This is a genomic window from Burkholderia sp. GbtcB21 (assembly GCF_019091065.1).
Classification (GTDB): domain Bacteria; phylum Pseudomonadota; class Gammaproteobacteria; order Burkholderiales; family Burkholderiaceae; genus Burkholderia; species Burkholderia pyrrocinia_C.
The window spans coordinates 101,447-283,822 of the sequence record NZ_JAGXKA010000010.1; the positions used below are offsets into that span (position 1 = coordinate 101,447).

The 182,376-nt window shown below is 66.5% G+C and carries 156 protein-coding genes and 1 pseudogene; 85 read left to right on the plus strand and 72 right to left on the minus strand.

Annotation, left to right across the window (positions count from 1 at the left end):
- The 5 genes from KVT39_RS22195 to KVT39_RS22215 all read right to left on the minus strand — a co-directional run.
- Nucleotides 1–2,524 (minus strand): ESPR-type extended signal peptide-containing protein (locus KVT39_RS22195; protein ID WP_306795596.1); only part of this gene is annotated, 2,524 nt, incomplete at its 3' end.
- A 1,054-nt stretch (nucleotides 2,525–3,578) separates the two neighbouring features.
- Nucleotides 3,579–4,481, minus strand: a complete 903-nt coding sequence (locus KVT39_RS22200) for a ferritin-like domain-containing protein (RefSeq protein WP_217590208.1) — start codon at nucleotides 4,479–4,481, stop codon at nucleotides 3,579–3,581.
- Between the two features lie 95 nt (nucleotides 4,482–4,576).
- Nucleotides 4,577–4,795, minus strand: a complete 219-nt coding sequence (locus KVT39_RS22205) for a hypothetical protein (RefSeq protein ID WP_034180843.1) — start codon at nucleotides 4,793–4,795, stop codon at nucleotides 4,577–4,579.
- A gap of 263 nt (nucleotides 4,796–5,058) precedes the next feature.
- Complete coding sequence (locus KVT39_RS22210) at nucleotides 5,059–5,709, minus strand: NADPH-dependent FMN reductase (protein WP_034180842.1); 651 nt, start codon at nucleotides 5,707–5,709, stop codon at nucleotides 5,059–5,061.
- 310 nt (nucleotides 5,710–6,019) lie between these two features.
- A complete protein-coding gene (locus KVT39_RS22215) occupies nucleotides 6,020–6,325 on the minus strand; it encodes an NIPSNAP family protein (RefSeq protein ID WP_034180841.1) in 306 nt (101 codons plus the stop codon).
- A 281-nt stretch (nucleotides 6,326–6,606) separates the two neighbouring features.
- Here KVT39_RS22215 and KVT39_RS22220 point away from each other — a divergent pair, with 281 nt between their 5' ends.
- Nucleotides 6,607–7,395 (plus strand): GNAT family N-acetyltransferase, encoded by a 789-nt coding sequence (locus tag KVT39_RS22220; RefSeq protein ID WP_131947442.1) that lies wholly within the window; start codon nucleotides 6,607–6,609, stop codon nucleotides 7,393–7,395.
- A 335-nt stretch (nucleotides 7,396–7,730) separates the two neighbouring features.
- On the opposite strand, the gene KVT39_RS22225 is transcribed toward KVT39_RS22220, so the two are convergent.
- A complete protein-coding gene (locus KVT39_RS22225; protein ID WP_217590209.1) occupies nucleotides 7,731–9,086 on the minus strand; it encodes a DUF3999 domain-containing protein in 1,356 nt (451 codons plus the stop codon).
- Entirely contained in the window at nucleotides 9,083–12,067 is a 2,985-nt protein-coding gene (locus KVT39_RS22230; RefSeq protein WP_217590210.1) for a DUF2339 domain-containing protein, read from the minus strand. Before KVT39_RS22230 ends, KVT39_RS22225 begins: the two co-directional genes overlap by 4 nt.
- 532 nt (nucleotides 12,068–12,599) lie before the next feature.
- On the opposite strand from KVT39_RS22230, the pseudogene KVT39_RS22235 reads away from it, so the two are divergent.
- The 7 genes and pseudogenes from KVT39_RS22235 to KVT39_RS22265 all read left to right on the plus strand — a co-directional run.
- Nucleotides 12,600–13,891 (plus strand): annotated as a pseudogene (locus tag KVT39_RS22235) (glycine betaine/L-proline ABC transporter ATP-binding protein); the annotation flags it as partial.
- The gene (choW, locus tag KVT39_RS22240; protein WP_034180836.1) at nucleotides 13,884–14,780 is read left to right on the plus strand and encodes a choline ABC transporter permease subunit; all 897 of its coding nucleotides are present in this window, start codon (nucleotides 13,884–13,886) and stop codon (nucleotides 14,778–14,780) included. The pseudogene KVT39_RS22235 and the gene choW, both read left to right, overlap by 8 nt.
- A gap of 109 nt (nucleotides 14,781–14,889) precedes the next feature.
- Complete coding sequence (locus tag KVT39_RS22245; protein ID WP_105390276.1) at nucleotides 14,890–15,888, plus strand: GlxA family transcriptional regulator; 999 nt, start codon at nucleotides 14,890–14,892, stop codon at nucleotides 15,886–15,888.
- 98 nt (nucleotides 15,889–15,986) lie between these two features.
- Nucleotides 15,987–16,934: a choline ABC transporter substrate-binding protein gene (locus KVT39_RS22250; protein ID WP_034180834.1), complete on the plus strand. Its 948-nt coding sequence runs from the start codon at nucleotides 15,987–15,989 to the stop codon at nucleotides 16,932–16,934.
- Between the two features lie 340 nt (nucleotides 16,935–17,274).
- Entirely contained in the window at nucleotides 17,275–17,643 is a 369-nt protein-coding gene (locus KVT39_RS22255; protein ID WP_034180833.1) for a hypothetical protein, read from the plus strand.
- Nucleotides 17,640–18,200, plus strand: coding sequence for a hypothetical protein (locus tag KVT39_RS22260; RefSeq protein WP_081938426.1), 561 nt, complete (start codon nucleotides 17,640–17,642; stop codon nucleotides 18,198–18,200). The genes KVT39_RS22255 and KVT39_RS22260 overlap by 4 nt, the downstream gene beginning before the upstream one ends.
- A gap of 28 nt (nucleotides 18,201–18,228) precedes the next feature.
- Nucleotides 18,229–18,849, plus strand: a complete 621-nt coding sequence (locus KVT39_RS22265; RefSeq protein WP_235212479.1) for a M35 family metallo-endopeptidase — start codon at nucleotides 18,229–18,231, stop codon at nucleotides 18,847–18,849.
- A gap of 481 nt (nucleotides 18,850–19,330) precedes the next feature.
- On the opposite strand, the gene KVT39_RS22270 is transcribed toward KVT39_RS22265, so the two are convergent.
- The gene (locus KVT39_RS22270; RefSeq protein ID WP_034181029.1) at nucleotides 19,331–19,756 is read right to left on the minus strand and encodes a PACE efflux transporter; all 426 of its coding nucleotides are present in this window, start codon (nucleotides 19,754–19,756) and stop codon (nucleotides 19,331–19,333) included.
- A 147-nt stretch (nucleotides 19,757–19,903) separates the two neighbouring features.
- On the opposite strand from KVT39_RS22270, the gene KVT39_RS22275 reads away from it, so the two are divergent.
- Nucleotides 19,904–20,866, plus strand: coding sequence for a LysR substrate-binding domain-containing protein (locus KVT39_RS22275; protein ID WP_034180832.1), 963 nt, complete (start codon nucleotides 19,904–19,906; stop codon nucleotides 20,864–20,866).
- 45 nt (nucleotides 20,867–20,911) lie between these two features.
- On the opposite strand, the gene KVT39_RS22280 is transcribed toward KVT39_RS22275, so the two are convergent.
- From KVT39_RS22280 to KVT39_RS22290, 3 genes are all read right to left on the minus strand, one after another.
- Nucleotides 20,912–22,060, minus strand: a complete 1,149-nt coding sequence (locus KVT39_RS22280; RefSeq protein ID WP_034180831.1) for a hypothetical protein — start codon at nucleotides 22,058–22,060, stop codon at nucleotides 20,912–20,914.
- 38 nt (nucleotides 22,061–22,098) lie between these two features.
- Nucleotides 22,099–22,368 carry a MoaD/ThiS family protein gene (locus tag KVT39_RS22285; protein WP_034180830.1) on the minus strand — a complete coding sequence of 90 codons (270 nt, stop codon included), beginning with the start codon at nucleotides 22,366–22,368 and terminating at the stop codon, nucleotides 22,099–22,101.
- A gap of 123 nt (nucleotides 22,369–22,491) precedes the next feature.
- Nucleotides 22,492–23,181 carry an aspartyl/asparaginyl beta-hydroxylase domain-containing protein gene (locus KVT39_RS22290; protein WP_217590211.1) on the minus strand — a complete coding sequence of 230 codons (690 nt, stop codon included), beginning with the start codon at nucleotides 23,179–23,181 and terminating at the stop codon, nucleotides 22,492–22,494.
- Between the two features lie 241 nt (nucleotides 23,182–23,422).
- On the opposite strand from KVT39_RS22290, the gene KVT39_RS22295 reads away from it, so the two are divergent.
- Nucleotides 23,423–23,767 carry a DUF4148 domain-containing protein gene (locus KVT39_RS22295; protein ID WP_034180828.1) on the plus strand — a complete coding sequence of 115 codons (345 nt, stop codon included), beginning with the start codon at nucleotides 23,423–23,425 and terminating at the stop codon, nucleotides 23,765–23,767.
- A gap of 71 nt (nucleotides 23,768–23,838) precedes the next feature.
- A complete protein-coding gene (locus KVT39_RS22300) occupies nucleotides 23,839–24,114 on the plus strand; it encodes a DUF4148 domain-containing protein (protein ID WP_217590274.1) in 276 nt (91 codons plus the stop codon).
- Between the two features lie 272 nt (nucleotides 24,115–24,386).
- Here KVT39_RS22300 and KVT39_RS22305 read toward each other — a convergent pair whose 3' ends face one another.
- The 3 genes from KVT39_RS22305 to KVT39_RS22315 all read right to left on the minus strand — a co-directional run bounded on the left by KVT39_RS22305 (nucleotide 24,387) and on the right by KVT39_RS22315 (nucleotide 27,103).
- Nucleotides 24,387–24,914 (minus strand): cytochrome b, encoded by a 528-nt coding sequence (locus tag KVT39_RS22305; protein ID WP_034180827.1) that lies wholly within the window; start codon nucleotides 24,912–24,914, stop codon nucleotides 24,387–24,389.
- A 69-nt stretch (nucleotides 24,915–24,983) separates the two neighbouring features.
- Entirely contained in the window at nucleotides 24,984–26,447 is a 1,464-nt protein-coding gene (locus KVT39_RS22310) for an ATP-binding protein (protein WP_217590212.1), read from the minus strand.
- Entirely contained in the window at nucleotides 26,444–27,103 is a 660-nt protein-coding gene (locus KVT39_RS22315) for a response regulator (protein ID WP_034180826.1), read from the minus strand. Before KVT39_RS22315 ends, KVT39_RS22310 begins: the two co-directional genes overlap by 4 nt.
- 279 nt (nucleotides 27,104–27,382) lie before the next feature.
- Between KVT39_RS22315 and KVT39_RS22320 the strand changes: the two genes are divergently transcribed.
- The 3 genes from KVT39_RS22320 to KVT39_RS22330 are packed head-to-tail and all read left to right on the plus strand — an operon-like array spanning nucleotide 27,383 to nucleotide 30,039.
- The gene (locus KVT39_RS22320) at nucleotides 27,383–27,733 is read left to right on the plus strand and encodes a hypothetical protein (protein ID WP_105390284.1); all 351 of its coding nucleotides are present in this window, start codon (nucleotides 27,383–27,385) and stop codon (nucleotides 27,731–27,733) included.
- Between the two features lie 51 nt (nucleotides 27,734–27,784).
- Nucleotides 27,785–28,954 (plus strand): bacteriohopanetetrol glucosamine biosynthesis glycosyltransferase HpnI, encoded by a 1,170-nt coding sequence (hpnI, locus tag KVT39_RS22325; protein WP_217590213.1) that lies wholly within the window; start codon nucleotides 27,785–27,787, stop codon nucleotides 28,952–28,954.
- Entirely contained in the window at nucleotides 28,951–30,039 is a 1,089-nt protein-coding gene (locus KVT39_RS22330) for a lysylphosphatidylglycerol synthase domain-containing protein (protein WP_217590214.1), read from the plus strand. The genes hpnI and KVT39_RS22330 overlap by 4 nt, the downstream gene beginning before the upstream one ends.
- A 68-nt stretch (nucleotides 30,040–30,107) precedes the next feature.
- Here the strand turns inward: KVT39_RS22330 and denD are convergent, their stop codons facing one another.
- From denD to KVT39_RS22380, 10 genes are all read right to left on the minus strand, one after another.
- Nucleotides 30,108–31,079 (minus strand): D-erythronate dehydrogenase, encoded by a 972-nt coding sequence (gene denD, locus KVT39_RS22335; RefSeq protein ID WP_217590215.1) that lies wholly within the window; start codon nucleotides 31,077–31,079, stop codon nucleotides 30,108–30,110.
- A 28-nt stretch (nucleotides 31,080–31,107) separates the two neighbouring features.
- Entirely contained in the window at nucleotides 31,108–31,884 is a 777-nt protein-coding gene (gene otnI / locus KVT39_RS22340) for a 2-oxo-tetronate isomerase (protein ID WP_175750150.1), read from the minus strand.
- A gap of 76 nt (nucleotides 31,885–31,960) precedes the next feature.
- A complete protein-coding gene (locus KVT39_RS22345; RefSeq protein WP_131947429.1) occupies nucleotides 31,961–33,286 on the minus strand; it encodes an MFS transporter in 1,326 nt (441 codons plus the stop codon).
- Between the two features lie 121 nt (nucleotides 33,287–33,407).
- Nucleotides 33,408–34,046 carry an aldolase gene (locus KVT39_RS22350; RefSeq protein WP_175750151.1) on the minus strand — a complete coding sequence of 213 codons (639 nt, stop codon included), beginning with the start codon at nucleotides 34,044–34,046 and terminating at the stop codon, nucleotides 33,408–33,410.
- On the minus strand, nucleotides 34,046–35,332 hold the full coding sequence (gene otnK, locus KVT39_RS22355; protein WP_217590216.1) for a 3-oxo-tetronate kinase: 1,287 nt from the start codon (nucleotides 35,330–35,332) through the stop codon (nucleotides 34,046–34,048). The genes KVT39_RS22350 and otnK overlap by 1 nt, the downstream gene beginning before the upstream one ends.
- Before the next feature lie 19 nt (nucleotides 35,333–35,351).
- Entirely contained in the window at nucleotides 35,352–36,242 is an 891-nt protein-coding gene (gene ltnD / locus KVT39_RS22360) for an L-threonate dehydrogenase (RefSeq protein WP_217590217.1), read from the minus strand.
- Nucleotides 36,243–36,312: 70 nt separating this feature from the next.
- Complete coding sequence (locus tag KVT39_RS22365) at nucleotides 36,313–37,017, minus strand: FadR/GntR family transcriptional regulator (RefSeq protein WP_034180817.1); 705 nt, start codon at nucleotides 37,015–37,017, stop codon at nucleotides 36,313–36,315.
- A gap of 183 nt (nucleotides 37,018–37,200) precedes the next feature.
- Entirely contained in the window at nucleotides 37,201–38,415 is a 1,215-nt protein-coding gene (locus KVT39_RS22370) for a M20 aminoacylase family protein (protein WP_175750153.1), read from the minus strand.
- Between the two features lie 12 nt (nucleotides 38,416–38,427).
- The gene (locus KVT39_RS22375; protein WP_217590218.1) at nucleotides 38,428–39,513 is read right to left on the minus strand and encodes a porin; all 1,086 of its coding nucleotides are present in this window, start codon (nucleotides 39,511–39,513) and stop codon (nucleotides 38,428–38,430) included.
- A gap of 61 nt (nucleotides 39,514–39,574) precedes the next feature.
- Nucleotides 39,575–40,897: an MFS transporter gene (locus KVT39_RS22380; protein ID WP_244099663.1), complete on the minus strand. Its 1,323-nt coding sequence runs from the start codon at nucleotides 40,895–40,897 to the stop codon at nucleotides 39,575–39,577.
- Between the two features lie 306 nt (nucleotides 40,898–41,203).
- Here KVT39_RS22380 and KVT39_RS22385 point away from each other — a divergent pair, with 306 nt between their 5' ends.
- Entirely contained in the window at nucleotides 41,204–42,118 is a 915-nt protein-coding gene (locus tag KVT39_RS22385) for a LysR substrate-binding domain-containing protein (protein WP_175750156.1), read from the plus strand.
- Nucleotides 42,119–42,180: 62 nt separating this feature from the next.
- On the opposite strand, the gene KVT39_RS22390 is transcribed toward KVT39_RS22385, so the two are convergent.
- Nucleotides 42,181–43,254, minus strand: a complete 1,074-nt coding sequence (locus KVT39_RS22390; protein WP_217590219.1) for a GlxA family transcriptional regulator — start codon at nucleotides 43,252–43,254, stop codon at nucleotides 42,181–42,183.
- 284 nt (nucleotides 43,255–43,538) lie between these two features.
- Here KVT39_RS22390 and KVT39_RS22395 point away from each other — a divergent pair, with 284 nt between their 5' ends.
- The 8 genes from KVT39_RS22395 to KVT39_RS22430 all read left to right on the plus strand — a co-directional run bounded on the left by KVT39_RS22395 (nucleotide 43,539) and on the right by KVT39_RS22430 (nucleotide 52,480).
- Nucleotides 43,539–44,924, plus strand: a complete 1,386-nt coding sequence (locus KVT39_RS22395) for an L-serine ammonia-lyase (protein ID WP_034180814.1) — start codon at nucleotides 43,539–43,541, stop codon at nucleotides 44,922–44,924.
- Nucleotides 44,925–44,940: 16 nt separating this feature from the next.
- Entirely contained in the window at nucleotides 44,941–46,185 is a 1,245-nt protein-coding gene (locus tag KVT39_RS22400; RefSeq protein WP_034180813.1) for a sarcosine oxidase subunit beta family protein, read from the plus strand.
- A 25-nt stretch (nucleotides 46,186–46,210) separates the two neighbouring features.
- Nucleotides 46,211–46,525, plus strand: a complete 315-nt coding sequence (locus tag KVT39_RS22405) for a sarcosine oxidase subunit delta (protein ID WP_217590220.1) — start codon at nucleotides 46,211–46,213, stop codon at nucleotides 46,523–46,525.
- Nucleotides 46,522–49,533 (plus strand): sarcosine oxidase subunit alpha family protein, encoded by a 3,012-nt coding sequence (locus tag KVT39_RS22410; protein ID WP_034180811.1) that lies wholly within the window; start codon nucleotides 46,522–46,524, stop codon nucleotides 49,531–49,533. The genes KVT39_RS22405 and KVT39_RS22410 overlap by 4 nt, the downstream gene beginning before the upstream one ends.
- Nucleotides 49,523–50,155 carry a sarcosine oxidase subunit gamma gene (locus KVT39_RS22415; RefSeq protein ID WP_217590221.1) on the plus strand — a complete coding sequence of 211 codons (633 nt, stop codon included), beginning with the start codon at nucleotides 49,523–49,525 and terminating at the stop codon, nucleotides 50,153–50,155. Before KVT39_RS22410 ends, KVT39_RS22415 begins: the two co-directional genes overlap by 11 nt.
- Entirely contained in the window at nucleotides 50,152–50,592 is a 441-nt protein-coding gene (locus KVT39_RS22420) for a dihydroneopterin aldolase (protein WP_034180809.1), read from the plus strand. The genes KVT39_RS22415 and KVT39_RS22420 overlap by 4 nt, the downstream gene beginning before the upstream one ends.
- 209 nt (nucleotides 50,593–50,801) lie before the next feature.
- Nucleotides 50,802–51,128: a helix-turn-helix domain-containing protein gene (locus KVT39_RS22425; protein WP_175750159.1), complete on the plus strand. Its 327-nt coding sequence runs from the start codon at nucleotides 50,802–50,804 to the stop codon at nucleotides 51,126–51,128.
- Nucleotides 51,128–52,480: a HipA domain-containing protein gene (locus KVT39_RS22430; RefSeq protein WP_217590222.1), complete on the plus strand. Its 1,353-nt coding sequence runs from the start codon at nucleotides 51,128–51,130 to the stop codon at nucleotides 52,478–52,480. The genes KVT39_RS22425 and KVT39_RS22430 overlap by 1 nt, the downstream gene beginning before the upstream one ends.
- Before the next feature lie 72 nt (nucleotides 52,481–52,552).
- On the opposite strand, the gene KVT39_RS22435 is transcribed toward KVT39_RS22430, so the two are convergent.
- Complete coding sequence (locus KVT39_RS22435) at nucleotides 52,553–53,626, minus strand: alkene reductase (RefSeq protein WP_217590223.1); 1,074 nt, start codon at nucleotides 53,624–53,626, stop codon at nucleotides 52,553–52,555.
- A 169-nt stretch (nucleotides 53,627–53,795) separates the two neighbouring features.
- On the opposite strand from KVT39_RS22435, the gene KVT39_RS22440 reads away from it, so the two are divergent.
- Nucleotides 53,796–54,671, plus strand: coding sequence for a LysR family transcriptional regulator (locus KVT39_RS22440; RefSeq protein WP_217590224.1), 876 nt, complete (start codon nucleotides 53,796–53,798; stop codon nucleotides 54,669–54,671).
- Nucleotides 54,672–54,695: 24 nt separating this feature from the next.
- On the opposite strand, the gene KVT39_RS22445 is transcribed toward KVT39_RS22440, so the two are convergent.
- The 5 genes from KVT39_RS22445 to KVT39_RS22465 all read right to left on the minus strand — a co-directional run bounded on the left by KVT39_RS22445 (nucleotide 54,696) and on the right by KVT39_RS22465 (nucleotide 59,404).
- Nucleotides 54,696–55,367 (minus strand): lytic transglycosylase domain-containing protein, encoded by a 672-nt coding sequence (locus tag KVT39_RS22445; RefSeq protein ID WP_217590225.1) that lies wholly within the window; start codon nucleotides 55,365–55,367, stop codon nucleotides 54,696–54,698.
- A gap of 221 nt (nucleotides 55,368–55,588) precedes the next feature.
- Nucleotides 55,589–56,365, minus strand: a complete 777-nt coding sequence (locus tag KVT39_RS22450) for an ABC transporter permease (RefSeq protein WP_217590226.1) — start codon at nucleotides 56,363–56,365, stop codon at nucleotides 55,589–55,591.
- Nucleotides 56,362–57,309: an ABC transporter ATP-binding protein gene (locus KVT39_RS22455; protein ID WP_034180804.1), complete on the minus strand. Its 948-nt coding sequence runs from the start codon at nucleotides 57,307–57,309 to the stop codon at nucleotides 56,362–56,364. Before KVT39_RS22455 ends, KVT39_RS22450 begins: the two co-directional genes overlap by 4 nt.
- Nucleotides 57,306–58,484, minus strand: coding sequence for an ABC transporter permease (locus tag KVT39_RS22460; RefSeq protein ID WP_217590227.1), 1,179 nt, complete (start codon nucleotides 58,482–58,484; stop codon nucleotides 57,306–57,308). Before KVT39_RS22460 ends, KVT39_RS22455 begins: the two co-directional genes overlap by 4 nt.
- A complete protein-coding gene (locus KVT39_RS22465) occupies nucleotides 58,481–59,404 on the minus strand; it encodes an ABC transporter substrate-binding protein (protein WP_217590228.1) in 924 nt (307 codons plus the stop codon). The genes KVT39_RS22460 and KVT39_RS22465 overlap by 4 nt, the downstream gene beginning before the upstream one ends.
- 166 nt (nucleotides 59,405–59,570) lie before the next feature.
- Here KVT39_RS22465 and KVT39_RS22470 point away from each other — a divergent pair, with 166 nt between their 5' ends.
- Nucleotides 59,571–60,500 (plus strand): 2-hydroxyacid dehydrogenase, encoded by a 930-nt coding sequence (locus tag KVT39_RS22470; RefSeq protein WP_217590229.1) that lies wholly within the window; start codon nucleotides 59,571–59,573, stop codon nucleotides 60,498–60,500.
- An 89-nt stretch (nucleotides 60,501–60,589) separates the two neighbouring features.
- Here the strand turns inward: KVT39_RS22470 and KVT39_RS22475 are convergent, their stop codons facing one another.
- The 3 genes from KVT39_RS22475 to KVT39_RS22485 all read right to left on the minus strand — a co-directional run bounded on the left by KVT39_RS22475 (nucleotide 60,590) and on the right by KVT39_RS22485 (nucleotide 64,489).
- Nucleotides 60,590–62,548, minus strand: coding sequence for a Xaa-Pro dipeptidyl-peptidase (locus KVT39_RS22475; RefSeq protein ID WP_217590230.1), 1,959 nt, complete (start codon nucleotides 62,546–62,548; stop codon nucleotides 60,590–60,592).
- Nucleotides 62,549–63,033: 485 nt separating this feature from the next.
- The gene (locus tag KVT39_RS22480) at nucleotides 63,034–63,207 is read right to left on the minus strand and encodes a hypothetical protein (RefSeq protein ID WP_175750170.1); all 174 of its coding nucleotides are present in this window, start codon (nucleotides 63,205–63,207) and stop codon (nucleotides 63,034–63,036) included.
- A gap of 28 nt (nucleotides 63,208–63,235) precedes the next feature.
- Nucleotides 63,236–64,489, minus strand: a complete 1,254-nt coding sequence (locus KVT39_RS22485; RefSeq protein WP_034180799.1) for a lipoprotein-releasing ABC transporter permease subunit — start codon at nucleotides 64,487–64,489, stop codon at nucleotides 63,236–63,238.
- A gap of 306 nt (nucleotides 64,490–64,795) precedes the next feature.
- Between KVT39_RS22485 and KVT39_RS22490 the strand changes: the two genes are divergently transcribed.
- Together KVT39_RS22490 and pbpC are read left to right on the plus strand one after the other, a co-directional pair.
- A complete protein-coding gene (locus KVT39_RS22490) occupies nucleotides 64,796–70,792 on the plus strand; it encodes an MG2 domain-containing protein (protein ID WP_217590231.1) in 5,997 nt (1,998 codons plus the stop codon).
- A gap of 45 nt (nucleotides 70,793–70,837) precedes the next feature.
- Complete coding sequence (gene pbpC, locus KVT39_RS22495) at nucleotides 70,838–73,249, plus strand: penicillin-binding protein 1C (protein ID WP_217590232.1); 2,412 nt, start codon at nucleotides 70,838–70,840, stop codon at nucleotides 73,247–73,249.
- Between the two features lie 149 nt (nucleotides 73,250–73,398).
- Here the strand turns inward: pbpC and KVT39_RS22500 are convergent, their stop codons facing one another.
- From KVT39_RS22500 to KVT39_RS22530, 7 genes are all read right to left on the minus strand, one after another.
- Nucleotides 73,399–74,805 carry a methyl-accepting chemotaxis protein gene (locus KVT39_RS22500; RefSeq protein ID WP_034180796.1) on the minus strand — a complete coding sequence of 469 codons (1,407 nt, stop codon included), beginning with the start codon at nucleotides 74,803–74,805 and terminating at the stop codon, nucleotides 73,399–73,401.
- Between the two features lie 219 nt (nucleotides 74,806–75,024).
- Complete coding sequence (locus KVT39_RS22505; protein WP_034180795.1) at nucleotides 75,025–76,095, minus strand: porin; 1,071 nt, start codon at nucleotides 76,093–76,095, stop codon at nucleotides 75,025–75,027.
- Nucleotides 76,096–76,312: 217 nt separating this feature from the next.
- Entirely contained in the window at nucleotides 76,313–78,295 is a 1,983-nt protein-coding gene (gene acs / locus KVT39_RS22510; protein ID WP_217590233.1) for an acetate--CoA ligase, read from the minus strand.
- Nucleotides 78,296–78,578: 283 nt separating this feature from the next.
- The gene (locus KVT39_RS22515; RefSeq protein ID WP_217590234.1) at nucleotides 78,579–80,462 is read right to left on the minus strand and encodes a sigma-70 family RNA polymerase sigma factor; all 1,884 of its coding nucleotides are present in this window, start codon (nucleotides 80,460–80,462) and stop codon (nucleotides 78,579–78,581) included.
- Nucleotides 80,446–80,760: a high-potential iron-sulfur protein gene (locus KVT39_RS22520; protein ID WP_034180793.1), complete on the minus strand. Its 315-nt coding sequence runs from the start codon at nucleotides 80,758–80,760 to the stop codon at nucleotides 80,446–80,448. Before KVT39_RS22520 ends, KVT39_RS22515 begins: the two co-directional genes overlap by 17 nt.
- A gap of 97 nt (nucleotides 80,761–80,857) precedes the next feature.
- On the minus strand, nucleotides 80,858–82,060 hold the full coding sequence (locus KVT39_RS22525; protein ID WP_034180792.1) for a c-type cytochrome: 1,203 nt from the start codon (nucleotides 82,058–82,060) through the stop codon (nucleotides 80,858–80,860).
- Nucleotides 82,061–82,139: 79 nt separating this feature from the next.
- A complete protein-coding gene (locus KVT39_RS22530; RefSeq protein WP_034180791.1) occupies nucleotides 82,140–83,861 on the minus strand; it encodes a methanol/ethanol family PQQ-dependent dehydrogenase in 1,722 nt (573 codons plus the stop codon).
- Nucleotides 83,862–84,283: 422 nt separating this feature from the next.
- On the opposite strand from KVT39_RS22530, the gene KVT39_RS22535 reads away from it, so the two are divergent.
- Nucleotides 84,284–86,707 (plus strand): TonB-dependent receptor, encoded by a 2,424-nt coding sequence (locus KVT39_RS22535; RefSeq protein WP_217590235.1) that lies wholly within the window; start codon nucleotides 84,284–84,286, stop codon nucleotides 86,705–86,707.
- Nucleotides 86,708–86,780: 73 nt separating this feature from the next.
- Here the strand turns inward: KVT39_RS22535 and KVT39_RS22540 are convergent, their stop codons facing one another.
- Nucleotides 86,781–87,731 carry an alpha/beta fold hydrolase gene (locus KVT39_RS22540; RefSeq protein ID WP_254640605.1) on the minus strand — a complete coding sequence of 317 codons (951 nt, stop codon included), beginning with the start codon at nucleotides 87,729–87,731 and terminating at the stop codon, nucleotides 86,781–86,783.
- Between the two features lie 425 nt (nucleotides 87,732–88,156).
- Between KVT39_RS22540 and KVT39_RS22545 the strand changes: the two genes are divergently transcribed.
- The 6 genes from KVT39_RS22545 (at nucleotide 88,157) to pqqE (ending at nucleotide 93,713) form a co-directional block, all read left to right on the plus strand.
- Complete coding sequence (locus tag KVT39_RS22545; RefSeq protein WP_131945832.1) at nucleotides 88,157–90,178, plus strand: sigma-54-dependent Fis family transcriptional regulator; 2,022 nt, start codon at nucleotides 88,157–88,159, stop codon at nucleotides 90,176–90,178.
- A 333-nt stretch (nucleotides 90,179–90,511) separates the two neighbouring features.
- Nucleotides 90,512–90,586, plus strand: coding sequence for a pyrroloquinoline quinone precursor peptide PqqA (pqqA, locus tag KVT39_RS22550; protein ID WP_006485436.1), 75 nt, complete (start codon nucleotides 90,512–90,514; stop codon nucleotides 90,584–90,586).
- Between the two features lie 62 nt (nucleotides 90,587–90,648).
- Nucleotides 90,649–91,572 carry a pyrroloquinoline quinone biosynthesis protein PqqB gene (gene pqqB / locus KVT39_RS22555; RefSeq protein ID WP_217590237.1) on the plus strand — a complete coding sequence of 308 codons (924 nt, stop codon included), beginning with the start codon at nucleotides 90,649–90,651 and terminating at the stop codon, nucleotides 91,570–91,572.
- 2 nt (nucleotides 91,573–91,574) lie between these two features.
- Entirely contained in the window at nucleotides 91,575–92,294 is a 720-nt protein-coding gene (pqqC, locus tag KVT39_RS22560) for a pyrroloquinoline-quinone synthase PqqC (protein WP_034180786.1), read from the plus strand.
- Nucleotides 92,291–92,572 (plus strand): pyrroloquinoline quinone biosynthesis peptide chaperone PqqD, encoded by a 282-nt coding sequence (gene pqqD, locus KVT39_RS22565; RefSeq protein ID WP_034180785.1) that lies wholly within the window; start codon nucleotides 92,291–92,293, stop codon nucleotides 92,570–92,572. The genes pqqC and pqqD overlap by 4 nt, the downstream gene beginning before the upstream one ends.
- Nucleotide 92,573: 1 nt before the next feature.
- Nucleotides 92,574–93,713, plus strand: a complete 1,140-nt coding sequence (pqqE, locus tag KVT39_RS22570; RefSeq protein ID WP_217590238.1) for a pyrroloquinoline quinone biosynthesis protein PqqE — start codon at nucleotides 92,574–92,576, stop codon at nucleotides 93,711–93,713.
- A gap of 287 nt (nucleotides 93,714–94,000) precedes the next feature.
- On the opposite strand, the gene KVT39_RS22575 is transcribed toward pqqE, so the two are convergent.
- Nucleotides 94,001–94,339 carry a helix-turn-helix transcriptional regulator gene (locus tag KVT39_RS22575; protein ID WP_034180783.1) on the minus strand — a complete coding sequence of 113 codons (339 nt, stop codon included), beginning with the start codon at nucleotides 94,337–94,339 and terminating at the stop codon, nucleotides 94,001–94,003.
- A gap of 78 nt (nucleotides 94,340–94,417) precedes the next feature.
- Between KVT39_RS22575 and KVT39_RS22580 the strand changes: the two genes are divergently transcribed.
- Together KVT39_RS22580 and KVT39_RS22585 are read left to right on the plus strand one after the other, a co-directional pair.
- The gene (locus KVT39_RS22580; protein WP_034180782.1) at nucleotides 94,418–95,317 is read left to right on the plus strand and encodes a hypothetical protein; all 900 of its coding nucleotides are present in this window, start codon (nucleotides 94,418–94,420) and stop codon (nucleotides 95,315–95,317) included.
- A 207-nt stretch (nucleotides 95,318–95,524) separates the two neighbouring features.
- Nucleotides 95,525–95,755, plus strand: coding sequence for a hypothetical protein (locus tag KVT39_RS22585; RefSeq protein WP_034180781.1), 231 nt, complete (start codon nucleotides 95,525–95,527; stop codon nucleotides 95,753–95,755).
- A 134-nt stretch (nucleotides 95,756–95,889) separates the two neighbouring features.
- On the opposite strand, the gene KVT39_RS22590 is transcribed toward KVT39_RS22585, so the two are convergent.
- From KVT39_RS22590 to KVT39_RS22605, 4 genes are all read right to left on the minus strand, one after another.
- A complete protein-coding gene (locus tag KVT39_RS22590; RefSeq protein ID WP_181152208.1) occupies nucleotides 95,890–96,768 on the minus strand; it encodes an alpha/beta hydrolase family protein in 879 nt (292 codons plus the stop codon).
- A 112-nt stretch (nucleotides 96,769–96,880) separates the two neighbouring features.
- Complete coding sequence (locus KVT39_RS22595) at nucleotides 96,881–97,621, minus strand: alpha/beta fold hydrolase (RefSeq protein ID WP_217590239.1); 741 nt, start codon at nucleotides 97,619–97,621, stop codon at nucleotides 96,881–96,883.
- Nucleotides 97,618–98,424, minus strand: a complete 807-nt coding sequence (locus KVT39_RS22600) for a DinB family protein (RefSeq protein ID WP_175747078.1) — start codon at nucleotides 98,422–98,424, stop codon at nucleotides 97,618–97,620. Before KVT39_RS22600 ends, KVT39_RS22595 begins: the two co-directional genes overlap by 4 nt.
- A gap of 270 nt (nucleotides 98,425–98,694) precedes the next feature.
- Nucleotides 98,695–99,126: a YciI family protein gene (locus tag KVT39_RS22605; protein WP_034180779.1), complete on the minus strand. Its 432-nt coding sequence runs from the start codon at nucleotides 99,124–99,126 to the stop codon at nucleotides 98,695–98,697.
- A 209-nt stretch (nucleotides 99,127–99,335) separates the two neighbouring features.
- Here KVT39_RS22605 and KVT39_RS22610 point away from each other — a divergent pair, with 209 nt between their 5' ends.
- Entirely contained in the window at nucleotides 99,336–99,566 is a 231-nt protein-coding gene (locus KVT39_RS22610; RefSeq protein ID WP_175747082.1) for a hypothetical protein, read from the plus strand.
- Nucleotides 99,567–99,928: 362 nt separating this feature from the next.
- Here KVT39_RS22610 and KVT39_RS22615 read toward each other — a convergent pair whose 3' ends face one another.
- The 4 genes from KVT39_RS22615 to KVT39_RS22630 all read right to left on the minus strand — a co-directional run bounded on the left by KVT39_RS22615 (nucleotide 99,929) and on the right by KVT39_RS22630 (nucleotide 103,496).
- Nucleotides 99,929–101,350, minus strand: a complete 1,422-nt coding sequence (locus KVT39_RS22615) for an MFS transporter (RefSeq protein ID WP_217590240.1) — start codon at nucleotides 101,348–101,350, stop codon at nucleotides 99,929–99,931.
- A gap of 162 nt (nucleotides 101,351–101,512) precedes the next feature.
- Nucleotides 101,513–102,274 (minus strand): ABC transporter permease, encoded by a 762-nt coding sequence (locus tag KVT39_RS22620; RefSeq protein ID WP_217590241.1) that lies wholly within the window; start codon nucleotides 102,272–102,274, stop codon nucleotides 101,513–101,515.
- A gap of 5 nt (nucleotides 102,275–102,279) precedes the next feature.
- The gene (locus KVT39_RS22625) at nucleotides 102,280–103,224 is read right to left on the minus strand and encodes an ABC transporter ATP-binding protein (protein WP_217590275.1); all 945 of its coding nucleotides are present in this window, start codon (nucleotides 103,222–103,224) and stop codon (nucleotides 102,280–102,282) included.
- A gap of 2 nt (nucleotides 103,225–103,226) precedes the next feature.
- On the minus strand, nucleotides 103,227–103,496 hold the full coding sequence (locus KVT39_RS22630; RefSeq protein ID WP_217590242.1) for a hypothetical protein: 270 nt from the start codon (nucleotides 103,494–103,496) through the stop codon (nucleotides 103,227–103,229).
- Nucleotides 103,497–103,658: 162 nt separating this feature from the next.
- Between KVT39_RS22630 and KVT39_RS22635 the strand changes: the two genes are divergently transcribed.
- From KVT39_RS22635 to KVT39_RS22685, 11 genes are all read left to right on the plus strand, one after another.
- Nucleotides 103,659–103,955 (plus strand): cupin domain-containing protein, encoded by a 297-nt coding sequence (locus KVT39_RS22635; protein ID WP_034180775.1) that lies wholly within the window; start codon nucleotides 103,659–103,661, stop codon nucleotides 103,953–103,955.
- Between the two features lie 616 nt (nucleotides 103,956–104,571).
- Nucleotides 104,572–106,185: a DUF2957 domain-containing protein gene (locus KVT39_RS22640; RefSeq protein ID WP_105391724.1), complete on the plus strand. Its 1,614-nt coding sequence runs from the start codon at nucleotides 104,572–104,574 to the stop codon at nucleotides 106,183–106,185.
- Nucleotides 106,186–106,256: 71 nt separating this feature from the next.
- Complete coding sequence (locus KVT39_RS22645) at nucleotides 106,257–107,510, plus strand: DUF2957 domain-containing protein (RefSeq protein ID WP_217590243.1); 1,254 nt, start codon at nucleotides 106,257–106,259, stop codon at nucleotides 107,508–107,510.
- A 74-nt stretch (nucleotides 107,511–107,584) separates the two neighbouring features.
- Nucleotides 107,585–108,409 (plus strand): OmpW family protein, encoded by an 825-nt coding sequence (locus tag KVT39_RS22650; RefSeq protein ID WP_006752708.1) that lies wholly within the window; start codon nucleotides 107,585–107,587, stop codon nucleotides 108,407–108,409.
- A gap of 121 nt (nucleotides 108,410–108,530) precedes the next feature.
- Nucleotides 108,531–109,034, plus strand: coding sequence for a hypothetical protein (locus KVT39_RS22655; RefSeq protein ID WP_034180772.1), 504 nt, complete (start codon nucleotides 108,531–108,533; stop codon nucleotides 109,032–109,034).
- 226 nt (nucleotides 109,035–109,260) lie between these two features.
- Nucleotides 109,261–110,382, plus strand: coding sequence for a hypothetical protein (locus KVT39_RS22660; protein ID WP_217590244.1), 1,122 nt, complete (start codon nucleotides 109,261–109,263; stop codon nucleotides 110,380–110,382).
- Nucleotides 110,383–110,760: 378 nt separating this feature from the next.
- Nucleotides 110,761–111,903: a glycosyltransferase gene (locus tag KVT39_RS22665; RefSeq protein WP_217590245.1), complete on the plus strand. Its 1,143-nt coding sequence runs from the start codon at nucleotides 110,761–110,763 to the stop codon at nucleotides 111,901–111,903.
- Nucleotides 111,900–112,394: a hypothetical protein gene (locus KVT39_RS22670; RefSeq protein WP_217590246.1), complete on the plus strand. Its 495-nt coding sequence runs from the start codon at nucleotides 111,900–111,902 to the stop codon at nucleotides 112,392–112,394. The genes KVT39_RS22665 and KVT39_RS22670 overlap by 4 nt, the downstream gene beginning before the upstream one ends.
- Nucleotides 112,395–112,407: 13 nt before the next feature.
- Nucleotides 112,408–112,992 (plus strand): dual specificity protein phosphatase family protein, encoded by a 585-nt coding sequence (locus tag KVT39_RS22675; RefSeq protein WP_034180768.1) that lies wholly within the window; start codon nucleotides 112,408–112,410, stop codon nucleotides 112,990–112,992.
- Nucleotides 112,993–113,716: 724 nt separating this feature from the next.
- Nucleotides 113,717–114,031: a helix-turn-helix domain-containing protein gene (locus KVT39_RS22680; protein WP_368858935.1), complete on the plus strand. Its 315-nt coding sequence runs from the start codon at nucleotides 113,717–113,719 to the stop codon at nucleotides 114,029–114,031.
- The gene (locus tag KVT39_RS22685) at nucleotides 114,024–115,310 is read left to right on the plus strand and encodes a type II toxin-antitoxin system HipA family toxin (protein WP_105391719.1); all 1,287 of its coding nucleotides are present in this window, start codon (nucleotides 114,024–114,026) and stop codon (nucleotides 115,308–115,310) included. Before KVT39_RS22680 ends, KVT39_RS22685 begins: the two co-directional genes overlap by 8 nt.
- A 210-nt stretch (nucleotides 115,311–115,520) precedes the next feature.
- Here KVT39_RS22685 and betA read toward each other — a convergent pair whose 3' ends face one another.
- Genes betA through betI form a run of 3 tightly spaced genes read right to left on the minus strand, consistent with a single transcriptional unit; the run spans nucleotide 115,521 to nucleotide 119,320 of the window.
- Nucleotides 115,521–117,221, minus strand: a complete 1,701-nt coding sequence (gene betA / locus KVT39_RS22690; protein ID WP_034180765.1) for a choline dehydrogenase — start codon at nucleotides 117,219–117,221, stop codon at nucleotides 115,521–115,523.
- A gap of 14 nt (nucleotides 117,222–117,235) precedes the next feature.
- A complete protein-coding gene (betB, locus tag KVT39_RS22695; RefSeq protein ID WP_105391718.1) occupies nucleotides 117,236–118,705 on the minus strand; it encodes a betaine-aldehyde dehydrogenase in 1,470 nt (489 codons plus the stop codon).
- 30 nt (nucleotides 118,706–118,735) lie between these two features.
- On the minus strand, nucleotides 118,736–119,320 hold the full coding sequence (gene betI / locus KVT39_RS22700) for a transcriptional regulator BetI (protein ID WP_034180763.1): 585 nt from the start codon (nucleotides 119,318–119,320) through the stop codon (nucleotides 118,736–118,738).
- 724 nt (nucleotides 119,321–120,044) lie between these two features.
- Between betI and KVT39_RS22705 the strand changes: the two genes are divergently transcribed.
- The 8 genes from KVT39_RS22705 (at nucleotide 120,045) to fdhA (ending at nucleotide 129,924) form a co-directional block, all read left to right on the plus strand.
- Nucleotides 120,045–120,947: an alpha/beta fold hydrolase gene (locus tag KVT39_RS22705; RefSeq protein WP_034180762.1), complete on the plus strand. Its 903-nt coding sequence runs from the start codon at nucleotides 120,045–120,047 to the stop codon at nucleotides 120,945–120,947.
- A 67-nt stretch (nucleotides 120,948–121,014) separates the two neighbouring features.
- On the plus strand, nucleotides 121,015–121,584 hold the full coding sequence (locus tag KVT39_RS22710; protein WP_034180761.1) for an isoprenylcysteine carboxylmethyltransferase family protein: 570 nt from the start codon (nucleotides 121,015–121,017) through the stop codon (nucleotides 121,582–121,584).
- A 16-nt stretch (nucleotides 121,585–121,600) separates the two neighbouring features.
- The gene (locus KVT39_RS22715) at nucleotides 121,601–122,884 is read left to right on the plus strand and encodes a glycosyltransferase (protein WP_217590248.1); all 1,284 of its coding nucleotides are present in this window, start codon (nucleotides 121,601–121,603) and stop codon (nucleotides 122,882–122,884) included.
- The gene (locus tag KVT39_RS22720; protein WP_217590249.1) at nucleotides 122,881–124,482 is read left to right on the plus strand and encodes a DHA2 family efflux MFS transporter permease subunit; all 1,602 of its coding nucleotides are present in this window, start codon (nucleotides 122,881–122,883) and stop codon (nucleotides 124,480–124,482) included. The genes KVT39_RS22715 and KVT39_RS22720 overlap by 4 nt, the downstream gene beginning before the upstream one ends.
- 10 nt (nucleotides 124,483–124,492) lie before the next feature.
- The gene (locus KVT39_RS22725) at nucleotides 124,493–125,431 is read left to right on the plus strand and encodes a glycosyltransferase family 2 protein (RefSeq protein WP_105391714.1); all 939 of its coding nucleotides are present in this window, start codon (nucleotides 124,493–124,495) and stop codon (nucleotides 125,429–125,431) included.
- A gap of 8 nt (nucleotides 125,432–125,439) precedes the next feature.
- Complete coding sequence (locus tag KVT39_RS22730; protein ID WP_217590250.1) at nucleotides 125,440–127,284, plus strand: efflux transporter outer membrane subunit; 1,845 nt, start codon at nucleotides 125,440–125,442, stop codon at nucleotides 127,282–127,284.
- Nucleotides 127,284–128,474: an HlyD family efflux transporter periplasmic adaptor subunit gene (locus KVT39_RS22735; RefSeq protein ID WP_105391712.1), complete on the plus strand. Its 1,191-nt coding sequence runs from the start codon at nucleotides 127,284–127,286 to the stop codon at nucleotides 128,472–128,474. The genes KVT39_RS22730 and KVT39_RS22735 overlap by 1 nt, the downstream gene beginning before the upstream one ends.
- A 253-nt stretch (nucleotides 128,475–128,727) precedes the next feature.
- Nucleotides 128,728–129,924: a formaldehyde dehydrogenase, glutathione-independent gene (gene fdhA, locus KVT39_RS22740; protein WP_027781331.1), complete on the plus strand. Its 1,197-nt coding sequence runs from the start codon at nucleotides 128,728–128,730 to the stop codon at nucleotides 129,922–129,924.
- A 143-nt stretch (nucleotides 129,925–130,067) separates the two neighbouring features.
- On the opposite strand, the gene KVT39_RS22745 is transcribed toward fdhA, so the two are convergent.
- Together KVT39_RS22745 and KVT39_RS22750 are read right to left on the minus strand one after the other, a co-directional pair.
- Nucleotides 130,068–130,838, minus strand: a complete 771-nt coding sequence (locus KVT39_RS22745) for a hypothetical protein (protein WP_217590251.1) — start codon at nucleotides 130,836–130,838, stop codon at nucleotides 130,068–130,070.
- 262 nt (nucleotides 130,839–131,100) lie between these two features.
- Complete coding sequence (locus KVT39_RS22750; protein ID WP_105391709.1) at nucleotides 131,101–132,522, minus strand: PLP-dependent aminotransferase family protein; 1,422 nt, start codon at nucleotides 132,520–132,522, stop codon at nucleotides 131,101–131,103.
- A gap of 268 nt (nucleotides 132,523–132,790) precedes the next feature.
- On the opposite strand from KVT39_RS22750, the gene KVT39_RS22755 reads away from it, so the two are divergent.
- Complete coding sequence (locus KVT39_RS22755) at nucleotides 132,791–134,203, plus strand: discoidin domain-containing protein (protein ID WP_217590252.1); 1,413 nt, start codon at nucleotides 132,791–132,793, stop codon at nucleotides 134,201–134,203.
- A 130-nt stretch (nucleotides 134,204–134,333) separates the two neighbouring features.
- Here the strand turns inward: KVT39_RS22755 and KVT39_RS22760 are convergent, their stop codons facing one another.
- The 4 genes from KVT39_RS22760 to KVT39_RS22775 are packed head-to-tail and all read right to left on the minus strand — an operon-like array spanning nucleotide 134,334 to nucleotide 136,646.
- Nucleotides 134,334–134,798, minus strand: coding sequence for a hypothetical protein (locus KVT39_RS22760; RefSeq protein ID WP_244099518.1), 465 nt, complete (start codon nucleotides 134,796–134,798; stop codon nucleotides 134,334–134,336).
- Complete coding sequence (locus KVT39_RS22765) at nucleotides 134,785–135,432, minus strand: M35 family metallo-endopeptidase (protein ID WP_217590253.1); 648 nt, start codon at nucleotides 135,430–135,432, stop codon at nucleotides 134,785–134,787. The genes KVT39_RS22760 and KVT39_RS22765 overlap by 14 nt, the downstream gene beginning before the upstream one ends.
- A 4-nt stretch (nucleotides 135,433–135,436) precedes the next feature.
- Nucleotides 135,437–135,973, minus strand: a complete 537-nt coding sequence (locus KVT39_RS22770) for a PAAR domain-containing protein (RefSeq protein WP_175747110.1) — start codon at nucleotides 135,971–135,973, stop codon at nucleotides 135,437–135,439.
- Between the two features lie 10 nt (nucleotides 135,974–135,983).
- Nucleotides 135,984–136,646, minus strand: a complete 663-nt coding sequence (locus tag KVT39_RS22775) for a hypothetical protein (protein ID WP_254640607.1) — start codon at nucleotides 136,644–136,646, stop codon at nucleotides 135,984–135,986.
- A 488-nt stretch (nucleotides 136,647–137,134) separates the two neighbouring features.
- Between KVT39_RS22775 and KVT39_RS22780 the strand changes: the two genes are divergently transcribed.
- On the plus strand, nucleotides 137,135–137,314 hold the full coding sequence (locus KVT39_RS22780) for a hypothetical protein (RefSeq protein ID WP_152603914.1): 180 nt from the start codon (nucleotides 137,135–137,137) through the stop codon (nucleotides 137,312–137,314).
- 50 nt (nucleotides 137,315–137,364) lie between these two features.
- Here the strand turns inward: KVT39_RS22780 and KVT39_RS22785 are convergent, their stop codons facing one another.
- Complete coding sequence (locus tag KVT39_RS22785; RefSeq protein WP_217590254.1) at nucleotides 137,365–138,390, minus strand: GlxA family transcriptional regulator; 1,026 nt, start codon at nucleotides 138,388–138,390, stop codon at nucleotides 137,365–137,367.
- 447 nt (nucleotides 138,391–138,837) lie between these two features.
- On the opposite strand from KVT39_RS22785, the gene KVT39_RS22790 reads away from it, so the two are divergent.
- The 11 genes from KVT39_RS22790 (at nucleotide 138,838) to KVT39_RS22840 (ending at nucleotide 153,248) form a co-directional block, all read left to right on the plus strand.
- Complete coding sequence (locus tag KVT39_RS22790) at nucleotides 138,838–140,112, plus strand: serine hydroxymethyltransferase (protein ID WP_072441970.1); 1,275 nt, start codon at nucleotides 138,838–138,840, stop codon at nucleotides 140,110–140,112.
- A gap of 33 nt (nucleotides 140,113–140,145) precedes the next feature.
- Nucleotides 140,146–141,117, plus strand: coding sequence for a dipeptidase (locus KVT39_RS22795; protein ID WP_034180748.1), 972 nt, complete (start codon nucleotides 140,146–140,148; stop codon nucleotides 141,115–141,117).
- A 140-nt stretch (nucleotides 141,118–141,257) separates the two neighbouring features.
- Nucleotides 141,258–141,791: a DUF5943 domain-containing protein gene (locus KVT39_RS22800; RefSeq protein WP_105391701.1), complete on the plus strand. Its 534-nt coding sequence runs from the start codon at nucleotides 141,258–141,260 to the stop codon at nucleotides 141,789–141,791.
- Nucleotides 141,792–141,859: 68 nt separating this feature from the next.
- Entirely contained in the window at nucleotides 141,860–143,923 is a 2,064-nt protein-coding gene (locus tag KVT39_RS22805; RefSeq protein ID WP_034180747.1) for an NADH:flavin oxidoreductase, read from the plus strand.
- A gap of 2 nt (nucleotides 143,924–143,925) precedes the next feature.
- Nucleotides 143,926–145,851 (plus strand): (Fe-S)-binding protein, encoded by a 1,926-nt coding sequence (locus tag KVT39_RS22810; RefSeq protein WP_034180746.1) that lies wholly within the window; start codon nucleotides 143,926–143,928, stop codon nucleotides 145,849–145,851.
- A gap of 4 nt (nucleotides 145,852–145,855) precedes the next feature.
- Nucleotides 145,856–147,022: an electron transfer flavoprotein subunit alpha/FixB family protein gene (locus KVT39_RS22815; RefSeq protein WP_217590255.1), complete on the plus strand. Its 1,167-nt coding sequence runs from the start codon at nucleotides 145,856–145,858 to the stop codon at nucleotides 147,020–147,022.
- On the plus strand, nucleotides 147,019–147,804 hold the full coding sequence (locus tag KVT39_RS22820; protein WP_217590256.1) for an electron transfer flavoprotein subunit beta/FixA family protein: 786 nt from the start codon (nucleotides 147,019–147,021) through the stop codon (nucleotides 147,802–147,804). Before KVT39_RS22815 ends, KVT39_RS22820 begins: the two co-directional genes overlap by 4 nt.
- A 52-nt stretch (nucleotides 147,805–147,856) precedes the next feature.
- Complete coding sequence (locus tag KVT39_RS22825; RefSeq protein ID WP_034180743.1) at nucleotides 147,857–149,098, plus strand: SRPBCC family protein; 1,242 nt, start codon at nucleotides 147,857–147,859, stop codon at nucleotides 149,096–149,098.
- A 112-nt stretch (nucleotides 149,099–149,210) separates the two neighbouring features.
- A complete protein-coding gene (locus KVT39_RS22830) occupies nucleotides 149,211–150,359 on the plus strand; it encodes a hybrid-cluster NAD(P)-dependent oxidoreductase (protein WP_034180742.1) in 1,149 nt (382 codons plus the stop codon).
- A gap of 145 nt (nucleotides 150,360–150,504) precedes the next feature.
- On the plus strand, nucleotides 150,505–151,368 hold the full coding sequence (locus tag KVT39_RS22835) for a glycine betaine ABC transporter substrate-binding protein (RefSeq protein WP_034180741.1): 864 nt from the start codon (nucleotides 150,505–150,507) through the stop codon (nucleotides 151,366–151,368).
- A 224-nt stretch (nucleotides 151,369–151,592) separates the two neighbouring features.
- Nucleotides 151,593–153,248 carry an APC family permease gene (locus tag KVT39_RS22840; RefSeq protein ID WP_217590257.1) on the plus strand — a complete coding sequence of 552 codons (1,656 nt, stop codon included), beginning with the start codon at nucleotides 151,593–151,595 and terminating at the stop codon, nucleotides 153,246–153,248.
- A 159-nt stretch (nucleotides 153,249–153,407) separates the two neighbouring features.
- On the opposite strand, the gene purU is transcribed toward KVT39_RS22840, so the two are convergent.
- Together purU and KVT39_RS22850 are read right to left on the minus strand one after the other, a co-directional pair.
- Nucleotides 153,408–154,283, minus strand: a complete 876-nt coding sequence (purU, locus tag KVT39_RS22845; protein ID WP_217590258.1) for a formyltetrahydrofolate deformylase — start codon at nucleotides 154,281–154,283, stop codon at nucleotides 153,408–153,410.
- 170 nt (nucleotides 154,284–154,453) lie between these two features.
- On the minus strand, nucleotides 154,454–155,365 hold the full coding sequence (locus KVT39_RS22850) for a LysR family transcriptional regulator (protein WP_105391697.1): 912 nt from the start codon (nucleotides 155,363–155,365) through the stop codon (nucleotides 154,454–154,456).
- A gap of 241 nt (nucleotides 155,366–155,606) precedes the next feature.
- Between KVT39_RS22850 and betC the strand changes: the two genes are divergently transcribed.
- From betC to KVT39_RS22865, 3 genes are all read left to right on the plus strand, one after another.
- Nucleotides 155,607–157,142, plus strand: a complete 1,536-nt coding sequence (gene betC, locus KVT39_RS22855; protein ID WP_217590259.1) for a choline-sulfatase — start codon at nucleotides 155,607–155,609, stop codon at nucleotides 157,140–157,142.
- 45 nt (nucleotides 157,143–157,187) lie between these two features.
- Nucleotides 157,188–158,153 (plus strand): choline ABC transporter substrate-binding protein, encoded by a 966-nt coding sequence (choX, locus tag KVT39_RS22860; protein ID WP_034180736.1) that lies wholly within the window; start codon nucleotides 157,188–157,190, stop codon nucleotides 158,151–158,153.
- Nucleotides 158,154–158,410: 257 nt separating this feature from the next.
- On the plus strand, nucleotides 158,411–159,550 hold the full coding sequence (locus KVT39_RS22865) for a porin (protein WP_034180735.1): 1,140 nt from the start codon (nucleotides 158,411–158,413) through the stop codon (nucleotides 159,548–159,550).
- A 160-nt stretch (nucleotides 159,551–159,710) separates the two neighbouring features.
- Here the strand turns inward: KVT39_RS22865 and KVT39_RS22870 are convergent, their stop codons facing one another.
- From KVT39_RS22870 to KVT39_RS22880, 3 genes are all read right to left on the minus strand, one after another.
- The gene (locus tag KVT39_RS22870; protein ID WP_217590260.1) at nucleotides 159,711–160,274 is read right to left on the minus strand and encodes a hypothetical protein; all 564 of its coding nucleotides are present in this window, start codon (nucleotides 160,272–160,274) and stop codon (nucleotides 159,711–159,713) included.
- A 137-nt stretch (nucleotides 160,275–160,411) separates the two neighbouring features.
- Nucleotides 160,412–160,927: a nucleotidyltransferase family protein gene (locus KVT39_RS22875; protein ID WP_244099520.1), complete on the minus strand. Its 516-nt coding sequence runs from the start codon at nucleotides 160,925–160,927 to the stop codon at nucleotides 160,412–160,414.
- 267 nt (nucleotides 160,928–161,194) lie between these two features.
- Nucleotides 161,195–161,596 carry a hypothetical protein gene (locus tag KVT39_RS22880; protein ID WP_217590261.1) on the minus strand — a complete coding sequence of 134 codons (402 nt, stop codon included), beginning with the start codon at nucleotides 161,594–161,596 and terminating at the stop codon, nucleotides 161,195–161,197.
- Nucleotides 161,597–162,051: 455 nt separating this feature from the next.
- Here KVT39_RS22880 and KVT39_RS22885 point away from each other — a divergent pair, with 455 nt between their 5' ends.
- Complete coding sequence (locus tag KVT39_RS22885) at nucleotides 162,052–163,302, plus strand: MFS transporter (RefSeq protein ID WP_217590262.1); 1,251 nt, start codon at nucleotides 162,052–162,054, stop codon at nucleotides 163,300–163,302.
- 6 nt (nucleotides 163,303–163,308) lie between these two features.
- Here the strand turns inward: KVT39_RS22885 and KVT39_RS22890 are convergent, their stop codons facing one another.
- From KVT39_RS22890 to KVT39_RS22910, 5 genes are all read right to left on the minus strand, one after another.
- Nucleotides 163,309–163,671 carry a YbjQ family protein gene (locus tag KVT39_RS22890; RefSeq protein WP_217590263.1) on the minus strand — a complete coding sequence of 121 codons (363 nt, stop codon included), beginning with the start codon at nucleotides 163,669–163,671 and terminating at the stop codon, nucleotides 163,309–163,311.
- A 256-nt stretch (nucleotides 163,672–163,927) separates the two neighbouring features.
- Nucleotides 163,928–165,181, minus strand: a complete 1,254-nt coding sequence (locus KVT39_RS22895; RefSeq protein WP_217590264.1) for a M20/M25/M40 family metallo-hydrolase — start codon at nucleotides 165,179–165,181, stop codon at nucleotides 163,928–163,930.
- Nucleotides 165,182–165,260: 79 nt separating this feature from the next.
- A complete protein-coding gene (locus KVT39_RS22900; protein ID WP_217590265.1) occupies nucleotides 165,261–166,973 on the minus strand; it encodes a M36 family metallopeptidase in 1,713 nt (570 codons plus the stop codon).
- Between the two features lie 489 nt (nucleotides 166,974–167,462).
- Entirely contained in the window at nucleotides 167,463–168,407 is a 945-nt protein-coding gene (locus tag KVT39_RS22905; RefSeq protein WP_034180728.1) for a GlxA family transcriptional regulator, read from the minus strand.
- 127 nt (nucleotides 168,408–168,534) lie between these two features.
- The gene (locus KVT39_RS22910; protein ID WP_034180727.1) at nucleotides 168,535–169,497 is read right to left on the minus strand and encodes a helix-turn-helix domain-containing protein; all 963 of its coding nucleotides are present in this window, start codon (nucleotides 169,495–169,497) and stop codon (nucleotides 168,535–168,537) included.
- A gap of 244 nt (nucleotides 169,498–169,741) precedes the next feature.
- On the opposite strand from KVT39_RS22910, the gene KVT39_RS22915 reads away from it, so the two are divergent.
- From KVT39_RS22915 to KVT39_RS22955, 9 genes are all read left to right on the plus strand, one after another.
- A complete protein-coding gene (locus tag KVT39_RS22915; protein ID WP_217590266.1) occupies nucleotides 169,742–170,899 on the plus strand; it encodes an amine dehydrogenase large subunit in 1,158 nt (385 codons plus the stop codon).
- A 7-nt stretch (nucleotides 170,900–170,906) separates the two neighbouring features.
- Nucleotides 170,907–171,461, plus strand: a complete 555-nt coding sequence (locus tag KVT39_RS22920) for a MauE/DoxX family redox-associated membrane protein (RefSeq protein ID WP_217590267.1) — start codon at nucleotides 170,907–170,909, stop codon at nucleotides 171,459–171,461.
- The gene (gene mauD / locus KVT39_RS22925; protein ID WP_034180724.1) at nucleotides 171,458–172,084 is read left to right on the plus strand and encodes a methylamine dehydrogenase accessory protein MauD; all 627 of its coding nucleotides are present in this window, start codon (nucleotides 171,458–171,460) and stop codon (nucleotides 172,082–172,084) included. The genes KVT39_RS22920 and mauD overlap by 4 nt, the downstream gene beginning before the upstream one ends.
- A gap of 39 nt (nucleotides 172,085–172,123) precedes the next feature.
- The gene (locus KVT39_RS22930) at nucleotides 172,124–172,672 is read left to right on the plus strand and encodes a methylamine dehydrogenase light chain (protein ID WP_175747141.1); all 549 of its coding nucleotides are present in this window, start codon (nucleotides 172,124–172,126) and stop codon (nucleotides 172,670–172,672) included.
- Nucleotides 172,669–173,169, plus strand: a complete 501-nt coding sequence (locus tag KVT39_RS22935; RefSeq protein ID WP_175747142.1) for a cytochrome c — start codon at nucleotides 172,669–172,671, stop codon at nucleotides 173,167–173,169. Before KVT39_RS22930 ends, KVT39_RS22935 begins: the two co-directional genes overlap by 4 nt.
- A gap of 32 nt (nucleotides 173,170–173,201) precedes the next feature.
- Nucleotides 173,202–173,717 (plus strand): cytochrome c, encoded by a 516-nt coding sequence (locus KVT39_RS22940; protein ID WP_131948282.1) that lies wholly within the window; start codon nucleotides 173,202–173,204, stop codon nucleotides 173,715–173,717.
- A 30-nt stretch (nucleotides 173,718–173,747) separates the two neighbouring features.
- Complete coding sequence (locus KVT39_RS22945; RefSeq protein WP_217590268.1) at nucleotides 173,748–175,253, plus strand: aldehyde dehydrogenase family protein; 1,506 nt, start codon at nucleotides 173,748–173,750, stop codon at nucleotides 175,251–175,253.
- A 113-nt stretch (nucleotides 175,254–175,366) separates the two neighbouring features.
- Nucleotides 175,367–176,584, plus strand: a complete 1,218-nt coding sequence (locus tag KVT39_RS22950) for a porin (RefSeq protein WP_217590269.1) — start codon at nucleotides 175,367–175,369, stop codon at nucleotides 176,582–176,584.
- 25 nt (nucleotides 176,585–176,609) lie between these two features.
- On the plus strand, nucleotides 176,610–176,879 hold the full coding sequence (locus tag KVT39_RS22955) for a LysR substrate-binding domain-containing protein (RefSeq protein WP_368858936.1): 270 nt from the start codon (nucleotides 176,610–176,612) through the stop codon (nucleotides 176,877–176,879).
- A gap of 62 nt (nucleotides 176,880–176,941) precedes the next feature.
- Here KVT39_RS22955 and KVT39_RS22960 read toward each other — a convergent pair whose 3' ends face one another.
- Nucleotides 176,942–178,522, minus strand: coding sequence for an isocitrate lyase (locus tag KVT39_RS22960; protein ID WP_217590270.1), 1,581 nt, complete (start codon nucleotides 178,520–178,522; stop codon nucleotides 176,942–176,944).
- A 709-nt stretch (nucleotides 178,523–179,231) separates the two neighbouring features.
- Here KVT39_RS22960 and KVT39_RS22965 point away from each other — a divergent pair.
- The 3 genes from KVT39_RS22965 to KVT39_RS22975 all read left to right on the plus strand — a co-directional run bounded on the left by KVT39_RS22965 (nucleotide 179,232) and on the right by KVT39_RS22975 (nucleotide 182,242).
- Nucleotides 179,232–180,185: a choline ABC transporter substrate-binding protein gene (locus KVT39_RS22965; RefSeq protein WP_072441929.1), complete on the plus strand. Its 954-nt coding sequence runs from the start codon at nucleotides 179,232–179,234 to the stop codon at nucleotides 180,183–180,185.
- 79 nt (nucleotides 180,186–180,264) lie between these two features.
- Nucleotides 180,265–181,194 (plus strand): 3-keto-5-aminohexanoate cleavage protein, encoded by a 930-nt coding sequence (locus KVT39_RS22970; RefSeq protein WP_175747144.1) that lies wholly within the window; start codon nucleotides 180,265–180,267, stop codon nucleotides 181,192–181,194.
- A gap of 82 nt (nucleotides 181,195–181,276) precedes the next feature.
- Nucleotides 181,277–182,242: an L-carnitine dehydrogenase gene (locus KVT39_RS22975; RefSeq protein WP_034180716.1), complete on the plus strand. Its 966-nt coding sequence runs from the start codon at nucleotides 181,277–181,279 to the stop codon at nucleotides 182,240–182,242.
- The last annotated feature ends 134 nt before the right edge of the window (nucleotides 182,243–182,376 follow it).

The window sequence follows — 182,376 nt, forward strand, 5'->3', positions numbered from 1 at the left end:
GCGACGACACCGAGCTGTTGGTCGAGCTCAGGCCGGTGGACAGCGAGCTGATGCCGGTCGAGGTCGAGGTGGACAGCGAGGTGATCGAGCTGTTGGCCGACGAGAGGCCCGTCGAGGTCGAGGTGGACAACGACGTGATCGAGCTGTTGGCCGAAGACAGGCCCGTCGACGTGGAGGTGGACAGCGACGACACCGAGCTGTTGGTCGAGCTCAGGCCGGTGGACAGCGAGCCGATGCCCGTCGACGTGGAGGTGGACAACGACGTGATCGAGCTGTTTGCCGACGACAGACCGGTCGAGGTGGAAGTCGACAGCGAGGTGATCGAACTATTGGCCGACGAGAGGCCCGTCGAGGTCGACGTGGAGAGCGACGTGATCGAGCTGTTCGCCGAGGACAGGCCGGTCGACGTGGAAGTCGACAGCGACGCCACCGAGCTGTTGGTCGAGCTCAAGCCGGTGGACAGCGAGCCGATGCCCGTCGAAGTCGACGTGGACAACGACGTGATCGAGCTGTTTGCCGACGAGAGACCGGTCGAGGTCGAAGTCGACAGCGAGGTGATCGAACTATTGGCCGACGAGAGGCCCGTCGAGGTCGACGTGGACAGCGAGGTGATCGAACTATTGGCCGACGAGAGGCCGGTCGAGGTCGAGGTCGACAGGGAGCTGATCGAGCTGTTGGCCGAGGACAGGCCCGTCGACGTGGAAGTCGACAGCGAAGCCACCGAGCTGTTGGTCGAGCTCAAGCCGGTGGACAGCGAGCCGATGCCGGTCGAGGTCGAGGTCGACAGGGAGCTGATCGAACTGTTGGCCGAGGACAGGCCGGTCGACGTGGAAGTCGACAGCGACGCCACCGAGCTGTTGGTCGAGCTCAAGCCGGTGGACAGCGAGCCGATGCCGGTCGAAGTCGAGGTGGACAGCGACGTGATCGAGCTATTCGCCGACGACAGGCCGGTCGAGGTCGAAGTCGACAGCGACGTGATCGAGCTGTTCGCCGAGGACAAGCCCGTCGACGTGGACGTCGACAGCGAAGCCACCGAGCTGTTGGTCGAACTCAGGCCGGTGGACAGCGAGCTGATACCGGTCGAGGCCGAAGTCGACAACGACGTGATCGAGCTATTCGCCGACGACAGACCCGTCGAAGTCGACGTGGACAGGCTGGCAATGCTCGACGTCGTCGTGCTGGCGACCGCAAAAAGCTGGCTGCCGTTGATCGCGTCCGTGCTGGTCGCACTGACCAGGCCGGCGGCGACGTTCTGGATGCGCCGCTCCGCCCCGGCCGCGCCGACGCTGACCACGCCGGCGGCGGAACTCGCGCCGGCATAGGTGCCGAACGTCTGACTGCCGATCGTCGTGCTGCTGACGGTACCGGTGCCGCCGGTGGCGGTGTTCGCGGTGCCGGTCGTGACGGCATTGGAACCGAGCGCGACCGAGCCGGCGACGTTCGCATTGGAACCGGAGCCGAAGGCCAGGGCGTTGGTGGCGCCGGAAACCGCGGTGTCGCCGATCGCGACGCCGCCGGCCGCGGTGGCCGTGCTGCTGTTGCCCAATGCGACCGAGCCTTGACCGGTCGCGGAATTGGCATTGCCGATCGCGATGGCGCCTTGGCCGTTCGACGAGTCGTTCGCACCGAGCGCGACGGCGCCCGTACCGATCGCCGAGTTCGGGTCGCCGATCGCGACCGCGCCGTTGCCCGTCGCCGTCTGGCCGCGACCAATTGCAACCGCGCCGCCGGCAGCCGTGCTGCTGTTTGCCGTCGTGCCGCTCGAGCCGATCGCCACGTTCTGCCCGGTCGCGCCAGACACGGCACCGTCGCCCTGGGCGATGCCGTACGCGCCGTTGACGGTCGCGCCGCGGCCGACTGCGATACCCGACGTCGCGGTCGATGCGACGGACGACTGCCCGCCGATCGCGATGCTGTCCGAAGCGGCCGACTGCGCGCCCTTCGTTGCGTTGCTGCCGATGGCGATCGAGCCCGCGCCCGACGCGATGGTCGAGTTCGCTTGCGACAGCGGCGTCGTGCCGTTGCCGCCCGCACCGCCGATCGCGACCGAGTTCAGCGCGTTTGCCGTCGAGCCGAAGCCGAGCGCGGTGGCGCCTGCGCCGCTCGCGGTGGTTTCGAGGCCGGCGGCGACGCCCCACAGGCCGGCCGACGACTGCATGCCGGTGGCGACGGCGCCGTTGCCGGTCGCTTGCGCGAAGGAGCCGTAAACCGTGACGCCGGTCCAGCCGTTGCCGTTGGAATTACAGCCGGCCACGACCGAATACGTACCGGAGCCGTCGCCAGCCTGGTTCGCCGTGCCGCCCGGGTTGACTCGGCCGACTGCGCCGTTGCTTCCCGTAAAGCAGGTCTGTTGTGTGTTGAGCGTGTTGGCCTCGGCGAGCCCCGGCAGGCCGATCGCCAGTGCTGCGACTGCGGCGACCACGACGGCCGACTTGTTCGGCTTGCCCCGTGCCGAATCGATTTCCGATGCCGCGACCCAGGCGCCAAGAGCTTCGTTCCAGATCGAGCGGTATGTGCGGTTCATGTCCTACTACCTCCAAATGTGCACGCTACACACCGGTCTCTTTTGTTAGAGGAATACTCCGTGCGCTCGCGCGAATCTCAAAATTGATGGGCGGAGTTTATTGGAGGTGGATTTTATTAATTGCTAAATAGTGATAAATGGAGGGTTTGAAAAGTTAAAAGATGGTCAATGGATCGTGTTTTGATGTATCCAGGAAGAATGAATGTGAAAGGTGTAAGAATGTTACGTGTAGGGCTTTGGTTTTCCTCGGTCACGTCGTTAATATCTATAAAAATCAATGACTTGCGTGTGTTTTGTGCGGTAGATGACACAAGAAATGGGCGAATACGTAAGACGAATGAAATAGCAAACGTTTGCGCGCGAGATCATTCTTTCATTTTTGTAATGTCAGATGGTGCGCGGATTGATAATGTATTGAATGTCTTGTTTTCTTATTAAGTTGTGATTTGATGATTGATTGATTTTTGTTTTATTTGATTTTGTATAAATCAATTTAATTCGAAATGGCGAATATCGGTCTGTGCCGATTTGCGCATCTCGTCCGCCGTCGCTGCCCGTGCGGCGGGCGTTCCGGGCCGGCTGGGTCGTCGAATTTGTAAAAAATTGCTACGAAAATTGCTACAAAGCGACAGATTGGAGTCTTGGAGTTCAACTATCGGATTTGTCCTATTGACGATATCGGTGATGCCGGTTTCCGAGCGAAATTGAGAGGCATGCCGGACAGCCGGGGAGACGGCCCCGCAGCGGTGTCCCGCGTGGCGTCTCGACAGGGGCGTCAAAGACCGCTGGTCAGCGCCCTCACGCCGTGGGCGCGCCGAATCGTCGGAGGAAAAAAGGCGGGAGAAGATGTATCGGGCGCGCCACATTCGGTCCACGGATGTGAGCCGAAGCGGTCGCTCACCGCATGCAATGAGCCGGCTTCGAGCAGGAGGGGCGTCGATTCGTCCGGAGTGCGACGCAAGCGTTCCGGATCGAATCGGCCGCAGCGGCGACGATCAGCCCACGCCCAGCACGAAGAGGCTTGCCCGCATGCCGGTGGCCGCGCGCCTCGACCTTACTTCTTGAGAAACCGCAGCGCGAACCGCGCCATCCGCGGCACGAACATCGGGCGCAGCAGGCGCTTGTCGTAACCGGCCATCCGCCGGTCGTTCTCGACGAGACACAGCTCGATCAGCTCGCGCGGGTTCAGCGCATCGCCGATGTCGGCGGTGCCGGTTGCCGGGAAGTTCGCGTCACGCGCGACGCCGTCGGCATCGATGCCGCGTGCGATGCCGATGCGGTCGCGGATCAGGTGCACCCACACGGCCGCGACGCGCGCGAAGAACCACGGCCGGCGCCACCACGGGATCGTGCGCCAGTACCACGCATACCAGTTCGCGAAGAACAGGATGTGGCGGCCTTCTTCCTGGATCACCGGCTCGAAGGTGTCGACGAGTTCGGGCGGGAAATAACCGGAGCGCTGCGCGGAGCGGAACAGGCCGAACGCGAAGAAGCTGTCGATACATTCGCTGAAGCCCGTCATCATCCACGACCACTCGGGGTCCTTCGGCGCCGGGTAGGCCGGCTCGGGCGCGAGCCGGATGCCGTAGGCCTCGACGAGCTTCGACAATACGACCTTGTGGCGCGCTTCCTCGCCGCCGTCCATCTCGAGCGCGCGGCGCAGCAGCGGATCGCCGACCGTCGCTGCGTAGGTCGCCACGCGAATCGACGCGCGGCCTTCGGTTTGCACCGCGATGTCCCAGATCGGCAGCGACGTGAGCCGCCTGAGCTCGTCGGGCTTGAGCGCCGGCCAGTCGATCACGGCCGGCTTGTACGGGTTGTGTGTGTCGAGCAGCATGCGACAGAACATCTGCTTGTGCGCATCGGAACCGATCCTGACCGGACCTTGACTCTCGAAGGTCCAGTTGCGCATCGCGTGATCTGCGGCTGCGTGCTCTTCCTGCAGCGTGTCAGTCATGGCTATTGTTATGCGATTACGGGTCGAAAGATTCTTGCATAGCTTCCGTAAACGCGTATTTTCGTGCGGCCATGCGCACGCCGGCCACGCGTGCGTCACGCGTGCGTGTCGACCCAGAGGCGGCCCCAGCGGGACGCATAGGCGAGCGCGTGTTCCTCTTCGAAGAAGAAGTCGATCGCGTCGAACGAAACGGAGCGCGGCGACGGGCCGCCGCCCGCCCGCTCGATCGTCAGGTTGGCGGCGAACAGCCCGTTAGGCAACCGGGCGGCGGCGGGGGCGACTTCATAGCCCTTGTAGCGGATCGTACGGTTCATGGCGTGCGCGGAGAAAGTTCGGACTTTCAGCGTACGAAAACCCGCGGGCCGCGTGAACCAATCTTTCGGCCAATGCAAATCACGCGGCGGGCCGAATCGATATCGACGGGGCATGCCGGGGAAGGGGATTCGACGCGAAGCGTCGGTGTGGTTTGTGCGTGGCGCGGTGCCGGCGCGCGCAGCACATCGCCGCGCGTCCGAAGACGCGCCGCCCGCGCACGGCGAACCTTGTCGGCCGGGCGCGGGCGGCGGAGTGAACGGGATTACTGGTTGGCGACCTTCAGCACGGGGGCGAGCGCGTCGACCGATGCCGCGTGCGTGGTCGCGCGATGCGACGCGAATGCGAGTGCGAACTCGGCGGCTTGCGCGCCGACCGTCTCGAGCTGTGCGACGACCTTCGGATCCGAGCAGCTGTCGGCGCTTTCGAAACGCGTTTCGAGCGTGTTCACGGTCGCGCCGAACGGCGTCGGCCAGCCGCGCAGCGCGTGGACGATCGAACGCAGCGACGTCAGCACGGTGCCGGCCGCCTGCCAGCCGTATGCGGTGACGATCAGGCCGACCGCGCGGCCGTCGAGATAGGGGCGCTCGTCCGCGCGCAGTTCCTCGAGCGTGTCGAGCGCGTTCTTCACGAGGCCGGAGACGCCGCCGTGATAACCGGGCGTCGCGATGATGATCGCGTCGGCCTGGCGCACGGCGTCGATCAGTTCGCGCTGCGCGTCGGTCAGCGTTTTGTGTTCGGGTGCGTAGTGCGGCAGCGTATGCAGGAACGGGCCGTCGAACAGGCGCGTGCGTGCGCCGGCGGCCTGCGCGCCGCGCAGCGCGAACGACAGCGCGCGTTCGGTCGACGACGCTGCTCGGGTGGTACCGCCGATGCCGACGACGAACGGGCGGCGGTGTTGATCGAATGCAGTCAAGGGGCGCTCCTCGGGGATGGCTTGCCCGGCTAAGCACAGGCTTAAAACCAGATGGTAACGACCCCATCGCCACTCTGAAAACGACTTTTCGTTCTATCGATATGCCGCGCGGCGGGGGCAATCGTGTGCGCGGCCGCGCAGATCGATAGCAGAAATGCTTGGTTGGGACGGTGCGCCGCGGTCGATAAGATGGGCCCGTCTCCTCCATGATGTCTCTACTGACATGGGTTGGCCCCGCCGCGCGGATGCAGGCGGGGCTTTTTTTCGTCCCGGTCAGGAAAAGGGGCGCGATGCCGGCGGGCGTCGCCGGTTACTCGAATACCGGCCGGAAGAAGCTGCGTTCGTAGCTGACGATGCAGCGCGTTTCCTCCGCGTAGCGGAACGCGGCCTGGCACGCCGGATCGTCCTTCGAGCGTTCGCGGTAGCGCTCGTACTCGGCGAGGCTCGGGAACGAAAACATCGCGAGCGCGATGTCGTTCGCGCCTTCGGACGGCAGGAAATAGCCGTGATGCGTGCCGCCGAACTTTTCGACGAGCGGAATCCACATCTTGCCGTAGGTTTCGAACTGGTCGAGTTTGTACGGATCGATGACGTAGCGAAGGAAGCAGGTGACCATGTGCGCTCGCGGTGCGGTGACGGAACAGCGAGTCTGGATTGCGTCGCCGCAGGTGTCAACGGAGCACCTGCGGGGCGTCGACGCCGTCGCGGGATTCATTGCTTGCGCGAACAACGATCGGCGCATTTTCATGCGTTCGCAACGACGCTGGCAGAGCGGCGGAACGTACCGTCGCCGCCGTTTTTTCCGCGCGCGTTTCCCCGAACTTTTACGACATTTTTTCTTGCGAGGGCGGTCGGCGCGCTCCTAGACTTCGGGCATCCCAACCACGGAGCACTGCGATGTCGATACCCTGGAACGCGATTGCCGAACGTCTCCCTGCTGCGCCGCCTTCCGCGTGCGCCGACCGGGTGGTCGTACGGCGTTTCGATCCGGCAGTCGACAGCTATGCGCAACTCACGCCGATGCTGCATCGCGCGTTCGCGCGGCTCGGCGCGATGGGGCTCAACTGCACGTGCGTCGATCAGGACGAGGACGTCACGCGCCGTCGCGCGGAAGCGGGCGAATGCTACGTCGCCGTGCGTGGCGGACGCGTGATCGGCACGGCCACGCTGTATGGGGCCGATCCGTATTCGGCCTGCTCGCTGTACCGGCAGGAAGGCGTCGCGAGCGTGCGCCAGGTGGCCGTGGATCCCGATTGCCAGAGCCGCGGGATCGGCGCATTGCTGCTGTCGTTCGCCGAGCAGTGGGCCGCGTTGCGCGGCTATACGCTGCTCGCGCTGGATACGCCGCATCCCGCGTCGCATTTGCTGGCGTTCTACGGCGCGCAGGGTTTCGAGGTCGTCGACGTGATGCGCTTCGCCGGCAAGCGCTACGACAGTGCGATCCTCTGCAAGCGGCCCGTCGCGCAGGTCGTGCGCCGCGTGTCGCCTGCGTCGCGGCTGGCCGTGCGCGTGGCAGCCGTGCGGCGTCTGGCGCATGCGTTGCCGGCACGCGTGGTGGCAGTGGCACGGCGCGACCCGCGCGTACGCCGTGGCGCGGGATGGGCGGCGCGCCGCGCGGCCGGCGCCGCGAGCTGCCGTTCGACGCCGTGGCGGCCGCGCCAGCACGGGCGCTACACGTTCGGCTGAGCGCCGCGCACCGGCTCTTTTTCCCGGTTTTACCGCGTAAACGTCGTATGAGCGGAGTGTGGTGCTTCCGCTCGTGTACGGCCCATCAGACACCCCCGCCGCATCGCGGCGAAACCGATGTTTACGCGCTTTTTATGCTTTGCCGCGATCTTCACGCGAACCTTCACAAGATGGTTCAAGTGGAAACGGATGCTGCGCGATCGTGCGCGCGATGGTGTCGGCCAGCGAAGAGCGAAGCCGAACGCCGTCACGACGGCTCGTCGCAGTGACGCGTTGCGGCCGTCGAAAGAAACAGGTACGCCGGATAAGCGTCGCGCAAAGACGACCGCGTCGCGTCACTCGTCGCGGTTGCGCGACTCGCCGCCGCTTTTCGCAAGCCGCCAGGCAATCGTGCCGAGCGCACCGACCGCGATCACCAGCGACGCCCACAGCACGTAGCGGCGCTTCGCGTCGGTATCGGCCGCCGCCGGCGCGACCGCCGATACCGGCAGCGCCGTGCCGACGCGCGCGGGCCGGACTTCGGGTGCCATGCCGACCAGCAGCGCATCGCGACCGACGGCCGACGACACGAGCGACGCATCGCCGACGCCGAGCGTAAACGGCGGCGCACCGCGTGCGACGAAGGTCAGCGCCGCCGGATGCCAGCCGATCGCGACGGCCGGCTGGCCGGCGCCGAATCCGCCGTTGCGCATGTCGACGACGATCCGCCACGCGCGATCCGTGTTCGCCGCGAACTCGAGCGGCGGATTGCGCTGCTCGCCGGCCTTGCCCTGCAGCCGGAACAGCACGCCGCCTGCGACGTCGCGCCACGGCGCCTGCGTGTCGGCGCGGCTTTGCAGCGTCGCGCGCGCGACGGTGTTCGGCTGCGGCAGGTCGATGCGCACGCGGTCGACCGGATACGCGCCGTCGGTGTCGAACAGATACTCGCCGGGCGTGCTGCCGGCCCGTACGTGCGCGGCGTCGCGCCATTGGCGCGGCACAGATGCGGTGTCCGTCCCGCGCGCGTCGCGCGGATGCGTCTCGACGTCGATCGACGCGATCGCGGGCGCGCCGTCGAGCCAGTCCAGCCGCAGGTAGCGCGGCGCCGCACCGTCGAGTGCGATGCGTTCCTGCACCAGCATGTCGCCGCCGCGGCCGACCTTCAGCAACTGCGTGCTGCCGAGCGAGCGCCAGTTGCGCAGATCGTCGCTGGCATCGACGGCGACACGCCCCTGGTAGCTGTCGTCGCCCACGTGCACGAGCAGTGCGTCGATGTCGCCGTTCGCACGCGACAGGTCGACGAGATCCGCGCCGCGCTTTGCCGGTGCCGGCGTGGCGAAGGCCGCGCGCAGCGAGCCGTCCGGGCCGACCGTCACGCCGAGCGGCGCGTTGCCGTTATCGGCGCGCACCGGCGGCAGCGGGAACCAGTGCACCGGCGTGCGCGACGTCGGCACGGCGGGCGCGGCCGCGGCGGGTGCGTCGAGCGAATACGGAACCGGCTCGCCCGCGCCGTTGAAGACGCGCACGTCGCCGAGATCGTCGCGCCGGCTGGCCGCATACACGGACTGCGGCACGGTGAGCTGGTAATACGCGGCGTTGCCGTCGAGGTCGAGCGAGAAGCGCTGCGCGACGCGCCCGGCGCCCGGCGTGCCGTCGGCGGCCGCGAACGACGCGAGCAGGCTCAGTCCGAGCAGGGCGGCGAGTCGTTTCATTGCGGGTCGTCCCGTTGGGCCGCGGCCTTCGGCGGCAGCGGCGAGAAATAGCCGATCAACAGCAGCAGCACGCCGATGCCGATGAACGACACGATGCGCTCGATGCCGGTCACGTGCGACAGGTCGAACAGGAACAGCTTGACGACCGTGAGCGCGAGCAGCGCGGCGCCGACGAACCACAGCGGGCGCAGCCCGCGGCGCGTGGCCCAGATCGTTGTCGCGAGCGCGCAGACCGTCCAGTACACGGATACCGACGCCTGCACGAGCGTCGATTCGGCCATCGCACCGAATTCGTACGGCACGCCGGCCCAGTGATGCAGCGTGCGCAGCATCAGCGCGTTGAACCACAGGAATACGGTTGCGATCGCAACATAGTCGACCGCGCGCGGATGCCACGCGATGCCGAGTGTCTTCAGTCGGCGCAGCCACGCGGCGAATGCGACGAAGACCAGGAACTGCGCGATGTCGAGCGGATTGAGCAGCGGCAGCCAGAAGAGCGGCGATGCGTCGCCGTCGCTTGTCGCGCTGGCAATGCTCCACAGCCACAGCAGCGCGGCGAGCGGCGCCGCGCCCCACACCTGGTAAGCGCGCGGGAACGCGGCGACGGGCCAGCGCAGGCGCGAGCCGGGGCCCGATACGAGCAGGAGCAGCGCACCGAAACCGTAGGCCCACGCGCTCCAGCTCCACGCGCCTTCAGGCACGAATGCGCGCAGGCGCCAGAAGCCTTCGAGCGACAGCAGCCCGCACAGGGTCCAGAACATCAGCGTATGCAGCGGCGCGATCACGCCTGCGGCGATGGCTTGGCCGATGCCGGGTGCCGCACCCTGCGCGGCATCGGCGCTTGCCGGTCCGCGCGACTGGCGCCACAGCAGCGCAAGACCCGCGCCGACGGCGACGGGCCACGCGAACGCGCCGAGACCCGACAGCGGCGCTTCGTACGCATCGAACGCGCGCAACGCGAGCAGCGCCAGCACCGGCGTCAGCGCGAGCGCGGGCCATTCCGCGAGCGGCCACGCCAGCCGGCGGCGCGCGACGTGCGCGAGCCACGCGGTGCCGGCCGCGAACAGCGCGGTTGCGTCGACGACGAAGCGGTCGGCATGCAGGTCGACGTGACGGCTCGCGTAGACGAGGATCTCGTGCAGCCCGCCGCTCACCCACCACAGCAGCCCCCATGCCGCGGCCGCGGCGCCGATCTCGGGCATCCACGCATGCCACGCGCGCGCTTCGCCGCGCCCGTGCAGCCACCAGCCGGTGAACAGGCCGGCGAGCGCGATCAGCAGCATCGCGATATACGGGCCGTTGAGCACGGGCAGCGCGGTTGCGTCGGCCGGCCCGAGCAGGCTCGTGAAGAACGCGCCGGCCGCGGCGACCTGCATCAGCAGGCCGAAGCCGAACGGCAGCAGGCGCTTCTGGCGCACCGCGAGCCACACGACGGCCGCGCCTTCGATCGCCCAGGCGGCACTCGTCGTCGGGCCGGAAAACGCGAGCGGCACGGCCAGCGTCGCGAAGATCACCGCGAGCGCGAGCATCGCTTCGAACAGCAGCGCGAGACGGTCGCGGCGCCGCGCGAGCCATGCGGCGACCGCGACGTAGAACGCCGACAGCGCGACGGCGCTCCACGCGAGCCCGAACGGCATGCCCTTCACGAGCGACGCCTGCAGCGCGGTCGCGACGATCGGCGTGCCGAACACGAGCGTGCCGTCCACGTAGTGCCGCAGCGCGAGTTCGCGTTTCACCGCATACAGCAGCGCGATGCCGACATACATCAGGAAGAACAGGATCAGGAACGGCTCGGTGCTCGCGAACAGCGCGGGGCGGTAGGCCGTCACACCCCACGCCGAACCGATCGTGAACGTGAACACGAAGCCGAGCAGGTTCAGCGGGCGCCATGCCTTGAACCACGCGATCGCGAAGATGCCCGCGTTCAGCAGCGCGTAGTAGCTGAACAGCGCGACATGGTTGCCCTGGCCGGTCGACAGCAGCACCGGCGCGAGAAAGCCGCCCGCGCTGCCCATGAACGCGAGCGGCAGCGCGTTCTGCCTGACCGCGAGGAACGCGCTCAGCGCGCAGACCGCGACCATCAGCGGAAACGCGGCGCCGACGGGCAGCAGCGCATAGAGCTTGGTCGCGGCGAAGATCGTCAGGTACAGGATGCCGATGCCGCCGCCTTGCAGCACGAGGCCGTATGCGGCGCGGCGCGCGCGCACGCGCCAGCCGATCGCGAGCAGCGCGGCCGCGGCGAGCGCGGTGCCCGCGAGGCGGAATTCGATCGGCAGCATGTTGTTGTCGGCCGCGTACTTGAGCAGGAACGCGACGCCGAAGAACAGCACGACGATCCCGACGCGCACGACCGTATTGCCGCCGAGCAGCCAGTCGCGCGCGGCGCTGAATGCACGTTCGGCGATGCCGGGTTCGCGCGGCGCGGGCGGGGTGGGGCGGACGGGTGTTGCTGGCGCGTTCGCCGTTGCGTGGGCGGCGGCGGGAACGGGGGCGGGCGCTGCGGTTGCCGGTGCCGCGGCCGGCGTCGGCACCGATGTCGATGCCGGCATGCCCGCGCGCGCCGCGGCTGCGATTGCGGGTTGCACAGGCGGTGTCGGTGGCGTTGCCGAAGCAGCGGGTGAGAGCGGAGCGGACGAGGCGCCGGCCGCGCCGGACAAAGGCGTTTGCGCGGCACTGCCGGCGGCGGCCGCACCGGCCTTCGCGCCGGCGAGCTGGCCGCGCAGCGAATCGAGTTCGCGCGTGAGCGTTTCGACGGTCGCTTCGAGGCGCGCGACACGATCGACGAGCGGCGGTGGCGTCGCGGGCATCGCGAACGCGTCGGGCGCGGCGCTGTCGTTTTTGGGTTTGTGTTGCCGCAGCGCGTGACCGATGCAGAATCCGACGACGGCGCCGAGCAGCGAGCCGTTCGCGGCCGAGAAATCCCCGATCAATGCGGCGATGCCGCCCACGATGAAGCCGATTACGGCGAATGCCCAGTTCAACGCCTTACTCCCTCTCTCGTATCGTTATCGTCCTTCGCTCGCGGTTCGCACCGGATCGAGGCGGGTTCAGCACGGCCGGCAGGCGAACCGGCATGCGCGCCGTTGGCGGATCGTCGTGCGCAAGGCGCGCGGCAACAGCGCGATCGGCGTGTTTGCCGGCAATGTATCACAGCGGGCATGCGGGATTTTCTGGGTTGCGGAGAGGCCCCGATGCGTGCCTGATCTTCGTTGATGACGATCGCGCGGCACGGTTTTTTCTGTACGGTCATGCTTTTTGCGGGGGGCCGACAGGCACGGCGAGACGGCCGCCGGGATGCATTGATCTGACGACAGTCGCGACGCCGGCTGATCGGACGTGAAATTGTCGCAAAACGACGCGCGCCCGATGCGGATTGGCGCGAAAAAACATGCGATTCGCGCCGCGCTGCTGCGCACAAGCTCCGCGTGCGATGCCCGTCGTTATTGGGTGTGCGCGTATTGCGCTGCCGCAATCGGGGGGCGCCGCGTGCCGCGGCCCGCCTGGCGGGGCTGGAGGCCGTGTCGTATTTGCGCAAGCGTTTGTCGTAATTCGTCGGCAGGCCGGGGTTTTTTCTAGCAACTATGTAGGCACGCTATGACTCGCGTGAGTCCCCGCTACACGAGGAGAAGGTTTCGATGGATGCCCCCAAGGTCGTAGTCGAAGGTCTGTGCAAGGTGTTTGGAAACAACCCGAAGCAGGCGCTCGACATGCTCGCCGCCGGCGCGACGAAGGACGAAGTGCTCAAGCGCACCGGTCAGGTCGTCGGCGTACACAACGTCTCCTTCGATGTGCAGGAAGGCGAAATTTTCGTGCTGATGGGCCTGTCCGGCTCCGGCAAATCCACGCTGATCCGCCTCGTGAACCGGCTGGTCGATCCGAGCGCCGGCAAGGTGCTGATCGACGGGCTCGACGTCGCGTCGGCACGCCGCTCGGCGCTGACCGCGCTGCGCCGCAAGGACATGAGCATGGTGTTCCAGTCGTTCGCGCTGATGCCGCAACGCACCGTGGTGTCGAACGCCGCGTTCGGCCTCGAGGTCGCGGGCGTCGGCAAGAAGGAACGCGAGCGCCGTGCGATGGAAGTGCTCGAGCAGGTCGGCCTCGCGCCGTTCTCGCACAAGCTGCCGTCCGAGCTGTCGGGCGGCATGCAGCAGCGTGTCGGCCTCGCGCGTGCGCTGGCCGTGAACCCGTCGCTGATGATCATGGACGAGGCGTTCTCCGCGCTCGATCCGCTCAAGCGCAGGGAGATGCAGGACGTGCTGCTGCAGCTCCAGAAGGAGCAGCGCCGCACGATCATGTTCGTGTCGCACGATCTCGAGGAAGCGCTGCGCATCGGCAGCCGCATCGCGATCATGGAAGGCGGCCGGCTCGTGCAGGTCGGCACGCCGCAGGACATCATCGCGAACCCGGCCGACGACTACGTGCGCGCGTTCTTCGACGGCATCGACACGAGCCGCTACCTGACCGCCGGCGACCTGATGCAGACGGGTGCCGTGCCGACCATGTCGAAGTGCGATGCCGCGAACGTCGCGGCGGCGCTGAATGGCAGCGACGAATACGCGTTCGTGCTCGACGGCCAACGCAAGATCCGCGGCTTCGTCACGCGCGACGCGATCGGCGATGCGTCGCCGTCCGTCCGTCCGATCGAAAGCATTCGCCGCGACGCGACGCTCGATCACGTTGTCGCCCGCGTGGTGGCGAGCCCGAACGCACTGCCCGTCGTCGACGACGACGGCTGCTACTGCGGCTCGGTCGACCGCGCACTCATCCTGAAAGCCATCACGCGTTCGCGAGGTTCCCATGTCTGAAATGATTCCGCTCGGTACCTGGGTCGACCAGTCCGTTCACTACCTGCTCGACCATGACGCCAAGACATTCGACGCGATCGGCCAGGCGATCGAGGGCCTCGCGGCGCTCGTCGAACACGGCCTGCAAGCGATCCCGATGTGGCTGATGATGGCGATCTTCATCGGCGTCGGGCTATGGCGGGTGGGCTGGCGTTTCGCGCTGTTCACCACCGCGTCGCTGCTGCTGATCTTCGCGACGGGCTTCTGGGACCAGACGGTCATCACGCTCGGCCTCACGCTGTCGTCGACGATCATCAGCCTCGTGCTCGGCATCCCGCTCGGCATCTGGGCCGCGAAGAGCAAGTGGGTCGCCGCGATCGTGCGTCCGATCCTCGACCTGATGCAGACGATGCCCGCATTCGTCTACCTGATTCCGGCCGCGATGCTGTTCGGTCTCGGCCGCGTGCCGGGGATTCTGTCGACGGTGATCTTCGCGATGCCGCCTGCGGTGCGCCTGACGAGCCTCGGCATCCGCCACGTGAACCGCGAGATCGTCGAAGCCGGCCAGGCATTCGGCTGCACGCCGTGGCAACTGCTGTACAAGGTGCAGTTCCCGAATGCGCTGCCGTCGATCATGCAGGGCGTGAACCAGACGATCATGATGGCGCTGTCGATGGTGATCATCGCGTCGATGGTCGGCGCGGGCGGTCTCGGCAACGACGTGCTCGCGAGTATCCAGCGCCTCGACATCGGCCTCGGTTTCGAAAGCGGTCTGTCGGTCGTGCTGCTCGCGATCATTCTCGACCGCATCACCGAAAGCTTCGGCCGTGCACCCGGCACCGTGAAATCGCCGCTGTTCTCGGGCCTCAAGCAGCTTTTTCGCGCGAAGGCCACACCCGCGCAAGCCTGATTGACCGGCGGCCGGCCCGTCTTCCGGCTGCCTTCCCTGATTCGATAACCGCTTCCGCGGCGTTTGCCGCGGGGCTGGCCGCTCGTAACCTGTTCGACAGGAGTCCGATGTGACGTCCGCCGCCGCTGTCGCGCCCGCCGCCTGCGTTTCACCGGTTTCGTCCCTCGCCCATTTCGGCTTCCTGACGCTGCCGAACTTCTCGATGATCGCGTTTTCGAGCGCGGTCGAAGTGCTTCGGATGGCGAACTACGTCGGGCGCGCCGATCATTACAAGTGGTCTATCTACTCGCTCGACGGCGCGCCGGCGCATGCCAGCAACGGCATTGCGGTACGGCCCACGCAGGCGCTCGACTATACGAACCTGCCCGACGTGATGATCGTGTGCGGCGGCATCCGCATCCGCGACGTGGTCGACGAGGGCGCGCGCGATACGCTCGCGGCGCTCGCCGAGCGGGGGCTGCCGCTCGGCGGCATCTGCACGGGCGCGTATGCGCTGATGTCGAGCGGGCTGCTCGACGGCTATCGCTGCACCGTGCACTGGGAGAACCTGTCCGCGCTGCATTCCGAGTTTCCGCAGGTCGGCTTCGCCGATGAGCTGTTCGTCGTCGATCGCGACCGGCTGACCTGCACGGGCGGCACCGCGCCGCTCGACCTGATGCTGAACCTCGTCGGCATGCGGTTCGGCCAGCAGCTTGCCGCGCAGGTGTCGGAGCAGTTCATCCTGGAGCGCATCCGCAGCTCGACCGACACGCAGCCGATTCCCGTCGATGCGCGCGTCGGCTTCTCGCGTGCGGAGCTGATCGAGGTCGTGCGGCTGATGGAGGCGAACATCGAGGAGCCGCTGTCGCTCGAGGAACTCGCGCGGCTCGTACGGTTGTCGCAGCGGCACCTGCAGCGGATGTTCAAGGTGTACCTGAACGTGTCGCCGACCCACTATTACCTGACGCTGCGCCTGAAACGTGCTCGCGATCTGCTGCGCACGACCGATGCGTCGATCGCGCGCGTGACGACGGTCTGCGGTTTTCATTCGCCGTGTCATTTCAGCAAGGCGTACCGCGCGCAGTTCGGCCATGCGCCGAGCTACGAGCGCAGGTTGCCGGGGCGCTGACAGTTTGTACGGCCCGCGACGTCGCCGGGATCGCGGCGCGCGGTTTCAATAAGAGATCCCGCATTCATGCAAACGACATCACTTTGAGGAGAAGAAAGATGAAGCGCCTATTGATCGCAGCGGTGTGCGGGATCGGGATAACCGCGCCGATGTCGGCCGTTTATGCGGCCGATCCGCCCGTATGCAAGAACGTGCGCTTCGCGGACGTCGGCTGGTCCGACATCGCGGCGACCACGGGCCTTGCATCGACGATGCTGCAGGGGCTCGGCTACAGCCCGACGAAGACGATCGCATCGGTGCCGATCACGTTTGCCGGGATCAAGAGCAAGCAGATCGACGTGTTCCTCGGCTACTGGTCGCCGACGATGGACCCGATCATCCAGCCGTTCACGAAGGCCGGCACGATCAAGGTGCTCTCGACGCCGAACCTGACCGGCGCGAAATACACGCTCGCGGTGCCCGACTACGTGTACCAGGGCGGCCTGAAGTCGTTCGCGGACATCCAGAAGTACGCGGACAAGCTGAACGGCAAGATCTACGGGATCGAGCCGGGCAACGACGGCAACCTGCTGATCAAGAAGATGATCGACGGCAACCAGTTCGGCCTCGGCAAGTTCAAGATGGTCGAGTCGAGCGAGGCCGGGATGCTGGTCGAGGTGAACCGCGCGATCCGCGACAAGCAGTGGATCGTGTTCCTGGGTTGGGAACCGCATCCGATGAACGTGCAGATGAAGATCGACTACCTGAGCGGCGGCGACGACGTATTCGGCCCGAACTACGGCGAGGCGAAGGTGCTGACGGCAACGCCGCCCGACTACGCGCAGCGCTGCCCGAACGTCGCGAAGTTCGTGTCGAACCTGCAGTTCACGACGACGATCGAGAATCACGTGATGATGCCGATCATGAACAAGGAAGACCCGAACAAGGCGGCGGCCGCGTGGCTGAAGGCGAACCCGCAGGCGCTCGACAAGTGGCTCGCGGGCGTGACGACGCTCGACGGGAAGCCGGGGCTGCCGGCGGTGAAGGCGTATCTCGGCGTGCATTGAGAGGAGTTATTCAGGCTTCAGCCATTTTTGTTTGAGGTTTGACGCTGGTCGCATGCCCCCGAACGACAGGGTAGATACCCGGTGTTCGGGGGCGATCCTCAGGCTCGTCCGGCGCGTGTCAACGAGTTTTTCGCAGCCGGTCGAATACCGGACTTTCGGCATAGCTGACTGCCGGAGGTCGACCCGGGCAGTGTCCCGTGCGCACGATTAAATAAATTGAGATAAAGAAATATAATAACAATTAGTTATGCGAATTTCGAATTCGTATGATTGAAAGTCCCTTTCGGATCGCGCATTTTGGTGTTGATCATTCGCGCCAATCTCACGAAGGGGAATCAGGATGCCGCACGATCAGAAATCACCCACTCATTTGTCTGCCGCCATCGGCTCGCTTACCGAGCGAGGCAAGGGGAACGCCCGAACCAGCAGCGGGCTGACGGTTGCCGGGCCTGCAGTCGCCTGCGCGAGCAACGTCGTTGCTTACGAGGATGGCAGGGCGGCTGCTATTGCGAACGGCTCGACAGCCTGGATCGTCGGTGGCTTTGACTTGGCCGATTACGGCGATTTCAAACGGCTCGCGTCTGTCGGCATCGAACTTGATAGCGGTGATGTCATCTTCCACGTCCCGGAGCGAGAAAGGCTGGCGTCGGGTAGCTGGCTCAGGGTGGTGAAGCAACCGGGCGCTATGCGCCGAGGCGAGGTCGCATGATCCGCTACTTTCTCGCACAAGGGGATCGCGGTGGCAGCGCGACGATCATCGAAGGGCTGCCGACTGTCACCTGTTCCAATCCGCCGCCGCGAGTGCATATCGCGACACTCTATATGAAGACCTATTGCTCGGCTTGCGAGCAGGAAGGGTATGTCGCGCCGGAAGGTCCACGTTTGCCCGGCACAGCGACGAATGGCCAGCCATGGGCGCTGAGCGGCGATATCAATGTTTGCGGGTGCAATCCGCCGCCGGTTTTTTATGCCGAGCGGGGGATGCGCATGATCGTCAGTGATCAGCAGGTCGGGGTGTCGGTGGGGCTGGGTCGAAATCATGCTCATTCGACTTCGGCAACTAACGACGCACATGACGAACAGTATGTTTTGTGCGATGAGCAAAGTGGTCGACCGCTTGCGCGTGTTCGATACCGCATCCATACGACATCAGGCCAGATCTTCAGTGGTGTCACGGATTTCGAAGGAAACACTCAACGTGTAACGACACGTCGCGCCGAAAAACTTAGGCTTGAGGTGGTGGAGAACAATAACGATGCCTTGTAACGAATATGTTTGCGTCCACGATTCGGCGGTGACGAATACTACGCAAGGTTCGAAGCTTAAAGTTTTACTGACGCTCAACGGCCCACCCATTTGCCCGACCATGACCGACGCAGAATTCAGAAACCTGGTGATGCAACTTCGCGACGAAGGGGCAGACCTCGTGGAGGAGCGGCTCAAAAGGCTGGCAGAGTGGTCGCAGAACGAACGTAAGCGTGTGTGGACGTGGTTCGGCGCGAATGACGACGAGATTCGTCTTCGCCTTATCACCGGACTGACTGCTACTCTAGCAGTCATGCGGTCACTAGGCCCTGCGAATTTTCTGAGAGCTCATCCTGATCTTGATCGATCTCTTGGATGCTTGCCTACCAACAAGAATGTCGGGACTGTTGCGCACGTATGTGGTCCCGACACGGCAACGCACACGATAAGCATCCACGAGGAATTTTGTACGATTCGTGATCGAAGTCGGGCAGCCACCTCGAAGTTGTCGACGATCATCCACGAGTGCACTCATTTCAAGGATACGTTTGGGGCGGGCGATCCAAAATATGGAATCACGCGATTTCTTCCGAAGTGGGGGCAAGATAACCCGGAGCTGGCAATTAAAAATGCGGACAGTATTGCGGCATATGTTGTATGGCTTGATTAAAGGTGTGATTTTCCTGTGTGTGTCCGCAAATTCGTTTGCTTGTGATGGATCCGAGAATTTGCCGGGACAGAATTATGACCTTATGTTTGAGAACAATTCTGCGTCGGTGAGCGCGGAGCAAGCGGAGAAGCTGAGAGGCTGGGTATCGGATATGTTGTCGAGATTTCCGATTCGCGAAGGAGTAGCTGTGAGCGGCGTAGCCGAGCCTACAGAAACCGATCCTGAAGAATTGTCTGCCAGGCGTGCCGAGGCCACTCATCGTCTGTTACGGCATTTCGGGTTAGAACAGGAGCGCTATGCTGTTCATAGTTATGTCTATAAACGCCTGAGTAGTCGAGACAGTGAAAATGCGAAGCGGGCTGAGATAACGTTGCTTCCTGGTTGCCCCGGAAACTGTTGTGCCGATATGTAAGGCACCTCGGGAAGTGAGGCGGCGTCAGGGCATATCCCGGCCGCCGTCTTGCAATGACGGACGTTCGATTCACAACCCCTTCGTCGCCGCCGGCACGTCGAACACGCGATCGAACGCCCACTGGAATACGAACGCATAGCAGAAGAAGAACGCGAACAGCCCGATATCGACGACGAACGCGTCGAACCACGAGATGTCGAGCCACCACGACACCACGGGCACGAGCATGAAGATCAGCCCGCCTTCGAATCCGGTGGCGTGCAGGATCCGCCGCCCGAGCGTGCGCGTCGGCTGCCGGCGCGACGCTTCCCAGCGCTCGAACAGCGCGTTGAAGATCATGTTCCACAGCAGCGCGATCGCCGACATCGTCGCCGACAGCGCGCCCGAATAGACGAGGTCCTGCTTGAAGATCGCCGCGATTACGGGCGAGATGCAGGAGATGGCGATCACTTCGTAGAGCACCGCCTGCGTGATCCTGCGCGGTAGGCCTTGCACGTGGTTTCTCCGGTTCGACGGCAACCGCCGCGGCACCGTGCCGCGACGTTCCGCAAGGCTATTCGCGTTGCACGCCTGCTTCAATTCACCTAATCTCACCCCGATTGAATCGAATTCAACCCGGCCGCATCCGGCCCGCGAGGCCCCGTGTTCTCGAAAATTCCCCTGACCGCATTGCGTGTATTCGAGTCGTCGGCGCGGCTCGGCACGTTCAAGGCCGCCGCGGACGAACTGTCCGTGACGCCGGCCGCCGTGTCGCACCAGATCAAGTCGCTCGAAAGCCGGCTCGGCGTGCTGCTGTTCGAGCGCGGCGCGAGCGGCGTGCGGCTCACGGCGGAGGGCGAGCGGCTGTTTCGCGCGAGTCACGATGCATTGCTTGCGCTGAGCCGCGGGCTCGATGCGGTGCGGCCCGAAGCGGCCGACGAGCGCACGCTCGTGCTGACCACCACGCCCGCATTTGCAGCGATGTGGCTGATTCCGCGCCTGGGCCGGTTCCGCCGCGTCGATCCGCAGTTGAACATCAAGGTCGAAACCGGCAACGCGCTCGCCGATCTCGAACGCGACGCGCGGATCGATCTCGCGATTCGCGCGACGTCGCGCACGTTCCCGGCGCTGCACGAGATCGCGCTGATCGACGAGTATTTCGGTGCGTATGCGGCTGCCGGGTTCGATGCGCATCGTTCGGACGAGCGTCTCGACTTGATCGAGACCGTGTGGGATACGCCGCTGCCCGTGTCGATCGACTGGGCGTCGTGGTGTCGCGCGGCCAGTCGCGACGCGTGGCTCGAACGCGCGGTGTTCAGGCATTACGACGACGAGCAATACGCGCTGCAGGCCGTGTTGCTCGGGCAGGGCGTCGCGTTGTTGAGTTCGGTGCTGGTGGCCGAGCACGTCGAGCGCGGCGCGTTGATGCCGATCGAGCCGTCGGTGCGGCTCGACGGTGCGCGCTTCGTCGCGCTGTGCCGGCCCGGGCGGGAACGCGAGCCGCAGGTCAGGCGGTTTCTCGACTGGCTCGAAGCGGAAATCGCGCACACGCGCGCGGCGGTGGCGCGGATGGCGCCGGGCGACCGCTGCGCCGACGAGCCTATGGATGCGCGATCCGGCGAGTGACCGGAAACCCGGACGTGTCGGCCTCCGGGTGCCCGCGTTACGCCGTCACCCGAACCTGACGCAATACACCGGCGGCAAATGCGCCGACACCATCTGCCAGTTGTCACCGCCGTCGCCGGACGTCCATAACCCGCCGGTCGTCGACGCCATCGCGAGGCGCGTGCCGGATTCGTCCACCGCGAGCCCGTGCCGGTACACGAGGTCGTACGCGGGCGCGGCCGGCAACCCGTTCGACAGGCTCTCGAAACTGCGGCCGCCGTCGCGCGTGCGCGTGACGACGAACCGGCCGTTCACCGGAATCCGGCATGCGTCCTTTACGGCCGGCACGAACCACGCCGTGTCCGGTTCGTCCGGATGCACGGCGACCGCGAAGCCGAAGCTCGAAGGCTGCGCCTCGATGCGCCGCCAGTGCTCGGCGCCGTCGGTCGAGCGGAAGATCGCGCAGTGATGCTGCGTCCACAGCACGTCCGGGTTGGCCGCGCACTGCACGACGCGGTGCGGGTCCTGCACGTTCGGCTCGCCGCGCCGCTCGGGCGGCATGTAGTCGGCTTCCATGCCGTCGGCGGTCACGCGCCAGGTCGCGCCGCCGTCGATGGTCTGCCAGACGCCGCCGCACGAGATGCCGACCGTCACGTGCCGGCTGTCGCGCGGATCGACCATCACCGAATGGATGCCTGGCGCGTCGTATCCGCCGCCGCCCCACTCGGCGCGTTCCGGGCGATCCCACAGCGGGCGGTTGAGCACCCACGAGTCGCCGTAATCGTCGGAGCGGAACAGCCCGCCGGGTATCGTGCCGGCCCACAGTACGCCCGGCTCGTCGGTGCCGCCGGGTTCGAGCGACCAGATCTGCTGAAGCGTCCAGGGCGGCTTTGGCGGGGCGGGGGGCTCGTCGTCCGCGTCGCCCGTGCCTGCACGTGCGACGGCGCCGGCGGGCTGTTCGTCGGCAGGTTGAGGTGGATAAACGGGGACTGCGCATTCTTCCCAGTCGGTGGCGCCCGCTCGCCTGCGGTGCAGCTTCACGCCGAAATGGCCGAGGTTGAGCGCGGCGTACAGCGTTCCGTCGCGCGGGTCGGCGAGTGCCATGCTGACCGGTTCGCCGACGAAATGCGGTTCGCCGAGCGTCCAGCCGTCGTTGCCGTCGGGCTGCAGAACGAACAGGCCCTTGCGGGTGGCGACGAGCAATCGATCGTTCATGTTGGTGTCTCCTGATGGCCTGACTTGGGGCTGTCCCTTTATCCGCCCGTCAGCGCCTGCACGACATAAACCCGACTGGAGTCGCCGAGCGCATCGGACAGCCGTTGCCGGTCGCGCACTGGCTGGCCGTCGATGAATACCGAGAGATGTTTGCGCAGTGCACCCTGGTCGTCGACGATGTAGCCGCGCAGTCGCGGCTGCTCGCTGAAAACGGTGTCGAATGCTTCGCCGAGCGTGTGTGCATCGATCTCGCGCTCGGGTGTTTCGACGTGCCGCTGGATCGAAGCGGCGAAGAAGATATGCGCCATGGCAGTGGCTGGCAGGAGCCGCGCGAAAGGGACGGTTTGTAGTTTAGGCGATCCGATGGAAGCTGAAAGTCAGGATGGCGTCGCATGGGTGCTGCTGGTCCGGCGTGCGCCGGCCGTGTGCCGCTAAACCGGAATCGACCGCCCCCGCACCCGAATCCCGAGCCGCACGACGCCGATCACCGCATTCGACAGCCACGTGAGCAAACGCGGCATCCCGCGCCGGCGGATATCGAGCAGCAGCACGATCCGCACTTCATCACTGTCGTTCCATGCCTCGTGCATGAACGTGTCGTCCCACAGCAGGAAGCGGCCTTCGTCGAGCCGGTATTCGCGGCCATCCACTTTCAGCACGGCGGCCGGCGTGCCGTCCGCGCGCTTCGGCATCGACAGCACGAGGTAGCCGCGCAGGATGCCGCGAAACGGCCCGCGGTGCGGCGGAATGTGCTTGCCCGGCGCGAGGAACGACAGCGATGCGGACAGCACGTCCGGCGACGCCGCGACGATCGACGCCACGGTCGGGCAGCGTGACAGGTTGCGCGAGAACGGCTGGCCGTACGCCTGCATGATGAACATCCGCCAGTCGCGCGCATCGTTGGCCGAGATGTCGTACTGCTCGCGCATGATTTCGTGGAAGCGCGGGATACGCGGCATGTCGCGCGCCACCGCAAGCGCTTCCGCGCGGATGGCCGGCCACTCACGCATGAAACGCTCGGCGTCCGGGAACGCGGCCATATCGAGCACCGCGCCGCCGTCGATATGGCGGTCGTACAGCGTGCGGAGCAGGCCGGCTGCATAGTCGTAAGCGGCGGACATGGTCGATCGATGGGCGATCCGTATGAGGTGGCGTCAGTCTGCCCGAAGCGCGGCGGGCGCTGCGTTACGTCAGGTTACGCCGGCTGACGAAAGAATGACAGTTCGATGAATGTCCGGCCCGAGCGGCCCGGGAAGCCGGGAGGCCGCATGGTTCGAACTGCGAAGCGCGGGAATAAACGAACGCCTTCCGTCGTCATACGGGTGTAGCACATCGTCTCGTTGACTTCTGAAGGAGTAAACCATGAACACGCATTGGCTGGTGGCCGCCACGGTGGTGGCGATGTCTGTCGCGGGTGTCGCGACGCAAGCGTCGGCACAGGCGCTCACGCGCGCGCAGGTCAGGCAGGAACTGATCGACGCCGAAAACAACGGGCTGCGCTTCGTGACCGATACGTCGTATCCGGACGTGAGCCCGCTCTTCCAGCGGCAGGTCGAACAGATGCCGCAGCGTCAGTCCAGCACGGCGGTCGGCAGCGATCCGGCCGTTTCATCCGAAGCAGGAAAACCGGCGGCGATGTCGCCGCGCCAGCGTCCGGCCGCGTGCGTCGGCCCTGCGAGCTTCTGCACGATCTATTTCGGAAGCTGACAAACCGGCCTGCATCCGCAGGTTCGGCATTCACAACGGTTGATCGATACGGAACATTGAAGGAGTTGATGATGAAAGCATATATCGCAGTACTGATGATGATCGGGGCGATCGTCGGTCAGTCGGCATTCGCGCAATCAGCCGCGCCGCTGACGCGCGCGCAGGTTCGTGACGAGCTGATGCGTCTGGAAGCGGCCGGATATGACCCGGCGAAGGGAGACGACGGCGAGTATCCGGCGGACATCCAGGCCGCGGAAGCGAAGCTCGCCGAGCAGGATCGGGCCCGGCAGGCGGCTGCCGCCATGCATGCGCCGGCCCCCGGTATGCCGGCTCAGATCAGCAACTAGGTGTCGATATGTACGCGTGTGGCTTCTGGCCGTCGTGTCCGCGGTACGGTAATCCGCGTGCGCTGCGCGCCGCTCGACGTGGCCGAAGGGCGCCTGCTGCCATGCCGCTCATCGCACGCCGCTTCGCGCGGCGTCGCGATCATCTCGCCAACCGGTCCCGATGGGTCGGCAGGTTGATCGCGCGATGAACGGGAGGGCAGGCGATGTCGCGAACCGGAACAATCCGGTTCATGCCGGCAATGGGATGGTGTGCTGAAACAGGGGCGCGACGATCACCACGGCATCATGCGTTGCGCGACCTGATCGCGCAGCACGAAGCGGTGCGCCAGCGCGGCTGCCACGTGCAGGCAAATGCCGGCAAACAGTACCCATGCAAGGATGCCGTGCACGTCGCCCATCGCATGACCGAATCCGGAGCCGACCGCCGACAGCGCCGGCAACGGGACGACACCGACCAGCGTCACGGCCCAGGCGCGCGACGATGCGTTGATCCAGCCGAGCAGCGGCACCGCGATCAGCAGCGCGTAGAGTGCGAAATGCGTCACGCCAGACAGCGCGCGCATCGCGGGCGGCAGGTCGCTCGCGGGCGGGCGATGCGTCGCGCGCCACAGCACGCGGCAAGCCATTGCCGCGAGCAACGCGGTACCCACGATCAGGTGCGCGGCGATCAGGCCGATCGGTTGCGTATCGCGATGCACTTCGGGCATCGTCCAGCCGATCGCATATTGCGCGACGACCAGCGTCACGATCAGCCAGTGAAGAAAGCGTGCAACTGCGTCATATCGGGCGGGCGTGGGCATGAAAACTCCTGACGAATGGCGGGAATCGTTTATATCGGCGAATTCTACGGGCGAATCCTTAACGAAACGTTAAGCACCCGGCATCGCGCGCGATCGATCGTCGTGTTCGCCGGCCGGCGCACTGTGCGGCATCGATCCGGCCGCGTTCGCCGACGGCAGCGCGACCACGACGCCAAGGCCTTGGCCGCCGATGCCGGGCTCGAACTGCACCGTGCCGCCGAAGTATTGCGCGATGCGCGTGACGATCGACAGCCCGAGCCCGCTGCCGGGCGATTGCGTACCGCTGCCGCGATAGAAGCGATCGCCGAGCCGTTCGTGCTCGCCGGGAGCGACGCCTGGCCCGTCGTCGCGCACGACGATGCGTTGCAGCGCGCCATCGTCGTGCACGCCGAGCTCGATGCGGCCACCGCGGCGGCCGTACTTGATCGCGTTGTCGACGAGATTGTCGAGCAGGATGCCGATCAGGATCGGATCGGCATCGATCGCGCGTTCGGATACATCCTCGGTCACGATGTCGATGGCCTTGTCCGACGCCTTCGCGAGATGGCGATCGACGGCGGCGTCGACGAGTTCGCGGACGACGACGGCGCGCGTCGGAATGCGTTCGTATTCATCGAGCCGCGCGAGCAGCAGCAACTGTTCGGCGAGACGCGCGCTGCGGTCGACGCCTTGCACGACGCGCTGCATCGCCAGCTGCTTGCGCGCAGGATCGTCGGTCGCGATCGCGACCTGGGCCTGAACCTTGATCGCGGCCAGCGGCGTCTTGAGTTCGTGCGCCGCGTCGGACGTGAACGCGCGCTCGCGCACGATCGATTGCCGCAGCCTCGCCAGCAGTCGGTCGATCGCGTCGACCAGCGTGCGCACTTCCTCCGGCACGGTGGCGATGCCGAGCGGTTCGAGCGATCGCGCATCGCGTGCGCCGATCAGCGTCGACAGCGTCTTCAACGGCGCGAGACTGCGTCCGATCAGGTACCAGAGGAGGAGCGCCAGCACCGGGAGCGCGACGATCAGCGGCAAGACGATGCCGCGTGCGATGCCGGTCGCCAGGTCGCTGCGCGTGTTGAGCGTTTCCATCACGCGTATCCATCGCCCCGACGGGTTGTCGCGCAGCGTATGCGTGCGCCATTGCGTGTCGCCGATGACGATCGTCCGAGGGGCGCCGCGCGGCTCGCGTGCATCGGGCAGGCCGGCGGCGTCGGCCGGCAGGTTCGATGCGACGACGTGGTTCTGCGCGTCGCGCACCTCGAACAGCATGTCGCGCGGCAGGCGATCGCCGTCGTTGTCGGAGCCCGATCTTGATTCGCCGAGCGCCAGTTCGACACGCGCGTCGGGCGGAAAGCGGGCGAGGCGGGCGAGGTCGGCCGGCGACAGACCGACGAGCAGCGACGCATACTCGACGAGGCGCGCGTCTTCCCATTCGCCGATCTCGCGCGTGGCGTGCCGGAAGCTGCCGAACACGGCGACGATCCACACGACGATGACGCAGCCGAGCGCCATCGCCGACACGCGGCGTCGTATCGACCGCGAGATCATGGCGCGTCGACGACGTAGCCGATACCCCGGACGGTGCGGATCAATTCCGCGCCGAGCTTCTTGCGCAGGTTCGAGATATGGACCTCGATCGCATTGCTTTCGATGCCTTCCTGCCAGCCGTACAGGCCGTCCTCGAGACGCGCGCGCGACTGGGGGCTGCCCGGGTGGCTGACGAGCTGAACCAGGATCGCCCATTCGCGTGCGGTGAGCGCGATGCGCGATGCATCGCGTGTCACCGTGTGAGCGGTCAGGTCGATCGTGATGTCGCGCCATACGATCTCGTCGCCGGCGCGGCCCTGCGAGCGGCGCACGAGCGCGCGACAGCGGGCGAGCACCTCGGACAGTTCGAACGGTTTCGCGAGATAGTCGTCCGCGCCGTCGTCGAGGCCGCGCACGCGGTCGGCGACGGTGCCGCGCGCGGTCAGAACCAGCACGGGGACCGTATCGCCCGCATCGCGCAACGCACGCAGCAGTTCCGTTCCCGATTTGCCGGGCAGGCCGAGATCGAGCACGACGAGCGCGAAGCGCGTCGTCGCGAGCGCCGCGGCGGCCGCGTGGCCGTCGCGCAGCCAGTCGACGTGATAGCCGGCCTGGCTCAGGCTGACCTCGAGGCCGCTGCCGATCAGGTCGTCGTCTTCAACAAGGAGGAGTCGCATGGTCGATTCGCGTGCAGGTGTATGCGATTGTACGAGCCCGACTGTGCGTGCAAGGCAACCGATTGTAATTGAGCGATCTCAAACATCGTCCGATTCTGAAGAACGCTTAAGGTTTGCGGCCGGCATTCCCGCTACTATCGGCCTCGACATTTCTCCCCCCTGACCCCGACCCGGGTTTGCGGCGTTCGGCACGGACCGAATGCAGCGGCCCACGAATCCGCGACCCTTCAGTTTGATTTCAAATCGATCCGGGTCGCCCGCACGGGAGGTTCATTCTTCATGGCACCCTCGACGATCGAGCGATGGCGCGCCCACCTGCTGATCGCCGCGCTGGCCGGCATGTTCGTTCAGTGCTTCGTGCTGGTTTCGCTGCTTGCATTGCGCGTACCCGAGGCGTTTTTCACGACGATGACATTTCGCGCGTGGATCGTCGTCGCGGTTGCGACCGCGATCCTTTCGGCCCGCAAGCTTGCCGATGCGGCGTTCAGGGCCGCAGTCGCGTGCGGATACGTGCGCGTGACCGGAATCGATCGCCGTACGGTAGTTGTGTCATCTGATTGCGCGTACCGTCGGTTGGTCGTCCTTCATATCCGGCTCAACGGGAATCGATACGGCAGCGTGCACGGGTGATCCCGCGTGCGCGGCCGGTTGCGGTCGTACGGGTCACCACTGGGGAGAAGCATGGTTTTGCTGCATGTGCTGCACGCGCTGGCCGGGGCACTGTCGATCGTCTGCGGGCTGGGCGTGTTGCTGGGCATTGCCTACACGATCACGGCCAGCGTGCTGGTCGGCAGGTTCTTTTCCCGGGCGGCGGCGGTGCCGCGCGATTATCCGGGCGTCACCGTCGCGAAGCCGCTGCACGGCGACGAATGGGATCTCGTACAGCATCTCGAAAGCTACTTCGTGCAGGACTATCCGGGGCCGGTCCAGCACCTGTTCGGCGTGCACGATGCGGGCGACGCGGCGCTTGCGGCCGTCGAGACGCTGCGCGCGCGCTATCCGGACGCGAACATCAAGGTCGTCGCCGATGCGCGGCTGTACGGGCCGAACCGCAAGGTCGCGAATCTCGTCAACATGCTCGAACATGCGGAGCATTCGGTGCTTTGTCTTGCCGACAGCGACGTGCTGGTCGGGCGCGATTATTTGAGTGCGGTCGTCGGCGCGCTACAGCAGCCGGAAGTCGGTATCGTGACGAGCGTGTATCGCGGTGTCGCGTCGCCGGGCTTCTGGCCTGGCGTCGCCGTCGCGATGACGAATTACCATTTCCTGCCCGGCGTGATTACCGGGCTTTTCATCGGGCGTGCACGGCCATGCTTTGGACAGACGATTGCGATCACGCGCGCGACGCTCGAACGCATCGGCGGGCTCGCGCGTTTCGCGCATCACCTGGCCGAGGATCACGCGCTCGGCGAAGCGGTGCGGCAGGTGGGCGCGCAGGTCGTCATCCCGCCGTTCGTCGTCGGGCATGCCTGTGTCGAAGAGACGTTCGCCAAGTTGTATGCGCACGAATTGCGCTGGAGTTGCACGATTCGCGCGGCGGACCGGCTCGGTCATGCCGGGTCGGTGTTGATGCACCCGGTGCCGCTCGCGCTGCTGGCCGTGCTGTTCTCCGGCGGTACGCCGGCCGCCTGCTGGCTGACGGTCGCGGCGCTCGCCGCGCGGGCGCTGCTGATGCTGAAAACGAGCCGTGCGACCGGCGCCGGCCTGCGCGGCGCCCTCTGGCTGCCGTTCGTCGATCTGCTGCAGTTCCTGATCTTCGTGGCGAGCTTCTTCTCGTCGCACGTCGTCTGGCGCGGCACGCGCTTTCGCGTCGACCGGGAAGGCTTGCTGTCGCCGGCGGGTGAATCATGACGACGCAGACGAACACCGCCAACGCCGACGCGGAACGCGTGTCCGCGCGTCACGACGCACGGCTGCGACATGCGGGACGCGCGGCGGCGCTGGCCGGGCTGGCGCTCGCGGTGTGGCTGATCTGGCGCGAGCATCCGCTGGAGATCCTGCACCGGCTGCGGATTGCCGGCGCCGGGCTGCTCGTCGCCGCGTTGGCCCACGTTCTGCCGATGCTCGCGAATGCGTGGGACTGGCGGATGCTGATCCGCGGCCCGCGCCGGCCGTCGTTCGGGGCGATGATGAAGCTCGTGTGGATCCGCGAATCGATCAACGGGCTGTTGCCGGTCGCGCGGATCGGCGGCGAGATCGTGTCGTTCGGGTTGTTGCGGCAGGCGGGCGTGCGGCCGGCGACCATCGTGGCCAGCCTCGTCGCTGACATGCAGCTCACGCTGATCAGCCAGCTGGTGTTCGCGCTGATCGCGATCGGCTACGTGCTCGAACACGTATCGTCCGACGCCGCGCAGGTGGCCGCGCACCTCGCCATCGGCATGGCGGCGCTGGTGCCGGTGCTGCTGCTGTTCGCGCTGGTGCAGCATGCGCGGCCGTTCGAGCGCGCGATGCGCGCGGTCAACCGGATCACGAGCGGCAAGGTGGTCGCGCTGGTCGGCGAATCGGCACGCACCGATCAGTCGATCCGGATGATCTGGAGAAAGACCGGCATCGTCGTGCGCTATCTGGGGATCTGGCAGACGCTGCAGTTTGCGGGTTATGCGCTGGAAATCTGGCTCGCGCTTTACTTCCTCGGCGCCGATCCGACCTTTGCGCAGGCGCTCGCGATCGAGGCGCTGATCCAGCTCGTGAGCAGCATCGCGTTCATGATGCCGGGTGGTTTGGGCGTGCAGGAGGGCGGGTTCGTGCTGATCGGCGGGCTGCTCGGGTTCGACGCGCCGACCTGTCTCGCGCTGGCCGGCGCCCGCCGCGTGCGCGATCTGCTGTTCTATCTGCCGGGCTTGCTGGCGTGGCAGTGGGCGGCCGGTTCGGCGAACCGGCAGGGCGGCACGAAGCGCGCGTCGCCGAGCATCGGGGAATCCGCCAGGCCGCGCTGACGCGGCCCGACGACGCTGCGTGCGTGCCCGGGCGGGCACGTATCGGCCGACGCAGCGCGGCGCGTGAATCAGCGCCGTTCGTCGGCGATATGGCTGCGGATCACGTCCGCGAACGACGTGTCGCCCTTCAGCCCGAGCGCTTCCGCGCGCGTCGTGTCCCAGCGGCCCGGCCAGCTGCCGACGATCTTTTCGACGCGCTCGTCGGGCGCATGGCGGATCAGCTTCACGACGTCGTTGCCCGCGACTTCGCGCAGCGCTTCGATCATCTCGTCGACCGACACCGACAGGCCGGGCAGGTTGATCACGCGCTTGTTGCCGAGCTTCGCGCTGTCGATCTCGCAGCCCGCGACGAGCGCTTCGATCGCGCCGCGCGGCGACAGCAGCCACAGCCGCGTCGAACCCGGTACCGGGCACACGCTTTCCTCGCCGTTCAGCGGCTCGCGGATGATGCCGCTCGCGAACGACGAAGCAGCCGCGTTCGGGCGGCCGGGCCGCACGCTGATGGTCGGCAGCCGCAGCACGCGGCCGTCGACGAAGCCGCGCCGCGCGTAGTCGCACAGCAGCAGTTCGGCGATCGCCTTTTCGGCGCCATATGACGATTGCGGGTTCAGCGCGGTGTCGTCCTGCACGACGTCGGGCAGTGCGCCGCCGTACACCGCGACGGAGCTCGTGAACACGACGCGCGGCTGGTGGCCGCGGGCGCGGCACACTTCGAGCAGCGTGCGCGATGCGTCGAGGTTGATCCGCATGCCGAGATCGAAATCGGCTTCGGCCTGCCCGCTGACGATCGCCGCGAGGTGGAAGATCGCGCCGGTCTGCGTGTCGATCGCGCTTTCGAGCACCGCGCGATCGGCGATGTCGCCGACGATCGAGGTCACGCGCGCATCGCCGAAATCGCTGCCCTTGACGACGTCGAGCAGCACCAGCTCGTCGATCTTGCTGGTCCGCCCGTCGGGGCCGGTCAGTTCGCCGCGCTCGAGCAGCTTGCGCGCGAGAAGCTGGCCGAGAAAGCCGGCGCCGCCGGTGATCAGTACTTTCATGTTCTTTATCCTCTGGGGAATACGGGAATCACAGGTACGGCTTGAGCCAGCCGAGGCCGGCCGACGTACCGGCCTTCGGGCGGTATTCGCAGCCGATCCAGCCGTCGTAGCCGAGCGCGTCGATCAGCTCGAACAGATACGGGTAGTTGAGTTCGCCGAGATCCGGCTCGTGGCGCTCGGGCACGCCCGCGATCTGGATGTGGCCGATGCCCGCGAAGTCGCGCTTGAGTTTCATCGCGAGATCGCCTTCGACGATCTGGCAGTGGTAGCAGTCGAACTGCACCTTCAGGTTCGGCGCGCCGACTTCCGCGCAGATCGCCTGCGCGTCGTCCTGGCGGCTCAGGAAATAGCCGGGCATGTCGCGCTGGTTGATCGGCTCGATCAGGATCGTGACACCGCGCGCGTTGGCGGCCTGTGCCGCATGCCGCAGGTTCGACAGGTAGGTGTCGCGATGGCGCGCGCGGTCGGCGCCCGGCGCGACCATGCCGGCCATCACGTGCAGCTTCTTGTTGCCGAGCACGCGCGCATAGTCGAGCGCCTGGTCGATGCCGCGTCGGAACTCGTCCTCGCGGCCCGGCAGCGACGCGATGCCGCGTTCGCCCGCGGCCCAGTCGCCCGGCGGTGCGTTGAACAGCGCCTGTTCGAGGTTGTGCGAGTCGAGGCGCGCGCGGATATCCTCGGCGGCGAAGTCGTACGGGAACAGGTACTCGACGGCCTTGAAGCCGTCGTAGGCGGCAGCGGCGAAGCGTTCGAGGAATGCGTGCTCGTTGTACATCATCGAGAGGTTGGCGGCGAAGCGTGGCATGGCAGCGGGTCCTGTGAATGAATGGGGCGGGGCGTACCGCGCCCCGCGTCGAATGGTGGCTCAGCGGCTCGGCAACTCAGCGGTTCACGAGTTTCGCGGGCGTGAGCCACACGGCGATCGCGCCGATCACGAGCATTGCCGCCAGCACGTACATGCCGGACGACGTGCTGTGCGTGGCGTCCTTCAGGTAGCCGATCACGTAGGGGCTCGCGAAACCGGCGAGGTTGCCGATCGAGTTGATGATCGCGATCCCGGCCGCGGCCGCGGAGCCCGCGAGGAACGCGGTCGGCAGCGACCAGAACAGCGGAGCGCAGGTCAGCACGCCGCCCGCCGCGAGCGACAGGAACACGATCGATACCACCGTATTGTGCGAGTACGACGCCGCGACCGCAAACCCGACCGCGCCCATCAGCGCGGGCACGATCAGGTGCCAGCGGCGTTCGCGGCGCTTGTCCGCGCTGTGGCCGAACAGGTTCATCACGACGATCGCGACGACGAACGGGATCGCGGACAGCAGGCCGATCTGGAGCGTATCGGTGATGCCGGTCGATTTCACGAGCGTCGGCATCCAGAACGTGAGGCCGTACTGGCCCGTGACGAACGCGAAATAGATCAGCGACATCCACCACATGCGGGGGTCCGAGAACACGGCCTTCAGCGAATGGCCGTGCTGCTGCTGTTCCTGCGGCTGCGCGGCGATTTCGTCCTCGAGCAGCTGCTTCTCGCGCTCGTCGAGCCACTTCGCGCCGCGGATGCTGTTGTCGAGATACAGGATCGTCGCGATGCCGATGAGCACGGCCGGCACGGCTTCGATCATGAACATCCATTGCCAGCCGTGGAAGCCCGAGCCGCCGTGGAAGCGCTCCATGATCCAGCCCGACAGCGGATTGCCGAAAATGCCCGATACGGGAATCGCGGACATGAACACCGCGATGATCTTCGCGCGGCGGTGCGACGGGAACCAGTACGTGAGGTACAGGATCACGCCGGGATAGAAGCCTGCTTCCGCGAGGCCGAGCAGGAAGCGCAGCACGTAGAACTGCGTCGGCGTCTTCACGAACGCGAACAGCGCGGACAGCAGGCCCCACGTGATCATGATCCGCGCGATCCAGATGCGCGCGCCGAGGCGGTGCATCAGCAGGTTGCTTGGCAGTTCGAACAGAAAGTAGCCGAGGAAGAAAATCCCCGCGCCGAGCCCGAACACGGTTTCGCTGAACGCGAGATCCTGCGACATCTGCAGCTTCGCGAAGCCGACGTTCACGCGGTCGAGATACGCGACCACGTAGCAGAGCATCAGGAACGGCACGATGCGCCAGAACACTTTCTTGTAGGTGCGGTCGAGTTCGGCCGAATGGGCGGGCGCGGCGGGCGAGCGGCCTGCGGCCGCGTCAAGAGCAGTCATCGTCGTGTCTCCAGGGATGTCGTGTGCCGGCGGCGCGTAGGCTGCCGGATCGTATGTGTGTGCTGACGGAAGGGCCCGCGCACACGGCGGGCATGGGAATCGGTACGGGGTGCGCGCCGCGTTACCAGCGCGCGCCGAAGGTCTGGCGCAGTTCGTCGAGCGCCGCGTCGGAAAGCGGCTCGGGCTTCGGGTTCGTCATCAGCCACAGCCGTGCGGTTTCCTCGAGCTCCTCGAGCGCATACGACGCGTGCGACACCGACGGCCCCCACATCACGGGGCCGAGGCGGTCGAGCAGCACGCCGCGCACCTGGCCGGCGAGCGCCTCGACTTCGGCCGCGACGGCCGGGTCGCCGGGGCGGCGGTAACGGATCAGCGGAATGTGGCCGACCTTCATCACGTAGTACGGCGTGATCGGCGGCAGCACGTCGGTGTCGCGCCACACGCCTGCGAGCGTCAACGCGACGAGGTGCGTCGAATGCGTGTGGACGACGCCGTTTGCTTCCGCGTTGCGCGCGTAGATGCCGCGATGCAGCGCGAGCGTCTTCGACGGCTTGCCGCCCGATACGGGCTGGCCGTCGAGGCCGACCTTCGCGATGTCGTTCGGGTCGAGCCGGCCGAGGCACGCGTCGGTCGGCGTGATCAGCCAGCCGTCGGGCAGGCGCGCGCTGATGTTGCCGGCGCTGCCGACCGCGTGGCCGCGTGCGTACAGGCTCGCGCCGACGACGCAGATCTCTTCGCGCAGTTTTGCTTCGTCGCTCATCATGCGGCTCCGTCCAGCGCGCGCAGCGCCTTGTCGAAAAAGTCCGTCGTGCCGAAGTTGCCGGATTTCAGCGCGAGGCCGAGCGGCTGCGCGTCGATGGTGGCCGTGGCCGGCACACCCGGATCGATCTGCGCGCCGATCTGCAGCGATTTCACGTCGAGCGCCTGCACGACCGCGCCGGACGTCTCGCCGCCGGCGACGACGAACTTGCGCACGCCGAGTTCGCGCAGGCCCTGCGCGATCGCCGCGAGCGTGCTTTCGACGAGATGTCCGGCCGCTTCGACGCCGAGCGTCTGCTGCACGGCCTTCACTTCGTCGGGCGTGGCAGTTGCGTAGATCAGCACCGGCTGCGGCAGGTGCGAGCGTGCGAAGGCGAGCGCTTCATCGACTACAGGCTCGCCGCGCGACGCCGCGAGCGGATCGATGCGGAAGCTCGGCCGCGTCGCGCGCCATGCGGCGACCTGTGCGTTGGTTGCTTTCGACGCGCTGCCGGCGAGCACGGCCGACAGCCCGTCGATGCGCGGCAGCGATGCCGCGTTGTCGCGTTCGGGCAGTTGCTCCGCGCGGCGGAAATTCGCGGGCAGGCCGAGCGCGATGCCCGAGCCGCCGGTGACGAGCGGCAGGCCCGCGCAGGCTTCGCCGAGCACGTAGAGATCGCGGTCGGACAGCGCGTCGGCGATCGCGAAGCGCGCGCCTTCCGCGCGCAACTGGTCGATCCGCGCGCGCACCGCGGCCGCACCCAGCGCGATCGTGTCGTAGCGGATCAGGCCGACCGGCGATTTCGTCTGCCGTTGCAGCACGCGCACGAGGTTCGCGTCCTTCATCGGCGTGAGCGGATGGTTCTCCATGCCCGATTCGTTCAGCAGCACGTCGCCGACGAACAGGTGGCCGCGATAGATCGTGCGGCCGTTCTCCGGGAACGCCGGGCACGCGATCGTGAAGCCGCCGCCGGCCGCATCGAGCAGCGCGTCGGCGACGGGCCCGATGTTGCCCGCGTCGGTCGAATCGAAGGTCGAGCAGTACTTGAAGAAAAACTGCCGGCAGCCTTGCGCGCGCAGCCATTCGTACGCGGCGAGCGATTGCGCGACGGCATCGGCCGCGGGGATCGTGCGCGACTTCAGCGCGACGACGATCGCGTCGGCGTCGAGCGTTGCATTGCCGGCAGGCACGCCGATCGTCTGCACGGTGCGCATGCCGCTCTTGACGAGCATGTTCGCGAGATCGGTCGCGCCGGTGAAATCGTCGGCGATGCAGCCGAGCAGGGGACGGGAAGCGGAAGCGGTCATGGCGGGAACGTCGTTCGAATCAGCGGGCGGGCGGCAGCGTGATGCCGGGGAAAGTCTTGATCACGGCGGAATCGTCCTCGCCGCCGTGGCCGGCGCTCGACGCGCTCATGAACATCTGGTGCGCGGTGGCCGACAGCGGCAGCGGGAACTTGCTGCGGCGCGCGGTATCGAGCACGAGGCCGAGATCCTTCACGAAGATGTCGACGGCCGACAGCGGCGTGTAGTCGCCGTTCAGGATGTGCGGCACGCGGTTCTCGAACATCCACGAATTGCCGGCGCTGTGCGTGATCACGTCGTACAGCGCGTCGGCATCGACGCCTTCGCGCAGGCCCAGCGCCATCGCCTCGGCGGCCGCCGCGATGTGCACGCCGGCCAGCAACTGGTTGATGATCTTCACCTTTGAACCGATGCCGTGCGCGTTGCCGAGGCGGTAGACCTTGCCGGCGATCGCGGCGAGCACGTCCTCGCAGCCCGCGTATGCGGCGGCCGGGCCGGACGTCATCATCGTCATCTCGCCCGATGCCGCGCGCGCGGCCCCGCCCGATACGGGCGCATCGAGCATCTGCAGGCCGGCGGCCTCGATGCGTGCGCCGAGCGCGACCGCGAATTCGGGCGCGACGGTCGCGCTCGCGATCACGACGCCGCCCGGCTTCATCGCCGCGACCGCGCCGTGCTCGCCGAACAGCACCGTTTCCGTCTGCGCGGCATTGACGACGAGCGTGACGACGACGTCGCACTGTGCGCCGAGTTCGGCCGGCGTCGCGCAGGCAATGCCGCCTTCGGCGGCGAATGCCTGCAGCACGGTGGCGCGTACGTCGCATGCGTGCACGCGCAAACCTGCGCGCAGCAGCGAGCGGGCGACGCCGAGGCCCATCGCGCCGAGGCCGATGACTCCAACATTTCGTGACATGGTCAACCTTGATCGATTCGGGAGAGGTTCGGGACAACGGCGGCGCCTGGCTCGGCAGGCGCCGCCGGCTTCAGCAGATGCCGGCTTCCGCGAGACGGCGGGCGGCGTTGTACATGTGCGTGCGCGCCGCGTTGCGCGCCGCCATCGGGTCGCGCGCGCGGATCGCGTCGGCGATCGCCGCGTGTTCCTCGCGCACCTGGCGCGAGAAATCCTCGCGCGTCGCTTCGTTGCTGCGCGTGACTTTCACGCCGGCTTCGAGGTACTGGTTCAGGAACTGCAGCGTCTTCAGGAAATACGGGTTGCCGGTGACGGCGGCGATCGTGCGGTGGAACGCGACATCTTCCGCGACGCCGTCGCGCCCTTCTGCGACAGCCTCGTCGATCTTGCGCAGCGCGTCGTCGATGTCGGCCATGTCGTCGTCGCTGTGATGCAGCGCGGCTTCGGCCGCGACTTCAGCCTCGATCGCGCGGCGCACCGCGAGCAGGTGCGGCATCGAGCTCGCCTCGACGGCTTCCGCGTAGTCGATCCGCAGCGGCCGGATCGCGCCGTGCTGGTTCACGTACACGCCGCTGCCCTGGCGCGGCTCGACCACGCCTTCGTTCTTCAGCCGCGAGATCGCCTCGCGGATCACGGTGCGGCTCACGCCGAATTCCTGCGCGAGCACGGCTTCGGTCGGCAGCTTGCCGGTGGCCGAGAAACTGCCGACTTCGATCTGCTTGAGCAGTTGCTGCGCGACGTGATCGCTCATCGCGCGGGCGGGAATTTTCTCGAACATGGCGCTCTGGTTTGTAAGGTGATGTGGTCATCATACAAATTTGAGCGAGGTGAAGCATCCGGAATAACCCTTGATCTACGGCGTGCAACGTCGGTCAGTCTGATTGGAACCAGTTCCAATTGGCGTTGATTTGACGTGAACGTGCGGTTGGTGTGCGGCAGGGACGCACACCGGCCGTGCCGCTTATGTCGATCGACCTGCGTCGTGCAACGACAAAAGGCGCTCGACCAGCGCCGTCCAGTACGCCGCGCCGACCGGCAGCAACGCGTCGTTGAAGTCGAACCACGGGTTGTGCACGATGCACGGCCCCATGCCTTCGGTGTCGCCGCGATGGGCGCCGTCGCCGTTGCCGATGAACACGAACGCACCCGGCCGTGCTTGCAGCAGATAGGCGAAATCGTCGCCGGCCATGGTCGGCTCGATGTCGGGGAACACCGCGTCGGGGCCGAGCAGCGTCCGCGCCACGTCGACTGCGACGGCCGTTTCCGCGGCGCTGCAAATCGACGGCGGATAGCCGTCGTCGAAGCGGGTCGTGCCGCGTGCGCCGCTGGCCGCGCAGATGCCTTCGACACATGCGGCCAGGCGCTGCTTGACCGTCCGGGCCGCTTCGACCGAGAAGGTGCGCAGCGTGCCGCGCATCCGGACGGTTTCCGGAATGATGGTTGGCGACACACCGCCCTCGATCTGCGTGATCGACAGCACGATCGGGTCGCCCGGATGGCCGAGCCGCGTCGGCAGTGCGGCGGCGGCCGATACGATTTGCGCGGCGACGGCGATAGGGTCGATCGCGAGATGCGGCCGGGCCGCATGGCCGCCGCGGCCCGTCACTTCGATGTCGATCGTCGTCGTGCCGGCGGTGATCGCGCCGACACGCGTGCCGAGCGCGCCTTCCGGCAGCGTGGCGACGTTGTGCATGCCGAACACCGCGTCGCACGGAAAGCGCTCGAACAGGCCTTCGTCGAGCATCCGGAGCGCGCCCGCGCCGCCTTCTTCCGCCGGGCGGAAGATGAAATGCACGGTGCCGTCGAAACGGCGGGTCCGCGCGAGTTGCCGTGCGGCGCCGAGCAGCATCGCGGTGTGGCCGTCGTGTCCGCACCCGTGCATTTTCCCGGCGTGGCGCGACGCGTGCGGGAACGTGTTCCGTTCCTGCATCGGCAGCGCGTCCATGTCGGCCGTGATCCCGATCGCGCGGGTACTCGCGCCGGCCCTCAGCGTGCCGACGACGCCGGTGCCGGCGATGCCGGTCGCGACGTCGATGCCGGCCGCCTGCAGTTCGCGGGCGACGATGGCCGCGGTCCGGAGTTCCTCGTAGCCGAGTTCGGGATGCGCGTGGATGTCCCGGCGCAGGCGGGACAGCGGGGGCAGTTGCTCGTGGAGTGCATTCAACAGTGGATGCATGTGGACCTCGGTTCAAAAGTTATGGCGCATGCCGATCGTGACGGCGGTCTGGTTCCGGCTCGACGAGGCAGGCAGCACGAACAACTGCGCGACGGCGCCGGAATCGTCGACGTGCATGCTCACGACCTGCAGGTAGACATTCGTGCGCTTCGAGTAGTAGTAGTCGAGCGATGCGGACGGCACGATCCAGCGATGCGCGTCCAGCGTGTAGTACGTGACCGCCGCGCCGGCCGACGCCCCCGGCGAGATCCAGTACGTGGCACCGGCGTCGAACGCGCGCAGCGCTGCCGAGCGGCCGTCCTTGTGCAGATTCGACAGCGTGAACAGCGCGGCGACGGTCCACTTGTCGGCCTGGTACGCGGCGCCCGCGCCGTACACGTCGATGCGGTCGAACACCGCGTTGACGGGCGTGCCGGTCAGGTTGGTGCCGAGCACCGTGGTGCCGATCCCGAGGCCCGCCTGAAAATTCTCGACGGACGTCAACGCGCCGCCGGCCTGGAAGTTGCCGTTCTTGTAGGTGATGCCGATACTTTTCGCGCTGTTGCGATTGAAATCGCCCGGTATGCCGCCGAACGAGAACATCGCGCCGGCGCGGAAGCCCGCGATCGTCGGCGTGCGGTACTGGATGCTGTTGTTCAGCCGCTCGCCGCCGAGGCGATCGAGATCGCCGAGATGGAACGAATAGAAACCGCCGTTCCCGCTTGCCGCCGCCGTGTAGGGCACGAGATCGATCATGAAGTCGTACTGGCGTCCGACGCGCAGTTCGCCGAGACGCTCGCTGCTCAGGCCGACGTACGCTTGCCGGCCGAACAGCAGGCCGCCTTGCCCGAGCCCGCCTGTCGCGAGGTTGTAGCCGTTCTCGAGCACGAAGTTCGCGTTCAGGCCCCCGCCGAGCGCTTCGGTGCCGCGGAATCCGATCCGGTTCGGACGGTCGCCGCCGCCGCCGACCATTGCGATCGCGCTCTTCCCGCCTTCGTTGCTGACGTAGGCGATGCCGGTGTCGACGATGCCGTAGAGCGTTACGCTGCTCTGTCCGTGCGACGCCGTGCTTGAAATTAGTAATGCGAATGAAATGGCCGAAAGCCTGTGCTTCTTCATTGTCTCCTGCTCCGGTGGAAAATGGGCCGGCGTCACCCCGGCCGTGGCCGGGGTGCGCAGATCAGGCTTCGAGCGCTTCGAGCGTCTTGTTGCGGGTTTCGATGCCGAACGTCGCGATCGCGATGGCGGCGATCAGCGGCACGGCGGCGAACAGGAAGAACGCGGCCTGCAGGCGGCCCTGCTGGACGAGCGTCGCGAGCACGACCGGTGAAACGATCGACGCGATCTTCAGCCATGCGCTCGCGAGCCCGCAGCCCGCCGCGCGCACGCTCGTCGGATACAGCTCGGGCGTGTAGACGTAGGCCGTGATGAAGCCGCTTGCCATCAGGCCGAATGCCAGCGCGCAAAGGCCGGCTACGACATACACCGAACTGGCGTGGAAGATGCCCGCCAATGCGAGGCAGAGCGCGCACAGCGTCAGCGACACGGCGATCACCGGCTTGCGTCCGACGCGGTCGACGATCAGCGCGCAAACGAGCGAGCCGACGATGCCGAGCACCGATGCGCCAAGCGCGAGGTTCAACGACTGCTGGAACGGCACGTGATACACCTGCCGGTAGATCGTCGGCAGCCACGTGGAGAGGCCATATTGCAGGAACCCGCAGGTGATCCACAGGAACCAGACCGACACCGACCGCCGCCGGTACGCGCGGCTCACCACGATCGACAGCTTCGATCGCGACGGTGCGACCGGCGCAGGCGGAACGCCGTCGCTCGCGGCCGCGATGCCGCGAACCGGCGCGAGTGCGGTGCGCGCACGCGCCTCGAAGCGCGCGACGGCGAGGTCGGCGTCTTTCAGCCGCCCCTTGCTGGCGAGCCAGCGCGGTGATTCGGGCACGTAGCGCCGTAGCAGCACGCAGAGAAAGAGCGGAACGGTGCCGAGCCAGTACATGACCTGCCATCCGTAGCGCGGCACGAGCCAGGATCCGAGCGCGCTTGCGGCGAGCAGCCCGACCGGGAAGATCAGTTCATACAGCAGCACGAAGCGACCGCGGTTCCGCGCTGTCGTGACCTCGTTGATATAGGCGGCGGCAATCGGCACTTCGCCGCCGAGGCCGATGCCTTGCAGTACCCGCAGCAGCACGAGCGTTTCATACGAACGGGCGAACACGAACGCGAGCGTGGTCGCGCCGATCAGCGCCGAACTCCAGGCGACCGCGTTTACGCGGCCGTACCGTTCGGCGAGCGACGGAAACAGAAACGCGCCGATCAGCGCGCCGACGGCGCCGGCCGACAGCAGCAGGCCGACCTGTTCCGTGCGCAGCGACCACTGTGCGATCAGCAGCGGCAGCGCGCTCGCGATCGCAATCGAGTCGAAGCCGTCGAAGAACGTGGCGAGACCCATCAGCACCCGCACGCGGGCATGCATGCCGTTCGGCGGCATCCGTTCGATGCGAGCCGCGATGGTATTCAGGGCGGGCGGTGCCGGCTCGTCGGCGATGGCCGCGGCGGTGTCGTGACAGGTCGACGCCGTATTCATGGCGCGGGCTCCTTTGGTCGATGTGGTGCGCCAGTCTAGGAAGGCAAAAAAGATCCCGGAATTAACATTTTTCTAAGGGCCGGATACTTTTGGTTAAGGCCGAGGACGGCATTTTTGTCATGTGATCATTGGGGAATCGACCATTGCCTCACTCGGGTTTGCCCGAATATCAGGGTGAGCGGCAACCATTTGGAACCGGGGGCGTTTCCGATGAAAGTGCATCAGCTTCGCGTGCTCGTCGCCTGTGCGGAAGCGGGCAGTCTGCGGGGGGCCGCCGATCGGCTGTCGCTCACCCATCCGGCCGTCACGAAGACGATTCGCGAGCTGGAAGAGGAGGTCAGGGCGCCGCTGCTCGTGCGCAGCGCGAAAGGCGTCGAGTTGACGCGCTACGGGCAGGCGCTTTGCAATCGGGCGCGCCAGATTCTCGAGGATCTGCGTCGGGCGGCCGACGAGATCAGCCAGTTGCAGGGTGGCCTGACCGGCAAGGTGTCGATCGGCGTGTCGGGCAGCATGGCGCTGACGGCGATCCCGGCGGCGCTCCAGCAGTTCCGCGACACGATGCCGGGCGTCGACATCGAGATATCCGAACTCCCGGTCGAGTACCTGACGGCCAGCCTGCTGGACGGCTCGCTCGATTTCCTGGTCACGCACGCGCGCGTCGACGCGCGGCTCGACTGCGAGCAAACCATTCTGTGTGGCGGGCATCTCGTCGTCGCCGTGCGCAACAACCATCCGGCGACGCGGGTCGGCGTGACGTCGCTGGCCGACCTGACCGCGTTCGAGTGGCTGTTTCCGAAAATGATCGTCGACCGGCACGAATTCGACGCGCTGTTCGCCCGCATCGGGATCGCGGCGCCGCGCCGGGTCGTTTCCTGCCAGTCGTCGATGGCGTCCCTGGCGCTCGTGACGGATACGGACATCGTCGCTCTTTTCTCCGTGCCGTTCGTCCGGCACCCGGCTGTACGCGACCGCGTGGCCACGTTCGCGTTCGACGACGTGCTACCGGAAGTCGCGCCGAGCATCGTCACGCGCCGGGATGTGCAGCTCACGCCGGCGGCACGGCATTGTCGCGACATTATCCGGGGCGTGGTGGAAGCGCTGCCCTGGAGCGCGACCGCACGCTGACGAGCCCCGGGGCGACGAGGCTCGCGCGCGAACGGTAGGGCCCACGGGCCCGAGCGTGGCCGTCAGTCGGCCGTGTCCTCGACGGGGTCGGCCGCCGCATCCGGCGCTGCGCCGGCTTCCACCGCTTCGCCGCCGCGCTCGCGATACGCCGCCGGCGGCACGCCGAACTGCTTGCGGAATTCGCGCCCGAGGTGCGACGCATCGGCGAACCCGCAGCTCGACGCGATATCGGCGACCGTCCGGTCCGAACTCGTCAGCAGCCACGCGGCCGTGCGCAGCCGCACCTGCTTCGCGAACACCTGCGGGCTCTTGCCCGTCTCGGCCTTGAACAACCGCTCGAGCTGTCGTGTCGACAGGTCGAGCTTGCACGCCAGTTCATCGAGCGGCAGCGTGCGCCCGACATGCTGTTCCATCAGGAGAATCGCGCGCTTGACCTTCGGATGCGTCGCGGGTTCGAGCCCCGGCGGATGCGGCTGCGGCGCGTTGCCCTTCTGCATCTCGCCGACGAGCAGGATGCGCAGCGCCTTCTGCACGGTCGCGTGGTCGAAATGGCGCAGCAGGATCGCGGCGGCGACGTCGATCGACGCGCGGCCGCCCGAGCAGGTGATCCGGCGCCGGTCGATCACGAACAGCCGGTCGGCGATCAGCAGGTCGGGATCGGCGGACGGGAAGCGTTCGATGAAATCCCAGTAGTGGAACCAGCTCACGCAGGTGCGGTAGCCGTCGAGCACGCCGGCGCGCATCAGCGTGAACACGCCGGTGCAGATCCCGACGACCGTCGCGCCGCCGGCCGCCGCGCGGCGGACGAAGTCGAGCGTTTCGGGGCCGGCTTGCGGCCCCGAATGCAGCAGCCCGCCGACCACGACCACATAGTCGAACGGTTCGGACGCGTCGAACGTCTCCCACGGCGTGATCTGGATCCCGCAACTCGCGCGCACCGGCGCGAGGGTCTCGCCGATCACGCTCCACGCGCAGCGCACGGGCTTGCTGTAGTCGCCGTCGTCGGCCGACAGCCGCAGCATGTCGACGAAGCCCGAGAAGGCCGTCAGCGTGAAGTTCGGCAGCAGCACGATGCCGAAGCGGATGCGCCGCGGTGCGGGTTCTGCAAGGGGGGAGGCGGGTACGTCGGGTGTCATCGCGGCCAATCTCGTCACGCCGGGCAGGCGGTCTCACTCGTTTCACTCTGGTTGCGGGTACGGCTGCCGGGGCGGCGCGGATGGTGCCAGCGTCGCCGATCGGCTTCGGCCGGACTTGTGGTTTTCCGTCGCGAACCATCGCCAAACCGTACTTTTGCACCGGCCGGCGTGGCGCTTGGCGGCGGTATCCCACGCCGATGCCGTTTTTGTTCTATCGGCCAATTTTACGCTTTGATGTACTGGTGCCCAACGTCATTCCACGCATGTCATCCAGAGGAAGCCAGATGAACGTCAGCGCGTTCGACCTGTTCAAGATCGGTATCGGCCCGTCCAGTTCGCATACGGTCGGCCCGATGATCGCCGCGTGCCGCTTCGCGTCGCACGTGGAGGACGCGAACCTGCTCGGCTTCGTGCGCCGCGTGCGGGTCGAGCTGTATGGCTCGCTGGGCGCGACCGGCAAGGGCCACGGCACCGACAAGGCCGTGCTGCTCGGCCTCGAGGGCCATCTGCCCGACACGATCGATCCTGACCTGATCGAGCCGCGGCTCGCCGCGATCCGCGCAGAGAAGTCGCTGTCGCTGCTCGGCAAGCAGACGGTCCGCTTCGAGGAAAAGGAGCACATCGGCTTCTTTCGCAAGCTGATGAGCGGCACGAGCATCGTGCACCCGAACGGGATGCGCTTCCAGGCATTCGACGAACACGGCCAGTTGCTGGTCGAGAAAGAGTATTACTCGGTCGGCGGCGGCTTCGTCGTGAACCGCGACGGCGATCGCGTGAACGGCGTGCGCGCGGCGGTCGAGGTGCCCTATCCGTTCCGCACCGGCGACGACCTGATGCGCCAGTGCCGCGAACACGGGCTGTCGATCGCCGAGCTGATGCTGCGCAACGAAAGCGCGCTGCGCCCCGCCGACGAAGTGCGCGCCGGGCTGCTCGCGATCTGGCGCACGATGGCCGCATGCGTCGAGCGCGGCTGCAAGGTCGAAGGCGAGCTGCCGGGTCCGATGCGCGTGAAGCGCCGCGCGGCCGAGATGAACGGCAACCTGCGCGCGCGTTCGGAAGAGTCGCTGCGCGACCCGCTGTCGATGCTCGACTGGGTCAACCTGTACGCGATGGCCGTCAACGAGGAAAACGCGGCGGGCGGGCGCGTCGTCACCGCGCCGACCAACGGTGCGGCCGGCGTGATTCCCGCGGTGCTGCACTACTACGTGAAGTTCGTGCCGGGCTCGAACGAAGCCGGCATCGTCGAATTCCTGCTGACGGCCGCGGCGATCGGGATCATCTACAAGGAAACCGCGTCGATCTCCGGCGCGGAAGTCGGTTGCCAGGGCGAAGTGGGCGTCGCGTGCTCGATGGCCGCGGCCGCGCTCGCCGCCGTGATGGGCGGCACGCCCGACCAGGTCGAGAACGCCGCCGAGATCGGCATGGAGCACAACCTCGGCATGACCTGCGATCCGGTCGGCGGGCTCGTGCAGATCCCGTGCATCGAGCGCAACGCGATGGGCGCGATCAAGGCGCTGAATGCGTCGCGCATGGCGCTCAAGGGCAACGGCCAGCACTACGTGTCGCTCGACTCCGTGATCAAGACGATGCGCGAGACGGGTGCCGACATGAAGACGAAATACAAGGAAACGTCGCGCGGCGGTCTCGCCGTGAACGTCATCGAATGCTAACGAAGGGTCAATCATCATGAGCCGCTACTCGATATTCAGCCTGTTCCGCAACGGCCTCTCGTATCACGAGAACTGGGAAAAGCAGTGGAAGAGCCCGGAACCGAAGAAGGAATACGACGTCGTGATCGTCGGCGGCGGCGGCCACGGCCTCGCGACCGCGTACTACCTCGCGAAGGAACACGGGATCACGAACGTCGCGATCCTCGAGAAGGGCTGGATCGGCGGCGGCAACACCGCGCGCAACACGACGATCGTGCGCTCGAACTATCTGTGGGACGAATCGGCCGCGCTGTACGAGAAGGCGATGAAGCTGTGGGAAGGGTTGTCGCAGGACCTGAACTACAACGTGATGTTCAGCCAGCGCGGCGTGATGAACCTCGCGCACACGCTGCAGGACGTGCGCGACACCGAGCGCCGCGTCAACGCGAACCGGCTGAACGGCGTCGATGCCGAATTCCTGACGCCCGCGCAGATCAAGGAAATCGAGCCGACGATCAACCTGAACAGCCGCTACCCGGTGCTCGGCGCATCGATCCAGCGCCGTGCGGGCGTTGCACGCCACGACGCGGTGGCCTGGGGCTTCGCGCGCGGCGCGGACCGCGCCGGCGTCGACATCATCCAGAACTGCCAGGTGACGGGCATTCGCCGCGAAGGCGGCGCGGTGGTCGGCGTCGATACGGTGAAGGGCTTCATCAAGGCGAAGAAGGTCGCGGTGGTGGCGGCCGGCAACACGACGACGCTCGCCGACATGGCCGGCGTGCGCCTGCCGATCGAAAGCCACCCGCTGCAGGCGCTGGTGTCCGAGCCGATCAAGCCGGTCGTCAACTCGGTGATCATGTCGAATGCGGTGCACGCGTATATCAGCCAGTCCGACAAGGGCGACCTCGTGATCGGCGCGGGCATCGACCAGTACACGGGCTTCGGCCAGCGCGGCAGCTTCCACATCATCGAAAGCACGCTGCAGGCGATCATCGAGATGTTCCCGGTGTTCTCGCGCGTGCGGATGAACCGCCAGTGGGGCGGCATCGTCGACGTGTCGCCGGACGCGTGCCCGATCATCACCAAGACCGACGTGAAGGGCCTTTATTTCAACTGCGGCTGGGGCACCGGCGGCTTCAAGGCGACGCCCGGCTCGGGCTGGGTGTTCGCGCACACGATCGCGCGCGACGAACCGCATCCGCTGAACGCGCCGTTCGCGCTCGACCGCTTCTACACGGGCCACCTGATCGACGAGCACGGCGCTGCCGCCGTTGCGCACTAACCCCCAACACCACGAGGAGAACCTTATGTTGCTGATCGAATGTCCGTGGTGCGGGCCGCGCGCCGAATCCGAATTCTCGTGCGGCGGCGAAGCCGACATCGTGCGCCCCGTCAACAACGAGAACATGACCGACCGCGAATGGGGCGAGTACGTGTTCATGCGCGAGAACAAGCGCGGGCTGCACAAGGAGCAATGGCTGCACACGCAGGGCTGCCGCCGCTGGTTCAAGGCCACGCGCGACACGGTGACCTACGATATCAAGGGATACGAAACGTTCGGCGGGGCTGCCATCGGCGGCGCGGCCGCCGGCAACGCACACGAAGAGGGCACGAGCAAATGAGCCAGAAAGACCGTCTCGGCACCGGTGGCCGCATCAATCGCGCGATTCCGTTGACGTTTACGTTCAACGGCCGCACGTACCAGGGCTTCCAGGGCGACACGCTCGCGTCCGCGCTACTCGCGAACGGCGTGCACTTCGTCGCGCGCAGCTTCAAGTACCACCGTCCGCGCGGGATCGTGACCGCGGACGTCGCGGAACCGAATGCCGTCGTGCAGCTCGAATCGGGCCCGTACACGGTGCCGAACGCGCGCGCGACCGAAATCGAGTTGTACCAGGGGCTCGTCGCGACCAGCGTGAACGCGGAGCCGACGCTCGAGAACGACAAGTACGCGATCAACCAGAAGCTCTCGCGCTTCCTGCCGGCCGGCTTCTACTACAAGACCTTCATGTGGCCGCGCAAGATGTGGCCGAAGTATGAAGAGAAGATCCGCGAGGCGGCCGGCCTCGGCAAGGCGCCCGAGGCGCTCGACGCCGATCGCTACGACAAGTGCTACGCGCACTGCGACGTGCTCGTCGTCGGCGGCGGCCCGTCGGGCCTCGCGGCCGCGCATGCGGCGGCCGTGGCCGGCGCGCGCGTGATCCTCGTCGACGACCAGCGCGAGCTCGGCGGCAGCCTGCTGTCGTGCCGCGCCGAGATCGACGCGAAGCCCGCGCTGCAATGGGTCGAGAAGATCGAGGCCGAACTGCGCAAGCTGCCCGACGTGACGATCCTGTCGCGCAGCACCGCGTTCGGCTACCAGGACCACAACCTCGTGACGGTCACGCAGCGCCTGACCGATCACCTGCCGGTGTCGATGCGCAAGGGCACGCGCGAGCTGCTGTGGAAGGTCCGCGCGAAGCGCGTGATCCTCGCGACCGGCGCGCACGAGCGTCCGATCGTGTTCGGCAACAACGACCTGCCGGGCGTGATGCTCGCGTCGGCCGTGTCCACCTACGTGCATCGCTTCGGCGTGCTGCCGGGCCGCAACGTGGTCGTGTTCACGAACAACGACCGCGCGTACCAGACCGCGCTCGACCTGAAGGCGTGCGGCGCGAAGGTGACGGTCGTCGATTCGCGTGCGTCGTCGAACGGCGCGCTGCCGGCCGCTGCGAAGCGGCAGGGCGTGACGGTGATGAGCGGCGCGGTCGTGACCGCGGCATCGGGCAAGTGGCGCGTATCGTCGGTCGACGTCGCGTCCAGCACGAACGGCCAGGTGGGCGGCAAGCTGCAGACGCTGCCGTGCGACCTCGTCGCGATGTCGGGCGGCTTCAGCCCCGTGCTGCACCTGTTCGCGCAGTCGGGCGGCAAGGCCTGCTGGAACGACGAGAAGGCCTGCTTCCTGCCGGGCAAGCCGGTGCAGGCAGAGGCCAGCATCGGTGCGGCGGCGGGCGAATTCGGCCTGGCGCGCGCGCTGCGGCTCGCGGTCGATGTGGGCGCGGAAGCGGCGAAGGCAGCGGGCTTCACGGCCGCGCAGCGTCCTGCCGCACCGCAGGTTGCCGAAACCGTCGAAGGCGCACTGCAGCCGCTGTGGCTGGTCGGCAGCCGCGAGGCCGCGGCGCGCGGGCCGAAGCAGTTCGTCGACTTCCAGAACGACGTGTCGGCCGCCGACATCCTGCTCGCCGCGCGCGAAGGCTTCGAATCGGTCGAGCACGTGAAGCGCTATACGGCGATGGGCTTCGGCACCGACCAGGGCAAGCTCGGCAACATCAACGGGATGGCGATCCTCGCGCAGGCGCTCGGCAAGTCGATTCCGGAAACGGGCACGACGACGTTCCGCCCGAACTACACGCCCGTGTCGTTCGGCACGTTCGCGGGCCGCGAGACCGGCGATTTCCTCGACCCGATCCGCAAGACCTGCGTACATGAATGGCACGTCGAGCACGGCGCGCTGTTCGAGGACGTCGGCAACTGGAAACGGCCGTGGTATTTCCCGAAGAACGGCGAGGATCTGCACGCGGCCGTGAAGCGCGAATGCCTCGCGGTGCGCAACAGCGTCGGCATCCTCGACGCATCGACGCTCGGCAAGATCGACATCCAGGGCCCCGATGCGGTGAAGCTGCTGAACTGGATGTACACGAACCCGTGGAACAAGCTCGAAGTCGGCAAGTGCCGCTACGGGCTGATGCTCGACGAGAACGGGATGGTGTTCGACGACGGCGTGACGGTGCGCCTCGCCGACCAGCATTTCATGATGACGACCACGACGGGCGGCGCGGCGCGCGTGCTCACGTGGCTCGAACGCTGGCTGCAGACCGAATGGCCCGACATGAAGGTGCGGCTCTCGTCCGTCACCGATCACTGGGCGACGTTCGCGGTGGTCGGCCCGAAGAGCCGCAAGGTCGTGCAGAAGGTGTGCCAGGACATCGATTTCGGCAACGAAGCGTTCCCGTTCATGAGCTACCGCAACGGCACCGTCGCGGGCGCGAAGGCGCGCGTGATGCGGATCAGCTTCTCGGGCGAACTGGCCTATGAAGTGAACGTGCCGGCGAACGCGGGCCGCGCGGTGTGGGAAGCGCTGATGGCGGCCGGTGCCGAATTCGACATCACGCCGTACGGCACCGAGACGATGCACGTGCTGCGCGCGGAGAAGGGCTACATCATCGTCGGCCAGGATACCGACGGCTCGATCACGCCGTACGACCTCGGGATGGGCGGCGTCGTCGCGAAGTCGAAGGACTTCCTCGGCAAGCGTTCGCTCGCGCGCTCGGATACCAAGAAGGAAGGCCGCAAGCAGTTCGTCGGCCTGCTGACCGAGGACGAGCAGTTCGTGCTGCCGGAAGGCGCGCAGATCATCGAGAAGGACACGCAGGTGTCGGCGGTCGATCCGACGCCGATGATCGGACACGTGACGTCGAGCTACTACAGCCCGATCCTGAAGCGCTCGATCGCGCTTGCGGTGGTGAAGGGCGGCCTGAACAAGATGGGCGAGAGCGTCGTGATTCCGCTGGCCAACGGCAAGCGCATCACCGCGAAGATCTCGAGCCCGGTTTTCTACGATACCGAAGGGGTGCGCCAGCATGTGGAATGAAACGAGAAACCAGACGCAGGTGGCGGGCGCCGGCGGCGTGACGCTTGAATCGCCGTTCGTCGGCGCGGCCGACGTGCTGAAGACGCACCAGGCGCGCGCATCGAAGAAGTTCACGCTGCGCGAGCGGCCCTTCCTCGACCTCGTCAACGTGCGCGGCGAGTTGAGCGATCCGGCGTTCGTGAGCGCGTTCGAGCGCGTGGTCGGCTGCCGGCCGCCCGCGCAGCCGAACACGATCGCGCGCGGCGCCGAGTACGACGTGCCGTGGCTCGGCCCCGACGAGTGGCTTGTGCGCTCGAACGGGCCGGTGCAGGCCGGCGTGCTCGAGGCGAAGCTCGCGGAGGCCGTGCAGGGCACGTATTCGGCGGCCGTCGACGTCGGCAGCGGCTACACGGTGGTCGAGATCAGCGGCGAACGCGTGCGCGACGTGCTTGCACGCGGCTGCCCGCTCGATCTCCATCCGCGTGCGTTCAAGCCGGGCCAGTGCGCGCAGTCGCATTACTTCAAGGCGTCGATCGTGCTGATCCCGACCGGCGACGATACGTTCGAGATCGTGCTGCGCCGCAGTTTCGCCGACTACTTCGTGCGCATCATGCTCGACGCGGCCGCGCCGCTCGCGTCATGAAGCCGTTCGACGAACCGTTCGTGGCGATCGACGCGCCGCGCCTGCGCGGGCGCGGCTGGAGCGTGTTCGTCGACGAACTGAAGGTGCCCGCGCGGATCGGCATTCATGCTCACGAGCATGAAGCGCCGCAGCCGATCGTGATCGATGCGCGGCTCGGGTATCGCTGCGAGCCGAGCGAGCAGGGCGAGTGGATCGATTACGACGGCTATTGCGCGCGTGTCGCGTCGTTTCTGTCGCACAAGCCGCATACGCGGCTGCTCGAGACGCTCGTCGCCGATATCGCGGTGCTGTCGTTCCGCGAATGGCCGGCGCTGGAGTCGCTGACGCTGTCGGTGTACAAGCCGAAGATCCGGCCGGGCACGAAACGCGTCGGCGTGTCGCTCGACTGGACGCGCGGGGATTATTTGCGGTGGACGGGGGCGGCGGGGCAGATTTGATGTCGACGACAGTGCCGTCGGGTCCGTTCGCCGAGATGTATAGTTCCTGAAATATGCGAACAATCGGCATCCAGTGAATGTGGGTGCATTTGTTCCTGAAATATAGGAATAATTGGCGGCTTCAGGCTTGCACGGGTATAATTCCGGTATTTTCGTAACAATGTCGACCGGCCTCACCGGCGGCTCTTTGTTCCTGGAATTCCGGAATTATGGCCCGTACCTTACCTCGCCCGATTGCGACACCCGACCCGCTGGCACTGGATCTGGTCGCGCTGGGTGCGCTCATCCGCAACCGGCGAGCGCAGAACCAGATGCGGATCGACGACGCGGCCGATATGCTCGGCGTCTCGAAGGACGTGCTGTCGCGGCTGGAAAACGGTCGCGCAGTGAGCCTCGATAAATTGTTCAAGGTACTCGACGGCCTGGGTCTCAATTTGCTCGTCGTGCCGAAACGCGAAGTGCCTGTGGCACGCAAGGCGTTACACGAACATATGGCATCACAAGCCAATCCGGCGGGGTCGCAGGAGGTGGCCTGATGGCCCATCGCCTGAGCATTTCGACCAACGGCTCGCCTGTCGGCCGGCTGACCTACGATGCCCGTCAGGATGACTACGGATTTGCGTACGATCCGACGTGGCAGGCGCGCGCCGACGCATTTGCATTGTCGCCGTGCATTCCTCTCGATGGCGGTCCACCTCCTGCCGGTGCGGTCCAGCGCTTCATCGGCAACCTGTTGCCCGAGGGCCGCGCACTCGAAGTCGCCGCGGCGATGTATCAGATCTCGAAGGACAATGTTTTCGGTTTGATCCGCATGCTCGGGAAAGAGCCTGTCGGCGCGTTGAGCTTTTTCCCCGACGACAATGCCGATGCGCAGGCGCCGGAGGCCCACGAATCGGTGCGGCGCGTGATATCCGCGGAGGAGTTGACCGACCGCATTCGCAAGCGCGACGCGATTCCATTTCCCGTCTGGGACGATCAGGTCCGTCTGTCGATTGCCGGTCATCAGGACAAGCTGCAGGTACTGGTCGAGGGCGAGCAATTCGCGCTCGTCGAGGGGCGGCTCAGCAGCACGCATATCCTGAAGCCGGAGTCCCGCAACCCGCATGCCCCGTTCATGGTCGCGAACGAGCATTTCTGCATGACGCTGGCCGCCCGAATGGGGCTGCCGGTGGCCCATGTCGAGATGCGGCGTATTCCGGAACCGATTCTGCTCATCGAACGATTCGACCGGATCGTGACGACCGAACCGGACGATCCGCAGCGCGTCCGCGCGGTGCGGCGTCTCCATATCATCGACGGATGCCAGGCGCTGGATTTGCCTGCGACGCTCAAATACGAACGCAACCTCGGCAACAACGCGGACGTACGTAATATTCGCGAGGGCGTGAGCTTCGAGAAGCTGTTCTCCTTGACACCGTTCCTCGAGACGCCGGCGGCCGCTCGTACGGCGATGCTGCGCTGGGCGCTGCTGCAATTGCTGATCGGCAACAGCGACGCGCACGGCAAGAATATTTCGTTCTTCGTCACCGGCGGTGGGCTCGATCCGGCGCCGCTATACGACCTCGTTTGCGTCAACGTGTACGGTGACGCGTATGTCCAGGATATGGCGATGGCTTACGGGGACGTGTTCCGAATGGAGGAACTGACCGCTTTTGCCTTGGCGGATTTTGCGCATCGCGCGCAAATCCGGCCGTCGTTCGTCGCACGTGAAATGACAAAAATGGCGACGCTGGCGAGGAAACTGGCTCCCGAGTTGGCAGAGTCCGGGGTGTATGCGGGCGAAGAGCGTGCCTGGGTGCGAAATATTTCGGAGTACGTGTGTGCTCAGGCCGACCGTACGCTGCGTATTGCCCCAATGATATCCAAGGTAAACGTCGATCTTCTCTGATATCGGACGGTTGGCGGGCGACGCTGCGACACCTGATTCAGCATGTCGCAGCGATTGCCCTATACGGATGCGTTACGCCGCAGCCGCGCCGCTCAACGCCGGATAATCCACATACCCGCGCGCATCGCCGCCGAAGAACGTGTCGCGCTGCGCGTCGTTCATCGGCGCACCCGTATTCAGCCGCGTCACGAAATCCGGATTCGCGAGCACCATCTGGCCGTACGCTTCGAGATCGGCGAGGCCCGCTGCGACATCCGTGCCGATCGCGTCGCGCGTGCGGCCCGGCCGGTTCACGATCAGCGTGCCGCTCCAGCGCTTGCGCAAGTCAGCGAGCAGCGGCTCGTCGCCCTGATGCATCACGTGCAGGTACGCAAGGCCGAGCCGGTCGAGCTGCGTCGCCAGGTGGCGGTACAGGTCCGGTCCTTCCGCGCCTTCGTCGATCCCCCACAGCGTGGTGCCGGGCGACAGGCGGATCGCGGTGCGGTCCGCGCCGATCTCGTCGGCGATCGCCTCGGCGACCTCGATCGCGAAGCGCGCGCGATTCTCGATCGAGCCGCCGTACGCGTCGCTGCGCGTGTTGGCGTTCGGCGCGAAGAACTGCTGGACCAGATACCCGTTCGCACCATGGATCTCGACGCCGTCGGCGCCGGCCTCGATCGCGCGGCGTGCGGCGAAGCGGAAGTCGTTCACCGTGTCGCGCACCTCGTCCGTCGTCAGCGCGCGCGGCGCGGGAATCTCCTGCATCCCCTTCATCGTGAACATCGGCACGCCCGGCGCGATCGCCGACGGCGCGACGCCCTGGCGATGATGCGGCGTATTGTCGGGGTGCGACATGCGCCCCACGTGCATCAACTGGATGAACAGGCGGCCGCCGCGCGCATGCACGCGGTCGCTGATCGCCTTCCAGCCGGCGACGTGCGCATCGGTGTAGATGCCGGGCGTCGTCAGGTAGCCCTGGCCGTCGTCCGACGGTTGCGTCCCTTCGCTGACGATCAGGCCGAGGCCCGCGCGCTGCGCATAGTATTCGGCGGCCAGTTTGCCGGGCGTGCCGTCGAACGCGGCGCGGCTGCGCGTCATCGGCGCCATGACCAGGCGGTTCTGCAGCGTGTAGCGGCCGACACGGGCCGGGGTGAACAGTGCGTCCATGATGCGTGACTCCTCGAAGTTCGGGATCCGGGATCGGGGCGATCCCGCATCGGGCGGCGGCCGCGCACGTTGCGCCGACCTCGCCTCCACGTGTGCATCATCCATTGCTTCTTTTTCGAGATAAATATGGTAGTTTGGATAACATTGATCCATTCATGGAGCAGTGGGCGTGGAACTGCTGAACGACATGGCGCTGTTCGTGGAGGTCGTTAAGGCGAAGGGCTTTCGCAGCGCGGCCGACGCGCTGGGGATGCCGAATTCGACGCTGTCGCGGCGGATCGGCGCGCTGGAAAAGGCGATCGGCTTGCGGCTGCTGCATCGCACGACGCGCCGGATCGAGCTGACGGAGGCCGGGCAGCTGTATTTCGAGCGCTGCAAGCGCATCGTCGACGAGGCGCGGCTCGCGCACGAGCAGCTCGGCGAGCTGCTGGCCGAACCGTCGGGCGTGCTGCGCGCGTCGTTTCCGGTCGATTTCGCGGTGATCTACCTGACGCCGCTGATCGTCGAATTCGCGAACCGTCATCCGAAGCTGACGTTCGATTTCGAGCTGACGTCACGGCGCGTCGATCTGGTGAGCGAGCCGTTCGACGTCGCGATCCGCATCGGCGAATCGGCGGATTCGCAGCTCGTCGCGCGGCGGCTCACTACGTTCCGCAATCACCTGTATGCGTCGCCGCGCTATCTGGAGCGCTCGGGCGAGCCGCGCGAGCCGGACGACCTGACGCGGCATCAGTGCCTGAGCGTGCTGCACGTCGATGTGTGGACGCTGCATGACGGCGTGCGGGAGGTCGAGGTGCCGGTGGGCGGGCGGTTCGTCGTGAACAGCGTCGGCATGAACCGGCAACTGGCCGTGCATGACGCGGGGATCATCCGGATGCCGGAGGAGATCGTGGCCGACGACGTGGCCGCAGGAAGGTTGCGTCGCGTGCTGCCCGGATGGGAGGGCACGCCGGTGCCGGTCTATGCGATGACGGAAACGCGTTTGCTGCCCGCGAAGACGCAGATTTTCATCGAGTTTCTGCGCGAGCATTTCGCGCATAAATGACGGGTTGTGCCGCGCGGATTGCGCTTATTTGGCGTTGCGGTTCGCGGCCGCGGGCGACATCGACGATTCGCTGACCGGCACCATCCGCGCCTTCGTGTCGTTCGCGGCTTTCGCACCGTCGTCGGGTTCGAGCACGAAGCGGAACGAATCGACCCGCTGCATCACCTTCGCCGCATACGCGTTCGAACCGCCGTAGTTCTTCAGCCCGGCCTGCACGTTGCCGCCGGCCGCTCTCACGTAGCCCGACAGGATCGCGGACCCGACCTCGACGTTCGCGTTCGGCTCGGTCAGATCCTTCACGTTGCGCAGCAGGCCGCGGTGCGCGGCCGGCACGACCTGCATCAGCCCCGTTGCGCCATGCTGGCCGCGTGCCTTTTCCTGGAAGCGCGATTCGATCGAAATGATCGCGTAAACGAGTGCCGGCGGCAGCGAATATTTCGTCGCAGTCACGCTCACGATATCGGCGAGCTTCGCGGCCCGCTCCTTCGCGACGCCGAATTTCTTCGACAGGTAGGCCGTGATGCGACGGTTTGCTTCGTTTGGCTGATCGTTGGCGTTGGCGAGCGGCGCGGATGCGACGGACGGTGCCGATGCGGCCGCTTCGGGCGCGGACGCAGGCAGCGCGGGCGCTTGCTGCGCCGACGCCTGTTGCGCGATGCCGAGCGAAAGCACGATCAGACAGAAAAACCGTCGCATGGTGGAGTGCTGGGAATTGGGAGGCGCATAGTATATCGGCCAATCGCCGCCGGTGGTCGAGCGCCGGCTCGAATGAAAGCACCGTGTAGGCTTGTATCGGATCGCGATAACCGATGGGCCGATCGTTGCACGGACACGCATTCGGAGTCCGGATGAACGTCGCTGTCGGTTCCGGGATCGTATCCTCATTTCCCCGTGCACGGGGAAGCGACGCGAGCCGCCTATGCGCGCCGCGCGGCAGCCACCCGCGCAATCGCGCCGATCGCATCGCTGACGAGCACCGCGAGCAGCCCGACGATCACGCCGCCCTGCAGCACGAACGCGGTGTTCGACGTCTGCAGGCCCGCGATGATCACGTCGCCGAGCCCGCGCGCGGCGACCGTCGAGCCGATCGTCGCGGTGCCGAGATTGATCACGACCGCGAGCCGGATGCCGTTGACGATCACCGGAAACGCGAGCGGCAGCTCGACCGACACCAGTTGCTGCCAGCCGCTCATTCCCATCCCGCGCGCGGCGTCGACGACGTCGCGCGGCACGTCTTCGAGCCCCGCGATCGTGCTTTCGAAAATCGGCAGGAGCCCGTACAGCACGAGCGCGATCAGCACGGGTTTCAATCCGAAACCGACGGCCGGCACCGCGAGCGCGAGCACCGCGACCGGCGGGAAGGTCTGGCCGATGTCGACGACGCTGCGCGCGACCGGCAGGAAATCCGCGCCGGCCGGCCGCGTGACCGCGATGCCGGCCGCGACCGCGACAATCGTGCCGATCAGGCTCGACAGCGCGACCGTGCCGAGATGCGCGAGCGTGAGATCGAGCAGGCTCGCGCGATCGTAGATGACCGGCGCGCCGTTGTCCGCGAACGGCGCGAACAGCCCCTGAAGCCATGCAGGGCGCAACAGCAGCACGAGCAGCAGCGCGAGTGCGGCCGTGCGGGCCGCATACGCGGGCAGTCGCCGGCGCAGCGCCGAATGCGTTGGCCGCACGCCGTGCGTTGTCATGCGGGCTTCCTCGCGTGCTCGCGGATCGCGTCGAGCGTGATGCGGCGCGTGTTGTGCGCGTTGCTGCCGCCGCCGTCATCTACCGGTAGCGCGTCCGCGCCGCGCCACAGCAGCTCGGACACCGCATCGCGCAGCGTGCGCGTCGCGGCGATCGGTTCGCCGTCGGCATGGCCGGGTTCGGCTACCGCGTCGATCGGCGTCAGCGCGAGCAGGCGCAGCGGCCGGTCGACGCCCGCGACGAGCTGCTCGACGACGCCGGCCGCCGGCTTGCCGAGAATCTCGGCGGGCGGCGCGACCTGCAGCAGCCGTCCGCCGTCCATTACCGCGATCGTGTCGCCGAGCTTCAGCGCTTCCTCGATATCGTGCGTGACGATCACGACCGTGACGCCGAGGCGGCGCTGCAGCGCGAACAGGTCGTCCTGCGCCTTGCCGCGAATGATCGGATCGAGCGCGCCGAACGGTTCGTCCATCAGCAGCATCCCGGGCTCGGCCGCGAGCGCGCGCGCGACGCCGACGCGCTGCTGCTGGCCGCCCGACAATTCGTGCGGCAGCTTGTCCGCGAATTCGGCCGGCGCGAGATGGAACAGGTCGAGCAGTTCGTTCACGCGCGCGTCGATGCGCGCCGGCGGCCAGCCGAGCAGGCGCGGCACGGTCGCGATATTGCGCGCGACGCTCCAGTGCGGAAACAGCCCGTGCCCCTGGATCGCATAGCCGATGCCGCGCCGAAGCTGCTCGGGCGCGACGGTGGCCGTATCGACGCCGTCGATGCGGATCGTGCCGCTGGTGGGCGCGATCAGCCGGTTGATCATGCGCAGCAGCGTCGACTTGCCGCTGCCCGATGCGCCGACGAGCGCGGTGATCGTGCCGCGCTTCATCGTCAGCGATACATCGTCGACGGCGACGACGTCGCCGAAGCGTTTGCCGACACGTTCTATCTCGATCATCCTGCACGCCCCTTCGCGAGCGACGTCGCGGCTTCGAACACGACGGCGGCCGCCAGTGCGAGCGCGATCGTCGGGATCGCGCCGAGCAGCACGAGATCGGCGGCCGATTGCCCGATCCCCTGGAAGATGAAGGTGCCGAACCCGCCGCCGCCGATCAGCGCGGCGACCGCGGTCAGGCCGATGTTCTGCACGAGCACGATGCGCACGCCGCTCAGGATCACCGGCAGCGCGAGCACGAGGTCGACGCGCAGCAGCCGCTGCGCGCGCGTCATGCCCATCGCGCGCGCCGCTTCGGTCACGTGCGGCGGCACTTGCTCGAGCCCGACCACGACGCTCGATGCGATCGGCAGCAGCGAATACAGGAACAGCGCGAGCACGGCCGGCGCGACGCCGATGCCGCGAATGCCGAGCGCGGCCGCGAGCGGCACGTGCGCGGCGAGCAGGCCGAGCGGCGCCATCATCAGCCCGTACATCGCGATGCTGGGAATCGTCTGCACGATATTGAGCACGGGCATCGCGACGGTGCGCACCGCCGCGATGCGCGCGCACGCGATGCCGAGCGGCACGCCGGCGACGAGCGCGGCCGCGACCGAGCCGCCCGCGAGCGACACGTGCCGGGTCGCTTCGCGCCAGAAATCGTCGCTGCGCACTGCGTATTCGCGCATCACGGAGAGGCCGTCCCACCAGCCGCTCGCGAGCGGCACCGAGATCGCCGCAATCGCGACCACGAGCGCGACGAGGCGCCGCCACGGGCCGAACGCGAGCCGCGCGAGCGCGTCGGCGACGAGCACGGCCCACGCGAACAGCAGCAGCCAGACACCGGCGGCGGGCGACACGCGCGCGAGCATGTCGTCGGGCGCGACGACGTGCGTCGCGGCCGCACCGACCGCATACGCGAGCGTCGCGAGCCACGTGCAGCCGGCCGCGAGCCGCCACGCGGGGCGGCTCGCCGTCATCGCCCACAGCGCGCCGACGATCCACAGTGCAGCGAGCGCAGCGCCCTGCATGGCGGGCAGCGCGGCAAACACCGACAGCCCCGTGCCGGCCGCGATCCGGTTCGGCCGCAGCACCGCGAACGGCATGCCGAGCACCGCGACGATCGTCAGGACACCGATCAGGATGCCGACCTTGTCGGGTATCACGCGCCGCGCGGACGCCGCCGCGCGACCCGTCATTTAACGAAGCCCTTCGATTTCAGGTAGCTTTTCGCGACACCTGCCGCCGGCTCGCCGTTGATCTGGATGCGTGCGTTCAGCGACTGCAGCGTCTTCAGGTCGAGGCTCGCGAACACGGGCTGCAGGTAATCGGCGATCTGCGGATGGGCTTTCAGCGCGGCTTCGCGGATCACGGGCGTCGGCGCATAGACCGGCTGCACGTGCTTGTCGTCGTCGAGCACCGCGAGGCCGCTCGATGCGATGCCGCCGTCGGTGCCGTAGACCATCGCGGCATTCACGCCGTCGGTCTGGTTCGCGGCGGCCTTGATCGTCGCGGCCGTATCGCCGCCGGACAGCACGACGAGCTGCTCGGGCTTCAGCTTGAAGCCGTACGCCTTCTCGAACGACGGCAGCGCGGACGCGCTGTTCACGAATTCGGCCGACGCCGCGAGCTTCAGCTTGCCGCCGCCCGCGATCCATTTGCCGAAATCGGAGAAGGTCTTCAGGTGCTGCGATTTCGCGACAGGCGCGAGCACGGCGACGCCCCATGTGTTGTTCGCGGGCGCAGGTGCGAGCCACACGAGATGGTTCGCCGCGTAGTCGAGCTTCTTCGCGGTGTCGTAGCCCTGGCTTGCGTTCTTCCACACCGGATCGTCGGCCTTGTTGAAGAAGAACGCGGCATTGCCGGTGTATTCGGGGTAGATGTCGATCTCGCCGCTCGTGAGCGCCTTGCGCACGATCGGCGTGGTGCCGAGCGCGATCTTTTCGGTGACCGGAATGCCGTGGGCCTTCAGCACCTGCGCGATCAGGTTGCCGAGCAGGTTGCCTTCGGTGTCGATCTTCGACGACACCACGACGGGCGTGTCGGCGTGCGCGCCGGGGGCGACGACCGCGGCGGCAAATGCGAGGCCCAGGATCCGGGCGGGCAGGGCGAGTTTCATCGGGGCCAATCTCCAGGACGGGGGCGTACGCCGAAAGTTACTTGACTGAGCCGGCTTTGGCAAACCGCGTACGGCGGCGTGCCCACAGCCCGTGTGGGGATAACCCGCATCCGTCATGCGGGCTTGATACACTGAAATCCGTTCCCGCCTGTGGACACTTGCTGACATGAAGCCCGAGCTGCTGGTCCTCATCGCATTGCGCGGCGACGCGCATCGCGAGATCGCCGCGTCGTTCGACGTGCGCTACGCCCCGACCGCCGAAGAACGCGAACGCGCGATCGCCGAACACGGCGGCACGATTCGCGCGGTGCTGACCAACGGCAGCACGGGTCTGGCCGCTGCCGACATCGATCGTCTTCCACAACTCACGTTCGTCAGCGCGCTCGGCGCCGGCTACGAGCATATCGACGTCGCGCATGCGAAGGCGCGTGGCATCACGGTCGTGACGGGCGCCGGCACCAACGACGATTGCGTCGCCGATCACGCGTTCGCGCTGCTGCTCGCGGCGGTGCGCGGCGTCGTGCGGCTCGATGCGAAAACCCGCGCGGGCGTATGGCGCGAGGGGCTGCCGATGCCGCCGAACGTGTCGGGCAAGAAGCTCGGCATCGTCGGGCTCGGCAAGATCGGCGAGAAGTGCGCACGCCGCGCGGCCGGCTTCGACATCGAGATCGGTTATCACAACCGTTCCGTGAAGGACGTTCCTTACCGCTATTTCGACCGGCTCGACGCGCTCGCGCAGTGGGCCGATTTCCTGATCGTCGCGACGCCGGGCGGCGCGGGCACGCGGCACATGATCGACCGCGCGGTGCTCGATGCGCTCGGCCCCGGCGGTTTTGTCGTCAACGTATCGCGCGGCAGCGTTGTCGATACCGCTGCTTTGGCAGACGCGCTGCGCGAAGGGCGCATCGCGGGCGCGGGGCTCGACGTGTATGAAGGGGAACCGGAGCCGCCGCGCGCGCTGATCGATCTCGACAGCGTCGTGCTGACGCCGCACATGGGCGGCTGGTCGCCCGAGGCGCTCGATCGTTCGGTGCAGCAGTTTCTCGACAACGCCGCGCGGCATTTCGCGGGGCAGCCGGTGCTGACGCCCGTTTGAGTCGGGTTTCCGGAGATAAAAACAGTGCGGACGGCGACCGACGTCGAAAAGACATCGGTCGCCGTCCGCTTTGCGTCATGCGCGCCCGCTTACGACGAAGCCGAAACCAGAGGCACCGTCACCGACGTGCCGGCCGGATCGAGCGTCAGGCCGGTGCCCGGCGTCGGCCGCAGCGTCGCCTCGTTGTCGCTGGACAGCACGACGAGCCCCAGCCGGTGGCCGGCTTCGAGCTTGTAGTCGCGCGGCATGAACGTCAGCTTCAGGTCGTACGGCATCCCCGGCAGCACGGGTTCCGACAGCCAGTCGGACAGCCGGTTGCGCGGGTCGGTCCATGCGCGCGTGACGATCGTCGCCGTGCCGTCCGGTGCGCGGTCGACCAGCAGCGCGGTCACGTTGGCCACGCCCGTGAAGGTCAGCTTGACACGGGCCGTCGCGGTGCCGGAAAGCCGCGTGGCGGCCGTGAACGGCGCGGTCTCGAAGCGGCTGCGGTTTTCGCCGGTCGGCGCATTCGCCAGCGTGAGCGCGGTAATGCGCGCATCGTCGGTGAAGCGTGCGAGCGGGCCGCCGGTCGGCATCCGCAGCAGCGTGCCGGTACTCGCGCCGTCGCCGCCCGCGAAATACGAAACCGGCGTCGCATGGCGCGCGGCCCAGTCGGCCTCCTTCAGCAGCTTGCCGTCCGCCTGCTCGATCACCGCGCGCGGATCGTGTTCGACGCCATTGTCGAAGCCGATCAGGTAGCGCGTAAACCACCGGTTCACCTCCGCGGTCCACGCATCGGCCATCGCCGGCACGCGCGTCGGATCGGTGTGTTTCAGGCGGTGCAGCCACAGCTGCGTCGGCACGCCCTGGCGCCGCATCGCGAGATACCACGACGTCGACTGGTCGACGCGCACGTTGTCGTCGGTCAGCCCTTGCGCGACGAGTGCCGGCGCGGTCGCGAACGCGGTCGGGATGTCGCGTGCGGCCCAGAACGGCGAATAGTCGCCGGTCGTGCGGTTTTCCTTCTGCAACGCTTCGTCGATCAGGTGCGTGCAGCGCTCCGGATGCGCGTTCGTCAGCAGCGCCTTGATATACACGTCGACGTCTTCGCCCTGATAGCCTTCCGGCGCGCGCACGAGCCCGCCCGAGCGGTAATAGCCGTACATGTTCGACAACCCGGCGACCGGCACGATCGCATCGAGCCCGCGCGTGCGCAGGCTCGCGACCATCTTCGGCAGCGTGCCGTCGTACGACACGCCGTACATGCCGACGTGACCCGTCGACCAGTTCGCGACGACCGTCTTGCCGCTCGCGTCCTTCGCGGTCGCGTCGCGGCCGAGCCAGCGGATCACCGACGCCATCGCGACCGATTCGTCGCGCGTCAGGATCGTCGGGCAGCCGTCCGAGCCGGCGGTGCCGAGCGAATCGGCATAGACGATCGTGAAGCCGCGCGGCACGAAGTAGCCTTCGATCCACGAGCGCCCGGCGGCGGCCGCTTCGAGCTGCTGCAGCATCCGCGTCTGCGGCGCGGCAGCCATGATGTGCGCGGACGTCGATGCCGACGCGGAGGCGCTCGCGGCCGGATGCGGCGTGCCGTCGAGCTCGACGTCGACGTCGTGGTTCGGGCTGTCGGCGAGCCCTGCGTAGTACGGGCTCGCGAGCACGATGACGGGCGTGCGTGCGCCGTTCGCGGTTTCGGCCGGGCGCACGATGCGCACGTGGATGCGGTCGCGCGTGCCGTCGCCGTCGGAATCGACCGGCGTGTCGACCCACGCGTTCTCCTCGATCGTGCCGCCCGACAGCGACGGCTGCACCTGGCCGTTCGCGATCACGGGCCGGTAGCGCCCGCCGCTGGCCGGGTTGGCGTACGGGACGCCGGACGGCGAAATGCGCGACGCCAGCGACTGCGTATCGGCCGCCGATGCGGCGGCCCCCTCCTGTTGGCCTTGCGCGAGCGCAGATGCACCCACCACGCTGCCGCCGTCGTCGCCGCCGCACGCGGCGAGCGTCGCGGCCGCAACGAGCGCGGGAAGCCATGCGCGCCGCAATCCGGTTCGATGAAAGTTCATTAGCGACCTCATTCTTGTTTGCGATTGTCCGGAACCGGCCGGTCCGCGATATGCCCCCTGCGGCCTGGCCGGGTGCTGCATCGGATGAAGCGGAACTGCACCTTCGAAAGCGCCGGGCGAGACGCCCGGATGTCACGGCCGGTGTCGGCGCGCGTGATGCGGCGCGCAAACCGGCGAGCGTCGGGGCGACTGCATCGCCCCGACCGGAAAGCGTCAGCGCGGCGGCCGGTTCGGGCCGCGCGGCCGAAGCGAAATCGGCCGCGTGATACGAATGCAGGAGTGCGAATCAAATGCGGGCATGCCCGACCTTCCTTCAGGTTTCAGATGAAACGGAACGGCACGATGCGATGAGGCGGGGGTGTTGCGAACGACGGTGCTGCAACGGCAGGAAAGCGCGACGCGTGTCGGCATGGCTGGCCGGATTTCTTTCCGGAAGCTTGCGCAAACTTATCTCAGTGAAATCTCGGTGTCAAACTTTTTTAGGTTTAGTCAAACAAAGTTTCGATGCGTTCGCGGCGTGCGGTCGCCGATCCGTGCGGCGTCGGCGTCAGCTTCGCTGGAGTCGATCCGTAAACAATCAAAAACAGCCTGAAAAGAGAGAGGGGCGTGACGATTCCGGTCACGCCGGACGACGGCAACAGCGTCGGTTTCCACGACATCGCGTAACGCTCGCGTCGGACGCCGAGCCTATTCGTCGCGCAAAGCTTCGGCCGGCCGGACCCGCGCGGCACGCCAGCTCGGGTACAGCGTCGCGACGCACGACATCAGGAACGCGGCCGCGGCGATCTCGATCACGTCGATCGCCGCGAGCTTCGACGGCAGCGAACTGAGGAAATACACGGACGGCGTCAGGAAGCGGATGCCGAGCAGCTGCTCGATCGCCGGCAGCACCCACGGGATGCTGACCGCGATCGCGCAGCCGAGCGCGACGCCCGCCAGCGTGCCGGCGAGGCCGATCGTCATCCCCTGGATCGCGAAGATCTTCGTGATCGACCCGGGCGGCGCGCCGAGCGTGCGCAGGATCGCGATGTCGCCCTGCTTCTGCGTGACGGTCATCACCAGCGACGATACGAGATTGAACGCGGCGACCGCGACGATCAGCATCAGGATCAGCGACAGCATGCGTTTCTGCAGCCGCTCGGCTTCGAACCACGTACGGTTTTGCCGCGTCCAGTCGCGGATATAAAGATCGCCCGACAGCGTGCGCGACAGCGCCAGCGCGATGTCCGGCGCGCGCTGCAGATCGTCGAGACGCAACCGGATGCCGGTCGGCGCGGACACGTTGAACAGCTTCCGCGCATCGCTGATGTGGATGTACGCAAGCGCACTGTCGTATTGATAGTGGCCCGACTCGAACGTGCCGACCACGTTGAACTGCCGGAACCGCGGCAGCGCGTCGCCGATGCGCGCGCTGTTGCCGGGCGCGAAGAACGTGATGCGGTCGCCGATCTTCACGTGCAGCGCGTCGGCCAGCGCGGCGCCGAGCACGATGCCCATCTCGCCGGGCACGAGCGCGTCGAGGCGCCCGGTCTTCAGCTTGCGCGCGATCTCGGACACGCGCGGCTCGAGCACCGGATCGATGCCGCGCAGCGCGACGCCCGTCACGCTGCCCGCATTCGTCAGCAGCGCCTGCGCGTCGACATAGGGCGCGACGGCACGCACGGCCGGGTTCCGCAGCGATTCGTGCGCGGTGAGCCGCCAGTCGGGCAGCGCGCCGGACGGCGAGAAGATTTCCACATGCGCGAGCACCGACAGCATCCGGTCGCGCACCTCGGTGCGAAAACCGTTCATCACCGACAGCACGACGATCAGCGCGGCGACGCCGAGCGCGATGCCGGCCATCGCGGCGCCGGCAATGAACGACACGAAGCCGTCGCCGGCCGAGCGTCGGCCGCCGCGCGCATAGCGCAGCCCGATCTGCCATTCGAACGGGAGTTTCAAGCGATTTCCTTTCAATTCGATACGAACCACGTCGAGCCGCGCATTCTAGCGAACGCGGCGCGAGTGCGTGTAGAGATCGGGGGGCGGGCGGAGTGGCTACCCGGCCGGCCGGTCATTCGCCTGCGTTGCACGCCGACACACCGATATTTCCATCGTTTCGGCTCTGACCCATAATGTCGGCCAGCATCCGGTCGAACAAAACATTCCAAGCTTTACGGCGCAACCAGGGCCGCGCCGTCACAGACCAATAAATCTCGGGGTACGTCGCCGCAGCCGGCAGCACGTCCTTGACAAGGAAATAACAAAATGGATTTGCTGCGTTTCCTGCTGCTCCTGCCGATTCGCGCGGCGGGCTTCGTCGGGCGCCTTCTCGGCCGCGTGCTGCGGCCGCTGGTCGGCGACGTGTCGTGGACGGCGCCCGCGTGGGCGGGCATCACCGCCGCAGCCGTGCGCCGCCGCCCGTGGCATGCCGGCGGCATCGTGCTGCTCGCGGCCGCGCTCGGCTACGGCGGGTACTGGTTCAAGCATCGCCCGAAGCCGCCCGAGCCCGAAACCGTCGGCTTTACCGTGAAGGCGCCGGCGATCACGACCTACGAGGTCGACGACGGCGACAAGCCGAAGATCACCGTGCATCCGCTCGAAGTGGCGTTCTCCCGATCGGCCGCGCCGATCGAGCTGGTCGGCAAGCCGGCGGGGCAGGGCATCGAGATGACGCCCGCGCTGAAGGGCGCTTGGGAGTGGGCCGACGACAAGACGCTGCGCTTCACGCCGGCGGCCGACTGGCCGGTCGGCGCGCACGTCGAGGTGCGCTTCGCGGTGCGCCAGGTGTTTGCGCCGCAGGTGGTGATGCAGGACGACCATTTCGCATTCGACCTGCCGGCCTTCACCGTGCAGTCGGGCGACAACCGGTTCTACCAGAACCCCGACAATCCGGCGGAGAAGCAGGCGCTGCTGCAGCTGCGCTTCAACTATCCGGTCGATCCGGCCGAGCTCGAGAAGCGCATCGGCGTCGTGCTGGTCGGCCGCGACGGCAAGACCGTGTCGCCGCTGCGCTACACGGTCAACTACGACAAGACGAAGACGAGCGCGTGGGTCTATTCGCAGCCGCTCGAGATTCCGCGCGATCCGCTGTTGGTGCGGCTCGACGTCGACAAGGGCGTGAAGAGCGCGCGCGGCGGCGACGGCACGCCGGCCGTGCTGCACGCGTCGGTCGGCGTGCCGGGGCTCTACAGTCTGACCATCGGCAATGTCGCGCCGACGCTCGTCGACAACGAGCGTTACGAGCCCGAGCAGGTGCTCGTCGCGGAAACGTCCGACGGCGTGCGCAGCACCGATCTCGCCGCGCGCGCGAAGGCGTGGGTGCTGCCGAAGCGCAAGCCGGGCGTCGATCAGTCCGACGACGATCCGCCGTACGAATGGACCGTGGCCGACGTCAGCGACGCGGTGCTGAAGCAGTCGAAGCCGCTGCCGCTCGCAGCGGTGCCGACCGAGAACGACTTCGCGACGCTGCAAAGCTTCAAGTATCACGCGACGCCGGGAGACCGCATCGTCGTGCGTTTCGAAGGCGACCTGAAATCGGCTGGCGGCTATCTGCTCGGCGCACCGGTGACGACCGCGTTCACGGTGCCCGACTATCCGAAGCTGCTGCGCTTCATGGCCGACGGCTCGCTGCTGTCGATGAGCGGCAGCAAGCGGCTGTCGGTCGTGTCGCGCAACCTGCCGGGGATGAAGGTCGAGATCGGCCGCGTGGTGCCCGACCAGCTCCAGCATCTGGTGAGCTTCAACAACGGCACGTACGCGCGGCCCGAGCTGTCGTATTCGTTCAGCGAGGATCACATCGTCGAGCGCTTCGTGCAGAAGCGCGCGTTCCCGGCCGGCGACCCCGGCAAGGCGCATTACGAAGGCGTCGATCTCGGCCAGTACCTGAAGGGCGGCAAGCGCGGCGTGTTCCTGCTGCACCTGTCGAAATACGACCCGGCGGCCGAAAAGAAGAAAGCCGACGATGCGAAGGATAACGATGCATCGTCGGGCGACGGCAGTCAGGATCAGTCCGACAACGCCGATTCGGGCGACAGCAACGGCAACGGCGACGACAGCGACAACGCGCTCGGCGACACGCGCCTGATCGTCGTGACCGATCTCGGGATGCTGGTCAAGCGCGGGCTGGACGGCAGCCAGGACGTGTTCGTCCAGTCGATCCGCAACGGCCGCCCGGTTGCGGGCGCAACCGTGTCGGTGCTCGCGGTGAACGGCCAGACGCTGTTCTCGCAGACCACCAGCGCCGACGGCGTCGTGCATTTCCCCGCGTTCAAGGGGCTCGACCGCGAGAAGCGTCCGCAACTGTATGTCGTGAAGAAGGACGGCGACCTGTCGTTCCTGCCGGTGGCCGGCCGCGATCGCCAGCTCGATTTCTCGCGCTTCGACGTCGACGGCGAACGTAACGCGACGGGGCAGGGGCAGCTGTCCGCGTACCTGTTCTCGGATCGCGGCCTGTACCGGCCCGGCGATCCGTTCCACATCGGCCTGATCGTGCGCGCGGCGAGCTGGGCGCGCAGCCCGGCCGGCGTGCCGCTGCAGGCGGAGATCGTCGATCCGCGCGGGATCACCGTCGAGCGCAAGCCGGTGACCGTCGATGCGACGGGTTTCACCGAGCTCGGTTATACGACGGCCGAAACGTCGCCGACCGGCACGTGGACGGTCAACCTGTACATCGTGAAGGATGGCCAGCCGGGCGCCGAACCGATCGGCAGCACGACGGTGCAGGTGAAGGAATTCCTGCCCGACCGGATGAAGGTCGACGCGAAGCTGTCGCAGCAGGTCGTCGAAGGGTGGGTGAAGCCGAAGGGGCTGAAGGGCATCGTCGATGCGCAGAACCTGTTCGGCACGCCGGCCGAGAAACGCCGCGTCGCGGCGACGCTGACGCTGCGCCCGGTATGGCCGTCGTTCCGCAGCTGGCAGGGCTACCACTTCTTCGATGCGCGCCGCGCGAAGGAAGGCTATACGACGACGCTGCAGGACGGCACGACCGACGACCACGGCCATGCCGAATTCGACCTCGATCTCGACAAGTACGCGGACGCGACCTATCAGCTCTACTTCCAGGCGAAGGCGTATGAAGCGGAAGGCGGGCGCAACGTCGCCGCGAACGCGCAGACGCTCGTGTCGAACAACGACTGGCTCGTCGGCTACAAGTCGGTCGACGATCTCGGCTACGTGAAGCGCGGCAGCCCGCGCACGGTGCGGCTCGTCGCGATCGACCCGGGCGCGAAGGCGATCGACGTGAAGGACCTGCGCGCGCAGCTCGTCGAGGAACGCTACGTGTCGGTGCTGACCAAGCAGGATTCCGGCGCGTACAAATACGATTCGCGGCTGAAGGAAGTGCCGGTCGACGAGAAGCCGCTGACGATTCCGGCGGCCGGGCTCGACTTCGCGCTGCGCACCGACAAGCCGGGCAGCTATGCGCTCGTGATCCGCCGCGCGGACGGCACCGCGGTGAACCGGATCGAGTATTCGGTGGCGGGCGACGCGAACGTCACGCGTTCGCTCGACCGCAACGCCGAGCTGCAGGTAAGCCTCGCGAAGCACGACTACAAGCCGGGCGAGCAGGTCGAGATCGCGATCCGCGCGCCTTACGCGGGCAGCGGCCTGATCACGATCGAGCGCGACAAGGTGTATGCGCACGCATGGTTCCATGCGGACACGACGAGCTCGATCCAGCACATCACGGTGCCGGCCGGCTTCGAAGGCAACGGCTACATCAACGTGCAGTACATCCGCGATCCGTCGTCGGACGAGATCTTCATGAGCCCGCTGAGCTACGGCGTCGTGCCGTTCTCGGTGAACCTCGACGCGCGCCGCAATGCGCTCACCGTCGACGCGCCGGCGCTCGTGAAACCGGGCGAAACCGCCACCTTCACCGTGCATTCGGCGAAGCCCGCGAAGGTCGTCGTGTTCGCGGTCGACGAAGGCATCCTGCAGGTCGCGCGCTACAAGCTCGGCGATCCGCTGAAGTTCTTCTTCCGCAAGCGGATGCTCGAAGTCGGCACGTCGCAGATCCTCGACCTGATCCTGCCGGACTTCGAGAAGCTGATGGCGATGGCCGCACCCGGCGGCGACGCCGACGACGCGATCGGCCGCCAGTTGAACCCGTTCAAGCGCAAGCGCGACAAGCCGGTCGCCTACTGGTCGGGGATCGTCGACGTGAACGGGGACACTCGTTTGAGCTACACGGTGCCCGATTACTTCAACGGGAAGCTGCGTGTGATGGCCGTATCGGTGTCGCCGGACCTGGTCGGCACGTTCGAAGGCGCGACGACGGTGCGCGGCGATTTCGTGCTGTCGCCGAACGTGCCGACGACGCTCGCACCGGGCGACGAGGCCGACGTCAGCGTCGGCGTCGCGAACAACCTGACGGGCGTCGGCAGCCAGCCGGTGCCGGTCGCGGTCACGCTGAAGACGGGCCCGCAGTTGCAGGTGATCGGGCCGGCGACGCAGAACGTCGCGCTCGCGCCGCAGCACGAGGGCGTCGCGCTGTTCCGCGTGAAGGCGACCGACACGCTCGGCTCGGGCATGCTGTCGTTCGGCGCGCGCTACGGCGCGAAGGGCGCGCAGCAGCGCGTCGACGTGTCGGTGCGGCCGGCCGCCGCGTTCCGCACGCAGCTCGACATCGCGCGGCTCGACCCGGGCAAGAAGGCGAGCGTGCCGAACCTGCGGCCGATGTACGACGCGTATGCATCGCGCGACGCGAGCATCTCGACCGCGCCGCTCGTGCTGTCCGAAGGGTTGTCGTCGTATCTCGTCAACTTCGACCACACCTGCAGCGAGCAGATGGTGAGTTCGATCGTGCCGCGCGTGTTCGCGTCGAAGTGGTTGTCGGTGCGTGCGCTGACGAGCGCGATGCACGCGCCCGAAGCCGGCGCCGACGCGGCGAATGCGAGCGCGATCGTGCAGTTCCTCGGCGTGCTGCGCAGCCGGCAGAACGCGCAGGGCGGTTTCGGCCTGTGGAGTGCGACGCCGGATGCCGATCCGTTCGTGTCCGCGTACGCGATGCACGTGCTGCTCGACGCGCGCGAACGCGGCACGGCCGTGCCGAAGGACATGCTCGACGCGGGCAACCAGTATTTGCAGAAGCTCGCAGCGAACGATTCGCTCGGCTCGCTCGACCTGCTGCGGCAGCGCGCGTACGCGGTGTACCTGCTGACGCGCCAGGGCAACGTGACGACAAACAGCCTCGCGGCCGTGCAGAAGCGTCTGCAGGATGCGTATCCGAACGACTGGAAGAACGATCTCGCGGCCGCATGGCTCGCCGCGTCGTATCAACTGCTGAAGCAGGACAAGGAGGCCGCCGCGCTGATCGCAGGCCCGCAGGCGCTGCTCGAACGCAAGCGTGCTTCCGACGGCGGTTACGCGACCGGCTACTACATCGATCCGCTGACGCGCGACGCGAGCGTGCTGTACCTGCTCGCGAAGCACTTCCCGGAGCGCGTGCGCAAGCTGTCGCCGCGTGCGATGGACAACATCGCCGCGCCGCTGGTCGACAACCGCTACAACACGCTGTCGTCGGCGATGACGATCCTCGCGCTCGATGCGTATGCGGCGTCGAACGCGGGCCAGCTCGATCAGCTCGCGATCAACGAGGCGCGCGGGGGCGCCGCGCCGAAGGACGTGTCGTCGATCCAGGCGAACCTCGTGCGCTCGGGTACGTGGGCGGCCGGCGCGTCGCGCGTCGACTTCGTGAACGGCAGCGCACTGCCCGCGTGGTGGGTCGCGAGCCAGTCGGGCTACGACCGCGGCACGTCGACGAAGGCGATCAAGAACGGGCTCGAGATCGTGCGCGACTACACCGACACGAACGGCAAGCCGCTCGCCAGGATCACGCTCGGCCAGGAGATCGACGTGCACCTGAAGATCCGCGCGACGGGCTCGGCGAACGTCGGCAATATCGCGATCGTCGATTTGCTGCCCGGCGGCTTCGACCCGGTGATCGCGCCGCCGCCGGCGAACGACGCGCAGGACGGCAATGGCGATGGCGGCGCGTCGGCGCCTGCGGCCGATGCGCCGTGGCGCTCGCCGATCGGCGTGACGGGTTCGACGTGGCAGCCGCAGTTCGCGGACGTGCGCGAGGATCGCGTGGTGATCTACGGCACCGCGACGACCGACGTGCGCGAGTTCGTCTACCGGATCAAGGCGAGCAACGCGGGCCGCTTCGTCGCTCCGCCCGCGTATGGCGAGTCGATGTACGACCGCCGCGTGCAGGCGCAGGCGCCGGGCGGCGCGGCGCTGACGGTGGAGCGCGTGCGATGACGGTGCGCTTGCATTGGCCGTGCCGGGCGGCCGGAGTGCCCGCGCGTGGCTGACGCATCCGTGCTTCGGCGCGCGCTGCACGGCGCCGGTCGCTGGCTGCATCGCTGGCAGAACTGGATCGCCGGCGCGCTGCTCGTGTTCGGCGCGCTGGCCGCGTGTCGATTGTGGCCGCATCCGCCGCTGCGCGACTGGAAGCCGTCGTCGGTCGCGGTGGTCGACGCGCACGGCCGGCTGCTGCGCCTGACGCTCGCGAAGGACGACCGCTACCGGCTGTGGGTGCCGCTCGACCTGATGTCGCCGCAGCTCGTCGAAGCCGTGATGCTGCACGAGGACCGCTGGTTCCGGTGGCATCCGGGCTTCAACCCGTACGGGCTCGCGCGCGGCGCGTGGATCACGTACGTGCGCGGCGGCAATCCGCAGGGCGGCTCGACACTGACGATGCAGCTAGCGCGCTCGCTGTGGCGGCTGAACACGCGCACGCCGGCCGGCAAGCTCGAGCAGGTCGCGCGCGCGGTGCAGCTCGAACTTTTCTACTCGAAGCGGCAGATCCTCGAAGCCTATCTGAACGATGCGCCATACGGCCGCAACGTCGAAGGCGCGGGCACCGCGAGCGTCGTCTATTTCGACCGGATGCCCGACGCGCTGACGCTGCCCGAGTCGCTTGCGCTCGCGGTGATTCCGCAGGACCCGGCGCGACGCGTGCGCGGCGGGCAGGACGAGATCAACCGCGCGCTGGCCGCGTCGCGCAACCGGCTGTACGCACGCTGGCTGACGAAGCACCCGCGCGATGCGTCGCTCAAGCCGCTGTTCGCGTTGCCGCTCGCGATGCGGCCGCTGTCGGCGCTGCCGTTCGATGCGCCGCACGCGGTCGACCAGGCGCTCGCCGTGCGCAGCGCGTGGCGCACGACATCGGGCAACGCCGACGACACGAACGACGCCGGCGCGCGGCTCGTGACGACGCTCGATCTCGATCTGCAGCGCACGCTCGAACGGCAGATCGCGCGCTACGTCGCTCGCAACGACTCGCGCGGCGTGCGCAACGCAGCCGCACTGCTCGTCGATACGCGCGACATGGGCGTGAAGGCGCTGGTCGGCTCCGCGAACTTCTTCGATCGCACGATCGACGGGCAGGTGAACGGCACGCTCGCGCGGCGCTCGCCGGGCTCGACGCTCAAGCCGTTCATCTATGCGCTCGGTTTCGACCAGGGCGTGCTGCATCCGCAGACCGTGCTGCGCGACGTGCCGACCGCGTTCGGCCCGTATGCGCCGGAGAATTTCGATGGCCATTTCCTCGGGCCGATCACCGCGACCGATGCGCTGAACCGCAGCCGCAACGTGCCGGCCGTGTGGGTCGCGTCGCAGCTCAAGTCGCCCGATTTGTACGGCTTCCTGCAGGAAGCCGGCGTGCGCCGGCTCGCGAGCGCGCAGCACTACGGGCTCGCGCTCGTGCTCGGCGGCGGCGAAGTGACGATGCAGGATCTCGCGGCGCTCTACGCGATGCTCGCGAATCGCGGCGAGTTCCGGCCGCTGCGGCTGCGCGCGGACCAACCGGCCGCGCCCGGCCGGCGCCTGCTGAGCGCGGAGGCGAGCTACATGACGATGGACATGCTGCGCCAGCATCTGCGCCCCGACGAGACGAGCGGCGCACAGCCGTCGGGCGTGCCCGTCTACTGGAAGACCGGCACGTCATGGTCGTTCCGCGATGCGTGGACGGCCGGCGTGTTCGGCCCGTATGTGCTGGTCGTGTGGGTCGGCAATTTCGACAACTCGACCAACACGGCCTTCGTCGGCGTCGATGCGGCCGCGCCGCTGTTCTTCCAGGTCGTCGATGCGTTGAATGCCGAGCGCACGCTCGTCGAGCCGCCGCGCGCGGTGCCGCCGCACCTGAAGCGCGTGCGGATCTGCCTTGCGAGCGGCGACTTGCCGAACGAATGGTGCCCGCAACAGGGCTGGACGTGGTTCATTCCGGGCACGTCGCCGATCCGCGTGAGCACCGTGCACCGGCCCGTCGTGATCGACGATGCGACGGGGAAGGCCGCATGCCCGCCGTACGACGGCAAGCGTACGCATACGGAGATCTTCGAGTTCTGGCCGTCGGATTTGCAGCAGGTGTTCGTGCAGGCCGGCATTCCGCGCCGGCGGCCGCCGCAGAATGCGGACTGCCGCGATGCGGGGCAAGTGGACGGCGACCCGCCGCGCATCACGTCGCCGCTGCGCGGCAGTACTTATGCGATGCGCGTGAAGAGCGCGGACGATACGCGTATCGCATTCAACGCGACGGCCGATGCGAGCGCGCATGCGCTGTACTGGTTCGTCAACGATGCGTATGTCGGCCGCAGCGTGCCGGGCGACGCGCTGTTCTGGCAGCCGCGCACGGCCGGCAGCTATGCGGTGCGGGTGGTCGACGATCACGGGCGCAGCGATCAGCGGCCGCTGGCGGTCGGGCTCGAGCAGTAGGGGCGCGCGACGACATCGATCGCGGCGATCTCGCCCATGCGGCAGACGAACGCGGTGAAGCGGGCCGGGGCGCCGGAGCGGGCGGTCGCTGGTGCGATCCGTCCGGGCCGGCGCTCCGTGCGCTGCGCGGGCGGCCCGCTAGCGTCGATTCATGCGCTGTAGCCGATCCTCAGGACACCCCATTGCCGTCCGCCGACAACGATGGGCGCGGAGACGTCCTTCATCAACGCGAAGTTGCCGTTGCCCATGTCGCGCCGATAGGTCTGCAGCAGGAACGGCTTGGTATGCGACACGGAGGTGCGCGCCGTCCGGTCCGTGTAGATCCGGCGGTTCCGGCAGTTCGCCGCGTTCCACGCGGCGTCTGCGCGCTGGGGCAGCGAGAACTTCCGGTTGTGGGTCGGCAGGTAGCACTGCCGGTCGAAGCTGGCGCAATAGACGATGCGTTCGTCGATTTCGAGCACCGGCTCCTGGATGGCAGGCAGCACGCGATCGGTGAAGGCCGTGAAGCGCGTCATGAACTGCTGCGGGTCAGTGCCGGGAATCGGCACGTAGTTCGAATCGAACAGCGCGTCGAGCGCGATATCGCCGCGCGCGACCGCATCGTCGAACAGCTTGCTGATCGCCGCGGCCGTGTTCCGCGCGGTGTCGATGAAACGTGTGTCGGGCGATTCGATGCCGGTCGCGGCCGTGAGTTCGATGAGCGTCTCGGAGACGGAGAGCAGGTTGCCGAGCCGGTCCTTGGCCTGCGAGAAGTTGTCGCTCGAATCCTCGACGCCGGTCGCCATTTCGCCAACCTGTTCCTCGAGACGGTGGCACTGCGTCTCGATCTCGTCCGTCAGCGACGCGATCTGTTCGGCTTCGCCGGCGAGCTCGGTGATCGCGTGCCCTGTCGTGTGCACGACCTCGCCGATCGTGCGCGTGCCCTCGCGGACGCGATGGGCGCGCGCGGCGTTGTCGGTTCCTTCCGCGATCAGGTGTTCGGTCTGCTCGGCCAGGCGCGCGAGGGTCGTCTCGATCTGGGCCGTCGCCTGCCCGGTTTTCGCGGACAGGTTCTTGACCTCGGCCGCGACGACCGCGAAGCTGCGGCCCGACTCGCCGGCGCGCGCGGCCTCGATCGCGGCGTTCAGCGCGAGCAGGTGGGTCTGGCGGGCGATGACGGAGATCTCCTCGGACACGGCCCGCACGTGATCGAGCGCGTCGCGCAGCGCACCCATCTGGCTGCCGATCGAGGTGACGCCCTCGACGAGGCCGTGGATGTCGGCGAGCGATGCCTCGATCGTCTGTTGCGACTTCTGGACCGCGCTCGACGCATTGGCGCTGACGGCGCGCACCTGCTGCGCGGCCTCGGCGATCCGGTGGTTGCCGCGCAGCGTGACGGCGGCCGATTCACGCAGCGTGTGGCAGACCTCCGCCTGCCTGGCGACGCGGGCGGCGACTTCCTCGACATGGCCCGAGACGTCGCAGATCTCGATGCCGAGCTTGCCGGCCTGCTCGGCGATGTCGCCGACGAGCGCGCGCGACGAACGGTGGCCGCGGCCGATTCCGAAGAGGTTCACGTTGCTGGGTCTCCTAGAGGGCGCGCATTCCCGATCGGTGACGGATGCTGGGTGTGCGCACCTGACTTGACGGCAGCGTGGCCGCCGACTTGAGGTCGGGTAAACGTCAGGTTCGGAAATCGGCGGGCCGGCGCCGCGCGTTCCCCGTCTTTGCGGCGGCCGTCTTCTGACTCGGGAGCCGGACGAGCGAATGCCGATCGCCCGTCCGGATGGGCCGCGTCAGAACACGTGGTGGATGCCGACGTTGGCGCCGACCGTCGTGCCGGGCAATCCGAACAACGCGCCGCCCGTGATGCCGAGGCCCGTATTCATCGCGCCGTGGTTGTTGACGACGCCGACTTGCGCGTAAAGGCCGGTTCGCTTCGACAGGCTGTAATCGGCGCCGACCGCGGCGAGCAGCGAATGATTGTGCGAATCGTTGCGATCGGTCGTGTACCACGCGCCGGTGTTCAGGTCGAGGGCCGGCGTGACGCGATAGTCGAGGCCGGCGCTATACACGTTGTTGCTGAACGAGCCGGCGACCTTGTAGCTCGTGAACGACGCCTTGCCGGTCACGGGCCCGAACGTATACGCGGTGCCGATCGTGCGGCCGACGAACGCGACCGTGCTCGACACCGGCGTCGGCGACGTGCCGCCGTTGCCGTCGTAGAGCGCCGCGTTGAGCATGAAGCCGCCGTTCGTATAGGTGAGGCTGCCGGAATACTGGCGTCCCGCCTGGAAGTCCCCGGCCTTGCCGCCGAATCCGAACATCGCGCTGCCCGTCAGCCCGCCGATCGTCGGGCTCGTGTACGAAATTGCGTTCGGGTTGAAGAGGCCGGTGACGAGCACGTTGTCGACGTACGGGATCAGTGCGGCGCCGAAGTGCGAGATATTGCGGGGGTCCGAGCCCAGCACCGCGAGCACGAACGGCGAGAACTGCAGGCCGACCTTCGTCTCGCCGAAGTCGCCGCCGAGCCCGACCCACGCCTGGCGGCCGAAGAAGTTGCCGTTCGAATGGCCGAACGCGCCGTCCGTGATGTTGAAGCCGCTCTCCAGCTTGAACTTCGCGTGCAGCCCGCCGCCGAGATCCTCGGTTCCCGTCATGCCGAAGTTGGTCGGCGTCATGCCCGTGTCGGTCAGCGCGAACTGGCGGCCGGCGTTGGCGCCGGTCGCCGAGTTGAGCGATCGGCTCGTGTAAAGCAACGCCGCGTCGAGGTCGCCGTACAGCGTGACGCTGCTCTGCGCGAAGCCGTTCGTGCTTGCCGCCGCGCCGAGCAGCGCCGCGCAAATCGTCCATGTCCTGCTCTTCATCGTCTGTCTCCGTTTTTGTCAAGTTTTGTAATACGTACGACTAATCAATAACGCGACGGCGGAATCGATGCATGCCGCCTGTCTGCCGTGCTGTCGGGGAACGCACGGCGGTGCTCGTGCTGCACCAGAATGCGGCCGCTTGCCCGGCGTGGAGAGCGGGCACGCGACTGCGCTTCGGCGCCGCGGTGAAGCGGAGTGCCCGCCGGAGCGGGCGGTGTTACATCGAACGGTTCAGTTGGTCGAGGATGGCCGGGTTCTCGAGCGTGGACGTGTCCTGCGTGATTGCCTCGCCCTTCGCGAGCGAGCGCAGCAGGCGCCGCATGATCTTGCCCGAGCGTGTCTTCGGCAGGTTGTCGCCGAAGCGGATGTCCTTCGGCTTCGCGATCGGCCCGATCTGCTTGCCGACCCAGTCGCGCAGCGTCTTCGCGAGCGCCGCCGCTTCCTCGCCTTCCGGACGCGAACGCTTCAGCACCACGAATGCAACGACCGCCTCGCCCGTCGTATCGTCCGGGCGGCCGACCACGGCCGCCTCGGCAACGAGCTCGTGCGACACCAGCGCCGACTCGATCTCCATCGTGCCGAGCCGGTGGCCCGACACGTTCAGCACGTCGTCGATCCGGCCCATGATCGTGAAGTAGCCGGTGTCCTTGTCGCGCACGGTGCCGTCGCCGGCCAGATAGAGCGTGCCACCGAGCTCCTCGGGGTAATAACTCTTCTTGAAACGCTCCGGGTCGCCCCAGATCGTGCGGATCATCGCGGGCCACGGGCGCTTGACGACGAGGATGCCGCCTTGCCCGTTCGGCACGTCCTGGCCCGTCTCGTCGACGACGGCCGCCATGATGCCCGGCAGCGGCAGCGTGCACGAACCGGGCACGGTCGGCGTCGCGCCCGGCAGCGGCGTGATCATGTGGCCGCCCGTCTCGGTCTGCCACCACGTATCGACGATCGGGCAGCGCTCCTGGCCGACGTGCTTGTGGTACCACATCCACGCTTCCGGATTGATCGGCTCGCCGACCGTGCCGATGATGCGCAGGCTCGACAGGTCATAGCTCTTCGGATGCACCTTGTCATCGGCGTCGGCCGCCTTGATCAGCGAACGGATCGCGGTCGGCGCGGTGTAGAACACGCTGACCCTGTGGTCGCCGATCATCTTCCAGAAGCGCCCGGCGTCCGGGTAGGTCGGCACGCCTTCGAACACGACCTGCGTGCCGCCACATGCGAGCGGGCCGTACGTGATGTACGTGTGGCCGGTGACCCAACCGATGTCGGCCGTGCACCAGAACACGTCGGTCGGTTTCCAGTCGAAGGTCCACTTCATCGTCTGCGCGGCCCACAGCAGGTAGCCGCCGGTGCTGTGCTGCACGCCCTTCGGCTTGCCGGTCGAGCCCGACGTATACAGGATGAACAGCGGATGCTCGGCGCCGACCCATTCCGGCTCGCAGCGGTCGGCTTCGCCGTCCACGATCTCATGCATCCACAGGTCGCGGCCCGCCTGCCAGTCGATCTTGCCGCCGGTGCGGCGATAGACGATCACGCTCTTCATCGCTTCACAGCCGCCCATCGCGATCGCCTCGTCGGCAATGCTCTTGAGCGGCAGCGTCTTGCCGCCGCGCGCCTGCTCGTCGGCGGTGACGAGCGCGACCGCGCCGACGTCGACGAGCCGTTCGTTCAGCGATTTCGCGGAGAAGCCGCCGAACACGACCGAGTGGGTCGCGCCGATGCGTGCGCAGGCCTGCATCGCGACGATGCCTTCGATCGACATCGGGATATAGATGACGACGCGATCGCCCTTGCCTATCCCGCGTTTTTTCAGCGCATTCGCGAAGCGCGACACGCGCGCCAGCAGATCGGCATAGGTGACGCGCGTGACGGTGCCGTCGTCGGCCTCGAAGATCACCGCGACGCGCTCGCCGTTGCCGGCTTCGACGTGGCGGTCGAGGCAGTTGTACGACGCGTTCAGCTCGCCGTCGTCGAACCACTTGTAGAACGGCGCGTTGCTCTCGTCGAGCACCTTGGTGAACGGCTTGTGCCACGCGAGGCCCTCGCGCGCGAGACGCGCCCAGAAGCCTTCGTAATCGCGCTCGGCCTCGGCGACGAGCGCGCGATAGGCCGGCATGCCGGAAATGGCCGCCGCCTGCTCGAGCGCCGCGGGCGGCGCAAACTGGCGGGTTTCGTGAAGAACCGATTCAATCGTGGACAAGAGTGTCTCCATACGTTCTTGTGATACCGGGTTGCGTTCGAGAAAACGCAACATGCATGCCAGCGGCGGCGGTCGATGTGCGCATTCGGTGAAAGCCGCGGCAGCCGTGCGTTTTTCTATCGACCGGGTAGAGCGGGCGGGGGCGCGGACAGCGGCGTGATGCAGATCGTCGTTCAGATATGCAGCACGTTGTGTTGCAGTCCTCAACAGCCGGTGTATGGCGGCGAGGGTGGTCGGCCGGCCGATTCGGTTCGCGATCGGGTGGCAGGGCAGAACGGTCGCGTCAGGCGATCAGCGAACGAAGCGCCGGCGCGTGCCTGAATTGCCTGATCCGTTCGAGCGCCGCCGCTTCGATCTGGCGAACGCGTTCGGCTGACAGGTTCAGCTGTCGGCCGATCTCGCGCAGCGAATACTCGCTTTCGACGTCGATGCCATACCTCAAGCGAAGAATCCATGCTTCGCGCGCCGGCAGGTTGTCGATCAGCGTCGCAACCGCGGCGCGAAGCTGGCCGGCGCTCGCGGCTTCTTCCGGGGTCGGCGCATCGTGGTCGATCACGACGTCGCACAACGTGAGGTCGTGATCGGGCGAAACGGGCGTGTCCGCGGAGACCGGCTCGTGCACGATACTCATCAGGTCGCGGACCTTGCCGACGGGGACTTGCAACTGCGCGGCGAGCGCGGGCGCATCGGCGACGCCGCCGGTTCGCTGCCGGTGCGTTCGCGCGAGCCTCGACAGCTTGTTGATCGCGTCGACCGTATGCGCGGGCACCCGTATCGTGCGGCCCTGATCGGCGATCGCATGCGTGATGGCCTGCCGGACCCACCAGGTCGCGTACGTCCCGAACTTGAAGCCGCGCCGGTGGTCGTAGCGCTCGACCGCCTTCATCAGCCCGATATTGCCTTCCTGGATCAGATCGAGGAACTGCAGGCCGCGATCGGGATATCGTTTGGCGATCGACACGACGAGCCGCAGGTTGCTCTGGAACAGCTTCTTCCTCGCGGGCTGCATCGCACGATCGATGCGCGACAGGCGCGCGTCGATCGCGATCGCGATGTCGAGCGGCAGGCCCGGCTGGCCGGCAAGCTGCGCAAGCGCGGTTCGCGCTTCGAGCAGCACCGGTGCGCGCCGGGCGAGCGCGGTGCCGCAGCCGGGATGCGCGGTCGTGCATGCGCCGAGCCATGCGCGAACGTCGTCGCACGGCGCGAACAGGCCGTGGTGCGGCGCATCGGCGAGGATGCCGGCTTCGGCCAACGTTGTCTTGATGCGTTTCTCGAGCCGGCGGGCCTGCGTCGCGCGTTCGCGAATTGCGCTGCCGATGCGCTCGATCGCCCGCGCGGTAAAGCGGATTCCGCCGGTCAGCTCGGCTGCCTCGCGCATCAGCGATCGATAGCCGGCGGATGCGAAGCCTGCGGTGCGCAGCGTTTCGCTCATCCGCGATGCCAGCGCGGCGGCGCGGTCGAGCGATTCGGCGACGGCATCGCGCGATGCGGTGTCGTCCGCCGACTGGTCGGATTCGTCGTCCAGCGGCGACGATTCGAAATCCGGATCGGGCGCCGCGTCGCTCGCGGGCGAATCCGCGGGCATTTCCGCGTGCGTGTCGGAATCGCGGACGAACTCTGTCACGTAGACGGAAGCGGCCACCTTGCCCGCGCGGATGTCGGCGGCAATCGACGCGATGACGCTCAGCGCGGCCGGATCGCGGCTCATCGCTGCGATGCAGGCCGCGCGACCGCTTTCCAGTTGAAGCGCGAGCGTGATCTCTTCTTCACGTTCGAGCAGCGGCGTTGCACCCATTTCACGCAGATAGATTCGCACGGGATCGTTCGTGCGGCCCGCGAGCAGATCGGCGGTCGCGAGCGGCGGCGATGCATCGGCGAGCGGCGACGTCGCGGCCGTCGCTCGCGCGAAATGACGATCGAGCGTCCATGCGCTTCGCGAGTCGACATGCTCGCGCATCTCGATCCCAAGCTCGCCGAGCATCGATGCGGCCGCGTCGAAATCCGCGTCTTCGGCCGCTTCGTCGGGCAGCGCATCGACGATTTCGCCGCGTGTCACGTAGCCGCGATCGATGCCGAGCGCGATCAGCGCATGCAGATGCGCGGCGCGTTCGGCGTCCGCGCCGCGATGCGGCGCGGCATCGCCAGCGCGATCAGGCACGTTTCGCATAGACGTTGCACCAGCCTTCGGCGGCGACCGTCTTGCCCGCGAACATCGGGCACGTGCCGGAGGAGTCGCCTTCGGCGCCCTTGTAGAAGCGGCAGTTCGCGCACGTCTGGCCTGCCTGATACTTCGGGAACTTGGCCGCGTCGACGGTCGTCGCTTTCGCGCGGTAGCCGAGCGTCTTAGCGGCGGCGTCGTTTTCGTCGACGGGCGGCGCGGCCGCAAATGCGCGGGTTCCGGCCGCGAGCGCGGCACACAGGCCGGCCGTCTGAATCATGAAGGTTCTGCGATTGCGGGAGATCATGTCGTTTTCCTGAATGAAATGAAAAGATAAAATCTGCCCCGCGCGCCGGGAATGCTTGCCGGCGCGCGGGTCGTCCGAAACGAAGGGGGCGGGGGCGTTACTTGCGCGGCCCTGCGATGAGCGGCGCCTTCGACGCGTTGGCGGCATCGGCGGTCAGTTTGGTTTTCGACGCGTCATAGCCGTTCGAGTAGAGCAGGAACGCCATCAGGTCCGAGTATTCCTGTTCGGTCATCTTGCCGGGGCGATCGGCCGGCATGTTGCTCGACATGTACTGGTAGATGCCGCCGATCGTGATGTGCGACTTGCCTTCGGGGGCAAAGGATTCCCCGCTCAGTGCGGGGGCGGTATTGCCTTCGAGCTGGTCGCCATGGCATTTCGCACAGGCATCGGCATAGATCTTCTTGCCGTGCTGCACCTGCGCCTGCTCGAACGGCGGTACGTCGCTGCCTTCGCTGGTCGAAACCTTGATGAAGCCGCTCCTTACCGGCTGCGCGGATGCGACCGACCCGTCGAGAAATCGGCCGGGTGCATGCGTACCCGTCGCTTGCGCGACCGTTTCCGGAAGTGCCCAGCCGCGCGTGAGCACCGCGAGACGGCCGTTGCCGCTCATTCGCGACAGGGCCGCGTCGATGCGCTTCCGGAGGTCTTCCTTGCCCGGCCCGAATGCGAAAGACAGTTGCCAGTCCGAGTACGGCGACGCCGTCGCCGCGATCCGGAACTGCTGTTGCGGGTGCGCGCGCTTGTACGCGACGACGCTCGGATACCAGACGATGGCGCGCTGCGCGCGGCCGGCGGCGAGCGCGCCGATCGTTTGCTCGCTGGTGTTTTCCAGATCGAAACGGGCGTTGGCCTGTTGCGCGGCGATCAACTGCGAAGGGCTGCCGTACGTGGCCGCGATCGTTTCCTTGGCGCCGGACGTTGCTCGCGCGTCGCGCAGCGACACGCTGACGTAGCCGGAGCGCAGATAGCCCTGCGAGAACATCATTCTGGACCCCGATCCATCGGCGATCTCCGAGCGCGGGAAGCCGGCGATCACGTCGCAGTCGCGTTCGAGCGATTTCTTCAGCTCGCTGGCGGAGATGCCGTCGTCGCCGCCGTCGTCGTCGACACCGCGCTTGTTGAACGATGCGGCGATGCCCGCGGTGCGGAACACTTCACGCGCAACGGATTGGTCGAGCGCCGTGGTCGGGCTGCCGGGCAGCGTGCAGATGCGCACGCCGGCCGACGCGGCTGCCGGTGTCAGCGCCACGCCCACGGCGAGCAGACTGGCGACGGTAACGGGAGTGAGGCGAGTATTCATGATCGTGTTTCCGGTTGAAGCGGTTGGGGCGTCGCGCCCGCATCGGGCGCATGCGGGCGCGACCGGGGCTTGCGCCTGATCAGTCGAGTGCGAACACGTAGAGCGTGCCGCCGCGCGGAACGTCTTTCGCGATGTCGGCCATCGGGCCGCCCCAGATCGGGTTCGCGCCGCCGTAGCCGGCGAGCACGGCGACGTACTCCTTGCCGTCGACCTCATACACCGAGGGCTGCGAAATGATGCCGCTCGCGAGTTGCGGGCTTTCCCACAGCACCTTGCCGGTCGCGGTGTCGAACGCGTACAGGTGGCCGTCGAGCGAACCGCTGAACGCGAGGCCGCTCGCGGTGGTCGCGACGCCGCCGTTCCACGGCTTCTTCGACCAGTGGCTCCACAGCTTCTTGCCGGTGTTCACGTCGATTGCCGTCAGTTCGCCGTAGCCTTCGCTACCCGGTTCGGGCTTGATCTCGAAGCCTTCGCCGAGATACGGCAGGCCTTCCTGGTAGCTGACCGACTTGCCGGTCAGGCTCATGCACGCGTGCAGCGCAGGCACGACCGCGATGTTGCGATCCTGGTCGTACGAGATCGACCACCAGTTCTTGCCGCCGAGGAAGCTCGGGCACGTTTCGATCGTCGTGCCGGCCTTCGGGAACTTCGATTCGTCCTGGATCGGCTTGCCGTCGGCCGTGTAGCCGGTGACCGAGGTCGCCTTCACGAACGGCGTCGCATAGATCAGCTTGCCGGTCGTGCGATCGATCGCATGGAAGAAGCCGTTGCGGTCCGCGTGGATGATCGCGTCGTAGTCCTTGCCTTTGTAGCGGATGTCCGCGAGGACGGCCGCGTTCACGCCGTCGTAGTCCCACGTGTCGTTGCTCGTGTACTGGTAGTGCCACTTCAGGTTGCCGTTCTTCGCGTCGAGCGCGAGCAGCGAGTCGGAATACAGGTTGTCGCCGGGGCGCAGCGCCGCGAGCCACGGGCCGGGGTTGCCGACGCCCCAGTACAGCGTGCGGGATGCCGCGTCGTAGGTGCCGGTCAGCCACGCGGCGCCGCCGCCGTGGCTCTGCATGCCGTCGGGCCAGGTCTCCGAGCCTTTCTCGCCGGAACCGGGGATCGTGTAGCGTTTCCAGACCTCCGAGCCGTCGTCCGGATTCAGCGCGGCGATGTAGCCGCGAATGCCGTATTCGCCGCCTGACGTACCGACGACGATTGCGCCTTCGAGCGCGAGCGGCGCGAGCGAGAACGCATAGCCGAGGCCCGGCTCGAACATCTGCTTCTTCCAGACGAGATTGCCGGTCTGTGCGTCGAGCGCCGCGACTTCTCCGTTCAGCATCGCGATATAGACGTTCTTGCCGTACAGCGCGACGCCGCGGTTGACCACGTCGCAGCATGCGGTCTTGAACGATGCCGCGCCGAGCTTCGGCTCGTATTTCCACAGTTGCTTGCCCGTCTTCGCATCGAATGCGTAGACGTTGTCCTTCGGCGTCGTCACGAACAGGTAATTGCCGTTGACGATCGGCGTCGCCTCGAAACCCTGCTTCAGTTCGGCTGGGAACTTGTAGGCCCACACCTGTTTGAGCGCCTTCGCATTCGACGTGTCGATCTGCTTGAGCGGCGAATGCGAGCGGCCGTTGTAGGTGCGGTAGTAGGTCAGCCAGCCCGGATCCTGTTGCGCGTCGGTCAGCCGCTGGTAGGTCACGGCCGGGTAGTCCGCGGCCGCTTCGACGAGTCCGGGGTTCAGCGCGACGGCCGCTGCCGCCGCGATGCCGATCGTCGCCAGCCGGCTCGCTGAAGCCGAGAGTTTCTTCATGATTGTCTCCTGAGTCATTGTGATCGCACCGCCGCGAACGGTTCGTCGCGCCGGCACGGGTGGGGTTCCGGGCCGAATGCGATGCCGTTCACGCAAGTCGCATGCCATCGCGGCGCGAGGGCCGCGCGGTGCGGCGTCGGGCCGCAGCGCGCGCTGCGACGGTGTCAACGAAGGTGTTGCATTCAGGTACACCGCCGTGTGCGAGGTGTTGCCAAACATGACAGGTGGCGTGGCACTCGTGACAGATGGGCGACCTCACGCGCGCATGCCGAACGGAGATGGTGCGCGGCCTGCGCTGCGACGCTTGCGCGCGCTGAACCTGCGGTGCTGGCACGGTTATCGCAAGCTCGCTTCGCGACAAACATATCGCCGCTCGGTTGGAGCACGCGCCACGGCGGAACACAAGGACGGAGACAACGGAAATGATCAGGAGGCCAAAGGCGGTCGGGCGAGGTAATGCGATGCGACGCGGCTGGCGCGCGTGGTACGCCGGCGCGATTTTCAGCCCGATTTTTGGCTCGACCCTCGGCGCGATCGCGCTGTTCGGCCTGTCGACGGCGGGCGTGCATGCGCAGCCGAATGCGGACGGCGCGACGGACGGAACGGCGGCGGCGGGTGCCACCGCGCCGCCTGCCGCTGCCGCTGCCGCCGCCGCCGCCGCCGCTGCCGCACCGCCAGCGTCGGCCGACATGCTGCCCGCGATCGTCGTCGTCGGCACGACGCCGCTGCTCGGAATCGGCACGCCGCTGTCGGAGGTGCCGGCGAACGTGCAGACGGTGCGCGCGGCGGACCTCGACGCACAGCATCGCGCGACGCTGACCGACTTCCTCGCCGCGAACCTGCAGAGCGTGACGATCTCGGACGCGCAGGGCAACCCGTACCAGACGGACGTCAACTATCGCGGCTTCACCGCGTCGCCGCTGCTCGGCACGCCGCAGGGGCTGTCGGTGTTCGTCGACGGCGTGCGCGTGAACGAGCCGTTCGGCGACATCGTGAACTGGGACATCCTGCCCGCGCAGGCGATCGACCGGATGCAGCTGATTCCGGGCTCCAACCCGGTGTACGGACGCAATACGCTCGGCGGCGCGCTCGCGATCACGACGAAGAACGGCAAGTCGAATCCGGGCGGCGAAGCGGAAGCGTCGGGCGGCTCGTGGGGCCGCAAGACCGCCGACATCGAGCAGGGCGGCACGCTCGGCTCGAACCTCGACTACTACGCGACCGCGAACGTCGCGAACGACGGCGGCTGGGCCGACCACAACGCGAGCCGCGTGCGGCAGGCGTTCGGCAAGCTGCGCTACACCGACGCGGACACGACGCTGTCGATCGCCGCGGGCGGCGCCGACAACGCGCTGTACGGCACCCAGACGATCCCGCGCTCGTTCCTCGACAACCGGAAGCAGGCGTACACGTATCCGGACCTGAACCGCAACAGTGCCGGGTACCTGACGCTGTCGGGCGACCGCTTCTTCGGCGAGCACGTCGAACTGAGCGGCAACGCGTACTACCGGCACCTGCGCAATTCCAACCTCAGCAGCAACAACAATACCGACTACGGATCGGTCGGCGCGGACGGCACGGTCGACACGGCGCAGGGTACCAATGCGCAATCGACGATCGTCACCGACAGCTACGGCGGCAGCCTGCAGCTCACGCTGCTCGGCAAGCTCGGCGGGATGTCGAACCAGCTGATCGCGGGCGTCGCGGCGGACTTCGCGAACTCGAGCTACGTGGCATCGTCGCAGGACGCGTATTTCACCGACACGCGCGCGGCGATCGGCATCGGCGATTTCGTCCGGCAGACGAATGCGAAGACGCGCAATGCGAACCTCGGCGTATACCTGAGCGACGCGCTGTCGCTGACGCCGCACTGGACCCTGACGCTGTCGGGCCGCTACGACTGGTCGAAGTCGCAGATCGGCGACGAGAGCGGTTCGCAGCCGCTGCTCGACGGCAACCATACGTTCTCGCGCTTCAACCCGGCGGTGGGGCTCAACTGGAACCCGGTCGCGGTCTTCACCGCGTACGCGACCTATAACGAAGGGATGCGCTCGCCGACCGCGATCGAACTCGCGTGCGCGGACCCGGCCGCACCGTGCTCGCTGCCGAACGACTTCATCGCTGACCCGACACTCAAGCCGGTGATCTCGAAGACGTTCGAAGTCGGCGCGCGCGGCCGCATCGGCGCGGCGACGACCTGGAGCGCCGCCGCCTACCGCACGACGCTGACGGACGACATCCAGTTCATCAGCAGTCCTGCGAGCGCGCAGGGCTATTTCCGCAACGTCGGCGACACGCGGCGCCAGGGTATCGAACTCGCGGGCCGCACGCAGTTCGGCCCGGTCGGCGTCGGGCTGTCGTACAGCCATGTCGATGCGACCTACCGTTCGTCGTGGACCGAACACAGCCCCGCGAACTCGGCAGCCGACGCGAACGGCAACGTGGCGGTCAAGGCGGGCGACCGCATCCCGGGTATTCCCGCGCACACGGTGAAGCTGCGGCTCGACTACGCGGCGACGCACGCATGGGACATCGGCGCGAACGTCACGTGGCGCAGCGGCGTGTATGCGCGCGGCGACGAGAACAACCAGGACGCGAACGGCAGGATCGCGGGCTACGTGCTCGTCGATCTCGACATGCGGTATCGGATCACGAAGCGCTTCGAGGTGTTCGCGAGCGTGACGAACCTGTTCGACAAGCGCTACGCGAGCTTCGGCGTGCTCGGCCAGAATTTCTTCAACGGGCCGAATCACACGTTCGACGGCGCGAATCCGGTCAACGAACAGTTCGTCGGACCGGGTGCGCCGCGCGGCGCGTGGGTCGGCGTGCGTTATGCGTGGGATTGAGTGTTGCGCGGCTGGCTGCGCTTGCCGTTGTGTGACGACGTGAGCCGGCGCCGGCCGTGCCCGACATGCGCCGTCACGTGAACGGCGCCGCCGCGAACATCGCTTGCACCGCGCGGGCGACGCTGCGCGCCAATGCCGGGTCGCTCGCCAGATGCCCGGCAGGCACGCGTTCGATTTTGGCGCCGGGCACGGCACGAGCGAGACGGGCGACGTTGTCGACCGGGCAAACGGGGTCGTGCATCCCGTGCGCGGCGAACAGCGGCACGCCTTCGCCAGCGGCCCGCCGCGCGAGTGCGAGCACGCGGCGCTCGCCGAGCCAGCAATCGCGTTGCAGGTAATGCGCCTGGATCCGGTACTTGTCGATCAGCCGGCTGACAGTCTTGTGCGAGCGGATCGCGTGCGCGGGCGAGCGGCGCGTTTGCGACGACGCGAGGACGGCGTTTTCGTATGCGCGCCACGCGAGCGCCACCGCGCGCTGCCGCGCCGCGCCCGCGCCGGGGCGCAGCCGCCGCGCGCAGCACGACAGCAGACGATCCGGCCGGGCGCAGACGGCCGCCGCACACAGGCGCTGCCATTCGCCGGGGGCACGCGTGCGCGACGTCGTGAACAGGCGGCGGACTTCGCGTGGCGACGTCAGGAACAGGCCGCGCAGCACGACGCCGGTCACTCGCGCGGGATGCGTGCCCGCATACGCGAGCGCAAGCGCGGCGCCCCACGATCCGCCGACGACGCCCCAGCGCGCGATGCCGAGCTGCTCGCGTACCGCCTCGAGATCGCCGATCAGCCGCGCGGTGCTGTTGCGGCGCGTGCCGCCGCGCGGCGACGACGCGCCCGCGCCGCGCTGGTCCACGAGCACGACGCGTGTGCGCGTCAGGTCGAACAGGCGCAGGATGCCGGACTGGCTGCCGCTGCCGGGCCCGCCGTGCAGCACGACGACCGGGTGGCCGTCCGCGGCGCCGGCCACGGTGAACGCGATCGACTGTGCGTCGCGGTGCAGGCGCCGGTGAACGGGGGCGGCGGGCATGACGGGTGATACAGGTGCGCGAGGCCCGGCAGGCAAGACCGGCATGGCGGGCGACGGCGTGAGTCGAATCGGGGTAGGCGTCATGTCGACGTGGCTCGGGCGGAATTGGGGACAACCGTCACTCGGCCGCGTATGCGCCGGGGGCGACTGCTGTGCTTGACCTGAGACAAAGCCAGAACCGCGCCAGGCGCGAAGATCGGGATTCGCACGGGTAGCCGCGAGCCGGGCAATCGCGGTATTACGAAGGCCGAACTGTCCGGCGGCACGATCTCGACCGATCGTTGCCTTGCATCCGGCTTTCAATTCGCGGCGCATGACCGGCATCGGACGGCCCGTCCACGCCGCGCCGCTCGCGTGGCCCGATGCTTGCTTGTCATGACGGCAAAGAGTCCGGCAGATGACCGGAAGGATCCCCGGAGGAGACAATGCGCGATGACGTAGATCAGGCGGCCCGGACTCGGGCCGCGCATCCCGCCGGCTGGCCCGCGCCGTCGATCCAGAAAGCCCATGAGCGGTCCGAGACGTTCGGCCTGCAGGTATCGGCACGCCCCGACTACGACGTGCTGTCGAGCGCGGCGCTGGTGCTGAAGCGCGAGCAGAGCCGCGTGCTGTGCGTGCACGCGATGCCGGTGATGGAGACGCTGCACGAGCAGATCGTCAACACGCAGAGCATGATCGTGCTGACCGACGCGGAAGGGCTGATCCTGCATTCGATCGGCGACGACGATTTCCTGCAGCGCGCGGAGAAGGTCGCGCTGCGCCCGGGCGCGAACTGGGCGGAGAGCCGGCAGGGCACCAACGCGATCGGCACGGCGCTCGCCGAGCTGTGCCCGATGGTGGTCCACGGCGACCAGCACTTCCTGGCCGCGAACCGCTTCCTGACCTGTTCGAGCGTGCCGATCCTCGACCCGTACGGCGACGCGATCGGCGTGCTCGACGTGACGGGCGACCACCGCAGCTATCACCAGCACACGATGGCGCTCGCGAAGATGTCGGTGCAGATGATCGAGAATCACCTGTTTACGACGACCTTTCAGGAAACGCTGCAGGTGTCGTTCCATGGCCGTCCCGAGTTTCTCGGCACGCTGATGGAGGGGATCGTCGCGTTCACCGCCGACGGCCGCTTCCTGTCGGCCAATCGCAGCGCGCAGTTCCAGCTCGGCATGCCGCTCGCGGTGCTGCGCGCGCATACGCTGTCGTCGCTGTTCGACATCACGAGCGCGCAGCTGATCGACCGCATGCGCGCGAGCACCGACCGGCACCTGATGCTGAACCTCGGCACCGGCGCGGTGGTCTGCGCGCGCGTGCACTTCCGGCGTGCGACGCTCGCGGAAGGCAGCCGGCCGACGGACGTCCACGACGCGGGCGCGCCGGCCGTGCGCGCGAACGCGGTGCCGGCGCCGGCGGCGGGCACGTCGGCGGGCCTGTCGCGGCTCAACTATCTCGACACCGGCGATCCGCAGGTTGCGTGCGTGATCGCGAAGGTGCGCAAGGTGATCGGCAAGGACATTCCGATCCTGATCACCGGCGAGACCGGCACCGGCAAGGAACTGCTCGCGCAGGCGATCCACAACGACTCGCCGCGTCGCGACGCGCCGTTCGTCGCGGTCAACTGCGCATCGATTCCGGAGACGCTGATCGAATCCGAGCTGTTCGGCTATGAGGAGGGCGCATTCACCGGCGCGCGCCGCAAGGGGGCGATCGGCAAGCTGCTGCAGGCAAACGGCGGCACGCTGTTCCTCGACGAGATCGGCGACATGCCGTATCCGCTGCAGGTGCGGCTGCTGCGCGTGCTGCAGGAGCGCCTCGTCAACCCGCTCGGGTCGACGAAGACGATCGCCGTGGACATCTCGATCATCTGCGCGACCCACCGCGACCTGCGCGACATGATTGCGCAGAACCGCTTCCGCGAGGATCTCTACTACCGGCTGAACGGCCTCGTGGTGCGCCTGCCGCCGCTGCGCGACCGCACCGATCTCGCGGTCGTCGTGCAGAAGATGCTGCAACGGGAAGCTTTCGCGGGCTCCGACCGACCGCCGCTCTCCGTCGCGCCGGACGTGATGGCGCTGTTCGTGCGCTGCACGTGGCCCGGCAACTTCCGCCAGCTCGGCAACCTGCTGCGCACGGCGGCGGCGATGGTCGACGACGATGGCGAAATCCGGCGCGAGCACCTGCCGGACGATTTCTTCGACGACCTGCGCCGCGGCGATGCGCCGGCCGAGCCGGCCGCGCAGCACGATCCGGCCGCCGCACCGTGTGCCGTGGAGGCGTTCCCGCCTGCCGACGCGCGCTTGCAGGACGTCGCCGCGTCCGCGATCGCCGCCGCGCTGGCCCGTCACGGCGGTAACGTGTCGGCCGCGGCACGCGCGCTCGGCGTGTCGCGCAACACGATCTACCGGAAGATGCCGGCGGCCGACGCGGAGCGCCAACCGTCCGAGGAAAGCTGACGCGCGGGCCGCGCGATCGCGGTTGCGCGGCCCGCGATCCGTCACTGCCGGTGTGTCAAGTTGCAACACCCGTTGCAACACCGGTGTTCAACGATTCAACACCTGTCACCGCCCCCGCGCATCGTGCCGCCGGGGCGGCGAATCGCATCCGCGCGAATCGTGTCGGCTAATCGTAAGGATTTCGTCCCGATGCCTGCGCGACGGCCATGTGCCGCCGTCGCGCAGGCAAAGTGCGGCTTCGGCACGCTCCTTGCTGAAGAGGAACCGACCGCCAGATTGCCGCGGTTGTCGGACTCACCGACACGACTTACCAACCCAACCAGGAGACACATCATGCAGTGGACGACCCCGTCTTACACCGACCTGCGCTTCGGCTTCGAAATCACGATGTACATCGCCAACCGCTGATCGTCGCGATGCGCCGTCCGTGCCGCGATGCGCGGCGCGGACGGCCTCGGGAGCTGACGCCCATGAAGATCAAGATACTCGGCTCGGGAGCCGGCGGCGGCCTGCCGCAATGGAACTGCAATTGCGCGAACTGTCGCCGCGCGCGCAGCGGAAGCGGCCATGTGCTGCCGCGCACGCAGTCGTCGCTCGCGGTCAGCGCGGACGGTATCGACTGGGTTCTCGTCAACGCGTCGCCCGACATTCTTTCCCAGTTGCGCGCGAATCCGGACCTGCAGCCGGCGCGCGCGATCCGCGACAGCGGCATCGCCGCCGTCGTGCTGTGCGACGCGCAGATCGATCACGTGACCGGCCTGCTGATGCTGCGCGAGCGTTCGACGCCGCTGCCGCTCTACGCGAGCGCGCCGGTGCTCGACGACCTGTCGACCGGGCTGCCGCTCGTGCCGCTGCTCGGCCACTACTGCGGCGTCGATGCGCACACGATCGCGCTCGGCGAGCCGTTCACGGTGCCGGCGGCGCGCGGCATCCGCTTCACCGCGATTCCCGTCGACAGCAAGGCGCCGCCGTATTCGCCGCGGCGCGCGTCGGCCGCGCCCGGCGACAACATCGCGCTGTCGATCGAAGACGTCGCGAGCGGCCGGCGCGCGTTTTATGCGCCGGGGCTCGCGGCCGTTTCCGACGACGTGCGCGCAGCGATGGACGGCGCCGACCTCGTGCTGGTGGACGGCACGTTCTGGACCGGCACCGAGATGATCGACCTCGGCCTGTCGAGCAAGCACGCGGCCGACATGGGGCATCTCGCGCAGTGCGCGGAACACGGGCAGCACGGCATGATCGACTGGCTCGACATGCTGCCCGCGCGCACGCGCAAGGTGCTCACGCACATCAACAACACGAACCCGATTCTCGACCCGCATTCCGTCGAGCACGCGCACCTGCGCGCGCATGGCATCGACGTCGCGCACGACGGCATGCAATTCCAGGTCTGACCATGAACGCACCGATCCCCGCTACGGCGTTGCACGCGACGCCCTGGACCGCGACCGAATTCGAGGCGCGCCTGCGCGCGCTCGAATCGCGCTATCACATCCATCACCCGTTCAACCGGCGGCTCAACAGTGGCGCGTGTTCGCCCGCGCAGATCCGCGGCTGGGTCGCGAACCGCTTCTACTATCAGATCAACATCCCGCTCAAGGATGCGGCGATCCTGTCGAACTGCCCCGATCGCGACACGCGGCGGCGGTGGATCCAGCGGCTGATCGATCACGACGGGCAGGGCGACAACGAAGGCGGCATCGAGGCGTGGGTTCGGCTGGGCGAGGCGTGCGGTCTCGATCGCGCCGAGCTGTGGTCGCTCGAACACGTGCTGCCCGGCGTGCGCTTCGCGGTCGACGCGTATGTGAATTTCGCGCGGCGCGCGCCGTGGCAGGAAGCCGTGTGCTCGTCGCTGACGGAGATGTTCGCGCCGCAGATCCATCTCGACCGGCTCGCGGGCTGGCCGTCGCACTACCCGTGGATCGAGCCGGACGGGCTGCATTACTTCCGCAGTCGCGTGCCGCTCGCGCAGCGCGACGTCGAGCACGGGCTTGCGGTCACGCTGCAGCATTTCACGACGCCGGATGCGCAGCAGCGCGCGCTCGGCATCCTGCAATTCAAGCTCGACATTCTGTGGTCGATGCTCGACGCCGTCGAAAAGGCCTACCCCGTATGAACGCGATCGATGCCGCCAGCGGCGTGCCGCTGCGCCCCTGCCTGAGGGGCATGTACCGCCTGCAGTGGGAGGTGGCCCAGGATGCCTACGTGCTCCTCTATCCGGAAGGAATGGTCAAGCTCAACCCGAGCGCGGCCGAGATACTCGTGCGCTGCGACGGCACGCGCGAGCTCGACGACATCATCGGCGAACTCGAGTGCCTGTTCAGCACGTCGGACCTTGCCTCCGACGTATACCGTTTCCTCGATCACGCGCGGCTGCGCGGCTGGCTCGACTGACATGGCGCCCGATACTTCCCGTCCGTCCGCGCCGCTGTGGCTGCTCGCGGAACTCACGTACCGCTGCCCGCTGCATTGCGCGTTCTGCTACAACCCCGTCGACTTCGCGACGCACGGCGCGGAACTCGACACCGATGCGTGGCGCGCGGTGATAAGCGATGCGCGCGCGCTCGGCGCCGCGCAGATCGGCTTCTCGGGCGGCGAGCCGCTGCAGCGCGGCGACCTCGAGGCGCTCGTCGCGCATGCGCGCGGGCTCGGCTTCTACACGAACCTGATCACGTCGGGCATCGGGCTGAACGTCGCGCGTATCGAGCGGCTCAAGGCGGCCGGGCTCGATCACATCCAGTTGTCGCTGCAGGATTCGACGCGCGAGCTGAACGATTTCCTGACCAGCACGCGCACGTTCGAGCTGAAGCGCGACGTCGCGCGGCTGATCAAGGCGCACGGCTACCCGATGGTGCTCAACTGCGTGCTGCATCGCTACAACCTGCCGCACGTGGGGCAGATCATCGAGATGGCGCTCGATCTCGGCGCCGATTACCTGGAGCTCGCGAACACGCAGTACTACGGCTGGGCGATGCTGAATCGCGACCAGCTCATGCCGACCGTCGAACAGGTGCGCGAAGCCGAGGACACGGTGAATCGCTATCGCAAGCTGGTCGGCGAGCGCTGCCGGATCCTGTTCGTCGTGCCCGACTATTTCGAGGCGCGCCCGAAAGCGTGCATGAACGGCTGGGGCTCGGTGTTTCTCGGCGTCGCGCCTGACGGCACCGCGCTGCCGTGTCATGCCGCGCGTTCGCTGCCGGGGCTCGCGCTGCCGAACGTGCGCGACCGGTCGCTGAAGGAAATCTGGTACGACAGCGACGCGTTCAACGCGTTTCGCGGCGATGACTGGATGCGCGAGCCGTGCCGCACGTGCGACGAGCGGCATACGGATCACGGCGGCTGCCGGTGCCAGGCGTACCTGCTGGCCGGCGATCCGAAGGAAGCCGATCCGGTGTGCGCGAAGTCCGCGCATCACGGCCAGGTCGAGCACGCGGTGCAATTCGCGCGGCGACCGGCGCCGCGCGACGAGCAGCCGCTGGTGTTTCGCAGCAAGGAGAATTCGCTCGCGCAATGCGGGACGGCGTGCGACCGCTGACGAGATGTGGCGACGACGGCTTCGTCACCGACCCCGCATCCGCGCGGCAACCGTCGCGCCAATAGCGCAAGAAACGCCTTCCCGCAGCCAGCGAAACCCGAAACAGACGTGAACGGGCGCTGACGCCTGCCGCCGCGCGCTCGCCTATCCGCATCCAGATGCGACACCGGTGGCGACGAGATCGATCGTCGCCACCCGCGTGCTGTGGTGCCGGGTCAGCTTCGTTCCCGGCCGACTTCAAGCCGCCCGGCCGAGCGAACGAAAGCGAACGAAATCGAACCGCGACATCACCCGTCGTCGGCCTTCGCCTGCAGATCCTTCAACCCCTGAATCACGACCAGCAGCGCGCGCCCGTGCTCGTCGGAGCCGTCCCATGCGTCGACGATCGCGTCGCGCAGCAGGTCGTTATAGCGGCGGCGCGACGGCCCGGTATCGACACCATAGAAACTGCATAGCTTATTGAATGGCGCGCTGCGGCGCAGCCGATGCCCGTTCGACAGCCTCAGGCGCGACACGGTTGGCTGGCTGACCCCGGAAAGTCGCGCGATTTCGCTGGACGAGCGTGTATCTGCCATCAGGCGGCGCAACAGGTCTTGAACGGGAAAATCTTGGTCCGGGGCTTCCATGCGATGCATTATACCTATACAGTTACGGCTGTTGAATGGGCTTCCTGTCACCAGCGAGGCTGTATCCCGAGAAAGTTGATGACGCTGAAACACCTCCCACCCACGTTCTGCTGGACCAAGATCGGCACCGAGTCCGGCGAGGAACTGCCGACCGTCGTGCTCCGCAAGGAATGGGAGCGCCGGCTCGGGGGCGGGCGTTTTCTGTGGGGCATCAACCAGCCGCTCGGCAGCAGCGCGCAAGTCGCCGCGCATCGCACGGGCTCGCTGCTCGCGCTGTTTTCGCCGGTCGCATCGCGCCCGCGCGCGGGCGAGCGCAAGGACGCGCTGCTGTGGAATGCATGGGTCGACGCGAGCGGTCAGGTGCGGCCGCTTCCGCCGCACACGTTCATCGCGAGCCGCTCGACGCTGCCGTCGGGCCGTCGCCGCGAACAGCACTACGCGCTCGTGTGCGCGTCGTCCACCGCGCTGACGGTCGGCACGCAGTTGCGCGTGTTTCCCGATCACCTGCGCAGCGTGAGCACCGGCAGGCCGCTTGGCGCCGCACAGGGCGCGGCCGTGGTCGATTGCGTCGGGCGCGCGAAGGAGCAGACGGGCAAGAGCTATCCGCTCGCGCTGTCGGTCGAGCTCGAAGCGCCGTATTTCGTGCGGCTCGCGCAGCCGTGCGTGCTGAAGGCGCGCGATCTCGCGGAAGTGAACAAGGCGACGCGCGCAGGCGATTTCGATCGCTTCGTCGAGCTGGTTGCGCGCTTGCGCGGCCGTTCGCCGACGGATGCCGTGCGCGGCGTCACGCGCGACCTGTTCGACGTACCACCGATCGAAACCGCGGCCGCGTATGTCGCACCCGCGCATGCGGCGCGATTGCGCAGCCGGCCGGCGGTCGAGCATCCGCGCGATCTCACCGGCGATCTGTTCGACCTGTCGCCGGGCGAGGCTGCTGCGTTCGGCGGCCTCGCGCATCCGCGCATCGGGCGCGCGTGACGACGAGCGCGGAGAAGGTTGCGCAAGAATTTGTTGCAATCTCGCCGTAGCGGATCGGCGAGCGCAGGGGGACAATCGGCACGAAGCGCGCTGCGCGGCGGCCGATGCGTCGACGATCGATGGATCGTGGTTCACGCCGCCGACATGCGTGCCACGCACACTGAGCGTCGGCTTGCTTCACACTGCAATCCTGAGGGAGAAGTGTCGATGTCGACCCATATCTGTTCGCGGGAAGCCCGGGCCGCGCAACGCTTCGTCGAAGCGACGCGCAACGTCGATCAGGCCTTTCGAGCGGTACGCGGCGAAAGCGACGACGACGTCTCGTCGGCCGAATACGCACGCGCGATGTCGCGTCTCGATCGCGCGCTCGACGAGTTGGCGCGTGCGCAGGAAGTCTTCGATCGCGTGGTGAGTGCCGACGCGTCACACCAGGTCTGAACCAGGCGTTTCCGCTTTTGTCGCGTCGATCGGCGCGCTTCCTTTCCGTTGCCGGGCCGCTGTTCGGCCCGTCGGTCGTTTATCCCGTCCGCATCGAATCGATATCGCTGGATCGCGCGGCGACACTGCGCGCATCAGCCCGCGCGCGTCATGCCCGGTGCAGGGTTCGCGGGATGGAACGCGTAGCCGCGATGCTGGAACGACGCCGCGAAGAACCGCATCTGGTAGCGGATCGCATTCGCCCAGTAATCCCAAGTATGGCCGCCGGGCCGCTCCGCATAGTCGTGCGGCACGCCGAGCGCGACGAGCCGTTCGTGCAGCGTGCGGTTGGAGCCGACGAGCGCGTCGTCGCGGCCGCAATCGATCGTCACGTCGAGATGAGCACGCACGAACGCACGAGCGCTTTCGACGATCGCATTGCGGTTCCAGAACGACGGATGGCGGCCGGGATCGCCGAACACGTGGTCGATGCCCGGCTCGTCCTCGCAGCAGCGCGGATCGACCGCGCCGCTGATGCTGCCGACCGCGCCGAACGTGTCGGGCCGGTCGAGCGCGATGCGCAGCGCGCCGAAGCCGCCCATGCTGAGCCCGGTGATCGCGCGGGCGCGCTGCGTCGCGATCGTGCGGAAGTGCGAATCGACGTAGGACACGACTTCGTCGCCGACGAAGGTTTCGTAGCGGCTGCCCGAATCGAACGGGCTGTCGATGTACCAGCTTTCGTGTCCGCCGTCGGGCATCACGAGGATCACGCGGTAGCGGTCGGCCAGCGCGGCGATGTGCGTGTTCGACGTCCAGTCGGTATGGTCGCCGCCCGAGCCGTGCAGCAGATAGACGACCGGATAGCGTTCGCCGTCGCGGTTGGCGCGTGCGTAGTCGTCGGGCAGCACGACGGTCGCCCTGAGCGTCTCGCTCATCGCGGCGCTCGGGATCGCGACGACCCGCGCATGAAATGCGAAGGCAGGGCTCGTGACGGCGAGCAGCAGAAGCAGCCAGAAGGCGCGTGCCAGGTGCATCGATCCTTGCATGTGTCGACCCTGTCCGGCGCCGGGGCACCGGGAAAACCCTGTTCGGACGACTCTAGCAACCGCACCTTTCAACCATATTTCGGCGAATCCTACGGGTTTGTCAGGCGGGCTGCGCGTCGGTGATGCGCTCGACTGCCTCGCGAAACGCGTCGGGCCGCTCGGCCGGCATCAGGTGCCCGCAGCGTTCGATCGCGTCGAAGCCGGCGCAGCGCGCGAGCGCCCAGTCCGGCACATGCCAGCCCGCGCGCGAACGTTCGCCCGCGACGAGCCAGACCGGATGACGCTCGAACACCTGAGCGAGCGCTTGCAGGTAGCCCGGAACGCCCGTCGTCGCGACCACCGAGCGGCCCATCGCGCGCAGCGTCGACGCCGGCTGATGCGCGAGCCAGCGGCGTGCGTCGTCGAGCATGCGCGGCGACGGATCGTCGATCGCGCCACGCAGCCAGTCGAGCGGATCGGCGCGCAGGCGGTCGAGCATCGCGTCGGCTTCGCCGGGCGTCATGCGGCCGACCGATGCCGACCAGAACGCATCGTCGAGCGTGAAATTGCCTTCGACGTTGACGATGCGCCGCACGCGCTCGGGGTGCGCATGCGCGAACAGCATCGCGATCGCGCCGCCGACCGAGTGGCCGACGATATCGACCTGCTGCGGGCCGAAATGCGCGTCGACGGTTTGCCGGACATGCTCGACCTGCGCGGCGAGCGTGATCGCGTCGAACGGCGTCGCGCGATGCGCGCCGTAGCCGAGCAGGTCGGGAGCCAGGTGCGGGCCGTTCCATCCGTGCACGTCGAACGTGCCGATGAAACCGTGAATGAAGACGACGGGGGCAGCCAGGGTCATTGCGCGGGCGCGAAAGAAAGGGGCGGCAACTCGAGTTCGGCGAGCAGTTCGTCGAGTTCGAGCACGTGCGTGCGGTCGTGGTCGAGCAGTTCGCGCACGAGCTCGTCGAGCGACATGCGGCGGATGCCGTCGCGCAGCCCGCAGCGCGCGAGCTGAGCGGGTTCCAGCGCGGCGGCCGTTGCGCACAGCGCGGCGCGGCCGGTGCGGAATGCCGCGACGGCACGGTCGAGCGGCTGCGCGAGATAGTCGCGCTGCGCGGCGAGCGCGGTGCCGTCGACCGACGCGATCACCGGGAGTTCGACCGTGCGCACCGCGTCGATGCGTTCCGCGAACACCGCATCGAGGTCGCGCAAGTGGCACGCATGCTCGACCAGCGAGAAGCCGGTGCCGGCCGGGCGGCGCGCCCACAGCGCGGCCGGCACGTGCGCGGCATACGCGGCGAGCCGGTCGGGCATGCGGGCCAGCGCAACAACGACGTCGGCGAACGGCAGCGTTTGCGGATACGCGCTGAACACCGCGCCATAGCTGAACAGCGAGCCGCCGAGCCGCCCGCGCGCCTGCACGACGTCGTGGCCGTGGCGGCGCATGACTTCCGCGACCATCGCGCCGCAGAACTGGCGGGCTGTCGTGTCGGCTTCGATTTCGGGGAAGTTGCGCGCGATCTCGTGCTGGATCGCGCCGATCGCGGCGACGCCGACGCGCGACAGCGCCGCGAATTCCGGATAGCGCTCGGGCTGTGCGATCAGTGCTTCGAGCTGGGTGCCGAGTGCGGTGGTGCGGAAACGGTCGAAACGGGAATGCATGACGAACAGACCCTGCCTGGTAACGTATCAAAACGATACGTTACCAGGCAGGGTTAGGTCAACCGGGCGGCGCGACCCACCCGGTGCGGCGCTAGCCGGCGAGCACCGCGAGCAACGGGGTCCGCATGATTGCGGTCGCCGGCGGCCGATGGCCGAATTCATGCCGCCCGATGCGACGCCGCCACGTCGCGCCGGGAATCGACTTCACGAACGGCAGCGGATCGTCGCTCCATGCCCGGGCGGCGCACCGGCTCCGCTCCCGCCCGCCGCTCAGGACTTCTGCCGGGCGTCGATTTCCGCACGTATCCGCGCTTCCTGCTCCTGCAGCTCGGGCGTGAATTCCGCGCCGAAATCCTCGGGCGAAAACACCTGGCGGATCTCGATATCCGATTCGCCCGGCATCGGGTTCGGGCAGCGCTTGACCCATTCGACGGCTTCTTCCATCGAGTTCACCTGCCACAGCCAGAACCCGGCGATGAGTTCCTTGGTTTCGGCGAACGGGCCGTCGGTCACCGTCCGGTCCTTGCCGGCGAAGTGCACGCGTTTGCCGCGTGAACTCGGGTGCAGCCCTTCGCCGGCGAGCATCACGCCGGCCTTCACGAGTTCCTCGTTGTACTGGCCCATCGCGGCCAGCAGTTCGGTGTCGGGCATCTTGCCGGCTTCGGAATCGGCGGTTGCCTTGACGATTACCATGACGCGCATTGTCGTATCTCCTTGAACGGGAATCGGGGGTTGCCGCTGGTCGTGCCGACGGCAAAACGATCGGTTACGACAATACGACGCGCGAGAATGGCGCGAATCGACATCGCGCACGAAGAATTTTCGATGACGGGCGAACCGGCGGGCGCTGCCGCGGAGCGCCCCGCCAAAACTGGTATGCTGAACCTCACCACGTTTACGCGGAGGGTGCCATGGCTGCTAAAGAAGTCTCGAAGAAGAAATACCTGAAGATCCTGAACAAACGCTTGCGCGCCGAGCCGTCCGCCCCGGATGGCGCGTCGTTCGTGTTTTTCCCGCTGGGCGCGAAGGCGAAGCACGCGACGGGCGTCGTGTCCTCCGACACGCGCAGCAAGCGCGAGCTGGCGGTGATGGCCGCGGTCCAGCGCAAGGCGGCCGAAGAGTTCGTCGTCACCGGCGCCTGACCGGCATTCGTCATACCACCTCTTGCGTCTCCGCCCGCGTGCGTTACGCGGCGGCCTCGCAATGCGCGATTGCACCGGCCAGCATGCGCGGGATGTCGTGCGTGATGGCCGGCCCGTGCATCGGCAGGATGATGTCGAGATCGAGCCACTGGATGCGGCGCAGCGCGCTTGGCAGGTGCGCGAGCGACGGCAGGTAGTCCGAGCGCGCGATCGCCGCGACGTACCAGGAGCTGCACGAACCGGTGCCTCGATGCAGTCTGGCAGCGTCGATCCGGACGCGAAGCCCGTCGATTCACGCAGCGACCGGGAACGGCGCCGAACGCCTTCCCGGCCTGAAGGAAAACCGCGATCCGATTCGCGGATCAGGACACCTCGTCCGCCGCCGCCGGATACCGGCCGCCGCCGCCGGCTTCGTCGCCCGCCGCCAACTGCTCCAGCGCGAGCCCCTTCGTCTCGATCCCGAGCGTCCACACGGCAACTGCGGCCGCGATGAACGACAGCGCGCCGAGCGTGAACACGCCGCCCTGGCCGAACACGGGCAGCACGACACCCACCACGTAAGGCCCGATCAGCGAGCCGATGCGCCCGATCGCCGACGCGAAGCCCGAGCCGGTCGCGCGCGCGCCGGTGCCGTACAGCTCGGGCGTATACGTGTACAGCGCGGCCCACATCCCGAACAGGAAGAACTGCATCGCGAGGCCCGTACCGATCAGCAGCGCCATGCTGCCGCCGTACAGCGCGCTCTGGCCGTATGCATACGCCATCGCGCCGCCGCCGATCAGCGACGCGATGCAGGTCGGCTTGCGCCCCCACCGTTCGACGAGCCACGCGGCGCACAGGAAGCCCGGCACGCCGCCGAGCGAGATCAGCACCGTATAGAACACCGATTTCGTGACCTCGAAGCCGGCCTGCTGCAGCAGCGCGCCGAGCCACGACGTGAGGCCGTAGAAGCCGAGCAGCGCGAAGAACCACAGCAGCCACACCATCACCGTGCGGCGGCGATACACGCCGCTCCAGATCTCGCGCAGCGCGCCGCGGCCGCGTGCGGCCACCGGTTCGGCGAGCCGCGACGGCGGCGGCAGCGTCGCGACGCCGGCCGAGCGCATCACCTTCGCTTCGATCGTGTTCATCACCGTGTCGGCTTCCGCGTGCCGGCCCGCATGTTCGAGCCAGCGCGGCGATTCGGGCACGATGCGGCGCACGACGAGCACGAACACGGCGGGAATCGCGAGCAGCGCGAACACCGTGCGCCAGCCGAACTGCGGCAGCACGAAGTACGCGACGACGCCGGCCGTGATGAAGCCGAGCGGCCAGAAGCCATCCATCAGCGCGATCAGGCGGCCGCGCTTCTCGGTCGGCACGAATTCGGACAGCAGCGTCTGCGCGACCGGGAATTCCATCCCCATCCCGATCCCGAGCAGCACACGGTAGACGATCAGCGCGTCGACGCTCTGCGCGGTCGAGCACAGGTACGACGCGGCGCCCCACAGCACCATGCTCCACTGGAACACCGGCCGGCGGCCGAAGCGGTCGGCGAGCAGGCCGGCGACGGCCGCGCCGAGCACCATCCCGAAGAAGCTTGCGCTCGCAACGAGGCCGGCGGCCGCGGTCGACAGCCCGAACTCCTTGCGGATCGAGCCGAGCACGAACGTCATCGTGCCGAGGTCGACCGAGTCGAAGAAGAACGCGATCGCGATGATGAAGAAGATCCGCTTGTGATAACCGGAGAACGGCAGGCGTTCGAGCCGGGCGGCGGCGGAGGCGGGAGCGGTGGCGGCGGGCATTGGCGTCCTCTGAAATGAAAAAGGGCCTCGCAGCGCATGCTCCAAGGCCCCGATGCTTCGGTATTCAGTAGACGCGACCACAAAGTGCCGCATCAGAGGAAAAGCGCCGCCTGCTTGCCCAAATGCGTCATCGGCGGGCGGCGCCGGGTGCGTCGGTTTGCGTCAGTTTTTCAGCTTGTATCCGGTGCGGAACATCCACGCGACGATCGCGAGCAGGATCACGAGGAACAGCCCGGTCGCGGCGAGGCTGATCCACACATGCACGTCGGCGAGCCCGTAGAACGACCAGCGGAAGCCGCTGACCAGATACACGATCGGGTTGAACAGCGTGATGACGCGCCACGCGGGCGGCAGCATGTCGACCGAATAGAAGCTGCCGCCGAGGAACGTGAGCGGCGTGATGATCAGGAGCGGCACGAGCTGCAGCTTCTCGAAGCTGTCGGCCCAGATGCCGATCACGAAGCCGAACAGGCTGAACGTGACCGCCGTCAGCACGAGGAACAGCACCATCCAGAGCGGATGCAGGATGTGCAGCGGCACGAACAGGCCGGCCGTCGCGAGGATGATGACGCCGAGCAGTATCGACTTCGACGCGGCCGCGCCCACATAGGCGATCACGATCTCCCAGTACGACACGGGCGCGGACAGGATCTCGTAGATCGTGCCCGTGAAGCGCGGGAAGTAGATGCCGAACGACGCGTTCGAGATGCTTTGCGACAGCAGCGACAGCATCACGAGGCCCGGCACGATGAACGACCCGTAGCCGATGCCGTTCACGTCGCTGATGCGCGAGCCGATCGCGGAGCCGAACACGACGAAATACAGCGACGTCGAGATCACCGGCGCGATGATGCTCTGCATCAGCGTGCGGCGCGTGCGGGCCATTTCTGCGCGGTAGATCGCGCGGATTCCATGAAGATTCATGCGCGTCAGGCTCCTTGTGCGCCGTTGCGGCGGTTGTCGATCAGGCTGACGAAAATATCCTCGAGCGAGCTCTGCGTCGTATGCAGGTCGCGAAAGCCGATGCCGGCCGAGCCGAGCGCGCTGATCAGCGTCGCGATGCTCGCGTCGTCGCGCTGCGAGTCGTACGTGTAGACGAGCGCGGCGCCGTCGTCCGCGCGTTCGAGCCCGAACGGCGCGAGCGCGGGCGGCACGTCCGCGAGCGGCTGCTCGAGCTGCACGGTCAGCTGCTTCTTGCCGAGCTTGCGCATCAGCTCGTGCTTTTCCTCGACGAGCACGAGCTCGCCGCCGAGGATGATGCCGATCCGGTCGGCCATTTCCTCGGCTTCCTCGATGTAGTGCGTGGTCAGCAGGATCGTCACGCCGCTTTCGCGCAGCGAATCGACGAGCTTCCACATGTCGCGGCGCAGCTCGACGTCGACGCCGGCCGTCGGCTCGTCGAGGAACAGGATGCGCGGCTCGTGCGACAGCGCCTTCGCGATCATCACGCGGCGCTTCATCCCGCCCGACAGCGTCATCAGCTTGCTGTCGCGCTTGTCCCACAGCGACAGCGCCTTCAGCGTCTTCTCGATATGCGCGGGATCGGGCGCCTTGCCGAACAGGCCGCGGCTGAACGACACGGTCGCCCACACGGTTTCGAACGCGTCGGTGGTCAGTTCCTGCGGCACGAGGCCGATCATTTCGCGGGCCGCGCGGTATTGATCGCGGATGTCGTGGCCGCCGACCGTCACGCGGCCTTCGGTCGGCGTGACGATGCCGCAGATCGAGCCGATCAGCGTCGTCTTGCCGGCGCCGTTCGGCCCGAGCAGCGCGAAGATCTCGCCGGGGCGGATGTCGAGGGTCACGTGCTTCAGCGCCTGGAAGCCGGACGCGTAAGTCTTGGAGAGGTCGGAGACGGAAAGGATCGGTTGCATGCTCACGGATGGCGCGGCCGGCCGGCGCGACGGTGTGTGCCGCGCGTGCCCGGTATCGCCGCCGCTGCGAAGCGGCCGGGATCGGGGACGGCATGGCGAACGGGCGTCATGTCGAACGGCGTTGTGGTGCGGGATCGCGGGACCGCCATATTAGCAATCGGTAGATGGAAATGCATTTCGGTGGAAAGGCCGGGCGTTGTTGGCGCCGGATTTGCTCGAAATGCTTGAGTGTTGCTCAATAAAGCTGTGCTTTGTTTGAGTTGTTCGAACAATTTTGGATATTTTCGGCGAGCCGGACGGCGATCGCGTTTTCTCGCCACCGCGCGGAGGCCGGCCCGCCGACTGTGCCGCCCGAACGCCTCTGCGCCGTACCGGGACGGCATGCCTGGCGCTCGCGATAATGCGTTCCTTTCACGGTTCACGGAGCGAGGCGAATGTCTTTGATCGATTTCAAATCCGTTGCGGCCGCGCAGGCCGCCGCATGGAAATCCACGATCGTCGGCGAGGTCGGGCCGGCCAGGATCAAGGTGTTGCGCATGGATGCGCAGCCGTACGAAGCGGAAGTGCACGACTACAACGAAGGGCTGCTGGTGCTCGACGGCCGGCTGATGCTCGAAGTCGGCGCGGAAACGGTCGTGGTCGAGGCCGGGCAGATGTATCTCGCGCTCGCCGGCACGCGCCACGCGGTGCTGCCCGGCAGCCACGGTACGCTCGCGATCATCGACGTGTAAAAGGTTGCGCGCCGCGTTCGCGAGGCCGCCTGCGAGCCGGCTCGCCCGCCCGGCGCGGAAAGCGGCCTGCCGCGCAAGCCCGTCGCGCGGCCCATCTATTTGTCTGAGCAAATAAAATGAAGGTCGTTTGAAAAATTGTCAAACTCCGTGAAAACACTAGGATCGCGCGGTTCCGTTCGTTTGGAACTCTGCATCCATTTACTTGTTTGAATGGTCCGATCATAGTCTCGTCAAACGACGCATCACGATAACGAATCAAGCGTACGTACGGAGACCAATTCAATGCGACGCGTATCCGCGGGGCCAACCGGACTGCCGTTTCCCAGTTTTTCGCTGAATGCAGGCGCGACATACGTCGTCAGCCTGCGTTGCCGCATCGCCGTGTAGCGGCGCACCACTTTCCGTTTCGATCGTTCCGACGGCGCCGTGCCGCATGACGGCGCCGCGGGAGCGCGCTTGTCTGCCGCCGCGGCTTTCGTCGCATTTGCATGAGCTGAAGGGCGGTCGCATTGCGAACACCATCATGCGCCGCGCGCTCGTGCGGCGGCGCGATACCAACCGGCGAGCCATGCAGCCCGTCCGGACGAGACTCGTCGTACCTGTAAAGGAGGGGTTGATGATTTGCATTCCTGAATGGCGGAAGGTGATCCTGTCGTGCGCGGTGTTGGCGCTGCCGTTCGTCGCCGGTTGCGGCGGCGGCGACGATCCGGGGCCGATCAACGTGCCGCAGTGCTCGGGCAGTGCATGCGGGCCGAGCGGCGCGATCACGCAACCGCCCGTCGTGACGAAGCTGTGTCCCGATTCGCTCGATTACACGACGACCTACACGGGTGGCGCCGGCAGCGGTGAATACGTGAAGGTGAAGTTCGACACGACGAAGCTCACGTATCAGATGCAGTTCATCGAATCGTCGGTACCGACGTCGGCGGGGCAGGTCAACGACACGCGCGCGGGCCTGACGATCAGCGGCGCATTCCATCATCCGACCAACCTTCCGACTGCCGAGCAGAACCGCTGCGCGTTCGTGCTCGATAGCGGCGCGACGAGCGACGGCGCGTATTCGGTGACGATCAAGCGTACCGATCCGCCGATGCTGTTCGTCGGCAATGGCGTGGTTGGCGGCGGGATTCCGGGGGCGACGATCGCGTTCCAGGGCATTGAGCCGATTCCGGGTTTTGTCCTTGGCGTGGTGCCGTCGCGCACATTCGATTTCTATCCGTTCATTGGCTTTGTCGAAACGGAAACCGACTTCACGAAGGTCGCTGGCAACTACAACGAAGTCGGTATCCATTTGTCGCCGGTCGGCGGTACCGCCCAGAATGCGAACGGGGCTGTCGGCTGGGAGCCGGACGTCGTCAACTGGAACCAGACGTTCAATGCGGACGGTTCGTGCACGATCACGCAGGGCAGCGACTACTCGTGCCAGACGACCGGGTCGCCGTGGACGCTGCGCAAGAACGCGGACGGGTCGGCGGACAACGTGTTCGTGAGCAATGCGGTGGCGAACCCGTTCGGTACGGTTGCGTATCCGGTCGCCGGGCAGGCGCCAGGCCTCGTGATCGTGACGCCGAGTCAGGCGAAGGGCATCATGATCGTCGGCAAGCTGAACGGCGTACGGGTGCCGATCGTGATTCGCGTCGGCTATACCCATGTGGATGCGAGCAATCCGCTCGCGTCGGTCGCCGATGCCGAAGTCGGGATCTCGATGCTCTCGTCGTCCACGGCGATTGCCGCGAACTCGCTGAAGGGCGGTTACATCGGCGCGACGAGCGCATCCGCATGCGGTGTCGTGACATCTACCGGTGTGGGGAACACCATCGCGCAGTCCGGCCCGAGCTTCGATAACCAGGTGCCGCACCCGGATCTGCCGGGCACCTTTGCCAACGGCTTCTTCATGGCGGAAGCGGGTAGCTGCAACGACGGCACTGCCGTGTCGACGATCTCCGCGAACTACACGTCGACGTTGTTCCAGGGCGGCACCGCGGCATTCATCGATCCGCAGACGTCTTCGGTAACGTCGCAGTTCGTGCTCGACTACACGCAGGCAACGCCCGGCAAGGTCAAGGTCACGGCCAACAGCGATTTCAACGCGAAGGGCGCAAGCGGCAATGTCGCGATCTTCAAGAAGGGCGACACGGGCTGGATCGTGACGGCCGGCAACGTCTACGCAATGGTCGTCAACAACAGCCAGGTCAACCCGTTCTTCACGGTCGGCGCGTTCGTCCAGTAACCGCGTACCGAACAAGTCACACCGGCGGCGCATGCGTCGCCGCCGGCGAATCTAATTTCAAGAGGATTCCTATGAATGTGAAGCATTGGATGGCCGCGGCGTCGCTCGCGCCCGTGCTGGCTGCGTGCGGCGGCGACGGCGACCCGCCGCCCGCGCCGGTGGTCCGGCTGTGCCCGCAGACGATCGACTACAACACGGTGTTCATCGGCGGCTCCGGGTCGGGCGAGCTCGTGAAAGTGCAGCTCGACACCACGAAGATGACGTTCCGGATGACCTACCTCGCATCGCCGGTGCCGACTGCCGCGGGCACCGTGCAGCCGACGCGCGACACGGCGCCGGCCAACGTCGTCGACGGCACGCTGGCCGACGAAACGGGCTTGCCGACGGTGAAGCTGAACCAGTGCACGTTCCGGATGCAGAACGCGAGCCTCGATCCCAGCCGGCCCGCGCGACTGTTCCTCGGAGAAGGCGTGCTGGGCGGCGCGATTCCTGGTGCGACGATCCAGTTCGACGGCGTGATCGGCGTCGGCAAGATTCCGAAGACGACGTTCCCGTATTACCCGTTCATCAGCTTCTCGTCGCTGGAGACCGACCTGACGAAGATCGCCGGCACCTACAACCAGCTCGGTTATCACCAGGTTCCGTCGCAGAACTTCCAGCCGGTGGCGCTCGATCAGAAGGTGACGATCAACGCGGACGGCAGCTACGTCGAGACCGACAACTTCGGCAAGAAGAACGGCGGGCAGCCGCTTGCATCGAGCACGACCGTGAACCAGCCGTTCACGCTGCGTCCGGATGCGCCGGCGTTCCAGTCGCTCAACTACCAGCCGCAGATTCCACCGACGCTCGCCGCGCTCGATCCGGCGAAGGCCGGCAAGGGGATCCTGATCGTCGGCAAGCTGCGCAACCAGCTCGTGCCGATCTTCATCCGCACCGGCGCCGCGAACGCGGACCTCACGCAGGGCCCGCCGAGCGCGGACGACGAATCGGGCATCTCGTTCCTGAGCCCGCAGACGGCGATTGCGCCCGGCTCGCAGAACGGTGAGTACACGGGTGTCGACAGCGCGTTCAACTATCGCGCGACCGCGCTCGTCGGCGCGCAGGCCACGCTGCTCGATCCGTTCAACGCATCGCAGGCCGCGCTCACGCGTGCGCTGAACCTCGACTTCACGCAGAAGGTGCCGGGCGTCGTGACGACCGTGCATGCGGATGCTGCGTCGGGGCCGGCGACCGGCAAGTTCGTGTTCACCGGCGGCGTATTCGGGTTCCTCGACATGGCCGATACGAGCAATCCGTACTTCACGGTCGGCGCGTTCGTGCAGTGACCACACCCGGACGGAGACACGGCGGCGTCGCGCGCGGATGCGCGGCGCCCGGACAGAATGAGAGGGGAGACTTCATGAAGAAGCTGATTGTCGCGGGTGTCGTCGCAGGCGTGTCGACACTCGCATCGGCCCAGCAGGCGGGCGACAACGTCGCGACGCTGGGCTGGCTGCACATCATGCCGCAGGATTCGACCAATGGCCTGACGACGAATCTCGCGAACATGCCGATCAACGGGCCGCTGCGGCTGCCCGGGTCGTTCACGTCGCCGGGCACGAGCCTGACGGTCAACAACGCCGATACGGTCGGCCTCACGCTCACGCACTTCTTCACCGACCATATCGCGGTGACGTCGGTGCTCGGCGTGCCGCCCGAGTTCACGCTGACCGGGCACGGCGTGATCCGGCCGCCGGGCCCGGCCGGCTCGCTCGGTTCGGTCGACATGGACAAGACGTCGAACCAGCCGGCCGTGAAGAACGCGCGGCAGTGGAGCCCCACGATCATTCTGCAGTACTACTTCAATGCGCCGACGGCGAAGTTCCGCCCGTTCGTCGGGATCGGCGTGGCCTACAGCTGGTTCAGCAACATCGAGCTGAACGGCAACTTCGCGAAGGACATCAACGAGAACCTCGGCAGCGTGCTCGCGGCCGGCGCCGGCAAGCCGGGGGCGACGTCGGTGGAGGGCAAGGCATCGTCGTCGTTCACGCCGGTCTACAACGTCGGCGCGAGCTATGCGATCGACAAGCACTGGGGGCTCACCGCGACGCTGACCTACATGCCGCTGAAGACGTACTCGTCGCTCGTGATCAAGGCGGCCGACGGTTCGACGCTCGCGACCACGCGCACGCGGCTGAAGGCCGATCCGCTGATCACGTTCGTCGGGATTTCCTACAAGTTCTGAGCCGACCGGCGCGCATGACGCGTGCCGGCGGCTTCCTGCGACCGGCTGGCCGGGCTCTTTCGGCCGGACGGTTGCGTTCCTGGCGGCGTGCCGCCATTTGTGAAGAGAGGGGGCAGTTCAAATGAGCATTCGCAAAATCGTATCGCTTGTTGCTGCAGTGGCATTCACCGCGGTTTCGGCCGCGCCTGCTTTCGCAGTCACCGTTTCGCGCGCTGACGGGCAGCCGATGAACCCGAACGGCGAGCCGTTCTCCGTATCGGGGCTCACGACGCTCAGCAAGGGATCGATCAGCGCAAACTGTACCGCGACGTTCAACGGGACGATCACGTCGACCGGCATCGTCCACATCACGTCGACGCAGTTCGCCGGAGGCGCCACGTGCGGACTGATCAGCGGCAGCGCGAGCAGCACGTCGCCGTGGACGGGCCAGGCCGACAGCACGACGCAGTTGTCGATCAACAACGTGCAGGTGAACGTCGCGCTGCTCGGCGCGTGCGGCCCGAGCAAGGTGGTAACGGCTTGGAACGACCCGAACTCGTCGCTGACGTTCAATAACGCTGCATTGACGCCGAATTGCACGGTGTCCGGCACGGTCACGACGTCGCCGAAGTTCCACGTGCAGTAAGCGTCGCGCGATCGAAACGGGGCGCCCGCCGTGCGCGAGGGCCGTGCGGCATGCGCGGCGGGTTCCCGCAGCTTCGATGCATTCGTGCCGTCGCGCGTATCGGCGCGACGGCCGATGGGCCGCCCGTGTCGCGATCCGATGCGGGCGGACATGCAAGGTCGGCACGGTGTACCGCGCGGACCGAAACAACATTATTCCAATTGGCCAGAACACTCCCGGACGACCCATGCTCACCGACCCAGCGAAGTATGGTGATGCCCGCGGCGCGACGCCTGACCGGCTGCGCACGGCCGCGTGGCTGCAGTACCTGATCGAACATCTCGACGCCGCCGCTTGCGCGCCGGCGGCGGGCGACGCCGGCGACACGACCGTCTTCGCGTCATACGCGATACGCATGCGGGCGGGCGCGAGCCTGTCTCGTGACGCAGCGGCCGTTCTTCACGGGCTTGCGCCGTGGATCGCAACGGACGGCGGCGGCTGCGCTTGCGACCCGACCGACCCGCTCGGCGCATGCTCGCATGTGCCGTCCGCGCAGCAGCTTGCCGAAGCCGAACGCCGTTGCCCCGGCTCGAGCGCCGTGTTCGACGCGGTGCACGGCGTGATCGACGCGTGCGCATTCGACGATCAAGATGTCGGCTGGGCCGCGCTCGCGCGGATTGCCGGCGGTGTCGAATGCAACGGCGCAGACGTTGGCGAACGTACCGCACATGAAAGAGAAGAGCAGGGTGAGACGCCGCCTGCGAAGAACCTGAGAGAAAAGCTGGCCGTCGTTGCGGCGACGACTGCGGAAACATCGGCCCGTCCCGGCGCCATCATCGACGCGATCGTGCTGCGCGTGTGCGGCCCGCGCGACGATGCATCACGCATCGACGAGATGGCCGCGCTCGCGATGTTCTCGGCCGCGCTCGCAGGCGGCAACGGGATTTCCGTTGCCGCGTATGGCGGTCAGCACAACCTCGTTGCGCGGGCGATCCGCGCGCATCGCGCCGATCTCGCGTCGGTGGACGGGTTGCTTGCCGGGCTGTCCGTGTGCCGGCTCGATCGACTCGTCGGCGCGGGCAGCTTCTGGGCGTACTACCTGCTGGCGGGCATCGTGATCGCCGCGCCGGACGCGGTGCGGGAAATCGGCGGTCGTTTTCATGGCGACACATGGCAGGCGTGGCTCGACGACGTGCTCGCGTGGCCGGCGGTCAGCCGCTTCGGGCCGAAGGAAGATGTCGGGTTCGAACACCTGCGCGACGCGATGAGCCTGACGTCGCGATGGAACCCGATCGTCCGCGCAAAGCGGATGCGGACGCGGGCCGTGGCGACGGCCCGGTTCGGCGAAGACGCAGAGAAGGCCCGCTGACACTCGGCTTTGCCGACATGAAACGACATGACCTGCGCGCGAGCACCCGCTCGCGCAGAAATACGGCACCCCATTCGCGCGCGCGAGTGGGGCATGAAGCAGCGGCGCCCCTCGTCGTCACGCACGGTCGGCGTCTCCCGCCGACCGCGCGCCATGCCACCCTGACTGACAGCGCGGCGGCAGCAGATCCGAGCCGCATCGACCGGACGCAGTATGATTCCGCAGGCAATGCCGGCGATCGATCGATTCGGGGTACCCGACCGCCCGCACCGCCGAAGATCCGCCAAGCTTGTTGAAAGCCGGACGCGAGACGCAGTCGTGTGAGAGCGCCGCTGCCGAACCCGCGTCCGGATCACCTTCATCGAAACGGTCAGTCAGATGTCAAAGCGCAACAAAAAAATTCTTCTCCTGAGCGTCAGCGCGGGCGCCGGGCATACCCGCGCGGCCGAAGCGATCCGCGCATTCGCAGGCAGTCATCCCGCCGGCATCGAAGCCACGCACCTGGACGTGATGGATTTCGTGTCCACCGGCTTCCGCAAGCTGTACACCGACCTCTACATCAAGCTCGTCAGCAGCCAGCCGGCGCTGTGGGGCTACCTGTACCAGAAGACCGACGAGGTCGATCCCGCCGCGCCGTCGCAGAAAATCCGGCGCGCGATCGAGCGGCTCAATTGCCGGCAGCTGCTCGCGGAAATCGAACGACAGCGCCCGGACGCGATCATCTGCACGCACTTCCTGCCGGCCGAACTGCTGTCGCGCGAGATCCGCAAGGGGCGCGTCGACACGCCGGTGTGGGTGCAGGTCACCGATTTCGACCTGCACAGCATGTGGGTCGTGCCGAACATGCGCGGCTACTTCGCGGCCAACGACGAGATCGCGTGGCGCATGCACGCGCGCGGCATGGCGCCTGAAACGGTGCATGTCAGCGGCATCCCGATCATGCCGGCGTTCGGCCAGCCGCTTGACCGCGCGGCCTGCGCGGCCGAATTCGGCCTCGATCCCGCGCGACCGACGTTCCTGATGATGTCCGGTGGTGCGGGCCTCGGCGGACTCGACGTGCTGGCGACGCGGCTGCTGGAGATGGACGCCGATTTCCAGTTGATCGCGCTGGCCGGCAAGAACCAGGCGATGCTGGCGTCGCTGCAGGCGCTCGCTGCGCGGCATCCGGGCCGGCTCTTTCCGCAGGGCTTCACGCAGCAGGTCGAACGCCTGATGGCCTGTGCCGACCTCGTCATCACGAAGCCGGGCGGCCTGACGACGTCCGAATGTCTCGCGATGCAGCTGCCGATGATCGTCAACTCGCCGATTCCGGGCCAGGAAGAGCGCAATGCGGATTTCCTGCTCGAACAGGGCGTTGCGCTGAAGGCCATCGACGACGATGCGCTCGTCTACCGGATCCGCGCGCTGCTGCAGACGCCGGAGCGCCTGGCCGACATGCGCCGCCGCCTGGCCCCGCTCGGGCGGCCGCTGGCAGGACGCTTCGTGCTCGATCGCGTGCTCGGCCTGGAGCCTGCCGCATGAGCGTCGCGCGTTTTGTGCCGACGCGCCATACGTTGTTCGTCGTCGCGTGGGTCATGTTGCTCGCGTTCTTTTTCGCGAACGTCGAGATCCAGATCGAGGGCAGCGCGGGCTGGGCCGCCAACCTGCCGACCTGGCGCATCGACAAGCACTGGCTGCTCGATATCTTCTGGGGCGGGCGCCCGATGACCGGATACCACGCGTGGGTGTTCCCGTTCGTCGCGCTGTTCTTCCATCTGCCGCCCATCTTCAACGCGCGCTGGTCGTGGCGCATCGAAGCCCGCATCATCGCGTGCATCATGGTGTTCTGGCTGACCGAGGATTTTCTGTGGTTCGTGCTGAATCCGGCCTACGGCCTTGCCCGCTTCAACCCGGCGCACGTGCCTTGGCATATCCACTGGCTGGGCGTGGCGCCTACCGACTACTGGACGATGAGCGCCGCCGCGATCGTCCTGTTCATCCTGTCGCGCGAGCGCGAGCGCGCATTCCACTGAACACCGAACCAACATGAAGATCGCCTTCATTGCCGCGATCGCCGTTACGCTTGCCGGGCTCGTGCAGCCGGCCCATGCGGACCCGGTGTCCGGCGTTTCCTCACGCCCGATCCAATGGGCGCAAAACATTGCCGATGCGCGCGTGAACAACCTGCATCGCATCACGCCGACGCTGTACCGCAGCGCGCAGCTTTCGCGGGAAGACGTGCCGGAATTGCAGAAGCTCGGCATCCGCAAGGTCATCAGCTTCCGCGCATTTCACGCGGACGACAGCATCCTGGCCGGCACGCAGATCACGATGCAGCGCATCCGGATCAATACGTGGTACATCCGCGACGAAGACATGGTCGCCGCGCTGAAGGCGCTGCGGACCGCCGACCAGGACGGCCCGGTGCTGATCCATTGCCAGCACGGCGCCGATCGCACCGGGCTCGTGTCGGCGCTGTACCGGATGGTGTACCAGGGCTGGACGCGCGAGCAGGCGCTCGACGAACTGCAGCACGGCGGCTACGGGTTCCATCCGATCTGGCAGAACATCACGAATTACCTGAAGCACGTCGACGTCGAGCATTTGCGGCAAGAGGTCAACAACGGTTGAGCCGGAAATGAAAAACGCCGCCGACGGTAATCGTCGGCGGCGTTTCTCGTGGGCGTTCGGGCAACGCGCCCGCAACCGTCAGACTGTCTCCGGCTGCCTTGCCGCCTTCGCGACGAAGTAACGCACGACGACGCACGCGAGCGGCTTCCTGCCGCGAATCTGAAGTGTGGTCATGATTGGCGCCTTGTGGCCCGACAGACTTCCTTTCATTCCAATCGCATTTCAGGACTCGTTCAATTTAATTCTTAAGGTATGCAGAACAAGATCGTCCCGGGTTGTTTCGCAAACGTTTGAGAGGGAGAGGATCCTTGGCCCCGAGCAGCGTTCTTGTCGTTCCATCCGCACGTGCGGGCGTCGACATCCACCAGTCCTGCAGTCTGGGCATGCCTTAGGCGAAGAGCGCCGCGCTCGCGGACATCTTTGCCTTCGAAGGTGCCAGCGGCATGAGCGAACCGACGAAGTACACGATCCGGTTCACCCATCCCGTGCACTCGTGCAACATGGGATCCGACCTCCGCACTGCCCCGGATAGTCCGCGCAGCCGGAGCGGTCTGATCGGCCGCTTCTTTGGCGTGGAGCTGCTTAACTCCATTATATTGTGGTTATTGTCGTAATTTTGCCGATAAGTCGTGAAATTTAGGAATTACGCCTCTTGAGCCAAGGTGACGTTAATTCTATAATTTTGGGTGCTAACTGGCATAGAAGGGGGTAGATACACACTATGTTGGATTTAAGCTTTAGCAAGCCGAATGAGGTCGTCAAGCGCCTCTGCAATCGCTTGCGCACAGAGCGTTTGGCTCTGGGCATGACTCAGTCGGATCTGGCCGGGCGTGCCGGCATTGGGGCCAACACCGTGTCCAACCTGGAGGCCGGGCGCAATGTCGGCTTCGAGGCCGTGGTCCGGGTGGCGATGGCGCTCGGCCGCATCAAGGAGTTCGAAGGTCTGTTCCAGCCAAAGCTGGACAGCATCGAGGACATTCTGCGCTACGAGAAAACAGCCAAGCGCCTCCGTACAAGGAGGAAGTCCAGCAATGCCTGAGCAAGTGAATGTCTTCTACGAGGGCTGGGGGGAGCGATGGCATTGGGGCACGCTGGTCTCCACGACAGCCCTGACCGGTCGCCCACTGATCGTGTTCGAGTACAGCAACGAGGCCAGGCAAAGGGGCCTGGAGCTGTCTTCGTACACGCTGCCGCTGGAGGGCCCTCAGTTGCGGCGAGATTTCCCAGGCCATCAGTTGCAACTTCCGGGGCCTGTCTATGACGCCTTGCCAGACGGGTGGGGCATGCTGCTGATGGACCGTATGTTCAGGCGCCGTGGACTCAACACGGCCCGCATTGGCGCCCTGGAGCGGTTGGCCTATATCGGTAGCAACGCGATGGGGGCCATGACGTTTGAACCCGTCGCACCCGAAGGAGAGGCGCCGGACGTCCACATCCCGCTGGAACAGCTTGCTGCCGAAGTGCAGGAAGTGCTCCATGGTGAAGGTAGTGAGTTCCTGCAGACGTTGCTGCTGGTGGGCGGCTCGCCCCAAGGTGCAAGGCCCAAGGCCCTGGTCTATCGCGATCCGCAAACCGGTGGGCTTACCACGGCCGTCACGCCGGGCTTCGACGCCTGGCTGGTCAAGTTCCCGGGCGGAGAAGAGCATGCCGAGGTGTGCGCCATCGAGATGGTCTACGCCGAATGTCTGCGCAGATGTGGCATCGAGACCCCGGACACGCAGTACTTCGGTTTGCCCAATGGGCTGGCGGCGTTCGCCAGCAAGCGCTTTGATCGGCATGATGGATTGCGCGTCCCCATGCAGAGTCTCGCGGCGTTTACGGGGGCCGATTACCGGATTGCGGGGTCGTTGGACTACTTCAACTTCTTGCGGGCGACCCAGATCTGTACCAACGACGTGCGAGAGATGGGGAGGGCCTTCGAGCGCGCCGTCTTCAACGTCGCGTTCAACAACCGAGACGACCATCCCAAGAACTTCTCCTACGTCATGGCGCCAAATGGTCAGTGGAGACTGGCGCCGGCCTACGATGTGACGTTCTGCGAGGGACCCGGTGGATATCACCAAATGGACGTGATGGGTGAGGCACTGGAGATTTCCCGCGCGCACATGCTTCGGCTTGCCGAGGAAGCCGAAGTGCCCCAGGACGTTGCCGGCAGAATGATTGACGGCATTTGCGAAGTGGCCAGCCAATTCTCGGACATGGCCGAGAACATGTACCCGCGGATTATTACTCGAGATACCTTGCGCACGATCCAAGGCCGCATCAACGAGAACGTTGCCCTGCTACGCCAGGGTCCCGCGGGCCGCGCTCGCCGGTGAAGATGAACCGGCCGGCGAACGGTTCAGAAGTCCTCCAGCCGTTCAAAACGCGTGCGCCCGCGAACTCATCCGGCCGATGTGATCACATGGCTGCAAGTCGGGAACTCGCTTCCGCGCAAGTCACCGTAAAAGAAACGAAAACGCCGCCAACCGTCACTGCCGGCGGCGTTTCGTCAGTATGTCGATGAGCGGGCAGCACGCCCGCCGTCGTCAAACCGTCTCCGGCTGCCTCACCGCCTTCGCGACATCGCGCGCGAGCGCGCCGTTCGCGACGAAGTAAGGCACGTCGACACGCGCGAGCGGCTGCTTCCCACGAATCTTGTCGGCGATCTTCTCCGCGATCATGATCGTCGGCGCGTTCAGGTTGCCGGTCGTGATGATCGGCATGATCGATGCATCGACGACGCGCAGGCCTTCCAGCCCGTGCACGCGACCCTCTTCGTCGACCACCGCCATGTCGTCGTAACCCATCTTGCACGAGCACGACGGATGGAACGCGGTCTCCGCACGAGCACGCACGAAAGTGTCGAGCTCCTTGTCGCTCTTGCAGTCGGCGCCCGGGTTCAGCTCGCGGCCGCGATAGCGGTCGAGCGCGGGCTGCCGCATGATCTCGCGCGTCGCGCGGATCGCATCGCGGAACTCGCGCCAGTCGAGCGCTTCGGCCATGTAGTTGAACAGGATGCTCGGATGCTGGTTCGGATCGCGCGAGCGCAGTTTCACGCGGCCGCGGCTCGGCGAGCGCATCGAGCCGACGTGCGCCTGGAAGCCGTGCATCTCGATCGCGTTCGAGCCGTTGTAGTTGATCGCCACCGGCAGGAAGTGATACTGGATGTTCGGCCAGGGATCGTCGTCGCGCGTGCGGATGAAGCCGCCCGCCTCGAAGTGGTTGCTCGCGCCGAGGCCGGTGCCGTTCAGCATCCATTCGAGGCCGATCTTCGGCTGGTTCCACCACTTGAGCGCCGGGTACAGCGACACGGGCTCCTTGCACTCGTACTGGATGTACATCTCCAGGTGGTCCTGCAGGTTCTGGCCGACACCGGGCAGGTCGAGCACGACGGGAATGTCGAGTTCCTTCAGCCACGCGCCGGGGCCGACGCCCGAGCGCTGCAGCAGTTGCGGCGATGCGATCGCGCCGCTGCACACGAGCACTTCGCGGCGCGCATGCGCGGTCGCGCGCTCGCTGCCGCGCAGGTACGTGACGCCCGATGCGCGCTTGCCGTCGAACAGGATGCGGTCGGCGAGCGCATGCGTGACGATCTCGAGGTTCGGCCGCGCACGCGCCTGGTCGAGATAACCGCGCGCGGTGCTCGCACGGCGGCCGCGCGGCGTGACGGTGCGGTCCATCGGGCCGAAGCCTTCCTGCTGATAGCCGTTCAGGTCGTCGGTGCGCGGATAACCGGCCTGCACGCCCGCGTCGACCATCGCCTCGAACAGCGGGTTCACGCCCGGCTTGCTGGTGGTGACCGACACGGGGCCGCTGCCGCCGTGATAGTCGTTCGGGCCGACGTCGCGCGTCTCGGCTTTCTTGAAGTACGGCAGGCAGTCGAGATACGTCCAGTTCTCGAGGCCCTTGTGCGTCGACCAGTTGTCGTAGTCGAGCGCGTTGCCGCGGATGTAGCACATGCCGTTGATCAGCGACGAGCCGCCGAGCCCCTTGCCGCGGCCGCATTCCATCCGGCGGTTGTCCATGTGCGGCTCGGGGTCGGTCTCGTACGCCCAGTTGTAGCGGCGGCCCTGCAGCGGATAGGCGAGGGCGGCCGGCATCTGCGTGCGGAAGTCGAAGCGGTAGTCGGGGCCGCCCGCTTCGAGCAGCAGCACCGTGACGTCCGGATCTTCCGTCAGGCGCGTTGCGAGCACGTTGCCCGCGGAACCTGCGCCGCAGATGATGTAGTCGTATTCGCGTGTCGTCATGACGGTCAATCTCCTTAAAACACCGGGTTATAGCGGCCGAGCTCGACCTGCACCGACTTGATCCGAGTGTAGTGCTCGAGCGTCGTGATGCCGTTCTCGCGTCCGACACCGGATTGCTTGTATCCGCCAACCGGCATTTCGGCCGGCGATTCGCCCCATGTGTTGATCCAGCAGATGCCGGCTTCCAGGCGATGGATCGTGCGGTGCGCGCGCGACAGGTTCTCGGTCACGACGCCGGCCGCGAGGCCGTAGTGCGTGTCGTTCGCGCGAGCGATTACTTCGTCCTCCGATTCGAAATCGAGGATGCTCATCACCGGCCCGAAGATTTCCTCGCGAACGATCTTCATGTCGTCGCGGCAATCGCCGAACACCGTCGGCGCGACGTACTGGCCGCTGCCGAAGTGGCCGTCGGTCAGGCGCGTGCCGCCTGCCAGCAGCTTCGCGCCTTCGGCCTTGCCGCTTTCGATGAAGCCGAGCACCTTGTCGAGCTGCGCGGCCGACACGAGCGGGCCGAAGTTGGTATCGGCATCGGTCGGCTTGCCGACGCGGATGCGCTTCACGCGTTCGAGCACGCGCTGCGTAAACGCGTCCTTGATCGAGCGGTGCACGAACACGCGCGTGCCGTTCGTGCAGACCTGGCCCGAGCTGAAGAAGTTGGCGGTCACCGCGATGTCGGCCGCGCGGTCGAGGTCCGCATCGTCGAACACGATCAGCGGCGACTTGCCGCCGAGTTCCATCGTCACTTCCTTCAGCGACGATGCGCCGGCCAGCGACATCACCTTCTTGCCCGTCTCGACGCCGCCCGTGAACGACACCTTCGCGATGTCCGGGTGGCCCGTGAGCAGCGCGCCGACCGAGCCGTCGCCCTGCACGACGTTGAACACGCCGGCCGGCACGCCGGCTTCCGTATAGATTTCCGCGAGCTTCAGCGCGGTCAGCGGTGTTACTTCGCTGGGCTTGAACACCATCGCGTTGCCGGCCGCGAGCGCGGGCGCCGTCTTCCAGCACGCGATCTGGATCGGGTAGTTCCATGCGCCGATGCCCGCGCACACGCCGAGCGGTTCACGGCGCGTGTAGACGAACGAATCGGCGCGCAGCGGCACCTGCAGCCCTTCGATCGCGGTCGCGAGGCCCGCGTAATACTCGATCACGTCCGCGCCGGTGACGATGTCGACCGCGAGCGTCTCGCCGATCGGCTTGCCGGTGTCGCGCGTTTCGAGCGCAGCAAGTTCGTCGTTGCGCTCGCGCAGCAGGTCGACCGCGCGGCGCAGGATGCGCGAGCGCTGCATCGCGGTCATCGCGGCCCATTCGCGCTGGCCTTCCTGCGCGGACGCAACCGCGCGGTCGACGTCGGCCGCGCTCGCCTGCTGCACCTGCGCGAGCAGTTCGCCGGTGGCGGGATCGAAGGTGTCGAAAGTCTTGCCGCTCGTGGCGTCGACGTAACCGCCGCCGATGTAGAGGCGCTGCAAACCGAATACGGACATGAGGATCTCCTTGAGGGCGACTGCGTAGCGTCAGTCGGACGCGAGCAGCAGGTCGATGTAATCGTGGGCGAGCTTCAGCGTCGCCCGGGTGTCGATGGGGCCGCCGGCGAGCGCGCCGCGCAGCCACAGGCCGTCGATCAGCGCGGCGAGGCCGCTGGCGGCTTCGCGCGCCTTCGTGCGCGGCAACGCCTTCGCGAATTCCGCGCACAGGTTCGAATGGAGGCGCCGCGTATTGACGTGCTGCAGGCGCTTGAGCATCGGGTCGTGCATGCTCTGCGACCAGAACGCGAGCCACGTCTTCATCACGGGCGCGCTGACCTGCGTCTCGTCGAAGTTCGCGGCGACGACTGCACGCAGCCGCGAACGCGGATCCTTGCGTGCCGCCGCGCGGCGGCGCGTGGTGGCCGACCACAGGTCGCGCAGCACGTGCCGCATCGTCGCTTCGAGCAGGCCGTCCTTGTCGCCGAAGTAGTGGCTGACGATGCCCGTCGAGATCTTCGCGCGTTGTGCGACCGATGCGAGCGTCGTGCCGGGCAGGCCCGCTTCGTCGATCGAACGCAGCGTGGCGTCGATCAACTGTGCGCGGCGTATCTCCCGCATTCCGACTTTCGGCATCGCGACTCCCTTCGCCCGGACGGGCCATCCATGGAAGTCGAGAGCTTAGCGGTTTTTTATTGAACGATCAATCAACAAAAAATCGGGGTCTGACGATGGCAGGGTGTTCTGCAGGGGGGGGCGGATCGATCGCTTGCCGCGATGTGCAGATGCGGAAAAACGAATTGAAAGAAGGTTAATTAAGCTGGAGTTTGTTTAAAACGGTTTGTGAAAAGATGGTGCAATGCACCGGAAAATTTCCAGTAGCGTTTCTATTACAAAACGAAAGAGTGTGGATGCCTGTAATATTCTTCACGATGTGGAATGGCGAGTGCGGATGGTGAAGATAGGCAAATTCCGGAAATCCGTTTAAATCAGTCGATTTAAATAACGTATCGTATTGAATTTGAAGGAAAATATACGATTAATTTTCGCCGGAGAGGATGCCTCGCAAACGATTGCCAGTGCTTTTGTGGCGATCCCTCATACCATATAAATTGATAAAAAAATTTGAATCCGATGTATTCCCGGATCGAATAGAGGGAATCGTTGGAGTGACTTGAGTCAGTAATATTGTCCGTATTAATATGGCGCCGCACTACGAGGAATGAATGGGCGCCGCCGGTATTTGCCGCGGTGCGTCGGCAATGGGCGCGGCGACAGGTCGCGCGCAGGGCCGGCACCCGCCATTGCGCACCTGCAGCATGCCGCGACGTCGAGACGCCGCATCCACCGGAGAACGACGATGCCGACCGAAAAACACGTGGTCCCGCTGCCGAATGGTCTGAAGGTCTACGTCGAACGGAACGTGTTCGACCCGGCGTTCGACACGGCGATGCTCGTCAACGGCGCGCTCGCGACGACCGCGTCGTTCGGGCAGACCGTCCAGTATCTGGGCGAGCGGATGAACACGATCTGCTTCGACCTGCCGTACGCGGGGCAGTCGCGCCAGCACAATCCGGGCTGCTTCATCCTGACCAAGGACGACGAAGCCGCGATCCTCCAGCATCTGGTCGAGCGCTTCGCGCCGGCATTCCTCGTGTCGGTGTCGTGGGGCGGCGTCGCATCGCTGTTCGCGCTCGCGCGCGGCTGCCCGAGCGTGCGGCGCGCGGCGATCTGCTCGTTCTCGCCGTTCCTGAACGACGCGATGGTCGATTACGTGACGCGTGCCCGCGATCACATCGCGGCCGGCGAGAACCTGAAGGCCGCGCAGTTGCTGAACGACACCGTCGGCCGCTACCTGCCGCGCATCATGAAGCTGTACAACTACCGGTATCTCACGCGCCTGCCGCGCGACGAGCAGGACCAGGTCGCGTTCCACGTCGACCAGATCCTGTCGCTGCAGCCCGAGCGCTACTTCAGCGAGTTCTCGAACATCGGCTGCGAGCTGCTGTTCCTGAACGGCGAGCGCGACGAATACACGACGCCGGCCGATGTTCGCCAGCTCGGTGCGCACGTGTCGCGCGCGCGGTTCGCGACGGTGCCGGACGCCGGCCATTTCCTCGACATCGAAGGCCGCGCGCAGCGCGAACACACGCGTGCGGCACTGCTCGATTTCTTCTGCGACGGGTCGCCCGTCGCGGCCGGCATGGCGCACGCCGCCGCGCATGCGTGCGTGCCCGCGCCGCTGCACGCGCTGTCGTCGTGACGCCGCACGTCGTGCCGCGGGCCCGGCCCGCGCACCCGAATTCCCATCCCAACGAGGCAGGCCAGCCGTGAATATCGTTCAGACCATCGCCATCGTCGTTCCCTGGGCCGCATGGCTCGCGTACTGGATCGCCACGTCGCAGGGCGTGAAGACGACCGTGCGCAAGGAAGCGTCGCGCTCGCGCACGCTGCAGTCGATTCCGCTGATCGTCGGCGGCGCGCTGATCATCCTGCCCGATCCGTCCTGGCAGGCGCTCGTGCCGGACTGGCAGCGCTTCGGCCTGCAGGCACAGTGCGGGCTCGCGGTGCTGGTCGCGGGCCTGCTGTTCTCGGTGTGGGCGCGGCTGCATCTCGGTACGAACTGGAGCGTGTCGGTCACGCTGAAGGAAGACCACGAACTCGTGCGCACGGGGCCGTACGCGCTCGTGCGTCACCCGATCTACACGGGCTGCCTGCTCGCGCTCGTCGGCGCCGCGCTGATCGGCGGCGAATGGCGCGGCGCGATCGGTGTGCTGCTCGTGTTCGCGTCGCTCGCGTACAAGGTGCGCGTCGAGGAGAGCTGGCTGACCGGGTATTTCGGGTCGGCGTACACGCAGTACCGCCGCGAGGTCGCGGCGCTGATTCCCGGTTTCTACTGATACCGCGAGGCGCGCGATGGCGAAGATGATCGTGACCGCGATCGGTTCCGCGGGCGACGTGCATCCGTTGCTCGGCGTCGCGCGCACGCTCGCGGCGCGCGGTCACGCCGTCGTGTTCTGCACGCACGCGCCGTTCGAGGCGGCCGTGCGCCGTTGCGGTTTCGCATTCGTGCCGGTCGGCACCGCGGCCGAATACGAGGCCGCGATGGCGAACCCCGCGCTGTGGGACCCGCGCACGTCGTTCCGCACGCTGTGGCAGGTGATCGCGCCGATGCTGCGCCCGCATTACGACGCGCTGCATGCGCTGACCGACGACGATACGGTGCTCGTCGGCACGCTGTGGGCGTTCTCCGCGCGCTTCATGCAGGAGCTGCACGGCACGCCTTACGTGTCGGTGCAGGTGTCGCCGTCGACGCTGCTGTCCGCGCATGCACCGCCGACGCACCCGCGCCTGACGATTCCCGCGCGCTGGCCGCTGCCGGTGAAGGCGGCGCTGATGACGCTGATCGAGCGGCAGGTGCTCGACCGCGTATGCGGCCCCGCGCTCGACGCGGTGCGCCGCGAACTCGGGCTCGCGCCCGCGCGGCGCGTGCTCGGCCGCTGGCTGCATTCGACCGACGGCGTGCTGTGCCTGTTTCCCGGCTGGTTCGCGCCGCCGCAGCCCGACTGGCCGTCGAATCATCTGCAAAGCGGTTTTCCGTTGTTCAACGACATCGCGGCGCCTGACGAAGATGCGGAACTCGATGCGTTTCTTGCGGCCGGCGAGCCACCGGTCGTGTTCACGGCCGGCTCGACGCTCGTCGATCACGCGACGTATGCGCGCGCGGTGGCGGACGCGCTGCGTGCGACGGGCGCGCGCGGGATCCTGTTGACGCCGCACGATGCCGCGCCGGACGGCAACCGGTTGCTCGTGCGCCGCTTCGTGCCGATGCGCACGCTGCTGCCGCGTTGCCGCGCGCTCGTGCATCACGGCGGGATCGGCACCGCGGCGCTCGCGTACGAGGCCGGGATCGTGCAGGTCGTGACGCCGTTCGCGCACGACCAGTTCGACAACGCGCAACGCGTCGCGGTGAGCGGCTGCGGCGTGCGCGTCGACGGTCCCGTCGACGGCGCGCGTCTCGGCGCGGCACTGGCGCACGTGCTGGACGAACCCGCATTCGCGGTGCATGCGGAGCGCGCGCGTGCGCTGCTCGCCGCCGCACCGGACGGCTGTCATGCGGCCGCCGATTTCATCGAACGGTTCGCGCCGAAGCGCGGGCGGGCGATCGTGCGGGCCGATGTCGCGGTGGCCGGCGCATGAGCACCGCGTCGCCGCTTCGCGATGCGCCCGGCGCGCCGTCCGCATTCGACGCGCTGGCCCTGGCGCCAGCGCCGGCCGCGCAGCCGGTGCGCGGCATCCGGCTCGCGCTGCTGACGTTCGCGCTGTCGCTCGCGACCTTCATCGAGGTGCTCGACTCAACCGTGACGAACGTCGCGGTGCCGGCGATTTCCGGCAGTCTCGGCGTATCGAACAGCCAGGGCACGTGGGTGATCAGTTCGTATTCGGTCGCGGCCGCGATCGCGGTGCCGCTGACCGGCTGGCTCGCGCGCCGCGTCGGCGAATTGCGGCTGTTCGTCGGCGCGGTGCTGCTGTTCACGCTGACGTCGCTGCTGTGCGGGCTCGCGCGCGACCTGCATGTGCTGGTGATCTGCCGCGCGCTGCAAGGGCTGTGCTCGGGGCCGATGGTGCCGCTGTCGCAGACGATCCTGCTGCGCGCGTTCCCGCCGGACAAGCGCACGATCGCGCTCGCGCTGTGGGCGATGACGGTGCTGCTTGCGCCGATCTTCGGGCCGGTGGTCGGCGGCTGGATCGTCGACAACTTCTCGTGGCCGTGGATCTTCCTGATCAATTTGCCGATCGGGTTGTTCTCGTTCGCGGTGTGCACCGCGATGCTGCGCCCCGACGCGCAGCGCGGCGCGGCCGGCCCGATCGACGTGCCGGGCATCGTGCTGCTGGTGATCGGCGTCGGCTCGCTGCAGGCGATGCTCGATCTCGGCCACGATCGCGGCTGGTTCGATTCGCCGCTGATCGTCACGCTCGCGGTGGTCGCGGCGCTCGCGATCGTGTCGCTGCTGATCTGGGAGGCGGGTGAAGCGCACCCCGTCGTCGATCTCGGCCTGTTTCGCGACCGCACGTTCTCGTTCTGCGTGCTGATCATCTCGCTCGGGATGATGAGCTTCTCGGTGGTCGGCGTCGTGTTCCCGCTGTGGATGCAGGCCGTGATGGGCTACAACGCGTTTCACGCCGGGCTCGCCACGGCATCGCTCGGCGTGCTCGCGCTCGTGTTCTCGATCCTCGTCGGGCTGCATGCGCACCGCTTCGACGCGCGCGTGCTCGCGACGTTCGGCTTCCTCGTGTTCGCGGCCGTGCTCGCGTGGGACGCGCATTTCACGCTGAAGATGACGTTCGCGCAGATCGCCGCGCCGGGGCTGATCCAGGGGATCGGGCTGCCGTGCTTCTTCATTCCGCTGACCGCCGCGACGCTGTCGCGGATTCCGGACGACCGGCTCGCCGCCGCGTCGAGCCTGTCGAACTTCCTGCGCACGCTGTCGGCCGCGTTCGGCACCGCGATGAGCGTGACGCTGTGGGACAACCGTGCGACCTATCACTACGACGTCGTGTCGCAATCCGTCACGCATGCGTCGGCGAACACGCAGCGCTTCGTGCACACGCTGAACGCGATGGGCGTGGACGGCGTGCGCGAGCTGACGACGCTGCACCAGGTCGTGATGCAGCAGGCTTACATGATGGCGACGAACGACATGTTCTGGATGGCGAGCATGACCTGCCTCGTGCTCGCCGCGATGATGTGGCTGACGCGGCCGAAGCGCGGCGCGGCGGCGTCCTTCGGGCATTGAGGAGACGAACATGACGACACTCGGCGCACTCGTGATCCTGTATTACCCGAGCGACGCGCAGCTCGAAGCGCTTGGCGCATGGCGGCACGCATGCGACGCGTTGCTCGTCGTCGACAACACGCCGCAGCCCGATGCGCGGGCGCGCGACCTGTGCGCGCGCGAAGGCATCGCGCTGCTGCATCACGGCAACCGCGGCGGGATCGCGGGCGCATACAACGCGGGGCTCGCGGCGCTGTTTCGCGACCGCATCGATGCGGTCGCGCTGTTCGACCAGGATTCGTCGGTGCCGGCCGCGTATTTCCCGGCGATGCGCGATGTCTGCGCGGGGCTCGCGGGGCGTGCGTTCCTGGCCGGCCCGCGCATCTTCGACGAGAACGCGCGCAGCTTCCTGCCCGAACTCTCGACCAACGGGATCGGGCTGCGCCGCCTGCGCATCGAGCCGGGTGCACCGATGCAGCGCTGCGCGTTCCTGATCTCGTCGGGCTGCGTCGTATCGCGCGGCGCGTTCGACGTGCTCGGCCGGTTCGACGAGACGCTGTTCATCGATCACGTCGATACCGAATACAGCTTCCGCGCACTGTCGCGCAACGTGCCGCTTTATGTCGTGCCGTCGCTGGTGCTGCCGCACCGGATCGGCGCGAAGCAGCGTCATGCGATCGGCCCTTTTGAAATGACGTCGATGAATCATTCGTGGCAACGGCGCTACTACAGCGCGCGCAATGCGGTGCAGCTCGGGATGCAGTACGGGCTGCGCTTTCCGGTGGCGATCGTGCCGAACCTGCTGACCGTGTGGCAGGTCGTGCAGATCGCGCTCGTCGAGCGCGACAAGCGCGCGAAGCTCGCCGGCATCCTGTTCGGTGTCGCCGATGGCCTGTTCGGCCGGCTCGGTCCGCTCGAACGCACGCGGCCGCGGCTGGCCGCACGCGCGCAGCGCATTCAGCAGGGATGAGGGGCGCGATGCGGCGTGTGAAGAAAGCGGCGGGTTTGGCGTGTGGCGTGCAACGCGGCTCGATGATCGCGGCGGCGGCCGTGCTGCTCGCATTGGGCGGATGCGTGCCGTCGGGCTTCCTGCCTTCGCTGTCGCTGCGCGCGCCGGCCGGCGATGCGCTCGCGCACACGGCCGGCCCCGGCGCGAACGGCGCGTGGCCCGCGCCCGACTGGGTGAAGCAGTTGCAGGATCCGCAGCTCGACGAACTGGTGGCGGAAGCATCGCAGAACAACCCCGATCTGCAGGTCGCGCAGGCGCGGCTGCGGATCGCGCAGGCGCAGCTTCAGCAGTTCGATTCGCTGACGGGGCTGACGGGCACGGCAGGAGCCACGGTCAGCCGCGCGCGGATGCCGAAGCCCGGCGACATCGCCGATGTGACGGCCGCCGGCTATCGCGTGCCGGTCGAGATATTCGGCGATCCGAACGTATCGCCGTCGTCGGTGTTCGTCGGGCTGAACTACCAGCTCGACCTGTGGGGAAAGAACCGCGCCGCGACGAAGAGCCTGATGTCGCTGCGCGATGCGGCCGGCGTCGAGGCCGAACAGGTGCGGCTCACGCTCGCCGTCGCGATCGTCACCGTGTACTGCCAGCTCGACCAGGCGTACGCGGTGCGCGACCTGCTGCAACAGAAGCTGAAGATCAGCCAGCGCGTGACGGCCGTGCTGCGCGAGCGCACCGCGCGCGGCCTCGACAACGCGTACGACGCGAGCGATGCATCGATCAAGCGCAGCCGCCTGCTCGAACAGATCGCGCTGAACGACGAGCAGATCAAGCTCGCGCAACTGCAGCTCGGCGTGCTGTCTGGCCGCGGCCCCGAGCGCGGGCTCTCGCTGCAGCGGCCGCGCGTCGGCGCGTTCGCGGGGAACGCCGTGCCGGCGCGGCTGCCGGCCGACCTGCTCGGCCGCCGGCCCGACATCGTCGCCGCGCGGCTGCGCGTCGAAGCCGCGTTCGCGAATGCCGATTCGACGCGCGCGCAGTTCTATCCGGACGTGAACCTCGTCGCGCTCGGCGGCGTGTTCGCGCTGACACCCGCATCGTTGTTCTCGCGCGATTCGCTCGCAGGCTCCGTCGGCCCCGCGATCTCGCTGCCGATCTTCGACCGCGGCCGGTTGAAGGCGAAGCTCGGCGCGGATGTCGCGCAGGCCGACGTCGCGATCGGGCTGTACAACAAGACCGTCGACGACGCGCTCGGGCAGGTCGCACAGATCGTCACGTCGCTGCAAACGTCGCAGACGCTCGTCGCGCAGCAGCAGGATGCGGTGGCCGCCGCGCAGAAGATCGTGCAGATCGCGGCCGACCGCCACCGGCGCGGCGTGCTGATGCAGAAGGATGTCGATGTCGCGGATCTCACGCTGATCGACGAGCGCGCGCAGATGATCGCGCTGCTCGGCCGGCAGCGGACGCTGCGCGTCGGGTTGATCGGCGCGCTCGGCGGCGGGTTCGATGCGGGCGCAACGGTCGCGCAGGCACCGGCCGTGCATCAGGCACGCAGTGGGGCGGCGAGGCGCGGTGCGGCGACCACTGGTGCCGCCGCGGCCGCGAGCCGGGCGGCGGCGGGTACGTCGAACGACGCGCGCTCGGGGAGCGTGGCAGTGTCGCCGGCTACCGGCACGGCGAGTGCCGCCTCGGCATCCGCACCGCGCAACGACGCGGCGCGTCCGTCGACGGTCGGTGCAACCAACCCCGGCGCGGCGCCTCGCGGTACGCCTGTTCTCGCGCGCACGGCATCGGCGAGCCCGGCGCCGGGCGCGTCGGTCATGCCGGCGATCCCCGTCTTCCAGCACGATCGTCTGATCGTTACGCAAAGCGACTGATGCACCACGACAACCTTCATACCGCCGCGCAGCCGGCCGCGCTGAACGATCCGGCACTCGATGCGCGCCGCGCGACGCGTCGCAAGCGCTTCACCGTGTTCTTCGCGGTCGTGCTGCTGGCCGCGCTCGCGTGGATCGCGTACTGGCTGTTGAGCGACCGCTATTACGAAGACACCGACGACGCGTATGTCGCGGGCAGCATCGTGCAGGTCGCCGCGCAGATTCCGGGCGCCGTGACCGACGTGCTGGTCGCCGATACGCAGGCCGTGCGCGCCGGGCAGACGCTCGTGCGGCTCGACGACACCGAGGCGTCCGTCGCGTTCGCGCAGGCGAAGGCGCAGCTCGCGCAGGCCGTGCGGCAGGTCGCGAACGCGAAGATCTCGAACACGATGTACGTCGAGGCCGTGAATGCACGGCGCGCCGACCTGTCGCTCGCGCAGCGCGCGTTCGCGGCGCGCTCGGGCGCGTCGGTCGAGATCGTCGCGCCCGAGGAGCTGGCGCGTGCGCGCGCGGCGGTGGCCGGAGCGCAGGCGAATCTCGCGGCCGCGCAGGCGCAGCTCGATGCCGCGCGTGCGCTCGGCAGCAAGCTGCCGGTCGACGAAAGCCCGGCCGTCGTGCAGGCGGCCGCGCAGTTCAAGCTCGCGTACCGGAACCTGAAGCGCACGACGATCGTCGCGCCGGTCGACGGCACGATCGGGCAACGCTCGGTGCAGGTCGGCCAGCAGGTCGGCCCCGGCGTGCCGTTGATGTCGGTCGTGCAGTTGAACCGGCTGTGGATCGACGCGAATTTCAAGGAAGGGCAGATTCGCCACATGCGCGTCGGGCAGCCGGTCGAGGTCGTGTCGGATCTCTATGGCACGCGCGTCGCCTATCGCGGCCGCGTGCAGGGCTTCTCGGCGGGTACGGGCAGTGCGTTCTCGATGCTGCCGTCGCAGAACGCGGCCGGCAACTGGATCAAGGTCGTGCAGCGCGTGCCGGTCGTGATCGCGATCGATCCGCGCGATCTCGCCGCGCATCCGCTGCGCGTCGGGCTGTCGATGCGCGTGACGGTCGACACGCACGACCGCAACGGCCACGCGCTCGACAGCGAGCCGCCGACGCCGGCCGTCAGCACACGCGTGCACGACGGCGTCGCGAGCGAGGCGGAAGCGGCCGCCGCGGCGATCATCCGGGAGAATCAGGGCGGGTAACGCCTGCCGAAAAGTGGAGGGCAGGCCGCCATGGGCGGTCCGCCCCCCGGTATATCCCGCTGCACACTGCCTTCCCGTCGTTTCCCGCCCGACTTTCGTATTTCCGCCATCGATGTCGGCGCCGTTCAAACGCATGTCGCGTTTGAGACATCGGCGCCCCTGCCTCCCGGACTACTCTCGAACAGCACGTTGCGTGCGCGCCGCATTCGCCGGCGTGCCGCCGCGCCATCCAACGAGACATGGAGACAATACGATGAGCAGCAATCGAGGTGTCGTCTATCTTGGACCGGGCCAGGTCGAAGTCCAGAAAATCGATTATCCGAAGATGGTCGATCCGAGCGGCCGCGCGATCGGCCACGGCGTGATTCTGAAGGTGGTCAGCACGAACATCTGCGGTTCCGACCAGCACATGGTGCGCGGCCGCACGACCGCGCCGGTCGGCCTCGTGCTCGGTCACGAGATCACGGGCGAAGTGGTCGAAGTGGGCCGCGACGTCGAGACGCTGAAGATCGGCGATCTCGTGTCCGTGCCGTTCAACGTCGCGTGCGGCCGATGTGCGATGTGCAAGGACACGCATACGGGCGTGTGCCTGAACGTGAACCCGTCGCGTGCCGGCGGTGCATACGGCTACGTCGACATGGGCGGCTGGATCGGCGGCCAGGCCGAATACGTGCTCGTGCCGTATGCCGATTTCAACCTGCTGAAATTCCCCGACCGCGACCAGGCGATGGCGAAGATCCGCGATCTGACCTGCCTGTCCGACATTTTGCCGACCGGCTATCACGGCGCGGTGAGCGCGGGCGTGAAGCCGGGCTCGACGGTCTATATCGCGGGCGCGGGCCCGGTCGGGATGGCGGCGGCCGCATCGGCGCGCCTGCTCGGCGCGGCCGTGACGATCGTCGGCGACATGAATGCCGAGCGCCTCGCGCACGCAAGGGCGATGGGCTTCGAGACGGTCGACCTGTCGAAGGACGCATCGCTCGGCGAACAGATCGAGCAGATTCTCGGCGTGCCCGAGATCGATTGCGCGGTCGACTGCGTCGGCTTCGAGGCGCACGGCCACGGTTCGTCGGGCCACTCGGAGGAAGCGCCCGCGACGGTGCTGAACTCGCTGATGGAAATCACGCGGCCGGCCGGCGCGATCGGCATCCCGGGCCTGTACGTGACCGACGATCCGGGCGCGAAGGACAAGGCCGCGCAGCACGGCAGCCTGAGCATCCGCTTCGGCCTCGGCTGGGCGAAGTCGCATTCGTTCTTCACGGGCCAGACGCCGGTGCTGAAGTACAACCGCAACCTGATGCAGGCGATCCTGTTCGACCGGCTGCCGATCGCGAAGATCGTCAACGTCGAAGTGATCTCGCTCGACCAGGCGCCGGAAGGCTACAAGAAGTTCGACGGCGGCGCGCCGCGCAAATTCGTCATCGACCCGCACGGGTTGCTGGCGGCCTGATGCGCTAGCGTTCGACACGCGCAACGCGCAACGCGAAACGCGAAACGCGAAACGCGAAACGCGAAACGCGAAACGCGAAAACGGGCGGCTCCGGAAACGGGCCGCCCGTTTTTTCTGTGGGCGCGAACGGCAGGACCGCACGCTCAGTGGCCGGCATAGAGCTTCGCGATGTCGGCTTTGTCGGATGCATTGCGCCGCGCGTGGCCGTGGCCGTGACCGGTGTGCAGGCTCACCCGACGGATCGCATGCGTGCGATGCGCGGAATCGCGGCTGCGTCGCCAGTCTTTCACGCGAACTACCTTGGTGTGGGTTCGGCCGGGCTCGCGAATCGACGGCGCGGCCTGCACAACCGGCATCCGGTTTACGGGTTCGCCGGCGCTCGGGCCGTCGCGTTGTGGATGGGCTGCCAGTTGCGTTCCGTCAGTCGAATGAAACGGATAGACGGGCACCGGCAATACCGGCAACACCGGATCGGGCGATGCATGGAGGCCGGACTCGGCCGCTGACGCGGCAGGCGGATCGGAGCCGCGACAAACGGGATCGGCCTTGCACGTCCGGTCGGCCGTCACGTAGCCGCCGACCAGCAGCATGAGCGTCAGGATGCTCAGGATCGGTGCGCTCGATGCGCGAGGCTGCCGGAAGGCCGCGTTGCGCAGCGTACGCGCGACGCGCGACGACCACGTGTGGAAGGACCGTGGCGCACGTGTGGTGTGAGCGTCGTCCGATGCGCGGCGAATCGGATCGAACGGCCAGTTCCATCGGCCGCAGACGGGGCAGTGCTCGAGTGCGCGAAACGCCACGAAGCCGCATGCCCTGCAGCGGCAGCAAGCGGTATGTCGTGATTCGGCACGCGTGTTCAGCACGGCGCGCCAGGCATCGCGCGCGCGGATGTTCCGGATGGGCAGGACTCGCATGGTTCGAAGCGGCAGGTGTCGTTAACGAGACGAACAGTCGCCGACGAGCGTGTTTTTTTCGAACGCGGCAATCGATCCACGCGCGCCGTCAGCCAGCGGAGCGCGCGTCGTCGACTGTCGTTCGCATGCGGTGCTCACATGATTCTCCATAACATCGGACGCGTTGAACACGTTCGTCCGCGGCTGCCTTCCGCTTCATTCTTTGTCGCTCGCGCGCGAAACGCAAGGAGCATGTCGGTCGTCGCGATCCACACGTTCCGCGCTAACCGTCGTGCCGCTGCCGGGCCGCCAGCGTTCCGATGGTTTCCATCGCGCGCTCGACGGCGGGCGTCCACGGCCGGCCGTAATTGAGCCGCAGATAACGGCGGAATCCGCCGGTCGCGGAAAAGATCGGCCCCGGCGCGATGCTGACGCCGCTTTCCATCGCATCGCCGAACAGGTGCATCGCATCCACGCGCGGCGGCAGTTCGATCCACAGGAAATACCCGCCGCGCGGCGCGAACACTTCGGTGCCGTCCGGAAAATACGCGCGAACGGCGGCGAGCATCTGCGCCTGGTGCGCGGCGAGATTGCGCCGCAGTTTCCGCAGGAAGCGGTCGTAGCCGCCGTCGCTCAGGTAGCTCGAAATCGCCATCTGCGCGGGCACGTCGGCCGCCGGCGCGCTCGCGCCTGTCGCCTGCCGGATCTGCCGCACGTAGCGTCCGGCCGCGACCCAGCCGATCCGGAACCCGGGCGCGAGACATTTCGAGAACGAACCGCAATGCAGGACGAGCCCGCTGTTGTCATACAGTTTCGCGGGGCGCGTGGGCGTCGTGCCGAAATGCAGCTCGCCGTATACGTCGTCCTCGATCAGTGGAACGCCGCGCGACGCGAGCAGGTCGATCAGCGCGTGCTTGCGCTCGTCGGTCAACGTCGCGCCGGTCGGATTGTGGAACGACGTCATGAACCAGCACGCGCGCACCGGATGCGTATCGAGCGCTTCGGCGAGCGCGTCGAGATCGAGGCCGGTGCGCGGGTCGACCGGGATCTCGACGGCTTTCAGGTGCAGGCGCTGCACGGCCTGCAGCACTGCGTAGAATGCCGGTCGCTCGATCGCGACGATGTCGCCGGGGCGCGTCAGCGCCTGCAGGCTGAGCGTCAGCGCTTCGAGCGCGCCGGTCGTGATGATGATCTCGTCCATCGGCAAGGCCGCGCCCGCGTTCAGGTAGCGCAATGCGATCTGGCGGCGCAGCGCGTCGTTGCCGGGCGGCAGGCCGGACAGCAGAGTCGTGCGGTCCATGCTGCGGGCTGCCGACGCCACGTAGCGCCACAGGCTGCTCATCGGGAACAGCGAATAGCTGGCGAACGCCGAGCCGAGCGGGACGATGTCCTCGTGCTTCAGGGAGTCGAGCAGGCGGAACAGCGGATCGTCGTCGCCGGGTTGTGCGGCGGCCGGCTTGCGCGGCGGATCGTGACCGAACCGTACGTGTTTGTCTTCGAGGTTCGCAACGAAATAACCGGATCGCGCACGCGCGACGATCAGACCCTCGCTTTCGAGCGCGTAGTACGCGCGAAACACGGTCGACGGGCTCACGCGATACGCGCGGCACGCAGCGCGCACGGTGGGGATGCGCGCACCGGCCGCCAGGTCGCCGCGCCGGATTGCGTCGGCTATCGTCTGCGCCAGCGCCGCATATCGCTTCATGCCAGCCCTCCGGCCGCTCGGGCCTTGCTGAAAAAAAGAGTAGCACGGCACCCGTCGCGCGCAATTGCGCCCCAATCGCTGATCCGCAAGTTTTTGATGGACTTTGATCCTTTTCTTTCGTCTGACAAGCGGGCATGCTCTCGCAAGTTCTGTTCCCGACGTCTGACTATGAAGGAGTCCACGCTGCCCGGCGGCTGATCCGTGACCCTTGCGCGTCCTGCGCGCGACCTTGTCTGCGGCGTCCTTACCTTACCCGGAATCATTCAGCGTGAAATCGAAGACCCTCATCGCGGGCCTGGTGGCCGGCCTCGCCCTCAACCTGTTCAACGGCGCCGCCACGGCGGCCTGCATCAGCAATCCCGCGGCCCAGCCGAACACGACGTTTCCCGCCGCGCTGACCGGCAAGCTCGTCTATCACAGCTACGTGAAGTATGGCGATGGCACGAGCCAGCTGTTCCTCTACGATTTCTCGGCCCGTACGCTGACGCAACTGAGCAAGAGCACGTGGGGCATCACCGATCCGATGAACGGCGTGTTCAGCCCCGACGGCAAGTGGCTCGCGTTCATGGGCATCAGTAACGGCGCATGGAACGTGTTCATGCTGCGGCTCGGTGCCGGCACGCCGCCCGTCAACATGACGAACAGCACGGGCGCCACGCGCAACGAGGACCCGAAATTCAGCGCGGACGGCAAGACGCTCGTGTTCAAGCAGAACGGCGACGTCAAGCAGGCCACGCTGTCGTACACGAGCGCGGGCCCGGCGTTCACGTCGGTCGTGAGCCTGACGAACGCACCGGCCGGCGCCGAATACTCGATGCCGTTTCTCGCGCCGGATGCGAGCGCCGTGTACTACGCGACCGGCACCGGCTCGAGCATGGGCCTGATGAAGCGCACGATCGCGACCGGCGCGACCGCCGTGTTCGATCGTCCGGCCGGGCTGCAGACGTACTACCCGATCGTGCGTGCGGACGGCATGGTGTTCTACGCGCGCTGGAAAGACAGCGGCGGGGCCGACCAGATCTATGCGAAGACCGCGGACCCGGCGTCGACGCCGAACGCGTTGTCGCTCAACGACTGCGTGAGCAACAACTCGGATCCGGCGCCGGTGAGCGGCACGAACTACCTGTTCTTCTCGTCGACGACGGCGGGCGGCTACCAGCTCTACGTCGGCGACGTGACGACCGGCCAGCGCTGGAGCCTGTCGCAGTTCGGCGTGAATGCCGATACGACGAAGGCCAAGCTCGGGTCGAGCTATTACGGCGGCCCGGCCGCCGCGCAGCCGACGCTGCTGTCGCAAGGGCGTCCGGCTGCCGCATCGGCGAGCTACAACGCGTCGCTCACACCCGACAAGGCGTTCGACGGCAACACCACGAGCACGCGCTGGGATTCGCCGGAAGGCACCGGTGTCGATCCGCAATGGATCTCCGTGGATCTCGGCGCGACGAAGCACATCGATCACGTCGATCTGTACTGGGATGCGGGCGCACTCGTCTACCAGATCCAGACGTCGAACGACAACGTCAACTGGACGACGATCTATTCGACGAGCAACGGCGGTTCATATAGCCACGTCACGCTGCCGAACCTCAATGGAAGCGGCCGCTACGTGCGGATGCTCGGCACGAAGCGCGCGACGCAGTGGGGCTATTCGCTCTACGAAATGCAGGTGTGGGGATCGTAAGCGCGAGCCGGAAGCGGCCTTCAATGTCTCGGTAGAGTGTCGCCCCCATTGCTGCGGCGATCGTTGAAGGCTGGAACGGCAGGAAGAAGACGGCCCGCTTTGCGCGGGCCGGTCACTGCATCGTGTAACGTCAGTGCGTCTTAGGTATCGGGTTTAGGTTCGGGCAACAGTGGTCAGGACACCCGGGGCCGAACGTGATCTCGACGCGCCGCCCGGTATCGTCAAACTCGCTGGCGGGAAACGGCAATTTGTAGATTCGCGCGATGACGGAATTTCGTTCGCCTCGAACCGAAAATTGATCCAATGCGTCCTTGACATTCGCTGCACGTCGTTGAGCAAGGACTTTCGGGTCTTTCTCCGTCGGTTCCGCCAAACCGACAACCGAGACCACATCGGCAATGGAAAAGCGATTGCGCATATCGGCTGACCACACCGACAGCTTCGCCAGTTCGGCGATAGATAGGTCACTCGAATCATTGTCGAATCGAACATCAAAATCCCAGCCGGGCAAGTTCGATGGACCATCGCACGCGAATGCCGTATGTGCGCAGCTCAACGCGAGCGCGACGGCAGTTAGCAATTTAGTCAATGTCAACGACGTACCCCGCGATGCTGTCGGCGTTGTTGATTGCCAAGTCAGGATTTGATTGCCCCCAACCGGGGAGCAACGGGGTAATCGTGTATTCGTCATCGGTTGACGACATCGTGTCGTGGAAATGGGTTGCTTCGTGAATGATAGTTGATACGTGAGAATCCGCATTCGCAGACCACGGGCGCATCGTGCAGAATCGTGCGCTGATCGCGATCGTATGTGTCGCAGTGTCCGGCGCGCACACGTGAGCGGCTTCATTGGCTGTTCCGCGGGGATGTGGCGTGCAACCCGTCGCCAGATCGCCATCACTGCCGCTGCGGACGACGTTGTTTTCGTCGAATGCTCGAACTATGCCAAGCACCTTCGTTAAGCCAGTGAGCAAGTGCATTCGCGTTCTCTCGTCGTCTCGACCGAACCACTTGAACACGCGATCCTTGTCGTTCTTTGACCACTTTTTCAAATCTGCGATGCGAATCGTCAATCGATCGACCGCACGCCCTTGTGCCACTGCAAACATCTTGCGGAATTCCGAGTTGGTCATGTTTTCGCAGATCGGCCGCAAGTCAACGTCGGCGAATTGCTGCGATCCGGCGATGGTGTTTGTCGTTGTCTCGGCAACGGTAGTTTGGTTCCCCATCTTCTCAATCCTCGATTACAAGCTTCAAAGTCTGCGCGTATTCGGTCTGCACGCGCGCGGTACAACCGTGCCGATCACTCACGCCGGACGCAAGCACGGTCCCGGATCGATCCTTGATCCAATAGCGCACGTTGCTTAACGGCTGCTTTGTCCGCACGTCGCGGATCACGAACTGATCGTCATGGATGCCCGACCCAGGCGCGTGTCTCGTGGGAGCGTATGTCGAACGGGCGGCGAACGGATTCGCCGCATTATGGCCGCCGTCGCCCCCGTAGAAGATCGTGCTGTCGCTACCCGCGATCAGTCGGTTTTGCCCGCATGGACAGAGTACGGCGTCACCCTCGAGAGCAACACGTCGCCCGTGATGAATCATGCGCTGCGCACCGCCCACTATCGGGAATGTCCCCTCGCAATTTCCGCATGTCGCCTTGTCGCCATCCTGGGCGACCTGTTTGCCGTGATTGAACATCGTTGACGTAACGGCGATGACGACGCCGCCTGTTGTCGTCGGGTCGCCGTTCCTGACTGCTCGTCGGCTCATGGTCGTTTCCTTAATCGAAGTTGGTAAAGATCCAATCGGCTGACTCGGGGTCATAGATCGCGTATTGATCGATTGCAGCGCCTTCAACAGCGATGGTCGATGGCATATGTGCCAGTGCTTCGGCCTCTGCATCGGCTATCTGATCAGCGGTCCACGTATCCATTGCGTCAAGCGTCTCGCTGAACCCGGATAGTCCGGCCCGTAGATACGCTGTTTCGATGCGTTCGACCACGCTATCGGGGAAGTGGATAGTGAAGTGGTCGCGATGTTCGACCGGTACATCGAAGGATGCAGACGTGTAGGCCATTAGCGGATGACCCGCATCGGAAACCACCAAGCGACCCTTGGTCGCTCCATAGGCATAGTTCACGGCGACCGACAGTCGGCCATGCTGTTTCATAAAGCGACGGGTATCGACTTGCCGGAAATCGATCGGCCAAAAGTGATCGTCGCCGCGCACGAGTGCCCGGGAGCCCATGACTGCGTCAAGAGGCGAAAGGTATGTGCAAATGAACGGATCGCCAGTGCAGATCATTTGCATTTTGCCGCTATGCATTGGATCGGTTGCATCGGGCGAACGGATCTGCGCGGTGTGTAGCTGCTGCACCATCGCGTAAATCGGGATCGAAGAGTGAAGAAAATACGGACAATCGGCGTGTTCTTTTCCTGTCATAGGCTCGGACATCTTATGTATGAACGAGCTATGGAAGGTCGCCGGTAACGATTGGTTTGTATATAGGACGAGTATGATTTATCGTTAGGAATGCGACTAAAGCCAAGATGAATTGACGGTCGGCAATGCCGAGGTGAGGGATGAGCGATCGATCGAGTATGGACGTCCGTGAACCGAACGGGACGGTATGCCGCAATCTCGGATCTGATCGTTTGCTGTCGGCACTGCATGTCCACAAGTGGCTGCAACTTGGTTCATGGAGCGCCGACGAAACGCATTGGGGACTTGATATTCAGCGTGTGCGGCGGAATGGATCGGCGGCGACTGCGACGACCTGGAAATGGGCACGCTGCGCCGCATCGACGAATCAATCGTAGCCAACGGCGTGCGCAACGCGGTCGTGATGGCGTTGTGACCTGTTCACTCAATCGAGGTTCGCGCTGCGCTCGATGCCAGAGAGGTTGCGACTCCAAGCGGACTGCGAACGCATGGCCGATGTGATTGCGCCTGTCGTCGCGCCGGGCGATGGTGTATGCGATCAGATGATGGACGCGGAATTTCTGCTTTCGGAAATTTCCGGGCTTGGACGGGCGACGCTGATCGGCGCCGCCCGGATCTCCGGAGAACGCCTTCTCTCAAACGAAAATGCCGTTCAGTTGATTAACTGAACGGCATCAGGATTCACGACCGCATGATCGTTTACGGCGCAGCGCGCGCTTCACGCATGCAGCACATGCGCCGGAAACGCCGGGCTCGCACTGGCCGCACCCTGCGCGAGCGGCGCGACCTGCTTGCGGCGCTCCCTTGTCGGCGCGACGCCGAACGCGTCGCGATAGCTCTTGCTGAAGTGGCACGCCGACTGGAAGCCGCACGCCATCGTGATGTGCATGATCGACATGTCGGTCTGCAGCAGCAGCTCGCGCGCGCGGCGCAGCCGCAGCGTCAGGTAGTAGTGCGTCGGCGTCATCCCGAGATGTTCGCGGAACAGCCGCTGCAATTGCCGCTGCGACATGTTCGCGAGTCGCGCGAGCTCCTCGCGAGACAGCGGCTCCTCGATGTTGTTCTCCATCAGAGAGATCACTTCGAACAGCGACTTGTTCGCCGAGCCGAGGCGCGCGACGAGCGGCATGCGCTGCTGCGCGCTGGTATCGCGCACGTGTTCGACGATGAACTGCTCGGCGATCTGCGTGACGCGCGCGGTGCCCACGCGCGCGGCGATCAGGTTCAGCATCATGTCGAGCGGCGCGACGCCGCCCGTGCACGTGATGCGGTCGCGGTCGATCACGAACAGTTCCTTCAGGAAGCGCGTATCCGGAAACTCTTCCTTCAGCGCCGACATGTTCTCCCAGTGGATTGCGCATGCGTAGCCCGCGAGCAGCCCCGACTTCGCGAGCGCATAGGTGCCCGTGCACAGGCTGCCGAGCGGTAGCCCCATGCGCGCGAAGCGGCGCAGCGACGACAGATGGGCGGGCGTGGTCGCGCGCTGCACGTCGACGCCGCCGCATACGAACACGATGTCGGGCTGCCCGACGCATTCGGCCGGGCCCGTGTCGACCGTGAGGCCGTTGCTCGCCGTGACAGGGCCGCCTTCCGGGCTGATCACCGACCAGCGGTAGAGCGGCTGGCCGCTCAGATAGTTCGCCATCCGAAGCACCTCGATCGCATTGGTGAACGCGATCATCGTGAAGTTCGGTAAAGGCATGAACGCGAAGTGAGACAGCGACGCTGTGCGGTCGGGCGACATGGGGAGCGTTCCTTGAATCTCTAATAGCTTTATGCCCGGAGAGCACGGATCGGGCTGCGATATTGTGTGAGCGAGTGCAACAAGCGTGCCATACGGCTAAACCCTAGCCGCTTTCGTTGATTTGGCTCAAAGGCATGCTGCACTGCACCGAACCCGTGACGCGTTGCACCTGCGCCGGGCGGCGGTGGCACCGCCGATGTGCCTGTTCATAGGTGAACGGGCGCCGCGAATTTCATCGGTCATTCGAAAAAGCACGACCGGTCACTTGTATAAAACGGACGCGCATGGCGGAAAAGGCAAAGAACGCGTCTAAATTCATCAATCCGCCGAAAATCCGAACGACAAGAATAGAGCCGTCGGCAGCCTTGCACTGGACAAGCAGGAAACCCAGGCAGGGCGGGCCTTGAGCTTCGGTTTCAGCCCTTTATTCTTCGTCACGGACGCACTATGTCGAACACCCAGTCTTTCTTCTCGCAGCCCCTTGCCGAGCGCGACGCGCCGGTGCGCAGCGCCATCCTGAAGGAACTCGAGCGTCAGCAGTCGCAGGTCGAGTTGATCGCGTCGGAAAACATCGTGTCGCGCGCCGTACTCGAAGCGCAGGGCTCGGTGTTGACCAACAAGTACGCGGAAGGCTATCCCGGCAAGCGCTACTACGGCGGCTGCGAATTCGCGGACGAAGTCGAGGCGCTCGCGATCGAACGCGTGAAGCAGATCTTCAATGCCGGTTATGCGAACGTGCAGCCGCACTCGGGCGCGCAGGCGAACGGCTCGGTGATGCTCGCGCTGGCCAAGCCGGGCGACACGGTGCTCGGCATGTCGCTCGATGCGGGCGGCCACCTGACGCACGGCGCGAAGCCGGCGCTGTCGGGCAAGTGGTTCAACGCCGTTCAGTACGGCGTGAACCGCGACACGATGCTGATCGATTACGACCAGGTCGAGGCGCTCGCTCACGAGCACAAGCCGAACCTGATCATCGCCGGCTTCTCGGCGTATCCGCGTGCGCTCGACTTCGCGCGCTTCCGCGCGATCGCCGACAGCGTCGGCGCGAAGCTGATGGTCGACATGGCGCACATCGCGGGCGTGATCGCCGCGGGCCGACACGCGAACCCGGTCGAGCATGCGCACGTCGTCACGTCGACCACGCACAAGACGCTGCGCGGCCCGCGCGGCGGCTTCGTGCTGACCAACGACGAGGACATCGCGAAGAAGATCAACTCGGCCGTGTTCCCCGGCCTGCAGGGCGGCCCGCTGATGCACGTGATCGCCGGCAAGGCCGTCGCGTTCGGCGAAGTGCTGCACGCAGACTTCAAGACCTACATCGACAACGTGCTCGCGAACGCGCAGGCGCTCGGCGAAGTGCTGAAGGCCGGCGGCGTCGATCTCGTCACGGGCGGCACCGACAACCACCTGCTGCTGGTCGACCTGCGCCCGAAGGGCCTGAAGGGTGCGCCGGTCGAACAGGCGCTGGAGCGCGCGGGCATCACCTGCAACAAGAACGGCATCCCGTTCGACACCGAGAAGCCGACCGTCACGTCGGGCATCCGCCTCGGCACGCCGGCCGGCACGACGCGCGGCTTCGGCGTCGCGGAGTTCCGCGAAGTGGGCCGCCTGATCCTCGAAGTGTTCGACGCGCTGCGCGCGAACCCGGAAGGCGATCACGCGACCGAACAGCGCGTGCGCCGCGAGATCTTCGCGCTCTGCGAGCGCTTCCCGATTTACTGATCGACACCGACAAGACTCAAGCGAGAGGCAGATATGAGCACGCTGCATCAGGACAGCATCATCATCGACGGACTGAACATCTCGAAGTTCGAGAAGCCGGTGTTCGAAGACATGCGCAAGGGTGGCATCACGGCCGCGAACTGCACGGTGTCGGTGTGGGAGAACTTCACCAAGACCGTCGACAACATCGGCGTGATGAAGAAGAAGATCCGCGACAACGGCGAACTGCTGACGCTGGTGCGCACGACGGACGACATCTTCCGCGCGAAGCAGGAAGGCAAGACCGGGATCATCCTGGGCTTCCAGAACGCGCATGCGTTCGAGGACAACCTCGGCTACATCGAGGCGTTCCACGACATGGGCGTGCGCGTCGTGCAGCTTTGCTACAACACGCAGAACCTGGTCGGCACGGGCTGCTACGAGCGCGACGGCGGGCTGTCGGACTTCGGCCGCGAAGTGATCACCGAGATGAACCGCGTCGGCATCATGGTCGACCTGTCGCATGTGGGCGGCAACACGTCGTCGGAAGCGATCGCGTTCTCGAAGAAGCCGGTGTGCTATTCGCACTGCCTGCCGTCGGGCCTGAAGGAGCATCCGCGCAACAAGAGCGACGAGCAGCTGAAGGAGATCGCCGATGCGGGCGGCTTCGTCGGCGTGACGATGTTCGCGCCGTTCCTGAAGCGCGGGATCGAGGCGACGATCGACGACTACATCGAGGCGATCGACTACGTCGTGAACCTGATCGGCGAAGACGCGGTCGGCATCGGCACGGACTTCACGCAGGATTTCGCGAAGGAATTCTTCGACATGCTGACGCATGACAAGGGTCGTTATCGCCAGCTGACGAACTTCGGCAAGGTGATCAACCCGGACGGCATCCGCACGATCGGCGAATTCCCGAACCTGACCGCGGCGATGGAACGCGCGGGCTGGAAGGAGTCGCGCATCCGCAAGATCATGGGCGAGAACTGGGTGCGCGTGTTCAAGGACGTGTGGGGCGCGTAAGCGCCACGCCGGGCGGACCAGCTCCAGAGCTTCAACACTAAAAAGAATCGGGACGTGCCCGCGCAAGCCGCGCGGGCACGCGGACGATGTCATGCCTGCGCGCCGAGACGCGCGGCCATTTTCCTCACGGAGTCACCACGATGCAACCGCAACTGCCGATCAACGTCGATCCCGATACCGGCGTCTGGACCACCGACGCGCTGCCGATGCTGTACGTGCCGCGCCACTTCTTCACGAACAACCACGTCGCGGTCGAGGAAGCGCTCGGCGTCGAAGCGTATGCCGAGATCCTCTACAAGGCCGGCTACAAATCCGCATACCACTGGTGCGACAAGGAAGCGAAGCTGCACGGCCTGACCGGCATGGCCGTGTTCGAGCACTACCTGAAGCGCCTGTCGCAGCGCGGCTGGGGCCTGTTCTCGATCATCGAGGCCGATCCGGCCAGCGCGCGCGCGAAGATCGAGCTGCGCCACTCGTCGTTCGTGCTCCAGCAGCCGGGCAAGGAAGGCAAGCTCTGCTACATGTTCGCCGGCTGGTTCGCCGGTGCGATGGACTGGGTCAACGACACGACGCCGGAAGGCAAGGGCGCGCCGCGCGCGCAATCGAAGGAAGTGCAGTGCGCGGCCGAGCATCACGACCACTGCATCTTCGAAGTGTCGCCGATCGCGCATTGATGCACTGATTCACCGACACCGAACAACACCTGCAACACGAGACATTCGAACGCCAGAGGTCGCCAGCGATGCGTTATCCCCACCTGTTCAAACCCATGCAGCTGAACCAGCTGACGCTGCGCAACCGGATCGTCAGCACCGCGCACGCGGAGGTGTATGCCGAGCCGGGCGGCCTGCCGGGCGACCGCTATATCCGGTACTACGAAGAAAAGGCGAAGGGTGGCGTCGGCCTCGCGATCTGCGGCGGGTCGAGCCCGGTGTCGATCGACAGCCCACAGGGCTGGTGGAAATCGGTGAACCTGTCGAACGACAAGATCATCGATCCGCTCACGCGTCTCGCCGACACGATGCACAAGCACGGCGCGAAGATCATGATCCAGGCGACGCACATGGGCCGCCGCTCGTCGTTCCACGGCGAGCACTGGCCGCACCTGATGTCGCCGTCGGGCGTGCGCGAGCCGGTGCACCGCGGCAACGCGAAGATCATCGAGATCGAGGAAATCCGCCGCATCATCGGCGATTTCGCTGCAGCCGCGAAGCGCGTGAAGGCCGCGGGCATGGACGGCATCGAAATCTCGGCCGCTCACCAGCACCTGATCGACCAGTTCTGGAGCAAGCGCTCGAACCACCGCACCGACGAATGGGGCGGTAGCCTGGAGAACCGCCTGCGCTTCGGCATCGAGGTGCTGACGGCGGTGCGCGAGGCGGTCGGCAAGGATTTCTGCGTCGGCCTGCGCATGTGCGGCGACGAATTCCACGAGGACGGCCTCGATCACGAAGCGCTGAAGGAAATCGCGCAGGCGATGTCGGAGACGGGCCTGATCGACTACCTGAGCGTGGTCGGCTCGGGCGGCGACACGCACAACACGATCGCCAACTGCATGCCGCCGATGGCATTGCCGCCGGAGCCGTTCGTGCACCTCGCGGCCGGCATCAAGTCGGTCGTGAAGATTCCGGTGATGCACGCGCAGAGCATCCGCGATGCGGGCCAGGCCGAGCGCCTGCTCGCGAACGGCATGATCGACCTGGTCGGCATGACGCGCGCGCAGATCGCCGATCCGCACATGGTGATCAAGATCCGCGACGGCCGCGAGGACGAAATCAAGCAGTGTGTCGGCGCGAACTACTGCATCGACCGCCAGTACAACGGCCTCGACGTGCTGTGCATTCAAAACGCCGCGACGTCGCGCGAAGCGACGATGCCGCACATCATCGAGAAGTCGCGCGGCCCGAAGCGCAAGGTGGTGGTGGTGGGCGCCGGCCCGGCGGGCCTGGAGGCGGCGCGCGTCGCGAAGCTGCGCGGCCACGACGTCGTGCTGTTCGAGAAGAACGCGGAAGTGGGCGGTCAGGTGATGATCGCCGCGAAGGCGCCGCAGCGCGAACAGATGTCGGGGATCATCCGCTGGTTCGACATGGAAACCAAGCGCCTGGGTGTCGACCGCCGCTTGGGCGTCGCCGCCGACGAGAAGATGATCATGGCCGAGAAGCCGGACATCGTCGTGCTCGCGACGGGCGGTTCGAGCTTCACGTGGCAGGTGCCCGGTTGGGGCGTGGCCGAAGGCCTGGCCGTCAGCTCGTGGGACATCCTGACCGGCAAGGTCGAGCCGAAGCAGAACGTGCTGCTGTTCGATGGCGTGAGCACTCATGCGGGCGCGGGCGTGGCCGACTTCATGGCGAGCCGCGGCTCGAAGGTCGAGGTCGTCACGCCGGACGTGAAGGTGGCCGACGATTGCGGCGGCACGACGTTCCCGATCTTCTATCGCCGCCTGTACGCGCTCGGCGTGATCCCGACGCCGAACACGATGCTCGACCGCGTCTATGAAGAAGACGGCAAGAAGATCGCCGTGCTGCGCAACGAGTACACGGAAGAACTGGAAGAGCGTGCGGTCGACCAGGTGGTGATCGAGAACGGTTCGTCGCCGAACGACGAGCTGTACTGGAAGCTCAAGCCGGAATCGCTGAACCGCGGCCAGATCGATCCGCACACGCTGTTCGCGGCCGAGCCGCAGCCGTGCCTGTCGGAAGAACTCGGCAACGGCCGTTTCCTGCTGTTCCGTGTCGGCGACTGCATCTCGATGCACAACGTCCACGGCGCGATCTACGACTCGCTGCGTCTCGTGAAGGATTTCTGAAGATGAATCCGTCCCTCCTCATTACCGCACTGTTGTGGCTGTCGGTGGCGGGGCTCGCGTTCGCGGTCGCGAAGCGTTCGTCCTACTGGCGTCTCGGCCGGGCCACGGCGCCCGGCTCGTTCGGCGTCGCGAACCTGTTTGCGATTCCGAAGCGTTATTTCGTCGACCTGCACCATGTGGTCGCCCGCGATCCGTACATCGCGAAGACCCACGTCGCGACCGCCGGCGGCGCGATCGGCGCGCTTGCGCTGGTGTTCGTCAACTACGGCCTCGCGATCTACTCGCCGTGGCTCGACAAGCTGATCTTCCTCGCGGCGCTCGCGATGCTGGTCGGCGCGGTGTTCGTGTGGCGCCGGCGCGCGGCCAAGGACGTGCCCGCCCGCCTGTCGCGCGGCCCGTGGAATACGCTGCCCTGGCTGCTCGGTTCGTTCGCGCTCGGCCTCGTGCTGTTCATGCTGGTGCCGACCGGCGCGATGTCGGGCGCGTTCGCGGTGCTCTGCGCGCTGCTGATCGGCATCGGCGCATTCACGATGACGGTCGGCGCCGCGAAGGGCGGCCCGATGAAGCACGCGATCGCCGGCCTGCTGCACCTCGCCTTCCACCCGCGCCAGGAGCGCTTCGCGGCAACGCGCGAGTCGTTCACGGGTAACGGCACGGCCACGCCGCCGACCGCACTGAAGCTGCCGGACATCGAGCATCAGGAGTACGGCGTCGCGAAGCCGGTCGAATTCCGCTGGAACCAGCTGCTGAGCTTCGACGCCTGCGTGCAGTGCGGCAAGTGCGAAGCCGCGTGCCCCGCGTTCGCGTCGGGCCAGCCGCTGAACCCGAAGAAGCTGATCCAGGATCTGGTGGTCGGCATGGCCGGCGGCACCGATGCGGCGTACGCGGGCAGCCCGACTCCGGGCCTCGCGGTCGGCCAGCATCGCGGCGAGCCGAACGGCCCGATCGTGTCGGGCCTGATCGAGGAACAGACGCTGTGGTCGTGCACGACCTGCCGTGCGTGCGTGCAGGAATGCCCGATGCTGATCGAACACGTCGACGCGATCGTCGACATGCGCCGCAACCGCACGCTCGTGCACGGCTCGGTGCCGGGCAAGGGCCAGGAAGTGCTTGCGAACCTGCGCGAGACCGGCACGATGGGTGGCTACGACACGGCCGCGCGCTACGACTGGTCGGTCGACCTGAGCGCACCCGTCGCGCAGCCGGGCAAGCCGGTCGACGTGCTGTTCGTCGCGGGCGAAGGCGCGTTCGACATGCGCTACCAGCGCACGCTGCGCGCGTTCGTCAAGGTGCTGAACAAGGCCGGTGTCGACTACGCGGTGCTCGGCTCGACCGAGACCGACACGGGCGACGTCGCGCGCCGGCTCGGCGACGAGGCGACGTTCCAGCAGATGGCGAAGCGCCTGATCGGCACGCTCGGCACACTGTCGTACAAGCAGATCGTGACGGCCGACCCGCACGTGATGCACAGCCTGCGCAACGAATACCGTGCGCTCGGGCTGCGCGTGACGGTCAAGCATCACACGACCTATCTCGCCGAACTGGCCGACAGCGGCAAGATCGCGCCGAAGGCCGTCGAGGCGCTGCAGGACAAGCGCACGACCTATCACGACCCGTGTTACCTCGGCCGCTACAACGGCGAGACGGAAGCGCCGCGCAAGCTGCTGAAGACGATCGGCATCCAGGTCGTCGAGATGGAGCGCAACGGCATGCGCGGCCGCTGCTGCGGCGGTGGCGGCGGTGCGCCGCTGACCGACATCCCCGGCAAGCAGCGCATTCCGGACATCCGCATCGCCGATGCACGCACGATCGGCGCGGACGTGGTCGCGGTTGCGTGCCCGAACTGCACGGCGATGCTCGAAGGCGTCGTGGGCCCGCGCCCCGACGTGCTCGACGTGGCCGAACTCGTTGCCGCCTCGCTGGAGTGAATCGATGAATACGATCAAACGAATCGATCCGCGCCGGCCGTTCATCATCACGGCCGCGGGCCTGAAGCGCATCACGCTCGGCGAGGAAGGCAGCGCCGACGCGAGCGCCGCACACTGGTCCGCGCACGGCCACGCGGCTGCCGCGAAGCCGCGCCGCGCGGTGCAGGAACCGAAGCACACGATGCTGGTGGTCGCGCACGGCGAACGCGGCGCGCTCGACGATCACGCACGACAGGCGATCGCCGCCGCCGCGGTGCTCGCCGATGCCCAGACCGAAGTCGCGCTGCTCGCATTCGGCGAACTGAAGGACGACGTGGCCGAACTCGGCGTCGACAAGCTGGTTGAACTTGCGGGCTTCGATCGCCGCGCATTCGATCCTGAAAGCGAATTGCAAGCGTTGCAGGCGTGCGTGGCAGCGCTCTCGCCGAAACACGTGTTCGTGCCCGACAACGCGACGGGCGACGGCGATCTCGGCCGGCGTTACGCGGCCGCCGCCGGCGCGAGCGTCGCGACCCACGTGGTCGAGATCGACGCGAGGCATGTCGGCGCGTATGCGCAGGCCGGCCGCGCATTCGCGACGCGCGGGCTGCCCGACGTGATCCTGCTCGCGCAGAACGCGGTCGACGCGAAGCTGCCGTTCGTCGGCGCGGGCGAACGCCTGGCCGCCGATTTCATCCGCCCGGCCCATGATGCGGCGCAGCCGTATCGCGATCTCGGCCTCGAGGAAATCGATGCGGCGCGGGTCGCGCTCGAGGAAGCCGATTTCATCGTGTCGGCCGGCAACGGCGTGTCCGACATCGGCGCGTTCGAGCAGCTGGCCGGTGCGTTCGGCGCGGCGATCGGCGCGAGCCGCGTCGCGGTCGACAACGGTCACTTCACGCGCGACAAGCAGGTCGGCGCGACCGGCAAGACGGTCGAGGCGAGCGTGTATATCGCGTTCGGCATCTCGGGTGCGGTGCAGCATCTGCAGGGGATCAAGGACTGCCGCCACGTGATCGCGGTGAACCTCGACGGCAGCGCGCCGATCGCGAAGCGTGCGAACCTGACGGTGGTCGGCGATGCGCAGGCGACGATCGCCGCGCTGATCGAACAGGTGCAGGCCGCGCGGGTCGCGCGCGGACAATCGCCGGCCGCGGTCGGCAACCGTGAACCGGAAGGAGTCGCAGCATGAACGCCCCTCGCCAGTTGCAACGCATCGCGGTGCTCGTGTCCGTCGGCCGGCACCCGGTCAGCGGCGTCGCGCGCTACAGCCGCAACGACGCGGCCGCGCTCGAAACCGGCCGCCAGCTCGCGGAACGGCATCGCGCACAGCTCGACGTGATCCATGCAGGCGACCCCGCGAACGCGGCGCTTGCCGAATATCTCGCGCTCGGCGCGCGCGAGGTCGAAGTGCTGGCCTGCCGCGACGGCGACGATGCCGTGCATGCACTCGCCGCGCGCGTCGAAGGCTACGACCTCGTGCTGACCGGCACGCGCGCCGAAGGCGCGTACGACACCGGGATGCTGCCGTATCGCGTCGCCGCCGCGCTCGGTTATCCGCTGGTCGGCTCGGCCGTCGACGTGACGGTCGAAGGCGGTCGTGCAGCCGTGCGGCAATTTTTGCCGAAGGGGCTGCGGCGCCGCGTCGACGCCGCGCTGCCGGCCGTCGTCGCCGTCCATCCGCTCGCCAATGCCGAGCCGCGCTACGCGTATGCGCGGCTGCGTGCCGGCGCGATCCGGCCGGCGCTCGCGGCGCCCGGCGCGGACGCAGACGCGGCCGCGTGGACGGTCGGTCCGGTCGAGCGTAAACCCGTAAAACTGGTCGCCGCCGAGAAGCGCTCCGGGCATGCCCGGATGCTGTCCGCGACGACGACCGAAAGCCGTGGCGGCAACGTCGTAAATGAAGGGAGTTCGGTCGAAAAAGCACAAGTGATCCTCGCGTATTTGCGCGAGCATCAACTCATCGACTATTGATTTTGATGCCTGTCGGCAAGAACCCAGGGATGCAAGGAATCCGGAGCAAACGATGAAAGTATCGGCAGACATTCGTGCACTGATCGAGCGGCGCAAGGTAGGGCACAGCCTCGACGCACCGTTCTACACGAGCGAGGAAATCTTCGCGCTCGACATGGAGGCGATTTTCCGCCAGCACTGGATCCAGGTGGCGGTCGAGCCGGACATTCCGGAGCCGGGCGACTACCTTACCGTGGAGCTGGGGAGCGATTCGATCCTGATCGTGCGCGACGACGACATGGCGATCCGCGCGTTCCACAACGTATGCCGTCACCGCGGCGCGCGCCTGTGCAACGAGGACAAGGGCTCGGTCGGCAACATCGTGTGTCCGTACCACAGCTGGACCTACAACCTGACGGGCCAGCTGATGTTCGCCGAGCACATGGGCGAGCAGTTCGACCGCTGCAAGCACAGCCTGAAGTCGGTGCACGTCGAGAACCTCGCGGGCCTGATCTTCATCTGCCTCGCCGAAGAGCCGCCGGTCGACTTCGCGAAGATGCGCGCCGAGATGGAGCCGTACCTGCTGCCGCACGACCTGCCGAGCACGAAGATCGCCGCGCAGATCGACATCATCGAGGAAGGCAACTGGAAGCTCACGATGGAGAACAACCGCGAGTGCTATCACTGCGTCGCGAACCATCCGGAGCTGACGATTTCGTTGTACGAATACGGCTTCGGCTACCAGCGTTCCGACGCCAACGCCGAGGGCATGGACGCGTTCGCGGAGACGTGCGTCCGGCGCGGGAAGGAGTGGGCCGAGATGGGCCTGCCGTCCGCCGAGATCGAGAAGCTGCTCGACGTGACGGGCTTCCGCACGCAGCGCCTGCCGCTCGACCGCAGCGGCGAATCGCAGACGCTCGATGCGAAGGTCGCGTCGAAGAAGCTGCTCGGCGGTTTCGAAAAGGCCGATCTCGGCGGGCTGTCGTTCTGGACGCAGCCGAACTCGTGGCACCACTTCATGAGCGATCACATCGTGACGTTCTCGGTGATCCCGCTGTCGGCCGGCAAGACGCTCGTGCGCACGAAGTGGCTCGTGCACAAGGACGCGAAGGAAGGCATCGATTACGACGTGAAGAACCTCACGGCCGTGTGGAACGCGACCAACGACCAGGATCGCGCGCTCGTCGAATTCTCGCAGCGCGGCGCGAACAGCAGCGCATACGAGCCGGGCCCGTATTCGCCGTACACCGAAGGTCTCGTCGAAAAATTCTCGGCCTGGTACATCGGGCGGCTCGCCGAAAAAACCGGCGAATAGTATCCAGCAGCGAACAAGCGGAGCAACTGATGAAACGACCCCCACGCTCACTGCGTTCCCTGCCCCCCAAGGGGGCGGTCAGCCTCCTTGGGGCGGCCCGGCGGAGGCTGACATGATGCGAGATGCGGCCAATTTCGAGCCGACGGACAGCCGGGTAACGCGCCCGGCGTTCTGGAACGCTCTTCCCGAGCGCTGGACGAGCGACGTCGAGGAAACGCTGGTGTGCTGCCAGGTGCGGCAGGAAACGCACGACGTGAAGAGTTTCTTCTTCCGTTCGCCGCAGGGCCGCGCGTTCTCGTTCGAGCCCGGGCAATTCCTCACGCTCGAGCTCGACATCGACGGCGAAACGATCAACCGCTGCTACACGATCTCGTCGTCGCCCGCGCGGCCGCACACGGTGTCGATCACGGTCAAGCGCGTGCCGGGCGGCAAGGTGTCGAACTGGCTGCACGACAACCTGCAGCCGGGCGCATCGGTGCGCGTGCTCGGCCCGGCCGGCGAATTCACGTGCGCGCGGCATCCGGCGCGCAAGTACCTGTTCCTGTCGGCCGGCTCGGGCGTCACGCCGCTGATGTCGATGAGCCGCGCGCACCATGATCTCGCCGAGGATCGCGACATTCTGTTCGTGCACAGCGCGCGTACGCCGGACGACATCATCTTCGCGCGCGAGCTCGACCTGATCGCGTCGAATCATACGAATTTCCGCACGTCGTTCGTCGTCGAGCGCGTGGGTGCGCGCACCAACTGGCCGGGAGTCACGGGTTTCCTGACGCTGCCGCTGCTGAAGCTGATCGCGCCGGATTTCATGGAACGCGAAATCTTCACGTGCGGCCCCGCGCCGTACATGAAGGCCGTGCGCGACCTGCTCGACGAAGCCGGTTTCGATCGCAAGCAGTATCACGAGGAGAGCTTCTCGTTCGAAACGCTCGCGCAGACCGCGAGCGACGAGCTGCTCGCCGATCTCGCGCCGCCGGCCGACGGCGGCGACGCCGGGACGAAGCAGTACACGGTCAGCTTCGCGAAGAGCAACCGCGAGATCGCGTGCGGCTCGGAGCAGCACGTGCTCGATGCGGCGCGCCAGTCGGGCGTGCGGCTGCCGGCCTCGTGCACGCAGGGCATGTGCGGCACCTGCAAGGTGAAGCTCGTGTCGGGGCAGGTCGAGATGAAACACAACGGCGGCATCCGCCAGCGCGAGATCGACCAGGGGATGGTGCTGCTGTGCTGCAGCAAGCCGCTGACCGATCTCGTGATCGACAAGTAGTCAAAACGGTAGTCAAAGCGCGCCATCGGCTGTCCGGGCGCGTCGCGTCCGGACAAGCATCCGTCGGAAAACAACGATACCGCGGATTTGTGGTTGAAGAACCTAGAGAGGCAACGCGCGCAGGCGCATATCAAGGAGATCGACCATGAAGTTGTTCGGAAAACTGTTGTGGACTGGCGCACTGTCGGCGATGGTGGCACTGAGCGCGTCGGCGCTTGCCGATACGAAGCCGACGCTGAAGATCGGCTACGTCGAAGGCTGGGACGACAGCGTTGCCACGTCGAACGTCGCGGCCCGCGTCATCGAGAAGAAGCTCGGCTACCAGGTCAAGCTCGTGCCGGTCGCGGCCGGCATCATGTGGCAGGGCGTCGCGCGCGGCGATCTCGACGCGACGCTGTCCGCGTGGCTGCCGGTCACGCACGGCTCGTACTGGGATGAGTACAAGACCAAGGTCGTCGACCTCGGTGCGAATTTCGCTGATGCGAAGATCGGCCTGATCGTGCCGGACTATGTGAAGGCGAAGAGCATCGACGACCTGAACGCGGAGAAGGGCAGTTTCGGCGGCCGGATCGTCGGCATCGACGCGGGTGCCGGCGTGATGCGCAAGACCGACGAAGCGATCAAGAGCTACGGGCTGAGCTACACGCTGATGCCGAGCTCGGGCAGCGCGATGACGGCCGAGCTGTCGCGTTCGGTCAGCGCGAACAAGCCGGTCATCGTGACCGGCTGGGCGCCGCACTGGATGTTCGCGAAGTGGAAGCTGCGCTTCCTCGAGGATCCGAAGAAGGTGTTCGGCGGCGCCGAGCACGTCGACAGCGTCGCGAATCCGGGCCTCGAAACGAAGGCCAAGCCGGTCGTCGCGTTCCTGAAGAAATTCCAGTGGAAGCCGGGTGAAATCGACAGCGTGATGCTGGCGATCCAGAACGGCTCGAAGCCTGAAGCGGCCGCCGACGCGTGGATCGCGGCGCATGCCGACCGCGTGAATGCGTGGACGGAAGGCGCGCAGTAAGCACTAAATATTCGTCATACGAAGCACCATAAAAATACGCCGGGAATGGCATGCAGGAATCCGAAATAATCGCGGTTTCATGTGGCCATATCCCGGTTTTCTTTTACTGATTCTGCAAAAAAGTGCTTAAGTTGTTACACTACGGCCCTTGTGCGGAGTCATCTGCTTTGCATCGGACCAGAGTAAGCGCTGAAGCGCTAACACTGATCGAGAGGAGGAATTGGATGAGTCAAGCAGGACTGCGTGCGAACAGCACCAGTGACGTTGAGGCAACCATCTCACATGATTCGACGGGCCACACGCTGCATCGTGGCCTGACTTGGAAAGACGCATTCTGGGTAACGAGCGGCGTGCCGGCAGGCGTGCTGTTCACGATCGGCGGCGTATGCGCGACGATCGGCCAGCCCGCGTGGGCGATCTGGATCGCCGCGATCACGATGGGGCTGATCCAAAGCGCGACTTATGCGGAAATATCGGGGCTATTTCCTCATAAATCGGGCGGCGCGTCGGTGTATGGCGCGATCGGCTGGGTGCGTTACAGCAAGCTGATTGCTCCGGTTTCCGTGTGGTGCAACTGGCTTGCGTGGTCGCCGATGCTTGCGCTCGGCTGCGGCCTCGCGGCGAGCTACGCGCTCACGAGCCTCTTCCCCGCCGACGCGGCGGTGCTGCACTGGCAGCTCAAGGTTGCGGATCTCGGGTTCATCAAGCCCGGTCTTTCCCTGCGGATCAACGCGACGTTCATCATTGCGACGATCCTGCTTCTCATCACGTTCAAGCTTCAGCACAGCGGTGCATCGAAGGCTGCGCGCACGCAGCGCATCCTCGGTATCGCGTCGCTCACGCCGCTGTTGATCGTCGGCATCGTGCCGTTCGTCACGGGCGACGTGCCGATGTCGAACCTGCTCCCGCTGCTGCCGCTCGGCCACGACGCGCACGGCAACCTCACGGCCGCGACCTTCGGCTCGTGGAACGGGCAGGGCGTGACGATGGCGCTCGGCGCGATGTTCATGGCCGGGTGGGCGTCGTACGGTTTCGAGACCGCCGTCTGCTACACGCGCGAATTCCGCGATCCACGCCGCGATACCGCGAAGGCGATCTTCTGGTCGGGTGCGCTGTGTCTCGTCGTGATGACGCTCGTGCCGCTGGCGTTCCAGGGCGCGCTCGGTACGCAGGCGATGCTCGATCCCGCGATCGGCGACGGCACCGGCGTCGCGGCCGCGATGGCGAAGATCGTCGGCGGCGGCGCGTGGGTTGCGAACGCGGTGGTCGTGATGCTGATGCTGTCGATCCTGCTGATCGTGATGACGTCGATGATGGGCTCGTCGCGCACGCTGTACCAGGCATCGGTCGACGGCTGGCTGCCGAAGTACCTGTCGCACGTGAACGAGCACGGCTCGCCCACGCGCGCGATGTGGACCGATCTCGGCTTCAACCTCGTGTTGCTGATGATGTCGGACTACATGACGGTGCTGTCGATCTCGAACGTCTGCTACATGCTGTTCGTATTCCTGAATCTTCAGTCGGGCTGGATCCACCGGATGGATCGCGGCAACTGGGATCGTCCGTTCCGTTGCCCGACGTGGCTGCTGGTCGGCGGCGCGATCTGCGGTTATGCGAACCTCGTGTATGTCGGCGCGGGTGCGAACCTGCAGGGCGAAGGCACGCTGCGTAATGGCCTGATCGCGATGCTGCTGATCGTGCCGGTGTTTCTCTATCGGCACTACTGGCAGGACCGCGGCCGGTTCCCCGAGCAGATGCAGCGCGACATGGAGCTCGAGGTGCCGAAGCGCAGCATGTGGTTGAATCTGATGCCTTATGCGGCGCTGATCGGGGCGGGGCTGACGATCTGGCTGTCGTATTACTTTGCGTGGGTGAAGTGACGAAGTAATGCGCGTATCGCCGCGCGCGATGGTCCCGGAAACCGCACACGGGGCCGTCGCGTGAAGCGTCAGACGCAATGCGATTGCAAAATGGCCCGACCGGTACGCCGGTCGGGCCATTTTTCGTTTTCTTCGCGCTCGAACGAATGCGCCGCGCTGTTACGAAAACACCACCGTCCGATCCCCGTTCAAAAACACCCGCCGCTCGATAAACGCCTTCACCGCACGCGCGAGCGTGATGCTTTCGACATCACGCCCCACCGCGAGCAGCTGCTCCGGCCGCAGCGCGTGATCCACACGCTCGACGACCTGCTCGATGATCGGGCCTTCGTCGAGATCGTCGGTGACGAAGTGCGCGGTCGCGCCGATCAGCTTCACGCCGCGCGCATGCGCCTGGTGATATGGCTTCGCACCCTTGAAGCCGGGCAGGAACGAATGATGGATGTTGATCGCGCGGTTCGCGAGCTTCGCGCTCGTCTCCTGCGACAGCACCTGCATGTAGCGCGCGAGGATCACGAGTTCTGCGTCGCTCGATTCGAAGAAGTCGAGCCACTGCGCTTCCTGCTGCGCCTTCGTGTCGGCCGTGATCGGGAAGTGCCGGAACGGCAGCCCGTGCTGCGCGGCCATCGGCTCGAAATCGGGGTGGTTCGACACGATGCCGACGATGTCCATCTTCAGTTCGCCCATCCGCCAGCGGAACAGCAGGTCCGCGAGGCAGTGCTCGAGCTTCGACACCATGATCAGCACCTTCGGCCGCGCGTTCACGTCGTGAATCGCCCATTGCATGTCGCCGCCCAGACCGGCCGCGATCGGCGCGAATTCCTGGCGCAGCGCGTCGATCTGCAGCGTTTCATCCGTCGGATGAAAGACGCAGCGCACGAAGAAGCGGTTGCTGAGATCGTCGTCGAACACGTTCAGCGCATCGACATAGCAGCGATGGCGATCGAGAAAGCCGACGACGGCGGCGACCTGGCCGGCCGCGCTCGCGCACGACAGTGTCAGGACGAATTGATCGGGGCGGTGCTCGGCGGTCATGAGAATCCTCGGATGGCATGGGGCGCACGGCCGTGCGGCAGCGCACCAAAGCGCCACGCCGCGCGGGTTGCGGGAGACTCAAGTAAATCAGGACGATTTTGGGGAGGATAGAACCAACGCGCCGTGTGGCTGGTATCGGTGCGCCAGCGCGCGGGGGCGGGCTTGGGCCGTCACGCGCTCGCGCTTGCGCACGCGTCGAGCAGCCAGCGCCGGAACACGTGGGTCGCGTCCGGCTCGGGCCGCTGCGGCGGCCGCACCAGGAAGTAGCCGCGCGACGTGACGACGGGCGCGTCGACGAGCTTCACGAGCTGGCCGGACGCGACGAGCTCGTCGACGAGCGGCGACCAGCCGAGCGCGACGCCTTCGCCGAGCAGCGCCGCGTGGATCACGAGCGCATAGCTGTTGAAGGTCACGCCGCGCGCGGCGGCCGCCGTGTCGAGGCCGTGCGCGTCGAACCAGCCCGACCACGACAGCCAGCGCTCGGGGCGCGTCGGCTGCACGTGCAGCAGCGGCAGCGCGAGCAGTTGGTCGGCCCGCGCGACGTGCGAGTGCGCGTCGCGGAACGCGGGCGAGCATACGGGCGTGACGGATTCCGGAAAGAGCCGCGCGGCCGTGCACGACGGCCAGTGGCCGTCGCCGAACAGGATCGCGATGTCGCCGTGGTCGCGCTGCGCGTCGTAATCCTGTGACGTGACGACGCGTACGTCGACGTCCGGCATCACGCGCTTCAGGCCGGCCAGGCGCGGCATCAGCCAGTAGGTCGCGAAGCCGAAGTCGGTGACGATCGTGAGCGCGCCGTGCTCGCGGCGCGCGCGCAGCGTCGCAGTGGCGCCGCGCAGCGTGTCGAGGCTCAGCCGCACGGCTTCGTACAGGCACTGGCCGTCGGCCGTCAGCGTGACGCCGCGCGGGCTGCGCTCGAACAGCGGCACACCGAGTTCGGCCTCGAGCTGGAACACCTGCTGGCTCACGGCCGGCTGCGTCGAGCCGAGCTCGCGCGCGGCGGCCGTGAAGCTCGCGAGCCGGGCGGCCGATTCGAACGCGCGCAGCGCCTGCATCGACGGTAACGGTTCGGATTTCGACATAAGTCCTTCTAATGGCCCCATAAGGGCAGGACGCCTTCCCACCCGAATTCGGGCGGGCGATAGTGCATCGGACGGTACGGTACACGCGCTTCACGGCCGCCGCGCCAGGCCTTTCCGCGATTCTAGCCAGTCGCGACAGGCATGCGCGGCACTTTCTTCGGGTCGCCTCCGTCATGCCGGACGTCTCGCTGCCAAAGCGGCGCGCCGTTCCATTCGAACACCGTTTTCCCCACGACCGCCGATGACGAACCCGACACCCAACATCCTGATCCTGATGGCCGACCAGCTCACGCCGTTCGCGCTGCCGGCGTACGGCAACCGCGTCGCGCGCACGCCGACGCTTGACCGGCTCGCCGCGCAAGGCGTGGTGTTCGACGCCGCGTATTGCGCGAGCCCGCTGTGTGCGCCGTCGCGTTTCTCGCTGCTGACCGGCAAGCTGCCGTCGGGGATCGGCGCCTACGATAACGCCGCCGAATTGCCGGCGCAAACGCTGACGTTCGCGCACTACCTGCGCGCGGGCGGCTACCGGACGATGCTGTCCGGCAAGATGCATTTCTGCGGGCCCGACCAGTTGCACGGCTTCGAGGAGCGGCTCACGACCGACATCTATCCGGCCGATTTCGGCTGGGTGCCCGACTGGGACAGCCCGACCGAGCGGCCGAGCTGGTATCACAACATGAGCTCGGTGCTGGACGCGGGCCCGTGCGTGCGCACGAACCAGCTCGATTTCGACGACGAAGTCACGTTCGCCGCGAAGCAGAAGCTGTACGACGTCGCGCGCGAACGCGCGGCCGGGCACGACGCGCGGCCGTTCTGCATGGTCGTGTCGCTGACCCATCCGCACGACCCGTATGCGATCACGCGCGAATACTGGGATCTGTACCGCGACGACGAGATCGACATGCCGGCCGTGCGGCTCGATGCGGCGGACAGCGACCCGCATTCGCAGCGGCTGCGCTTCGTCTGCGAGAACGACCGCACGCCGCCGACCGACGCGCAGATCCGCGCCGCGCGCCGCGCGTACTACGGCGCAACCTCCTACGTCGACGCGCAGTTCGGCAGCGTGCTCGCCGCGCTCGAGCAGTGCGGGTTCGCCGACGACACGATCGTGATCGTCACGTCCGACCACGGCGACATGCTCGGCGAGCGCGGGCTCTGGTACAAGATGACGTTCTTCGAAGGCGGCTGCCGCGTGCCGCTGATCGTCCATGCGCCGGGCCGCTTCGGCGCCGCGCGCGTGCGCGGGCCGGTGTCGCACGTCGACCTGCTGCCGACGCTCGTCGACCTGGCCGGCGCCGCGCCCGCCGGCGGCTGGCCGGACCCGGTCGACGGCGCGAGCCTCGTGCCGCACCTGCAAGGCACGCCCGCGCACGATGTCGCGCTCGGCGAATACCTCGCGGAAGGCGCGGTCGCGCCGGTCGTGATGATCCGCCGCGGCGACTGGAAATACGTGCATTGCCCGGCCGATCCCGACCAGCTCTACAACCTCGCCGACGATCCGCGCGAGCTGACGAACCTGGCCGGCTCGCCGGAAGCCGCCGGCGTGCTCGCGGCGTTCCGTGTAGAAGCCGCGCAGCGCTGGAACCTGCCCGAACTCGACCGGCAGGTGCGCGCGAGCCAGCGGCGCCGGCGCTTCCATTACGCGGCGGCGATGCAGGGCCGCATCCACGCGTGGGACTGGCAGCCGTTCACCGACGCGAGCCAGCGTTACATGCGCAATCACATCGAACTCGACACGCTCGAGGCGATGGCGCGCTTTCCGCGGGTCGGGCGCTGAGCGTCCCGCATCGCGATCATTGACGAACGACGGAGGAAGCTGGCGATGGAACGGCAATGCAATGCAGCAATCCGGATCGGCGCGGCGCTCGCCGCGGCCGCCTGCGTGATGACGGCGCAGGGCGCGCATGCGGCCGACCCGCAGACGTGCAGCGACGTGAAGATGGCGGCGCCCGGCTGGACCGACATCGACGCGACGAACGCGATGGCGGGCGTCGTGCTGAAGGCGCTCGGCTACCGGCAGGACGTGGCGAACCTGTCGGTGCCGATCACGTACCAGGGGCTCAAGAAAGGGCAGGTCGACGTGTTTCTCGGCAACTGGATGCCCGCACAGGCGCCGCTCGTGAAGCCGTTCGTCGACGAGAAATCGATCGACGTGCTGCACGCGAACCTGAGCGGCGCGAAGTTCACGCTTGCGGTGCCCGACTACGTCGCGGCCGCGGGCGTGCACACGTTCGCCGATCTCGCGCGCCATGCCGACCGCTTCGGCGGCAAGATCTACGGGATCGAGCCCGGCGCGCCCGCGAACCAGAACATCAAGCGGATGCTGTCCGACCACGCGCTCGGTACGGCGAACTGGTCGCTCGTCGAATCGAGCGAGACGGGCATGCTCACGCAGGTCGAGCGCGCGGTGCGCGACAAGCGCTGGATCGTGTTTCTTGCGTGGGAGCCGCATTTGATGAACACGAAGTTCCATCTGACCTACCTGTCGGGCGGCGACGCGTATTTCGGCCCGAACTACGGCGGCGCGACGGTCAACACGGTCACGCGCGCCGGGTTTGCCGGCCAGTGCGGGAACCTCGCGCGGCTGTTCCGGCAGATGACATTCTCCGTCGACGTCGAGAACCGGATGATCGCCGACATGCTCGACCACAAGACGTCGCCCGCGCTCGCGGCGCAGCACGCGCTGAAGGCCGACCCGGCGCTGGTCGCCGGCTGGCTGGACGGCGTGACGACGGCCGCCGGCGCACCGGGCCTGCCGGCCGTGCGCGCAGCCCTCGACGGCCGTTGACCCCGCCTCCGGGCGGCCGGTTTTTGCCGTGCCGCCCGTCTACGTGTTTTCCCGACCGGTCGCATCGTGACCATTTAGTGTCGCCTTCAGACGGGTGACGTGAAATATGGGTTTGTATTTTTCGGCAATGGCTGCGTTATTGCGGAAAACGAAATGCCGAAGCCAGCAGGCGTACTGAATTCGAATCCACCGGCGTATCGCGGCACGCGCCGGGACGAGATTCTTTCCATCGAACGGTTCAGGGAGGGTGGTCGATAATGAAGCACACGAAAGTCGCCGTAGCCGCCGCGCTTGCATGCGCGGCCTGTATTCCCGCCATCGGCCATGCGCAGAGCAGCGTGACGCTGTACGGGATTCTCGACGCGGGCATCACGTATGTGAACAACACCGGCGGCTCGCACGTGGTCAAGTTCGACGACGGCGTCTCATACGGGAACCGCTTCGGCCTGAAGGGCACGGAAGACCTGGGCGGCGGCCTGAAGGCCGTGTTCGCCCTCGAGAGCGGCTTCCACCTCGGCAACGGGCAGCTCGGCTTCGGCGGCGCCGAGTTCGGCCGGCAGGCGTATGTCGGCCTGCAGAACGACTGGGGCACGCTGTCGTTCGGCAACCAGCTCGACATCACGAACGAACTCGTGTCGATCTACAACATCTCGGCGTGGGGCAGCGGTTATGCGATCCACCAGGGCGACTTCGACCGCTTCAACGGCGACCGCCTGCCGAATTCGGTGAAGTTCCTGTCGAACGACCTCAGCGGCTTCAAGTTCGGCGCGATGTACTCGTTCGGCAACGTCGCGGGCAACTTCCACCGCAACAGCGCATGGAGCGCGGGCGCGAGCTTCACGAAGGGCGACTTCTCGATCGGCGCCGCGTACACGCGCCTGAACAACCCGAACGGCATCTACGCGTTCGACCCGTACGCGATGATCGGCACGCACACGTTCCTCGGCCAGCAGACCGTCACCGTCGATCCGGCGACCGGCGCGCGCACCGACCTGTTCGCGAACACGCCGATGGACGTCGACAGCCAGGGCACGTTCGGCATCGGCTCGAGCTACACGATCGGCAAGCTGACGCTCGACGCCAACTTCTCGTACACGACGATCAAGGGTTTCGGCCAGTCGTCGCACATGCAGGTGTATGAAGGCGGCGGCTTGTACCAGTTCACGCCGGCGCTGAGCCTGATCGCGGGCTACCAGCACACGCGCTTCGAAGGCCATCACTGGAACCAGGGCACGGCGGGCCTGCACTACCTGCTGTCGAAGCGCACCGACGTGTATATCTCCGGCGATTACCTGCGCGCGTCGCACGGCGTCGATGCGGTGGTCGGCTACAGCTTCACGCCGTCGACGACGCAGACGCAGGCCGACGTGCGGATCGGGATGCGGCATTCGTTCTGAGCGGGGTGGTTTGGGTAGTGACGTCTTCAGCGAGGTCTCTCTTTGGCGCGAACTGCGGTTCGCGCTTTTTTTTTGTTTATTCGGGGATTTCCGGGGGTGTTGCTGTTCGATCCGTTGCGGACCTTCGACCTTCCCCAAAGCGGCCGGTCAACGTGCGCGGCTAGATTGGTTTTTGGTTGGCAAGCAGCGCTGATGACTCATCAAACCACCTGAGGAACTTATCGATAGCGTCCGCGGCGGCGGGTATCGATGCGTGCAAGGGCAGAACCGTGTCGGAGCCGCGTCGCAGAACAAGAATCTCCGCTGGTTGCGCCGGCGGGCAGAAAATGAAAGCCTTGCCTTCCCGGTCGAATTGTTCGCCCCAATTCGTCAAAAAATTGAAGGCACCATATTTTTCCCAATCACGCTCGCATTCGAAGACGGTTCGATCGTCGTCTTCAAGCAATTCGTCGCCTTGAGCCCCATACAGCAGTCGATCAAGACGATCAATTAACTGTTCGTCGCTCAGGCCGTCCAGATCACTTCGCCAAAGATTTGGAAGGGCCGCCACGAGCTGTTTGAATCCGAGATATGCAGGATACAAAGAACATCGAGGATTAGAAAAATCGCCTATCGACGTATTTGCGCACCATACTTGCATTCGCCCGTATACGGCGGAAGGCGGGACCAGACCAGGTTCGATCATGGCTTCGATGGCAAACTCAGATTTTGAACCGAACAACATCGATCAATGTCCGTGGTCTAAATGGCGGCGTTTTGTGATGGATCGCGCTCATTGTCCGCGATTCAGACAACGATGTCGAACGTCTGCTCCTGACCGACCTCTGTCTTTACCGATCCCCTTGACCGCCCGTGGCTCTTCTAAACGATGACAGTCGCTCGGGGCCAGCGTTCCTTGTATCTTTTTTGTTCGACCCGCCGATGATAGGTATCAATGCTGACGCGTGCTGGATTGCGTCGCACAACCATGGAAAAAAGGTCGTCGAGTCCGTATGGTGCGCAGACATCAATCGTCCCGTCACTGAGCAAAGTCAGCCCTACCGCCGTCGTGTACTCTGGCCACGACGCAATGGCTTCGGCCAGCGAGCTGAAAGGGGGTACTGGGTGCCCAAACGCGTTCTCGAACCAGAGATGAACAGCGGCCTGATTTGTGACTTCCCATGGAATTTCCGGATGCTGCGCCGTGAGGCAGTATTGGATTTCAGCGTCGCGAGTCGACGACAAATCTGACGGATCGAAGTAGGCAACATCGACGTCGGCTAAGCGCGTCGGAGTCTCATATCCGTGAAGCGAGTCCCAGACCAGATTACGAATTGCCCCAGCGCCAATACACCAGGATTTCAGGCCTATTCCACGTGCAGCCGACAGCGCAGACATACACCAGGATGACTGTCGTGCTATTTCGACTAACCTTTCATGAGGGGGCATCGCGGGTTTACCTGCCCTGAACGAGCTGAACTGCTGAGATTGTCACCAATTCCGGCCGCGCCGTCGAGTGATCGAAATTGGCCGCGCCCTGACGCCGGGGCATGTAACGGTCGCGAGCTCCCGTTGTCCATGCGCAGCCTCCCGATCATGAAGCGTAGCCATACCGGGGAGCCTCTTTCCGTTTGGCCTGGTGGGTTCGGAAAGTCAGCGGACAAGCTATCCGAAAACCCGAGCCCATACCGCCCGAAGGCGTCGCGCGCGGTCTTCGAAGAGATATGAGGCTGCCAGCGTCAAGAGACCTGAAATTGCACCCGTCACGATGTGCTCGACATAGGGGATACGGTAGTGACTCGTGTGCGAGTAGGCATCGCCCAACGTTGTCAGGATGCCAACGACCAGCGCATTGCCGTATCGATGAGCGTAGAGTTTCGCCGCAGGCGTGAAAGTCAAAAGTACAGCCAGGAGTCCAGTAAACAGACCTGTCTGAAGTGCAATAGTCCAGTGGGCAAGGCTCATGATATTGCCCCAGCTCCCCGGCATGCAGGTCATGCACGCACTGGTCGGCTGCCAGAAACGCTGGATAAATAGTCTGACGCGGTGCTTCCACTCGGTTGACATGATGCATTCCCATCAATGCCGTCGTCACGGCCGACGCCACCGCGCGTATCGTTGAAGCAGTTTCCAAACCCTTTAACGAGCTTGCCGCCCTCGTCACGGATGGGTTGGCTGTGCGCAGTAGAGGCCGAGCAACAACTTGGACATGGGGAAATACTACTCCACGATCAGACGGCCGCTGTTTCGACCGAGGCCGGAACTCAACGCTTGCGTCTATCGGTGCGGGGTGGGGCGGCTGCGCCGGCGTAGTGCGCTCCTGCCTCGGCCGATCGAACGGCCGGTTTACCGTGATTGACATATCATCGCGATTTGGCCGCGTCTGCGCTGTCCAGCCGACCGTCTCCACGCCGGGGACCGATATCGCGTCGCGATGGGTAAGTCGTTGCGCAAGCACGCACATGCGCAGGCAGCCGCTCGTTGAGCGGTTGCGTCACGCACCGCCGATCGCCGAGACCCCGATGACCGCTCACTTACCCGAACCCGCGCCTCCATTCCCGTTACCCGCCAACCTGTTCCGTCACGCCCCATTCCAGCGCTTCTGGGGCACACGCGTGATGTCGTCCCTGGCCTTCCAGATCCTGTCGGTCGCGATCGGCTGGTACGTGTATGCGCTCACGCACAGCGCGTTCGCGCTCGGACTCGTCGGCCTCGCGCAGTTCGTGCCGATGTTCGCGCTGACGCTCGTCGTCGGGCAGGTGGCCGACCGCTACGACCGGCGGCGCATCGCGACGATTTGCCAGGGCGTCGAGGCGCTGGCCGCCGGCGTGTTCCTGCTCGGCGCCGCACAAGGGTGGCTGACCGCGCCGGCCGTGTATGCGCTCGCGGCGATCGTCGGCACGGCCCGCGCGTTCGAGTCGCCGTCGGTGTCGTCGCTGCTGCCGGCCGTCGTGCCGCGCACCGACTTGCCGCGCGCGACTGCGCTGTCGACGTCCGCGAACCAGGCCGCGCAGATCCTCGGTCCCGCGTTCGGCGGGCTGCTCTACGGTGTCGGTGCGCCCGTCGCATTCGGCACGAGCGTCGTGGCATTCGCGATCGCGGCGGTGCTGAGCGGCACGATCCCGCTGCGCAGCGCGCCGCCTGCACGCGAGCCGGTCACGCTGCGCTCGGTGTTTTCGGGGATCGCGTTCATCCGGCGCGAACCGGCGATCCTCGGTGCACTATCGCTCGACCTGTTCGCGGTGCTGTTCGGCGGCGCGACTGCGCTGCTGCCGATCTACGCGCGCGACATCCTGCAGGTCGGCCCGTGGGGGCTCGGCGCGCTGCGCGCGGCGCCCGCGGTCGGTGCACTCGCGGGCACGCTGTGGCTCACGCGCTTTCCGCTGAAAGGGCGGCCGGGCCGCGCGATGTTCGGCGGCGTGATCGCGTTCGGCATCGCGACGATCGTGTTCGGGCTGTCGCGGCACTTCGCGCTGTCGCTCGTTGCGCTGGCCGCGCTCGGCGCATCGGACGTGGTCAGCGTCGTCGTGCGCCTGTCGCTCGTGCAGCTTCGTACACCCGACGACATGCTCGGGCGCGTGAGCGCGGTCAATTCGCTGTTCATCGGCACGTCGAACCAGCTCGGCGAATTCGAATCGGGCGTGACGGCCGCATGGTGGGGCGCGCCGACGGCAATCGTCGTCGGCGGTGCCGCGACGATTGCCGTCGCGCTCGCGTGGATGCGGCTGTTTCCTCAGCTCACGAACATGAAGTCGCTCGAGCGCGACGTGTGATGGGCGTCACGCGTCCTGCGTCACGCGCACGGCCGTGCCGTAGCAGATGACTTCCGTGACGCCCGACCCGATCTCGGTCGAGTCGTAGCGCATCGCGACGACCGCATTCGCGCCGAGCTTGCGTGCATCGGCGAGCATCTTGTCGAACGCCTGCTGGCGCGCTTTCTCGCACAGCGACGTGTAGAGCGTGATGTTGCCGCCGAAGATCGTCTGCAGCGAAGCGCCGAACGAGCCGACGATCGAGCGCGAACGCACGATGATGCCCTGTGCGACGCCGAGCGAGCGAACGGTCGTGTGGCCGGGCAGGTCGAATGCGGTCGTGACGCGAGCGGGCGACAGATCGTCGATGAAGCGGGTGGTGTCGGTCATGGCTGGAAGCGTGTAGCGGAGTGGCAGAGTGACGATTCTATCCGGATGAGCGTGCGTTCCAGGTTCGATCGAGTCAATCGCGCGGCACGTGTTGCGTCACGAAGCCTCCGTGGGGGGCGCGGTGGCTTCGGGCGTGCGTCTCTACGGGACGCTGGGCGAGGTGGTCCGATCAAGGTTGTCCGGGAGGAAGCGCGTGCGAACCGCGAGCACACGCTTCCTTCGTGTCCGGATAGACGAACGACGCGGCCGCTCGCCGTCAGGGCTTCGCGACTACGGAGCCATCCCCGCCAAGATCAACCGCATAAGCCAGCGCCAGCTTGCCGAACTTCAGCGCATGATTCGCCTGGCGGTCCGAGTTCTCCAGCGTGTCGTTCACGGTATGGATATACGGACTGTCGTTCTGGTCGGCCTCGAACGGGAACGACGCCGGATAGCCCTGCGCATTCCACGACGCATGATCCGAGCACGCATACCCGCACTGCGACGTGCCGATCGCGAGTTCCGGCAGGTAGGTCTTCGCCAGATTCGTCAGGTAGGTGTTCTGCGACGCGTTCGTGTAGTCGGTGATCAGATAGATATCCTTCGGATCGCCCTTGTAGTTCGTCATGTCGAGCTGCAAAACACCGACCACGTTCGCACTCTGCGTGCGGAACTGCTTCGCGATCGCCTTCGAGCCGAGCAGGCCGGCTTCTTCTGCCGCGTACCCGACGAACTTGATCGTCCGCTTCGGCCGGTAGTTGTTCGCGAGCAGCACGCGCAGCGCTTCGGTGAGGCTCGCGATGCCTGATGCGTCGTCGTCCGCGCCGGGCGAGCGCGTGTTCTCCGTCGTGCGGCCGACGGTCGAATCGAGGTGGCCGCCCAGCACGACGGTGCCCGCGGCCGGATCGCTGCCGCGGATCGTCAGGATCACGGATTTCTGCGGAAAGCCCGTGTGCGCGAACTGCTCGACGGTGATATCGGCGCGCGCGCCCGCCAGTTGCTTCCACTGCAGCGCGAGCCAGTCCGACGCGGCAACGCCGTGCGACGTCGTGTAGTAGCGGTTCGTGAAGCCCGACAGCGACGTGATCGTGCCGACGATGTTGCTGGCCTGCAGTTGCTGGATCCAGGTGCCGATCTGCGGTGCGTTCGACACCTTGTACGCGGGTGCCGCGGCCTGCTTCGCGAGCGCCGGCGGCAACGGCTGCAGCGACTGGCGCGCTTCGTCGAACGAGTCGTGCACGACATAACCGGGCCCGTGGCCGCGCGTGTGGTGGACGGAATGGGCCAGTTCGCCGAGCCGTGAATCGTCGATCTCGACGACGTGAATGGTTTCGCGGCGCGCGGCGCCGTCGGCCGTCTTGCCGGCATCGACCGTCGTGCTGTACTGCGCGGTTGCGCTTGCGTCGATGCGTTGAAGCTGGCGGAACGCCGCATCGCCGAGCGTGATCCAGACGGGTGTCGCATGCGCGGCGACGGTCAACAGCATGCCGCCCAGCGCGGCGCTCAGATGAGTCAGTTTCAGAGTAGGCATGTTCGATCTCGCGAGGGTAACGATGTCGAGGATGAGGGCGCGTCGCAGGTCGTGCGATGCGCCACCGCCTGCTGCGGAATTACGATTTCTGCGGCACGGTCACGCCGTACGTGCAGCTCTTGTTGTACGCATTGCCGATCGCCGTGAGTTGCGCGCTGCTGTAGCCGAGCGCGGCCGCGGCCGTCAGCACGGCCTGCGCGGCGGCCTTCTGGTTGGTCGAGCTGTTGGTCATCGACAGCCCCTTCAGGAACGCCTTGTCCATCGCCTGCGCGCCGATCGCGTCGCGCGCGACGAGGTTGCACGATGCCCAGTACTGGCCGGCCGTGTGGATCTCGGCACCGCGCGCCTGCGCATAGGTGCGCCCGACGTTCCAGTTGGTCACGCGGCCGCCCCAGAATTCGTTGTGGCCGTCCCAGTTGTAGACCCAGTGGTACTGCGCGTCGGTCGGGCTCCACTGGTTGAAGTCGCGGCTGTACGCAGCGGCGAGATAGTCGCCGGTGCCTTCGGACAGCCCCTCTTGTTGCGACAGGCCGCCGTTGGTCACCCAGTCGTGGATGCCGTGGCCGAGTTCGTGGATCACGACGTCCGCATCTTCCGCATCGTCGACGCCGCCTTGCCCGAAGGTCAGCCGGCCGCTGCTCGACGAGTACGACGAGTTGTCGTCGCCCGATTCGCCGTGCGGGTCGTACTGCACGCCGCCTGTGTACTGGTACGGCAATGCCTTGATCCCGAGCGTCTGGTTCACGTAGCGCAGGAACGTATCGATGTGGTAGTACACGTTCACAGCCTCGAAATACAGGTTGCCGCGCGTGAACTCGAACGCGGGCGTCGACTGCAGCGGGCACGCGTTGTCGCGCGGCGCATCGAAATCGACGCACGCCGCATACGGGCCCAACAGCGCGTAGCGCGCGCCCGACTGCCCGAGATCCTTCAGCGTCACGCGCACGCGCGCGGCCGTGAGCTGGGTCGAATCGGCGTCGCTGCTGTCCTTGTAGCCGGTGCTGCCGTAGCTGCTTTTCGTTGGCGACAGCGGATCCGGGCGGAACACGAAGCCCGTGCCGTCGGTGGCATAGAACGCCTTGTCCTCGGCGCGCAGCACTTCACCGCTGCCCGAGTCGATCAGCAGTTCCCAGTCGCCCTTCGGGCCGTCCTGCGGGCGGCCGCGCACCTTCCATGCGGTGTGCGTGCCAGCCTTGTCGACGAACGCGACGAGCTGCGCGTCGAGATTCGTGAAGCCGCTCACGCCGAGATACGCGCGCGCACGGTCGAGCGCCTGCTGCTGGTCGACGGCCTGCGACTTGCGCGACGTCGCGACCACGCCGTTGATCGTGTTGCTCGCGACGTACAGGATGCGGCCGTCCTTCGCGACCGTCACCGCGATGTCGCTGCCGTACACGGGCAGCCCGGCGGCCTGCTGCTGCAGGCGCACGACGGTGAAGTCGGCATCGTTGCGCTCCGACGTGACGACGAGGCTCGCGAGCGCGGCCGCGTCGAGCCCGAGCTGCGTCGCCTGCGTTGCGACGAAGTCGCGCGCGGTTGCAGCGGGCGTGGCGGCGGCCTTCTTCACGCGATACGCGGGGTTGTACAGCGTGACGGCGACGCCGTCCGCGCGGAACTGCCCGGCGGCCGTATCGGCTTTCGCGGCGGGCGGCGCGACGCCGCGCGTCAGGCTTTCGCGCAGGCTCGCGGCCTGCGGATTCGAGACCTTCGTATCGGCTGCTGTGCCGCCGACGATGCCGAAACCGAGCGCAAGGCCCAGGGCGAGCGGCAATGCTTTGCGTGATGTCTGCATACGTGATCCTCATCTCAACGGTTGGACACGCCCGCGCACTCGTGGCGCGCAGGCACGACACGGCCCGCGCGCCGGCTCGATGGAACCGGTGCGGCGAAGCGGTGTTGGGAGCGTCGACTGACTAAGGAAACCTAAATGTCAGGTCGAGAAGAAACAGGCGGGAGCGGGGGCGAGGAAGCGAACGGCAGGCAGGTGCGGCGACGGCGAAGCGAGCATCGTCATGTCAGACCCCTCGGATCGATACTGATATCGGTTGGATATCGGCCGGCAGCCTTGCGCGGATCGACATGCGTCGAATCCAGTCTCTCGTCTCGTTAGGCTGCCTATCTAATTGCGAGGTATGTTACAGAATATTTTCGGTGACATTGCAAATTATTTTCGACGATCGCTTCGGTCCGTCGATCGATCGCCGGCATTGTTCAGCGAGCGGCGGGAAACGCCGCCGGAACGCGCAATTCCGCGCGGGATTGTGATTAAAATCCGCGACGATCAGCGCGTCGCGCGCCGGTCGCTGCGTGGGCTCAAGCCGAACCGCGCGCGATACGTGCGCGAGAAATGCGACGGCGATTCGAACCCGCACGCGACGCACACTGACGTGATGCTCATGTCGGTCTGCTGCAGCAGTTCGCGAGCACGATCGAGGCGCAGGTTCAGGTAGAAATGCGTCGGCGTGTCGTTCAGCGTCGCGCTGAACAGCCGTTCGAGCTGGCGTCGCGTGATCGATACGTCCTGCGCGAGCGCGTCGGAGCCGAGCGGATTTTCCATGTGCTGCTGCATCGTGCCGATCACCTGGATCAGCTTGCGGTTGTGCACGCCGTAGCGCGCGGCGATCTCGAGCCGCTGGCTGTCCGAGCGCTGCCGGATGCGGCTGACAACGAACTGCTCGGAGATCGCGGCCGCGAGATCGGCGCCGTGCCGGCGCCCGATCAGGTCGAGCATCATGTCGATCGACGCGGTGCCGCCGGCGCACGTGATGCGCCGGTCGTCGATCTCGAACAGCTCCTGCGTCGCGTTCAGGCCGGGATAGCGTTCGCGGAACGCGGCCAGCGCTTCCCAGTGCAGCGTCAGCGGCTGCGACGCGTCGAACAGCCCGGCTTCCGCGAGCACGAAGCTGCCCGTGTCGATGCCGCCGAGCGTCGCGCCGTGCCGGTGCTGGCGGCGCAGCCAGTCGCCGATTGCGCGCGTGTAGCACACGAGCGGATCGAAGCCCGCGACGACGAACACCGTATCGACCTGCGCGACGTCCGCGCACGCGGCTTCGGCGGCGACGGGGATGCCGTTGCTCGCGGCGACCGGCGCACCGTCGGCGCTGATCACATGCCAGCGGTAGAGCTCGGTGCGGAAGCGGTTCGCGACGCGCAGCGGCTCGACCGCGGACATGAAGCCGAGCGCGGAGAAGCCGGGCAGCAACAGGAAGTGGAAATCCTCGGGCATCGGGGCAGGGGATGGAATCCGGTGGTCGTCGCACATCGCACGGGATTGCGAACGGACGGGCACATGCCGCGGCCGGCTCGCAGGCGCCGAACGGTCAGCGGAAGATTATCGCGGGTTTTGCCCGTCTTCAGCGCGTTTTTGCAGCGCGCACCGACCGGCGCGCGGTGGTCGAAGGCAGTTCGCCGAATTGCGCCTTGTACGCGTTCGCGAAATGGCCGAGATGGATGAAGCCCCAGCGCGCGGCCACGTCGCTGATCGGCAGGTCGGCCTGACGTGTGTCGAGCAGCATCCGCCGCACCTGCGACAGGCGCAGCGAGCGTACATAGTGCAGCGGGCTGGTCTGTACGACCGACTGAAAGCTGTTCTGCATCGTGCGCCGGCTCACGCGCAACTGCGCGCACAGGCTCAGCACGTCGACGGGCGCTTCCGGGTGGTCGATCACGTAGTCGTGCACGCGGCGCACGATGTCGGCGCGGCACGCGTGCGTGAGCCGGTTCGACGGCTCGGGCATCCGGTACGTGAGGAGATCGACGAGCATGTTGCCGATCTCGCCGCGCAGTTCGCGTTGCGCGCGCATGTCGCCGAACGTGTCGGGCGACGACAGCACGCGTTCGAGTTGCGTCGCGATCTGCACGCTTGCGCGCATCAGCACGGCCGTCGGCAAGTCGACGACGCCGCGCCGCAGCGTCGCTGCGTCGAGCCGGACATCGGCCGCATCTTCGACCTGTTGCAGCAGCTCGGCGTCGACGACGACACCGATCAGCGACATGTCGTCCGGCGAATGCAGTTCGAACGGCGCACCGCCGCGCGCCATCACCATCGTGCCGCGTTCGATGCGCGCGCCGCCGAACGCGAATGCGCCCGAGCCGGTGAGCGGCATGCCGAACACCGTGTGACCGGGCGGCAACTGTCCACGCTGGATGATGCGCACGTTCGCGGCTTCCTGGAACAACTCGATGCCGTCGAGCACGGCGTGCTTGACCACGCTGCGATACGCGCCCGAACCGATCTGGTCGTAGCGCTGGTTCCAGCCGCGCAGCGCGTCGGCATGCCGGTCCGCGTCGTCGAACATCTCGTGAAACACGAACACAGCGCCTCCAGGGGTGTCGATCAGGACCGCGGAAGATTAAACCGACCGAGCGGTCGGCGCAATAAGGTCGAGCGCTATTCCGCGCGTATTCGTCAGAGGGTCGGAAGCCGCGTGCGCGCGCGGCTTTCAGGCGCATTTCCAATATCCCGAATCGGCACGCACGCGTTGCCGGTCCTGGTGCTGACCGGATTTTTTGTCGAACTACAGTCGCCCCACATCAAGTGAATCCCCAACTGGAGGCGACATGAGGACAACGCGACGAACCGCGGCGCTCGCGGTGACGCTGGCGTTCGCGGCGGCATGGGGCGGCAGCACATGCGCGACGGAAAAACCCGAGGAGCTGGTCGTGCAGAAGATGCCGCCGTGGCATCCGCACGAGGTCTATATCGTCGACATCTCGATGCCGTCGATGACCGACGGGCGCATCTACGTGTACGACGCCGACGCGAAGAAGCTGCTCGGCCAGATCGACGGCGGCTTCGGCCCCGGCTTCGCGATTTCGCCCGACCACAAGACGAGCTTCGTCGCGACGACCTACTTCTCGCGCGGCTCGCACGGCACGCGTACCGACGTCGTCGAGATGACCGACAACACGACACTCGATCACGCGGGCGAGATCGTGATTCCGCCGAAACACGGGCAGCATGTGCCGTCGCCGTACAACACTGCGTTCAGCACCGACGGCAAGCGGCTGTATGTCGCGAACATCACGCCGGCCGCGTCGGTGACGGTGATCGACGCCGTATCGAAGAAGGTGCTGTCGGAGATCGACACGGCCGCGTGCGTGCTCGCTTATCCGTCGGGGAACGACCGCTTCACCGCGCTGTGCGAAAGCGGCAAGGCGCTGACCGTCACGCTCGATGCGAGCGGCAAGGAAACGAAGCGCACGATGTCCGATGCGTTCATCGATGTCGACAAGGATCCGGCGTTCGTGAACGCGTCGCCGTACAACGGTACCTATCTGTTCACGACGTACGGCGGCAACGTGCGCAGCGCCGATTTCAGCGGCGACAAGCCGGCGTTCGGCAAGTCGTGGCCGTTGCTGACGGATGCCGAGCGCGCCGAAGGCTGGCGTCCGGGCGGCATGCAGCAAACGGCCGTGCAGGCGAAGCAGAACCGCTACTACGTGCTGATGCACAAGGGCGGCGACGGCTCGCACAAGGATCCCGGCACGCAGGTGTGGGTATACGACCTGAAGTCGAAGCAGCGTGTCGCGCGCTGGGATCTCGCGCAGCAGAAGATCGATCCGCTCGTGTCGATCCAGGTCAGCGAGGACGACAAGCCGCTGTTCTACGGGCTGACGGCGACGTCCGACCTCGTCGTGATGGACGCGCATACCGGCAAGCTGCGCAACGTAGAGAAGCAGATCGGCAATACGTCGACGCTGCTCGTCAACCCGTGAGGCCGCGATGACTCTCGATCCCGTACTCGCCACCAGCGCGCAGGCCGGCGCGGCCGTCGTCGTGCTGCTGGGCGCGTTCGCGAAGATGCGCCGGCCCGCCGCGTTCCGCCACGCGCTTGCCGGCTACCGTCTGCTGCCCGACACGCTGACCGCGCCTGTCGCGTTCGCGATTCCGCTTGCGGAAGCCGTCTGCGCCGCGGCACTGCTGTTTCCCGATACGCGCGTGGCCGGCGCGATCGGCCTGATCGCGTTGCTCGTGGTTTTCTCCGCCGGGCTTGCGATCAACCTGCTGCGCGGCCACACCGACATCGACTGCGGCTGTTCCGGTTTCACCGCTGCGCGCGCGGATGCGCCGCGCGGCATCGGCTGGCTGCATGTCGGCCGCGTGCTGCTGCTCGCCGCGCTGGCCGCAACCGCGCTCGTCGCGCCGCGCACGCGCGCGGTCGTGTGGTTCGACTACCTGACGCTGTTCTTCTCCGTATTGCTGATCGTCTGCGCGCTGCTCACCGTCGACGTGCTGCTCGCCAACGTACCGCGTCTTTCCCACCTGAGGAATTCATGATGCAAACCGCTCTCACCGTTTCCACCGCACTGCTGTGGGTTGCTGTTCTCGCGCTCGGCGCGATCTGCCTCGCGCTGGTGCGCCAGATCGGCATCCTGTACGAACGCATCATGCCGGCCGGTGCGCTGATGATCGACAAGGGGCCGGCGGTCGGCGCGATCGCGCCGACGTTCGAGCTGACCGACATTCGCGGCTCGCAGGTGAAGGTCGGCGGCATCGATGCATCGGGCAAGGCGACGCTGCTGTTCTTCCTGTCGCCGACGTGCCCGGTCTGCAAGAAGCTGCTGCCGCTGCTGCCGTCGCTGCAGGCGAGCGAATCGACGCCGGTGAACATCGTGCTCGCGAGCGACGGCGATGTCGAAGAGCACGCGCGCTTCGCGCAGAAGCACGACCTCGGGCGCTTCCCGTACGTGCTGTCGCAGGAGCTCGGCCTCGCATACCAGATCGGCAAGTTGCCGTATGCGGTGCTGCTCGACGAAACCGGCACGGTGCGCGCGAAGGGGCTCGTCAACACGCGCGAGCATCTCGAGAGCCTGTTCGAGGCGAAGGAGCGCGGCGTCGCGTCGCTGCAGCAGTTCGTGCATGGCGATCACAGCCACGACGCCCACGCGCAGCACGCATGACCGGCCGAACCTCTTTCAACGTCATTGGAGAACAACGACATGGGCCTGTTTGATTCATGGTTCGAGCGATCGGCGCGCGGCGTCGCGCAGCACAGTTCGCGGCGCAGCGCGATGGCGAAGCTCGGCAAGGTGCTGGTGGGATCGGCGATGCTGCCGCTGCTGCCCGTCGATCGCACCGCGTATGCGGCCGATGTGGCGTCGGGCGCATCTGCTGCGTCCGGTGGCGCGGCTGCCTCGGGGGCCAGCGACGACCCGATGAGCTGCGACTACTGGAAGTATTGCGCGATCGACGGCTGGCTTTGCAGCTGCTGCGGCGGCACGTCGAGCAGTTGCCCGCCGGGCACGACGCCTTCGCCGATCACGTGGATCGGCACTTGCCGCAACCCGCACGACGGTTCGGATTACATCGTGTCGTACAACGACTGCTGCGGCAAGACGTCGTGCGGCAAGTGCTTCTGCAATCGCAACGAGCGCGAGAAGCCGCTGTACAAGCTGTCGTTGAACAACGACATCAACTGGTGCATGGCGAACGGTAATTCGAATTACCACTGTTCGGTTTCGGTTCTGCTCGGAGCGGCAAAGCAATGAAAGTGAGGCACGCTGGAAAAATCGTCGTCGCGTGCGTGGCGACCATTGCGGCAATCGCGTTGCCGGGCATCGCCGGCGCGCAGCAGGCCGTGCATTACCCGGCCGGCAAGAGCCTGTTCGACGCGCAGTGCACGGTGTGCCACCAAGCGGGCGGCAAGGGGCAGGACGGCCTCGCGCCGCCGCTGACCGAGTATCCGGGCAAGTACGCGGCGGCCGAAGCCGGGCGTGCGCAACTGGTCGCGACGTTGCTGCACGGAATGTTCGGCGAGATCAAGGTGCACGACAAGAGCTACAACTTCAAGATGCCGTCGTTTGCGAGCGCGAGCGACGACGATATCGCGCGCGTGCTCAACTACGTCGTGTTCGACCTCGATGCACGGCAAGGCAACGCGAATCCGTTCACCGCGGCCGAGATCCGTGCGGCGCGTGCGAAGGAGATGGACGGCACGGCCGTTCATGCGCAACGCGCCGTGGTGGTCAAGGGGCTGGGCCTGTGAACGTCGCCTGGGCATCGCGCGTTGGCGAGCCGATGCAGCACGCACGGCGCACGTCGAAGGCGGCATCTCGGGTCGGCGGCTTGTCGCATCGCATGTCGTCGCTGTTGCTGCTTGTCGTCGCTGTCGCATGCGTGACCGCTGCGCCCGCGCATGCAGACGGTGCGGCCGACGCGGCGCTCGCGCGGCAGCACTGGGTGCTCAACTGCATGGGCTGCCACACGGCGACGGGCGGCGGCATTCCCGGCAAGGTTCCTCCGCTCGCGAACTCGCTCGGCTATTTCACGCATCTGCCGGCCGGGCGCGAATACGTGATGCGCGTGCCCGGCGCGTCGAACTCGGCGCTGTCGGATCAGGATCTGGCCGACGTACTCAACTGGGTGCTCACGACGATGAACCGCGATGCGCTGCCGCGCGACTTCAAGCCCTATACGGCCGCCGAAGTCGCCGCGCACCGCCGGCCTGCTTTTTCCGACGTCGCGACCGTGCGCGCCGGCCTCGTCCGCGCGTTGCAGGAACGCGGGATCGACGGCGTCACGGATCGCTACTGATCGACTCAATCAAGAAATCGAGGAGTGAACATGGAGACGAACGAAACATTCCCGTTGCTCGACGCAACCCGCGCGTTTCTCGCGAAGCCGAAGAAGATGTTGATCGGTGCCGAGTGGACCGACGCCGCGTCGGGCCGGCAGATCGACGTCGTGAACCCGGCCGACGGCACCGTGATCGCACGCGTTCCCGAAGCGGACGAACGCGACGTGCAGCAGGCCGTTGCCGCCGCGCGGCGCGCATTCGACGCGGGGCCGTGGCGCACCGCGAAGACCACCGACCGCGAGCGCCTGCTGCTCGAGCTCGCCGACCTGATCGAAGCCAATGCGCGCGAACTTGCCGAAATCGAATCGCTCGACAACGGCAAGCCGGTGATGGTCGCGCAAGGGCTCGACGTCGCGATGGCAGCGCAGTGCTTTCGCTACATGGCCGGCTGGGCGACGAAGATCGAAGGCAGCGTGATCGATGCGGGCATGCCGTACATGCCGGACAGCGAAGTCTTCACCTATACGCGCAAGGAGCCCGTCGGCGTCGTTGGCGCAATCATTCCGTGGAATTTCCCGCTGTTGATGGCGGCATGGAAGATCGCTCCCGCACTCGCAACCGGTTGCACCATCGTGCTGAAGCCCGCGGAAGATACGCCGCTGAGCGCGTTGCGGCTCGGTGAATTGATTCAGCAGGCCGGTTTCCCGGACGGCGTCGTCAATATCGTCACCGGTTACGGCCATACCGCCGGCGCCGCATTGTCGCGCGATCCGCGCATCGACAAGATCGCGTTCACCGGCTCGACGCAAACGGGCAAGACGATCGGCCACGCGGCGCTCGACAACATGACGCGGATGTCGCTCGAACTCGGCGGCAAGTCGCCGGTGATCGTGCTGCCCGACGTCGATCTCGACAAGGCCGCGCTGGGCGTTGCGAACGCGATCTTCTTCAACCAGGGGCAGGTGTGCACGGCCGGTTCGCGCGCATACATCCATGCGAAGGTGTTCGACGGCCTGATCGAACGCGTCGCGAAGATCGCCGCGAGCCTGAAGATCGGCCCGGGGATGGACCCGTCGACGCAGATCGGCCCGCTCGTATCGGCGAAGCAGCGCGAGCGCGTGTGCGGCTATATCGATTCGGGGTTCGAAGAAGGCGCACGCGCTGCCGCGGGCGGCCGTGCGATCGATGGCCCCGGCTTCTTCGTCGAGCCGACCGTGCTGGTCGATACGACGCAGGCGATGCGCGTCGTGCGCGAGGAGATCTTCGGGCCGGTGCTCGTCGCGATGCCGTTCGACGATGTCGACACGGCCGTGCGGCTCGCGAACGACACGCCGTATGGTCTCGGCGCGAGCATCTGGTCGAACGACCTTTCCGCGATTCACAAGCTCATCCCGCGTATTGCAGCCGGCACGGTGTGGGTCAACTGCCATTCGCTGCTCGACAACGCGATGCCGTTCGGCGGGATGAAGCAGTCGGGTTTCGGCCGTGAACTCGGTCGCGCGGTGATCGACCAGTACACGGAAAGCAAGTCGGTGATGATGAACTACGCGTAAGCGCAGATGCGAGCGTTGCCGGGGCGCCGGCAACGCTCGCGCCAACCGGCCGGAGCGTTCGGGCTCCGGCACACGGTCGCGACACGGATACGACGCATCAGGGGGGATGATCGATGAAGGATCTGACGACGCCGCGCAGGATCGCGGCGGCGGTGGCGGCGCTCGCCGTCACGCAGGGCGCGCATGCATTGAGCAGCGTCACGCTGTACGGCGATGTGGATACCGGCATCACGTACACGAACAACGTGCAGACGACCGGGGCCGACGGCGCGGTGCGCGGCGGGCATGCGTGGCAGATGACGGGCGGCGCGAGCGCGCCGTCGCGCATCGGCCTGACGGGCAGCGAGGATATCGGCGGCGGCACGGCCGTCACGTTCAAGCTCGAGAACAGCTTCTGGATGAACAACGGCAGCTTGCTGCAGACCGATACGCTGTTCAACCAGAATGCGTGGGTCGGCTTGTCGAACGATCGCTACGGGACGTTGACCGTCGGCCGGCAGTTCGACTCGTACACGACCACGCTCGCACCTTACGCATCGAGCGTTCCGTGGGCCACGCTGTTCGGCGCGCATCTCGGCGACGTCGACAACCTCAACGCCGCACTCAACCTGAACAGCGCGGTGCAGTACGCGAGCCCCGTGATGGCGGGATTCTCGTTCAGCGGCACGTTTTCGTTCGGCGGTGTCGCCGGCGATTTTTCCCGGCAGCGCGGATGGGCGCTGGCCGCGAGCTACAACAACGCGCCATTTTCGTTCGGCGTCGGCGCGCTCGACCTGAATCATCCGCTCGACGCGGCGCTCGGCGGCGCGCGGGGTTATATCGGCGATTTCGCGTGCTCGAATCCGGCGGCGATGTATTGCAAGCTGCAGGATGCGCGTGCATTGAAAGCGATCGGCGTGGGCGGCTCGTATGCGATCGGGCCGGCGACGGTCGGTGTCGTCTACACGCATACGACGCTCGACGACAGCCGGTATTTCGCCGATGCCGCCCATCCGCACGGTGCCGATGCGCGCTTCGACATCGTCGAGGTCAACACGACGTTTTCGGTGACGCCGGCGTTCATGCTGGGTGCGGCTTATATCTACAACTCGATGAAGACCGACGCAAACGGCTCGCCGAAGTTGCATCAGGTCAACCTGGGCATGACCTATAACCTGTCGAAGCGGACGTCGCTCTATACGGTCGGCATTTTCCAGAAGGCGGCAGGTCGCGGGATCGGCATCGACCCGGCGACGGGCGGCGCGGCGAACTATGCGCAGATTCCGAACCTGCCGAATGCGACCGGCAGCCGGCAGCTGTCGGTGACGGTCGGGGTGAAGCACAACTTCTGAGTGGCCGGGGTGCGTGGCGGGCGCCGTGATCGATCTTTGTCTGAAGCGGGGATTCGTACCGGCGGCGGCGCGGATCGTGTCCCCGAAAACGTCGATGCTGAATCTCGTCGCGGCCGGGCGGGGTGTGGCGATCGTGCCGGAGCGGATGGCCAGTCTCGGGATCGACGGTGTCGTGTTCGTGCCGATTTCGGACGACGACGCAAAGTCGGTTTGCGCGCTGGTGTTGCCGGTCGAGCCGACGGTGCTGGCGGACGCGTTTGTGCGGGTGGTGAAGGGGGGTTCCGCGGAGGAATGACTGCCCGAATAAAAAAACGCCAGCCCGGCTGGGCTGGCGTTTCGCTTCGGGTATGACCGGTATCAGAACTGGTTCATCGTGTTGTCTTTACCCGCCGCCTTCAGCGCCGCTTCGCCGCTGAAATACTCCTTGTGGTCGTCGCCGATGTCCGAGCCGGACATGTTCTGGTGCTTCACGCAGGCGATGCCCTGGCGGATTTCCTTGCGCTGCACGCCGGCCACATAACCCAGCATGCCCTGGTCACCGAAGTATTCCTTGGCCAGGTTGTCGGTCGACAGCGCGGCGGTGTGGTACGTCGGCAGCGTGATCAGGTGGTGGAAGATACCGGCTTCGCGCGATGCATCTGCCTGGAACGTGCGGATCTTCTCGTCGGCGAGTGCCGCCAGTTCGGTCTGGTCGTATTCCACGCTCATCAGCTGCGCGCGATCGTATGCCGACACATCCTTGCCCTCGGCCTTCATCGCGTCGTACGCCTGCTGACGGAAATTCAGCGTCCAGTTGAACGACGGGCTGTTGTTGTACACCAGCTTCGCGTTCGGGATGACTTTGCGAATCTCGCTGACCATGCCGCCGATCTGCGCGATATGCGGTTTTTCGGTTTCGATCCACAGCAGGTCGGCGCCGTTTTGCAGTGCGGTGACGCAATCCAGCACGCAGCGCGCTTCACCCGTGCCGGCGCGGAACTGGAACAGGTTGCTCGGCAGGCGCTTCGGACGCAGCAGCTTGCCGTCGCGCTTGATGACGACGTCACCGTTGCCCAGTTGGTCGGCCGACAGTTCTTCGCAATCGAGGAACGAGTTGTATTGATCGCCCAGGTCGCCCGGCGTGTTGGTCACGGCGATCTGCTTGGTCAGGCCGGCGCCCAGCGAGTCGGTACGGGCCACGATGATGCCGTCGTCCACGCCCAGTTCCAGGAACGCGTAGCGGATCGCGCGGATCTTCGCGAGGAAGTCCTCGTGCGGCACGGTGACCTTGCCGTCCTGGTGGCCGCACTGCTTCTCGTCGGACACCTGGTTTTCGATCTGGATGCAGCATGCGCCCGCTTCGATGAACTGCTTGGCCAGCAGGTACGTGGCTTCCGCGTTGCCGAAGCCCGCGTCGATGTCGGCGATGATCGGCACGACGTGCGTCACGTGGTTGTCGATTTTTTCCTGGATCGCGGCCTTCGCAGCGCCTTCGGCTGCATCCAGCTCGCGGAACAGGCCGCCCAGTTCACGGGCGTCGGCCTGGCGCAGGAACGTGTACAGCTCGCGGATCAGCGCGCTGACGGAGGTTTTTTCGTGCATCGACTGGTCCGGCAGCGGGCCGAACTCGGAGCGCAGCGCGGCCACCATCCAGCCGGACAGGTAAAGGTAGCGGCGTTCGGTGCTGTTGAAGTGCTTCTTGATGGAGATCATCTTCTGCTGGCCGATGAAGCCGTGCCAGCAACCCAGCGACTGCGTGTACTTCGCCGGGTCGGCATCGTAGGCGGCCATGTCGGCGCGCATGATCCTGGCGGTGTACTTCGCGATGTCCAGACCCGTCTTGAACTTGTTCTGCGCACGCATGCGGGCGGCGTACTCGGGGCTGATGGCATTCCACGCGCTGCCGTGGTTTTCCTTCAAACCGGCAACTGCCTTGATGTCGTCTTGATACTGGGCCATGTCAATCTCCTGGGAGCAAAGCGCGTTTGAGTAAATGGTTGAGCGTGGCGCTCCGTATGTCGAAGCGAACTGCATGACTGAATAGTAACGCCGCCCGATGCGCTTTTGGGGATGTCTTATATAAGACATAAGACATAAATTTCTGTTATTTTTCAATGGGATACGTAGCGATTTTTGCGATGCAAAACAAGTTTTCAAGCGGCGAAAAAGAGATGCCGCGGGAATTCGACGTGGGTTCCGCAATGTGAAATAGCCTTTCGGCTGCTGGAGGAAGGGCAAGCACGATGGTTCGAGCAACGATGGCTCGCGGGATGATTGTGTAGCCGACTGTTTCGACGAACGGATGGACGGCTTTCCGACGTGCGGCTCATCGCGCTGCGGAAGCCGCCGGGCTGACCTGTCCAATTCATCCGTGCGGCTCCAGCGCCCCGAGCCCGAAGCCGCATCGGTATCCCGCCGCTCCCGACAGAATCGAAAGCCTCGCGCCGCATGTGGACAAGCCGGTTTCTGCAAAAACACGCACGAAAACCACGCCCATCAAGCCTTTGCAAAAACCTAGTGGTTTCCACCCATAGTCGCAAATAGTCAAGAACAGGTCGCCGCCGGTCTTCTCGCGGCCAATATGGCTCGTTACTTTTACTCCCACGATGCAGGCCGGCGCACACCCCGCGCACCGGCTGCCACGCGTCCCAACGGGAGGAACCGAACCATGAAGTCGACGAAGATCGCCGCGCTTGTCGCGGCCGTGCTGGCGACCGCCGCGTTCACGAACGCGGCGCGTGCCGAAACGGATGCCGCGACCTGCCGCACCGTGCGTTTCGCGGATATCGGCTGGACCGACATCACGTCGACCACGGCGCTCGCGTCGACCGTGTTCGAGGCGCTCGGCTACAAGCCGACCACGACGATCGCGTCGGTGCCGATCTCGTTCGCCGGCCTGAAGAGCAAGCAGCTCGACGTGTCGCTCGGCTACTGGTGGCCCGTGCAGCAGAAACAGCTCCAGCCGTTCCTCGACAGCAAGTCGATCAACGTCGTCGAAACGCCGAACCTGTCCGGCGCGAAAGCCACGCTCGCGGTGCCGAGCTACGAATACCAGGCCGGCCTGAAGACCTTCGAGGACATCGCGAAGCACCGCGCGGAACTCGACGGCAAGATCTACGGGATCGAGCCGGGCAGCAGCGCGAACGCGACGATCCAGAAGATGATCGACACGAACCAGTACGGGCTCGGCGGCTTCAAGCTGGTCGAATCGAGCGAGGCCGGGATGCTGGTGACGGTCGAGCGCGCGATCCGCGAGAAGAAATGGGTCGTATTTCTCGGCTGGGAGCCGCATCCGATGAACATCCAGCTCAGCATGAACTATCTGTCCGGCGGCGACGCGTCGTTCGGCCCGAACTACGGCGAAGCGCGTGTGTACACGCTGACGGCGCCCGACTTCATCGCGCGCTGCCCGAACGCGGGCAAGCTCGTCACGAACCTGCGCTTCTCGACGCAGCTCGAGAACCAGCTGATGCAGTCGGTGATGAACAAGACGAAGCCGGCCGACGCCGCGAAGGCCTACCTGAAGAAGAACCCGCAGGTGCTCGATCCGTGGCTCGCCGGCGTCAAGACGTTCGACGGCAAGGACGGCTTGCCGGCGGTCAAGGCGTATCTCGGCCTGTAATGGCCTGCACGTTGCACGACGCGTGCACCGACGAAACATCAGCAATGCGAAATAACCAGAGTCAAGCGAGGCAAACAGCATGAACCATGAAGTCATCGTGACCTGCGCCGTCACCGGCGCGGGCGATACGGTCGGCAAGCATCCGGCGATTCCGGTCACGCCGAAGGAGATCGCGGCGGCCGCGATCGAAGCTGCGAAGGCCGGTGCCACCGTCGCGCACTGCCACGTGCGCGACCCGCAGACAGGGCGCGGCAGCCGCGACCCGAACCTGTACCGCGAAGTGGTCGACCGCATCCGCTCGGCCGACGTCGACGTGATCATCAACCTGACGGCTGGCATGGGCGGCGATCTCGAGATCGGCGCGGGCGAAGACCCGATGCGTTTCGGCAAGGGCACCGATCTGGTCGGCGGCCTCACGCGGCTCGCGCACGTCGAGGAACTGCTGCCCGAGATCTGCACGCTCGACTGCGGCACGCTGAATTTCGGCGACGGCGACTACATCTACGTGTCGACGCCCGCGCAGTTGCGCGCCGGTGCGAAGCGCATCCAGGAGCTCGGCGTGAAGCCGGAGCTCGAGATCTTCGATACGGGCCACCTGTGGTTCGCGAAGCAGTTGCTGAAGGAAGGGCTGCTCGACGATCCGCCGCTGTTCCAGCTTTGCCTCGGCATTCCGTGGGGCGCGCCGGCCGATACGGGCACGATGAAGGCGATGGTCGACAACCTGCCGCCGGGCGCGCACTGGGCCGGCTTCGGGATCGGCCGCATGCAGATGCCGATGGTCGCGCAGGCGATGCTGCTCGGCGGCCACGTGCGCGTCGGCCTCGAAGACAACATCTGGCTCGACCGCGGCGTGCATGCGACCAACGGCACGCTCGTCGAGCGCGCGAGAGAGATCGTCGAACGGCTCGGCGGCCGCGTGCTGACGCCGGCCGAAGGCCGCCGCAAGATCGGGTTGCCCGCGCGCGGCGAGCGTCCGCTCGAACGCCGCGCGATCGCCGAATTCGCGTGAGTTTTTCCTGACCGATACGACAGGGCGGCGCGCAACGGCGTGGCTGCCCACCGATTTCCCCTGATTTGAAGGATGCGTTGACATGGCTGTGAAGACCGACATCAAGACGTTTGCCGCCATCGGCACCGGCGTGATCGGAAGCGGGTGGATTTCCCGCGCGCTCGCGCACGGTTTGGACGTGGTTGTATGGGACCCCGCGCCGGGCGCGGAAGAGCGGCTGCGCGCGAACGTCGCGAATGCGTGGCCCGCGCTCGAACGCGTCGGCCTCGCGCCGGGCGCCGATCCCGCACGGCTGCGGTTCGTGCCGACGATCGAAGCGTGCGTCGCCGATGCCGATTTCATCCAGGAAAGCGCGCCCGAGCGCGAGGCGTTGAAGCTCGAGCTGCACGAGCAGATCAGCCGCGCGGCGAAGCCCGACGCGATCATCGCGTCGTCGACATCGGGGCTGCTGCCAACGGATTTCTACGCGCGTGCGACGCATCCGGAGCGCTGCGTGGTCGGCCATCCGTTCAATCCGGTCTACCTGCTGCCGCTCGTCGAGGTGCTCGGCGGCGAGCGCACATCGCCGGAAGCGGTCGAAGCGGCGATGGAGATCTATCGCAAGCTCGGCATGCGGCCGCTGCACGTGCGCAAGGAAGTGCCGGGCTTCATCGCGGACCGGCTGCTCGAAGCGCTGTGGCGCGAGGCGCTGCACCTCGTCAACGAAGGTGTCGCGACGACCGGCGAGATCGACGACGCGATCCGTTTCGGCGCGGGCATCCGCTGGTCGTTCATGGGCACGTTCCTGACCTACACGCTGGCCGGCGGCGACGCGGGCATGCGACACTTCATGCAGCAGTTCGGACCTGCGCTCGAACTGCCGTGGACGAAGCTGGTCGCGCCGACGCTTACCGACGCGCTGATCGACAGCGTCGTCGAAGGCACGACCGAACAGCAGGGCACGCGCAGCATCAAGGAGCTCGAACGCTATCGCGACGAGTGCATCACCGAGGTGCTGAAATCGATCGCCGCGGTGAAGGCGCGGCACGGGATGCGATTCGAGGATTAGGGTCTGTTTACATATGGAACGCACATGCGAATGCCCGAAATCGCTCGTAGGGCAAGGAGTGAGGAGCGCCGTTTGGCCGAGCCAAACAAGCGACGAGCGACGCCGCCATACGGGCGATTTCGGGCATTCCCGTG

Coding starts and splice junctions, on each gene's coding strand:
- KVT39_RS22800 (WP_105391701.1), top strand. CDS start 141,258: ATGCAACCGCAACTGCCGATCAACGTCGATCCCGATACCGGCGTCTGG.
- KVT39_RS22650 (WP_006752708.1), top strand. CDS start 107,585: ATGAAGAAGCTGATTGTCGCGGGTGTCGTCGCAGGCGTGTCGACACTC.
- KVT39_RS22615 (WP_217590240.1), bottom strand. CDS start 101,350: ATGCCCGCCGCCACCGCTCCCGCCTCCGCCGCCGCCCGGCTCGAACGC.
- KVT39_RS22320 (WP_105390284.1), top strand. CDS start 27,383: ATGGCACCCTCGACGATCGAGCGATGGCGCGCCCACCTGCTGATCGCC.
- KVT39_RS22490 (WP_217590231.1), top strand. CDS start 64,796: ATGGATTTGCTGCGTTTCCTGCTGCTCCTGCCGATTCGCGCGGCGGGC.
- KVT39_RS22545 (WP_131945832.1), top strand. CDS start 88,157: ATGCGCGATGACGTAGATCAGGCGGCCCGGACTCGGGCCGCGCATCCC.
- KVT39_RS22750 (WP_105391709.1), bottom strand. CDS start 132,522: ATGAAGCGATATGCGGCGCTGGCGCAGACGATAGCCGACGCAATCCGG.
- KVT39_RS22960 (WP_217590270.1), bottom strand. CDS start 178,522: ATGGCCCAGTATCAAGACGACATCAAGGCAGTTGCCGGTTTGAAGGAA.
- KVT39_RS22830 (WP_034180742.1), top strand. CDS start 149,211: ATGATGCGAGATGCGGCCAATTTCGAGCCGACGGACAGCCGGGTAACG.
- KVT39_RS22665 (WP_217590245.1), top strand. CDS start 110,761: ATGTCAAAGCGCAACAAAAAAATTCTTCTCCTGAGCGTCAGCGCGGGC.
- betI (WP_034180763.1), bottom strand. CDS start 119,320: ATGCCGAAAGTCGGAATGCGGGAGATACGCCGCGCACAGTTGATCGAC.
- KVT39_RS22765 (WP_217590253.1), bottom strand. CDS start 135,432: ATGGGGAACCAAACTACCGTTGCCGAGACAACGACAAACACCATCGCC.
- KVT39_RS22820 (WP_217590256.1), top strand. CDS start 147,019: ATGAACGCCCCTCGCCAGTTGCAACGCATCGCGGTGCTCGTGTCCGTC.
- KVT39_RS22605 (WP_034180779.1), bottom strand. CDS start 99,126: ATGCGCGTCATGGTAATCGTCAAGGCAACCGCCGATTCCGAAGCCGGC.
- KVT39_RS22430 (WP_217590222.1), top strand. CDS start 51,128: ATGGCCCATCGCCTGAGCATTTCGACCAACGGCTCGCCTGTCGGCCGG.
- KVT39_RS22645 (WP_217590243.1), top strand. CDS start 106,257: ATGAATGTGAAGCATTGGATGGCCGCGGCGTCGCTCGCGCCCGTGCTG.
- KVT39_RS22480 (WP_175750170.1), bottom strand. CDS start 63,207: ATGTCGTGGAAACCGACGCTGTTGCCGTCGTCCGGCGTGACCGGAATC.
- KVT39_RS22345 (WP_131947429.1), bottom strand. CDS start 33,286: ATGACTGCTCTTGACGCGGCCGCAGGCCGCTCGCCCGCCGCGCCCGCC.
- KVT39_RS22865 (WP_034180735.1), top strand. CDS start 158,411: ATGAAGCACACGAAAGTCGCCGTAGCCGCCGCGCTTGCATGCGCGGCC.
- KVT39_RS22640 (WP_105391724.1), top strand. CDS start 104,572: ATGATTTGCATTCCTGAATGGCGGAAGGTGATCCTGTCGTGCGCGGTG.
- KVT39_RS22365 (WP_034180817.1), bottom strand. CDS start 37,017: ATGTTCGAGAAAATTCCCGCCCGCGCGATGAGCGATCACGTCGCGCAG.
- KVT39_RS22905 (WP_034180728.1), bottom strand. CDS start 168,407: ATGCCCGAGGATTTCCACTTCCTGTTGCTGCCCGGCTTCTCCGCGCTC.
- KVT39_RS22520 (WP_034180793.1), bottom strand. CDS start 80,760: ATGATCTCCCGCAATCGCAGAACCTTCATGATTCAGACGGCCGGCCTG.
- KVT39_RS22435 (WP_217590223.1), bottom strand. CDS start 53,626: ATGGACGCACTGTTCACCCCGGCCCGTGTCGGCCGCTACACGCTGCAG.
- KVT39_RS22390 (WP_217590219.1), bottom strand. CDS start 43,254: ATGACACCCGACGTACCCGCCTCCCCCCTTGCAGAACCCGCACCGCGG.
- choW (WP_034180836.1), top strand. CDS start 13,884: ATGTCTGAAATGATTCCGCTCGGTACCTGGGTCGACCAGTCCGTTCAC.
- KVT39_RS22840 (WP_217590257.1), top strand. CDS start 151,593: ATGAGTCAAGCAGGACTGCGTGCGAACAGCACCAGTGACGTTGAGGCA.
- KVT39_RS22790 (WP_072441970.1), top strand. CDS start 138,838: ATGTCGAACACCCAGTCTTTCTTCTCGCAGCCCCTTGCCGAGCGCGAC.
- KVT39_RS22455 (WP_034180804.1), bottom strand. CDS start 57,309: ATGATCGAGATAGAACGTGTCGGCAAACGCTTCGGCGACGTCGTCGCC.
- KVT39_RS22425 (WP_175750159.1), top strand. CDS start 50,802: ATGGCCCGTACCTTACCTCGCCCGATTGCGACACCCGACCCGCTGGCA.
- KVT39_RS22935 (WP_175747142.1), top strand. CDS start 172,669: ATGAAAGTGAGGCACGCTGGAAAAATCGTCGTCGCGTGCGTGGCGACC.
- KVT39_RS22625 (WP_217590275.1), bottom strand. CDS start 103,224: ATGCAACCGATCCTTTCCGTCTCCGACCTCTCCAAGACTTACGCGTCC.
- KVT39_RS22920 (WP_217590267.1), top strand. CDS start 170,907: ATGACTCTCGATCCCGTACTCGCCACCAGCGCGCAGGCCGGCGCGGCC.
- KVT39_RS22315 (WP_034180826.1), bottom strand. CDS start 27,103: ATGCGACTCCTCCTTGTTGAAGACGACGACCTGATCGGCAGCGGCCTC.
- KVT39_RS22770 (WP_175747110.1), bottom strand. CDS start 135,973: ATGAGCCGACGAGCAGTCAGGAACGGCGACCCGACGACAACAGGCGGC.
- KVT39_RS22970 (WP_175747144.1), top strand. CDS start 180,265: ATGAACCATGAAGTCATCGTGACCTGCGCCGTCACCGGCGCGGGCGAT.
- KVT39_RS22730 (WP_217590250.1), top strand. CDS start 125,440: ATGCGGCGTGTGAAGAAAGCGGCGGGTTTGGCGTGTGGCGTGCAACGC.
- KVT39_RS22405 (WP_217590220.1), top strand. CDS start 46,211: ATGTTGCTGATCGAATGTCCGTGGTGCGGGCCGCGCGCCGAATCCGAA.
- KVT39_RS22505 (WP_034180795.1), bottom strand. CDS start 76,095: ATGAAGAGCAGGACATGGACGATTTGCGCGGCGCTGCTCGGCGCGGCG.
- KVT39_RS22900 (WP_217590265.1), bottom strand. CDS start 166,973: ATGCAGACATCACGCAAAGCATTGCCGCTCGCCCTGGGCCTTGCGCTC.
- KVT39_RS22930 (WP_175747141.1), top strand. CDS start 172,124: ATGGGCCTGTTTGATTCATGGTTCGAGCGATCGGCGCGCGGCGTCGCG.
- KVT39_RS22880 (WP_217590261.1), bottom strand. CDS start 161,596: ATGTCAACCGAGTGGAAGCACCGCGTCAGACTATTTATCCAGCGTTTC.
- pqqE (WP_217590238.1), top strand. CDS start 92,574: ATGGCGCCCGATACTTCCCGTCCGTCCGCGCCGCTGTGGCTGCTCGCG.
- KVT39_RS22620 (WP_217590241.1), bottom strand. CDS start 102,274: ATGAATCTTCATGGAATCCGCGCGATCTACCGCGCAGAAATGGCCCGC.
- KVT39_RS22655 (WP_034180772.1), top strand. CDS start 108,531: ATGAGCATTCGCAAAATCGTATCGCTTGTTGCTGCAGTGGCATTCACC.
- KVT39_RS22785 (WP_217590254.1), bottom strand. CDS start 138,390: ATGTCGCCCGACCGCACAGCGTCGCTGTCTCACTTCGCGTTCATGCCT.
- KVT39_RS22525 (WP_034180792.1), bottom strand. CDS start 82,060: ATGAATACTCGCCTCACTCCCGTTACCGTCGCCAGTCTGCTCGCCGTG.
- KVT39_RS22805 (WP_034180747.1), top strand. CDS start 141,860: ATGCGTTATCCCCACCTGTTCAAACCCATGCAGCTGAACCAGCTGACG.
- pqqC (WP_034180786.1), top strand. CDS start 91,575: ATGAACGCACCGATCCCCGCTACGGCGTTGCACGCGACGCCCTGGACC.
- KVT39_RS22735 (WP_105391712.1), top strand. CDS start 127,284: ATGCACCACGACAACCTTCATACCGCCGCGCAGCCGGCCGCGCTGAAC.
- betB (WP_105391718.1), bottom strand. CDS start 118,705: ATGTCCGTATTCGGTTTGCAGCGCCTCTACATCGGCGGCGGTTACGTC.
- otnK (WP_217590216.1), bottom strand. CDS start 35,332: ATGACCGCTTCCGCTTCCCGTCCCCTGCTCGGCTGCATCGCCGACGAT.
- KVT39_RS22945 (WP_217590268.1), top strand. CDS start 173,748: ATGGAGACGAACGAAACATTCCCGTTGCTCGACGCAACCCGCGCGTTT.
- KVT39_RS22780 (WP_152603914.1), top strand. CDS start 137,135: ATGGCCGATGTGATTGCGCCTGTCGTCGCGCCGGGCGATGGTGTATGC.
- KVT39_RS22450 (WP_217590226.1), bottom strand. CDS start 56,365: ATGACAACGCACGGCGTGCGGCCAACGCATTCGGCGCTGCGCCGGCGA.
- KVT39_RS22385 (WP_175750156.1), top strand. CDS start 41,204: ATGAAAGTGCATCAGCTTCGCGTGCTCGTCGCCTGTGCGGAAGCGGGC.
- mauD (WP_034180724.1), top strand. CDS start 171,458: ATGATGCAAACCGCTCTCACCGTTTCCACCGCACTGCTGTGGGTTGCT.
- KVT39_RS22200 (WP_217590208.1), bottom strand. CDS start 4,481: ATGACTGACACGCTGCAGGAAGAGCACGCAGCCGCAGATCACGCGATG.
- KVT39_RS22795 (WP_034180748.1), top strand. CDS start 140,146: ATGAGCACGCTGCATCAGGACAGCATCATCATCGACGGACTGAACATC.
- KVT39_RS22280 (WP_034180831.1), bottom strand. CDS start 22,060: ATGAACGATCGATTGCTCGTCGCCACCCGCAAGGGCCTGTTCGTTCTG.
- KVT39_RS22220 (WP_131947442.1), top strand. CDS start 6,607: ATGTCGATACCCTGGAACGCGATTGCCGAACGTCTCCCTGCTGCGCCG.
- KVT39_RS22530 (WP_034180791.1), bottom strand. CDS start 83,861: ATGAAGAAACTCTCGGCTTCAGCGAGCCGGCTGGCGACGATCGGCATC.
- KVT39_RS22610 (WP_175747082.1), top strand. CDS start 99,336: ATGGCTGCTAAAGAAGTCTCGAAGAAGAAATACCTGAAGATCCTGAAC.
- fdhA (WP_027781331.1), top strand. CDS start 128,728: ATGAGCAGCAATCGAGGTGTCGTCTATCTTGGACCGGGCCAGGTCGAA.
- KVT39_RS22940 (WP_131948282.1), top strand. CDS start 173,202: ATGCAGCACGCACGGCGCACGTCGAAGGCGGCATCTCGGGTCGGCGGC.
- denD (WP_217590215.1), bottom strand. CDS start 31,079: ATGAAAGTACTGATCACCGGCGGCGCCGGCTTTCTCGGCCAGCTTCTC.
- KVT39_RS22205 (WP_034180843.1), bottom strand. CDS start 4,795: ATGAACCGTACGATCCGCTACAAGGGCTATGAAGTCGCCCCCGCCGCC.
- KVT39_RS22445 (WP_217590225.1), bottom strand. CDS start 55,367: ATGCGACGGTTTTTCTGTCTGATCGTGCTTTCGCTCGGCATCGCGCAA.
- KVT39_RS22705 (WP_034180762.1), top strand. CDS start 120,045: ATGCCGACCGAAAAACACGTGGTCCCGCTGCCGAATGGTCTGAAGGTC.
- KVT39_RS22250 (WP_034180834.1), top strand. CDS start 15,987: ATGAAGCGCCTATTGATCGCAGCGGTGTGCGGGATCGGGATAACCGCG.
- KVT39_RS22950 (WP_217590269.1), top strand. CDS start 175,367: ATGAAGGATCTGACGACGCCGCGCAGGATCGCGGCGGCGGTGGCGGCG.
- KVT39_RS22715 (WP_217590248.1), top strand. CDS start 121,601: ATGGCGAAGATGATCGTGACCGCGATCGGTTCCGCGGGCGACGTGCAT.
- KVT39_RS22875 (WP_244099520.1), bottom strand. CDS start 160,927: ATGTCTGCGCTGTCGGCTGCACGTGGAATAGGCCTGAAATCCTGGTGT.
- KVT39_RS22370 (WP_175750153.1), bottom strand. CDS start 38,415: ATGCATCCACTGTTGAATGCACTCCACGAGCAACTGCCCCCGCTGTCC.
- KVT39_RS22460 (WP_217590227.1), bottom strand. CDS start 58,484: ATGACGGGTCGCGCGGCGGCGTCCGCGCGGCGCGTGATACCCGACAAG.
- KVT39_RS22415 (WP_217590221.1), top strand. CDS start 49,523: ATGTGGAATGAAACGAGAAACCAGACGCAGGTGGCGGGCGCCGGCGGC.
- KVT39_RS22775 (WP_254640607.1), bottom strand. CDS start 136,646: ATGACAGGAAAAGAACACGCCGATTGTCCGTATTTTCTTCACTCTTCG.
- KVT39_RS22675 (WP_034180768.1), top strand. CDS start 112,408: ATGAAGATCGCCTTCATTGCCGCGATCGCCGTTACGCTTGCCGGGCTC.
- KVT39_RS22395 (WP_034180814.1), top strand. CDS start 43,539: ATGAACGTCAGCGCGTTCGACCTGTTCAAGATCGGTATCGGCCCGTCC.
- KVT39_RS22580 (WP_034180782.1), top strand. CDS start 94,418: ATGACGCTGAAACACCTCCCACCCACGTTCTGCTGGACCAAGATCGGC.
- KVT39_RS22685 (WP_105391719.1), top strand. CDS start 114,024: ATGCCTGAGCAAGTGAATGTCTTCTACGAGGGCTGGGGGGAGCGATGG.
- KVT39_RS22850 (WP_105391697.1), bottom strand. CDS start 155,365: ATGTCGAAATCCGAACCGTTACCGTCGATGCAGGCGCTGCGCGCGTTC.
- KVT39_RS22895 (WP_217590264.1), bottom strand. CDS start 165,181: ATGCCTACTCTGAAACTGACTCATCTGAGCGCCGCGCTGGGCGGCATG.
- KVT39_RS22670 (WP_217590246.1), top strand. CDS start 111,900: ATGAGCGTCGCGCGTTTTGTGCCGACGCGCCATACGTTGTTCGTCGTC.
- purU (WP_217590258.1), bottom strand. CDS start 154,283: ATGACCGCCGAGCACCGCCCCGATCAATTCGTCCTGACACTGTCGTGC.
- KVT39_RS22870 (WP_217590260.1), bottom strand. CDS start 160,274: ATGTTGTTCGGTTCAAAATCTGAGTTTGCCATCGAAGCCATGATCGAA.
- ltnD (WP_217590217.1), bottom strand. CDS start 36,242: ATGTCACGAAATGTTGGAGTCATCGGCCTCGGCGCGATGGGCCTCGGC.
- KVT39_RS22290 (WP_217590211.1), bottom strand. CDS start 23,181: ATGTCCGCCGCTTACGACTATGCAGCCGGCCTGCTCCGCACGCTGTAC.
- KVT39_RS22660 (WP_217590244.1), top strand. CDS start 109,261: ATGCTCACCGACCCAGCGAAGTATGGTGATGCCCGCGGCGCGACGCCT.
- KVT39_RS22465 (WP_217590228.1), bottom strand. CDS start 59,404: ATGAAACTCGCCCTGCCCGCCCGGATCCTGGGCCTCGCATTTGCCGCC.
- otnI (WP_175750150.1), bottom strand. CDS start 31,884: ATGCCACGCTTCGCCGCCAACCTCTCGATGATGTACAACGAGCACGCA.
- KVT39_RS22635 (WP_034180775.1), top strand. CDS start 103,659: ATGTCTTTGATCGATTTCAAATCCGTTGCGGCCGCGCAGGCCGCCGCA.
- KVT39_RS22815 (WP_217590255.1), top strand. CDS start 145,856: ATGAATACGATCAAACGAATCGATCCGCGCCGGCCGTTCATCATCACG.
- KVT39_RS22535 (WP_217590235.1), top strand. CDS start 84,284: ATGATCAGGAGGCCAAAGGCGGTCGGGCGAGGTAATGCGATGCGACGC.
- KVT39_RS22330 (WP_217590214.1), top strand. CDS start 28,951: ATGACGACGCAGACGAACACCGCCAACGCCGACGCGGAACGCGTGTCC.
- KVT39_RS22215 (WP_034180841.1), bottom strand. CDS start 6,325: ATGGTCACCTGCTTCCTTCGCTACGTCATCGATCCGTACAAACTCGAC.
- KVT39_RS22400 (WP_034180813.1), top strand. CDS start 44,941: ATGAGCCGCTACTCGATATTCAGCCTGTTCCGCAACGGCCTCTCGTAT.
- KVT39_RS22810 (WP_034180746.1), top strand. CDS start 143,926: ATGAATCCGTCCCTCCTCATTACCGCACTGTTGTGGCTGTCGGTGGCG.
- KVT39_RS22225 (WP_217590209.1), bottom strand. CDS start 9,086: ATGAAACGACTCGCCGCCCTGCTCGGACTGAGCCTGCTCGCGTCGTTC.
- KVT39_RS22585 (WP_034180781.1), top strand. CDS start 95,525: ATGTCGACCCATATCTGTTCGCGGGAAGCCCGGGCCGCGCAACGCTTC.
- KVT39_RS22600 (WP_175747078.1), bottom strand. CDS start 98,424: ATGCATTCCCGTTTCGACCGTTTCCGCACCACCGCACTCGGCACCCAG.
- KVT39_RS22835 (WP_034180741.1), top strand. CDS start 150,505: ATGAAGTTGTTCGGAAAACTGTTGTGGACTGGCGCACTGTCGGCGATG.
- KVT39_RS22475 (WP_217590230.1), bottom strand. CDS start 62,548: ATGAACTTTCATCGAACCGGATTGCGGCGCGCATGGCTTCCCGCGCTC.
- betA (WP_034180765.1), bottom strand. CDS start 117,221: ATGACGACACGCGAATACGACTACATCATCTGCGGCGCAGGTTCCGCG.
- KVT39_RS22420 (WP_034180809.1), top strand. CDS start 50,152: ATGAAGCCGTTCGACGAACCGTTCGTGGCGATCGACGCGCCGCGCCTG.
- KVT39_RS22890 (WP_217590263.1), bottom strand. CDS start 163,671: ATGACCGACACCACCCGCTTCATCGACGATCTGTCGCCCGCTCGCGTC.
- KVT39_RS22975 (WP_034180716.1), top strand. CDS start 181,277: ATGGCTGTGAAGACCGACATCAAGACGTTTGCCGCCATCGGCACCGGC.
- KVT39_RS22825 (WP_034180743.1), top strand. CDS start 147,857: ATGAAAGTATCGGCAGACATTCGTGCACTGATCGAGCGGCGCAAGGTA.
- hpnI (WP_217590213.1), top strand. CDS start 27,785: ATGGTTTTGCTGCATGTGCTGCACGCGCTGGCCGGGGCACTGTCGATC.
- KVT39_RS22255 (WP_034180833.1), top strand. CDS start 17,275: ATGCCGCACGATCAGAAATCACCCACTCATTTGTCTGCCGCCATCGGC.
- KVT39_RS22720 (WP_217590249.1), top strand. CDS start 122,881: ATGAGCACCGCGTCGCCGCTTCGCGATGCGCCCGGCGCGCCGTCCGCA.
- KVT39_RS22380 (WP_244099663.1), bottom strand. CDS start 40,897: ATGCCGCCGAACGGCATGCATGCCCGCGTGCGGGTGCTGATGGGTCTC.
- KVT39_RS22965 (WP_072441929.1), top strand. CDS start 179,232: ATGAAGTCGACGAAGATCGCCGCGCTTGTCGCGGCCGTGCTGGCGACC.
- KVT39_RS22590 (WP_181152208.1), bottom strand. CDS start 96,768: ATGCACCTGGCACGCGCCTTCTGGCTGCTTCTGCTGCTCGCCGTCACG.
- KVT39_RS22285 (WP_034180830.1), bottom strand. CDS start 22,368: ATGGCGCATATCTTCTTCGCCGCTTCGATCCAGCGGCACGTCGAAACA.
- KVT39_RS22515 (WP_217590234.1), bottom strand. CDS start 80,462: ATGCGAAACGTGCCTGATCGCGCTGGCGATGCCGCGCCGCATCGCGGC.
- KVT39_RS22305 (WP_034180827.1), bottom strand. CDS start 24,914: ATGCCCACGCCCGCCCGATATGACGCAGTTGCACGCTTTCTTCACTGG.
- KVT39_RS22350 (WP_175750151.1), bottom strand. CDS start 34,046: ATGAGCGACGAAGCAAAACTGCGCGAAGAGATCTGCGTCGTCGGCGCG.
- KVT39_RS22725 (WP_105391714.1), top strand. CDS start 124,493: ATGACGACACTCGGCGCACTCGTGATCCTGTATTACCCGAGCGACGCG.
- KVT39_RS22310 (WP_217590212.1), bottom strand. CDS start 26,447: ATGATCTCGCGGTCGATACGACGCCGCGTGTCGGCGATGGCGCTCGGC.
- KVT39_RS22470 (WP_217590229.1), top strand. CDS start 59,571: ATGAAGCCCGAGCTGCTGGTCCTCATCGCATTGCGCGGCGACGCGCAT.
- KVT39_RS22540 (WP_254640605.1), bottom strand. CDS start 87,731: ATGCCCGCCGCCCCCGTTCACCGGCGCCTGCACCGCGACGCACAGTCG.
- betC (WP_217590259.1), top strand. CDS start 155,607: ATGACGAACCCGACACCCAACATCCTGATCCTGATGGCCGACCAGCTC.
- KVT39_RS22745 (WP_217590251.1), bottom strand. CDS start 130,838: ATGCGAGTCCTGCCCATCCGGAACATCCGCGCGCGCGATGCCTGGCGC.
- KVT39_RS22595 (WP_217590239.1), bottom strand. CDS start 97,621: ATGACCCTGGCTGCCCCCGTCGTCTTCATTCACGGTTTCATCGGCACG.
- KVT39_RS22915 (WP_217590266.1), top strand. CDS start 169,742: ATGAGGACAACGCGACGAACCGCGGCGCTCGCGGTGACGCTGGCGTTC.
- pqqD (WP_034180785.1), top strand. CDS start 92,291: ATGAACGCGATCGATGCCGCCAGCGGCGTGCCGCTGCGCCCCTGCCTG.
- KVT39_RS22410 (WP_034180811.1), top strand. CDS start 46,522: ATGAGCCAGAAAGACCGTCTCGGCACCGGTGGCCGCATCAATCGCGCG.
- choX (WP_034180736.1), top strand. CDS start 157,188: ATGGAACGGCAATGCAATGCAGCAATCCGGATCGGCGCGGCGCTCGCC.
- KVT39_RS22295 (WP_034180828.1), top strand. CDS start 23,423: ATGAACACGCATTGGCTGGTGGCCGCCACGGTGGTGGCGATGTCTGTC.
- KVT39_RS22575 (WP_034180783.1), bottom strand. CDS start 94,339: ATGGAAGCCCCGGACCAAGATTTTCCCGTTCAAGACCTGTTGCGCCGC.
- KVT39_RS22885 (WP_217590262.1), top strand. CDS start 162,052: ATGACCGCTCACTTACCCGAACCCGCGCCTCCATTCCCGTTACCCGCC.
- KVT39_RS22260 (WP_081938426.1), top strand. CDS start 17,640: ATGATCCGCTACTTTCTCGCACAAGGGGATCGCGGTGGCAGCGCGACG.
- KVT39_RS22300 (WP_217590274.1), top strand. CDS start 23,839: ATGAAAGCATATATCGCAGTACTGATGATGATCGGGGCGATCGTCGGT.
- pqqB (WP_217590237.1), top strand. CDS start 90,649: ATGAAGATCAAGATACTCGGCTCGGGAGCCGGCGGCGGCCTGCCGCAA.
- KVT39_RS22375 (WP_217590218.1), bottom strand. CDS start 39,513: ATGAAGAAGCACAGGCTTTCGGCCATTTCATTCGCATTACTAATTTCA.